This window comes from Subtercola sp. PAMC28395 (genome assembly GCF_018889995.1).
Lineage (GTDB): Bacteria > Actinomycetota > Actinomycetes > Actinomycetales > Microbacteriaceae > Subtercola.
In genome coordinates this window covers 1,025,976-1,256,661 of the sequence record NZ_CP076547.1, presented here as the reverse complement: position 1 = coordinate 1,256,661, position 230,686 = coordinate 1,025,976, and the positions used below count along the sequence as shown (strand labels likewise).

Genomic DNA, 230,686 nt, shown 5'->3' with positions numbered 1-230,686 from the left:
ATCACATGCTCACGCGACTTCGATGTTGTAATTCTCAGCGAATTCAGTCTCAACTACTTTCTGTTTTCGTGGATAGCTGCAAGACGCGCCAGGGCCGTGCACATCGTTGACTTCTTCGTCGGTTTGCATGAAACGGAAGTGGGCGACGCCGGAACCACCCAACCGCATTCTTTGCGGGCCAAAATTCTGAGTGCCATTGATCACGGCGCGATTTTGAGCGCCGACTACTGCTTCACGGACACGCCTGTCCGAGCCTCAAGGTTCTCGAAAATTGCCAAAGACCAACGCCCATTTCTAGCTTTGCCTGTCGGGGCTCCGGCCTGGGCTCGGGCCAGATCTTCAGAAACGAAGGCTGCCAGCGACAGCAACACCACTCAAATTCTCTATTATGGGAGCTTTCTTGCCCTCCACGGTCTACCCAACTTCGTCTCTGCGCTCGTACCCCTGAAGGACGCGCCGATCCATGTCACTCTTATCGGCGACGGCCCGCTCCGAGCAGATATTGAACGCCAGGGAGCCGAACTTGGTCTTAGCCACATATTGACATTCGTCGACCCTGTGTCGACTGCTACGCTCGCCGAGTACATGAGTTTCGCCGATGTCATCATCGGTATATTCGGATCCTCCGAAAAGGCGCGCGAGGTAGTGGCAAACAAGGTTTGGCAGGGCCTCTACATGGGCAAGACTGTCCTAACTCGCGACAGCCCGGCACTCACCGAGATCAAAGACGTGGTCGGCGGTGCGCTAGAACTGGTTCCGTCGGGCGACTCTGGCGCCATAACAAAAGCGATATTGGGCCTTCGTATGAACCGCCCGAACCGCAACCTCCGCAACCTTGATGACACCGGGACGGTTCTCGAAAATTACGTCCAAAACCAATTCCGTGACACGTTTTCGCGCCCGCCTCTGAGCGACGACATACAACTAATCACTCCGAGTTAGGAATAGAAGGCCCGATTCGCGGGCATCTATGACGCAGGACGGTCTGGCAGCGCCAACCGGGAATATTCAAAGCTCGCGTCAGCGATCTCCGTCGAGCCTCCGATGCGCTTCGCGCATGTATATCCAATACGCCACGAGGGCCTTTGGAAGCGCACGGATGCCGTGCAAGAGGCGATTCATCCTTAGGCTCAGCATGGATCGCGCGACGCTCTCTGGGTGCTCTCTCCGAAGTACATCAGACGGTGGGTTTAGCGCGTTGATACTGACGCGCAGCTTCCGGTTCCACGGAGCATTTCGAATCTGAAGCAACCATCCCAGGCTTCGCGAATCATCTGATATTCGCATCGCCCACAGGCGTCTCTCCGACGCATTGAGATCTTGCTTGATGCGAGCACCTAGTCCAATCTTCCGAAGGAATGGCGCGCTCGATTCCAGGCTACGCAGATTAGTGGCCAAGACGAGAATGGCGTCGATTTCGGCGATCGTAAAGTCGGAACGAACCTTTTCCTCAAGGTATTCCAGCTCCCGAGAATTACGATCTACTCGAGGATCCCTAAGCGCGTGCAATGATGCGATGAGCGCACTTCCGACCCTATTTGGCGCGCTGACACGTCGTCCAGCAATCTGAACCGATGTTCGCAAACGCCACAATTCATTAAATACTGCTAAATCTTCACCAAAACACCCAGGAAATTGAAAATGTACGTCGATGTCACAGGGCCAATTTTCGTGAATCAGATGCACGGCATGCATGGGAAGAATTCGGGCGACGTGGTCTGTGTCCCGTTCCGACCATCCCAGTGACTTCAAAGACGCAACCAACTGATCGCGATTCCTAGGGTCAACCAACACGTCTACATCTGACGAAGAACGTGCCGGCCTGAGGTCCATCTCATTAAGCGTTGGCCCTTTAACGAAGAGATACCTAACTCCAGTGCTTTCCGCAACATTCGCAACAAGCGCGTGCGCGAGGAGAACCGCCTCGCCCCGCCTCAGCACCGTCACACTTGTCACAGAAAAACCCCAGACACAAGTTATTCAAGCCACCACCCTGAAGTAGGCAGCAATCTTTCACTAGAATTCCATGTTAACGGCACAAGTAAGGTGACTCCATTGCTTTCTCACATCTCCCAGCCCGCAAAGGTCCTGTTGCGCAGTGACTCCGTGGCCTGGACGGACAGCGGTGACCGAATTGCTCTACTAAAGCTTCCAGCATCGGCAACAACATTTCCGGTCGTGCTTACAGAATCTGGGGCCGAAATCTGGCGACTACTTGATCGACAGATCTCAACTTACAAAATCACTGAGTTCATGGCACGTCGCTGTTGTCTCGACCCATCTGAGATTCGCAGCGACATTGAAGCGTACATTGCGCTTCTAATTCATTCTGGTTTCGTCGAATACGCTGCGGAGTCTGGTTCCGATCAAGGGCTCGCGCTCGAGGACTAGACGCGTGTAGTGCCGGCCGTCGGAAAGTGTCGATCGTCAGAATAAGAGGCTACTTGAACTACTACTGATGTGTACCAAGCATCATTTCGATACTCGGATGAGTGCTGTATCTACCGTGTTCACGTCGATATCACGACCCACCGACTTGCCTCTGCGCGATGCAACCATCTCGTTGATCGCTAGCCCCGCAATGAAAAAGAATATGACTTGCCATTGGGTTATAAATGAGGTGACGAGCAGAACTGGCACCTGTGCGGCCAGGGCCACTGTGGCGGGCCCAGCCCTCCTACGAAGTACGGCGACAATCGCGGCAACGGCGGGCATGAGTAGGAGCACCGTTACAAGCCAGCCAAAGTCGAGCGCGAGCCTCAGGGGAGCACTGTCGATAATGTCGACCCCGTTTGTTTCGTACCGCCCGTCTGCGTTCAGCTGAAGTCCATCAGCAGGGCCAATGACATTGGTGAATTGGATCGAGGACGCGACAGCGTTGTCGCGGTAGCTGCTCGAGGCCTGAACTTCACTTTGCCCACTGCCGTTATAGAGGAACGTAAACACGAAGTAGACAAGTGTAAGACCCGCGATCAGGAAGACAATAGACGTCAGTCGGCGCTTGCTCGAACGTTCTACGAAAACCATCAAAGCAAATGTGAAGACGACCGCGAGGATTGGTCCTCGGCTGAAGGAGACAAGTACGCCAGCACACAAAATTACCTGAAGAACTGCAGCTCGCTTGAAACTACGCACAAACGGTATCGCGGCTGCTAAGCAAGCGCCATATGCAATGGCATGCCCTAAAGTCGCTTCTGATCTCGTGAATCCGCCTCGTTCTTGCAACGCTGGCCCAATGCCACCTCCCGTGGCTTGCCAGTCGACGAACGCGTGCCACGAAAGTCCGAACTCAAGGATCCCCCATATTGCGACAATGATCATTAGAACCGCAAACACGTTGTGCTGGACTGGCTCAGAAAGACGGCCAATGACGTACCCAAGAAAGAGAGTGAACAAAACATTCGTTGAAAGAAAGCTTGCCTGTTGGAATATCGACTCGTAGAACATCACTAGTACGACACCCGTAACGACGCTCAGGTCGACAAATGACAGACTAAAGACCCGGCCGTGGCTGATGCGGCCGTGAATTCGGCGAAGCGTAAGGCCAATTACGACCGGCACTGCAAGGTAATAGGGCTGGATCTGCGTGCCTACGCTAGCGAGGACAGTCCAAGAGGGAATGAACACGGTCGCCACCAGCCAAAGCGCAATTCCGAATTGCGGTCGCCAAAATGATACAAAAGTGAACACCATTACGAGCAGTATTCCAACTGCCAACATCGGGGAACTCACTGCTGCCACGCTAGCAACTGCCGCGACGGCCACCGCAGCGAGGAAATAGACGACCCGCACAATTGAACGCGAGTCGGGGATTACCAGATGTGCCATGTAAGCAGATTACAGGCAGTAGGTTTCCAGTTGGTTTCTGGCTTGCCGGCGAAAAAAGCTTGGCAGCATCGTAAAGCAATACTCGCAGATTGGTGACAACCAACCGTCCTGCGGAGTGGCCAAATTGAGTTAACGCTGGTGACTCTGGATGACAACGCGGGAGGCAAGATCTAAGACCGTCCTACAGAGGCGTCCATCCTCTCGGCCCCGCCATCCACGGGAGAACTACCTATTGTGGAAGAGACGTCAGTCTTATTCGACGAATCCCCGTACCCATAACCGTAACCGTAGCCGTAGCGCCCATATCCATATGAATCAGGGCCCTTGGACGGCACCATCGTCAGTATTATGCCGGCAATATTGGAGCCCACGCTCTGAAGGGCCCCGATTGCTCCGGCAAGTTGCCCTCGGTGCACGCGACCAGCACCGACCACGACAAGTGCACCACCGGTGTGCTTGGCAAGAATAGCTCCATCGGTGACCGGTAGAAGCGGTGGGGCATCAAAAATTACGAGATCGAATTCGGCCTCCAGGGCTTCGATAAGTTTTATCATCGCCGCTGAACCCAACAACTCACTCGGGTTGGGCGGAATTCTTCCGGCCGACAGGACGAAAAGCTGGTGCGTGCCCCACGGCTGCAATACGTCGGAAAGTTCAGCTCGACCGACTAAGACGTCGGTCAAACCAACGCCTCCCTCGAGTCCCAGGTAGTCGGCCAATTTTGGCGCTCTGAGGTCCGCGTCCACGACCACGACTTTAGTCCCCGCAGATGCGGTCACGATCGCCAAGTTTGCTGCAGAGGTACTCTTGCCCTCACCAGGTATAGACGACGTAATGACATAGCTCTTTGGGCGAGCTGATGTAACGAGGAATTGCAGGTTCGTGCGGAGCGTACGAAAGGATTCCGATCGTGGACTGCGTGGGTCGTCCTGAACCACTAGCGGTCGTTCTCCTGCCTTCGGGTCAAAAGCAATACCACCGAGGATTGGAGCGCTCGTGACCTGTTCAACGTCATGTTCATTGCGAATTCGAGTATCGAGAATGAACCTAAGAACAGAAATGGCAAAGCCAAGTAACGCACCTACGAGTGCGCCAACCAAAAGATTCAGCCTTGTGTTCGGCGAATACGGCGAGTCTGGGACGAGCGCCTTCTGAAGGATGGTGATTTTGACCGGAGACACTCCGCTTGCGTCTGACGGTACTAGCGTGCTGACGGTTGCCTCAAAGCTTGAAGCAATAGCATTTGCGACGTCCGCCGCTCGTTGTGCAGACGTATCTGACACGCCAATATCAACAACGACCGTTCCTGCCGATGTTGACGCAGTCACATCTTTGGCGAGGGATTCCGCCGTTGTGTCGAGGCCCAATTTGTCGATGACTGGTTGGAGAACAGCGGGTGTAATGATCACATCAGCGTACGACTTAACCTGATTTTGAGTGAAGTTGCTGCCCTGAGTGAGGTCCGCGATCGTGCCCGCAGACTGAACGGAGATGAACACTTTGGCTGACGCCTGGTACTTCGCGGTGGCAAGAATCGAGTAGAGAGCTGCTATCGACACTCCAACTAACACCAATACGACTATCATCACCCAACCCTTACGAAGAACCCTTAGGTAATCTCTAAGCTCCAAGATTTCGCCTTTCCCTCGCGTGACCCGAATTGGTGACACCGCACGAAGTACATAATCTCACGCGCGCGTGCTACGCGATCGCAACTACGTTTCCGGCGGATTACGTTTCCCACGTGCCGGGTTTGAATGGGCAATCGGGACGGCCCGAAGTTCGGTAGATACTTCACAACTCTCGAACGCAGGTCTGGCGCCAAGGGGACGCGTGCGATTCGGGAGGTACGTCTACCTCTCGATGTTCACAAGTTTGCTCAGCGCATCGACGTAGGCAGAACAAACCTTTTCCCATGTGTAGACCTCCCGGGCGCGCCTAGCAAACGCCTTGGCCTGCGAATCCTGCGCCCCGGTGTCTGCCATAAGATCTAGAACTGCGCTCGAAATAGAACTCCCTTCAGGCGCACAGTAGCGGCCGAATTCACCTAGAACTTCGCGGTTGTAAACGGTGTCCCTCGCGACAATTGGTGTTTCGGTAGCCATGGCCTGAACAAGGGTCGGATTTGTCCCTCCAACGCTATGGCCGTGAAAATAGACGCCGGCATGTTGCCAAAGCGACAGCAGACGCTTGTCGTCGCTCACGTGGCCGAGCCACCAAATGTTGGCATTGTTTTCGGCCATTTGACTAACTCGTTGGTCCAATTCACCTCCGTAGCCTGAGGAACCAACGATCACGACAGGCCACTGCCGGGCGATCGTTTGGGCAGCATCCAAGAACTCCGGAATCGTGTTTTCGGGGACAAATCGTGCGACGACCAATACATAGCCACGATGCGTGAGACCAGTTTCGAGAGGAAGCGCATTTGGGCTATCCCCGCCGTACGGAATGAAATCGCCCTGTACGCGAAACTCAGATTCCCAGCGTTCCGCTATCGCGTGAGAGTCATAAACCATCCTGTCGCCGAACCGTGCCGTAAAACGAGCCCCGCCTCGGAAGATCGCCTTCGCCAGGCGACCCCATTTAGCGCGGTCCCACTCGATTCCGTCAACGTTCACTAGAGTCGGAATTCGCCGAATCTTCAGGAAGGGTAGAAAATAGCCGTTCGCTACATTCATCACCAACGCGGCATCCGGTTTGATTCGTGCGGCGTTCAGACATGCCGTGAGCCCGTAGGACAAAGTGCTTATCGACTTTGTCTGAATTCCCCGGGTTTCAATAGTTCGGATACGAGGGTCTTTCTCTGGATCGTCGACCTTGGTGGATCCTGATCGCCCGTACACGATTACATCCCAGCCCGCATCCGCCAAATAGGGGGCAAGCTTACGTACTGCCGTCTCGAATCCACCGTAATAGCTCGGATAGCCTCGCGTGCCGATGATTGCCACCGTCTTGTTGTTGATAGTGAACTCCTGGTTTCTGCTGGAAGTGGGTCGGCATTGTTTGCGCATCTCGCGTGAGCGCATGGTCGTTGTGCATCAATGAATTCCCCTGTTGAGCGGCACCTGGTTTGACGATCTCGGCTCGCTCTTACAAACGCAGGGAAGCCTCCCGGCTAGGCCTGTGAAACAGAAGCATAGCGAATCGCTTCACGGGTGTCAGCGACGGTTGAAATGTAGGCCAGGATCGACGGTCGAAAACTAGGCCACCCGAGGAACGATTGATTGGGTGATCACAGTGGAAGATTGGGCGTTGATTCGTCGCCTTCATAAGGGTGAGGGGCTGTCGCAGCGAGAGATCGCTAAACGGCTCGGGCTGGCCAGGGACACGGTCGCGAAAGCGATTAGTACTGATGGGCCACCGAAGTACGTCCGGCCGCCGAGGCCGTCGGAGGTGCGCGATCTCGAGCCGGCGATCAGGGAATTGCTGAAGGCGTATCCGCGGATGCCTGCGACGGTGATCGCGGAGCGGTTGGGTTGGCAGGGCTCGATCACCTGGTTTCGTCAGAATGTGGCCCGGCTCCGCCCGGAGTACGCACCCGCTGACCCGGCTGACCGGCTCAGCTACCGGCCGGGTGATCAGGCGCAATGTGATCTGTGGTTCCCGCCGGTGAAGATCCCGCTCGGTCACGGTCAAACAGGGTCACCGCCGGTACTTGTGATCGTGCCCTCGAATTCACGGTTCATCACCGCGATGATGCTGCCCACCCGCACGACACCCGATCTGCTCGCTGGGATGTGGGAGCTGCTGCAGGGTCAGCTCGGGGCCGTGCCGCATCGGCTGATTTGGGATAACGAGGCCGGGATCGGCCGGCGGAACTCGTTCGCCGAAGGTGTTGCCTCGTTCACCGGTACCCTCGCGACCCGGATCGTGCAGCTGAAACCGTTCGACCCGGAATCCAAGGGCATCGTTGAACGAGCGAACCAATACTTAGAAACCTCGTTCCTACCTGGCCGTACGTTCACCTCACCCGCCGATTTCAACGACCAGCTGGTCGTGTGGTTGCGGCGGGCCAATAACCGGCAGGTTCGCCGCCTCGCCGCGAAACCTTCCGAGCTGATCGGCGTGGACCGTGCTGCGATGGTGCCGCTGCCGCCGATCGCGCCGAACGTTGGCTTCAGCTCGAAGGTCAGGCTGCCGAGGGATTACTACGTCACCGTGCTCGGTAACGACTATTCCGTCGACCCTGCTGGTATCGGCCGGATGGTTGACGTGCGCGCGAACTTGCGTACCGTGACCGTCACCCTCGACGGGAAGTTGCTCGCGCAGCACGACCGGGTATGGGCCAGGGGTCAGTCGATCGCCGACCCAACCCATGTTGGCTCAGCCAAGACGTTACGGACTTTGTTTCAAACCCGAACTCCTGCGGTACCGGAACGGTATGACCGTGACCTCGCCGACTACGACCAGGCGTTCGGGGTCAGCTTCGACCCGGCCGGTGAGGTCGCCTGATGAGCAACGAGACCGTCAGCCAAATCGAGTACTACGCCCGAGCATTGAAAGCGCCACGCATTCGGGAGGCCGCGGCCCGGCTCGCCATACAAGCCCGTGACGCCTCCTGGACGCACGAGGAGTACCTCGCCGCGGTGCTCTCTCGTGAAGTATCTGCCCGCGAAGCGTCCGGCGCCGAGCTCCGGATTCGCGCTGCGGGGTTTCCGGGACGTAAATCGATCGAGGACTTCGCGTTCGATCACCAACCCGCTCTGAAGCGCGACACCATCGCGCACCTCGGCACCAACAGCTGGCTCGCCGACGCCCAGAACGTCGTCCTCCTCGGCCCGCCCGGTACCGGGAAAACGCACCTCGCGATCGGCCTGGGCATCAAAGCGTCACACGCCGGCTACCGGGTGCTGTTCGCCACTGCGACGGACTGGATCACAAGACTGCAAACCGCGCACACACTCGGGCGGCTCCCGCAAGAACTCGGCAAACTCCGCCGGTACGGACTGATCATCGTCGACGAGGTCGGCTACATCCCGTTCGACAAAGACGCCGCGAACCTGTTCTTCCAACTCGTGTCATCCCGCTACGAACACGCCTCTCTGATCCTCACCAGCAACCTGCCCTTCGCTGGCTGGGGCGACACCTTCGGCGACCACGTCGTCGCCGCGGCAATGATCGACCGGATCGTGCACCACGCCGAAGTCATCACCCTCAAAGGCGCCAGTTACCGGCTGAAAGACACCGGCATCAAAACCCTCCCATCCACCAGACCCGAGAACACGGCAGAATAACAACACACACGTGGCCGACTTTTACACCGTCGAAAATGGCCCACTCTTAGACCGTCGCTGACAACGGGAAGAATTCCTAGGGCTTGCCCGCTGGAGGAGAGAGCCAAGAGAAATCGAGTACTACCGGGGAGCCAACGCAAAGTCTCGCCTTCACACGAGTGGCTGATGCGGATAGGACCGTGCCCGCTTATAGCAAACGTTGACTATCGACTACCCGTGCCTGTTCTGATCGGAACGACATTGCTAATCTCAGTCTCAAATTCAGGACGACTAGCTCGCGTTGCGCTGAATTTCGTTTTTGAGTCCGCACCGTAGTACGAACCGCGATAATACCCATAGCTTCTGCCTAGAGCACCCTTTGTTGGCACGCGATTCAACACAATGCCAAGTGTCGTGCCGTTGGCCTTCGCGATATTGGTGACTGACTTGCGCAACTCGTCGACGTTCGTCTTTCCAGCCGAAACAACGATGATGGCGCCGTCAGCGCGAGCGGCAAGAATTGCCCCGTCTGTCACAGGCAAAAGAGGAGGCGCATCGACAAGTACCAGCGCATCCTTAGACAGCTCCCGAAGCAAGACCTTCATTCCCTGAGACCCAAGCAATTCACTGGGATTTGGGGGAATGGAGCCCGCTCCCAGGACAAGTAAGTTGCCGGTGTTGCCCCAGGGTTGGAGCACATCTTGAATTTCGGCTTTGCCGATCAAAAGGTCCGTGATGCCCACCCCTGCTATCAAGCCGAACGCAGTGATTACCGACGGCTTCCGCAAGTCACCATCTACAACGATCACCCTCTGGCCCGCCGCCGCGAGAGTGACGGCAAGGTTCGCAGTGACGGTTGACTTCCCATCGTTCGGCATCGGACTAGTTATGACAATGATTCTGGGGGGGTCATCGACATTCATGAACTGTAAATTCGTTCTGAGTTCTCTTAATGCTTCGGCTAGGGCGAAGCCTTCATGCCCATTCTTGTTGCCGTCAGGGGTATCTCCGATAGCGGCCAAAATTCGCTTGTCGTCACTCAGAGACTTGTCGCGGGGCAATGTACCGACAACCGAAAGATCGAATTCTTTCTCGATCGCATCGGCCGTTCGAATTCTGAGGTCAAGAAGATTTCGAACAAATGCGTATATCAGGCCTGCAATCAGTCCAATCAGCAGGCCTACACCTGTGCTGAGCTTGACATCTGGAAATATTGGGGCCGCCGGTACAACTGCCGATTCGACGGGAACGAGCCGAATCTCTCCGCCTTGGCCTACTGAGTCGGAATTCGTCGAGGTTTGACCTGTCTCGATCAGGGTGATCTGCTGGGAGATCCCGGTAATCCATGCGTCGGCGAGACTCTTGGCACCCTCAGCAGTGGCAGCCTTCGCACTAACCTTAAGAGTAGGAGTGTTGAGGACGTTCGTAACGGTAACGTTGCCGACCAATGCTTCAGGAGAGGTCTTTAGCCCCAAATTGGTGATTACAAGTTGAGCGACGGCGCGCGACTCGCCAAGCCCCACATACGTCACCGCCTTTGATTTCGCTAGCGAATCCCCTACAGAAGTTGATCCGATATCTCCTGAGGTAGATAGGGCGACAATTCCGCTTGAATTTGCCTGGTAGACCTTCGCCTGAGTGAACGTCCAACCCCACGCTACGAGACCACCGATTATTGTGATCACGAGAATTCCTACGATGTGGGTTCGAAGGACCCGGAAGTAATCTGTCAATTCCATACTCTGGCCCGAATTCTAAAAATTTCTACGATCCTCGCTGGGAAATGCGTCGGAGCATTCCGGAGAGTAAATACGCTCGCTCCACCCTGTGGCGGAACGAGCGTATTTCCAAATTCGCCTGTGAAAGCTAAACCTAGCTTCTAGTACCCCTTCGTAACACCGGCGCTTCCGATATTTTGGTTGTCAGACTCGACTTGAACACTAAAGTTGACGTGCCCGGACGTGCTCAGTGCCTTCCAAGTAACGGTTGGGAAGGTAATGGATGCGCCGTTGGAGATTGGTGCGTGCTCGTACTGCACGACCGAGACCGTCGACGAAGCACTGACAAGCACCCAGCCCGAAGGCACTGAATCATACGTAATCACGTACGCCGAATTGTCCCAGGCAAGCTTGATTGTGAGAATGCCCGAGTCCGGGAGGGTCGGGTCACCCGCGCTGTCATAAGACACCCCGCCGTTGGAGTACTTGACGGTACGAACGCCGTTACCCACTGAACCGGTGATCGTTCCAGTGACCGTTGCTGTGGGTGAAGTGACGCTCGCAGACGCCAGTGGCGTGCCCACAGCCAGTGCGATTACAGGCACTGCCCATGCGGCACCGGTAGCGACCTGGCGGCGAGTGAGGCCCGACTTCTTGGGCGCGATCTCGGCGGAATCGATGTCGATTTGTGAAGCGCTGTGGTTGTCCAAGGGAGGGACCTTCCTGTGATTGAGGCAACGGGTTCGAGTCGCGACTTTCACGGGAGGAGGAGGCACTCAACCGCAGTTTTCCCCACTCGATGCAACACTGCGCGAGACTCGTTTACGAAGCTACTGGGTACCCGGAGAAAGCGAAGCCCCCAGAACGAGGCGCAATTAGTGGGCCAAGTGCGAATAATAAGCAATTGGGCACGAGAATCAACCCCTTTCGGGGGGAGAATTGCTTCAGAGCGCGTCAGATCGTGAATCGCACAGCGACGCGGTCGGCGGAGATGTCTTCTTCGGCCGTCGCGAATGCGAGCTGCATGAGTCCGACGAAGGGGGCGAGCTGCGACGCGGCGGTGCGGTCGGGGTTGGTGAGGTGCGCTTCGAGCACACCGACGGCGTCTGCGCCCGAGAGGGCAAGCGAAAGCTCGATTCGTTCGCGGGTGACCTCGGGCTGGTCGCCGAGAAAGAGGAGCAGGGTACGAATGGCGGCGCGCTGCTGCTGGGTGAGTCGGTGCGCGAGGGCCAGGGGGTCGCGAAAGACGCCCACGAGTTCGGCGAGGGGCTCGACGAGGGCGCTGGCGGCGAGAGAGGCACGCAGACGCTCGGACAGCCCGGCGGCCTGGTCGATGTCGGCGGGGGTCAGGGCATCCTGGGCCTTGACGTGCCTGAAGAAGGGGAGCACGTCTCGGCGCAGGTGGGCGATGTTGTGGCCGAGAAACTCTTCGATGACCTCGCGGCGGTCGGCGAGCTCGCGGGCCTCGCGCGCTTCGGTGGCCTCGATACGGGCTCGTTTGAGGCCGGCGATGAGGTAGCCGGAGTATAGGGCTGCTCCCCCGCCGAGCGCGAGCACGGGGACACCGGTGACGGTGAGGGCGATGAGGGGCGACTGGATGCCCAGGGTCGGCGTGTTCAGCGAAGTGGTGGCTGCGACCACCGCGAGCGCCACCAGCGTGCAGACCACAAGGAACGGCGGCGTGCGATACGGGCCGCCGAGCATCAGCACGAGGCCGAGGCAGAGTGGTGCCCAGTCGTTTCGCACGAGGGTGTCAGAGCCCAGCTGGGCGAATGATTCGGCGACGGCCGCGAGCAGGATGCAGCTGAGCACGATGGCGTAGTCGCGGGAGGAGACCCGGCGGCGGTAGGGGTCGGCGGCCCAGATGAAGTAGACGTACCCGGCTATGAGCAGGGCGATTGCCGTGAGTTCGAGTGGGAGCGAGGAGATCTCTCGGCCATTGAGCAGGGCCATGGTGACGGCGGTGCCGACACTGATGATGGCGACGAAGCGAACGAAGATGCGAGCCGTGATGCCGCCGAGGGGGTCGATCTCCTGCGCGGTCTCGCTCACCGCAGGGCGCCTGATCCGGCGAAGGGAATCGACAGAAGCACGGCGGTGCCTGAGCCTGGGGTCGACCAGACGCGCACCGAACCGCCGATGGTCTCGATTCGCTGGCGGATCGAGACGGCGAGGCCGAGCCGCTGGTCATCGACCTGGGCTGGGTCGAAGCCCGTGCCCGCGTCGGTGACGACCACGTTGATCGTGTCGACCCCGGCCACGAAGGCGACCTCGGCAGAGTCGACGTGGGCGTGCTTGCTCACGTTGATCAGCGCCTGGTCGACGGCACGGGTGATCTCGATGAGGGTATCGGAATCGAGCCCCAGAAGAATGTCGGCGTCACCGCTGAGCGTCACGGCGAGCCCGCGCACTTTGGCCGACTGGATGATCGGGGCCATGCCCGAGCTGACCAGCGCATCGCCGCCCGCCCGCACCTTGAGCATCGCTTCGTCGACGAGCAGTGCAGGGTGCGCGAGGGCCGCGATGTCCCGCGCGAGAAAGGCGCGATGGGCTTCTTGGAGGCGACCCGGTGCGGTGAGAGTGAGCGCGTGCAGGTCGTTCAGCACGGTGTCGTGCAGGGCAGCGGATGCCCGGGAGGAGATTCGGCTGCGCTCGACCATGCGCTCCTCCGCCTCGCCGGCGGCCTTCATGGTCGACGAGCCGCGCTGGGCTTCGCGGCGACCGAGCCAGAGTGCGGCGAGGAGCAGCAGCAGAGCGACATACATACCGATGGCGGTGAAGTCGAAGGCGAACCGGAGGCCTGCGGTGGTGGCCGCGACGACTACTGCGACGGAGGCGAGCACGAAACCGACGGTGCAGCGCCCGATCGCACCGCCGAGCGTGCGGCCGGCAACGCCGACGACGGTGATGGCGATCTTCGGAAAAGTGAAGAGGAGACTATCTGACTTGTAGCCACCGACGAGTTCGCTGGCGATCTCGAAAGTATAGAGGAAGAGGCCGATGGCGGCCGCGAGCAGGAACAGCGCGATGAGAAGGGTGTTCGTGGCGCGCAGGCTCAGCCAGACGCCGACTGCGACCAGGCCGAGGCCTGCAATGGAGATGGCAATGTCAGCCTGGGGCAGCGCGAGCTTGAACGAAATGACGAGGACGAGCGTGGCTGCAAGAAGAATGCTGCTCACCCAGATGGAGGCCTTGCCGAGGGCGCGGCTGGTGGTGTACCCCTCGACGTCGATGGGCAGGACTAGAGACATTCCGGCACCTTTCGCGACTGCCCGCTCACACTACCCCCGAATGGGGCTCTGGCGCGTCGAACTTTCATAAATAGGGGCGCGGGGGGAGTGCGTGGCCGGGGTTGCGGTGAAATATCACGGAGCGGTGACGTTTGCTCTGCGTCGCCGACGTGAGTTTCGAGCTGGCGATCGTTGAGGCGACGCCGGCCAACGCGCTGCTGCAGGCGTCTGCGACGGCACGGATGCTCGTGGTGGGCAACCACAGCCTTCGGCCCCTCGAGCGGTTCTTCATCGGATCGGTGAGCCACGCGGTGATCGTAGGGTTGCGGTCGCCGGTGCTCGTGGTGCCCGCGGAATCGCTGGTCTGAGTTCTGCCGCTGAGAGAACGTCTGGATATCGCGGGAATTGCGTCGAATTCGGCCCTGAAAGGGGGGCGCTGGCCTGACCTGTGCGATGGAAGTATCCTCTAAGGTTTATGAAGAGACGTCAGCGGCATGGCAGCCCGAAGATCCTCAGCACGGCACGTTGTACAGGCGAACGATCGTACGCGAAATGTAACTGTAGGTAGAGCACTCTGACCAAGACACCGGACACCAGCGAAGGCGCGGGCGCGGCAACCAGAACCGCCGTCAACGCCGACTCTGTCGCGGCATCTGCAGCACACGCGGCCTCACTTGCAGCAGAGGCATCGGCGGCAGCTGCTGAGTCGGCAGCAGGGGCGGCCTCGATGGCATCTGCGGGCGCGCCATCTGCTGGTGAGGCACCTGTGCGCCAGCCCCTGGCAGACGAAACTCACCCGGCGCCCAGGGTTGAGGCTCACTCAGAGGCACCTGCCAATGCCCTGCATGCCAGCACCCCGCCTGCCAGCGCACGGCACAGCTCCACGCCCGACCCGGGCGGCACACCGAGCATGGGCCAGCGCGCGGCTGCCGCAGCCGACTCCCGCGCCGCGATCGTGGGGCGGGCGGGGCGTGCAGGGCTCGAGCGGGCTGTGTTCCAGTCGCAGCTCCCGTTCGCGGCAGTGGCCCTGCTGCTGGTGTGCTCGGAGTTCTTCTTTCAGCCAACCACGCTCACCAACCCGTTCTTCTTCGGGGGCGGCACTGCGATCTTCGTGATCACTGCCTTCGCGGCCGTTGTGCCGTGGGGCACGTACGACCGGCGCTGGGTGATGGTGCTGCCGATCGCCGACATGCTGGCGGTCGCGGTGCTGGCCCACGGCACAACCGATCTTGCCGCGTCGGCACTCTTCGCCTTTCCGGTGATCTGGCTCTCGACGTACTTCGGGGCAGCCGGAACCACGTACAGTGCCGCGGGTTCAGCCGCGCTCATCTGGGGCGGGGCCGTACTCGACGGTTCGACGGTGACGGCGGCGAACATCCCGGGCCTGCTGGTTCTGCCCACGACACTGGCGTTCATCGCGGCTGTCACCTTTCTGCGCAGCAAAGGTTCAGCCGCCCAGCTTGCGTTACTGCGCCAACAGGCGAGTCTGCTCGAAGGGGCGCACCGCCGGGCGAGGCGCCAGGAGCAGACACTGGATGCTGTACTCAACTCTGTCGAGTTCGGTGTCGTCGCGTTCGACCGTGAAGGCCGCGAGACGCTGGTCAACCGCGCGCACCAGCAGTTGATCAAGGAGTTCGGGCAGTCGACGAAGAGCCCCGAGCCGCCGCGCATGTACCAGGCTGACCGGGTGTCGCTGGTGCCCGAAGACCTGCGGCCGTACCGCCAGGCCGTGCTCGGCAACACGTACCAGGACTTCATCGTGTGGATCGGTGAACCCGGTGGTCACCGCAAGGCGCTCTCGATCTCTGCGCGCCAGGTGATCGGCAGTGACGGCCGCAACGACGGTGGGGTCATGGTGACGCGCGACGTGACCAGCGAGGTCAACGCCATCCAGGCCCGTGACGACCTGGTCGCTTCGGTGTCGCACGAGCTCCGCACCCCGCTGACCTCGATTCTCGGGTACCTCGACCTGGCGCTCGACGACGAGACGCTGAGCGCGACGACCTCCTCGAACCTCAAGGTCGCCTCGGCGAACGCCGACCGGCTGCTGGCACTGATCTCCGACCTGTTCGTGGCGGTCTCCGACTCAGACCACCTGCTGGTGATGTCGTTCGACGAGTGCGATGTGAACGAGATCGTGACGCAGTCGATCCAGGCGCAACAGCTGCTCGCCCAGCAGCGCGGGATCAGCCTCTCTGCCACTGCCTCGGGGCCTGCGCTGCTCATCGCCGACGGCTTTCGGCTGCGCCAGGTGGTCGACAACCTGCTCACCAACGCGATCAAGTACAACAAAGACAATGGGCTCGTTCGCATCGATGTGCAGTCTCGTCCGAGTGAGGTCACGATCACCGTCAGCGACACTGGGATCGGGCTCACCGAGATGGAACAGTCGCGACTCTTCGAGCGATACTTCCGGGCGGAGTCGGTTCGGCAGTCGAGCATCCACGGTTCTGGGCTCGGCATGAGCATCAGCCGCGACATCGTGCGGCGACACGGCGGAGATCTCACGGTCAGCAGCACAATCGGTGTCGGGTCGGAGTTCGTGGTGCGCTTGCCGCTGGAACAGTTAGAGTTAGCGTAAGTCAACGATCTGATTCACAGAGTTCTGTCAGGACTCTGCTGTCGTCGGCTCTCGCAGAAAAACGTCAACCGGGGGCGGAGATGATGAAGTGATACTCGACCTTCAGACGCTGCTCATCGTCAACGGCGTCGTCGTCGTTCTGTGTGGTTTCTCGTTCGTGGTGAACACGGCGATGCGGCGGAACGACGCTGCCGGCCGGTTGTGGAGCGTGTCGTTCATCGGCGGGATGCTCGCCGTGATCTGTTACGCGATCTGGGGCGGGGGCCTGCAGTCGAGCTGGATTCTCGTGATCGGCAACACCGCGTACACCCTCGTGGCGGGCATGATTTGGGCCGGATGTCGTGTGTACAACGGGCGCAAGCCCAGGCTGATTCTCGTGGGAGTCGGGGCGCTGATCGTGGCCGTGACCAGTGTCGTCACCGCAGACAGCCAGGGCGCGTGGCAGGGGGCGCTCGCGTTGTTCCCCGCGGTGGCGCTGTTCTCCGGGCTGGCGGCAGTGGAGTCGCTGCGCGGCCGACTGCTGCGCAACGTGAACGCGCGCATTCTCGCTGCTGCGCTGTGGGTGGTCGGGTTCTACTATGCGCTGCGCACGATTGCGTTTGCCATCGGTGGGTCAGGTGGGGAGTTCTTCACCACCTACCTCGGGCCGCAGCAGACGACACTGCTGCTGACCGCCTTCGTCATTCTGGGCACGATCTCGCTGTCGATTCTTCAGGTGGAACGCGCGGGCACGCAGGCGCTGGGCGATGTGACCGTGGGCGCACTGTCTGTCGTCGGACTGCTGTCTGCGGCGTCGTTCGCGCAGCAGTGGCAGGACTGGCTGGAACGCGCCTCCTTCCACGGCGACCGGCTCGAGATGGTCGCCGTCGACATCGACAGCCTGCCGGAAATGAACACGGCACTCGGGCGCAATTTCGGCGATGGGGCGATCAGGTCTGTGGCGCACATCGTGCGGGAGCACGCTCCGACGAGTTCGCTGATCGGGCACCCGGGCGCCGGGCGTTTTGTGATCGTGATGGTGGTGTCGAACGACCGGGAGGCGCAGAAGATCGCGTCTCGGGTGCGCGATGCGCTGGTCGACAAGCCGATCGACGAATCGCAGGGGCTGCGGGCCACGGCGAGTTTCGGCGTGGTCGACACCGATGTGTTCGGCTACGACATGTCGACGCTGCGCGACGCCCTCGACGAGGCGACGCTCAGCGCTCGCTCCTCGGGCGGCAACCACATCGTGGTCGGTCGCCTGCCCTCGATCGCTGCCTGAGCTAGCGCGCTGGAGCTTTGAGCGAGCATCCAGTGGATGCTCGCCGCGACGCCAGCGCCGACGAAGCTCCACGTGGGCCGTGCAACTGCGATGCTACGGCGCGCTGGAGCTATGGCAATCGCATCGCGATTGCGCGACGCCAGCGCCGACAAAGCTATGCTTTGTCGGTTTATAAATCACGGAGCGATAGCTACCGTTACCGTGTCAGCCGCCGTCTGCTTGGCGAAGTCGTTCGACGTGGGCGTGGTCTGCAGCAGCAGCTCGTAGGTGAAGCTCAGCACAACCTCGGTGGCGGCGGGGTCGACAGCGGGCAGCACGAACGTCTCGCTGTAGCTGTACGGCGCCTTGATGAAGTACCCGGGCGACACGGTGGCCTGGTCGGTGAGCGGAGCCGGGGCCGGCAGAGTGACGCCGTCTTTGCCGAGAACGGCAGGGTTCAGCGTGACCCGCGAGAGATAGATGTGCTGGCCGTCGTCGGTGCCGAGCGTGGCCGACATGTTGAAGCTGATCGGCTTGTTCGCACTGGCCGTCCACTTGTCCATCGACAGGGTCGAAAAGTAGTTGATGGTGACGGTGATGTCACCAGCCTTCAGGATGCGCTGGGTGCTGCCGGTCGCAAGGTCGTTCACGATCGGGGTGATCGTGGGTGCCACGGTTGCCTTCGTCGGCGTGGGGGTGGCCGACGCCGACGCATTGAGCTGCCAGGGAGCTGTTCCGCACGAGCTGAGGAGCGCGGAAGCGGACAGAGCCACCGCAACAGCGATGGCGGTGCGTCTCATTCGTGGCATCTGCCCAGAATACTGGGAAATCCGGAGCAAATCGTTGCCGACTCGTCTTGAGCAAATCCTGAGGTGAAGCTGAGGCGACCTTTGGGAGTTGGCGGGGGGAAGCTGCGGAGCGTGTAGCACACTGGAGACATCGGCCGATCATCCGGCCCACGAACGCCAAGCCAGACCACAGACTTTCATTTTCAAGACCACTGAACCTCAGAAGGGCCCCGGTCGTGTCAAACCCCTACATCACGGATCGCGCAGAGAACGAAGCGCTCGCCAACGAGTTCATCGAGTCGGTCGACTCTCTGCCCAGCTACCGACCCACGATCGGGTGCGTCATTCCGGCCTACAACGAGGAGGAGTCGATCGCACACGTGCTGAAGTCGCTGCTCGAGCAGACCCGCGTGCCCGACGTCATCCACGTGGTGGTCAACAACACGACCGACAAGACCGTGGCCGAGGCTGCGAAGTTCGCCGGCCCCCACATGATCGAGATCGACGGTATCGAGCAGTTCACCGAGGTCTACGTGCACGACATCGGTAAGAACCAAGACAAGAAGGTCGGCGCCCTGAACTACGGGTTCCAGCTCGTTGAGGGCTGCGACTTCTTTCTCGGGGTCGACGGCGACACGACCGCGTCGAACGACGCTGTCGAGCAGCTCGGAGCCGAGATCATGTCTGACTCGCGCATCGGCGGCATCTCAGCCATCTACTCGATCGACGACCGCGAGATGAAGGGCATCGGGGCGTTCCTCGTCACGGGCCAGCGCGCACAGTTCGCGGCCTTCAACATGCAGAACATGCTCCGCGGCCGCAACATGGCCGTGCTCGGTGGCCAATTCTCGATCTTCTCGATGCAGGCGCTTCGCCAGGCCATGGTCGAGAACCACCAGACGAGCCCCTGGGTGAAAGACAGCGAGGTGGAGGACTCGCTTCTGTCGCTGCAGATCAAGAGCGCCGGTTACCTCACGAAGATCAGCGCCCAGGCGCGGGCCGACGTCGGTGGCATGACCACGCTCCGCGGCCTCGACGCCCAGCAGGTGAAGTGGAACTTCGGCGCCATCGAGCTCATGTGGCCCGGCCAGCGCGGAGACACGAAGGGCCAGCCCTTCCACCCCAACCTGCGCCTGCGCTGGTTCGAGAACTTCTCGATGCTCACCAACATCGTCACTCGACTCATGTTCGTGACCCTGCTGTTCTTCTCGCTGTCGATCAACGCCTTCGTGTTCAGCCCGTTCTGGCTCATCCCGCCGGTTGCGGCCATTCTGCTGAACCTCCGCACGGCGCTGTCGATGAAGAATCGCAACGGCCGGGACATCTTCTTCGCCGCGGCGCTCTTCCCCGCGGAGATCTACATGTGGGTGCGAATGGGGCACTTCGTTCGGGCGTGGACCAAGTTCCTCAGCCGCAAGCAGGTCGACAACTGGGCCGCCCAGGCCAAGGCCGAGAAGGGCCGAGGCAACTCGTACCTGGTGCCGCTGCTGGCCTTCGCGATCACCGTCGCCGTGTTCATCGTGCTGTGGTTCCAGCTGCCGATCGTCGCCCAGTCAACCCTCCTCTGGATCGGTTGGCCCATCCTCGGAATCATCACTATCCTTCAAACAGTCGGCATGGTCGGCAAACTGCTTCGCCGCCACCGCGGATACAAGGTCTGACGCTGCGTGCGGCTTTCAGCCGCACGGGCGCAGACGGACGACCTGCACGCGCACCAGCCGGGTACACACCAGGCATAGACGCAGGCCCCACAACTAACGAGATTTCAGAGGAAACCGGTTTGACCCAGAGCTCCATGATCGACCGCCCGGTGTTGAATGCGCTCCTCGACCAGTTCGGGACCGCAGACGGCACCGGTTCTGGTCGTCGTGCGCAGTTCGTCAACGACTTCATCAACATGTGGGAGACACGCTCCTACCGGTTGATGCGGGCGCTGGGCAAGGGCGACTTCGACGATGCCGATGTGGTGCTGCTGAGCATCCGGAGCAGTGGAACCATGCTGGGGGCGTCGACACTCGAGGCCATTGCGGGCATGGTTCACGCCGCGGTGAAGCGGCACGACCTGCCGGGCAGCATGGCGCATCTGGCGCGGCTGCACGAGGTGGGCGATGCGACGTGCCGTGAGCTGTCGCTGGTGATCGAGGGCGAGTAACCCTCCCTTAGCCACAACGGGTGCGCTGGAGCTGTGAGCGAGCATCCGGTGGATGCTCGCCGCGACGCTCCCCACCGACACGGCCCGCCGAAGCTGTGTTTCGTCGCGAGGAGCCCAATCGGGGATGCTGTTTGCCGGGCGTGAATGGCCACGCCTTTGCTACATCGGGAGGAGCACAGCCGAAGCGACGCTCTATCTGCGGCGGATACGCTGAGCTCCGCCCAAAGTGTGGTGCGCGCTGACGGAGGTCACCGGGAGGCCGACACGGCAGGGCTCGAGCTAGTCGTTCTCCGAGGCCGCGAGGCGGTAGCCGATGCCGCGCACGGTTTCGATGAAGCGCGGGTTGGTGAGGCTGTCGGAGAGCTTGCGGCGGAGGTTCGCCATGTGCACCTCGATGGCGCGCTTGTCGCTCTCGCTCACGAAGTGGGCGGTGACGTAGGATTCGCCGCGCAGGAGAAGCGCGAGGTCGGCCTTGCTTCGCACGCGTCGCTGGCTGCTCATCAGTGCGTTCAGCAGGTCGAACTCGCTGCGGGTGAGTTCGACGACCGCGCCGTCTTTCTCAGCGAGACGCATCTCCTCGTTGACGTAGAGGCCGTTGTACTCGACCCAGCCGTCGTCGGAGGGGTAGCTGGTGTGCGCAGCCACGTCGGGGTCGACTGAGGGTGCCTGCTGCTGGCCGTAGGGCTGCCCGTATTGCTGCTGCTGGCCGTATTGCTGCTCGGCGGGCGGCTGCTGCTGCTGCTCGTAGTAGGCGGGGGCCGGGGCGGGTGGCTGCTGGCCGTAGTCGGGTCGTGGTGCCTGGGTGGGCTGCGCGTAGTTCGGAGGCGTCTGAGCCGGCGGCTGGCCGTAGTTCGGGGCCGGTGACTCCGCTGCGGGGGCGTACACCGGCTGTGAGGGCTGCGTAAGATTCGGTGCCGGAGCGAACGTCTGCGGCGCACCGACGGGCGGAGCAGCCTGGGCCGCGGCCTGCGAAGCCTCGTCGCCCACCATTGCACGCGGGCGACGCTGCATCGCTTCGATGCGGGCACGCAGTTCGCGCGGGCGGAACGGCTTGGTGAGGTAGTCGTCGGCGCCGGCCTCGAGGCCCTGCAGAGTGTCGATCTCGTCATCGCGGGCGGTGAGCATGATCAGGTAGGTGTTGCTGAAGGCACGGATGCGCTTCGCGGCCTCGAACCCGTCGATACCGGGCATGCTGACGTCGAGCGTGGTGATGATGGGCGAATACGCGCGCACCGCTTGCACCCCGTCGAGACCGTTGCCCGTGGCGACAGTCTCAAAACCAGCCTGCGTGAGGACTGTCTCGAGAAGATGCCTGATGTCGGCATCATCTTCGATAATGACAGCTACCCTGCGCTCCCCCGAAGTATCCATTGGGGTCATGCTACCAAACCCAGTGGCGGCTACTGTTACGGGTTCGACCGGCGCGCCCGGAGCCCATTCGCGGGGTGGTGGCGGCGACGCGGGGGGCTGCACGGGGAACTGCGTCGGGAACTGCGTCGAAGGCTGAGGCTGGCCCTGCCCTGGGGGTATGGCCGCGGGCGAAGCCGGGGACTGCTGGCTTGACGGCATCGGGAGCTGCCCGGGATTTGTCGGCGGTTGTGCCTGAAGGGGTTGCTGCTGCACTCTCGGCGGCACGACGTGCGGCAGAGGCGGAGTCACGGGCACAACCGGAGGGCGTGCTCCGGCTGGGTACCACGGTTCGGGCACAACGAGTGAGCGGAGCGGGCCGGCGGGTTCTGCCGCTTCCTCCGGCTTCTCAGGTTTGGCGGACTTGTCGGGCACGGCAGATTCGGCGAGCGCAGCGGGTTCGGTCTCCGCCGCGAGTTCGGTCTCCTCCGCGAGTTCGGTGAATTCCGCGAGCTCGGTGAAATCCGCAGCGTCGGCGGCCTCCGCATCGATCGGGAGCAGCGCTGGAGTTGGCTCTGCTTCAGGCTCTGCTTCAGGCTCCGACGGTGTTTCAGCCTCCGGCTCCAACGCAGCGAGAAGCTTTGAGCCAGTTTCCGGCCATGCTTCACCCCGCACAGTCGACTCGGCTTCAGATTCGTTGTCTGGCGAATCGGCCTCGACCGCGTGCGCGGTGGCTACGCCTGCTTCGAGTTCGGCGGCGTCGTCGGCCCCCGGGACTGCGTCGGCTTCCGGGACTGCTTCGGCTTCCGGGACGACTTCGGCTTCCGGCGCGGCCTCAGCGTCGGGCTCCGCCTCTGCTTTCGGCTCTGCTTTCGGCTCGGCTTCTGCGTCTGCGTCAGTCTCTGCTCTGGCGTCAGTGCCTGCTTCGCCGCCAGCCGCTGACTCGGTTTCAGACTCAGGTTCGGCTTCTACTTCTGCTTCCGGCTCTGTCTCGTCTTTTGCTTCCGGCTCGGGGGCTGCTTCTGATGCTGTTTCGAGCGCTGCGGCACGTTCGAGCTCAGCTGCTGAGGCATCCGGAGTCGCAGTCGACTCTGTCGGGACTTCAGTCGCGACGGCCGTCTCAGCAGCAGCGTCAGTGGCGTCGGGCTCGAGCGAATACGCTGAGTCGGGCGCGAGGGCCGGGCCGGGCATCCGGTCGCTCTTCGCTCTGCGCCGCCTGCGGATCAGCCAGGTGACAGCAAAACCGCTCGCCACAACGATGACCAAGCCAAGAGCCAGGCCACCGAGTGTGCCCCCGGGGAGGTCACCGAGCGGGGAGGTTACCAGCCGGCGTTCGACGCCAGCTCTCGCGCGCTTTGATCCCACCATTCACCAGCTGTTGGGCCGCCATTGCACGTTCCGTCGCTCTCACCCGGGGGCTTGATCCAGAGGTTCGCGTCTTGGTTCGTGGCGACATCCTGCTTCGAGGGAACGGCACCGAGGGCACGACCGGAGGGGTTGCACCACTCACCGTTCGACCCGCGGCCGTTGCGTGAGGTGTCGATCACGAAGTGTGCGCCTCCTGTGAGGGAACTGATGGTCTCAGCGTACGTCTGCTCGGCCGCTGTGTCGTTGTAGTTCGAGACATTCGTGGCGAATCCGCGAGCTTTTGTCACGCCGGCCTGGTTCAGGAGCGCGGCCATATCGGCAGCAGGGCCCCACTGCGAGTGGCCGGCGTCGATGTAGACCGTTGCACCGACCGGGGCGAAGATGTCGAGGTCGCTGCTGATCTCCTTCACCCGCTCGCTCACGTTGTTGCATTGCGTTGCGAGTGCCAGGGCATCGGGCTCGAGGATGATCACCGCATTCTGGTGCGTGATGCCTGCCGCGATCGCCTTCACCCAGAGCGGGTATTCGGTGGCCGAGAGCCCGCCGGCGGAGTGATTTCCGCAGTCGCGGTTCGGTACGCCGTAGACCGTGAAGATGGGCGTCTGGTTCGCGGCAGTGGCAGCTTTCTCGATTGCCGAGACGTAGGCGGTGATCTCGGCGGTCGAGTGCTTCTCGGGGGTGAGCCAGATCGCGGTGGGCTGGTCGGCAATGCGGCCGAACGTCGCGGCGTCGACGGAGTTGCCCTTCGAGGCTGCGGCAGCGGCGGCAATCGCAGCTTTCGCCTCGGGGTCGACGTAGAAGGTCTTGCCCTGCAGAGCGCCAGAGGCCGTCGAGGCAGCAGAAGTCGGCGAAGCGAGATTGGCGACGGCCGAGAGGATCACACCCAGGGCGACGATCGGAATGAACAGCGCAACGATGGCTGAGGCCAAGCCGACCCGGGACTTCGTCTCGCTGGACTGTCTCTCAGATGCGCTGATGATCGTGGCCTCTCCCCCGATGTGAACCCTTCGATTCAGCCTAAACTACGAAACTGTGTGCGGCGTTCTGTGTGGTTTGCGGTGGTGCTGCGCTGTTGTTGAGGTGAGGTACTGCGCTGTTGTTGCAGTGGTACCGTGGCCGGCGGTCGCGGGCAGTGGCGGGGTGGCCACGGCCGGTGGCACAGCGGCGACGGTGCGATGAGTGCGCTCAGGGCCGGTGGTCGCGCTGGGCTTTTGCGACCCAGCTGGCCACGATGGAGGTCGAGACCCGCAGCGTCTTGGCCACAGTGGTGATGGGCTTGCCGCCGTCGAGAACAGCCGACACGGCGAGTTCTTCGACCGTGCGGAAACGGCCCAGTGCTTCGCCGGTCGCTGCCGATGTCTTGGTGGTGGGCAGCTGCGGGGCGCTGGGAGGCGGAGGCGTGGTGCCAGCGCCTGCACCGCCTGTAGCGCCTGTAGCGCCTGCGGCTGACGACGTCGGGGCTGGGCGGCCAGCGGGGTAGGGGCGCCCAACCGGAAGCCTCGAGTTCGTGCGTGGGGCCGGTGGTCGCGGCGCTCCGGGGCGCGGCGCTCCCGGTCGGGGCGTTCCCGGCTGCGTTCCTGGCAGCTGCGGAACTCCCGCCTGACGCTCTCCGGCCTGGGAGGCGCCGGGTGTGCCAGGCTGGCCAGCCGACGATCCTGAAGTCGTGGGGTTCGCCGGCGCTGGCCGACCGATCGGAGGGCGAGCTACCGGGGGACGGCCCGCTGGAGGGACGCCCGACGGTGCTGCCGCCGGGGCAAACGGTTGCCCGGGGTAGGGCTGTGGAGGCGACGACTGTGGAGGAGACCACTGCGGGGGCGCTGCCTGTGGAGGAGGGCCCTGTGGAGGAGGGCCTTGTGGAGGAGTGGAACGTGGGGGCGCGGACTGGGGCGGGTACGCCTGCGGGGGGTACGCCTGTGGGGGAGGTGATTGGGATGGCTGAGACTGAGGCTCGCGGGTCGGAGTCGGCTGCGGCCCAGGGGTGCCATAGGTGTTCGGCCCGGTGCCATATGGGTCAGACTGCGCTGGACGCTGGGCTGCAGCTTCGTGACGCACGGGCTGCTGGCCCGGTGGAACCCACACTTCGGGCATCTCGAGGGAGGAACGTCGGGGCAGTGGCGCGCTCGGCACGCTTTCGCCCGGGAATTTCGAGGTGACGATCCTCGGCTTCACGTCGTGCCTGGAGGGGTGACGGTCGGCAGCCCCCGCATCGAAATCGCCGGGAAGGCTCGCCGTGCCCGCAGACCCCACGGTAGGCGAGCTGTCGTGCAAAGCGCTGCCGGTCATCCCGACACTGGCCAGGCTGGCACCGCCCGCACCCGCGCCCACAAGCTCCGACTCGAGCGACCCCTCGCCGGTGCGCTCGGCCAGGAGCCTTGACTCGTATTCTGCTTTCTCTGCTTTCGCGATGGCCAGGGTCGTCGATTCGACGAGTTCGCGGATCTTTCGCAGGCGCCTGGCCCTGGCAACCAGAAAGAAGACGCCGATGGCGGGAATGATGAGCAACAGGCCCCAGAGCAGGGCGAGGGGGTGATCTTCGGCCCAGGTCACGATCTGGGCTTTCTCTGACCATCCACTCGTGTCGTTGTTGTCGACCACGATCGTGCCGCTGCCGTCACCCTGGGCGATGGCGTTCGGGCCGCCGCCGGAGATCGTGTTGTGCTGCACCCAGCCCGAGACGATGGGGCCTTCGAGCACGATGCCATTGCCGTTGCCGTTGGTGACGTCGATCGTGTTGTGCTGGATGACGGCGGTCGAGTCGCGCACGAGCAGGGCATCCCCGCGCTGTGAGATCGTGGAGGTCAGAATCTTCACGCCTGTGGAGGAGTAGACGGCGACACCGCCGGCGCGGTTGCCGGTGACGGTGCTGCCGATGACCAGCGGGCCCGCTGAGTCGGCGACCGGGTACCCGCCGGGGTTCGGCCCGGATGCCCGGGCCTTGCCGTCGAACGTGAACCCGTACTGGCCGTTGTTGGTGATGGTCGCGATGTTCAGCATCACGTTCGAGCTGCCGGCCTGCGCTTCGATGCCGGTGCCACCGGAACCGTCGACCGTGGTGCGGATGACCGAGACGGCGTCAGAGGAGTTCGTGATCTCGATGCCGGTCTCGGTCGAGGTGCTGATGGAGGAGTCGGAGACAGTTGCGCCGGTGACAGAGGAGAGGAAGAGCCCGGTGTGCTGGTTCGTGACGACGGTGTGGTGGATGCTAGCGAGGGTCGGTGCCGTCGCCGTGCCCGTAGCGGCGAGCCCGCCAGTGCGCCCGCTGTAGAAGCCGAGGCTGTCGAGGGTGACGTAGTTGGTGGTGAGGGCGCCGTCATTCTGGCGGATGTACGCCCGCCCGTCGGTCTCGGTGGAGTCTGGTGCGCCAGCCGCGGGGTCTGCTGCGGGTGGCGCTGTGGCGGCGGGGGTCGCCGGAGTGGGATTCCACGACGTGATCGTCAGAGGGGCGGTTGCGTCACCGGCGAGCGTGAGGGCGCCGCCCCACGAGACGATGCTGGTGAATCCCGTGGGTGTGCTCAGCATGCGGAGCGTCTGGCCGGGAGCGGTGATGGTCAGCAGCACGCCGCGCTGGAGGAACACACTCGAGGTCAGCGAGACGATCGTGTCACTGACTCGAGTGGCGGCGCCGCGGGCGATCAGGTCGTCGAGGGAGTAGATCGTGAGCACCGCCTTCGGCTGCGCTTCGAGCACGACAGAGGGGGGCGGCGTTGGTTCCGCGGCCTGGTTGGCGCGGTCGACTGGGGTGAGGATCGGTTCGGCCGGATAGTTCGGGGCGGCGCCGGTCAGCGCCAGGTAGCTGATTCTCGCGTCTTCAGCCGCGACGAGTGCGGCCTGCGCCTGGTACGACTTCTCGAGGGGGCTGAGTTCGCCCGGGGCCTGGGGGGTCGGGTCTGCGGTGGATGCTGTGGTGGGTGCGGCTGCGCCCGCGGTGGTGGGCGTCGTGGCGGCAGCGGTGGGTGCGAGAACAGCGGGTGCGGCCGAGGCGGCCGGGCCGGTGGAGGAGGAGGCCGGGCCGGTGGAGGAGGGGTTGGGGGTGGCCGAGGCAGCAGCTTCAGAGGCCGCGGCTGCCGCAGCATCGGCGACCTGCGAGACGCTGGCGAACGTGCCCGCGAAGGCTCCGGCGCGGATGAGGGCCACGCCGACGAGGCCGAGGACGAGCACGGCAATCACGATCATCCGCACGATCGCGCGGGTGGGCCGACCGACCGTGTCACCGCGCTCTTCGTCGGTGAAGGCACCCTTTGAGCGACTTTTCGATGCTGATCGTGTGGACGATTTCGGCGACTGTTTCGCAGGAAGCTGCGAGGCCGGCTCCGAGGGGGGCGGAGAGGCCGGCTTCGGGGTTCGCTGCGGCGCGGACTCCGATGTGGATTCCGCGTCGTCACTCGCGGGAGGTTGCGCGCCCTTCTCGTCTTTCGCCATCAGCGTGCTGCCTTCTCGGCCGCGGATGCCTCGGGCAGCCGGTCGTGCTTACGCTCCGCACTCGCCGCCTCACCAGTCAGACCCTCGCCAGTCAGAACCTCGCCACTCTGGGCCTCACCCCGCGCGGCGTCGCCACCCGCAGCCTTGTCGCGGGGGGCGAGGCTCGCCTCAGTCTGGCCCTCGCCGCCGATCGAGTCGGCCGAGCGGGTGAGCCAGCCCTGTGTGTTCATGGTGAAGAGTGCATAGGTCTTGATGGGCAGTGCGATGAAGGCGGTGATGATGGTGACCAACGGCAGGAGCCAGATGTCTTCGGGGCGACGCCAGAGGTGCGAGATTCCGCGGATTCCGCGCCCGATGAACACCCAGAGCAGGGCAAAGACGATGGCGGGAATGGGGTTCGCCGACCAGGCCGCAGCGATCACGTAGACCACGGCGACGGCCATACTCACGGGCGTGAAGATGATCTGCATGATGGTGAGCTGGGAGATAAGAGGTACGCGCCAGATCCAGCCGGTGCGAATGGCAGTGAAGTAGCAGCGATAGGAGTTGCGACTCCAGCGCACACGCTGTTTGACGAAGGCGCGAAAGGTGTCGGGGAACATCGAGAGGGCCCTGGCGCTGTCTTGATGGGTCACGCGGTAGCCCTGCGAGAGCACGAGCCAGGTGAGGCGCCCGTCGTCGCCGGCAACACACTCGCGGCCCATGAAGATCTCGTGTTCGAGCTGGGGAAGCTTGGGCAGGATGATCGCCAGACGATACGCGCTGGTGCGACCTGAAGCGCAGACGATGCCGCCGAACCTACCCATTGCGGGGGCGTAGTCGTAGTACCGGAGGTCGATGATCCAGTCGGCGACGCGGCGCCAGACGCTCGATTTCGGTTGGTAGACGTTCTGGCGGGTGCTCACCGCACCGACGGCAGCGTCGATGAAGGGCATCTGGATGGCGTCGTGCATGCCGTCTTCCCACGCCGTGTCGGAGTCGACCAGTATGACGAGCTCGGTCTGGACGGCCCGGATGCCCTCACCCAATGCCGAGCGTTTTCCCCGGTGTTTGAACATGATGACGTCGACGTTGTGGTGTCCGAGTGCGTTGATGCGCTCTTCGGCCTCGAGGTCGGCCACGTCGAGAACGATGATGATGCGGGACGGGCCCTGTCGCCGCCAGGTCTCGAGGCAGCGCAGTAGCACGTTCGGGTCTTCGTGGAATGACGGCACCACCACGGTCGTGGCGGCCCGATAGTCGTTCACGACGGGCCGTGTTGTGGAGGAGAGGATCTTGCGCAGCAGCCAGAGGCTCCAGGAGATGATGCCGAAGACGCCGAACGGCAGCAACCACCAGAAGGTGTGCTGCGTGCCCCAGACCGCATTGGGAAGCAGGAGTACGTGGCTGGAGAAGGCGACGCTCGGGAGGACCAGTGCGTAGACCATCACGGCTCGCCCCACCCCCACACTTCGACCGGTTCCGGCGCCGTGAGCATCGGCACCCGTTCGCGCAGACACGAATGCGCGCCCACACTGCTGCGGTACCTCGAACCCACGGCTTGAACTGCCCGCGAAGATCGGGATCGCGGGATTTCTATAAACTGTAGTGGTGGGGACGACATCAGCGGTGCATTAGGCACGAGAGCACGTGACCGGGCGGTGAAGAGCTGGCGGGCATCCGGATGGCTGGCGCTCGGCCTCGCCACCATCGTGGTGCTCAGCGGGTGCTCGGCCAGCGTGACCACGTCGTCGGCACCACAACCCACAACGACCTCCGTTGCCGGTTGCCCGGCCGGGGAGCTACTGTCATCGTCTGACGAGTTGAGCTCCGCACTCGCTTCAGCACGACCCGGCACCGTTCTGCTTCTCGCGCCCGGCACCTACAGTGGGCACTTCACGGCAACGACTGCAGCGTCGGCGGCCTCCCCCATCACGCTCTGCGGCGACCGGAGCGCGGTGATCGACGGCGGCTCTCTCGATTCGGGCTCCGCGCTGCATCTCACCGGGGCGCAGTTCTGGCGCCTCATGGGCTTCTCTGTCAGCGGAGCCCAGAAGGGCATCCTGCTCGACAACTCATCGAACAACACCCTCTCGAACCTGTCGGTCACCTCGGTCGGCGACGAGGCGGTGCATCTGCGCCTGGGCAGCAGCGACAACCTCGTGCAGAACAACACGATCGGCCAGACCGGGCTCGCCGAGGCGAAGTTCGGCGAGGGCATCTACGTGGGAACGGCCCAGTCGAACTGGTGCACCCTCTCTCACTGCAACCCCGACCAGAGCGACCGCAACCGCCTGGTCGGCAATACGATTTCGGCGACAACCGCCGAGAACATCGACATCAAAGAGGGAACCACTGGTGGGCAGGTCACCGGCAACTCCTTCGACGGCAGCCGCGCGACCGAGGTGGATTCGCTCGTCGACGTCAAAGGCAACAACTGGATGATCGGCTCGAACACCGGCCGGAACTCCCCCGTCGACGGTGCACAGGTGCACGTCATCGTGGCACCGTGGGGCTCGAACAACACCTTCGCCGCGAACTCCTTCGCTGCAGCGTCGAACGGATTCGCGGTGAACATCGTCGGCGCTGCGAGAGACGCGGGCAACGTCGTGCTCTGTGACAACGTGGTCGTGGTGGAGGGCGCATCTATGCCCGCAACGGCATATGCCGATGGCGTCGATCCGCGGCTTAGCAACAAGAAATGCCAAAGAACGGCCTAAGAATCCCCCAGTTTTGGCAGGATGAGCCCGTTCGACCGGCGGCGACCAGCCGCCACGTGCAAAACTGACGTGCTCGCACGCCATACCCACGTGCGCAGCACACTCTTCTGCACATCACAGCACAGCAACACAGCAGCTCAGCAGCTCAGCAGCACAGCGCACCAAACAACACCACAGCACACCGAGCACCAGCCAGAGCACGGCTCCCTGCTCGGCCCGGCGCACCCGAGCGCCACCGCACCCCCGGCACCACCGGCACCTCAGAACACTCCTCAGCCAGCACAACCCGTACGAAAGTCTGCCCATGCGTAAATGGAAGTCCCGCCTCCTCGCCGCGATCGTGATCAGCGGCATGGCCGTCGTGAGCACCGGATGCTCCACCTTCGGTGGAATCCTCGGCGCAGCCCCCGGCGCGGCCAATGCCGCTGCGACCCCGGCGCCGACCCCCACGCCGTCGACCTCGCTCGCCTTCGACTCGGTGTTCACCGACTTCGGCTCAGTGCACCCGGTCGTACCCATCGGCGAAAACCTGGAGCTCCAGCTCGACATGTGGACAGAGCAGAAGACGCACGAGTGGTACACCACGGCGAACAAGAAGTTCTCGTTCGTGATCAGCGTGTTCGACCGCGCGGTTCCTGCTGAGGCCCCGTTCGCCCAGAAACGCCCGGTGTACATGTCGAACGTCACCGTGACCGCGACCACCAGTACGACGGGGGGAAGTTCTGCGACCCCGTTCGTGCTGAACCTCGACCCGGTGACAACCACACTCGACCCGGAAGCCCTGCGTTCAGACGCCGGCCTTCTCGTCACATCGCCGAAGGGTGGGTTCCAGCTCGAGGGCAACACCATCGGCGTTCTGACCGACGACACCTACGGCCTCGTGCTCGACTTCTCGATGACGATCACGGTCGATGCCATCGGCGGCGTCGGCGGCAGCGCAGCAGGAACCCGCTCGGTCGTGCACCAGCCGATCCGTGTCGCGATCTTCCAGCCGCCCGCCCCGACCACCATCGAGGGCAAGGTCCAGTAGAGCCCTCCCCGCGACCGGCAACAGCGGCGGCGGGTGTTCGTTCGAGCGCCCACTCGACTTTCGTCGGAACACAGCGCACGCGAGCCCGCATTGGCGCCGGTGTCGCGATTCTCCGCCGGAAGTCAAGTGCAGACCGGCAGCACGAGCGCCGTCGAGCAGGAGTCAGCTCAGGTAGCCGTCTTCGGCGGCCCTGCGAATGAGGGTCTCCCGATCATCCGCCGGCCTGCCCACGGTCTCGTAGGCAGCACGCATTCGCTCGAGGGCCTTGCGCACGGTCTCTGCGCGGATGTTCTGCATCATTGCGACCTCGACCGGGTTGTGGCCGTTGGCGTAGAGGTTCAGGATCGCGATGTCTTTGTCGCTGAAACGCGGCGGGCGCGGCAGAGCGGGCGGCGATGGGGCCAGCGTTGCGGGCGGCTGCAACGCAGACTGAAGTTGAGTCTGCGACTGCGCCCCTGCGTTCACCCCTGCCATGCCCGCGGGGGCCTCGCCCTGGCCGCCTGACGCCGGCTTCGAACCCCAGGACGGCGTGTATTCCCAGGCGGGCGGAGGGGTGACTGAGTCCCGCACGGCGGCGAGAAGTTCAGCGGCGGGCTGCGATTTCGACACGAAACGCGAAGCCCCTGCGTTCAGGATGCGGCCGATCTCGGCCGTGCTGGTGACGGCGCTCATCACCACGACAGCCGCGCCGGCCGCCTTGCAGAGGCCGACGCGGGACTCGATGGTGAGCGGTTCGACCAGCTGGAAGTCCATGAGCACGACGTCAGGTGGGAAAGCAGGGTGGCGAATGAGCTCAGACCACGCCGAAACGGAGATGACGAGGTCGAAATCGGGAGCGTTGGCGGCGAACCAGGTCGACAGGCCGTCGAGAACCAGGTTGTGGTCGTCGATGATCGCCAGGCGTTTGCGCTTCTCAGTCATGTTGCCACGTCATGTTGACAGTAGCTTATGCGTTAACGCAACCGATCCCACGGTCGATGGATGCTCGGCCGCCGCTCTCCGTGCGCTCCGGCTGCCCGGTCCCCGCTGATGCTCAGCGTGCCTTGGGCGCAGGGGGCACCAGGGCGACCGTGCCGTGCCGGTTCAAGCGGTCGACGACCTGCTCGTAGGTCGCAGGCACGCCGTAGTAGTAGCCCTGGGCGTTGCGAACGCCGACGCGGCGGAGGATCTCTGCTGTCTCCTTCGACTCGATGCCCTCGACGATGGTGAGGTAGTCGGTGGAGTCGCTGAAGCTCTGCAGTGCCTTGACGACCTCGCGCTGGCGATAGTCGTCGAGGTCGTCGATCAGGCTGCGGTCGAGCTTGATGATGTCCATCGGGATGCGCACGAGCGAGCCGACCGAGGAGTTCTCCGAGCCGTAGTCGTCGATCGCGATGAGGATGCCGTGATCTCTGAGCGCCTGGGATTGCCTGCGCAGATCGTCGGTGACGTACCGTAGCGAACGCTCATTGAGTTCGAGACACAGCGAGATGGAGGGGTAGCGGTCGGCGAGGTTCTTCGCGAACAGCCCGAGGTGATCATCCGTGATCTGCCCGACCTCGAGGTTGACCGTCATGGTCGCGATGGAGGGCTCGATGAGCTGGATGGCCCTTGCCGCGGTCATCGCTTTCGACATGACCTGGCGGGTGAGCTCATCCATGCGCCCGAAGCTCTTCGCACGCTCGACGAGTGCGCCCGGCGAGATGGCGCCGAGGTCGGGGTCGGTGAGACGAACCAGTGCCTCATAACCCCAGATGCGGTTCTCGATCATGTTGACGATCGGCTGGAAGACGACGGTCAGCTTCTCGTTGTCGATGGCGTCGGCAACGATGTCATTGATTCGGGCCGAGCGGTGGGGAGAGATGTTGATGGTGCTCTCGGAGCTGGGGCCGCCCTGGCGGCGCGACTTCTTCACGGCGAGCATGCTGCTGTCGGCGTCGATGACCAGCTGGTTCGGGTCGGTCTCGCGGTGGGCGGAGAACGCGAGGCCCACGCTGAGGATCGGCCGCAGCTCGGTGTCTTCGTAGAAGATCGGGCTGCCGGCAGCTGCTGTGATGCGCTCGGCGAGCTCTTTCGCCTCGAGCAGGGTGCGGAGTTCGGTGAGTACGACGACGAATTCGTCGCCGCCGACACGGGCCACGACGTCGCCCGGGCGGGCGGCATCGCGAAGTCGATCGGCGATGGCGATGAGCATGACATCGCCGACGTGGTGCCCGCGTCGGTCGTTGAGCTGTTTGAAGCTGTCGAGGTCGATGAAGAGCACGGCGATCGCGCCGGAGTACGAGCGTTCTTCGTTCGCCTTCGCCAGTGCGGTGCGAAACGCGCTGTAGTTGGGCAAGCCCGTAAGGGAGTCGCTGTTGGCCCGCAGAACGAGGTCTGCCATGTCTTCGGTGACGCGCGCAGCCTCGGTCGCGAGGTGCGCGAGGGCTTCGAGAGCGCGCTCATCGTCGCGGGCGAACGGCACAGCGCTCACCTCGCGCGAGGCGACGAGATAGGCCTCCTGGTCTGGGGCAAGCCGCACGGAATAGCCGATCTCGTTGTGACCCGGTTTTGTTGCACGCACATCGACGTGGTCGGCGACGATGGTGTTGTTGACCATCTCGACGGCTATCGCCTCCAGCCCGCGGCTGGTGTCCCACGGCAGGCGAAGCGCTGCGTCGGTCAGCCCCTTCAGGCGGCGGCGAAGCGCACGCTGCTGCCGCCATTTCGAGGCGAGAAAGAGAATCGCGCCGGCGAGCAGAATGATCCCCGCGGCGCGATGCGTCTGGTTCACTTCGACGAGCAGCACGTAGAGCGACGAGTAGATGTATCCGATTGCCAGGGCAAGGGCACTGATCGCGAATAACACACCGAGCAGGCGCCTGGAACTGAACCCAGAGACTCCGAAGGTGTGCTGAATGCTCCATCGACCCTTCTGCCGGGCGAACTCGATTCCGAGTATCACGGTCAGATAGGCCGCCGTCGCAAGCGGAATGTAGGCGACGGGCCAGACATCAGCACCGGCGAGCGTCTTGACCACAGCGACCCAGGTCGTGGCGCCGAGGGCGGCAAGGCCGCTGCCGTAGAGGGAGAGGCTGGGATTGCGGGAGTTCAGCAGGAGGCCGAAGAAGAAGCCCAGGGTCCAGACAGCGATGGAGAGAAAGAACTGGTTGGCGTAATCGACCGTCACGAGCAGCGAGACCGCGAGGCTCACGGATGGCAGGGAGGCGAGGCGGCCGACGCTCAGCCTGAAGTCGGTGACCAGGAGGGTACTGACGAAGAGCGCCAGGAAGTACGCGAGGTCGGCTGGCGCTGCGACGTCGCTCGGGAGGTCAGAGAAGACGAGTTTTGCGGCGTTCAGTGCGCCGAGTACCAGCACGGCCACAACCGCTGCGGAGACGGGCCAGAAGTACGCCCGGCCGATCTGCAGGGGAACCAGGACTCCGGCGACGCGGATCTCGGACCAGACGGAGTGCACGGGTTCGGGAAGCACCGGCGGGTCGTGGTCGGGGAGGTCGGCGGGGTCTGGAGCGTCGGGGAATGGAGCGTCGGGGTCTGGAGCGTCGGGGTCTGGAGCGTCGGGGTCTGGAGCGTCGGACGATGCCAGGTCGGTTACGCTCGGTCCGGAGTCGCTCAGGTCGTATACGCTCGAGCCGGCCACACTCGAGACTGCTGGGGGCTTCAGAAGGTTCGGCTCCCGAAAATAGCTCTCGTCACCCGTGTCGGGGACGGAGTCTTCGCCTACTCGGCTGCCCGGCATGGGGTTCGGTACGAGATGGTGCAGGAGGTGCGGCGGCGTGCACGAGCATCGGGGAATTCACGATCGGCCAGCACTCGCGCGAGGGCGTGAGGGCGTGACGGGAGCGGGGGCTGTGAACTCACGGTAACAATGTACCGCTTGGCACCCTCCAGCCGAGTCGTTTGGCCGTTCTGGAGCGCTGGACTGGCGGGAGGCGCGGATTCTGGGGCGGCGTTGGTCTGACAGATGGTGATGGGCCGGTGGGAGTGTGGGCTGGGGGGACCGTGGGCTGGGTGGAGCGTGGGCTGAGGGGTGAGTCAGTGGAGCGCGCTGGACTCGTTCGGGGTGCTGGACTGGCGGTGCGTCTCGCAGATCTGCTGGGGAGGCAGGACGATGAGCCGCGCCGAAGGTTTTCGAAGGCTTTCGTGCGCGGAACAGAGAGTGAGAGCGCGCCCGACGAAGAGTCCGAGTGCCAGCGCCACAGCGAACCACGCCGTGATCACGATGATGACCCAGACGGCGAGAGCGGCCGCGGTGTCGGCAAGCGGGCGGAGGGTCTGATCATCCATGACCCGAACAGTATAACTGATTAAAACTCAGAATGTGTCCTGTGGTGTGATCTCCGGCGGGAGAGCGTCAAACGGCCCGTGTGCGGGCGCACCCAGCGGTCTAGACCGAGAGTGCGGGCTCCACCGATGCTGCGGCTGCAGCGGCCGACGCACCCGAGACAGCAACAGCAGCACGTGCGGCGAAGATCTCGGCGATCTGCACCGCGTTGAGCGCGGCACCCTTCCGCAGGTTGTCGTTGCTGATGAACAGAGCAAGGCCCCGGCCATTCGGCACACCTTCGTCTGTGCGGATGCGACCGACGTAGCTGGGGTCGGTTCCGGCTGCTTCGAGGGGGGTCGGAACATCCGTCACCTGCACGCCCGGCGCAGTCGACAGGAGCTCGAGGGCGCGCTCTGGGCTGAGCGGGCGGGCGAATTCGGCGTTGATCGAGAGGGAGTGGCCGGTGAAGACGGGCACGCGAACGCAGGTGCCGCTGACGAGGAGCTCGGGCAGTTCGAGGATCTTACGGCTCTCGTTGCGCAGCTTCTTCTCTTCGTCGGTCTCATTCAGGCCGTCGTCGACGAGGTTGCCGGCGAAGGGGATGACGTCGAAGGCGATGGGGCGCACGTACTTGACGGGTGCGGGGAACGTGACGGCGGCCCCGTCGTGCACGAGGTCGAGCACGTTGCCCTGGGCGATGGCCGAGGCGGCCTGGGTGGCAAGCTCTTCAGCGCCGGCGAGACCGCTGCCCGAGACGGCCTGGTAGGTGCTGACGATGAGGCGTTCGAGGCCGGCTTCGGCGTGCAGCACTTTGAGCACAGGCATGGCGGCCATGGTGGTGCAGTTCGGGTTGGCGATGATGCCCTTGCGTGCTTCGTCGATCGCGTGCGGGTTGACCTCGCTGACGACGAGGGGGACGTCGGGGTCCATGCGCCACGCGCTGGAGTTGTCGATGACGGTGACGCCGGCCGCGGCGAACTTCGGGGCCAGGGCGCGCGAGCCGGTGGCCCCTGCGGAGAAGAGGGCGATGTCGAGTCCGGTGGGGTCGGCAGTGGAGGCGTCTTCGACGACGATCTCTTCGCCGCGGAACGTCAGGGTCGACCCAGCGGAGCGAGCGCTGGCGAAGAACCGGATGCTCTTGATTGGGAATTGGCGATCATCCAGCAGCTGGCGCATGACCTTGCCGACCTGGCCCGTGGCGCCGACGACGCCGACGTTGAGGCCCGGGGTGGAGGTGCCGGGGGTGACGGTGGCTGATGCGGGGGTCTGGGCTGAATCGCTCACTGCTGTTCCATCTGTTCGGGTTTGTCTGTTCCGGTTTGTCTGCTCGGGTTTGTCTTCTCGAGTTTGTCTGCTCGAGTTTGTCTGCTCGAGTTTGTCTGCTCGAGTTTGTCTGCTCGAGTTTGTCTGCTCGAGTTTGTCTGCTCGAGTTTGTCTGCTCACGTACACGAACTCCCCACTTTATCAACCCAAGCTGTCTCACCCTGCCCTTAGGTGTACCAACTTCTCACGCCATGCCTAGGCCGGAACTGCAGAAGCTGTGACACCGAACTGTCCTACACAGGCAAGCGGGTCGGGGAGCTGTCCACCGAAGGGAGGCGGCGCGTCGTGAGGGTGAGTGACGGGCCGGATGCTCGAACCATGCGTGTTCCCAGCAGACTCCCCCGCGAGCTCAACGGCCGCGAGAGCTTTCGAGTGTCAGACGGTCTCGTGCTCGGTGTGACCGCCGGGCGTCTGCGCAGTTCAGATCTCGAAGCACCGTTCTGGGGGATTCGAAGCTCCTCCAGCCCGTCGACGATCGATGCGCTGTGCTCGGCATACTCCCACAGGATGCCCGAACGGGCGTTCTTCTGCCACCAGACCGCGACTCAGCTTCTCGGCTGCCCCCTTCCTCTGAGGCTCTCGGACCTGCTTCCTCTACACCTCGGAGTGATCGCTGGAGACGCCCCGGTGCGAGCTCAGAAGATCATCACGCACCGACTGAACGTGGCAGCATCCGACCTCCGTCTCGTCGAGGGACACCGGGTTCTGAGACCGGCACGGCTGTGGTGTCAGCTTGCGGGCGAACTTGATCTGAAGGAACTGGTAGCAGCGGGCGATTTCTTCGTCGCGCGTCGGGCTCGACTGTGCTCTGTGGCTGACCTGACCCGGACTTTCAACGGCTTCGACAGGCTTCGCGGGGCGGAGACCGTTCGGGCTGCGCTCGACTTGATCAGCGAACGGGCTGAATCGCCCCAGGAATCACACCTGCGCGTCGCCTTTGCCCGTGCCGGGTTCCCTGCCCCAGAGGTGAACGAGGATGTTTTCGACGAGAGAGGGCTGTTCGTCGCACGCCCCGATCTCCGCTTCAGCACGTTCGGAATCTGCGTCGAATACGAGGGGGACGGGCATCGGGTGTCGATGTCTCAGTGGCGGCACGACGTCACCCGCACCCGGCGTCTCGAAGAACTCGGCTGGCGTGTCTTTCGGGTGACCGGGGCAGATTCCGCGGACCAGTTCAGCCTGCTCGTCACACAGCTCGCGCGCGTTCTGTGCGAGCGCGGTTGGCGCGGCCCCGACGAGGTCCAACGTAAGAAGTACCAACTTCTGCTGACAGAGCGCCGCTGAGGCAGCAGAAGTTGGTACTCCTATGGCCGAGTTGCGTCAGCGGCCGGTGCCGGCGTGCACGATGGCCTCTTCTTCGCCGTCGAGCCCGAAGGCGGTGTGAACGACACGGAGGGCGTCGTTCACGGTGTCGGCGCGGGTGACGACCGAGATGCGGATCTCGCTGGTGGAGATCATCTCGATGTTGATGCCGGCCTCGTAGAGCGCGGTGAAGAGTTTGGCTGAGACGCCGGCGTTGGTGCGCATGCCGGCACCGACGAGGGCGAGCTTGCCGATCTGGTCGTCGTACTGCAGGCTTGCGAACCCGACTTCGGACTGCTCGGCCGTCAGGGTGGTGAGCACGGTCTGCCCGTCAGACTTCGGAAGCGTGAACGAGATGTCAGTGAGGCCGGTGGATGCTGCACTGACGTTCTGCACGATCATGTCGATGTTCGCGCCGGTCTTGGCGACGATGTTGAAGATCTGCGCTGCCTTGCCGGGAATGTCGGGCACGCCGACGACGGTGATCTTGGCCTCACTGAGGTCGGTGGCAACGCCGGCGATGAGTGGCTCTTCCACGGTGGTCTCGCTCTTCTGTGTGGGGTTCGAGGGGTCTGGACTCTGGACGGGGATCGTACCGGTGCTCGTGCGCACGGCCGCGGCGATCGACTCTTCTGTGGCGCTCTCGTTGAAGACGATGGTGCCTTCGTTGTTGTTGAACGACGAGCGCACGTGCAGGGTCACCCCGTGACGGCGGGCATATTCCACCGCGCGAATATAGAGGACCTTGGCCCCGTTGGCGGCGAGTTCGAGCATCTCTTCGCTCGAGATGCGGTCGATCTTGTGCGCGCGGGGCACGACGCGCGGGTCTGCCGTGTAGATGCCGTCGACGTCGGTGTAGATCTCGCACACGTCGGCGTCGAGAGCAGCGGCGAGGGCGACGGCGGTGGTGTCAGACCCGCCGCGGCCGAGGGTGGTGATGTCACCGGTTCCCCGGTTGAATCCCTGGAAGCCGGCGACGATCGCGATGGCGCCTTCGTCGAGCGCGTCGCGGACGCGGCCCGGAGTCACGTCGACGATGCGGGCCTGGCCGTGCCGGGCATCCGTGATCATGCCGGCCTGGCTGCCGGTGAACGACCGGGCGTCGTGGCCCATGCTCTTGATCGCCATGGCGAGCAGGGCCATGGAGATGCGCTCGCCGGCGGTGAGCAGCATGTCGAGTTCGCGGGGGGCCGGAATCGGCGTCACCTGGTGCGCGAGGTCGAGCAGTTCGTCGGTGGAGTCGCCCATGGCGCTCACGGCCACGACGACCTCGTTGCCGGCCTTGCGGGTCTCGACGATGCGCTTGGCGACCCGCTTGATGCTCTCGGCATCGGCGACGGATGATCCGCCGTACTTTTGCACGATCAAACTCACTCGGTGGCTCCTGGGGTGTGGTGCGGAGGGGTGTGCGGCGATGGGAGCTCGGGAGCCCTCGGTGCCGCGCCTGCGGTACAGACACGCGATTATCAAGTGTAGTTGTGCGGGGGCGAGAGGATTCTGCATGAGCGGGCCACTTAAGGGCGAGGCGGCGGCTTGCCGGGTCGCCCACGAGGGTGAAGAGTCGTGCGCCCCGGAGGGCTGAGGAGCCGTGGCAGCGAAGCGAACCGGGGCTGTCAGGCAAACGCACGCGTGGCCTCACGACACGTTCACGAAATGTGCGCCAGCTATGGTTCGAGCCACGGTGGCGCTCGTGGCCTGCGCGCGACCGTGAGGGCTCGAGAATCTGGGGCCTGATCATCCAGAACCAACCTGAACGTGAATCGACCCCACCGGAGGAAAGCATCATGAGTGGAGCAGCACCCGTTGTACGAAATCTGGCCGATCTGCCTGGTTACCTGATCAGCACGGGCGACACGGTGGTGCTGGCCGAGCTCGCGGGCCCCGCGCAGGGAAGTTCTACCAGCGTCTTTCTCGAGATCTGGGAGCCCGGCGGTGCGCAGCCGCTCAACTCGCACGCGGAGTCGGCCGAGATCTTCATCGTGTTGGCGGGATCGGCCGAGGCGCACTCCGATGACGCAGTGCTGCCGTTGAGGCCGGGGGATGTTCTGACGCTGCAGCCCGGTTCGGAGCACCGCATCGTGAATGCGTCGGCGACCGAGAAGCTCTACACGATCACGATAATGGCGAACGACGGCGGCTTCGCGGCGCTGGTGACAGGCGGCACGAGGGTTCCGCTCGCGGCGGCCGACCTCGACGTGCTCGTGCGGGGGCTCTCCGCGTCGGCGTGAGCGGCTTGCGACAGTGACGAGGTGGCCGGCCACGGCGCGATCGAATCTCGGCCTCGACGTCGGCATTCCGCCGTCTGAGCGGGACTCTGGGGTTGCCGCTCCCCTCAGTAACGCCAACTGGCTTAGCCTGATTCACTCGGCCGACCAAAGCGCCGGCACGATCGTACGATCGTGGCCGGACCGGCCTGCGCGAAGGGGCCCAGTCAGGCGCGAGGCTTGGCCAGGTCGATCAGGGCGAGGTCGGCGCCGCGGGAGCCGATGAGGCAGAGCCCGACGGGGAGGGTGCCTGAGCGTCCGTACGGGAGGGTGAGGGCCGGCAGGCCCGACAGCGACGAGAGGCAGGTGAGGCGGAGGGTCGCCGCACGCACGCGGTCGATCTCGGCTGGATCGGCGCTAAGGCTGGGCGCGCCGCTGGAGGTCGAAGGCAGGGCGAGGGCCGACCCCGGGGGGATGGCCGCGTCGAGGGTGCGGGTGGCGCGGTCGAGGGTGGCCCGGGCATCCGATGCTTCGTCGTCGGTGATCGTGCTCGCGACACGGAACCGGTCGGCGATGGCAGGGTCGAGAGCGTCGGGGTTGGCTGTGACGAATTCGGCATCGGCCTGCCAGGCTTCGTACTGCTGCACGACGCGGAACGCTGTGAACCACGCGTCGAGGTCGTCGGGTGAAAGGGGGAAGTGCGGGGTTGCGGCACCTGCATCGACAACCGGAACCCCTGAATTGAGCGAGAGCGCGCGCAGGGCGCTGGCGAACGTCAGCTGCGTGGGTGCGTCGGCGAGGGCGACGAGTGTCTGGTCGACGATGATCCGGATGATCGGGGCCGGCGCCCGTTCGGGCACCATGCCTGGGGTGATGCCAGAGGTCGTCGGCGCAGCCAGGGGCGGCGAAATCTGCTCGGCCGGGGTTGTAGGTGCGGTTGCGGCGGCCGCACCACCACGGGTGTCGCTCACCAGGAAAGCGCCGCCGCCCGTTGCGAGGATCGCCGCCGCGCCAGCTTCGAGGGTCGCAAGGTCGCGGGCGAGTACACCGACGGTGTCGAAACTCGGCGCCAGCGGGATGAGCCGCTCGCGCGAGACGGCGCCGTGCGTCGTTCGAAGACCGTAGAGCCCGGTGTAGGAGCCAGGCACCCGGATCGACCCGGCCGTGTCTGTGCCGAGCCCGAGGTCGGCGAGGCCGAGTGCGACCGCAGAGGCTGGACCGCTCGTCGACCCGCCAGAGATGTGGCCGGGTGCAGCGGGGTTGGGAGGCGTACCGAAGTGCACGTTCGCGCCGGCGATGGAGAACGCCAACTCGTCGGTCTGGGCGAGCCCCGTGATCTCGGCGCCGGCGTCGATGAGCGCCTGCACGGCGGGTGCGGTTACAGTTTCGGGTGCCCGGCCAGTGGCGAAAGTGGGGTTTCCGGCACCGATGATCTCGCCGTCGATGGCGAACAGGTCTTTGACGGCGACCCGGATGCCCTGCAGTGCGCCCGCGTTGGCCGATGCCGCACCGGTGCCCGTGCCGGCTTCGGTCGCTGATGCTCCGCCAGCGGCGCGCAACGGGCGTCGCTGTTCGGGGGTCGCCCAGATGGCGCGCTCCTCCGCCTCGGTCAGCGCAATCTTCGACCCTCCGGACGCGGCGCCCAGCGCTACTCCCGCCGCGGTCGAAACGTGCGCGACGGCGACCGCCCACGGGGACTCCGCGTCGGCGCGCTGCCACAACTGGGTCTGGGTGCCGGTGCCGGAGTCGTCGCGCACCGTCTCAGCGACGATGACCGCTGAATTCTCGTCGATCGGTCGCACGTGCACCCGCCGGAGGTACCGCTGCGGAACCGCAGGGCGGGCAGCCCTGAATTCGGCGATGGCGTCATGGCCGACCAGCGCGGCTCCCCCGTCGCTGCGCACGGTTTCGAGCGAGTCCGCGAAGAGGGCGTCGAGCTCCACAACATCATTCGTCATCAGCGCACGTTCGTAGCGCCAGAAGGCGGCGAGCAGTGTGGAATCGCCGAGCAGGAAGTCGTTGGTCATCGGGCTCTCTTCTGGTTCGGGCTCCGGCGCAGCGGCTGGTGTGGCTGGCATGGCCGCCGGCTGTGCGGCATCCGTGCCGCCCGGCAACAGAGGGCGGCCGGGCGTCGGCGGGCGCCAGCGCATCAACAGCCCTTACTTCTCGACGAGGCGCCGACCCTCGAACGCTCGCCCGAGGGTCACCTCGTCGGCATATTCGAGGTCGCCCCCCACGGGGAGGCCAGAGGCGAGGCGCGTCACTCGGATCTCGAGCGTCGTGAGCAGCCGCGACAGGTAGGTCGCGGTCGCCTCTCCTTCGAGGTTCGGGTCTGTCGCAATGATGACTTCTTCGACTGTCGCGTCTGCGAGTCGCTGCATCAGCTCACGAATGCGAAGGTTGTCGGGCCCGATTCCGTCGATCGGGCTGATTGCGCCGCCGAGCACGTGATACAGCCCGCGAAACTCCCGGGTGCGCTCGATGGCGACAACGTCTTTGGCCTCCTCGACCACGCAGATCACATTCTGTGAGCGCCGCGGATCCCGGCAGATCGAGCACGTGTCCTGCTCGGAGACGTTGCCGCAGATCGAGCAGAAGTGCACCTTGTCGCGCACTTCGATCAACACCTCGGCGAGCCGGGTGACGTCGAAACTCTCGGTCTGCAAAATGTGAAAAGCGATGCGCTGGGCAGACTTCGGCCCGATGCCGGGCAGCCGACCGAGTTCATCGATCAGTTCCTGGATGATTCCTTCATACATGTGCTCTGCCGCCTAGCTGTCTCTGCCGGGCACTGCGCCAGGGTTGCTGCGCGGAGCGACGGGCCGCTCCTCGATGAAACTGGCCCCGAGAATCTCACGCACGACCGCCTCGCCATACCGCTCCTTCTCGCCGAAGCGGGGGCCGGATGATCGGGGCTCCCCCGCCGCACGCGACCCCGTCGATCCGCCAGAACGGGGCGCCGTCGGTGGAGTTGCACCTGGCCGGGCTGGTGGCGGAGTCGTGCCGCGGGGAGCTTGCGCCGAAGGTGCGTTGCGGGTCGATGTCGCCGGCTCGGTTGCTGGCGCAGCGCTGCCTCGCGCCGCATTCGCATTCGCATTCGTGACCGGCCTGGCACGCGGCGCCGAGTCGCTCGGATCCCAGTCGGTCGGCCCAGCGTCGATCGGAATTTCGCTGGAAGGGTCGGCCCAGGCTGCAGCGACACTGGATTCGTCGTAGTCGGGAATGTCGCCTTCGGGGATGTCGTCAGGAAGGTCGTCTGGCACGAAATCCGGAATGTCTGCAGTGGGGTCGGGCGAGCTGGAGCCTGGGCGCACGGAACTGCCCGGCCTACCCGCTGCCTTCTGCGCGGGCCGCTCCGCCTCGTAGTGAGCGGCCCCGCGTGACGACGGTCGCCCCGACTGGCTCTGGTCTGGCGATCGGTTCTGGCCCGGTGCCTGGTTCGGATTCGGGATGCTCACGGGAATTGCTCCCGCGCGCAGGGGTTCGTCGCCCGGCTCGGGTGCAGAGGTGGGGATGGCAACGGTCGGCCACAAGGCGCGGCCCGAGCCGCCAGGTGTTCCAGCGCGAGTTGGTGCGCCAGCAGGCGCTCTGCCAGTTGAGGTGGAGCCAGTTGAGGCCGGGCGAGCCGGTCTCGAACCAGTCGACGCGGGGCGAGACGATCCTGAACCGGTCGACGCCGGGCGGGCGGCCGTTGCCGGGGGCGTTGCGCCCCCGGGTGCCGGGATCTGCGGCCCTGTGCCTCCCTGCGCCCGACCGGCGGGCCCCGCGGAAGGCTGCCCCGATGCAGGCTGGGTCGACGCAGCTGGGGTCGACACAGTCGGGGTCGACGCACTCGGGGTCGACGCACTCGGGGCTGACGCAGCTGGGGCCGACGCACCCGGCATAGACGCACTCGGCACCGAAGCACTTGGCACAGAACCAGTGGGCACAGAAGCAGTGAGCACAGAAGCATTCGGCGCTGACACGCTGGAAGTCGGCGGGTTTGACGGTGCCTGCGGGGCAGCTGGGCCTCCCCCGACTCCTCCACCCGCGACGTCGACCCTCGCGATGAACTTCACGCGTAGACCGATGATCTCGAGGATCGCCTGGCGGAGGTACTCGCTGACCCCCTGACCGGGCGCCTGTTGCTCTTTGAAGCTCGCGACGTCGTTCTCGCTCGGAAAGCTCAGGGTGAGCACGTCGCCCGCGAGGGCGCGGACCGAGGCGGTGTAGACGACCATCCATGCCGTGCGCTTGGCCTCCTGGACCGCTTCGAGAACTTCGGGCCAGGCGTCGCGCAGCTGTTCGAGCGTGACCTCGCCGGGAACGGCGGCTGCAACGGGCGCGGGTGAGTGATGATCAGCGAGGGCGGCAGCGAGGGCCTCGTCTTTCGCCGATTCTGGTGCCCCTGCCCCTCGAGCAGCGCCCACTGATGCTGAACCGTCAGCCGGGCCCGCCGCCTGAACCTGTGTTGCCTGCACCCGCCCGCCCGAGGCCTGGGTGTGCTGCGCCGGTGCCGCCGGTGCCTGCGCCTGGCCGCCCGGCGCCCGAGTGTCTGAAGCCTGGGTGTCCGGCGTCTGTCCCGCCGTTGCCCGCGCGTCTTTGTCACCGTCTCGGCTCCCAGAAACGACCGCCCCACCAACAGCTGTAGCAGGATCTGCTGCTCCAACTGCCGCCGCAGCAGCCGAAGCTGTACCAGCTGACGATGCAACAGCGAGGGGGGCGCCATCGACGCCCACGCGCCGCTCGAGGCGCTCGACCCGGGCCAGCGCCCCGCGAGCGGTGTCGTCGCTCGCCGGAACCAGCACCCGCGCGATCATGAGCTCGAGGTGCAGCCTCGGCGACGTCGCCCCGGTCATCTCGGTGAGGGCAGCGTTGACGATGTCGGCTGTGCGCGAGAGCTCGGCCGTGCCGAAGAGCGTCGCCTGCTGCTGCATCTGAAGCAGGTCGTCTTGCGGCATTCCGCGCAGCACCGCAGAGGCGTTCTCGGCCGTCGCCGCCACGATGATCACATCGCGCAGTCGCTCGAGCAGGTCTTCGACGAAGCGGCGGGGGTCTTGACCGGTCTGGATGACCCGATCGACAGCCCCGAACGCCGCCGCAGAATCGTGCGCGCCAAGTGCGTCGACCACTTCACCGAGCAGTGAGGAGTGCGTGTACCCGAGCAGCGCCACGGCCCGCTCGTACTCGATGCGGTTGCTCTCGGAGCCCGCGATGAGCTGGTCGAGCAGCGAGAGCGTGTCGCGGGCAGAGCCGCCCCCGGCCCGCACCACGAGGGGCAATACTCCCGGAGCCGCAGCGACACCCTCGATCTCGCACAGGGCCTGGACGTATTCGAGCAGCTGTGCAGGCGGGATGAGCCGGAAGGGGTAGTGGTGTGTGCGCGACCGGATGGTGCCGATCACCTTGTCGGGCTCGGTGGTCGCGAAGATGAACTTGATGTGCTCCGGCGGCTCTTCGACGATCTTCAGCAGGGCATTGAAGCCCTGCGGGGTGACCATGTGCGCCTCGTCGAGGATGAAGATCTTGTAGCGGTCGCGGGCGGGAGCAAAGACGGCACGTTCGCGCAGGTCTCGTGCATCATCCACCCCGTTGTGGCTCGCCGCGTCGATCTCGACGACGTCGAGCGAACCCGAGCCGTCGCGCGACAGTTCGACACAGCTCGGGCAGACGCCGCAGGGTGTGTCGGTGGGGCCCTCTGCGCAATTGAGGCAGCGGGCCAGGATGCGCGCCGAGGTCGTCTTGCCACAGCCACGCGGGCCGGAGAAGAGGTACGCGTGGTTCACACGGTTGGTTCGCAGCGCGGTCATCAACGGCTCAGTGACCTGTGACTGGCCGATCATCTCGCCGAACGTCTCAGGTCTGTAGCGGCGGTAGAGGGCTGTGACCATGGCACCAATCGTATCCGTCGCCGCCGACACCCGGCCCCGTCAGGGCGAAGCTGTGGAAGGGTTCCACCAATCGTCGGCCCTGAGTGAAACCTCCGCACTAGTCGGTGCGATCGGGCTCAGGGCCGTCGATTGATCGATTTGCGTGCGATACGAAATCTCGGGTTGTCGGATGCCCGGCTCAACCCGCGCGAACAAGACGGATTCCCGGTGCATCCTGCGCACAAACCGACGAACGTCAGCCCAACCGGCGCGCTATTCGGCTCGGAGCCGCCCAGGTTCGTCCGTTTTTGCGGAAATGCAGGACGAGGAGGAGGGCAGCAGCACTTCTGCGCCGGGCACTGGGCGCGTGTCAGGCGAGAGCCGCAGCCGCCGTGGCCGGCGCGTTCGCCTCGGCGAGCCCCTCCCCGAGAATCTTCAGCAGGCGCGGCGAATCGAGCTGCGGCAGCACGGCCTCGATGAGCACAAGCTTGTCTGGCGTGCGCGCGGCGAGGGCCAGGGCATCCGCCAGCTCGGCCGCCGTGGTCGCCGTGGCGGTCACCGCGCGGTCGGCGGCACCGAACGCGGCGGGCAGGGCCGTCCAGTTCCACGGCGTCACATCCTGGTAGACCGCGTTCGGGCTCTGGATTGCCCGCTCGATCGTGTACCCCGCGTTGTTCAGCACGACGATCACCGGCGTGAGCCCGCGGTGCAGGATGCTCGCCAACTCCTGCACTGTGAGCTGCGCCGACCCGTCCCCGATCAGCAGAACGGCGCGCTTCTCCGGTGCCGCGATGCAGGCGCCGAGAGTTGCCGGCAGCGTGAAGCCGATCGATGACCAGACCGGCTGCCCCAGCAGGTCGCAGTTGTCGGGCAGGGTGAGGTCGACCGCACCGAAGAATGCCGTGCCGGCCTCGGCGATGACCGTCGTGTTCGGGGTGAGAAAGCCCTGGATCTGCGGCCAGAAGCTCGCGTGCGTGAGTTCGGCGTTGCCCGAATCCTCGGGTGCGACCGCCCCGATCGCATCTCCGGTGGGCCCAGCGCCCGACTCGTCGACGCAACCATCGGCGGCATCACGGGCGACGTCGATGGGTGGCAGGTGGTCGAGCCGGGCATCCTGAAGCACCTTGTTGAGCACGCGCAGGGAGTCTTCGAGCTGCACGCCGAAGAACGTCGCCTCGCCGACCCGCGCCCACGTCATAGCCAGCTCGACGGCCTGTTCGGGGTCGAAGCGGTGGGTGAAGAAGCCGGTCAGCAGGTCGCTCATGATCGTTCCGGCGAGTACGAGCAGTGGAGCGTCATCGATGGCGCGGCGGGCTGCCTCCACGCGGGTGTGGGCACCGATGTAGGTTCCGATGCTCGCGGGGTGCGACTCGTCGAGAATCGCCTTCGAGCCGCTCTGGGTGGCGACGTAGACGCCCGGTGCGTCGGCAATGCACCGGATGACCGGCTCCAGTTGCCGCCGGTGAACCCGCGGCCCCACCAGCAGACTGACGCTCTGGGCGGAGAACACCGCCCCGCGCAGAGCAGCTGCGAAACGCTCGAGCTGCCGGTCGTTGCTGCCGAAAGGAGCGAGAGGCTCGCGCAGGTTCGCAGCCGACACCGTCGCGACGGCAACGTCGGCGGGAACGCCGATGTAGACGGGCTTCGACTCGTTGAGCGCGGTGAGCAGAATGCGGTCGATGTCGGCAGGGGCGGTCGCCGTTCTGACGACGACGGATGCCGCAGTCACCTGGTCGTAGGCGCGCACGAAGTGTTCGAAGTCGCCATCGGCGAGCGTGTGGTGAAGCAGGGCGCCCGCCGTCTGGGCGGAGGTCTGGGGCATTCCCGTGATCTGCACGACGGGCACGTCTTCGGCGAAACTGCCGGCCACACCGTTGATCGCGGAGAGCTCGCCGACACCGAAGGTAGTGACGACGGCACCGATGCCGCGGCGGATGCGAGCGTACCCATCGGCGGCGTAGGCAGCATTGAGTTCGTTGGTCGCACCGACCCACTCTGTGCCCTCAACGGCAAGCATCTCGTCGAGCAGGCTGAGGTTGAAGTCTCCGGGCAGGCCGAAGAGGTGCGGGGCACCGAGCTGCACAAGACGGGTCGCGAGATACGCACCGACCGTGACGCGAGCGGGAGCAGGGCGGTTGGGCACGGTCTGGGCGAAGTCACTGGTCATACCGACAAGTAGAGATGTACCAAGCGAATTGCGCAATCGACTGTATTCTTGTTGATCAGATTGATCAGTATTCTGAAGCCCTATGCGCAGGAAGTTCGCACTATGCCCGACATCGATGCCACCGACCGTCGCATCCTTCGAGCGCTCGACGACGACCCACGGGCACCCGTGCTGTTACTCGCCCAGCGACTGGGCCTCGCGAGGGGAACGATCCAGGCCCGGCTCGATCGCCTGACGCGCTCCAACTCGCTGCTCGCACACAGCGTGCGGGTGGAGTCGGCGGCGCTCGGGCTCCCCATTCGCGCGTTCGTGACGGCGGAGGTCGACCAGGACACGTTCGACCAGACGATTCACGCTCTTGCGGGCATCCGCGAGGTGATCGAGTGCTCGGCCATCGCTGGCGCCGACGACATCATCTGCCAGGTCGTCGCCCGCGACCCGGATGATCTGTACGAAGTGGGGCAGGCGATCCTCCGTTGCCCGGGCATCCGTCGCACCGCCACGTCGATCGTGCTCCGTCAGCTCATGCCGCACCGCATGGCGCAGCTGCTCGACGACTGACGCGCGAGGCGAACGGAGGCCGGCCCCATGGTGGTGCAGGTATGCGCCGAGGTCAACGTGCTGTCGAGACCGCAGAGTCAGACCGCGGCAAGGGCCTGGCGGGCGATCTCCAGCTCTTCATTGGTGGGGACGACGAGCACGGCGATGGCCGAGTCGTCTGCAGAGATACGGCGAGGGCCACGCTCGGGTGAGGCGTTGCGTTCAGGGTCGATGCGGATTCCGAGGAACTCGAGGCCCTCGAGCGCCCCGGCACGAACCGCCGGGCTGTTCTCGCCGACGCCGGCGGTGAAGACGATCACGTCTGCCCCGCCGAGGCCGGCCAGGTAGGCGCCAACGTAGTGCTTGAGCCGGTGGAGATACACCGAGAGGCCGACGATCGCCGCCTCGTCACCCGCATCGGCGGCGGCGACGACGTCACGCATGTCGCCCCTGCCCGTCATGCCGCGGAGACCACTCGAGCGGTTCAGAAGAGTGTCGAGTTCGGCGAAACCGAGGCCGGCCTTGCGGTTGAGGTAGATGAGTACGGCCGGGTCGAGGTCACCCGAGCGTGTGCCCATGACAAGGCCTTCGAGAGGCGTGAGACCCATGGATGTGTCGACAGAGATTCCCCCGTCGACCGCGCACGCCGAGGCACCGTTGCCGAGGTGGAGCACGATCATCTTGAGTTCTGACAGCGGGCGCGCGAGGAACTCCGCGGCGGCCTCGGAGACGAACTTGTGCGAGGTGCCGTGGAACCCGTACTTGCGCACCCGATTCTTCTCGGCGATCTCGGCATCGATCGCGTAGGTGTATGCGGCAGCCGGAAGTGTGGCATGGAACGCTGTGTCGAACACAGCGACCTGCGGGACTCCGGGGAAGACAAGTTCGGCGGCGTCGATGCCCTGCAGGTTGGCAGGGTTGTGCAACGGTGCGAGCTCAGCAAGGTCGTCGATGTTGATCTTCACGAGATCGTTCACGATCGTGGCCCCGAAGAATCGCTTGCCGCCGTGCACGACCCGGTGCCCGACGACCACCGGCGGAAACTCGGTGAGCGAGGGGCCGTGTGCGTCGAACGCCGCGACCATGGCGGTGAAGGCCTCGGTCATTGTCGCGACGGGGAGGTCGCGTTTGTGGCTTTCACCCGAGACCTCATGTTTCGTCGAGGCAACCTTCTCCCCGATGCGCTCCACCAGCCCGCTCGCGAGTACCGACTCTGTCGCCATCTCGATGAGCTGGTATTTGAGCGACGACGAGCCGCTGTTGATGACGAGTACGGCACTCATACGGTCTGCTCCTGTTCGGCGATCTGCTGCTGCGCAGCTTCGAGGGGTTTTGCAGCGTCATGGGACTGTGCAGGGTTCGACTGCGGGATGGCGGCGAGCTCCTCCGGTACCGAATACCCGCCGACGGTCGTCACTTCGCCTGTCGCGGCCTGGATCGCCGTGATGGCGATGGTGTTGACGATGTCTGCCACCAGCGCCCCCCGCGACAGGTCGTTGATGGGTTTGTTGAGGCCCTGGAGCACCGGCCCGACGGCGACGGCCCCCGCACTCCGCTGCACCGCCTTATAGGTGTTGTTGCCTGTGTTGAGGTCGGGAAAGATGAACACCGTCGCACGCCCAGCCACCGACGATTCCGGCATCTTCGCTGCGGCGACAGCAGCGTCGGCTGCGGCGTCATACTGGATCGGCCCCTCGACGAGCAGGTCAGGGCGGCGCGAGCGCACCAACTCGGTCGCTGTTCGCACCTTCTCGACGTCGGCGCCCATTCCCGAGGCGCCTGTCGAATACGAGAGCATCGCAACGCGCGGCTCGATACCGAACTGGGTCGCCGTCTCGGATGACGAGATGGCGATGTCGGCGAGCTGCTCGGCCGTCGGGTCGGGAATGACGGCGCAGTCACCGTAGACCAGCACCCGGTCGGCGAGCGCCATCAGGAACACACTCGACACCACAGAGACACCGGGCCGCGTCTTGATGATCTCGAACGCCGGCCGAATGGTGTGGGCCGTCGTGTGCGCCGCACCCGACACCATTCCGTCGGCCATGCCGAGGTGAACCATCATCGTGCCGAAGTACGACACATCGGTCACGGTGTCGCGCGCCATGTCGAGCGTGATGCCGCGATGCGACCGGATGCTCGCGTACTCCTCTGCGAAACGCTCACGCAGTGCGGGGTCGAACGGGCTGACGATGACCGCTGCGTCGAGGTTCACCCCCAGGCTCGTTGCGCGCCCGCGGATCTCTTCTTCGTCGCCGAGGATGGTGAGGCGGGCGATGCCCCGGGTGAGAACGGTGCCCGCTGCACGGAGGACCCGGTCATCCGTGCCCTCTGGGAGCACGATGTGCTGCTTCGCCGCACGTGCCCGGTCGATGAGGCCGTATTCGAACATGAGCGGGGTGATCACCGTCGAGGTGCTCACATCGAGCAGTTCGAGGAGCCTGCTGCCATCGACGTACCCTTCGAAGAGAGCGAGCGCACTGTCGTACTTACGCTGGGAGTCGGCGGCCAGTCGACCGCGCGTGCCGGTGATGCGCACGGCTGTGTCGTAGGTGCCGAGCGGAGTCGTGATGATCGGGATGGTGGGCGCCAGGCCATCGATCAGCCGCTGGATGGGTTCGGGAAGCTCGAATCCGCCGTTCAGGATGATGCCGGAGAGGCTGGGGAAGGTCGCCGATGCATTGGCCATCAGCGCTGCCAGCAGCACTTCGGTGCGGTCGGCGGCGATCACGATGACCGCCCCTTCGCTGAGGCGCGGAAGCACGTTCACCATCGACATGCCTGCAACCACCACACCGAGGGCTTCGCGGCCGAGCAGCCTCGCGTCGCCCTTGATCATGGTGCCACCGATGGACTCGAGCACATTCGTCATGCTGGGAGCTACCAGGATGCGATCTTCGGGAATCGACCAGATGGGAACGCGGCTGTCGGTTGCCGCCCAGAAGGTTTCTCCCATGGCACGGGCGATCGCGTCGCGGATCTTCTCGAGGTTCTCGGGGTCGGCACGATTGGCGACGACGGCGACAAGGGTGGCGTGTGCGGCCTTCAGCTCGACGAGGGCGAGCTCGGCGATCTGGCGCATGTCGTCTGGTGATCGCGGTTCTGAGTGCCCCAGGGTCTCTGACGACCCCTGCCCGGCGCGGCCGCCGAGCACGAGGAGCACGGGAGCCCCGAGGTTCGCAGCGATGCGGGCGTTGAACGAGAGCTCGGAGGGGCTACCGACGTCGGTGTAGTCCGAACCGAGGATGACGACAGAATCGCACAGTCGCTCGACGTCTTTGTAGCGCTCAACGATGCGCGACAGTGCAGCCTCGGGGTCGGTGTGCACGTCGTCGTAGGTGACCCCGATGGTCTGCTCGTAACTCAGGCCGGACCCGTGGTGGGCGAGCATCATCTCGAGAACATAGTCGCGCTCGTTCACCGAGCGCGCAATCGGACGGAAGACACCGACACGCCCGGCGGAACGACCGAGGATCTCGAGCACGCCCACCGCAATGGTCGACTTGCCGGAATGACCCTCTGCGGAGGTGATGTAGATACTGCGCGCCACGCTGCTCCTTATGCGAGAAGACCGCCCGCGCAAACCACATCGCGCTCGACCGGTCGACACCCGTTCTGCGATGCCGGTTCCAGACTAGGGAGTACCGGCTGGGAGCGCACTGCCTGTGCACTGATCATGAACAGTCTGCGGCCTGTGGAGGAGTGGTCTATGGAGGATTCCCTGTGAAACCGCACGCGAACACGGTTGCGGTAACGACGACATGACCCTCAGATGGCGACGTCGACCGGGCAGTGCCACGAACCCGATGTGGGCACAGACGAGAAATGACCCCCCGCGCACCCGCCAGAGCCCGGTTACCCTTGCTGCGTTTCCGCCCTGGGGGAGTTGGCCTGGATGGCGCCACGCGGGGAGCCGACACCGAGTTTAGCAACTCCACCCGCACGCGTCGAACCCCCAACGACCGCCACCTTCTCCCTCACACCCGCCCGCACCTCCCATCGGCCGACTTCACGTCGCATTCCCAGCCGCACGAGAGTTGTATGGAGGCATGAGAATCGCTATTGCCGGAGGTCACGGCGCCATCGCACTGCTCACCGAGAAACGCCTCGCAGAGGCCGGCCACGAGGCGGTGGCGATCATCCGGAACCCCGATCACGCGGCAGACGTGCTCGTCGCCGGCGGCATTCCGGTGGTCATCGACCTCGAAGCAGTGGATGCCCAGACCCTCGCCCGCGACCTGCAGGGTGTCGACGCCGTCGTCTTCGCGGCCGGTGCCGGGCCGGGCTCGAGCGCCGAGCGCAAGTTCAGCGTCGACCGTGACGGCGCCGTACTGCTGGCCGACGCGGCCGAACTGGCGGGCATCCGCCGTTTCGTGCTCATCTCTTCGATGGGGGCTGACGATTGGCAGCCGGACTCCGACGATGTCTTTCAGGTATACCTGCGCGCGAAGGCCGAGGCCGATTCTTCGGTGAAGCTGCGCGATCTGGACTACACGATCATCCGGCCGGGTGGGCTGACAGACGAGGCCGGCACCGGCCTGGTCACGCTCGCCCGGAGCACCGGTCGCGGAACGATTCCGCGCGCCGATGTTGCCGCGATCATCGTCGCTGCGCTGCTCGATGGAACGGGCATCGGGTCGCAGTTCGAGGCGATCGCGGGCGACACGCCCGTAGCCGAGGCCCTGGAGTCGGTGCTCTACTGACGCGCGCGACGCGCTTCGGGGATTGCGGGTAGGATTCTCTTTGGCCGTTTCTGCGTTTGCTGTGCGGCCGACAGGAGAATTCGCCTAGTGGCCTATGGCGCACGCTTGGAAAGCGTGTTGAGTGAAAGCTCTCGCGGGTTCGAATCCCGCATTCTCCGCCAACAGTGACTCCGTCTGACCTGCGGGACTTCTGATGCAGGCCCACCGAACCGGGCTCACAGAAGAAACTCTGAGCGGCGCAATACAGCCGAAACATTCGCACGGCATACTGATGATGCAACGTAAGCCGTTGCGGGCCCACCGGGCCACAAAATCTCGGTGGTGTGTGAGACACGTTGGTGTTTGCACGCACAGCTCGCCGCTTCACGCGTCAGCTCCGTTGCATCACTCCAGCGCCGTCTCGAATTCTGTCAACACCAGACAAGTGAGTAAAGATGACGCTCAGAGTTTCGATCATTGTCGGGAACCCCAAACCCCGGTCGCGCACCCTCAAGGTTGCCGAGACGCTTGTCGAAAAGCTGCTCGCACCAGGAACCTTCGAGACCACGGTGATCGACCTGGCCGACTACACAGACGAGATCTTCGCCTGGCCGAGTGAGACGATGGCGGCCCTGAACGCCGGTGTCGCTGCCAGTGACCTCGCGGTGTTCGCGTCGCCCACCTACAAGGCGACGTACACCGGCCTGCTGAAGGCGTTTCTGGATCGGTACCCGGCAAACGGCCTCGCTGGGGTGACGGCGATCCCGTTGCTGACCGGGGCCGACCTGACCCACTCGATGGGCCCGACGGTCAACCTCGCTCCCCTGCTCGTCGAACTGGGAGCCACCGTTCCCGGCCGCGGTTTCTACTTCATCGCCGGCCAGATGGATCACCTCGACGAGATCGTGCAGGGCGCCGCCGACGAGTACGCCTCGAACCTGAGGCGGCTGGCGGGGATTGCTTCGAGTCTGCAGCCCATCGATCATCCACTTGCCTGACGTTGACCCACATCACAAGGGAGACAACACAATGAACCAGCTCAACACGATCAATCAACACACGGGAACCGCGATCGGCGATGAGATCGACGCTCGGGCATTCCGCAACACACTCGGGCACTACGCCTCGGGCATCACCATCATCGGTGGTCTCGAGACCACCGATGCCGACGGGAACACCCTCGACACCGCAGAGCCCGTCGGCTTCACCTGCCAGTCGTTCTACAGCGTCTCGACCGAGCCGCCCCTGGTGTCGTTCAGCGTGATGCTGAACTCGACCACCTACCCGCGCATTCGGGCGACGGGCAAATTCAGTGTGAACGTGCTGTCGCACGAGCAGCACGAGATCTCGAACCAGTTCGCGCGCAAAGGCACAGACAAGTGGGCCGGTATCGACTGGCTGCCGACACGCGGAGGCAACCCCGTGATCGTCGACACGCTCATGTGGCTCGACTGCGACATCTACGCCGAATACGAAGCCGGCGACCACTACATCGTGATCGGCAAGGTCAATGAGATGAGTTCGGCCGACTGGCACACCGGCCAGCCGCTGCTGTACTTCAAGGGCCAGTACCGGCACCTGCGCGAAATCGACGTCGCTGCGAGCTGAGCCCGGGCGCGCATCGAGTTGACGAGACACGCCCCCTGCAGAGACCCGAAGGGGCGTCTCGCGTCAGGTCGGCGAAAGGCCAAGGGCGTGTCGCGTCAGTCAGGGCAAGACACGAGGGCGTGGCGCGTCGCCGCGCTCGACCACCGGATGATCGCGCGAGGCCGCGCGCAGGGCAGACTGCAGCTCAGCCGAGCTCGCGCTCTGTGATGTCGTCGGAGTGCACCGAGATCCACAGCTCTGCCGCGTGACGGTCGGGCAGCTGCTTCAGCAACTTGCCGTTGACGCTCTCCACCAGGAAGGGACGTTCTCCGTGGCCGTTCTCCTCTCGGATGTTGGCAACGTGCACGTCGCCGATCCAGATCTGTTCCGACTCTTTCGGGGTGTTTGACGTCATGAGGCAACGATACGCAGTCCGGGCAGGGCTTGGGTACCGGCTTTGGTCCCGAGGTCGGTCGAGGGGGTCGCACCCGCGGGGGTGCTCGCATACCCGTAGGTGCGGGCCACTGCGGCGCGGGCATCCGTCGCAGGCCACCCCTCGGTCCTAGAATCGCGGCATGGCGAAGCTACCCGACACCGAGCCCCAGGCGCGCTGGAATCGGCTCGCCACGTGGCCACTCAACGTAGCGGCGATCCTGTTTCTCGTGGCCTTCAGCGTGAAGGTGATCGGCAATGTGCAAGGAGCAGCTCAGACGGGGCTGCTGCTCCTGATGGCCGTAGCCTGGCTCGCATTCACGATCAACTACGTCGCGAACCTCGTGCTTGCCGGGCCGCACCGCAAGAAGTGGTTCATCAAGAACTGGTACCAGCTGGTCATCACGGCCATCCCGGCGCTCAACCCGCTGCGGCTGTTGCGGCTCGTGAACATGGCGAACTTCAGCGGCGGCACGAAGGGGTCGGCGCTGCGTGGTCGGGTGGGCCTGTACGTCTCGTCGACCCTCGTGATGATCCTGTACGTCGGCGCCCTGATGGTTCTGGATGCTGAGCAGAACGCCCCCGGAGCAACCATCGTGTCGATGGGTGACGCCATCTGGTGGGCGATCGTGACTGTGACCACCGTGGGCTACGGCGATTTCGTACCGATCACCGTGCGCGGGCGAATCGTCGCTGCGGGGCTCATGCTCACCGGCGTCGGAGTGATCGGCACGATCACCGGCACCCTGGCTTCGTACCTCGCCGAGCGAACCCGCGCCACCGACAAGGAGACGCACGCGGCGACGGCCCGGCAGGTCTCCGAGTTGAGCGCGCAGATCGCCTCACTCGAGAAGGCGATCACCGACCGCGACGCCTGACGCCTGGTCTCTGCGGCATGACCCCTGAGGCCTGCACATGACTTCCGGGGCCGGGCATCCTCGGCCGTGTCCCCCTTAATGCCGCCTATACAGCCGCGCCCAGGTGATGGATGCTGAGAACCTCACACCTTCGTGCCATGCCCTCGACCCACCGGCGGTGAACAGTGCTCATGACCCCATCACAACTCGCTCGGGTGCGTATCCTTCGGCCGAGTGCCCAGCTGTTCATCCAATCGAGGACCGTCGCCGCCGCGAGCGCCCTGCCCGTGTTCGCTGCGATGCTGTGGTTCGCAATACCGCGTGGAACCTGGCCCCGAGTGCTGGTCGCGATCGTTGTCGTTGCAGCGGCCTACCTCGTGGCGATCTACCTGCTCTCCAGCGTGCGGATCGTGCTCGATCGTGACGGCATCACCGAGAACGGCTTCTTCGTGCACCAGCGCAGAATCTCGGCCAAACGCATCGCCAACGTCGTCATCGTGCAGGTGTATCGGGGCCAGTCCCTCGACACGGCCCAGCAACTCTTCGTTCTCGACGCCACGGGCGAACTGCTGCTTCGGATGCGCGGCCAGTACTGGAGCGACGAGAACCTGGGCGCGGTGGCCAGCGCTTACGGGGTGCCGGTTCGCCGGGCATCCGAACCCATCAGCCGTGCCGAGCTGCGCGAGAACTATGCCGATGTGATCTTCTGGTTCGAGAAGTGGCCGTGGTTGAAGGCGCTCTGCCTTGTCGGCGCCATAGCCGCGTTGTCACTGGTGCTGATCGCGCTGATGTCTGTGGATGGACTGGTCGCCGTCGCGGGTTGAGCAGCCCGCAGGGCTGGATCGCAAACCCGCCGAACCAGCGACCGGTTCAGACCGCTCTGTCTTCGAGGCCCCACTCCTGGCCGTAGCCGCCCTCATCGAGGGGCAGGGCCATCAGTTCGAGGAACGGCAGGGCGTCGAACGCCTCGGGGCCGAGCACGCCGGTGCCTGTCCAGAGGCCGAGCGCCAGGAGCTCGAGCGCGATCACGGGGTTCAGCGCGGTCTGCCATACAACGCACTGGGACTCGTACTCCGCCATCGTCCACTCGTTGTCGGCCACGTGGTACAGGTACACGTCGCGCGGGTAGCCGTCGATTCCGGTGCCGGTGACCCACAGCCCGGCGCAGGTCTTGCCGGTCATCCGTGGCCCGAGGGTCGCCGGGTCGGGCAGGCCTGCCGCAACGACATCGCGAGGGGCGACCTCGACGGGGCCGTTCGCTGACCGAACTCTGACGGGAGCGGTCTTGTCGAGGCCGAGCTGGTGCAGGGTCTTCAGAATCCCGATGAACTCGTTGCCGAGGCCGTACTTGAAGGTGACGCGCTTGGCGTCGACCCAGCGCGGCATGAGCAGCACCTCTTCGTGCTCGACGTTCACGCACTCGACCGGGCCGATGCCGCCGGGGAAGTCGAAGATCTCCGGCTCGCTGAAGGGCGGGGTGGTGAACCAGCCGCGGTCTTTCTCCCAGATGACGGGAGGGTTCAGGCACTCCTCGATCGTCGTCCAGATGCTGAAGCTCGGGGCGAAGATCTCGTTGCCGTCGTCGTCACGAACGACGAGGTTGGCGCCGTCGCGGGTGCCGAGCTCGTCGATCTCGCTGAACAGGTGGTCGGCGGCGTAGCGCGCGAAGACGTCGGAGAGGCCCGGCTCGACGCCCATGCCGACGAGCGCGAGGATGCCCGCCTTCTCCCAATCGGCGGCCTGCGCGAACTGGTCGTCACCGAGCTTGATGCCGGTCTCGCTGTGCGGATCGGTGGGGTGCGGCTCTGAAAGGCTCATCGCCATGTCGAGGTAGTTGGCGCCTGCCGCAAGCGCACCAGCGAAGATCGTCGGCACGAACTTCGGCTCGACGGCGTTCATCACGTGCGTCACGCCATGGCGGCGGGCGACCTCGGCGACGTTCTCGGGGTCTGAGGCATCGATGCGGTCGGCGATGAACTTTGCGCCGGTCTCTGCGCCGTGGCGGGCGGTGATCCACGCGACGGTGCGCTCGGCCCGCGCGAGGTCGTAGTCGGTGACGACGACGGTGTCGTAGAACGCGCGCCTGGCGGCGATCTTGGCGATCGAGTCGCCGACTCCGCCGGCGCCCACAAGAAGAATCTTCATGCGCAGAGACTACATCTCAACCAACCGCAGCGGCGGAGGCAGCGGCCGGATCCCCGAGCAACCCCGCGAACACGATCTCGGCCGCGCCGACGGTGAGCAGCCGAGAGCGCAGTTGGGCCCGTTCGATGCGCACGTCTTCGCCCAGCGTGCCGACGGCGTTTGCGGCGACCGCCGCACGCAACCGCTCAGGGTTCGCCTCATAGAGGGCCCCGAGCGATCCCCCCAGAATGAAGACCTGCGGGTTGAAGACGCTGATGAAGGTGCCGATGGCTGAGGCGAGCACGTCGAGCTGGCGGTCGACTTCGGCCCGGGCATCCGGTTCAAGGGCGCCAGCCAACACCTCATCGAGTTCATCGGGCCCGAGACCCTCACGCCCGAGAACGGCCAGTAGCCTGCCGAGGTTCACCTCGGTCTCGAGGCACCCGATCTTGCCGCAGTGGCACCGGATGCCCACACTGTTCACCAGCGTGTGGCCCAGTTCGGCGGCGTACCCCTGCGCACCACGCAGCATCGACCCGCCGACGAGAACGCCGCCGCCGATGCCGCTGGCGCTGCCGTTGAGGTAGACGAGATCCTGCACACCCCGGCCAGAGCCGAACAGGCTCTCGGCGAGTGTGGCCAGACCGGCATCGTTCGCGATGCGCACGGGGTAGCCGAGTGCTGCGGAGAACGGCTCTGCCACCTGAACGTCTCGCCAGCCGAGGTGCGGGGCGAGCATGACGGTGCCGTAGCGCCCGTTGACGAGCCCGGGGATCGCGATGCCCACACCGACGACGCGATACTGCGCGTCGAGTTCCGCCCGCATGCCGGCGATCACCGCGGTCACCACGTTGATCGTCTCGCGCACGGTCGGCACCGCGGCCGTTTCGAATCGGATGCGTTTGTGCAACTCACCGCCGAGCCCGACCAGGCCGATGGTGATGGCGTCGACGTCGGGGTTGATCGTGATCGCGGCGACCTTCTCGTTCGCGTGCACGATCGGGCTGGGGCGACCGACAAGGCCAGAGTCGCTCGGCTCCGTCTCGTAGGCGAGATCCAGCTCGACCAGCTCAGCGACCAGCGCACCGATGGTCGAGCGATTGAGCCCCGAGAGCCGGGTGAGCTGGGCGCGGGTCTGGGCGCCGCCGTGATGAAGCATGGTCAGGATGGTCGACAGATTGTGTCGGCGGGTCTGGTCGTTGCTGTTGCCGACCCCGGCGGAGATGGGGCGCAGCGATCCGGAGAGCGTCACGGTCTGGTGGCCCTTCTCTCGCTGCGCTGATTCATCTCGCCGTACTACTTCAACTCGCTTTACTGCTTCACTCTGCAATTCGGATTCAGCGTTCACCGACGTTTCATCGAGTGCGTTCACGTTTGTTGATCTTTAGAACATATACCGGGCAGCGCCTGTGAACCAAAATGACGGGCCCCACAAGATATCGCTCCGCAGGCAAATTGGCTTTGACATCGGCCGGTCATCCGGAATATGTTGGGCGTGGTAACTTTTTCTCGCCAACGATGCTGACTGGAGCACAACGGAATGTCTCTGACACCCACCCGCGCTGACAAATTCTCTTTCGGACTCTGGACGATCGGCTACAACGGCGCAGACCCGTTCGGCGGCCCGACCCGCGCCCCCCTCGATGTGGTCGAAGCAGTCACCCGCCTCAGCGAGCTCGGTGCCTACGGCCTGACGTTCCACGACGATGACCTGTTCGCGTTCGGTTCGACCGACGCCGAACGGCAGAATCAGATCGACCGCCTGAAGGGCGCCCTCGCCGACACCGGCCTGATCATCCCGATGATCACCACCAACCTCTTCTCGGCCCCCGTCTTCAAAGACGGCGGCTTCACCTCGAACGACCGTGCCGTGCGACGCTTCGCGCTGCGCAAGGTGCTGCGCAACATCGACCTCGCCGCCGAGCTGGGCGCGAAGACCTTCGTGATGTGGGGCGGCCGTGAGGGTGCGGAGTACGACGCGGCCAAAGACATCCGTTCGGCGCTCGAGCGCTACCGCGAAGCCGTGAACATGCTGGGCGACTACGTCACCGACAAGGGCTACGACATCCGTTTCGCGATCGAGCCGAAGCCGAACGAACCGCGTGGCGACATTCTGCTGCCGACGGTCGGGCACGCGATGGCCTTCATCGAGACGCTCGAACGCCCCGAGCTCGTCGGTGTGAACCCCGAGGTCGGGCACGAGCAGATGGCCGGGCTGAACTTCGCCGCGGGCATTGCTCAGGCGCTCTACCAGGGCAAGCTGTACCACATCGACCTCAACGGCCAGCGCGGCATCAAGTACGACCAGGACCTCGTTTTCGGCCACGGCGACCTCTACAACGCCTTCGCACTCGTAGACCTGCTCGAGAACGGTTCGCCGGAGGGTGGCCCGGTCTATGACGGCCCGCGACACTTCGACTACAAGCCGAGCCGCACCGAAGACATCACGGGTGTGTGGGATTCGGCCGCCGCGAACATGCGCACCTACCTGCTGCTCAAGGAGCGTGCGGCGTCGTTCCGTGCCGACCCCGAGGTGCAGGAGGCGCTCGCCTTCTCGAAGGTGACGGAGCTCGCCGAGCCCACGCTCGCCGCGGGTGAGTCGTACACCGAATTGCTCGCCGACCGCAGTGCCTACGAAGACTTCGACCCGACCCCGTACTACAACGGCAAGGGGTTCGGCTTCGTGCGCCTGCAGCAGCTCGCCCTCGAGCACCTGACGGGCGCTCGCTGAGCTATGTGCGAGCATCCGGTGGATGCTCGCTGCGCAGCGAGCGCCGACGGAGCTGTGCTTCGTCGGTAACGTCGACTGCGATTGTCGCGACGATCGAGTTTCCCCAAACTGTCTCACGCTAACCCGGCCACAGACATCGTGGGGAAACTCGATTGCGCACCCTCCCCATTGAGTGAAAGAAGGCACCGTGAGCCTCGTCGCCGGCGTTGATTCGAGTACGCAGAGCTGCAAGATCGTGATCCGGGATGCCCAGACGGGCGCTCTCGTGCGCAGCGGCCGGGCATCCCACCCCGACGGCACCGAAGTCCCACCGAACGCGTGGTGGGGCGCGCTGCTCGCCGCGATCGCCGACGCGGGCGGGCTCGACGACGTGGCCGCCATCTCGATCGGCGGCCAGCAGCACGGCATGGTCGTGCTCGACATCGAGGGCCGCGTCATCCGCGACGCCCTGCTCTGGAACGACACCCGCAGTGCCCCCGCAGCGGCCCAGCTGCTCGCCGAGGTCGGTGCAGCCGGGCCCGATGGCTACGCCGCGCGAGCGGGTTCACTGCCGGTCGCCTCCTTCACCGCAACAAAACTCCGCTGGCTGCGTGACGCTGAGCCTGAGAACGTCGCCCGCGTTGCTGCCGTCGCCCTCCCCCACGACTGGCTGACCTGGCGCCTGCTCGGCTACGGCCCCGCCGACGAGAGCCCCCTGGGCCCGGTTCTGGATGCCCTGACCACCGACCGCTCCGACGCGAGTGGCACCTCGTACTGGAGCCCGGCGGCGAACGCCTACGACTTCGCGCTGTTCGAGCGCGCCCTCGGCCGGCCCGGCGTCGAAGCCGTCGGAGTCGCCGAGGCCGAACTCGAGTTCGAGCTCGTCGACGAACTCGAGGAAGAACTGGAAGAAGACCTGCTCGACTCGGCGGGCAACGTTGTCGCAGGAGACAGGGCACTGCCCGGCTGGGTCAGCGAACCCGAGGGGCTGCCGGCGGTCATCCTGCCGCGCGTGGTGCAGACAGGCGAGGTCGCCGGTGTCACCGTGGCGCACGGTGGAGACGGGTCGTTCGACACCAACGGCATCGAGGACCCGGCCGATGTTCCTGGGGTGATCCCGGCCGGCATCGTCGTGGGAGCGGGGGCCGGCGACAACGCGGGAGCAGCCCTCGGTCTCGACGCGCAGGCGGGCGACGTGGTGATCAGCATCGGCACATCGGGGACCGCGTTCGCTGTCACCGATCATCCGGTGGCCGATCTCAGCGGCACGGTGGCGGGCTTCGCGGATGCGGCTGGCGGATTCCTGCCGATCGTCGTCACGCTGAATGCGGCCCGGATCCTGGCGACGATCAGTGGGCTGCTCGGGGTAGGTTTCGACGAGTTCGCTGAACTGGCGCTGGCAGCCCAGCCCGGTTCTGGTGGCGCCGTGCTCGTTCCCTACTTCGAGGGTGAGCGCACACCCAACCAGCCGGATGCCACTGCCACCTTCGCGGGGCTGACTATGGCGTCGACGAGCCGCGAGAACGTCGCCAGGGCCGCGATCGAGGGCATGCTCTGTGGGCTCGCCGACGGCATCGGAGCGATCCGCACGCTGGGCGTCGAGACCCGCCGAGTGATGCTGATCGGCGGCGCCGCCCAGAACCCGGCCGTGCAGGCCGTCGCCGCCCAAGTGTTCGACGTGCCGGTCTTGGTGCCGACGCCCGGCGAGTACGTGGCCGACGGTGCGGCCCGGCAGGCCGCGTGGACGCTTCTCGGCAGCAGGCCCGTGTGGCCCGTGACGTTCGTCGCCGAACTGCCGGTCGACACCAGGGCGGTCATCGTGACCCAGTACCGCGCCGCCCAGCTGCTCGGTTCGGTGCCGCGCCGCTGAGCATCCGTCGGCCGGCAGGGGTCAGCCGACCCCACTAGATCACGGGCTATTCATTCGCCGGTAACCGCCGCCTGCGACAGTGGCGCGTGCAGGCACACCGGATGCCCGCGATCCTGTCGACCGAATGGGCACCCCGATGACCTCCCGTGTTCTTCGCGCAGCCCTCGCCGCCGCCGCGACCCTCGCGACCGCCACCCTCTTGGTGGCCGGCTCCGGCACCGCAGCGCAGGCGCTGGTGCAGCCCAACGGCTCCGACGGCGCGTACTATCTGTTCGACTCCGGCACCGAGACCCGCTCTCCCGCGACCAAGGTCTACGCCTGGACTGACGATCTCGTTGGCTCGCCGAGCAGCAGGGATGCCCGGCTCCTCTTCTCCTGCCCCGCCGATGCCACATCGGTACAGACGTTCATCTCGCCGGTGGGCCAGGAGCGCGTTCGAAGCTCCTGGTCGGCGTACGCAGACGGCGCCTTCTATTTCGGCACGAAGTACGTGCTCGAGTCGCCGGCGAACCTGAGCGCCCAGATTCTGGGCATGGCGTCGAACGTACGCACGAAGGGCGGTAACTACAGCCTCGGCTTCGCCTGCTTGAAGAGCAACAACGTGCAGTTCGCCTCGGCCGGCGTCTGGTACACCACGATCCACGTCACGGCCGGCACCGGCGCCTGGACGGCGGATGTTCCCGCTGTCACCCCGGCCCTGATCTCGGTGAAGCCCGCCATCACCGGCACCACGACTGTCGGCTCGCTGCTCACCGCCGTGCCCGGCACCTGGGGGCCCGGCACCGTCAAGCTCGCCTACCAGTGGTACCACGGCGACACCCCGATCATCGGGGCGACCGCCTCGACGTACACGCTCGCCGCGAGCGACCAGCACTTCGCCATGTCGGTGTCGGTGACGGGTGCCCGCCCCGGGTTCGAGGCCGCCGCCATTCTGAGCGACCCGACCACGACGGTTCTCGGCCCATTCACGCAGACTCCTGTTCCCACCATCGCCGGAAACGCGAAGGCCGGCACCGTGCTGACGGCCACAGCCGGCGCCTGGGCACCCGCACCGGTGAGCGTCGCACTGCAGTGGAACCGGGCCGGGGTAGCCATCCCGGGTGCCACCGCCGCGAGCTACACCCTCACAGGCGCCGATCTCGGCACGACGATCACGGTCTCGGCGACCGGCACGGCAACCGGCTTCATCACCGCGACGACCACGAGCCTGCCGACGGCCGCGATCGCCCAGGGCACTCTCACGACGGCCACTCCAACCATCACGGGTACACTCGTCGCCGGTAAGACGCTGACCGCGAACGCGGGTTCATGGATGCCCGGGGCCGTCGCTCTCGCGTACCAGTGGAAGCGTGCTGGCGTCGCCATCGCCGGAGCCACCGCGTCGAGCTACGTCCTGACAGCTGCAGACGTGACCAAGACGATCTCGGTCAGCGTCACCGGCTCCGAAGCGGGCTTCGCGAGCGCTACGACGACCAGCGCGTCGACGACCGCGGTACTCGCCACCCTCATCGCGACGCCGGTGCCGACGATCGCGGGCGCACCCGCCGTCGGCAAGACCCTCGCCGCGACACCCGGTACCTGGTCACCCGCGCCCGTCACGCTCACGTACCAGTGGAAGCGCTCCGGCGTCGCCATCGCCGGCGCCACGGCCGCCACCTACACACTGACCCCCGCGGATGCCGCGAAGGTCATCACCGTGAGCGTCACCGGCTCGAAGGCCGGTTACGGCACGGTCACCACGACCAGCGCTGCGACCAGCGCCATTCTCTCGGCACTCACCGCGACTCCGGTTCCGACGATCGCGGGCACACCAGCCGTCGGCAAGGTCCTGACAGCCACGGCCGGCACGTGGAGCCCCGCGCCGGTGACCCTCGCGTACCAGTGGAGCCGTGCCGGGGTCGTCATTCCCGGTGCGACGGCGGCCACCTACACGCCGGTGGCGGCCGATCTGGGCAAGACCCTCACTGTCTCGGTAACGGGGAGCAAGACTGCGTTCCTCGCCGTAGCGAAGACGAGCATCCCGACCAGCGTCGTCGCCGCGAAGTAGCGCCCGGGCCGGCGCGCGCGGCGAGATCCTCCGGAGATCCGGAACACTTTGGGAGGAGATGCTCGAGGGTGCTTCCGCTTTCCGGCCCACATCGTCGAATTTCCTCCGAAAGTCAGCTCTCCGACCGCGCTTGACGCGGCAAACACCGGGTGTGGATGATGTGGGCATGACTATCACCAACGTGCAACTGTTCTCGGTTCCGGTGAGCGACCAGGATCGTGCGCGTGACTTCTACGTCGACACGCTGGGGTTCGACCTCGTGAACGACGTACAGATGGGGCCGGACATGCGGTGGGTGCTCGTGTCGCCGCCCGGCGCCCAGACCGCGCTCACGCTCGTGACCTGGTTCGACTCGATGCCGGCGGGTTCGTTGAAGGGTCTCGTGCTCGAGAGCGACGACCTCGGAGGAGAGGTCGAGCGGCTTCGCGGGCTCGGTGTGACCATCGGCGAGATCGAGCACGCGCCGTGGGGCTCGTTCGTGCAGTTCGACGACCCCGACGGCAACGGAATCGTGCTGCAGGCGACGGCGCTGACCTCCGACTGAACGACAGATAGCTCAGTCGTCGGCCCTCAGTGAAACTGCGCGAAACAATCCGTCGGTTTGAACGAGGGCCGACGATTGGGCGATCGGGCCGGTGAGTGCGCTCGGTCTCCGATTCAGAGGGTCGAGGCAGTCACGCTGGCCCGATCATGCGCGCCAGCAGGCTCTGCGGCGTGGCCGTGCGCGTGTCGATCTCGGCCGTCACTCGGCCCTCGAACAGCGTGTAGACGCGGGTCGTCATGACGAGCAGCTCGTCGAGGTCGGCCGACGCGAGCAGTACTCCGGTGCCCGAGGCCGCAAGCTCCACGATCAGGTCACGAAGCTGCTGCACGCCCTCGGCGCTGGCACCGCGAGTCGGATGATCGAGCATCACCACCGCCGGCCGAACCTCTTCTGGCTGCCCCAGCCAGAGCTCGAGTGCCTCGCGGTGTCGCTGTTCGCCGGCGCTCACCGCCCCACCCGTTCCGCCCATCGCCTTGGCAGCACCAGCCCCGGAACCCTTCCCGCCGCGACCGCTGACCAGCTCCGAGATGCCGCCGAGCCCGAATGCCGGCGCTGCGGTCTCGTAGTCGCGCCCCCGGTCGACGAGGCCGAGGCGCGCCAGCCGCGCGAGCATCGAGGCCGATATGCGTGAGGGGATGCCGCCCAGCAGTTGCAGGTCGTACTTCACGTTCGCATCCGTCGACAGGCTCAGGCCGCCGGCGATCGATTCCTGCGGGTTCCTGGCTGCGAGCATCCGCCCATTCACCTCGATCTCGCCGGTTGCCGACGACCCCCATGACCGACCGAAGAGGCTGAGGGCGAGCTCACTGATGCCCGAGCCCTCGAGCCCGGCCAGCCCCACGATCTCGCCGCGCCGAACGCTGAGCGAAACCTGCCGAACCACGGCTCGGGTCGTCTCGAGCGGGTCGAAGGCCGACCAGCGCTTGACTTCGAGAACCACCGGCCCTGGTTCGATCGACTCGTGAAGTACACGGCGCGTGACCCGGAGGTTCGCCGTCATGTAGCCGATGAGCCTCTCTGTCGACGCGTCGCCGGAGCCGCCCGTCTCGCCAGTGCCGCCTGTGTCGCCGTGCGGGATGCCGCCGATGGCTCCGTCATCACCGAAGCCTGCGCCGCCGCGGAGCTCGCCGTGACCACCCGAGTCCTTGTGACTGCCCGCCTGGTCGCCGCCCGGTTCGCCAGCACGTCGCCGGGGTGCGCGCCTGAGTCCGATGGTCTCGACCGCACTGCCACGGGAGAGCACGGTGACCGTCTCGGCAATCCGGCGCAACTGGTCGATCCGGTGCGTCGCGACGACGACGGTCATTCCGTCTGAAGCCAGCCGGTCGATCGCGGTCGAGACCAGCGACAGGCCCGTCGCGTCGAGGCCAGTGAACGGTTCGTCCAGCAGCAGCACCCGGCGTTCAGCGGCGACCGCCCTGGCGAGCTCGACCACCCAGCGCTCGCCCGGCGTCAGATCGCCGGCCGGGCGGGCAGCCTTGACCGTGGCCCCCGCACCGAGCTGGGCAAGAATCGCCGTCGTCTCCGAGTGCAGGCGGTCGAACTTCACAAACCCCCGAACAGCACGCTCGCGGCCGAGAAACACGTTCTCGGCCACGGAGAGGTGCGGCACGACGCTCGGCCGACCCCGAACGACAGCCACACCGGCCGCCTCCGCCTCGGCGTGACCGTCGAAGACCGTCGGCACACCGTCGAGCTCGAGAACTCCCTCAGTCACGGGCAGGTACCCCGACAGGGCCGCCAGGAGTTCGGATGATCCCGAGAGGTTCTCGCCGAGAACGCCGTGCACGCTGCCCCGGCGCACCTCGAACGACACAGCACGAATGCCCGTGCCCGCCGAAGACCTCGCCGAGACAGAACTCAGGCGGAGGATCGGGGTGGGCACGGGCATCCATTCATGCTGTCAGAACAGCCAGACGAACCGGTACAGATGTGAAGAGGTACAGCGACGAATCAGTACAGCAGCGAACCAGACAAGCTGGAGTCAGACCAGATCAACGACCGCCGGAGCGACGCTTGTTGTAGACGTCGAAGGCGACCGCGAGCAGCAGCACGAGGCCCTTGACGGCCTGCTGCCATTCGATGCCGATGCCCATGATCGACATACCGTTGTTCAGCACACCGATGATGAGACCACCGACGATGGCGCCACCGATCGTGCCGACACCACCCGTCACAGCCGCGCCACCGATGAAGGCAGCCGAGATGGCTTCGAGCTCGAACCCGTCACCGGCCTTCGGGCCTGCGAGGTTGAGTCGGGCGGTGAACACCAGACCGGCAAGACCGGCCAGGAAGCCCATGTTGACGAACAACCAGAACGTGACGTTGCGGGTCTTGATACCCGAGAGCTCAGCGGCGTGCAGGTTGCCACCGATCGCGTAGATGTGGCGACCGAACACCGAGCGGGTCATGACGACGCCGTAGATGAGGATGAGAACAGCCAGCACGATCAGCGTGACGGGGATGCCCTTGAACGTGGCGAGCGCGTAGGCGAACAGTGCCACAACGGCAGAGACGAGCACCATCTTGACGATGAACCAACCGAGGGGCTCGACGGCCTGGCCGTAGCTCTGGCGCCCGCGGCGGGTGCGGATCGACTGCACGATGAACAGCACGATGGCGATGACCGCGACACCGATGGTCAGCGGGTCGACGTCGTAGGTGCCGAAGAGGTTCGTGAGAAAGCCGTTACCGAGCGAGCGGTACAGGTCGGGGAACGAACCGATGTTCGCATTGCCCAGCACCACGAGCGTGAGCCCGCGGAAGATGAGCATGCCGGCCAGCGTCACGATGAAGGCCGGAATTCCGACGTACGCGATCCAGAACCCCTGCCACGCGCCCACCAGGGCGGCGATGGCGAGCGACAGGATGATCGAGACCCACCACGGCAGGCCCATGTTCACCGCGAAGACACCCGAGATCGCGCCGATGAAGGCCGCGACCGACCCGACCGACAGGTCGATGTGACCGGCGACGATGACCATGACCATACCGATCGCGAGGATCAGGATGTAGCCGTTCTGCACGATCAGGTTCGACACGTTCTGTGGGCGCAGGAGCACGCCGTTCGTGAGGATCTCGAACACCACGACCACGAGGATCAGGGCGAGGAAGATGCCGTTCTTGCCGATATCGCTGAGCACGTGGCTGAGCGCTGACGTGAACTTGTTGTCGACCGGGTTGACCCGGCCACCGGCGGCAGTGTCGTCAGCCGGCTTCGTCTCGAGATCGGACATCAGATTCGTTCCTTTTCCATGGTCATGTACTTGATCAGCGTTTCGGGTGTTGCATTCTCGATGGGCACTTCGCCGGTGATGCGGCCTTCTGCGATGGCATAGATGCGGTCGCAGATTCCGATGAGTTCCGGCAGCTCGCTCGAGATGACGATGACGCCTTTGCCTTCTGCGGCGAGGCGGTTGATGATCGTGTAGATCTCGTACTTCGCACCCACGTCGATTCCGCGGGTCGGCTCATCGAGAATGAGCACGTCGGGGTCGGAGTAGATCCACTTGCTCAGAACGACCTTCTGCTGGTTGCCACCACTCAGCTTGCCGACCTTCGACAGCACCGAGGGCGCCTTGATGTTCATCGACTTGCGGTAGCCGTCGGCGACTTCGTATTCCTTGTTGTCGTCGACGAGTCCGCCCTTCTCGAGCTTCTTCAGCGCAGCCATCGAGATGTTTCGCTTGATGTCTTCGATCAGGTTGAGGCCGTAGAACTTGCGGTCTTCCGTGGCGTACGCGAGACCGTTGTCGATGGCTTCAGACACCGTGCGTGTCTTGATCTCCACGCCGTTCTTGAAGACCTGGCCCGAAATGCGAGTTCCGTACGAGCGACCGAAGAGGCTCATGGCGAACTCGGTGCGCCCTGCACCCATGAGGCCGGCGATGCCGACGATCTCGCCGCGCTTGACGTTGAGGTTCACGTTGTCGACCATGATGCGGGTCGGATCCTGCGGGTGGTACGCGGTCCAGTTCTCGACGCGCAGGATCTCCGCGCCGATGTGCGGCGTGTGATCGGGGTAGCGGTGTTCGAGGTCGCGGCCGACCATGTCCTTGATGATGCGCTCTTCGGTGACGTCGTTCTTGGCAATCGTCTCGATCGCCTTGCCATCGCGGATGACGGTGACGGTGTCGGAGATCTTCTTGATCTCGTTGAGCTTGTGGCTGATGATGATCGACGTGATGTTCTGGCCCTTGAGCGAGAGGATCAGGTCGAGCAGGTGATCGCTGTCTTCGTCATTGAGTGCAGCGGTCGGTTCATCGAGAATGAGGAGCTTCACTCGCTTCGAGAGCGCCTTGGCGATCTCGACGAGCTGCTGCTTGCCCACGCCGAGCTCACGCACCTTCGTGGTGGGGTTCTCGCGCAGGCCGACACGGGCGAGGAGTTTGGAGGCCTCGATGTTGGTCTTGTTCCAGTCGATCAGGCCGAATGCGCCCGTGATCTCGTTGTTGAGGAAGATGTTCTCGGCGATCGACAGAAAGGGGCTGAGGGCCAGCTCCTGGTGGATGATGACGATGCCCTTGGCTTCGCTGTCACGGATGTCGCGGAACTCGACAGTCTCATTCTCGAAGACGATGTCGCCCTCGTAGGTTCCGTGGGGGTACACACCGCTCAGAACCTTCATGAGCGTGGACTTGCCGGCACCATTCTCGCCACAGATGGCGTGGACCTCGCCGCGGCTGACGTCGAGCGTGACATCCTGCAGCGCCTTGACGCCGGGGAATGTCTTTGTGATATGCCGCATTTCCAGGATATTGGTGGTCACAATATTCCTCCCTTTTGTCTGTGGGGTGACCCCGAGTCGGGGAATGATGAATGGAGCGTTCCGGCCCGGCAGCCCTGTCCCGCGTGAGCGGAAGAGTGCTGCCGGGCCGGAACCAGGTGGAACGTGACTAGCCGTTGACCTGAGCGTCGGTGTAGTAGCCACCGTCGATCAGAACGCTCTTGATGTTGTCCTTCGTCACGACGACCGGCTGCAGCAGGTAGGCCGGAACGACCTTCTTGCCGTTGTCGTAGGTCTTCGTGTCGTTGGTCTCAGGAGTCTGGCCTGCGAGAACGGCACTTGCCATCTTGACAGCAACCTTCGCGAGTTCGCGAGTGTCCTTGTAGATGGTCGAGTACTGCTCGCCGGCGATGATGGCCTTGACCGAGTCGAGCTCAGCATCCTGACCGGTGATGATCGGGAAGCCGGCACCGACGGTGTAGCCCGCCGAGGTGACTGCCGAGATCAGGCCACGTGAGATGCCATCGTAGGGCGACAGGATGCCGTTGACCTTCGTGGTGCCGTCGGAGTAGGTCGACGTGAGGATGTTCTCCATACGCGACTGGGCGGTTGCCGGGTCCCAACGCAGTGTTGCCACGGTGTTGAAGTCGGTCTGGCCGCTCTTGACGACGAGGGTGCCATCAGCGATGTACGGCTTCAGGGTGTCCATTGCGCCGTTGAAGAAGAACGTCGCGTTGTTGTCGTCGGGGCTACCGGCGAACAGCTCGATGTTGAACGGGCCCTTGGCGCCGGTCTTTGCTCCGCTTGCGTCGAGAACGCCGAGGCCGGTCAGCAGCGACGTGCCCTGCTCGACACCGACCTTGTAGTTGTCGAAGGTCGCGTAGTAGTCGACGTTGGCCGAGTCGCGGATCAGACGGTCGTAAGCGATGACCGGGATCTTGTTGTCGGCGGCGTTCTGCAGCGTGTTGGTGAGCGTCGTGCCGTCGATCGAAGCGATGATCAGGGCTTTCGCACCCTTGGTGATCATGTTCTCAAGCTGGCTGACCTGGGTGGGGATGTCGTCTTCTGCGTACTCGAGGTCGACGGTGTAACCCGCGGCTTCGAGCTGCGTCTTGATGTTGTTTCCGTCAGCGATCCAGCGCTCAGACGACTTGGTCGGCATTGCAACGCCGATGAGGCCACCCGCGCTGGCGGCTGCGCCGCCCGTGGAGGAACCTGACGATGAACCGCTCGAGGAGCAGGCGGCGAGTGAAATCACCATGGCGCTTGCGGCCAGGAGAGAAAGAACAACCTTCTTCTTCACTGTATTTCCTTTCAATTTGTGCATGTGGACTTCGTTGTCAGCAGGTGCTGTGTGAAGGTAATGCGGTGGTGGGTGGTGCTGGGTGGTGCTGGATGGTGCGTTGTGGTGTTGCTGTGATTACAGGCCGTGCGCGAAGCAGTGGTGGGCCTTGTTCCGCCGGATACCTGTCTGGAAATCCCGGAGGTCTGTGCTCTCGCCGATGACGAGAAATTCGTGGGTGGTTACGTGCCCGTGTGTCACTTCATGGCTCCTTTGGGAGCCTGGCCGTAGACGTTCTGGTACCGGTCGAACAGGGAGTCGATGGCCGACTGCGGCAGAGGCAGTGGCTCGCCGAGCTGACGGGAGATGTGCACTGTGCGGGCAACGTCCTCTGTCATGACGGCCGCCTTGACCGCGTCTTTCGCGTCTTTGCCGATGGTGAAGACGCCATGGTTCTGCATGAGCACTGCCCGGGAACGGTGACCGGTGAGTGTCTCCACGATGCCGACGCCGATGGTGTCGTCACCGATGATCGCAAAGGGCCCTACCGGGATCTCGCCGCCGAATTCGTCTGCCATCGCGGTGATGACGCAGGGAATCGCTTCGCCGCGCGCCGCCCATGCAGTGGCATAGGTGGAGTGGGTGTGCACGACGCCACCGACGGCCGGCATGTTCCGGTAGACGTAGGCGTGCGCAGCGGTGTCGCTCGAGGGTGAACGTTCACATCCGGGGGTGTCAGCAATCACTTCGCCATCGAGATCGCAGAGGATCATGTTCTCGGGGCGGAGTTCGTCGTAGCTGACGCCACTGGGCTTGATCACGAACAGCTCTGCACCGGGAACACGGGCAGAGATATTGCCCCCCGTCCAGATGACGAGGCCATAACGCACCAGTTCCGCATGCAGTTTCGAGACATCTGCACGTGCGCGGGCGATCGCTACTTCGATTTCGGGGCCGTAGTTCACAGGGATCCACCCGTCAGAGTGGAAGCTGTGGCACGAGAGTGGCGGGAATCGAGCGGCATGATCACGTTGGACGACTCCTTTGTCTGATCTGGGCATGCGATAGCGAATCTGTCGCTTCGGATGATTGTGTTCGGCGAACAAAATGTGAACGGTCACATTGGCTGCCCTCATGTTAGTCATATCGGTCCACAACGTGTCAAGTCACGATGGTCACGGTTCGGTAACTGCCCTCCGCCACCGAGTGAACCATGCGACACACGGTGCCGGAGGCACACACGCGACTGCTGAGCGCGCTGGCAGGCTGGCCAGCCGATACCGTCCGCGCCCGACGTGGGTGCAGGGGGTTCGTGGTGGACGGGAGTCAGCGCGCGGGCGGTGCGGTGCTCGCGCGCACGATGAGCTCGGGAACCAGGGTCTGCCCATAGCCGAGCTCCGGGTCGATCTTGCCGAGAAGCAGCTCAACACTGCGGCGACCGAGTTCGCCGAAATCCTGGCGCACGGTGGTCAGTGGCGGCCAGAAGTGCGCGGCTTCGGGAATGTCATCGAATCCCACGATGCTGATGTCGCCCGGCACGTTCAGGCCCGCCTCGCGAATTGCATGGATGAGTCCGAGGGCCATCTGGTCGTTGGCCGAGAAGATCGCGGTGAAGTCCCTCACCCGCAGCAGCTCCCGGCCGGCGCGGTAGCCGAACTCTGCCGTCCAGTCGCCGAGGATGGGCGCGGTCGCCGGCACATCCCACTCGGACATCTCGGTCAGGAAACCGTGCATCCGCGCCTCTGCCTCGACCCAGTCCTGCGGTCCAGCCAGGTGGTAGATGTTGCGGTGCCCGAGGTCCAGCAGATGCCGTGTGGCGAGCCGTGCGCCACTGATCTGGTCGACAGAGAGCGCGTGGTCTGCCGGGCCGGCGCTCTGCAGCGTCACGAACGGGATCGTCAGGTTCATGTTGTTGAACGTTTCGAGCACGCGCACCTGCGGAGCGATCACCACGAGACCCTCGATGGCCTGGTCGAGAAGGTGGTTCAGGCCCAGCTCGATCGATTCGCGGTCTGTCGAGTCGAGACTCACCGAGTTGACGAAGTATCCCTCGGCGCGAGCCGCCCGCTCGATGGCCTGGATGCCCGAAGCTGGGCCGTACTGCGAGCTGTCGGCTGCGATGATCCCGAGCGTCTGCGACCGGCTGGTGACCAGTACACGTGCGGCACGGTTGGGTCGATACTGCAGGTCGTCGATGATCTGCTGCACCCGGGCTTTTGTCTCCGGCCGGATGCTCGGGTGGCTGTTCAGCACACGCGAAACGGTCTGGTGGGACACGCCGGCGAGCCTCGCAACGTCGCGGATGCTCGGCGCACGATCGCGCTGCGGGTCTGAAGCCACGCTCTGCCGTTCTCTCGGTACCGGGCCGCTGGGGGTGTTGCTGGGGCATGACATATCGCTACGCCGATGTGTACGGTCACATTGCTGTGTGTGCCCAATTATGGCCTAGATTCTACGGATCGCCTGTGAGCTGAAATGTGACAGTAACATTCCACGGCTGGGATGTGACAGTCACATGGGTGCACGACAACCAGCCTCGCACCGCCCCCCGTCAGCCGAGAACGCTCCCGCTATGCCAGCAACTCCGCCAGAGTATGTGTTCCCGGAGCCTCTGAGCGGGCCGCCTGCGAGCCCAGCAGGCGCTGCAGCCGCTCGTTCACCGGTGCGCCGACCCCTGCCTTCCGTGCGATGAGAACAATCTCACCATTCAGATAATCGACCTCGCTCGACGCCCCCCTGGCGAAACTCTGCCAGGTTGAGAGTCGCCCGGAGGTGTGGCCGGGAACCTCCTGCACAGCGAGGGAGAAGCGCGGGGCATCCTGTACGACAGCAAGGCCAGCAGCCTCGAAGACCGCACGCGCCTCACCGAAAAGACGTTTGCGTGCGACCACGCGATCCTCGTCGTCGCCCGCGAGAACATCGAGCCCGTTGGCCGCGTTCACGAGAAGCTTTCGCGCCTTCCAGGCCGACACGTTCGACACGCTCTGCGAATCGAAGCCGGCGGCCACCAGGTCGGCCACGAACTGGTCCTGCACTTCGTCGTGCTGGTCAGGGTACCGCCCCAACCAGACGGAGCCAACCACGGGATACGACGGTGAGACCACGATGCCCGGTGACAGGTGGCTCGCTGCAATGCCGATCGACACGCCGTAGACCTTCGAGAAGCGACGGAGTGCTGCATCTTCGGTGCTGAGCCCATTCTGGAAGGTCAGCACGGGCAGGTCTGCCCCGAGCATCCTCTGCACCGGCGGTTCGGTGCCTGCTCCGTCTCCGGGGCCCGCAATCGCGACTGCACCAAGCCCGGCTGTTGGGTCGCTGTTTGCCGGAACTGCCGCTTCGACGGGTTGCCACGCCCACTCGGCCAGGGCTGCTTCGGCATCCTGAGACTTGGTAGCGATCACGATGACGTCGTCGGTGGTGAGATTCACTTCACCTGGGGAGCAGGCCACGTCGAGTCGCACCACGTCTGTCGAAGCCGGCCTCCGCACCGTGAGCCCGTGCTCTCTGATTGCGGCGAGGTTCTCCCCTCGCGCCACGAGAACCGAACGGATGCCCGCGCCCTCGAACTGCGCGGCGAGGATCGCACCGATCGCTCCCGCCCCGACAATGATGTACCGTCTCATTTCGGCGCAACCCCCGATGTGAGCTCGACCGGCCTGCCAGGGGTGTTGGACCACTGCGACCACGAGCCAGGGTAGAGAGCGGGCTCGAAACCCGCCAAGGTGAGGGCGACCGCGTCGGCTGCAGCCGTGACACCCGAGCCGCAGTAGACGCCGACCGGGGCATCCGCCCGCACCCCGATCGCCTCGAAGTGGGCGCGCAACTGGCCTGCCGGAAGAAAATGGCCGTTGACATCAAGGTTCATGGTCGCTGGAGCGCTGAGCGCGCCCGGGATGTGCCCAGCACGGGGGTCGATGGGCTCGACCTCGCCGCGATACCTCTCGGCGGGGCGCGCGTCGAGCAGCACCCCTGTTTGGGCGAGGGAAGCTGCGTCGTCGATCGTCAGGGTGCGGAGCGTCCCGTATCGGAGCTCGACATTCCCCGGCAGGGCTCGCTCGTCCCCCGTCTCCAGTTCGAACCCGGCATCGCTCCATGCCCGCAGCGAACCGTCGAGCAGGCGAACATCGGCGATGCCCGCGTCACGCAGCAGCCACCAGGCACGAGCCGACGACAGGTTCTTCAGGTCGTCATAGACGACGACGGTGTCGCCCTGGTTGATGCCCCAGCTCCTCGCTGCACGCTGAAGGTCGTCGATGGTGGGCAGCGGGTGCCGGCCGTCAGCGGGCTCGCCGTGCCTGGACAGTTGGGTGTCGAGGTCGACATATACCGCTGTGGGAATGTGCCCCTCGAGATAGAGCGGCTTTCCCGCAGGGCCGCCCAGGCTCCAGCGAACGTCGAGAACGCGAACCTCTCCGCCAGACAGCGATCTGCCATCGCCGTTCGCGGCACGGCTGGCGGACTCTCCCGCGTGCGCAGGGCCAGACTCGATGAGCGACTTCAGCTCCGCCGCCGTGATGAGAATCGACACCATTGTCTCCTGACTAGTCGGTGGACGAAGTCGTCTGGTTGGCCGCGCCGGTTGCGAGGGCCCTGCCAGCGGCCCAGAGGAACGGCACCGGGTTCTCGATCGCTGCCGCCGTGCTGCCAGCGAGTTCGGTGAGCGACACCCACGCTGCGAAATCGTCGGGGTCAGCATCCACACTGCCGGCGACCAGCAGGGCGAAGGCATCTGCAGCGCGCGCGAGACCGAGTACGTACGACGGGACCTTGCCGTCGGCGGACTGGCCATCGAAACGACCTTCACCCGTGATCACCACGTCGGCGAGCTCGATCTCGGCGGGGAGCCCCATCGCTTCGCCGACGGCGACGGCACCGGGCCGGATGCTCGCTCCCCACAGTGCCAGGCCGAAACCCGTTCCTCCGGCCGCACCCGCGCCGGGGGTATGCGCGCCGGGCACGCTGAGCACTCGCTCCAGAACGACGAGTGCGTCTTCGAGGTCTGCGACGGTGGCGGCGTCTGCACCCTTCTGCGGCCCGAAGACGGCGGCCGCGCCACGATCACCGATCAGTGGATTCGTGACGTCGGTGATGACTTCTGCACCGCCCTGCGGCAGCGTTCGAAGGGCGGCCAGGTCGACGGAATGGAGATCGCGGAGGCCTGTCGCTCCGTCTGCGATGGGCTGTCCGGCTGCGTCGAGGAAGCGGGCACCCAGGGCAGTGAGTGCGCCCACTCCGCCATCGGTGGAGGAGCTACCACCGATGGCGAGCAGAAGTTGGTCGACGCCGTGGTCGAGCGCGGCGCAGATGGCCTCGCCGAAGCCACGGGTATGGGCATCCATCGGCCTGAGCTCCCCGAGGAGGGTGATGCCGCTGGTGTTCGCGAGTTCGACGACGGCGGTGCCGCCGCGCGCTGAGCCTTCGGAGTGGCGTTCGGCGTCGGCCGGGGGGAGCCAGAGCCACTCGGCGTCGACGGGCCTGTCGTCCGGGCCGGTCACGGTCACCGGGATGCGCACGGCACCGGGGGCGGCCAGTGCAAAGGCGTCGATGGTGCCCTCGCCGCCGTCAGCCATGGGTCGAAGCATCACGGTGTCTGCGGGGCGCGCTTCGCTCCAGCCCCCGCCGATCGCAGCGGCAACCTCCGCGGCAGTGGCGCTGCCCTTGAAGGAGTCGGGGGTGACGACGACCGTCAGGGAGGGGCTCATGTCTTCAGTCTGCCGCACTGTGGCGAGGGTGTCAGTGGTCGCTGGGTGAATATTTGTCAGTTACTGCCTTAGTGAGTTATATTCATGATTTGTGGTGCTGACCAGTACTCGACCTCCGCCATTCCGAAAGCAGGACCCATGCCTCGCCCATTCCGTCACCCCCGCGCGAACCGTTCTCTCGGTCTCGCGATCGCCTCGATTGCATTCGGAGCGGCGATGGCGGGCGGTGGCTCCCTTTCGGCGGCCGCTGCCCCCCTCGACGATTCGGCATATCATGCGTCTCACGTCTCGCAGTCGCGATTCCTGACGGCCACGCCGTTCGATGTGAAGCTCTCGGGCGGCATACCGGATTTCGGATACCGCAAGCAGGGAACAACCACAACGCAGTCCTTCACCATCCTGAACACGGGCGACAACGACATCACGATCGACCCCGCCGCACTGACTACGCTGACGTCACCGTTCACAGCCGGGAGCATCGGGTTCACCGCCGCAACGATCCTTCCCCACAACAGCACCGCCGCATTCAATGTCGCTTTCACGGCGCCTGCTGCCGGAACAAGCGTGACGGAACCCGTCGTTCTCACAGCTACAGACCGCACCGACGGTTCGACCAAGACCCTGACGATCATCTTTGTGGGCCGATCGATCGCGACGGACCCCGTTCACTTCGCGGTTGGAACGAATGCCGGCGGCAGTATCGAGTTCGGCAGCCTCGCAGCCGGCGGCTCAACAGAACAGACCGTCAGCCTGTTCATCGACGGCGTTGTTCCGATCGCGTTCGACAACAACGACATCACTGTCACCGATTCTGCGGGGAATCCTTCTTCGAACGTCACCCTCAGCGGTTCGTCGTTCGGCGGGGTGGGCACAACCTACAGGCCAGGGCAGACCGCGACGTTCTCCCTGGCATTCGCACCCACGGCCGCCGGCACGTTCAGCGGCAACGTGCACATCGTCGGCCACCAGATCAGCATCGACCCCGAGCAGCCGAACGCCATCGAGAACGTGCCCTTCACGGGCATCGCCACGGTAGCCGTACCCACACCGACACCCACGCCCACTCCGACGTCAACACCGACCTCAACCTCGACGCCCACGCCTACCAGCTCGGCCACCCCGTCGCCAGGCACCGGGGGCTCCGGGGCATCGGGAACCACGGGCAGTACGACCGGCACCAGCTCGAAGGTTTCGAGTCACCAGCTTGCGAGCACCGGGTTCAACCCCGGCGTCGCCCTCCTCATCGGTGCGCTCGTGGTCGTGCTCGGCTCAGCCGCCGCTACCTTCGGCCTCTCCCGCCGCCGCTCCTCGCGTTCCTGAATCCCCGGGGGAGCAGACAAAAGAACGGACTGTCAGACTCTCGCGGGTCTGGCAGTCCGTTCTTTCGTGAAACCGCTGTGATGCCGCCATGCCGAAATGTGGCTGGCGAAGCGAGTCAATTCGGCGCAGCAGACTCGAAATCCCCCGAAACGACGTAAGGATCGCGCCCGACAGAACCTAGAAGTCCCAGTCCTCGTCTTCGGTGTTGACGGCCTTGCCGATGACGTACGACGAACCACTGCCCGAGAAGAAGTCGTGGTTCTCGTCAGCATTCGGCGAGAGGGCCGAGAGGATGGCCGGGTTCACATCGGTGACGCTCTTCGGGAACATCGGCTCGTAACCGAGGTTCATGAGGGCCTTGTTGGCGTTGTAGTGCAGGAACTTCTTGACGTCTTCGGTCAGACCGACCTCGTCATAGAGATCTTGAGTGTACTGCGCCTCGTTCTCGTAGAGGTCGTAGACGAGAGAGAACGTGAAGTCCTTGATCTCGTCGCGCTTCGCCTGGTCGACCCGCTCGAGCCCACGCTGGAACTTGTAGCCGATGTAGTAGCCGTGCACCGCTTCGTCCCGAATGATGAGGCGGATCAGGTCTGCTGTGTTCGTCAGCTTCGCGCGGGACGACCAGTACATCGGCAGGTAGAACCCCGAGTAGAAGAGGAACGACTCGAGCAGGGTCGACGCGACCTTGCGCTTCAACGGGTCATTGCCGCGATAGTCGTCGAGAACGATGTCGGCCTTCTTCTGAAGGTTCGGGTTCTCGGTCGACCAGCGGAACGCCTCGTCGATGTCTTTGGTGTTCGACAGCGTCGAGAAGATCGACGAGTACGACTTCGCATGCACCGACTCCATGAAGGCGATGTTCGTGTACACCGCTTCTTCGTGCGGCGTGATCGCGTCAGGAATGAGGCTGACCGCACCGACAGTGCCCTGGATTGTGTCGAGCAGCGTCAGCCCTGTGAACACACGCATCGTCAGCTGCTGTTCGGCGGGAGTCAGGGTGTTCCACGACTGCACATCGTTCGAGAGCGGCACCTTCTCGGGCAACCAGAAGTTGTTGACGAGCCTGTTCCACACCTCGACGTCTTTGTCGTCTTGGATTCTGTTCCAGTTGATGGCCTGCACATTGTTGGCAAGTCTGAGCTTCTCAGCCACGTTCTCTTCTTCTCTTCTACTTGCGGTTGAAAGGGGAATCGGTCATTGGACATGTCACCGGGCACAGTGAACGGATCGCTCGCGATCCGTTACAAAGCACAACTGACGCAGCCCTCGACCTCGGTGCCCTCGAGAGCCATCTGGCGCAGACGAATGTAGTAGATCGTCTTGATGCCCTTCTTCCACGCATAGATCTGTGCGCGGTTGATGTCGCGGGTCGTCGCGGTGTCTTTGAAGAACAGGGTCAGGGAGAGGCCCTGGTCGACGTGCTGGGTCGCAGCGGCATACGTGTCGATGACCTTCTCGTAGCCGATCTCGTACGCGTCCTGGTAGTACTCGAGGTTATCGTTCGTCAGGAACGCAGCAGGGTAGTAGACGCGACCGATCTTGCCCTCTTTGCGGATCTCGATCTTCGACGCGATCGGGTGAATCGAGGCCGTCGAGTTGTTGATGTAGGAGATCGAGCCGGTCGGGGGCACCGCCTGCAGGTTCTGGTTGTAGATACCGTGGGCCTGCACCGACGTCTTCAGCTCTTCCCAGTCGGCCTGCGTCGGAATGTGGATCGAAGCGTTGTCAAAGAGCGACGCGACCTTCACCGTGGCCGGAGCCCAGACCGCTGAGGTGTACTTGTCGAAGAACTCACCCGACGCGTACGTCGAGTCGGCGAAACCGTCGAAGACCTCACCGCGCTCGATCGCGATGCGGTTCGAAGCACGCAACGCGTGGAACAGCACGGTGTAGAAGTAGATGTTGGTGAAGTCGATGCCCTCTTCGCTGCCGTAGAAGACACGTTCACGAGCGAGGTACCCGTGCAGGTTCATCTGGCCGAGACCGATGGCGTGCGAGCGGTCGTTGCCCGACTCGATCGAGCGCACTGACGAGATGTGGCTCTGGTTCGAAACCGAGGTGAGACCGCGGATGGCCGTCTCGACCGTGAGGCCGAAGTCGGGCGAATCCATCGTGCGCGCAATATTCAGTGAGCCGAGGTTGCACGAGATGTCTTTGCCGATGTGGTCGTACGAAAGGTCTTCGTTGTAGCTCGTCGGGGTGTTGACCTGCAGGATCTCAGAGCAGAGGTTCGACATGTTGATGCGACCCTTGATGGGGTTCGCCTTGTTGACGGTGTCTTCGTACATGATGTACGGGTAGCCCGACTCGAACTGGATCTCGGCGAGGGTCTGGAAGAACTCCCGCGCCTTGATCTTCGACTTGCGGATGCGCGGGTCATCGACCATCTCGCGGTACTTCTCGGTCACCGAGATGTCGCCGAACGGCACACCGTAGACGCGCTCGACGTCGTACGGCGAGAAGAGGTACATGTCTTCGTCGTTCTTCGCGAGCTCGAAGGTGATGTCGGGCACGACGACGCCGAGCGACAGCGTCTTGATGCGGATCTTCTCGTCAGCGTTCTCACGCTTGGTGTCGAGGAAGCGCAGGATGTCGGGGTGGTGTGCCGAGAGGTACACAGCACCTGCACCCTGGCGGGCACCGAGCTGGTTGGCGTAGCTGAAGGAGTCTTCGAGCAGCTTCATCACGGGAATGATGCCCGACGACTGGTTCTCGATCTGCTTGATCGGGGCTCCGGCTTCACGGATGTTCGACAGCAGCAGCGCGACCCCGCCGCCGCGCTTGGACAACTGCAGCGAGGAGTTGATCGCCCGGGAGATCGATTCCATGTTGTCTTCGATGCGCAGAAGGAAGCAGGATACGAGCTCTCCGCGCTGGGCCTTGCCAGTGTTGAGGAAGGTCGGCGTTGCGGGCTGGAAGCGACCGCCGATGATCTCTTCGACGAGGTTGATCGCGAGGGCCTCATCGCCGTCGGCCAGACCGAGGGCTGTCATCACGACGCGGTCTTCGAATCTCTCGAGGTAGCGCTTGCCGTCGAACGTCTTCAGCGTGTACGAGGTGTAGTACTTGAACGCCCCGAGGAAGGTCTCGAAGCGGAACTTCTTCGAGTACGCGAGGTCGTTGAGCTTCTGGATGAACTCGAACGAGTACTGGTCGAGCACTGCCTGCTCGTAGTACTCCTTCTCGACCAGGTAGTCCAGACGCTCCTTCAGGTTGTGGAAGAAGACGGTGTTCTGGTTGACGTGCTGCAGGAAGTACTGCTTCGCCGCCTCTTTGTCTTTGTCGAACTGAATCTTGCCGTCGGCGTCGTAGAGATTCAGCATCGCGTTCAGCGAGTGATAGTCGAGCGCCGACACCGCTGCGGGCGCCTCGATCAGTGTGCTTTCCAAAATTCTTCCAATCCTGTGGTGACGGCCTCGAGGTCGTCAGGGGTACCGAATACTTCAAAGCGATAGAGGGCGGGCACCTTGCACTTCTGTGCAACGATGTCGCCTGCGAGGCCGTACGCCTCACCGAAGTTCGTGTTGCCGGCAGCGATCACACCTCTGATCAGCGACCGATTGTGAGCGTCGTTGAGAAAGTGGATGACCTGCTTGGGTACTGCTCCCCCGGTTGACCCGCCGCCATAGGTCGGCAGCACGAGAACGTAAGGCTCATCGACGCTCAGAGCCGGGTCTTTGGCGTAGATCGGGATTCGGTGAGCGGGTTTCCCCAGCCGCTCGATGAACCGGTGAGTGTTTCCTGAGACGCTGGAGAAATAGACGAGGTTCGTCATCGCTCAACGGCCTCTCTGGGATCCCCGGCGCCTGGCAGGGGCAGGCGCCTCATTTGTTCAGGCTACGCGAGCAGCCAGTTCAGCGATCTTGTCGGGGCGGAAGCCCGACCAGTGGTCGTCGTCGGTGATGACGACGGGAGCCTGGAGGTAGCCCAGCTCCTTGACGGCGGCGAGGGCCTTCTCGTCAACCGAGACGTCGAAGATCTCGAATTCGAGACCCTTGTTCTCGAGGGCGCGATAGGTTGCGGTGCACTGTACGCAGGAGGGCTTCGTGTAGACCGTAATTGCCATGGAATCGGCGCCTTTCTCATAAATCCGGTGACGGGAGTTCAACACTACATCTAGTTGTCAGCTTCTGAACAGACCCCTAGATGAAGTAGTTACACGCGTGTAATTATCCACAGGAATCGTAGAGTTTCCACACCTATTCAACAAGCATTGCGCACAGGTAATTCCGCGGAAACACGCCCGACTGAAGCCACCTGTGGATAACCTCGAGCTCCTGCTCTGAGGATAACTTTTGCCACTGACATTGCGACCTCTTGGGCGTGTCGCATTCGAGCCAACCGAGGCGTCAGCTTCTGGCGCGACCGGCCAGAGTCAAGGCGAACACCGCGAGCACACCCGACAGCACGAAGCACCCGGTGAACCCGAGTGACACGAAGATGGCTGCCGTCAGCGCGAGGGCGATCGCAGCCCCCGTCGAGTCCGAGATCGAGAGCGCCGAGGAGTTGAACCCCTCGTTCGACGGCGTTGAGAGCCGCAGCATCGCCACCGACAGCCGCGGGTACATCGCCCCCATGCCCGCACCGGCGAAGAGCCAGCCGACAATGGCGATGGCCGGCGGCAGACCCCAGACCGAGCATCCGATGACCGCCAGTACGGCGAGCAGCACCAACCCGATTCCGAGCCGGATGCTCGCCACGTCGCTGATGCGCTCCGAGTACTTGCCCTGCGCCCACGAGGCGCCAGCCCACGACACTCCCGCAACTGACAGTGCTAGCCCCGCGACGGCCGGCGTGAGCCCGTACTGGCTCGTGAAGAAGTACGGCAAGTACGTCTCCGTCGCGAAGTAGGCGCCGGCAACCAGTCCGCGGAGAACGATGATGGTGGGGAGCCCGGCCGCAGCACGGAGCGCCCCGGGCGGCAGCAGCGGTCGCAATGCCACGATCGCCACCACGACGGCAATGACAGCGACAACCCACACGAGAGGCCCACTCACCTGGCCAGCAAGGCTCGCGGAGAGCACTGCAGCGGCCGCCACGAGCGACCAGAGTATGCGCGAGACCTTCCACGGCTCGTCGGTGACGACGGTGGGGAACTGCCCCATCACCGGCACCACCATGGCGAGGGCCAGAACAACCAGAACGACGACGCCGAGGAAGACCCACCGCCAGCCGACGGTCTGTGCGACGATGCCGCCGATCAGCGGGCCCACCAGCGACGGCACGACCCACGCCGCAGCGAAGGCGGCGAACACCTTCGGGTGCAACCGCGTCGGGAAGACCCGGGCGACGAGCACGAACAGCGCAACCGTCATGCCGCCCCCACCCAGGCCTGAGATCAGGCGGCCGATGACGAGTACCGGCATGGAGTACGCGAGACCGGCGATCACCAGCCCACCGCCGAAGCACGCAACCGAGGTGTAGAGCGCCCGCTTGGAGCCTGCGCGGTCAGACCAGTTGCCGGCCACGACCATGCCCACGACGCCGATTGCGAGCGGGCCGGAGAAGGCGAGGGCGTAGAGCGAGGCCCCGTCGAGCTCGGCACTGATCGTCGGCATCACCGTGGTCACGGCGAGCGCCTCGAACGCTGAGAGCAGGATGAGCGTGAGCATGCCGACGGTCACCCAGCGGACCTGCCGCCCGAAGATGCCCTGCTCGGCTTCTTCGGTGTCGCGGGTCACACGTTCGAGCCTAACCCTCCGTTCGAGCATCCACAGTGGCGAAGGCTCGAACCGGGAATGTACCGAAGCCGGCGACCTTGGGAGGCACCGCCGTGAATCGCGCACCGCGGAAGGGCAGCCCCCCGAGGTTCGTGAGGTGTTCGACGACATGGATGCCCGCATCCAGCAGCAGCGAATGTGCCGGCCGCGCTCCCGTACCCTCGGTGTTGTCGATGTTGAGCGAATCGATGCCGACGAGTGCGACCCCGCGCTCGACCAGCGTGCGCGCCCCGTCTTCGGTGAGGTACGGGGCACCCAGGAGGTATTCGGGAGTGGCGAAGTGGGCGTCCCACCCGGTGCTGAGCAGCACAGCGGTGCCGCGCAGGTCTTCAGTGCCGAACGCGTCGGCGGTGATGCCCCGGCCGTCGAAACCCGGCTCCGACTGGTCTTCGGGCGACGGGCCGGCGGTGGGCGTGCCGGCGACTCCTGGAAACTGGAACACGACCGCGGGCAGCTCTGCGAGGGTCTCGAGCGCAAGCGTCGACAGGTCGCCGCCACCCTCGTAGCGGTGGAACGGGCTGTCGAGGTACGTGCCGGTGTTGCCGATCATCCGGATGATGTCCATGCGGAATTCGGTGCCGGGAGCGTAGTGCGACCGCGAGTCCTCGCGGGTGAGGTGCGGCTCGAACGTCGGCACGGGCAGACCGGGGTAGGTCACAAGCCCTTCGGTGATCGTGTGGCTGAGGTCGACGAACTGCCGTGACATGGTGCCTTCGCTTTCTGGCTCGCGGGGAGTGTGGCTGGGCGGTGCGGGCAGCATGCGCCACTGCTTCCACGCTAGCGGTGCCCAGCGGTGACCCACCACCGATCCTGTGCCGGCGATCGTCAGCGGGCTGCCGGCGATTTCACCGATCGAGGGCGATAATGGCGTTCATGGTGATCAGACGCGGATACGACCGGCTCGTCAATCTGAGCGATGCCGTCATTGCGATCGCGGTGACGCTGCTCATCCTGCCGCTCGCCGATTCGGCAGGCAACCTCGGCTCTGCCACCCCGGCGGAGTTCCTGCAGGAGAACTCGCAACAGCTTTTTCTCTTCGTTCTGAGCTTCGCGGTGATCGCGCGGTTCTGGCTGATCCATCACCAGCTGTACCGGTCGATCGACGGATACACGATCCCCCTGGTGTGGCTGAACTTCCTGTGGTTGCTGACCATCGTGTTCCTGCCCTTTCCGACAGAGCTGCTCGGCCAGGGCAACGCGGCCACGAGCCCGCTCACTTCGGGCCTCTACATCGGCACGATGCTCGTGACGAGCCTGTCGGGCCTCGCCCAGCAGGTGCTGATCGTGCGCACCCCCGAGCTGCAGCTCGAGAGCGTGCGCGGCACCCTGAGCCTGGTCGGGGCCGTCGTCCCGTCGATCACGATGGTCATCGCGTTCGTTCTCGCCGTCACCGTGCCGGGCGTCGGCGTCTGGGGCCTGCTCCTGCTCGTGCCGACCGGTTTCATCGAGGGCAGGATCATCAGCCACCGCGCATCCCGCCGCGCCGCCGCGTCGGGCCGAGCGCCCAGCTGAACCCGGCCCGCGCGCCCACGTCCTTCCCCCGCCAGCCCTTCGGTGCGGCGAAACGTCCCCAAATGAACCCACGAAGGGACGTTTTCGCGCACCCAAGTCGTCTCAGGTGCGGAAGAAGCGGGGGCGCGCGCCACTCAGAGCCCCCGTGACACAAAGACGCGACGCGCCCCTCCCGTTGGTGGGGAGGGGCGCGTCGCGTCAGTTCGGTTGGGCAGCTACGGCTACACGCCGGCGCTCTGCAGGTCGTCGATGAGGCGGTCGCCGGGAGCGGCGGGCACCATCGTGGCCTCGATGTCGGCGCGGCCGAGCAGTTCGTCCATGCGGCGGCGACGTGACTTCGAAATGAGCGTCACGACCGTGCCCTGCTTGCCGGCGCGGCCCGTACGGCCCGAGCGGTGCAGGTAGGTCTTGTACTCGTCGGGGGCGTCGGCCTGGATGACCAGGTTGATGTCGTCGACATGGATGCCACGTGCCGCGACATCGGTCGCTACGAGCACGTTGACCCGGCCACTCGTGAGCAGCTGGAGGTTGCGCGTACGGCGGGCCTGGTTGAGGTCACCGTGCAACGACGTCGACGGAATGCCGGCACCGTCGAGCTGGTCGGCGAGCTCCTCTGCGAACGCACGGGTGCGGGCGAAGATCAGCGTCTTACCCTCACCGGAGGCGAGCTGCTCGATGATCGCACGCTTGTCGCGCTGCTCGATGAGCAGAACGCGGTGGTCGATCGTCGAAGAAGCCTGGTCTTCACCAGCGACTTCGTGCACGGCCGGCTCGACGAGGAACTCATTGACGAGCTGGGCGACGCCCTTGTCGAGGGTCGCGGAGAAGAGCAGTTTCTGGCTCTTCGGCGAGGTCAGGCGCAGGATGCGCTGCACGGGCTCGAGGAACCCGAGGTCGCACATGTGGTCTGCCTCGTCGAGAACGACGATCTTGACCTGCGAGAGGTCGAGTCGACCCTGCTCGACGAGGTCTTCGAGGCGGCCGGGGGTCGCGATGATGATGTCGGTTCCGCGCTGCAGGGCTGAGACCTGCTTGTACTGCGGCACCCCACCGAAGATCGGCGTGGTGAACAGGCCGACCGAGCGGGCGATGGGCTGCACGGTGCGGTCGATCTGCATCGCGAGCTCACGCGTCGGGGCGAGAATCAGGGCGCGAGGGAGGCGGCCGGGCTTGCGACCCTTGGCTCCGTCGTTCTCCATGAGGCGCTCGACGAGAGGAGCGCCGAAGGCGATCGTCTTGCCGGAGCCGGTCTTGCCGCGACCGAGAACGTCCTTGCCGGCGAGAACGTCGGGGATGGTCGCCGCCTGGATCGGGAACGGGCTCGGGGCACCCATTGCAGCGAGCTGGCGGGTGATGTTGTCACCCAGGCCGAGGTCGCCGAACGTCTTGTCGACGACGTCGGATGCGGTGGTCACTTCGGCTTCGAGACGCTCGAGGACAACATCATCCTGCGCACCGAATCGGCCTGCTGCTGCGGTGCCTGCACCGTCGCTGTAGCCGTTGTTCTCGCGCTTCGGGTAGAAGTCGCTGCCACGGCTGGCGCGGTCGGTGTTGGAGTCGCGGCGGTCATCGAACGAGCGCGCGGGGCGGTCGCTCGAGGTGCGGGCCGGGCGGTCACCGTACGAGGGACGCTCGGTGCGAGCGGCTCCGCGGTCACCGTACGACGGGCGGTCACTGGAGGTGCGCTCAGGGCGGTCACCGTAGCTGGGACGCTCGGTGCGAGCCGGGCGGTCACCGTAGCTGGGACGCTCGGTGCGTGGGGGGCGGTCGCCGTATGACGGGCGGTCGCTCGAGGTGCGAGCCGGGCGGTCACCGTACGAAGGGCGCTCGGTGCGAGCGGCTCCGCGGTCACCGTAAGAGGGGCGCTCGCTCGAGGTGCGCTCGGGGCGGTCACCGTAGGAGGGGCGACCGGTGGATGCTCCACGGTCACCGTACGACGGGCGACCCGTCGAAGCTCCACGGTCGGAGCTGGAGTTGCGGTCGCCGTAGGAGGGTCGCTCTGAACGGCCAGCGCCGGAAGCGTTGCGGTCACCGTAGGAGGGGCGACCGGTGGATGCTCCACGGTCACCGTACGACGGGCGACCCGTCGAAGCTCCACGGTCGGAGCTGGAGTTGCGGTCGCCGTACGACGGGCGGTCGTTGCTGCGCGCCGGGCGGTCACCGTAGGAGGGACGCTCGGAGCGGCCTGCTCCCGAAGAGTTGCGGTCACCGTAGGAGGGGCGACCGGTGGATGCTCCACGGTCACCGTACGACGGACGGCCGGTTGATGCTCCGCGGTCGCCGTACGACGGGCGCTCCGAACGGGCACCACGGTCGCTGTAGTTGCTCTCGCGGGTGGGGGTCGCCGCGCGCGGCTCCCAGTTGGGGCGCTCACCACGGTTGGTGGGAGCGGCTCCGCGTGTGGCGCGCTCGTCTGCGTTCCAGCGGGCCTTCTTCGGGGCTCCTGCTTCGGCAGGCTTGTAGCCTCTGTGGCCGGCGCTGCGTGCACCAGCAGATGAGCCGCCTGTGCTGGGGCTCTTGGAGTACTTGTTGCCGCCTGTGGCGGGCTTCTTTGAGTAATCGGGCATGGTTCTTTCCGGGTTTTTTCATTTGCATGGCAAAGCGGTCAATACATTTGCGATTGACTTTTGCTGAACCCGGGCAGTCTTTGGCCGGGGCCGTTTCACATACGTGATTGTTCGAGCCTCCGCGTGCGTCCATTCACACGAAAACGAGAAACCGGCCCACCTGACTTACAAACCCATCCGCGCACGACGCGCGGTGTCAAGAGCCGACTTGCCTACGTTACACGAGACTGGGCAGAAGTGCACTAGTCCTGCACAGATTTTCCTGTACACGTGTTCCCGCACACATCCACCTGCCGCGAGATTCCTGCCCAGATCTGCTCAGACGGAACTACCCAGCCGGAACTACCCTCCGAAATTCCAGTGACAGAGAACGTCAGGTCGCAAGGCCCGGCTTCGGCAACCCGGCCCGCGGCGAATGGGTGACGGCCGCAGGGGCGTCGCCACTGTCATCCGTGCCTGTGTCCGTGTCGATGTCGCCGTGTACGCCCGGGTTCGACCGCCGACCCCTGGCCCCCACCAGCAACCAGCCTGTGCGAACGGGGCTGCGCCTTCTCGCGAGCGCGGCGCCGGCCAGCACCAGGCTGACCAGCAGCATCAGTGCGAGCACAACGACGCTCGACCAGATCGGCCCTGCAGCACCGCCCGTGAGGATCCCCTGGATTCCCGAGACGGCGTAGCTGAGAGGTGAGATCGTGCTGATGAACTGGAATGGCCCGCTCAGAATCTGCGCCGGATACACACCAGCCGTCGAGGCGAACTGCACCGCGAACAGAATCAGCGAGATGATCGACCCGACCCGCCCGAACGCCGTCGTCAGCAGCTGGTGGAAGGCCGTGAACGCCAGCGCGACGAGAAGCGAGAACCCGAAGGTCGCCGGCAGCGAGCCCCACCCCGCACCCAGGCTGAGGTGCAGATACGCCACGACGAGCACGACCTGCGCGACTGCCAGAGCGGATGCCCGGCCGAACATGCGCGACACGAGCCTCGCCGTCGAGGCCGAGCTCGCGAGCACCGCCGAACTCAGCGGCCGCAGAAAGAGGAACACCGCCAGTGCGCCGATCCAGAGCCCCGCCGGGATGACCAGAATGGCGATCACCGATGCGATGCCACCGCCGCCGTGCTGCACGCTGACGTTCACCGCGATGGGGTCGGCCGCGACCGCCGCCGCAGCGGCAGGGTCAGCTGCCGTGTTCTTGGCCAGCGCATCTGCGCCGCTCTGGAGCCCCGTCTGCAGCTGGGTCGAGCCAGTGACGAGCTGTGCCGAGCCGTCCGCTGACTGTTGCACGCCCGTGGCAAGTGCTCCGAGCCCATCGGCGAGCGCCGCGGTTCCCGAGCTCAACCCTGCCGAGCCGGCCGACAGCTTCGACGCCCCCGACGCGAGCTGGCCGATGCCGGATTGCAGGGCATCCAGACCTGAGGTCGTCTTCTGCGAGAGCGTCGTGCCGCTCGCGGAAGCCTGGCTGAGGCCGCCGGCGAGCCCCAGATAACCCAGGAGGATCTTCTGTTTCTGTTCATCGGGCAGCGTCGACGTTGCGACAAGTGCCTGGATGCCCGGCTCGAGGTCGGCGGCACCCTTCGAGAGGCTGCTCACCCCCTGGGTGTAGCTCGCGACGCCGTCCGAGAGCTGGGAGAGCCCGCCGGCGCTCGAGTTCAGCGAGGAGATACCCCCGGCGAGCGAGTCGACGCCGTCGGTGTAGGCCGTGACACCCGAGCTGAGCGTAGCGGCACCGGTAGCCGAACTCGACGCACCGGAGGCGAGCTGGTTCAGGCCGTCGGTCAGCGACGACTGCCCGCTCGCGACCTTGCCTGCGCCATCGGCGGCGGTCGTGAGCTGGGTACCGATCGTGCCGAAGCTGCTGAGCACTCCGCTCATCACCTGCGTGGTGATCGTCTGGCCGAAGCCTGCTTTGATCGCGGACGCGACTGTGCTCGCAACCACGCCGGCGAGGTAGCCGTGCGAGTTGTCGGTGGCGATGTCGATGGAGCCCTGAACCGGGTTCGGGGTGCCCTGCGTGCTGATCTGCTGGGAGAAGTTCTCGGGGATGGTGAGTACGGCGAAATAGGTGCCGTCGGCGAGACCCTTGGCGGCATCGGCCGAGTTCGTGACGTTCCAGTCGAAGCCGGTCGACGAGGGGCCAGTGAGTTCGGTGACGAGCCCTCGGCCGGCGTAGACCGTCGACTGGGTGCCGTCGGCTGCGGTCGTGGTGATGAGCTTGTCATTGTTGACCACGGCGGCGGGAACCTTGCTCAGGTTGTCTGCCACGTTCGAGAAGGCGCTCGAGAACAGCCCGTTCGCCGCCAGCGGGATGGCGATCACGGCCAGGGCCGCGATCGCGAACCACCAGGCACGCCTGCGGCGATACTGGCGGGCTGGCGACTCGTGCGAACCGACCGCGGGCGCTTTCGGCGTGCCGGTGGGTGACGAGTGTGACGTCATCGGAGTGATCCTTCCTGCTGGGCAGGCTGTAACAGGTGAAGAACAACGACCGGGCGCGCGTCGGCGCTGGCCGGGTCGGCGTGGGCCGGGTGTTCGGCATGGTGCTCGAGGGTCGCGCTCGCGGGTGAGGCCGCGGCGGTCGGCAGCCCGAGCACGAGCGTCTGCCCCACCGGCACGAGCGCCGTGAGTGCGTCGAGGAACTCTCTCGCATCGTCGATGGGTGACCCGGTGTCACCCGCGTCGACGACGAGAACGCCTGAACCGTCGGCAAGGCCGAGCGAGGTGAGAACGAGGGATGATCCGAGCGGTGTCAGCTCGCCCAGTGCTGTGGAGCCACCGATCTGGCGCTCCGAACCGACCGTGCGCAGGGCCCGGTTGATCGCGTCGATGCGGTCGTCGATCGCGTCAGCTGATACGAATGGCCGGTACCAGGGCCTGGCGATGCTGAGCCGTTCCCGCAAAGCGGAACTGACGGTGGTCTCGGCGTCGGGCCGGGTCGACGAGAGGTCTACCAGTGACACCCGGCGACTCACCGCTCCCGATTCGGAGGGCAATGTGTACTGGAGCACCTGAACCTCGCCCGAAAGCGGCTTGATGCGCCCAGCGAGGGTGGCACCGAAGAGACGGCGCGAAATCGTGTCGCCCAGCACCACAAGCGTGCTGCCGCTGGGCACAGAGACCGTGATCGGTCGTTCAACACCGTCGATCCGCAGGTTCTCGGCCGTGATGGCGTCATCGGTGTGCGGAGCCGCCCACTCGCGGCTGGCTATGTGGTCGCGCAGGCCTTCGCCCTCGACATCCACGTTCGGAAGCAGTCGCGCGATGCCCTTCGGCAGCTTCCACGCCGAATCACCGAGCAGTGTCATCACGGCGGGCACCAGCGTCATGCGCACCAGGAAGGCGTCGACAAAGACTCCCACGGCGAGCGCGAGCGCGATCTGTTTGATCGCCCCGGTCCCTTCGGGAACGAAGGCGAAGAAGACGAAGAACATGATGAGGGCGGCAGCGGTGACGACGCGCGCGCCGTGCACGAAGCCGACGCGAACGGATCGCCGGGCATCCCCCGTCTTGACGTACTCTTCGCGCATGCCGGAGACCAGGAACACCTGGTAGTCCATGGCGAGGCCGAAGAGGATGGCCATCATGAGGATGGGTAAGAAGCTGAGCAGAGGGCCTGTCGTATGCACATTGAGCAGGTTTGCTCCCCAGCCCCATTGGAAGACCGCCACTGACACCCCGAAGCTCGCACCGACTGACAGGAGGAAGCCTGCCGCTGCGCTGAGGGGAACCGCGAGCGAACGGAAGACCATCGCCAACAGCACGATCGAAAGACCGACGACCAGAATTCCGAACGGAAGAAGCGCCGCAGCGAGCAGGTTCGAGATGTCGATCGCCACCGCAGTCTGACCGGTGACGGCGATGGAGACGTTCAGGTCTTTCTGCAGTGTGGAGTTCAGGTTGCGAATATCTTGAACCACGACCTTCGTCTCCGGGGAGTCGGGGGCCTGGTCGGGAATAACCCGGAAGATCGCCGTGTCGAGCGTTGAGTCAGGGATGCCCTGGCTGACGTAGACGACGCCGTTCGCTGTTCTGAGCTCGTCGCCGATCTTGGTGAGCACGCCCTTGATGTCGGTCGACTGTGTGATGTCGGCGACGACGATGAGGGGCCCGTTGTAGCCGGGGCCGAAACCCTTTGCGATCAGGTCGTATGCCTGGCGGTTCGTGGTGTCGGCGGCTTGCTGGCCGGAGTTCGGCAGGTTGAGGTCGAGGCTGAACGCGGGGATGGCGGCCACTCCGACGAGGCCGACCACGGCGATGATGAAGACGATCGGTGCCTTCATCACGATGCCGACCCAGCGGGCGCCCATCGACCGGCTCACCGGCTTGGCGCTATTGAGTGCCGCTTTGGCGTCCCGTTTGGCCTGTCGGCCTCCGCTGGCGGGTTTGGCTCCGGCGCCTGGCGACTCGAGCGCTGGAATCGCGGTGGCTCCTGTCGCGGCACGGCCTTCAGAGCCGGTTTCGTGCCCAGATCGACCGTCGTCTTCGTGCTCGAGCGCTGCGATGGCGCGACGCTCGACCCGCGAGCCCCTCTTCGGCTTCAGCCGGAGCTTGGCCATGCCCATGATGGCCGGGAGAAGGGTCGCCGCAATGCAGACCGAGAGGAAGACCGCAACCGCAGCGGCAACACCCATGACACTGAGGAACGGAATGCCCACAACGAGGAGGCCGAGCAACGCGATGATGACTGTGGTTCCTGCGAAGACGACCGCGCTGCCCGCCGTCGCCACCGACTGCGCGGCTGACTCCTCGACTTCCATCCCCTGGGCGAGCTGCGTTCGATGGCGCGAGAGGATGAACAGGGCGTAGTCGATGCCGACGGCAAGCCCGATCATCACCGCGAGCAGTGGCGCTGTGCTCGACACCGTGGCGAATGCCGACACGGCGATGACTGCGCCGACGGAGATGCCCACGCCGAGAAGTGCCGAGATGAGCGGAAGACCGGCAGCGAGCAGTGAACCGAAGGTGAAGAACAGCACGATGGCCGCGAAGAGCACCCCGAGTCCCTCCGAGGGGCTGACAGCAGCGCCCGTCTGTTGGAAGATGTCGCCGCCGAACTCAACCCGCACACCGGCTTCGCTCGCCAGACTTCGCGTGGCGATGACCTCGTTGACCGTGTTGTCGGAGATCGACGAGGTCGGCCCGTCGAACTGCACGGTGGCGTAGGCGATCGTCTTGTCGGGCGCGATAGCGTTCGCCGCGTACTCGGAGTAGGGCGTGATCACCGAGGTGACGTGGGGAATCTTGGCGATCGCATCCGTGACCGCTGTGATCGCCGTCTGGTCTGCAGGGTCGGTGACGCTCTGGCCCTCTGGTACCTGGAAGACGACCTGCGCGCTGGCACCGGCAGCCGCGGGAAAGACCGCTGCGAGCTTGTCGATCGTCTGCTGGGACTCGGTGCCGGGAATCGTGAAGGTCTCCGACGTGGAACCGCCGAGCGCGATGCCGCCGCCGAGCACAGCCGCGAGGATGAGGAACCACCCGACGACGATCTGCCAGGAGTGCCTGTACGAAAAACGCCCGATGGCGTAGAGAAGCGTTGCCATTGCTGTGGCTCCTAGGTGAGGGAGAGGTCGCTTGCGAGAGGGACAAGCAATTCGGAGACCACGGCGATGAGGGCTTCTCTGACCTCGTCGAGCGGTTCGAGCGCGACAGCGTCACGCTCGGATGCAGAAGTAGCGAGAACATAGGCGGCACCCGCCAGGGCGACACCGAGCCTCACTCGCTGGGCAGTGGTGGGGAGTTCCGACATGAACGCATCGCTGAGGCGCGTGATGTACCGACGGGCATCATCCACGACAGGGATGCCCGCGAGCGACTGGCCCTGGTTGATGATGATGTGCGCCTCGAACCGGTACTCGAGGAGATAGTCGATGAACTCTTCGACGAAGGCCTGCCGTTGCTGCTCATCGGCGATCCTGCCCAGCGAGGTCTCGAGCAGAACACCGATCTTCTCCACTGCCGGCGCCAGCACGGCTTCGAGCAGAGCCTCCTTGGAGGCGAAGTGATACAGCACGCTCGACTTGGCGTAGCCGGCCGCATCGGCGATCTGCTGGAGGGACGCCCCGGAGTAACTCGTCTCCACGAACAGACGGAGCGCAACCGCGCGCAACTCCTCGGCGGGATCGCCGCGATGAGTGGGAGAGTTGGTCACCCGACAATGCTAGCTGACCGCTCGGTCAGCTTCTGCACGATCGGTCAGAAAAGCGGCTTCTTCCCAGCGTTTTCGCGGCTCGCTAGCCTGTCGGCGCTGGAGACGCCGGTGTTGGAGACCCAGGTGCCGGCGGCGGGCTCGGTTTCGGGGTCACGATGAGCCTGCCATTGCTGGTGAAGATGCTCACGTTCGACCCGCGGGTGACCCCGGCACCGGAGGGTGGGTCTGACCTCACGACCTGGCCCACTGGCTTGTCGGAATCGATCTGGCCTCCATCGACCACTTCGAATCCGGCATCGCTCAGCCGGCGGCTGGCATCGTCAGGTGACAGGCCAGACACCTCTGGCACGATCGAGGTTGCACCGTAGGTGAGACTGCGGGAGGGCGCAGGGAACGAGTCTCCGCCGTAGCCGTCGGCCAGATCGCCATAGAACTGTCTCCACATCAACAGTCGCGAGATTCCACTGCCGACAGGCCCACTCCCCGGCCCGTCGATTGTCGAGCGCCTGATCGATACGTGCCCGTCGATATTGCCGGTCCAGGCCGATGTGACCAGTTTTGAGGTGCCACCCACGAGCCAGACGTGCTCTTCGTTCGTTGCCGTTCCTGTCTTGCCGAAGTGGGGGGTTCCATCTCCCGGGTCGGCTCTGGTCGCCGTTCCATTGTCGATGACCCCTTTCATCGCGTACGTCGCAGCAACGGCGACATCGGCGTCGATGACCTGGGCACACGTGGACTTCGGGACCTCGACGGCTGCGCCCGCTGAATCGCTGATGCTCGCTATGGCGACGGGGTTGCAGTAGACCCCCTTGTTGACCACGCCGGCGTAGGCCGCGGCCATGGTGAGCGGAGCAATCTCATTGGAGCCGAGCACGTCGGCGATGTTCATCCCGAGCTCGTTCCCGTCTGCCCGGTGCACGCCGAGCGCCTTGGCGATGTTGCGGGTCTCGCACTGGTCGAGTTGCTGGGCCATCGCAATGAAGGCATTGTTCACGGATTCTTCGAACTGGGTCAGAACACTCGCGCGGCCACCGGCCTCTCCCGCATCGTTTCCGACTTTGTAGGTACCCCCTCCGTACCCTCCCGTGCACGAGTTCGTGAATTTCGACAAGGGAAAGTTCTGGTTGTTCGCCCCGTTGACGATGTCACCGAGCGAGTGCCCCGACTGCAGCCAGTTGATGAGGGTGAACAGCTTGTAGGTCGAACCCACGGGGAAGCCTGTGGAACCGCCGAAATCGACGTCGGTTGCGAAGTTGATCGACGTCGAATCCGGCCCGGCGTCGGGCACTTCGCTGAAGTTCTTGTTCTGTGCCATCGAGGTGATCCGGCCGGTGCCGGGCTCCACGGTGACGAGCGAACTGCCGAGATCGAGGCTGTTGCCGCTGTACGGAATGAAGTACTTGGTCGTCGAATCTGCCTGTTTCTGCAGGGCAAGATCGAGCGTCGTGTAGATCTTGTACCCGCCCGTCTTCAGCTTGTGCGCCCTGGCTTCGGGCGAGTCCCCGAAGACCGGGTCCTGTTCGATGATCTTCTTCACGTAGTCGCAGAAGAAGCCTGCACCCTCTGCCGCGGTCTGGCACCCGGTCGACGGAGGGGTGATGTGCGTCTCGATCGGTGTCGCCACGGCCTCGTCGAACTGCTGCTGGGTGATCGCGTGGGCCTTCAGCATCGACGGAAGCACGTCTTTGTCTCGCCTGAGCCGATTGTTCTCGGTGTGCTCTGCGTCGATGTCGAGCCGGAGGCCTTCCGGCTCGTTGACGATCGCAACCAGGCTGGCGGCCTGCGCCACACTGAGTGCCCCCGCGTCGACGCCGAAGTAGTACCGTGCGGCCGCCTGGATTCCGTAGATTCGACCACCGAACAGCGCGATATTCAGGTAGCCGAGCAGAATGTCGTCTTTAGAGTAGGTCCTCTCCAAGCCGATGGCGAGCTTCGCCTCCCTCAGTTTGCGGTTCGGGGTCTGGGCGGTCGCCTCGTCATAGGCCTTCTGTCGCTCGACAGGGTCTGCGATCGCCTCGGCTCGCTGCGACAGGATGTTCTTGACATACTGCTGCGAGATGGTGGATGCCCCGCTCGCGATGCCCTTCCTGAAGAAGTTGCCCAGCAGGGCCCGCGTCGTCGACTGCAGGTCGAGCGCACCGTGTTCGTAGAATCGCGGGTCTTCGGTCGACACGACGGCGTCTTTGACGTTCTGTGAGATGTCGTTCCAGCCCACCACCTGGCGATTCTGTTCGAAGAACGAGGCGAGCAGTACGTCGGAGCCATCGCTGTTCTTCGCGTAGATGCTCGACGTCTGCGAGAGCACATCGGGCTTGATGTAGTCGGGCAGGTTCTCGAAGACCGAGATCGTCGCATTCGCCCCCTGGCCGGCCACTGCGATCACGGGAGCCACCATCGAGGTCACCAACACACCGGCCACCACGCTGAAGAACACGATGCCGAGCATCGCGCGGATACCGGCACCTATTCTGTGAGAATTCATCATTCAAGCATACTTGACGATCGACGTTTCCTCATTTTTAAGGGTTGGCCGGTCCGCTACTCCCAGATCGAGTAGTACTGCCGACTCAACTCCACGAGAACGTAGAAGCGTGAGCCCGAAGCGAGCACCTCGCGCGCAGAATCTTCCGACAATGACCCCACGTCGGAGATCACAGTGCCGTACGGGCGCCGTGGCACTGCCCGAAGTGTGCGAGTGACACCGAGCCGTGACGCGTCACCCAGCTCGACGCGATTGCTGCTCGTCGAATCACTGTTGCTGACGCCCACCGCCTCGCCCCCGAGTATGGCCGATAGCCCGGGCTGATCCTGTAGCGAACCATCGGTTGGGATGTGCTGGCTCGCGAGAAGACCTTCTGTAGCCGCAGCGGCAACGATCGGGTCCGTTATGTGTGGCAGAGAGAGAAGCCATGCCGTCGAAATCACACAGACCGTCTCGTGCCGGTCGTCGCCGAAGAAGCTGAGCTGATGAGCACCGCCCTGCACCCCACATGTGTCGACTGTTCGACTGGATGTCGATACGAATGGTGGTGTTCCTGCAAACGTTGTCGCATCGAGCACTTCTGTTGCGGCGGCTGCCCGCCGTCGCTCAATGTCTGGCGAGTGAAGGTCCCTAGGCAATCCAGGCTGGCTGCAACCGGCAAGGCACAGAGCGAGAAGTGCCAGACCCACTCCGAGTACGGTCGAATACCGATGTGGGCCGCCGGGCACACTTCTCTCGTTGCCCAAATTCGTTCGCTTCAATCCGGGTACTTTCCCGATAACGCCGCATTCATCGAGTCCGCGTAATAACCCTGCCCTCTCACATTGGGGTGCACAGCCTGCTGCGACGGCAACACCAGGGAGCCATCCGGGCCAGGAAATGGGATCGTGAACAGCGAGTGGTCGCCGGGTGTGGCCTCATTGAGCAGGGCATTTATTGCGCTCGGGTCGGAGGGGCTGTTCAATTCACTGCAGAGTTCGTGATTCGTGAAGGTTGCGACGGGGTTGCCATAAATTACGACTTCGCTGCCTTTCGCCTCGTTGAAGTCATCTTTCGCAGCGATGAGGGTCGTGTCCAGGAGGTCCGTCATCGCATTGAGCCACGGCCGTTGGGTTGCAGCCACTGTCAAGCAGACGGATTGTGTTTCGAACAGCTTCGGGTAGCCCTGGATCAGAATCTGAGCATTGGGGGCCTTCAACGAGATCTGGTCGAGTACCGTCGAGATCGAATCGGCGACTGGCCCGTTGATAAGTTCCGTCTCCCGGTCAGGCAGCTTGATTGTGTCCTTCAGGTCAGCCAAAACCGAAAGTGAACAGTCCGCGAATGCCACGCACGCCTTGATCACCTCGGAGAACCGGGTGTCGTTTCCTGCGATCGTGAGCGTTACGAGCGTCGTATTCTCGTCGAGAAAACCCCGATCGATCTGCGAATCCTCCCGGTACTTCCCAAAGCGACCATTCTCGCCAAAGCCGTTCACCGGCACTTTTCCGGTCGCAGAGAACCAGGGCAGGATGTTCTCCGTCTGGGCGCCCGAGCAGGCCAGGAACTGGAAGTCCAGGGAGTTGGCGTACGCATCCGCCCTGGCCCCGATCGTCTGCGGGCTGGTCGACACAGTCGCCTTGCGTACCCACGCCTCCGATGAGCGATGGCAGGCGTTCCGGTCACGGTTGTACCGGAGGTCGTCGTTGTCGTACGCGTTGTTGTAGTGGTCGGTACCGTAGTCGGCGATCGTCGCACCGTCGTGGTCGGTCTCGCGGTAGTACTTCGAGCCGTGGTTGTCGGAGGCGCCCTCGCCTGACGAGTACGAATCGCCCATCGCAACGATGAAGTCCGCCGGCTTCGCGGCCAGCGGTTGGAACGCCACCGCGTCCCACGCGACGTCGTCGTACCCGTCGCCGTCGTGGGTGATGTTCGACAGGCTCACACGCGGAGTTCCCTCGACGTCGAAGACGCCGAGGCTGATCCACGAATTGTGAAACGTTCGCTGGGGAATCGATCGCGTCTTGACGGTGCCGTCGCCGAGATCGATCGTGTACTGGGCCTGCTGTGTCCACGCGCCGTGGTCGGGCAGGTGCACGAGGATGCGCGTCCATTGGTGCAACGGCTTGCCGAGCATCCACGTTCCCGTGACGGCCAGCGAGCCTCCACCGTCTGAGCCGTTGTCGTGGCTACGCGTGTGGGCGAAGTAGAAGTGCCCGTTGAACCCTGCGCCGAGCTGGTGGAAGTCGACCTTCGATGGGTACGTCGAGCCACTCGATCCGAAATCGAGCGCGAAGCTGCCACTCGACGTCTTCGGGGTGCACGCGGCTCGCAGCGGCGAGGTGCCGCTTGGCAGCGGATCAGCGGCGGGCTGCGTTCCGTCGGCGACATCGTCCACGATCAGAATGCCGCCGCCGGATGGGAGACCGCGGGAGAACGGGTCGCTGGGGTCTGTCGCTACAGTCGAGCAGTTCGGCGGAAAGCTGGTCGCATCGGCCTGGTACGCCCAGCCCGGGTCGAAACGCAGCGTCTCGTTGCCACAGTCGCTGTCGCAGTCGGTCTTCCATTTCACAGCTGAGTGGAACCAGCACTGCAGGTCGTACTGGCCGGCCGAGTTCGTGTGCAGGCATGGCCCGGACTTGTCGCCCGAAACTCCCGGCGCGGTCGGCGCGACCGACTTCGTCTTGTCGCAGTTGTTCGCCGCAGTGCAGAACAGGTCGAGCGGAGGCTTGACCGCGGTACGGTTGCCCGTCGTCGTCCACCACGCGGGGCGGAACGCCGTGACGTACTTCGCTGTGCCACCGTCGACGCTCTCGAGCAGATCGTACGAATTCGCCGCGAAGCCCATCACCTTCTCGGGATACGGCCAATCCTGCGGATGCGCGGCGTCGGCAGGGTGCCCGTCGAGGAACGACGCCCTGTTGGTCTTGAAGTCGGGGTTGATCGGGTTGTTACTCCAGCCGACACCCCACGGGGCACCTGCCGCCCCCTTGTCATGGAGGCCGGTGTTGTACGCCCAGACGGCGAAGAACCAGTTCTCGAGATACTGCGGGTCGCCATCATTGACCGTGAGCCCTGCAGCGCGGGTCTGGTTCCACTTCGCTTCGAGTATCTGCAGCCCAGCGGCGACATTGGCCGCGAAATCGAGCGCAATCGCCCTCTGCCTGAGCACCGACATCTGCCCCATGCGCATATTGTCGGTGACCTGCGCGACGCCGTAACCGCAGTCGGCATCGCTGAAATCCACCGTCCAGTCGGTGTCCGCACTCGACGTGTCGATGCCGTAGAAGTTGCCGACAAGCGGGTTCCCAGTCACGCCGGGGGTGGTGTACCGGGAGGCCTGGCTGAGATTCGACTCCTGCGCGAGGATGCCCAGCATCACCTGAGATGGAACACGCCCACCCCCGGCGAGCGCCACCGGCGGGAAGAGCCCTTGCGGCGTGTAGGCGGCACCCACGTTCAGGTAGTTGGCCGGCCGGGCAACATCGAGCTTGCCCACAACGGCCTGGTTCACCGCCCATTCCACCTGTCGAGGCTTCGGCTGCAACGCCTGGCTGCCGGGGTCGTTCCTGGCCACAGCGCACGTTCGTTCGGATTCCACCGGGTCTGCCGCCGACCCGAGCGCTTCCGTGTCGACCGTCGGCTTCTCCCACACCGCCGGGTCGGCGCCAGCCGGGCCCGTCACGAATTCGAGCTTCGCGCCGGTCACGAACTGCTGGGCGTGGATCGAAACGGCAGAATCCGGCACCGTCGGGTCGGCCCCGTCGGCGGGCTGCACGAACGGCAGCGTCTCGGTGACGGCCAGCTCAGCGGCACTTGAGATCCGCGAATCCACAGGCACCTGAGCCTGCTTGACACCGGCCGGAAGCTTCGTGGAGACCTTCGGCGACAACCCGGTGATGAACGCCCCGGCAGAGCCGCCCGAGGAGATGCCCAGGTCGGTGAGCGTACCGCTCGCCAACGGACGCTTCGTCCCACTACGGGCCGTGACATCGCTGACGGCCCACGCCGAAGCGGTCTCGCCAACGTGGTCGAGGTAGGCCGCCCCGCCGGTCGGCGTTGCGACGATGTCGTACGGCACCCCGTCTGTGGACGCCAGCGTCTCGACACTTCCGTCGCGGGCGATCGAGATGAGCTCTCCGGCCACGCCCGCGACGATGGTGTCGCCCACGGGGATGGCCGAGGTCACGTGGGTCGCGACATCCACCGTCACCTCTGGTGCGGCCGCGGCCGTATCGATCACACGGAGCTTCGACGACCCGTCATCCTCGAACTGCGCCAGGATGACCGAGCTGCCGTTACCGCAGCCCGGGTTGAAGTACGCAAGTGAATAACCCTGCCCGAGGTTGGTCACCGTGCCCGTGCTCATGTCGACGATCGCCCCGAAGGCGCCACGCGAGAACAGCCGCGCGTCGTTTGTGGCGTTGCGCGGTGCGTATACGACCGCAGCATGGCTGTGATCGGCCGTCAGGCACATGTTGCCCACCCACCGGTCGGTCTCGATGCCGGGCACGGCAAGCGTGACAACGGGATGCCATGCGTACCCCTCGTTCGCATCGGCTGCGTAGACCGTGAACCCCGTGGCATCGCCGACCGCGGTGGTCGCCACGTCGTCGCTCGTCGCCCACCCGTCGCCAAGCGTCTCAGCCCGCAGCCCTTGCGGCACGACGAACGACGTGTTCGGGTCGGGCGAAGGAGCAGCATCGTCGGACGCCCCTGAGGCAGGATCGCCAACTGCTGGTGCCTCGCCCTGAGGCACTGCACCAGCAGCCTGCGCAATCGAGGCGCCCGAGAGCACAAGGGACACAACGCATAGCCCGACAAGCCCTCGAAGTAGTTTCACGACACCTCCCCGGCACCGTCGCCGTGCTTCGGCCAGGTGCTTCCACCACCTTATACTGAGTCATGCTCATTAATTGCGGTCTCGACGAAAGGCAAGAGAAATGAAGATCACGTCTACGGCGGCATCCACGGTCTGCGCGGGAGTTCTGCTGGGAGTGTTGGTCGTCGGGCTGACAGCAGCGTCAGCCCAGGCGGCCCAGACAGGAATCGGTGGCACCCAGTATTCGAACGTGCTCGTCTATGGCGACATCCAGCGCTATCACCCGGCCGGCACATCCACGTTCAGGCTTGACGGCTACCCGCTGTGCCTTGGCGGCGAGATCAGGCTGGGGCTCTTTCACTCTGTCTCACAGGGTCAGGTCACCAGCACACTAGCGAGTCGGCTGGGCGTCACCAAGAATTTCACAAACCTCAACGGGAGTACCTCAATCGCATCCGGTTACTACGGGGTTGACTCGCGAATGGTAGGCGGGTGCGCGGGCAAGAACTCCTGGTCCGGCCTGTTCTCGTACTAGTTCCACACAATTCACTGAGGGAGATCGAACAATGAAGAACAGAACCAAGGTCGGTGCCGTTACGGGTGGAGTGATTGCACTGGCTATGGCCTCCGCGTGGATCTCAACTGCCGCACAAGCCGGCCAAGTGGGAACGCAACCCGATCTGGTCACAAGCCAGAGCGAGTTCGACGCCGAATACGCTGCCGCTCTTGACCGCTTGCCATTCGCGTTTCCATCGTCAGAAACAGGTTCCGACCCGTCGAAGGCCCCCGACTTGGGCGAAGCGTTCGCCGAGCCCGGCGTTGCGGAGAACGAGGCGAATCTGAGTTGGCTCTGCTCATGGGAAGGCGAGTACCTGATGGCCCAACAGTCCGGCGAGAAAGCCCGATCAGAGGTTGCGCTCTCTATGATCGGTCAGTGGCCCACAATTCCCTGGGTCGCAGAGCACTTCCTCGATCCGGATCACGGCTGGAACCACGATGTTCTCAATCCAGCACGTGCGGGCGACTCGACGGGTATCGCACGAGATTTTCACAATTGCCGGTGAATATTGTCGGCCGTCGTTTCCCTCGGTCAGCTGCGATCCTGGTCGTGGCCAGTGGCCTGCTGTTCCTCGCCAGCTGCACCTTCGAAAGCGCTTCGAGCCCGGCACAAACTCAGCGTTCATCAGGCGCTGCGTCGACTTCGATGGCGTCAGCCACTTCGTATCCCATGCCTGATTTTGGGCCGTCTCCCGCCCCAGCCACTCTCTCAAGCAATGAAATAGAGGCCATTCGGAAGGCGGAACAGGACGCGGCATGGCAAAGGGTTGCCGGAACTTATCCCAGCGTGGTGCGTCCACCGGACTCATTCGACAGCTATCTGACGGACCAGGTTGCCTCGGATGAACGCGAGCGGTGCTACCGCGCGAATGATGTCCCCGTCGAGACCGCGACAAACAAGGCAGGCGATCAAGTCGCACTTGGCGCTAGCCCCATCACCCCTGCCCAAGCAGTCTCAGCATTCTCTTGTGAGAGTCGTTTTCGCACGCAACCCAGTGCTCCGCCAACCAGAGACCAGCTGGGTTACCTCTACGACTACCTGACGAGATTCCTTGCTCCGTGCGACACGGCGAACGGGTTCGACAATCCTCCTCCACCGTCACGCGAAGACTTCGTCAAGAGGTGGCCGGACCAGGACTGGTACCCGAGTTTCGGCGACGCCCCGATGGGAACAGATCACGAAGAGGCAGTCATGACCGCCTGCCCGGGACCGCCGTGAAGCATACGTCGACCGGGATCTGGAATTGGAAAGAGGCGGGCACCCGGATGGATGCCCGCCTCTTTGTCTGCACTCTGATTACTCCGGTGTGCCGACTTTATTCGGTGTCGGCACCTGAGCCGCCTCGGCGGCTCACTATCAGCACAGCCCCAGGGGGTTGGCGCTGATGGCGAATTCATTCGGTGTCGGCACCTGAGCCGCCTCGGCGGCTCACTATCAGCACAGCCCCACGGGGTTGGCGCTGATGGCGAATTTATTCGGTGTCGGCGTCAACCCAGTCGAGGGTCTTCGTGACGGCCTTCTTCCAGTTGCGCATCTGGCGGTCGCGCTCGGCGGAATCCATGTTCGGAGTCCAGCGGCTGTCTTCCTGCCAGTTGGCGCGCAGGTCGTCGAGGTTGGCCCAGTAGCCGACCGCGAGGCCTGCTGCGTATGCCGCACCCAGTGCGGTGGTCTCAGCAACAACCGGACGAACGACCGGCACACCGAGGATGTCCGCCTGGAACTGCATGAGCAGGTTGTTGGCGATCATGCCGCCGTCGACCTTGAGCTCGGTCAGGTCCACACCGGAGTCGGCGTTGACCGCATCCAGCACCTCGCGGGTCTGGAAGGCGGTCGCCTCGAGTGCTGCACGAGCGATGTGACCCTTGTTGACATACCGGGTCAGACCGACGAGAGCACCACGGGCATCCGATCGCCAGTACGGCGCGAACAGACCCGAGAACGCCGGCACGAAGTACGCGCCACCGTTGTCGTCGACCGTCTTGGCCAGGTCTTCGACCTCAGCGGCAGAGGAGATGATGCCGAGGTTGTCGCGCAGCCACTGGATGAGCGAACCGGTCACAGCGATCGAACCCTCGAGCGCGTAGTGCGCCGGCGCGTCGCCGAGCTTGTAACCGAGCGTGGTGAGCAGACCGTTCTTGGAGTGCACGATCTCGGTGTCGGTGTTGAAGATCAAGAAGTTACCGGTGCCGTAGGTGTTCTTCGACTCGCCGGCGTCGAACGCCGCCTGGCCGAAGGTCGCAGCCTGCTGGTCACCGAGGATGCCCGCAACAGGCACCTCGCGAAGCAGACTGTTGTCACTGGCGACGCCGTAGACCTCTGACGACGACTTGATCTCTGGCAGCATCGACTTCGGCACGTTGAATGCTTCAAGGATGTCGTCGCGCCACTGCAGCGTCTCGAGGTCCATGAACAGGGTGCGCGAGGCGTTGGTGACGTCGGTCGCGTGAACGCCGCCGTCGACTCCGCCGGTCAGGTTCCAGAGAACCCAGCTGTCGGTGGTGCCGAAGAGGAGGTCGCCGGCGTCTGCAGCTTCGCGTGCCCCGTCGACGTTCTCGAGGATCCAGACGATCTTGGTGCCCGAGAAGTAGGTCGCCAGCGGGAGGCCGACCGTCTTCTTGAAACGCTCAACACCGCCGTCGGCCGCGAGGCGGTCGACGATCGGCTGCGTGCGGGTGTCCTGCCAGACGATCGCGTTGTAGACCGGCAGGCCGGTCTTCTTGTTCCAGACGACAGCGGTCTCACGCTGGTTGGTGATTCCGATCGCCGCGATGTCGTGACGCGTCAGGTTGGCTTTGGAGAGCGCCTGGCCGATGACCTCTCGAACGTTGTCCCAGATCTCGATCGGGTTGTGCTCGACCCAGCCCGCCTTCGGGAAGATCTGCTCGTGCTCCTTCTGGCCGGTGCTGACGATCGTGCCTTCGTGGGTGAAGATGATCGCCCTCGAACTCGTGGTTCCCTGGTCGATCGCGATGACGTATTGCTCGCTCATTGTTGTGAAACTCCTTTGTCAGTTCATGAAGCGGGGTAGTGCGTGTGGCCGCTGTGAGGCGGCGATACCGGCTATTTCGGGAAGCCCGGCAGCAACGGCAGCAGCGGGCTCGATACGAGACCGGCAATCACACCACCGATGATCGGGCCGACAACCGGCACCCAGGAGTACGACCAGTCAGAGCCACCCTTGCCCTTGATGGGCAGCAGGGCGTGCGCTATGCGCGGGCCGAGGTCACGAGCAGGGTTGATGGCGTAGCCGGTCGGGCCACCGAGGGAGGCGCCGATACCGATGACCAGCAGGGCTACGGGGAGAGCTCCAAGAGCTGCGAGTCCGCCGCCGGCAGGCTGGCGACCGAAGCCGATGACAACGAAGACCAGCACGAAGGTGCCGATGATCTCCGTGATGACGTTCCAGCCGTAGGAGCGGATCGCGGGGCCCGTCGAGAAGACACCGAGCTTGTTGGCCGGTTCTGGCTCCTCGTCGAAGTGCTGCTTGTAGGCAAGCCAGGTGAAGACGGCACCGATGATGGCACCGAGCAACTGCGCTCCGATGTACGTGATGATCGACAGGAAGTCGACAGGAACACCCTGGCCGAACTCTTTGGCGCCGGATGCCCAGAGCCCGAGTGTCACGGCCGGGTTCAGGTGCGCACCTGAGGCATACGAGACGATGACACCCGCGAAGACCGCGAGGCCCCAGCCGATGTTCACCATGAGGAAGCCGCCGTTGAAGCCCTTGTTCTTGGTCAGGGCTACGTTCGCCACGACTCCAGTACCAAGGAGCACAAGCAGGGCCGTGCCCACCAGCTCCGAAACGAAATCAATACCTAAACCGTCCACGTTGACCTTCCTTTTGCAGCACCGATGCTGCGGTTATTGATGAACCTCGTTTGCACGTTTCACGTGCGGAACCAGAATGAAACCTAGTCCTGCTCGCGCCCCGTCAACAAGGCGTTCTGGTGCACATCCGTGCAGGTTTCTTTCAGCTTGGCGAACCCATTACAACTGGGCAGGCACGACGGCCGGGGCCGTCAGGCTGAGCCCGTGGAAGAACACGAGGTTCTCCACCGCGAGCGAGCGCTCAGAGGCCAGCTGGCTTGCCGACCACCCGAGCTGCTTGCCGATCAACGCACTCAGTTCGTCGAAGACGGGCTGAGTCAGGCCACCGACGAATGCCACGATTGTTCTGCGCAGCACCACATCGGTGAGGTGAACGACGTACTCCGCTTGCACGAGGTAGTCGATCTCTGCCGTGGTGTACTCCGGCAGGGAGGTCAGAGGGGCGTCGTCAGGGTGTTCCGCGATGTGCGCGATCACAGCCGATGCCTTGGTTCCGTAACGCTTCAGCAGCTGGGCCGTACGCTCCGGGCTGAGCCCGGCGGAATGCTCCGCGATCCAGGCCTTCGTTGCGGCGGGCGTAGCCGGGAAGCCGACCCCGCCACCGATCTTCAGGTCTTCGGTGCTCACGGTGCGTGACTTCTTCAGCAGCGCGAGAGCCTCGTTCGTGAGGTGTTCGCTGAGTGCCCGCCAGGTCGTCCATTTTCCGCCGACGAGACTGAGCACCGGTGTCTTCTTGTCGCCGGCGAAGACGGTCTGCTCGATGCGGTAATCGCGGGAGACGAAGCCTGGTGCCGTGTCGTCATGCTTCGGCAGTGGGCGGATGCCCGAATACCGGAAGACGATCTGCGAACGGTCGACCGGAATGGTTGGGAAAACGTGCGAAACCAGTTCAAAGAAGTAGTCGACTTCTTCTTCCGTGCAGACACTCGGCTCGCTGGGGTCTGCGTCGATATCGGTGGTGCCGACCAGAACGCGACCGTTGAGCGGGTAGATCAGCACGATGCGGCCGTCATTGTTCTCGAAGAAGATCTCACCGCCTGCGCAGGCCGTGTAGAGCTCGGGGTTGTCGAGCACGATGTGCGAGCCCTTTGTTCCGCCCATGTACGAGGTCGCCTTGCCCAGGGCCTTGTTCGTCAGGTCGGTCCAGGGGCCGGAGGTGTTGACGATGACGTCGGCGTTCACGCTGAATTCGCGGCCGCTGACGGTGTCGCGAATAAGCACGCCGCCTTCGGAGTCACCGATCGCCTCGACGTAGTTCACGCTGCGAGCCTGTGCAGTACCGCCTGTTGCAGCGGCTCGACCGTCGCCGATGATGTCGAGTGCGAGCCGCTCAGGGTTCTCCACGGCAGCATCGAAATAGCGGGCGGTGTACTTGACCGAGTCACGCAGTTTCGGGAACTTCTGCATCGACTTCTTGTGACCCTTGAACTCGTGGCGGGGCACAGAGCCTCCGTCGCGCGAGAAGGAGTCGTAGCCAGTCAGGCCGACCTTGATCAGAAGTGCGCCGCGCTCTTTAGCTTTTCCACCCTGCTTGTGCGTGAGCAGTCGCAGCGGTGCAGAGAGAATCCCCGAGAACGTCGAGAAGATCGGGATGGTCGTGGGCAGCGGTTTCACGTAGTGGGGTGCGAGGCGCATGAGCCGGTTGCGTTCCTGCACGGACTCGCGAACCAGGCGGAATTCGCCGTTCTCGAGATAGCGCACGCCACCGTGGATCATGTGGCTCGAGGCCGCCGATGCCCCCGAGACGAAGTCGCTTCGCTCGATGAGTATGACGTCAACGCCTTGCAGGGCCAGGTCACGGAAGGTGCCGACGCCGTTGATGCCGCCGCCGATGATCAGCACCTGCGTCGAGGGTCGATCGATGATCGCCTGCACGTCGCTGCGCAGAGCAGGGGCCGGAGAATGTGCCGATGAGTTGTCACTCGCGTTGTTGTCAGTCACTGTGTACTCGCCTTCGTGTAGGTCCCAGGTTGCACCCGTGCAATCCGCGTGACTGATTCCATACTGGGAACTTCGACACGTTTGGTCAAGCTACTTGCACATACGTGCAGAGTGTGTGTTCAATAGCTCAGTACGCACCGTTGCGTCACAGAATGCGCCCCCCGGTCGAAGCTTTCCGGAGCCTGCGGCCGGGAACCACGAAACTCAGATGACAAGAAGGGCGGCGTGTTATGAAGGCACCCGTAGCCGAGCATCCGGTCGCCAATGAGCGCATGAGGGATGCGCTCCGTGCGGCCCACCTCTACTACATGCAGGATCTGACGATGGAGGCGATCGCCAGCGAGCTGCACACCTCACGATCATCCGTCTCGCGCCTGATCAGCTACGCCCGTGAAGCGGGCCTGGTTGAGATCCAGGTGAAGACGCCGGCCGAGCGCGTCTCGACTGCCCTGCAGCGCGTGCAGGAGAAGCACCACGTCACGGTTCACGTCGTACCAGTGCCCGACTCGGCAAGCGAGGTCGACCGCCTGGAACGGGTCGCAATGTCGGCCGCGCGCATCCTCAACCAGTTCTTCGACTCGAACATGACCATGGGTATCGCCTGGGGCAGCACGATGAGCGCCGTCAGCCGACACCTGCAGACCAAAGTCACGCACAACTCGCAGATCGTGCAGCTGAACGGTGCGGCAAACACCCGCACGACGGGCATCGTGTATGCCAGCGAGATCATGAGCCGCTTCGGCACGGCCTATGGCGCCTACGTGCAGCAGTTCCCTGTGCCGGCGTTCTTCGACGACCCTGCGACCAAACAGGTGCTCTGGCGTGAGCGCAGCATCCGTCGCGTTCTCGACATTCAGAAGCGAATGGATGTTGCACTCTTCGGCCTCGGGACCCCGAACTCCGAGGTGCCGGGCCATGTCTACACCAGTGGGTATCTCGACGAGAGCGACTTTCAGAGTCTGCGCGCCTCGCACGTCATCGGCGACGTCGCGACGGTGTTCTACCGGGCCGATGGCTCGTCTGCCGACGTGCCGATGAACGCGCGATCGAGCGGCCCGCCCCTGGACCAGTTGGCGAAGGTGTCGCGGCGCGTTTGCGTGGTGTCAGGCAAGTCGCGGATGCCCGCCCTGCGTGGCGCCCTGGCGGCCCACCTCATCACCGACCTGATCGTCGACGAGGCTACGGTGCACACACTCCTGGAGGAGTGAGCGCACCGTCGCCTCGTCGATAGCTGTATTGATCGGCTCGCCGCCGCCTCTGCGGCGAGCAACCGGGAGAACGGTGCGCGAGCCTCGTTGATCCCCGGGAACGTGGAAAGCGACGTACACGCCGCCGCTTTCCACCGATCTCTTTGGGTGGTGACGCAGTCGCGGGTCGAAACACGAGCTGAACCGGTTCCGACTCGGCCTTCGTCGTACTCAACCAGCCGACGGTGGAGGGTCAGGGCTTCCAGGCGGAGACGGCGTCTAGGGTGGCGACCTCGTCGGGGGTGAGCGTGACGGATGCGACGGCCAGAAGGTCTGGCACCTGCGCGGGGGTGCTCGCGCTGGCAATCGCGGCCACGACCGTCTGCTTCGCCAGCAGCCACGCGAGGGCCGTCGTGGTGATGCTGGCACCGTGTGCTTCGCCGATCTTCTCGAGCTCGTCGATGATGGCAAGCCCGGCCGGCACAGCGAACTTCGCCGCCCCGCCGGCGCGGGGGCTCAGGCCCGGCCCGGTTGCATCTTCGGGTGAGCGGTACTTGCCGGTGAGAAACCCACTCGCGAGGGAGTAATAGGGAACAACACCCAGGCTCTCCCGCTCGGCCAGCGGGGCCAGGGTGTCTTCGAAGGTGTTGCGGTGCACGAGGTTGTAGTGCGGCTGCAGCGCGACCGGCCGTACGAATCCGTTCGCGTCGGCGATGTCGAGCCACTCCTGGACGCGCTCGGCGGTGTAGTTCGAGAGGGCGATGTAGCGCACGGAACCCTCCTTCACCAGGGCGTCGAATGCCTCAGCCGACTCCTCGAGGGGAGTGTCAGCGTCGTCGAAGTGTGCGAAGTAGAGGTCGATGGTGTCGACACCGAGCCGACCCAGTGACGCGTGGGCTGCGGCACGGATGTTCGCGGCCTTCAATCCCGGAAAGTCGGGGTGCTGGCTCACCTTGGTTGCGACGACGATCTGGTCGTGGTTGCCTCTGGCGGTCATCCACTCGCCGATGATCGTCTCCGCCTCACCACCGCTGTTGCCCGGCACCCACGCCGAGTAGGAATCGGCCGTGTCGATGAAGTTGCCGCCGCCTGCAGCGTAGGCGTCGAGGATGTCGAACGAGGTGGCGGCGTCGGCCGTCCATCCGAAGACGTTTCCTCCGAGGGCAAGAGGGAAGACATTGAGGTCACTGGTGCCGATGCGGGTCATGGTCGCGTCCTTTCACAAGACGGTGGTGTGGGCCGGAACTCGCCGGCTCACGGCGTCTCCACCTCCAACGCTACGCCCGAATTACCGACCATCAGCCCCCTGTCAGCGGTTGGCGCCGCGAAGGTGAGACACTTTTCGTACACAGCTTTTCCCAGCACCGCAGCAAGCCCCCCAGCATTCTCCCTGCGGCTCTCACATCCAGCAGGCCACCGGTCGCACCGATGGTCGTGAGCGCTGCTCGTCACGAAAGAGCATCGTGCATTTTCTCGCCGTCTTGAGCATGAAGAACAGGGCGCTCATCGCCCTCATCACCATCGTCGTGGCGGTGTTCGGCGGCCTGGCACTCACCAGTCTCAAGCAGGAGCTCATCCCCTCGATCGAGTTCCCGCAGCTCGTAGTCATCACCAACTACCCCGGCGCTTCGCCCGAAGTGGTCAATGACGACCTCAGCACGCCCATCGAGAAGGCGGTGCAGGGCGTCGAGGGAATCGACACCACGTCGGCGACCTCGAGCACGAACCTGTCGATCATCAACGCGACCTTCGTCTACGGCACCAACCTGGCCAGCGCCGAGCAGAAGATGAACCAGGCGATCAGCCGCATCAAGTCGACCCTGCCCGACGGCCTCGACCCGCAGGTGCTGAGCGGCAGCATCGGCGATCTGCCGGTCATTCAGGTTGCGGTCACCGGCGGCGACACCGAGACGCTCGCGGCACAGGTCAACGCCAGCACCCTCACCGACATCGAGCAGGTGGCAGGTGTTCGTGCGGCACAACTCGTCGGCGACGTCGGCAAACGCGTCACGATCACGCCCGACCCGGCGAAGCTCGCCGCCCACGGGCTCACCACGTCGTCGATCAAGACAGCGATCGGCACCAACGGCCAACTCATCCCTGCCGGGTCGCTCACCGAAGACGGCAAGACTCTATCTGTGCAGGCGGGCTCGAAGCTCACCACCGTCGCCGACATCCAGGCGCTGCCCGTGCCCGCGGCCACCGTTGGCTCGGCCGGCTCGGCGAGCGCCGCTGCTGCCGCCGCCACGGCCGGTGCGCCCATTGTCACCATCGGAGACGTCGCGACCGTCGAACTCGTCTCCAACCCTGTCACCTCGATCTCACGGGTGAACGGCGAGCCGGCGCTGACCATCGCGGTCACGAAGCTCCCCGCCGCCAACACCGTCGACGTCTCCAAGGGCGTTCGGAACCTGCTGCCCTCGTTGCAGTCGGCCATTCCGGGGGCCACCTTCACGGTGGTGTTCGACCAGGCACCGTTCATCCAGCAGTCCATTGAATCCCTGGCAACGGAGGGTCTGCTCGGGCTGTTCTTCGCGGTCGTGATCATTCTGATCTTCCTCATGTCAGTGCGGTCGACCATCGTCACGGCAATCTCGATACCCACCTCAGTGCTCATCACGTTCATCGGCCTGCAGGCGGCCAACTACTCGCTGAACATCCTGACCCTCGGCGCACTGACGATCGCCATCGGTCGGGTGGTCGACGACTCGATCGTGGTCATCGAGAACATCAAGAGACACCTGACCTCGGCCGAAGCAAGTGGGCCGATCAACGGCGCACGGCGCAGTGAGGTCATCATCGAGGCCGTGCGCGAGGTCGCCACGGCGATCACCGCCTCGACCATCACGACCGTTGCGGTCTTCCTCCCCATCTCGTTCGTGCAGGGAACGACCGGCGAACTGTTCCGCCCGTTCGCCCTCACGGTGACGATCGCGCTGCTCGCCTCCCTGTTCGTGGCACTGACAATTGTGCCCGTGCTCGCGTACTGGTTCCTCGGCAGCTCCCGCAAACCCAAGAAGGTCAAGGCACCGAAGGCCGCGCCGCAGGCCACCGGTTCAGTGGCTACCCAGGCTGAGCTCAGCGCTTCGGCTGCTAGCTCGCTAAGCACTGAACGAGCCGGCGCTACCGTTTCCGGCTCTCCCGGAGATCCCGTCGATACGGTGGCTGGTCGCCCCGTTCGTGAAACCCTCGCCGTTGCCGGTGCCGCGCTGCCGGGACGCCGCTCTCGCCGAGCCTCGAACGTCATCGAAGACGAAGTGCCCACCGCGCTGCAGCGCAGGTACCTGCCCCTGATCGCGTGGACCCTCAAGCACTCCGTCGCGACCCTTGTCGTCGCGGTGCTCATCTTGGGCGGCACGATCGCGCTCTTACCGTTCATGAAGACGAACTTCCTCGGCTCCAGCGGCCAGAACACACTGACCATCACCCAGACTGTTCCCGTCGGGTCAAGCCTTCAGACCCAGGATGCATCGGCCCAGAAGGTCGAGGCTGCGCTCAAGGGCGTGGCGGGCATCCAGACCATCCAGGTCTCGATCGGCTCGAGCGGCAGCACACTGCGCGACGCCTTCGCGGGCGGCGGAGCGAATTCGATCACGTACTCGATCACTACTGACCCGAACGTGAACCAGGACGACCTCCAGGCGACAGTGCGAACCAACGTCAACGCGATCCCCGACGTGGGCCAGATCACTGTGGCAGCGTCGAGCGGATTCGGTGCCTCGTCGGACATCACCGTCGACGTCACCGCCTCAAACCAGGCCGACCTGCAGACGGCATCGGATGCCCTGCTCGCCTCGGTTTCGAAGCTCGGCTCCATCACCCAGAGCTCGAGCAACCTCGCCGCCACGAGGCCGTACATCGCCATCGCGATCGACCGGACAAAGGCGACAGAGGCAGGGCTCAGTGAAGTCGACGTCGGCACGCTGGTCTCGAATGCGATGCAGCCGCAGACGGTGGGCACGATCGTGATCGAGAACCACCAGTACACGATCTACATCGCCAGCGACTCCACGCCGACGACGCAGGCCGAGCTCGCCGCCCTTCAGATCCCCACTGCTGCGGGCCCGGTTCGCCTGGACTCCCTCGCCACGGTCGCCCAGACGAACGGGCCAGACACCATCACCACCAGCAAGGGGCTGCGCACGGCGACCATCACGGCGACTCCGGCGAGCGACAACCTCGGCTCGGCGAGCGCCGAGGTATCGAAGGCTGTCGCAGACACGACGCTCCCCGCGGGCGCTTCCGCCAGCCTCGGCGGCGCGACAGCCAGCCAGAGCGACGCGTTCAGCCAACTCGGTATCGCGCTCCTGGTCGCGATCCTGATCGTCTACGTCGTGATGGTCGCGACGTTCAAGAGCCTGCTGCAGCCGCTGTTGCTGCTCGTCTCCGTGCCGTTCGCGGCCACAGGCGCAATCGCACTGCAGGTGATTTCGGGCATTCCCCTCGGCGTGCCATCGATCATCGGCGTGCTGATGCTCATCGGTATCGTCGTGACGAACGCCATCGTGCTCGTCGACCTCGTGAACCAGTATCGAACGCGCGGGTTGCCCGTGCGCGAAGCGCTCGTTCAGGGTGCGTCTCGCAGGCTCCGGCCCATTCTGATGACGGCGCTGGCCACGATTTTCGCCCTCATCCCCATGGCGATCGGCCTTACCGGGCACGGCGGGTTCATCTCGCAAACCTTGGCGATCGTCGTGATCGGCGGACTGATCTCCTCGACGATCCTGACGCTGATCGTTCTGCCGGTTCTCTACAACATCGTCGAGGGCGGCCGCGAGCGCCGGCGCACCAGGCGCGATCAGAAGTTCGCCGACGCGCAGGCAGAAGCGGCTGCTCCCGCACGCCGCCCTGGGCCGGTGCTCGCGCTGACCTCCGGCCCGACCGCTGGGCAGAGGATGAACACCGACGGTGAGGCACACGCAACGGAGTGAGGCGTCGGAGACGCTCGCGCGGCACGGGAGTAACTCGTCGGCCCGTCTCCAAGCCGTTCACAGAAGCGCCGCTCCGTTTCGGTTGAGCGTGGCGGGTTGCTCGTCAGCGAGCAGATCAATGCACTAAACTGAGTAACCATCATGTTCGACGATGCGCGCAACCACGCAACGCGCACGACAGAGATCTGGCTGCGCCACCACGGTCTCCCCTACTTCGTTCCCGGTCGGCGCCGGGGTACGCTCCTCGTGCCGCGGACCATCCCGTTTGTCGCACTTCTGATCTGCCTGGACCTGGTCGCGGCACTGCTGAACACGAGCAGGGTCACAGTGGTCGAGGTCTCGCCACTGCAGGGCGTCCTCCTGGTGTTCTGCACCGCGGTCGCCCTTGTCTTCACAACAGCAGCACCAGTGACAGCGTGGCTCCTGGGTTCCGCACTGATGCGACGCTTCCCGCGCAGCGCTTGGTACACCGGATCGCTGCTGATCGCCGGCTATGTCGCGGGCGCTCCGTGGTTGTCCCGACAGAACGGTGACGACCTCTTCTCGTCCGGGGGCGTGGTCGTTCGCCTTCTGATGGTCGCCGCGGGTCTACTAGTCACCTGGGCGGGAGTCGGGTCGGTGCTGAGCTGGGCGATCCGAAGTTCGTTCCACCAACTCCGGGCACTCGGGCAGATCGTGACGAAGGCCGTACCCCTACTGATGCTGGTGGTCGTCTTCGCGTTCTTCGCCAAAGCGCTCTGGGAGGTCACCGGCGCACTCTCGGTTCTCCGAGTCGTCGGCATCGTCGCCTTCTTCTGCACACTGGGACTCATCTTCATAACGCCGATCATCCGATCGGAGATGATCGGCCTCGACGAGCAGATCGACCCGGATGAGCGCTCCGCGCTTCTCAGCCGGGCGAAAGCCGGCCGCATTCCAGGCCGCGACACGGCACCGGGCCCGCCACTGGGCCACCTCGAAAGACTCAACGTGGTCGCCATCATGGTGCTGGCGCAGGGCATCCAGATGATAGTCGTCGCCGTACTCGTGGGCGCCTTCCTGGTCATTCTCGGCGAACTCGCCCTGCCACCGGCGACCCTCTCCTCGTGGCTCGGCCGCCCGCCCGAAGTCATCGTGCTTCTCGGGCTACCGCTGGGGCTCGATGTTGCGATGGTGAAGACCGCGATCATCCTGAGCTCGATATCGGCGCTGAACTTCGTGGTCTCTGCAACGAGCGGCGCTGCCTACCGGTCGGCCTTCTACGACCCGCTCGTCAGGCAGGCCCGTGCTGCGCTTGCTGTGCGTTCGAGCTACGACGACGTTCAGCGCACAGAGACGAGTCCAGCAGCCTCACAGCAGCGACGTTAAGCGGATTTGACGAACAATTATTCCGGTGTAGTGTCATCACACGTGACTAACGAACCCAAGTCGGCGAAACGCTGGATCATCGGCGACCCGCTGCCTAGCCACAAACTCGAGGGGCAGCTGCTCCCGAAGCGCCTGGCACTTCCCATCTTCGCCAGCGACCCGCTCTCGAGCGTCGCGTATGCGCCGCAGGAACTGCTGATGATCCTGCTCATCGGCGGGCTCGCCTTCTTCTCGTTCGCTCCGTGGGTCGCGGCAGCGGTCATCCTGCTGCTCGTCGTCGTCGTGGCCTCGTACCGCCAGCTCGTGAAGGCCTACCCCTCCGGCGGCGGCGACTACGAAGTCGCCCACAAGAACCTCGGCGAGAAGGCCGGGCTGGTCGTCGCCTCTGCGCTGCTCGTCGACTACGTTCTGACCGTTGCGGTGTCAGTCGCCAGTGGTGTCGACAACATCATCTCGGCGATCCCGCAGCTGAACGGGTTCAGGGTCGAACTCGCCGTCTTCTTCGTGATCGTGCTCGCCGCCGTCAACCTGCGCGGGGTTCGCGAATCGAGCAAGGCATTCGCCATACCCACCTATGTGTTCGTGGGCAGTGTTCTACTGATGATCGTTGTCGGCCTGAGCCGCACAGCCCTGGGCGCGCCCCCCGTCGCAGAGTCGGCCGACTATGGTGTTCGCGCTGAGAGTCTCGGCCAGGTTGCGGTCATCCTGTTGCTGCTTCGCGCCTTCTCGAGTGGATGCTCGGCCCTGACCGGTGTCGAAGCGATCGCCAATGGCGTTCCCGCCTTCCGCCGGCCAAAGATCCAGAATGCGCAACGCACACTCGTGCTCATGGGCGGCATCGCGATCACCCTGTTCGCCGGCCTCACCGCTCTGGCGCTGATCTCGGGCGTGCACTACGCCGAGAACGGGTGCGAGCTGATCGGGTTCGCGAACTGCGAAACGACTCCGCAGCGCTCGCTGATGGCCCAGGTGGCATCGTCGGTCTTCGGCAACAACTCGATCATGTTCTTCGTGATCCAGGCCGCCACCGCTGCCGTGCTGCTGCTTGCCGCGAATACGGCATTCAACGGCTTCCCCCTGCTCGGCTCAGTGCTCGCGGGTGACTCATATGCCCCCAAGGCCATGCTCACGCGGGGTGACCGCCTGGTCTTCTCGAACGGAATGATCCTGCTGGCGCTTGCCGCAACGGCAATCCTGCTGGTCTACCAGGCGAGCCTGACCAACCTGATCCAGCTCTACATCATCGGTGTGTTCGTGTCGTTCACGCTCGGCCAGAGCGGCATGATCGTGCACTGGGTGAAGCTGCTGCGAAGCGGTACGCCCGATCGTGGGGCGGTCATCCGGAGCCTGACCATCAACTCGTTCGGAGCGCTGTTCACCGGCGTGGTGCTGATCGTCGTGACGATCACGAAGTTCACCCACGGTGCGTGGCTCGTGTTCGTGATCATGCCTGTGCTGTACATGTTCATGCTCGGCATCAACCGCTACTACCGCGACGTCGACAGAGAGATCGAAGTCGACCCGATCACGACGTTCGGCGCCAAGGGCGACCACGCCATCGTGCTTGTCGGCCGCATGCAGAAGCCGGTGCTGAAGGCTCTCGACTACGCGATCGCTGCGCGACACGACTCCCTCGAGGCGGTACACATCTCGATCGACGACGAACAGACACTGCGCCTCGAGAAGGCGTGGGTCGACCAGAACATCGCCATCCCGTTGCGCGTGATCGACTCTCCTTACCGAGACGTGGCAGAGCCGCTGACGGCGTACATCAAGAAGCGGCGCGAGAAGCACGGCTCCGAGGTGGTGACCGTGTACACGCCGGTGTACATCGTCGGGCACTGGTGGGAGGCGCTGCTGCACAACCACAAGTCACGCCGCCTGCGCAACCGCCTGATGCTGGTGCACGGCGTCACCATCGCGCTGGTGCCGTGGCTGCTCGACTCGACGGAGCTGATCTACGGGCGGCGTTCTCGCCCGCTGCCCGGCCAGGAGCGCCGCGGCGACCCCATGAGACCGGTGTTTCGCGCGCACACACCCAGCGACCTACCAGACTCGAGGCAACCCAACCCGTGACAAGAAGTTCGTCACAGGCCGCGTGCTAAACTCGCAGATAGATTTCAACGTATTCAACTCATCCGGGTGGCTGTACATCTTCCCCCGGCCCGAAAGGTGAGGGGGTCTCGCATGGGGCGCGGCCGTCAAAAAGCAAAGCACACCAAAGTGGCGCGCGAGCTGAAGTACTTCAGCCCTGACACCAACTACAGTGCACTCGAGCGCGAGTTGGGCACTCACTCCGAACCAGATTTCGCGGCATTGGCGGCGAAGTACGACACCGACGATTCCGACGACGAGTTGGATGACGACGACCTCGAAGATGACGAGGCGGATGACGTTGCCGGCAGCTACGACCAGCTCGGCAACCGGCTCAGCAGCACCCTGAACGACCCGTACCAGAGCCGGTACCTGCCGAACGACGAGCAGCGCCGCGCGTAGGGCGTGTCGCCCAACTCCTAGCTCGCTACTCCGAGCTCGCTACTCCTCGCCGTCGCCCTCGAGGCGTTCGACGGTGATGGTGCGTGCGGTCTTTCGCGCCGTGCGCTCGATGAGCAATGCGACGACGGCCCCCGCGCCGATTCCGACGACGACGAACACGAGCGCCAGAAAGCCGAAGACCTGGGCGAGATTGAAGCCCTGTGAGCCTGAGAAGGCGAGTGTCAGGATGACCGCGACGACGAGCCCGGCGATCGCACCGACGGCAAAGAACCGGAAGTACCGCGGGGCGCGGTGAATGGTGACGATGTCGTCGCCGACGACCGTCTCGACAGGTGGTTGGGAGAAGTCGCTCACCGCTCTATTGTCGCCTACGAGGCTGGGTGTGCGGTCTCAGCCGCTGGAACAGTCCGAGTACTCCGCTGGCGGCGACCGTGCTCATCGAGCCGGGCTGGGCGGGACAGACGCTCCGCACCAAGCTCCGGTCAGCGAAGCTCCGCGATGGGAACGTACCCGGTGAGGTCTGCCCTCTGGCCTGAGGCGTGCACTCGGCCGGACTTCACGCCGGTCGCCCAGTCGAGCCTGCCCGTGACGAGAGCGAGCCAGGTCTCCGCATCGGTCTCGACGACGTTGGGAGGCGTGCCCCGCGTGTGCCCCGGGCCTTCGATACACTGGATGGCGCCGAAGGGCGGCACCCTCACCTCGACCGTGTTGCCCTTCGCCTGCTCCGAGAGAACCTGCAACGAGTACCTCACAGCGGTGGCGAGCGTGTCGCGACCGACACCAGTGGAACCGTTGGCCACCGCGAGAGTGACCGACGCAACAGCGCTCAGCCCTGTCGCCTCTGGAATCTTCGCCCGTGCCACGATCACCAGACTATCCCGGAGCACCCAACTGGACGCTCGGCAATTGACGCGTCGGCCATGGACAGGTCGAAGGGTTTTCGCGGGGCCGGGAGCTGGGGGGGTACTCCTCGGCCCCGCGAAAGGTGTTCGTGCAGAAGCCGGCTGGGGGGTACCGGCTGCTGCACGAAGTGGGTTCGTGTGGCGGACTGGGTTGCTTGGGGGCGTGTCGCCCGCCACACGAGATTGTGGGGTAACTCGTGCGGCAGGTAGCCGGGACAGGGGGGAAATCCCGGCCACCCGCCGCACTGAGTCCGTGAAGCCAGAATCGGCCTCACACAGATAAGAGAGTGGGGCACCCGCCTTTCATTACGCGGTTACGCAAACTTCTTCGAAATTCTTTTTCGATACTTCGCAGGCCCCAGGGAACCCGGCCTCTACCTCCTTCAGCCCACCCCCTCCAGCCCGCGCCCAGGACACCTCGGCCCTAGAATCATCGAGTGAAGATTCTCGTTCTTGGTTCCGGTGCCCGCGAGCACGCCATCGTCAGTGCACTGCTCGGCGAAGACGAGACACACGAGATCATTGTGGCCCCGGGCAACGCAGGAATCGCCTCTGCCGCTCTGAACGTCACGGTCACCCCACTCGACGCCAATGACCCGGGTGCGGTGACGAACTTCGCCAATCACCACAGCATCCAACTCGTCGTCATCGGCCCGGAGGCCCCGCTTGTCGCCGGCGTCGCCGACGCCCTGCGAACCAGGGGCATCGCCGTCTTCGGCCCGAGCCAGGCCGCCGCCGCCCTCGAAGGCAGCAAGACCTTCGCCAAGCGCATCATGGATGCGGCGGGCGTACCGACGGGCCGCGCCCTGCGCGCTGTGACCTCTGCCGATGTCGAGTCAGCCCTCGATACCTTCGGTGCTCCCTACGTCGTGAAGGCCGACGGGCTCGCCGCAGGCAAGGGAGTCCTCGTCACCTCAGACCGCGCTGCAGCCCAGCAGCACGCCTCGACCTGGCTCACCCACGGCGACGTGCTCTTCGAGGAGTTCCTCGACGGCCAGGAGGTCTCTCTGTTCTTCGTGAGCGACGGCCACACGGTGGTTCCGCTCTCGCCCGCCCAGGACTACAAACGCCTGCTCGACGGCGACCTGGGCCCGAACACCGGCGGAATGGGTGCGTACTCGCCGTTGCCCTGGCTCGACGACGAATTCGAGAGCGAAGACGACTTCGTGCAGGAGGTTCTGGTCTCGATAGCGCTGCCGACCATCCGCCAGCTCGCCCACGAAGGCACGCCGTTCGTCGGGCTCCTCTACTGCGGGCTGATCCTGACCAGCTCAGGCATCCGGGTGATCGAGTTCAACGCCCGCTTCGGCGACCCCGAGACCCAGGTCGTGCTGCCGCGGTTGACGAGCTCGCTGAGTGGGCTGCTGCTCGCGGCGGCGACCGGCACTCTCGCAGCAGTTCCGCGGCCGACGTTCTCCACGGACTGTGCGGTCACCGTCGTGCTCGCGAGCGAGAACTACCCCGAGACACCTGTCGTCGGCCGAGAGATCAGCGGTCTCGACGCCGCAGCCGCAGTCGATGGCGTACACGTCACGCACGCGGCAACCGCCTTCGCAGGCGCCGCCGACGGGCAGATGGATGACCGGCTCATCTCCACCGGCGGCCGGGTGTTGAGCGTGGTCGCCCTCGGCGCCACCTTCACCGAGGCGCGCCGCCGGGCGTACCAGGCATTGGGTCTGATCGGGCTCGAAGGATCGCACTTCCGCACCGACATCGCAGAGCGCGTCGACGCCGAGGTCGTCGGCGGCGCCGAGGCAGACGGCGCGCAGGCCGCCGATGCGACGCCATCAGCTGCCGCTTCGGGTCCTGACTCAGGCAACGGGAGTGGCGCAGATCAGCTCGACGGCTGGCGGCACGTGTACTCGGGCAAGGTTCGCGACCTGTACGTGCCGAGCGAGTCGACTTCGCTCGCCGATGCGACCGCCATACTCGTGGTCGCGAGCGACCGGGTGAGCGCGTTCGACTTCGTGCTCGAACCGGGCATCCCGCAGAAGGGCGAGCTGCTCACCGCTCTCAGTCGCTGGTGGTTCGGGCAGCTCGACGGGTTCGCGAACCACATTCTCGATGGCTCGACGGGCGCACACACGGCTCCCGCCGTCCCCGCCCGCGTCGCCGCACGGTCGATGGTCGTGAAGCCCCTCGACATGTTCCCGATCGAGTGCGTTGTGCGCGGCTACCTCTCCGGTAGCGGCTGGGCCGAGTACCAGGAGACCCAGAGCGTGTGTGGGGTCGCACTGCCAGCAGGGCTGCGCGACGGCGACCGGCTTCCGACTCCGATCTACACGCCGGCGTTCAAGGCCGAACTCGGCGACCATGACGAGAACATCACGTTCGAGCGCACGGTTGAGCTGGTCGGAGCCGACGTTGCGGCCGAGCTGCGGCGGCTTTCGCTCGAGGTGTACGCCCGGGCATCCGGGATCGCCGAAGCGCGCGGCATCATTCTCGCCGACACCAAGTTCGAGTTCGGTGCCGACCGTGACACCGGTGAGATCACGCTGGCCGACGAAGTGCTCACCAGCGACTCGAGCCGCTTCTGGGATGCGGCCGCATACGACTCGGGTGAGCGCACCGCCAGCTTCGACAAGCAGATCGTGCGCAACTGGCTCGCAGCCAACTGGGACAAGACGGGAACCCCTCCTGAACTGCCCACGGCGATCGTCGAGCAGACTGCTGCGCGCTACCGCGAACTCATCGCACGACTGACGGGCCCCGTCGCGTAGCTTTACCGCGCATCGAAGGGTTCACGGCTTAACTGAGCGGGCCGAACGTACGGCGTTCGGCCGCGCGCTACGCGACATCCGTCGGAACCCGGGCGAATGCCGGCGGCGCGACGCCAGTCTCGCTCCGGTGCGACGAGTCGAGCGGGCTGCCCCCGCAAACTGGGCGCGTCACAATCCGACGAACGTCAGACCGAGCGGCGCGCTATTTGCGACGGATCGCCTGACGTTCGTGCGTTTTGACCCGCCGTGTCGTCGAACCCGAGATGAGTCCGCAACACGAGGGCCCGAGACGAAGGCTGCGGGTCAGCCGGCGTAGGCGCCCACGAGGCGCACAGCGCCGCCGTCGACACCCTTGGCGCCCTGCTCGAAACCGGTGAAGTCGCGGGCGAGAGTTGATACGACTCCCACCTGCCAGGTGTGGATGCCGTCACCCTCGAGGGCGGCGGTGATTGCCGCGGCAGCACGGGGGTCGACCACGAGGATCATTCCGATGCCCAGGTTCCACGTGCCCTCCGCGCTCTCGAGCGTGGAGCCCGCGAGTTCTCCGAGCACGCGGAAGACGGGCAGCGGCGACCACGTCGATCGGTCGACCTCGACCCAGGAGCCGAGCGGCAGCACGCGCGCGAGGTTCGCCGCGATTCCGCCGCCGGTCACATGGCTGATCGAGTGGATGGCTGCCGCTGGGACAGGCGACCCGGCCGAAGTGACGGCTGCCGATGCGGCTGCCCCACGGTCGGCTGCCTCTGGCGCACCGTCGAAGCCCTGCGGCCCGGCGCTGCCGAGCAACCGCAGCAAGGGGAGCGTGTAGAGCCGGGTCGGCTCGAGCAGAGCCTCGCCGACGACTCCGCCGAGCTCGGCAGAGATAGAGGTGTACGAGACAGAGGCTCCGGCGAGGATGTGCCGCACCAGCGAGAATCCGTTGGAGTGAAGCCCAGACGACTCGAGTGCGAGAACCACGTCGCCGTCGGCGACGCGATCGGGGCCGAGCAGGGCATCCGCTTCGACCACGCCTGTTGCAGCGCCAGCGACGTCATAGTCGTCAGGCCCCAGGAGCCCAGGATGCTCGGCGGTCTCTCCCCCGATGAGTGCTGTGCCGGTGTCGGCGCAGGCACGGGCGATACCCGCCACGATGTCGGCGATACGCGAAGGCACAACCTTGCCGCACGCGATGTAGTCGGTCATGAACAGCGGCTTCGCACCCACCACGACGATGTCGTCGACGACCATGCCCACCAGGTCCTGCCCGATCGTGTCGTGCTTGTCGAGGGCCTGGGCGATGGCGACCTTGGTGCCGACGCCGTCGGTCGAGGTCGCGAGCAACGGGCGCGTGTACGCCTTGAGCGGCGAGACGTCGAACATGCCGGCGAAGCCGCCGAATCCGCCGAAGACGTTGGGGCCGTGCGTGCGCGAGACCGCGGCCTTCATCAATTCGACCGCGAGGTCTCCGGCGGCAGTGTCAACGCCGGCTGCGGCATAGCTGTTCGTCATGATCCCCATTCTCCCAGACCTCACGATGGTCATGGGCGCGCCGGAGTCACGTGCGCAGCTCGGCGGCCCGATGGCTGTGGGCCGACCTGACGCGAAGCGCGCCTGACCGAGCTGCCGGGCATCCTGCACCGACTGCCAGACGAAGGGGTGGGTGGCAGTGCCGCGCCGATACAATGGAGAACGGCCCGTTTTCTCTACCGTCTGGAGCCCGCCTCAGCATGTGCGGCATCGTTGGCATCGTCTCGTCTGAACCCGTCAATCAACTCGTCTACGACTCACTGTTGCTGCTTCAGCATCGTGGTCAGGATTCGACCGGTATCGCCACGGCCGAGCGCGACATCTTTCACATCATCAAGGCCAAGGGCCAGGTGCGCGAGGCCTTCCGCACCCGCGACATGCGCTCGCTCCTCGGCACGATGGGTCTCGGGCACGTGCGCTACGCCACCAAGGGCAACGCCTCGAGCGAGCAGGAGGCGCAGCCCTTCTACGTGAACGCCCCGTACGGCATCATCCTTGTGCACAACGGCAACCTGACCAACACGCGTGAGTTGACGCAAGAGCTGTTCCACATCGACCGTCGGCACCTCAACACCGACTCAGACACCGAACTGCTGCTGAACATCCTCGCCCACGAGCTGCAGAGCCAGGTCTCGGGTCTCGACCTCGAACCCGACGACGTCTTTTCGGCTGTCGAGCGCGTGCATGAGCGCGTCGAGGGGTCGTACGCGACCATCGCCATGATCGCCGGGCACGGGCTGCTCGCGTTCCGCGACCCGTTCGGCATCCGCCCCCTCACGCTCGGCAAGCGCGTGCTCGAATCGGGCCGCGACGAGTGGGTCGTGGCATCCGAATCCCTCGTCATGGAGTCCCTGGGCTACGAGATCGTGCGCGATGTACGGCCAGGCGAAGCCGTCTTCATCACGATGAACGGCGAGATGTACTCCAAGCAGTGCGCACCGGATGCCCGGCTCATCCCCTGCTCGTTCGAGTTCGTCTATCTCGCCCGCCCCGACTCGGTGCTCTCGGGAATCTCGGTGTACGAGGCTCGCCTGCGCCTCGGCAACCGCCTCGCCGACACGGTCGCGCAGTGGACCCCGTCGGGCGACATCGACGTCGTCATGCCGATCCCCGACTCCTCCCGCCCCGCGGCGATGCAGGTCGCCCAGAAGCTCGGCATCGAGTACCGCGAGGGGTTCTACAAGAACCGCTACGTCGGCCGAACGTTCATCATGCCCGGGCAGGCGGTGCGCAAGAAGTCGGTGCGCCAGAAGCTCAACGCGATGTCGACCGAGTTCAAGGGCAAGAACGTGCTCATCGTCGACGACTCGATCGTGCGCGGAACGACCTCGAAGGAGATCGTCGACATGGCGCGGCAGGCGGGTGCGAACAAGGTGACGTTCGCGTCGGCTGCACCGCCCGTGCGGTTTCCCCACGTCTACGGCATCAACATGCCGTCACGCGATGAGCTGGTCGCCCACAATCGCAAGATTCCCGAGATCGCCGCCTACATGGGTGCCGACCACCTGATCTACCAGGAGGTCGCCGACATGGAGGCCGCCATCATCGAAGGATCTGATGTGACCAGCCTCGAGATGAGCTGCTTCACCGGCAACTACGTCACCGGCACCGTCAGCCCCGAGTATCTCTCCTGGGTCGAGCGCACGCAGAACTCCTGAGTCGCGCGCAGCAATCCCTCTGATCACTGGCCCCACCTCGGCCGAAAGCACCTCGGTGCGCGCAAACGTCCCCACTTGGAGCGTTTTGGGGACGTTCGGCCGCACCCAGAACCTGCCCCCACGGGACAGAGGCCGGATCATCCGCCCGGCGCCGCCCACGGCCAGCCGTGAATCCGGCGGTGCGCGCAAACGTCCCGGTCGCTCGGGTTTTCGGGACGTTCCGCCGCACCCAGCGCGGTCACTGGGGTTGTCAGACGGCGGCTGGAGCTTTCGCCGACGTCCAGCCCCACGCGGGGGCCACGTGCAGGGCGATCTGCTCGAGCAGGTGCGCGTTGTACGCCACGCCCAACTGGTTCGGGATGGTCAACAGCACTGTGTCGGCAGACTGGACTGCAACGTCCGCAGCCAGCTGCGCAGCAATCACGTCGGGCTCGCCGGTGTAGCTCTTGCCGAACCGGGCCAGGCCGCCGTCGAGGTAGCCGACCTGGTCTTCGGAGTCGCGTTCGCCGCCAAAGTACCGGCGGTCGAGATCGCTCGTGATCGGGATCACGCTGCGCGACACCGACACCCGGGGCTCGCGATTCCAGCCCGCGGCCACCCATGCCTCGCGGTAGAGCTGAATCTGCTCGGCCTGCAGTTCGTCGAAGGGCACTCCCGTGTCTTCGGTGAGCAGAGTCGAGCTCTGCAGGTTCATTCCCTGCTCAGCCGCCCAGACGGCGGTCGCGCGGGTGCCGGAGCCCCACCAGATACGGTCCGCAAGGGTCGGCGACTGGGGTTCGATCGCGAGAGGCGCAGTCGAACGCGACATCTGCGGATTCGGGCGGGCGACTCCGGCACCCGCGATGGCGGCGCGAAAGATCTCGGTGTGCGTGCGCGCGAGGTCAGCATCCGTCTCGCCGTCTGACGGCACATAGCCGAACGATTCAGAGCCACGCAGAGCCGTCTCGGGTGACCCGCGGCTCATGCCGAGCTGCAGGCGCTCGCCACTGATGAGGTCTGCGGCGGCCGCGTCTTCGGCCATGTAGAGAGGGTTCTCGTAGCGCATGTCGATGACGGCGGTGCCGAGCTCGATCGACGTGGTGCGGGCTCCCATCGCGGCCAGCAGCGGGAAGGGCGAGGCCAGCTGGCGGGCGAAGTGGTGCACGCGAACGTAGGCACCGTCGATTCCGAGTTCTTCGGCCGCCTCGGCGAGTTCGATGCTCTGGATGAGGGCGTCTTTCGCGGTCCGGGCCTGCGAGCCCAGCACAGGCTGGTAGTGGCCGAACGACAGGAAACCGATGCGCTTCTTCATGCCAGTGTCAGCGCAGATGTGGTGCACGATATTCCCGGTTGCATGAATTCGCATAGATGTGCGGGCGGGTGTCTCATCGACTCGGTATCGCTCGGCTCAGGCGGGCGGGGCCGGCTGGGCCCCGAGCATCCATCGCTGCCGTGATCTCGCCGATGGTGCGCTCGGGATATCTGAAGTACCCGGCCTGCCGCACCCGGATGACCTGCACACCGATCGCGTGAAGATCAGCGATACGCGTCTGGTCTCGCTCATAGGTCTTCGTGTCAGTTCTGTGCTGGTCGCCGTCGTACTCGACGAGAAGCCGATATTCGGGGTAGTAGAGGTCGCCACACGCAACGAATGAGCCTCGTGCGTCGAGAATGTCGACGTTGAGCTGCGGCTCTCGCAATCCGCTGCGGATGATCAGCAACCGCAACCTCGTCTCCATCGGCGATGCGCTTCCCACACGAATCAACCTCAGCGCCTCAACCAGTTTTCGCTTGCCCGCACCCCGGCGGGAGACGATCCGGGCAGCAAGTCTCTGTGGAGTGGAGTACGGTCTGATGGCCGGTGCGTCTGTGTCGGGGTAGCGGGGCACGAAGACGATCGCGTCTCCCATGATCACGAGATCGTCGACACTGAGCGTTGTCGATAGCGCGCACCAGAGGGACTCTGGGTCTGCAACCGGAAATGCTCCGATTCGGACGATCCGCAAGCTGCTCTCGTGGACCCGATGCCCGCGGACGCCCCTGCATCGCGGTCTGCTGGCTCTCGTGGATGCGACATCGATGAGTTCAGCGGCATGGAAGCGGGTTGGCACTGGCAGGCCCCACAACCGCGCGGCGGTGATGTGGCTGAACATCTGGCCTTCGCGCAGGCGAGGCAGGTAGTCATGGCAACGCTTCTCGATCGATGCGTGCGCGAAGACAGAGGTGCGAACACCGTGGAACGGTCGATCGAGATCTGGCCCGTCGATCCTGTGCTTACCCACGCCGACGCGTCGCCCCTCCGCCACTGCGAAGGGCCTCCCTTCGAGTTCACGCGGCAAGGCACTGTATTTGGGCACACCTCATCCTCGCGCGCGCCGCTGCCCACCTTCTCGTTATCCACAGGCCTCTGCGAACCTTTTGGGGGGTCGAAAATCCCCCGAACAACTCAGCTTTGGGGGGATTTCAGCCCATCCAAATGCCCAACCAGGGCTGGCGGGAATAGCGGAGAGTGCGATATAGTTGTAGCTACAATGAATACCACCGATGAGGCCGCCGGCACCACACTTGCCGACACTGCAGTCGCAGGCACGGGCGCAGCCGCCCAGCCCGCCGCCCTCCGCGCGATCTCAGGCGCGTCCGCCACCGAACTGCTCGCCCCCGACACCGGCATGGGTGCCGTGACGCTGCGCGTGGGCGACCTCGACGCGATGATCGCCTACTACCGTGACGCCGTCACGCTCGACCTGCTCAGCCAGGATGGGCACTTCGCCGTGCTGGGCCGTGGCACGACGCCCGTCGTCATCCTCGAGTACTCGCCCGAGCTGAAGAGCCCTGAACCTCGCGCGGCCGGTCTGTACCACACGGCCATCCTCTTCGAGAGCCGTGAGGCGCTGGCCGCCGCGATCTACTCCATCGCAACGAAGTTCCCCAACACGTTCACCGGCAGCGCCGACCACAAGGTCAGCGTCGCCTTCTACTTCACCGACCCCGAAGGCAATGGGGTCGAGATGTACTGGGACCGCGACCGCACCGCGTGGAGCTGGATCCACGGGCAGATCGAGATGGCCACGCTGTACGTCGACCCCAACGCCTTTCTCCAGGAGTACCTCACGCCAGAGACGGTGGAGAACCCGCGCGTCGGCGGAGCATCCGTCGGCCATGTGCACCTCTCGGTGGGCGACGTCGCCTCCGCCAAGGAGTTCTACGTGAAGCGCCTCGGCTTCGAGACCACCTTCGAGGTCCCGGGTAGCGCGCTGTTCATCTCGGCCGGGGGTTACCACCACCACATGGCGATGAACACCTGGGAGAGCAAGGGCGCCGGGCAGCGCAAACTGGCGCTCGGCCTCGGTGAGGTCGACATCGTCGTACCCGGCATGGATGATCTGGGCTCCCTTGAGGAACGACTCACCCACTACGGCACTTCTTTTGGCAACGACGGCCAGAGCGTGACGATCGCCGACCCCTGGGGTTCGCAGATTCGCGTGACAGCCAAGCTTGCCTGAGAAAGACCACTTACCTCTCCACGCGCGCGGGAGCTTTAAGTGGGTGCCCAGTGGGCACCCACCGCGACGCCAGCGCCGACAAGGCTATGCCTTATCGGTATCAGCCTCGGGCCGCACGGTCGGGATCGGAGCGGTCGGCGTAGCGGGCCGCTGCACTTCTAGCGGCCCCGTGAACTGGCTACCCCTCAGCTCGGCGCTCGCGTCGCCGCTGAACAGCGCGTCGGGCGGCGTAGCGGAGGGCACGGCCCTCTTTCGCGGCGCATCCGACTCCAGGGGGGTCTCCGAGATCTCCACCCGGCTTCGCGGAACGGTGAGGGGGCTCACCTGCTGCACCCACTTCACGAGCTGCTCGCGCACGTAACACCGCAGGTCGAAGAGCGTCGGGGCGTCGACAGCCGTGACGAGAATGCGGATACGCACATAGCCCTGCAGGGCATCCGTCACCTGCAGGATTGCGACGCGCCCGTCCCAGAGGTCGGTCTTCGGCATGATGCGGTGCAGCTCTTCGCGCATGTCGTCGGGCTTGACGCGCCAGTCGAGGTCGAACTCGACCGAGCCCATGAGCTCAGAGTTCTTGCGCGTCCAGTTCTGGAACGGCGTCGTCGTGAAGTACGTCGACGGCAGCACCATGCGGCGGTCGTCCCACAGGTGCACGACCACGTAGGTGAGCGTGATCTCCTCGATGCGGCCCCACTCGGTCTCGACGATCACCACGTCGTCGACACGGATGGCATCACTGAAGGCGAGCTGCACGCCGGCGAAGACGTTCGCAAGGGTCGACTGCGCTGCGAGACCGGCCACGATGGAGATCAGCCCGGCTGAGGCGAGCACGCTGGCGCCGGCTGCAGAAACACCGGGGAACGTCAGCAGGATCGCCCCGAGACCCACCAGCACCGCGGCGACGACCGTGATGCGCCGGATGATCAGCACCTGTGTGCGCAGGCGACGGGCGTGCCGGTTGTCGGGCACATCGGTGCGGTAGCGCGCCAACCCCACGTCTTCGAGGAAGATCGCCAACGCGCAGACCAGCCACGAGCCAGCCGCGATGGTGGCGACCAGCGCGGTGTGGCTCAGGAACTCCTGCCACCACGGGTCGAACACACTCACCTGAACCGCGATCCACAGCGCGATCGCCATCAGGAATACGCGGAACGGGATGCGCACGCGCCGGATGAGCCGGGAGGCCCACTCCTTGCGGCGGCTGATGCGGCGCACGATGAACGCGGTCAGGGCGGTCAGCACGACGGCAGCGATCACGGCGATCACGAACGCGACGATGGTCTGCAGCCAGGGCTGGGAGGTCAGAGCGGAGAGGATCTCGGGCATCCGCTCAATTCTACGGGCGCATCGCCGGCGTTGGGAGGGGCATCGCGGTTTTCTGCGCCAGTACTCACCCTCTGTACCGGCGTGCGCCACTCCAGCATCTGTGCTCCCTGACGCGAAACACCCCCTGAGGAGATCTCAGGGGGCGTTTCGCGTCACTTGGCGTTCACGGCGAGCCGTATATCGACGGCTGCGGGTGAGGTCAGACCTTCAGTGCGACGTCTGCCTCTGCTTCGTGGCCAGCGGCAGCAGCGTTCGGGGGTGCGATGTCAGGGTCGATGCCGCCTGAGGATGCGGCGTCGGCGAGCGCAGCCTCTACTCGTTCACCCAGATTCTGGTCGACGTTCTTCCAGTACTGGATGGCGCGGGCCTTGATCTCGGGTACCGTCACCTGGCCGACGTGGCCGGCGATGTTGCCAACGAGGCGTTCGCGCCCGGCGTCGTCGAGCACCTCGCGGACGAGGGTGCCTGCCTGGCCGAAGTCGTCGTCTTCGGAGTGGAGCGTCGCGGCGGTGCGCTGCAGTTCGCCGTCATTCTGCCAGCCGGGGGTGTCGCCGGCGGCATCCGGAGACGCAGCAGGGCCGCCCACCGAGTTCGGGGCGTAGACGGGAACAGCGGGCGGGTTGTACGCGTAACGGGCTGCGCCGTCTTTGGAGTACGAGCGAACCTCGGCCGCGTGCGGGGCGTTGACCGGCAGCTGGGCGTGGTTCGTTCCGACACGGTAGCGGTGGGCATCCGCGTAGCTGAAGATGCGGGCGAGCAGCATCTTGTCGGGGCTCGCAGCGATGCCGGGCACGAAGTTCGAAGGGGCGAAGGTCGCCTGCTCGATCTCGGCGAAGTAGTTCTCGGGGTTGCGGTTGAGGGTGAGCTGGCCGACCTCGTGCAGCGGGTAGTCTGCGTGCGGCCAGACCTTGGTGAGGTCGAAGGGGTTGAATCGATACGTCGCCGCGTCGGCGTAGGGCATGATCTGAACCGAGAGCGTCCAGCTCGGGAAGTCGCCGCGATCAATCGCCTCGCCCAGGTCGCGGATGTGGAAGTCGGCGTCTTCGCCGGCGATCTGGTTCGCGTCTTCCTGGCTCAGGGTCTCGATGCCCTGGTTGGTCTTGAAGTGGTACTTGACCCAGAAGCGTTCGCCGGCGGCGTTGATCCACTGGTAGGTGTGCGAACCGAAGCCGTCCATGTTGCGCCACGACTTCGGCAGGCCGCGGTCGCCCATCAGCCAGGTGACCTGGTGGGCGGTCTCAGGGCTGAGTGACCAGAAGTCCCACTGCATGTCGTTGTTGCGCAGGTGGGTGCCCGGCAGGCGCTTCTGCGAGTGGATGAAGTCAGGGAACTTGATGCCGTCGCGAATGAAGAAGACGGGCGTGTTGTTGCCGACGAGGTCGTAGTTGCCCTCGGTGGTGTAGAACTTCAGCGCAAAACCGCGGGGGTCGCGCCACGTGTCGGGGCTACCCTGTTCGCCGGCGACCGTAGAGAACCGGGCGAGCGCCTCGGTCGTGACGCCGGGCTGGAAGAGGGCGGCACGGGTATAGGCCGAGATGTCATGCGTGACCTCGAGAACGCCGAAAGCACCGCCGCCCTTCGCGTGCACGATGCGCTCTGGCACCTTCTCGCGGTTGAACTGGGCGAGCTTCTCGAGCAGGTAGTGGTCATGCAGGGGAATGACTCCGTCGGCGCCGACGCTCTGCGAGTGCTCGTCGCTCGCGACAGGGGCGCCGGAGTTCGTGGTGGTGTAGTTCGCTCCGCTGTTCGCGGCGCTGGTCGTCGTGTCAGTCATGATGCTCCTCGTTGGTTTCGTATGCGGTTTCGGTTGGTTCGGGGCGGGTCAGCGTGAGGTGTCGGGCATGGATGATCGGCACAGCTCGATTCAGGGCGAAACGGCGGCCACAGCATCCGTCGCCGCGTTTGCCTGCTGGCACGTCGGGCAGAGACCCCAGAACGTGACGTCGGCTGAGGCGACGGCGAAGCCACCCGCATCGTCGGGTGTGAGGCAGGGGGTCTGACCGACGACGCAGTCGATGTCTTGCACGGTGCCGCACGCGCTGCAGATGGCGTGGTGATGGTTGTCGCCGATGCGGCGTTCGTAGAGCGCGGGAGAACCGGCGGGCTCGATGCGGCGCAGCAGCCCCGCGCCGGTGAGGGCGGCAAGCACGACATACACCGACTGCAGCGTGATCTCGGGATGCGTCTCACGGATGAGGCGGTGAACGGCCTCCGTATCGGCGTGGGGCACACGCTCGAGCACCTCGAGGGCCGCCAGGCGTTGGGTCGTTACCCGCAGACCTGCGGCGCGGATGCTGTCTTCAAGCGCCGTGGACATGTATCCAGTCAATCACTTATTACGAGCAATTCATAATAAGGAACACTCACCTCACGAACCCGTGCGCGTAGAATGTGACCATTCGCCCCGTCTGAGTTCTGGAGTCCCTGGTGCCCACAATCGTCGTTGAAGTAATGCCCAAGGCCGAGTTGCTCGACCCCCAGGGCAAGGCTGTAGCTGGCGCGCTGGCCCGCCAGGGTCGCTCGCAGATCACCGGCGTGCGCGTCGGCAAGCGCTTCGAGATCGAAGTCACCGGCCCGGCCGACGACGCGATCCTCGCCGAAGTTGCAACTCTGGCAGACGAGATCCTGGCGAACCTCGTGATCGAAGACGTGATCAGCGTGCACTTCGCCGGCGCAGACGGGTTCGGTTTCGATGCCGAACACGACTTTGAGACGGGCAATGTGACCACCGACACCTCGTTTGACGAGGCGTCGACCCCCGAGGGCCAGGCCGAGATCAGCGAAGGACTCGCGTGATGGCCGGAGCCCACGCGGGCCCCGTCGTCGATGGTGAGCCCATCCATTCGTCGGGCGAAGCAGCGGGTGTGCGCGTCGGGGTCGTCACCTTCCCGGGGTCGCTCGATGATCGCGATGCAGCTCGCGCCGTGCGCAAGGTCGGGGCCGAGGCCGTATCGCTGTGGCACGGCACTCATGACCTCGAAGGCGTCGATGCGATCATCCTGCCCGGCGGCTTCAGCTACGGCGACTACCTGAGGGCCGGCGCGATCGCCAGCCTGTCGCCGATCATGTCGGAGGTCATCGACGCAGCCCGGCGCGGGACGCCTGTGCTCGGCATCTGCAACGGCTTCCAGATGCTCACCGAGGCGCACCTGCTGCCCGGGGGGCTCATCCGCAACGACCACGGCTCATTCATCTGCCGTGACCAGAGGCTGCGCGTCGAGAACACGTCGACGGCGTGGACGAACCGATTCGCGTCGGGGGCAGAGATCACCATCCCGCTGAAGAACGGCGAGGGCGGATACATTGCGTCGGCCGATACCATCGACGAGCTCGAGGGCGAGGGCCTGGTCGCGTTCCGGTACCTCGACGTCAATCCGAACGGGTCGATGAACGACATCGCGGGCATCACCAACGTGCGCGGCAATGTGGTCGGCCTCATGCCGCACCCCGAGCACGCCGTCGAGGAGGGGTTCGGCCCCGACACCGCCGACGCCATGCGCAACGGCACCGACGGTCTCCTGCTCTTCGCGAGCGCCCTCACGAGCCTCCTCTCGCGCGCCTGACCCTCGGCAGGCGGCCGTAGCACTCGCGAGTGCGCGAAAACGGCCTGACGAAGCCGAACTTAGGGACGCTTTCGCGCACCCGCACGTTCCGGGACCCCGCCGGACTCCCGGGTGCGCAGAATCGGCCCGAAACGGCCCACTTTTGGGACGTTTGCCCGCACCTCCGAATGTCGCGGGCTAGCGGGTCGCGGCGGGGGAAGACTCGAGGGTCGCGGGGGGAAGGAACGACACCGGAGCATCGGCGTGCACGCAGCCCGGGGGCTCGGAGTTGCCGCTGACAGTAAAGTCCTCGCAGGTCAGGAACTTCGACTCGTTCGCCCCGAGCGCGAACGATCCAGCGGCGATGAGCAGCACAGCGAAGACCACGAGCAGCTTTCCGCGCGCTGGCACCTCGTCTGACAGATCGGGCCAGACAACCCGAGCGAGCACCCACATGGTGAACGGGATGCCCAGCAGAATGACGCCGATCCCAAGCAGGGCCACCAGCGCGAGGGCGAGATTGCCCCCGTCGGCCGGCACTGCGATGTTGATCACCAACCAGAACGACGGCAGCAGCAGCGTGAGCAACCGCCAGCCGAGACGCTTGCGGGCACCCGGGACCAGCACGACCACAATGAAGGCTGCAGTCGTTGCAGCCCAGACCGTGAGCAGGTTGTCGAAGAAGATCTCCCCCCACGCCCCCAGCGTGAACGCCGGCCACCACACGGCGAGACTCACACCCACCACGATCACGCCCAGCTGCTGGTACGGCAATGGCACTCGCTGCGGCCTGCCTGAGGAATCCACCCCACTGCGCGGTTGCTCTGAAGCTGGCTCGCTCACGCCGATCACGCTACCACTGCGCCGAATGGATGCCCGTTCCGCCTGGATGCCCGGCAGGCTCGAAGCCCGGCCCGTTGCTCGCCGACCCCGACCCGACCGTCCGCGCCGGGTGCGCGAAAGCGTCCGTAATCCGCCATCCTTGGGGACGTTTGCGCGCACTTGCGCGTGTGGTGCGCCCGGCCCGCTCGTTCCGACGCCGCGCGGCGCGAGGAGGAGCGCGGGTAGAATTGGGGCCGCCCGTACTGCCGCCCCTGAAGGAGCACACCCGCGTGTCTGACAGCCCCGTGACCGACGCCCGCACGAACGACGATCGCGGTGCGGGGGGCTCTGCCGGGCATCCACCGGTCGACAGCGTGAGTGTTGCCATCGCCACTCCCGACAAGGTGCAGCCGTTTGCCGCGCTCGGCCTCAAAGAAGACGAGTACGAGCAGATCAAGCAGATCCTCGGCCGGCGCCCCACGAGCGGCGAGCTCGCCATGTACTCGGTGATGTGGAGCGAGCACTGTTCGTACAAGTCGAGCAAGATCTACCTGCGCCAGTTCGGCTCGAAGACGACCGAGAAGATGCGCAAGAACCTGATGGTGGGCATCGGCGAGAACGCCGGCGTGGTAGATGTGGGCGAGGGCTGGGCGGTCACGTTCAAGGTCGAGTCGCACAACCACCCGAGCTACATCGAGCCGTTCCAGGGTGCCGCAACCGGCGTCGGCGGCATCGTGCGTGACATCATCTCCATGGGCGCACGCCCGGTGGCCGTCATGGACCAGCTGCGCTTCGGCGACATCGACAATGAAGACACCGCCCGCGTCGTGCACGGGGTTGTCGGCGGCATCAGCTTCTACGCGAACTGCCTGGGGCTGCCGAACATCGGCGGTGAGACCTACTTCGACAGCGTCTACCAGGGCAACCCGCTGGTGAACGCGCTGGCCGTGGGCGTACTGCGGCACGAAGACATCCACCTCGCAAATGCGAGCGGTGCGGGCAACAAGGTGGTGCTCTTCGGCGCACGCACCGGCGGCGACGGAATCGGCGGGGCGTCGATCCTCGCGAGTGACACCTTCGACGCGAAAGGCCCGACCAAGCGCCCGGCGGTGCAGGTGGGCGACCCGTTCGCCGAGAAGGTACTCATCGAGTGCTGCCTCGAGTTGTTCCGCGAGAAGCTCGTTGAGGGCATCCAGGACCTCGGCGCAGCCGGCATCTCGTGCGCGACCAGCGAACTCGCCAGCAACGGCGACGGCGGCATGTACATCGAGCTCGACAAGGTGCTGCTGCGCGACCCGTCACTCAACGCCGAAGAAATTCTCATGAGTGAGAGCCAGGAGCGCATGATGGCGGTCGTTCAGCCAGAGAAGCTCGACGCCTTTCTCGCCGTTGTCGCGAAATGGGATGTCGAGACCAGCGTTCTGGGCGAAGTCACCGATTCCGGCCGCCTCATCATCAACTGGCGCGGCGAGCAGATCGTCAACGTCGAACCTCGCACGGTCGCTGTCGACGGCCCCGTGTACGACCGCCCGGTGACCTACCCCACCTGGATCGACAAACTGCAGGCCGACACTGCGGCAGTACTGCCGAGGGCCACGGATGCTGAGACCCTCCGAGCCCAGACGCTGACCCTGCTCGGCAGTGCAAACCTCGCCTCAAAGAGCTGGATCACCGACCAGTACGACCGCTACGTGATGGGCAACACCGCTCTATCGTTCCCCGATGATGGTGGCATGATCCGCGTCGACGAGGAGTCAGGCCTCGGGTTCGCGATCGCGACCGACGCCAACGGCCGGTACTGCCAGCTCGATCCGTACCACGGCGCCCAGCTCGCCCTCGCCGAGGCCTACCGCAACGTCGCCGTCACCGGTGCTGTGCCGGCAGCGGTCACCGACTGCCTCAACTTCGGCAGCCCGGAGAACCCCGAGGTCATGTGGCAGTTCTCGCAGGCCGTTGCCGGCCTCAGCGACGGGTGCCTCGCGCTCGAGATCCCGGTGACGGGCGGCAACGTCTCGTTCTACAACCAGACCGGCGGGGCGCCCATCCACCCCACCCCGGTCGTGGGCGTGCTCGGCGTGATCGACGACGTCGCCCGGCGGGTGCCGAGCGGCTGGCAGGACGAGGGCAACAACATCTACCTGCTCGGTATCACGAAGACCGAGCTCGACGGCTCGGCGTGGGCCGGAAGCATCCATGAACACCTCGGTGGGCGCCCACCGGTCGTCGACCTGCAGAAGGAGGCCAACCTGGCCGGCCTCCTGCACGCCGGCGCCATGCAGAGCCTGCTCGCCTCAGCCCACGACCTCAGCGACGGCGGCCTCGCCCAGGCGCTGGCAGAAGCTGTGCTGCGCTTCGGCGTCGGCGCACGCGTCTGGCTCGAGGAGCTCATGCTGCGCGACGGCGTCGACATCACCACGGCGCTCTTCAGCGAGTCGACGGGCCGGGTGATCGTGTCGGTGCCGCGCGAAGACGACGTCAAGTTCATGGGCCTCTGCGACGGCCGCGGATACCCTGTGCTGCGCATCGGCGTCACCGACAAGCTCGATGCGGCCCTCGACGTGCAGGGGTACTTCTCGATCGGCATCGACGAGCTGCGCGAGACGCACCGTGGCACCCTGCCGGCGCGGTTCGCGTCTGCGGTGGCTGTTTCGTAGGTCTCTCAGCCAGCAGTCGGGAGCGTCGCCGGGGTGGGTGGGTAAATCGCAATCGAGTTAGCCCGAAAGGGCATAGCCCTTTCGGCGCTGGCGTCGCGGCGGGCATCCACTGGATGCTCGCCTAAAGCTCCAGCGCGCGGATCGACTCGTGGTGGTGGATGACCTCCGCGACGATGAAGTTGAGGAACTTCTCGGCGAACTCCGGGTCGAGGTGCGCTTCTTCGGCGAGTCCACGCAACCGCTTGATCTGGCGCGACTCGCGTTCGAGGTCGGCTGGCGGCAACCCATGCGCCGCCTTCAGCCGCCCGACATCCTGCGTGAACTTGAACCGCTCGGCCAGCATGTGGATCAGCGCCGCGTCGACGTTGTCTATGCTTTCACGGATGCTCTGCAGCCGTTCGAGCGCATCGACAGTGCCTGCAGTCGGGTCGTCGTGTGGCGCGTGGCCGTGCTCATCCATAGTCAAAACTGTATTGCGTTTCGGCACTCAGCGGTTGCGCGCCACCAGGTGGCGGCGTTGCGCAGATGGCTTAGGTACGCAGACGCGCGCTGGTGGCAGCCCAGAGTCTGATGCGCTTCTGGGTGAGCAGGATGCCCAGCAGCACCAGCGCAGCCCCGATCGGTTCGTTCACGGTGAACGTCTCACCCAGCACCAGAATGCCGAGGATCACACCGACGACCGGCGTGATGTAGGTGACGGTCGACGCTGACGTCGGGCCCCAGGCACGGAGCACGTTGATGTTCCAGACGTAGACCAGGCCGGTGCCGAGCGCGCCGAGCGCCACCAGCGACAGCACGATCGGCCCCGAGAGGTTCACCGGCGAGAGCGCCACAACCGGCGTGAGGGCAAGCAGCACCAGCGCACCCATGCCGACCTGCATGAAGGCGAACGGCACCCCGGCAATCGACCGGCCACTCAGGAACCGCCGGGTGTAGCTCAGCGAGAATCCGTAGCAGAGCGCGGCTCCGAGGCAGGCGAGCTGCCCGACGAGATCACCCGAGAGGGTTGCATACCCCCACGGCCCGATGATCACCACAGTGCCGATGATTCCGATGATCACGCCCAGAACTTGACCACGGTTCAAGCGTTCGACCCGGAAGGCGAGGGTTGCCATCAGAGCCGTCGTGATCGGTGTCACGGCGTTGTAGATGCTCGCCAGGCTCGACGATACATACTGCTCGGCCCAGGCGAAGAGCAGGAACGGGATGGCCGACCCCACGGTGCCGATCACGAAGAAGTGCAGCCACACGACCGGGTCGCGAGGCAGCCGGTAGCGGCCGATGAGCACGATGAGACCGAGCGTCACCGCGCCGAAGACCAGGCGCGCCCAGGCGACCTGCCCGAAACCCACGCCGATGAGGGCAACCTTCATGAACAGAAAGCTGCCGCCCCAGACGAGCCCCATCGCGATGAACTGCACCAGCACCGAGACGCCGCGTCGTGGGTTCTCTGCGGTGAGTTGCGAAGATGGGTCAGGTGCGGGTGGAGCAGCTTCAGTCACTCCAAGACACTACCTGCCAGAGTGTCGCCCGCCGATGCCGGGCTCCCGCCGCCAGAGTGCGGATGCTGTCACCCGACGCACATCCGGCCGAACCCCGCTACTCGACGATCGTGATCACCACGTCGATGTTGCCCCGCGTGGCGTTGGAGTACGGGCACACTTCGTGCGCAGCATCCGCTGCCGCCCTGGCTTCTTCTGGCGACGCTCCGGGAATGTAGACGTCGAGCTCGACAGCCAGCCCGAACCCGCCGTTGCCGTCGCTGCCGATGCTCACACTGGCGGAGACGCCGGAATCGCTCGTGTCGACGCCGAGGCGCCTGCCGACCACGTGCAGGGCACTCAGGAAGCAGGCGGCGTAGCCCGCAGCGAAGAGCTGTTCGGGGTTCGTTCCCTCCCCGCTGCCACCCATCTCGACCGGAGGGCGGGTGTCGAAGTCGAGTCGGTCGTCTTCGCTTCGAACGTGGCCGTCGCGGCCTCCGCCTGATGCGTGGGCAATTGCTGTGTAGAGGGCTTCCATGCATTCAGCCAATCACAGATTCTCGAGCTGGGGAGCCACGAATCAACGGTGTGCAGTATTGCCCGTCTGTGCCACGATGGTTGGCATGGTCAATGTCGCGAGGTTTCACCAGTCGGCGGCCGCGTTCGTCGATCTCGTCTCGCGAATCGACGACTCGCAATGGGAACTGCCCGGCCTCGGGTCGTGGTCGGTGCGGTCACTCGTCGGGCACACGACCAGGGCCATCCTCACCGTCGAGACGTACCTCGGGCACGATGATCCGGGCCGCATCGGGCTCGCCACCGCCGAGGAGTACTTCAGCGTGATCTACGCAGACTTCACCGAGCCCGCGGCGGTCGAAGCACGGGGCGTCGAGGCGGGGCTGTGGCTGGGCGAGCATCCGGTGCAGAAGATCTCGGATGCCCTGGCCAGGGCAGAATCGAGCATTGCCGAGGCTCCGACCGGCCGGGTCGTGGCCATCGCCGGCCACGGGATCACGCTGAGCGAATACCTCCGCACGCGCGTGTTCGAGCTTGTCGTGCACTCGCTCGACATCGGAAGGGCGGTGGAGCAGCCACATGGGCAGCCGATCAGCTGTGTCGTCGAGGCGGCCTCCCTGGCCGCACGCATCGGCGCCCGGGCCGGCTCCGGTGACGAGATCCTGCTCGCGCTCACCGGCCGCGAAGCTCTGCCGCCGGGCTTCTCGGTGTTGTGAGGTCTGGGTGTTGTGAGATCTCGGTGTATTGAGATCCCGGTGTTGTCGGTTCTGAGCGTTGTGAGGTCGGGATCACCGTGAGTTCTGGGAACGAACACCTGACGCACGTCGCCGAGCTTGTGGCGCTCCGTTTTCTCACCGGAGACGGCACCGAGATCTTCGGTAGACCCGGTGGGGCACTCAGAGAGGGTACCCAGGGACACGGCGTGGGTTCACTCACCGCCATCGCAGTGGCCGACGCGTCGGCGTTCCGCCTGCGCATCAGCATCGCCGTGTCGATCACAATGCGAGTCGGCCTGCGCGCGCTGGGGGGTGAGTTCTCGCTGAGCGAAGCATCTGACACACCGAGCGACGAAGCCGTCGGCGACCCACGGGCCCACGCTCATGCCGATGCGGCACCGACCGGACGACCGCACCAGGTGGCAGTGGTGGCTCGCTGGCCGGCTGACACCGCCACCGGCTTTGTGCGCGTTGCCGTGTCGGGAGTGAACCCAGCGACCGTCTCTCTTGCGAACGAAACGGAGGCTGAGTTCACTCTCGGCGCGGGCGAGTATTTTGCTGAGCTGAGAGCAACGAACTCCGAAGAAGAGGCACAGCGCAGCATTCACCTCAACCGACGAACCCACTTCTCAGCCAGCGTTACACCTCGTGCTGCGCGCGGCGACGGCGGATGATCAGCACCGCGCCCACCGACAGGAGCGCCCCGCCCAGGAGCAGAACAGGCACCACGACCGCCCCGGTCGAGGCGAGGTTGATTCCTGTGAAGCCGCCGGTCGAGCCGGGGCCTGAGCCAGACCCGGATGCCGCGACGGGACTCGGAGAGTTGCTTGCCGATGCGCTGGATGATGCACTGGGGGTGCTGGTCGGGGCCGACGCGTTCGGGTCGACCGTGAACGTGACCTTGGCTGCGACGCCACTCTGGGTACCAGTGACTGTGACCGTGTGCGTACCGACTTCGTCTGGCGCGGTGATCGAGAAGCGTGCCGTGCCGTCGATCACATCGGTCTCTTCGAGTTCGACCGGCCGAGAAGCTACCGTTCCACTGACCTGGCGGTCACCGGCGAATCCTGAAGCCGACACCGTCAGAGCCGCACCCGGCTTCACCGTCGGGTTGGACACTGCAACAGTTGCCTCCTTGCTCAGGCTCGCAGTGTCGAGGTTCAGCTCGAGCGCGCGAGACATTGTGAAGAAGTTGTCGGTCTGGTCGGTGAGTCCGACGACGTTTGCAGCTCCCGGGCCGTAAGCTGCGATACGAAGCTGAGAGCCTGTGTGCTGCTGCGAGCCTCCGAGGCCAGCGGTACCGTACGAAAGCTTCATCGTGGTGCCGTCATGCGTCAACAGCGCCGTGCTGAGTGACGTTGGCGGTGTCGTGTCCACAATCTGGCTCGTATGCGCGTGGTCGGCAGTCACGATGACAAGGGTGTTGCCGTCGGCTTTGGCGAAGGCAAGTGCAGACTGCACGGCCTCATCGAGGTCGATGGTTTCACCGATCTGGCCGCAGGCGTTGGCAGCGTGATCCTGCTTGTCGATGCTCGCGCCTTCGACCTGAAGAAAGAATCCCGACTCATTGTCTTTGTTCAGAAGCGAGATTCCCTTGTCGGTCAACGACTTCAGCGAGAGATCAGCGGAGAGTCGCTCGGGATTGGCAGTGCACGTCGTTGGGGCGAGATCTGCGCCACCCACCGTCGCCGCTGTTGCCGCGAAGCGTGTCGGAAAGTTCCCTTCGCTGAACAGGCCGAGCACGGGCTCGGTCTGGTTCGCCGATGAGATGGCGGCCAGCTCCGGCCCCGTCGCGGCAAGCTGATAGCCGCGATCGCTCGCCTGTTCGAACAGCGTCGAGCCTTCGAACTGCCCTGCGTTCGCAGTCTCAGCAAAGCTCCTCGAGCCGCCACCGAGAGTCAGGTCGGCGCGAGTGTCGATGATCTGCTCGGCGATCGAGCCGAGCCCACCCTCGGCAATTGCATCCGCGCCACACTTCGCAAGGTCAGCGGGGCCGAAACAGCTGCGGGCAGCGACGTGAGCGGCCTGCACTGCGGGAGTCGCATCTTCGATCTCGGCCGTGCTGATGTTGCCCGTCTTCAGACCGTTCGCCTTGGCGATCTCGATCAGAGTGTCATGAGGCGCTCCATTGATGTCGACAGAGATGGCGTTGTCGTACGTCTTCGTGCCGGTCGCCCACGCCGTGCCCGTCGCAGCGGAATCAGGAACGTAATCCGGCTTGCCCTTTGTCGCACCGTCTTTGTACAAGGAGTACGTCGTGTACTGGCCAGTGAGGGGCAACGCATCGATTCCGGGAAGCACTCCACCCGCCCCGTACTCGTAGTTGCGTGCAGCGGTGATCTCGGAATCGCCCATTCCGTCGCCGATGAGCAGAATGACGTTCTTCGCGGGCGAGTCCACGATGGAGTCGCGAAGCATCTCGGTCTTGTCGCCGGTATTGCGAGTTGCGCCGCCAAAATCGTCTGGTGCGGCGAAGGCCGTGCCCGGAAGCACGAGAGCCGATCCGGTGACCGCCAGCGCGGCTACAGCCAGCGCAGCGCGACGGCCGAATCTGTGCGTTTTTCTGTGAGTATTCATATCAAAGTGCCCCTCAGACAGTCGAATTCGCAGCACATATTCAGACTGCGTCAGGTCAGCCCACACGTGACACCTGAACGGGGGGTAAACACCCATCGACCGGAGAGAGGCTACGCGACGACTTTCGCGCTGGACCCCTCGACGAACCTCGCGATCGCGAGACCCTAGTTCGCCAAAGAGTTGCGCGCTTCCTGGTCGACGTAGAGGTGCCGAACGGTGAGCGCCACGAACACCATGGCGAAGAGCGCGAAATAGGCGAAGACGTAGTAGCCGAACAAACCGGCCTGCTCGAATGCCTGATCTGCCGAGGCAAGGCGAAGCACGGTGACGAAGAGACTGGCCGCCGTCAGTGCCGGCAGCAGCCCGCGCAGCAGAAGGATTTCGATCTCCTTCAAGACCGTCACGGCCACCGGGGAGAACTCGAATCGCGGCCCGCGATAGCTGGCCACGGAGCGGTAGCGTCGCAATTCGAGAAGCTCACGGGCGAAGAGGAGCAACGAAAGCGCGACGAGCGACCACAGCGCCACGAAGACGCCGTCGCCGAAGTACTCGGTGACTTCACGATGGGCGAAGGTGGCAGCGAGGGCGATCGGCATGGTCGCGATGAGCAGGAGACAGAGTGTGGCCGACACTGCACCCACGAGACTGCGAGCCCGATACTCGCGCAGCATGGACTCGGTGAGATGTCCGGTTTCTCGGTGACCGAAAGTCGGCGGTCGCTTCGACACTATGGAGTGTCCCCCAGGCGTCTGCTTGCTCCAGCGGAGCGGGTGGCTTTCGAACGCTTCACACTAGTAGACGAGTTCGGCCGGGGCGAAGCGCGAAACCGCGTCACCCACCAGCGTCTCGTCGCGTGGGTTCAGTGACAGCACCTCGCGGCCGTCTCTGAGTTCGGCCATCGACACCCAGAACAGGCTCGGGCTCATGGTCGACATGAAGTAGTAGTCGCCGTTCGTCAGGTCTGCGCCCGCTTCCCACCACGTGGGGTAGACCCCGCCGTCCTGGTACGGCGCTCCGGGCGGCACGGCCACGTTCTGGATCAGGTGGAACACTCCGGCAACCGCCTGGCTCACTGTCTTCGGTTCGGGCAGGTAGTGCAGAAAATAGCTCGCGCGCACGAAGCGGTCGGGCGAGGAGATGTCGCCGGGCGGGGGCAGTTCACCCCCGAACGGCGCGTACTTGGCGCGGTTGGCGAGCTGGGCATCCATCGTCGGCGAATTCGACATGACCGTGTACTCGGCACCATGGTGCACCACGAGCCTGCCTCCGATGGGTTCGATGATCGCCGAGTCGCCCGAGGCGTCTTCGAGGGCGATGTGCACGCCCATCTCCTGCCCGCGGATGAGCTTCGACGAGATGCGCACCTCGTCGACGGCTGCGATTGCTTCGGCGACAGTGGCGAAGTTGTCGAGCAGATATTGCACCCAGAGGGTGTTGGCGACGGATGCCCGGCTGTCGACCTCGGCGAACATCGTGGGCTCGGGGTCGAGGTACAGGGCGTGCGCACCGAGGCCACGCTCGTTGATGCCGTCGACCGTGCCCTGCCGCCACATGCTCACCACGATGCTGGAGTACGTGGAGACCCAGCTGTGCGGGCTGCCGTTGCCGCCGCCGTCGCGAGGAGTGCCTCGCGGAATGAACCAGAGGTCGGGCTCGTCGCTGACAGCCCAGTCCATGCAGCGGCTGACCGTCTTGGCAACGTCGTTGGTGTTCCAGAAGATTCGAGTGCACATGGTGGCAACGCTAGCCGATCCGCGCGCTGGAGCTTGGAGCGAGCATCCGATGGATACTCGCCGCGACGCCAGCGCCGACGACGCTGCGCTTCGTCGGGACCACCCGATTGCGGGACATGCCGTGTGTACCCGCTCAACGGTACGCGTGCGATCGACTTTCCCGAATGTGCAGCTATTCGCGCTTTTCGGTGCACATTCGGGAAAGTCGATGGAGGGATCAGCCCTCGAGCAGGTCGTGACGCACGACGATGGCGTCGCGGCCGGGGCCGACGCCGATCGCCGAGATGCGCGAGCCACTGATCGCCTCGACGGCGAGCACGTAGGCCTGGGCGTTTGCGGGCAGGTCGTCGAAGGTACGGCAGCCGGTGATGTCTTCGGTCCAACCCGGGAACTCCTCGTAGATCGGCACGGCGTGGTGGAAGTCGCTCTGCGACACAGGCACCTCGTCGACCCGCACGCCGTCGACGTCGTATGCCACGCACACCGGGATCGTCGCGAGGCCCGTCAGCACATCGAGCTTGGTGAGCACGAAGTCTGTCACACCGTTGATTCGGGCGGAGTAGCGCGCGATGGGCGCGTCGTACCAGCCGCATCGGCGGGGGCGACCCGTGGTCGTGCCGAACTCGAAACCGTTGGCCCGCAGGAACTCGCCCGACTCATCGAACAGTTCGGTCGGGAACGGCCCTGAACCGACACGCGTCGTGTACGCCTTGACGATGCCGATGACCCTGTCGATGCGGTTCGGTGCAACACCAGAACCCGTGGATGCTCCACCCGACGTTGCGTTCGACGAGGTCACGAACGGGTATGTGCCGTGGTCGACATCGAGCATCGTGGCCTGGCCACCCTCGAACAGCACCGTCTTGCCGGCGTCGAGCGCCTGGTTCAGCACGAGCGAGGTGTCGGCGACCATGGGGCGGAGGCGATCGGCGTACGACAGCAGGTCGTTGACAATCTCGTCGATGACGATCGCCCGGCGGTTGTAGACCTTCACCAGGAGGTGGTTCTTCTGCTCGAGCGCACCCTCGACCTTCTGGCGGAGGATGTTCTCGTCGAAGATGTCTTGAATGCGGATGCCGAGGCGGTTGATCTTGTCAGCGTAGGCCGGGCCGATGCCGCGACCGGTCGTACCGATCTGGCGTTTGCCGAGGAACCGTTCGGTGACCTTGTCGAGCGTACGGTGGTATGCCGTGATGACGTGTGCGTTGGCGCTGATGAGCAGCCGCGACACGTCGACACCGCGGGAGCTGAGCGCCTCGAGCTCGTGGAAGAGCACCTCGATGTCGACAACGACGCCGTTCGAGATCACCGGCGTGACGTTCGGGGTCAGGATTCCTGAGGGCAGCAGGTGCAGCGCGTACTTCTGGTCACCGATGACCACGGTGTGCCCGGCGTTGTTTCCGCCATTGAACTTCACGACATAGTCGACCCGGCTGCCGAGCAGGTCGGTCGCTTTGCCTTTACCTTCGTCGCCCCACTGGGCACCGATCAAGACGATTGCAGGCATACTCAGAGTCCTTCTGTACTGGTTTCAGGCGTGCTGGCTTCACTGGTTTCAAGCGTGTCGGCGTCGGGCGCGCTGCCTTCGGGCGCGCCTGTTTCATGCGACGCCGTTTCGGCCGCGGCGGCGCGCTGCGAGGCGTGGAACTGGGCCGTCTCGATGGCCTCGATCGCTGTGGGGTCGGAGTTCGTCAGAAACTCTGTGAGGCGTGTCACCTCGTCGACTTCGTCGATCGCCTCTGCCGCCCGGCGGAGCGCGTACAAGGAGCGCAAAACACCACGGTTCGGTTCGTGCGACCACGGGATCGGCCCATGGCCACGCCAGCCGCCCTTGCGGAGGGCATCGAGGCCGCGGTGGTAACCGACTCGCGCGAAGGCATATGACGGGATGACCTGCCCCTCGTCGAACGCGCGCTCCGCCAGAAGCGCCCAGAGAAGCGACGACGTCGGGAACCGCCTCACGTGGGCTTCGAGCTCGTCCCGGCTGGGAAGCGTCTCGTCAGGATCGACAGAAAGCGCTTCGGCCACTCCGTCTTCGGGGTCCAACAGGGTCGGGGGCACGCCAAGAAGATTTTCGCCGGTCACACTCAATCCTATCGTGGGCCCTGCTCATGATGGCCAAGCCCCGCTTCAGCCAGGGCTGCCGAGCACCACACCGGCCGACGACCCGTCCGATACAGCACCCGCACTCGATGGTTTGATCTTCCGCCCGATATAACTTGCACAGCCGTGTGCAAGTTATTACAATCGATCCATGACCATTTACCCGCCCGTGACACGCGCCCGGGCTCCCCGGCGTGACGCCGCCGAGAACCGTGCAGCGCTCCTCGACTCCGCGCGGGCGCTGCTGAACCGCGACCCAGACGCTTCACTCGAAGCGATCGCCGCGGGTGCCGGGCTTTCCCGGCGCGCCGTCTACGGCCACTTCGCCACCCGTGACGACCTCATCGCCGAACTGCAGCAACGAGGCAGCCAGCGCGTGATCGCCGCCCTCTCTGAGGTCTCGCACACCGATTCCCGCGTCGCCATCGCCCTCATCGGCGCCCGGCTCTGGTCGGAGGTCGAGAGCGTGCGCGTGATGGCCCAGCTCGCGGTCCGCGGCCCCCAGCGCAAAGCCTTCGCAGCCACCCTCGAGCCGGTTCGCCAGCGACTCCTCGAAATCGTCGAGCGAGGCATCGCCTCGGCTGAACTCCGGGCAGACATCGCGCCAGACACTCTCTCCCGACTGATCGAAGGCGCGGCTCTCTCGGTGCTCGACGAAGCGGTTCGCAGCGACCTGTCGAAGAGCGAAGGCCACCGACTGGTCATGCTCACCGGCCTCGGCGTCGCCGGGCTCTCAGCGAGCGAGGCGACAGCAGTGATCGCGGTAAACCCCGAACTACTACTTCTGGAGCACACGACATGAAGGTCATCCTGAACGCAGTTTCGATGGGCGGGGGCCAGAATCTCGGCACGACATCGCTCGCCTACGAGTCGGGAGGCATCACGCTCGCCGTCGTCGAGACCTATCAACGGCCGACCGTCCTGTCGCTGCTGGCTGCTGGCCGCATGGCGCCGGATGCTGGAACCATCGTTCTCGACGGCCAGCCCGACCCAGCCATCCTGCGCGCGATCACTGCGGTCGTGGACGCCCCCGATGTGAGCGAGCACGTACACGACCTGACCTTCGCGAGCGTTGTGGAGGAGGAGTTGATGTTCGCCTCGCTCCCCACGGGCCGCCGAGCCGCCCTCGACGCACTGGCCGCGCTGGACGCGGCAGAATACGCGAGCTGGCGGCTGCAGAACGTGCCTGTCGTCGTGCGGCTGCGCGTGCTCGCTGAGCTCGCCGCCTCGCGGCCGGGTATTCGCGGGCTGGTTCTCACCTCGCCCGACCGCCACGGTGGCGACCCGTTCGAGTGGTGGGCGGTCGCCGTCGACCTCGCCCGACGCGACCTGGCCATACTCGTGATCGTGAACCAGGCTTCAGCCGATGTGCTGAGCGAGGTGAGCGGCCAATTCGAGGCCGACAGGCAGGCCGAGATCGCTCGACGTGAGGCGGCTGCGCTCGAAGCGGCCGCAGAGTCCGCCCGGCGCGCCGCCGAATTGGAGTCCACCGTCATCGCCAGCCACTCTTCAGCCAGCTCGATGCACCCGACCGCAGCTCCCACTCCGGCCACGGCCGGACCGGACACGCTCGTCGTCTCAGAGCCCTCGAACGCTGGATCACTTCCGGCCACCGGCGATACCGCCACACGACCCCCGCTTGCACCACTGCCAGACCCGAAAGAACGCGCATGAAGATCCTCACCCTCGCGAAGACCGAGTTCCGAAGACTCACTGCATCCGGGCTCGCCCGCCTGGCGCTGGTCGCCCTCATGCTCGTTCCCGTCATCTACGCAGGCCTCTACCTGTGGGCGAACAGCGACCCCTACGGCAACATCAAGAACATTCCCGTCGCACTGGTCATCGAAGACACTGGCGCCACGCTGAACGACAAGCCGGTCAACTACGGCCAGCAGGTTCACGACCAGCTCATAAGGGATGGCGGAGTCGACTGGATCGATGCGAGTGCAGAGCAGGCAGCATCCGGTGTCAAAGACGGCACCTACGACTTCGTTCTGACCCTCGGCCCCGACTTCTCGACGATGCTCGTTTCGGCCGGCACGGCTACTCCCCAACAGGCCGTCGTGCAGCTCACCACGAATGACACGAACAGCTTCTTGGCCAGCTCGATCGCGGCCACCGTCGCCGAGAAGGTGCGGCTCAGCATCTCTGAGCAGGTCGGCCAGGCCGCTGCGCTGCAATTCCTCGACGGGTTCGCCACCATTCACGACAACCTCGGCACGGCCGTCGACGGCTCGGCGAAACTGGTCGATGGCACCGCGCAGGCGCAGGCCGGAGCATCCACTCTCGCCAGCGGCGCCGCGCAGGTGAACTCGGGGGCCGCCGACCTCGCCTCGGGCGCGGCAACGGCCGCCTCTGGCGCCTCGACCCTGTCGGACGGTGCGGCCCAGACCAACGCCGGAGCGCAGAAACTTGCGAGCGGACTCGGAACCCTCAACAGCCAGGCCGCGTCGCTGCCCGCACAGACGGCCGCTCTGAACTCCGGCGCCCAGCAGGTCGCAGCGGGCAATGCCCATCTCGCAAGCCTCGCGGCAACTGCATCGACGGCGTCGCAGGGCGCGGCCGACCAGGTACCTGTCGTGCGCGCGCAGATCGTTTCGCAGCTGCAGAACAGCACCCTGACCCCCGACCAGCAGGCCGCGATTCTGGCACAACTCGACACCCTCGGCTCGGCGGTCACCTCGGGCAACACGAAGGTGCAGACGGCCACCGGGCAGGTCGCGCAGCTCTCGGGGGCAGCCTCGCAGGTCGCGGCCGGCACCCAGAAGCTGGCGGATGCTGCACCGGCCCTCACCGCAGGCATCTCTTCGGCGGCCAGCGGTGCCGCCCAGGTCGCCTCGGGCACCCAACAGGTCGCCGACGGCGCATCCTCGCTCGCCGACGGCACGCAGAAACTCGCCGACGGTGCCGCAACCCTCAAAGACGGCACGCAACAGCTCGCCGACGGTAGCGCCACGCTGGCCACCGGGACAGCATCGCTCAACACAGGCGCGACCCAGCTGCACGATGGCCTCGTCAGTGGCCTGGCGCAGATCCCGAACTACAGCGCCGCCCAGCGCCAGCAGGCCGCCGCGACCATAGCGACGCCCGCGCGTGTCGACACCGACACGGTGACGAAGGCGACAACCTACGGAGCCGGCATGGCGCCGTTCTTCATCAGTCTGGCCGCATGGATCGGCATCTACGCGCTGTTCCTCATCATCAAGCCGCTGTCGAAGCGCGCCCTCACCGCGATCAAGGCTCCCCTGCGTGTCACGCTCGCCGGCTGGCTGGCACCGGCGGCCCTCGGCGCACTCCAGATGGCTGCGGTGTTCTTCGTCGTCACCGTGCTGCTCGGGTTCACCGTGGTCAACCCGGCACTGATGCTGCTGTTCATGGTGCTTGCTTCGGTGACGTTCGTGGCGATCATCCTCGCCCTGAATGTGTGGCTCGGCAGCGTGGGGCAGTTCATCGGGCTCGTGCTGATGGTGTTGCAGCTCGTCACGGCGGGCGGAACGTTCCCTTGGCAGACCCTGCCCGGACCGCTCGCGGCGCTGCACCACGCGCTGCCGATGAGCTACGCGGTCGACGGCATCCGGCAGCTGATGTACGGCGGCGACCTGATGCTCGCGCTGAACGACGCCGGCGTACTGCTGGCATGGATGCTCGGGGCCCTGGCCTTCACGTACTACCTCGCTGGCAAGGCCACGCGGTCGCGCACGCTGAGGGACCTGAGGCCGTCGCTGATCGGCTGACGCGGGTCTCATCCCCCCGGAGTCGCGGGATCGAGCACGCTACTGGATCGTCACGCGGATGGTGTGGTAGCCCGACGAGCCGTCGGGCGCGGGCGGGGCCTGGTCTGACGTCTGCGTGTAGCCAGAGGAGTCGGTCGCCCGCACCGAGATCACGTGGTCGCCTGCGGTGGCATTCCACTGCAGCACCCACTGGCGCCAGGTATCGGCCGAGATAGCGTCAGCGAGCGTCGCCTGCTGCCACTCGCCGTTGTCGATCTGCACCTCGACCTTTGCGATGCCGGTGTGCTGCGCCCACGCGACGCCCGCGATCGGGATCGTTCCGGCGGCCAACCCGGCGTTGGAACGCGGCGTGTCGATGCGTGAGGCCGTCTTGATCGGGCCGAGCGCCGACCAGCCCCGCGGAGTCCAGTACCCCATGTCTTGTGCGAAGGTCGTCACCTTCATCTCGACGACCCACTTGGTCGCCGAAACGTAGCCGTAGAGCCCGGGCACGACCATGCGCACCGGAAAACCGTGTTCGACGGGCAGGGGTGAGCCGTTCATCCCCACAGCCAGCAGCGACTGCCGGCCCTCGTCTTGAAGCACCTCGAGCGGCGTGCCGGCGGTGAACCCGTCTGAGCTGCGGGAGAGCACCATGTCGGCCCCCGCGGTCGGCTTGGCTCTGGCCAATAGGTCGCGAATCGGGTAGCCAAGCCACATCGCCGTGCCGATCAGGTCGCCACCCACTTCATTCGACACGCAGGTGAGGGTCGTGGCGTTCTCAACGAGGGGGAGGGCGAGAAGCTCGGCGAACGAGATCTCGACCTCGTTCTCGACCATGCCGACCACTCGCAGCCGCCACGCGTCGGGGTCGAGCTGGGGAATCTGCAGGGCCGTGTCGATGCGATAGAAGTTCGCGGCCGGCGTGATGACCGGGCTGAGGCCGGTGATGCCGAGTTCGGCCCCGGGTGGTGCCGGAGGAGCGGCAATGGCCGGAGCAGGAAGAGTCAGTGCGTTCCGTGCCGCTGTAACAGCCGCGGCCCCTGCATTCATCATGCGCGCACCGAACCCGACCACCGCAGAGGCTGCGGCACCGACGATGAGGAAGGTCAGAAACTGTCGCCGCGCGAGAGTCTCAGGAGCAGACGTGCGCATGCTCGGCGATACGACTTCGGCACGAACAGTAGGCAATCCCTCGGCAGCCCACGTCTCGACCCCAGAATTCTCTGACCGAGGTTCACGCGCGCCGATCGTCGCAGAAGCGGCGCGTTCGACCCCGGCCGCGCTCTTCTCCCACCTGCGCAGCCGTTGCTGCAGCGTGTTCAGAACCACGACTCCGGCGACCATACCGACGACGGTCGAAATCGCGAAGAGTGCCGAAGAACCAGATCTCGTGGTCACCGCTAAGACCCCGATCGCCGAGAAGACCACAAGAACCACGGTGCCCCACGGCGGCCTCCGGTACTCGAGCAGCCCGGAAACTGCCGCGCCGATCAGCACAACGATGGCGAGAATGGCGAGCAGTGCCGCTTTGTCACCCGTGCCGAACAGGGATATTGTCAACTCTTTGACCCCTGGCGGGGCGAGGTCGATCACAAGCGCCCCGACGGCGAAGAGCGGGCTACTCTCTGCACCGACGAACAGCGCCACCAATTCAGCAGTCGCGAGCACCACCGCTGCCGAAACGATGCCTGTGAGCGCTGCCCACAGAGTACGGGCCGACAGCAGATTGCGTCTCATAGCATTACCCTAAACTCCTCGTGCTGTGGCTTAGCCTTGACCTCACTCACTCTCGGACCGTTAGCGTTCACATTTCTCGAAGAAATTCAGGCTCCTTGTGATCTATCTGTTACAAATAGACCTTGCAATCAAAATTGTTAGCGTTCACAATTGCTGAAAGAGACGTGACGAAGTTGTCACCCTAGACAAGGAGGTTTGGGTAATGAAGAAATTGATCAGCGTGCTCGCATTGACGGGTGCTGTCGCATTGGTGCTGACCGGATGCGCAAGTGGCGGTGGAAGTGCGAGTAGCTCGGGGGGTGCGGCAGACGGGTCGCCCATCAAGGTGGGGTTCTCGCAGGTCGGAGCAGAGAGTGGGTGGCGTTCGGCGAACACCACCTCGCTCAAAGACGCGTTCGCAGACTCGAAGGGCTTCAAGCTGACTTTCTCTGACGCACAGCAGAAACAGGAGAACCAGATCGCCGCGATCCGGAGCTTCATCACGCAGGGCGTTGGTGCAATCGTTTTCGCACCTGTCGTGGAGACCGGCTGGGACGACGTGCTCAAAGAAGCCAAAGATGCGAACATCCCGGTGATTCTCGAAGACCGTTCGGTTGATTCCGATGCGAGCCTCTACACGACGCGCGTCGGCGACGACTTCGAGAAGGAGGGCGAGACCGCTGGCAAATGGGTCGCCGACACGTTCAACGGCAAGAGTGCGAACCTGGTCGTGCTGGAGGGAACGACAGGTTCTTCTGCGGCGAACGATCGGACGACGGGTTTCAACAAGGCCATCGCAGGCAGCGACGTGAAGGTTCTCGACTCGTAGACCGGTAACTTCACCCGCGCTGAGGGCAAGACCGTGATGGAGGGCTTCCTTCAGAAGTACGGCAAGACCATCAACGTCCTGTTCGCACAGAACGATGACATGGGCCTCGGTGCTCTCGATGCCATCAAGGCCGCGGGACTCACACCCGGAAAAGACATCCAGATCGTCACCATCGACGGCACCAAAGACGGATTGACCGCACTTTCGGGTGGTCAATTCAACTACGTTGTCGAGTGCAACCCACTTCTGGGAGACCAGGTCGCAGACATCGTCAAGAAGGTCGTTGCCGGCCAGAAGGTCGACAAGCTCTACCTTGCCGCCGACCAGGCATTCACCCAGGAACAGGCAACCGCCGCGCTTCCCACGCGACAGTACTGAGCACCACCCAAGGAGGAGGCGGGATTCGTGAGAGTCTCGCCCCCTCCCTTCAGTCATTAACGAAGGGAAATCATGACCGCCTCCGAAATCGTCGTCGAAGTCCGCGATGTCTCCATCGAGTTCCCAGGTGTGAAGGCGCTGCAACGGGTGGGGCTGAGCCTTCGCGCCGGTGAGGTGCACTCGCTGATGGGAGAGAACGGCGCCGGAAAATCCACGCTCATCAAGGCATTGACCGGCGTCTACGCGGTTGATTCCGGGGTGATCATTGCTCACGGCATCGAGCGCAGCTTCTCTGGAACGGCGGATGCCCAGGCAGCCGGCATTTCGACCGTCTACCAAGAGGTCAACCTCTGCACGAACCTCTCGGTCGGCGAGAATGTGATGCTCGGGCACGAGATTCGGGGCTTCTGGGGCATCAACTGGTCGGCGACGCACGATGCGGCAACGACGCACTTGAAACGCCTGAATCTTGACGTCGACCCACGGTCGCTGCTGTCGAACCACTCTCTGGCCGTTCAGCAGCTCATCGCAATCAGCAGAGCAATGGTGCTCAACAGCTCCGTTCTCATTCTCGACGAGCCGACCTCGAGCCTGGACCAATCCGAAGTCGCGAAGCTCTTCGACGTCATGCGTGGACTGAAGGCCGAAGGCGTCGCAATCCTGTTCGTCTCACACTTTCTCGATCAGGTCTACGAAATCTCCGATCGCCTGACGGTACTTCGCAACGGGGAACTCGTCGGCGAGTACCTCCCCTCAGAGCTCGACAAGATCGGGCTCATTTCGAAGATGCTGGGCCGCGAGTTCACTGAGCTCGAATCGCTTGGAGAGCGGGTGGCGCACGCACCGCGCATCTCCGGGGCCGAGCCTGTGCTGAAAGTGTCCGGGGTCTCACGCAAAGGCACTGTCGAGCCAGCCGATCTCGATCTTTTCGCCGGAGAGGTCGTCGGGCTGGCAGGGCTTCTGGGGTCTGGCCGCACGGAGCTCGCTCGTACCATCTACGGCGCCGACCGGGCTGATGCCGGGCAATCGTTCGTCAACGGGCGCGAAGTACGGCTTTCCAATCCGCGCGACTCTGTCGACGAACGAATCGCCTTCTCGTCTGAGGATCGCCGTGCCGAAGGAATCGTCGGCGATCTGACCGTTCGCGAGAACATTGCTCTCGGCGTTCAGGCAAAGCGGGGCTGGGCTCGCCCGATGAGCAGGCAGGCGCAGGATGAACTCGCGAGCACCTACATCGCCGCGCTGAACATCCGGCCGGCGAACCCTGACGCTCTGATCAAGAATCTCTCTGGCGGCAACCAGCAGAAGGTGCTGCTTGCGCGGTGGCTCGCCACCTCTCCGCAGGTTCTCATCCTCGACGAGCCGACACGAGGGATCGACGTCGGTGCGAAGGCAGAGATCCAGAAGCTGGTGACCGAGTTGGCAGAAGACGGCATGGCCGTGCTCTTCATCTCGTCGGAGCTCGATGAGGTCGTGCGTCTGTCGCGCCGCATCTGTGTACTTCGCGACCACAGAATAGTCGCAGAGATTGAAAATGAGGAAGGCATCAACGTGGATGACATCGTCGCGCTCATCGCCAATGGCGGTGAGCAATGAAATCGCTTGTGAAACACCGTTTGTTCTGGCCGATCGTGGCACTGTTCGCCCTGATCGTCATCAATACGATCAGTCGTCCCAGCTTTCTGAGCATCACGGTGAACGACGGTGAACTCTACGGATCGTTGATCGACATTCTTCGAAACAGCGCCCCTCTGATGCTGGTCGGAATCGGCATGACGCTCGTCATCGCAACGCGGGGCATCGATCTCTCGGTCGGAGCGATCATCGCTATCTCCGGGGCAATGTCGCTGAATTTCATCGCAAATTCAGGTGCGCCCGAATCGCTGGCCACCGTCGCCATCGGCATCGCGCTCGGCGTCGGCGTCTCACTCATCCTCGGCCTGTGGAACGGCTTCCTTGTCTCTGTGGTCGGGATCCAGCCCATCATCGCAACGCTGGTGTTGATGCTGGCCGGACGCGGCATCGCCATGCTCATCACACAGGGCCAGATCACCACGATCACGAGCGCCCCGTACGCCTTCATCGCCTCAGGTTACGTCTTCGGCCTTCCCGTGGCGTTCTACATCTCGCTCTGTGCGATCATCATCGCCGCGGTGCTCGTTCGAAGAACCGCCTTCGGCGTGCTGCTCGAGGCGGTCGGAATCAATCCGACAGCATCCCGCCTCGCTGGCATCAAGTCGCGCGGAATCATCTGGATCGTATACGGCATCAGCGGTTTGTTGGCTGGCGCCGCGGGCATCATCTACAGCTCGAACATCATGGCGGCCGACGCCAACAATGCCGGGTTGAACGTCGAAGTCGACGCCATTCTTGCTGTGGTCATCGGCGGAACATCCCTGGCAGGGGGCAAGTTCACCCTTTCGGGCACCGTCATCGGTGTGCTGATCATCCAGACCCTGACGGCGACCGTGACATTCCTCGGTGTACCGCCGGCCGTCACCCCGCTGTTCAAGGCCATCGTCGTGATCGTCGTCTGCCTCGTGCAGTCCAATCGGGCGCGGGAATTCTTCTCGAGGCGACAACGAATGACCCCGACACCCGTGTCCTCCGAGCCTCGGAAAGTGAGCGCCACCGCATGACCGCCGCACCTCTTCTCGACCTGCAACCGGTCTCGAAGCACACCCGTCGCACGCCGCGATGGCAGCTGAGGCTCTCTGCCTGGCTCCCGGTCCTGGCGACCTCGGCCATTCTGCTGGCGATGTTCGTCGTCGGGCAGGCACTGTTCGGAAACTTCTTCACTCCCCGGCTCATCTCATCGCTGTTTCTCGATAACGCCTACCTGATCGTTCTCGCCGTGGGCATGACCTACGTCATCCTCACGGGGGGCATCGACCTCTCCGTCGGCGCCGTGGTCGCCTTCAGCGGGATCTTCGGGGCTGAGCTCCTTCAGACGGGATGGCCCGCACTCGTGGTCATTCCCGCTATCGTGCTGAGCGGCAGCGTGATCGGTGCGCTTGTCGGGGTTCTGGTGCAGGTCTTCGAGATCCAACCATTCATCGCCTCCCTCGCCGCAATGTTCCTTGCCCGCGGATTGGCGTATGTTGTGAGCCTGCAATCCATCCCCATCACCGACCCCGCGATCACCTGGCTGGAACGCACCCGTCTGCCGCTCGGAGGCGGCTGGTTCGTGACGCCGACAGTGATCATCGCTCTGCTCACCGTCGCGATTTCGGTGTGGGTGCTGCAGTACACGCGCTTCGGTCGCAGTGTTTACGCAATCGGCGGGAATGAACAGTCCGCAAAACTGATGGGCCTGCGGGTGGCACGAACCCGAATCGCTGTCTACGTCATCAGTGGAACGTGCGCGGGCGTCGCAGGTCTCATCTTCGCCGCCTACACCGGCTCGGGCTACAGCCTTACCGGTCTCGGAATGGAACTCGACGCGATCGCAGCAGTTGTGATCGGGGGCACCATTCTCACCGGCGGCAGCGGTTACGTCATCGGTTCATTGTTGGGCGTCATGGTCTATGGACTCATTGAGATCAGCATCACCTACATCGGAGTGGATTCATGGTGGACGAAGATCGTGGTCGGCTCCTTGCTCCTGATCTTCGTCGTGCTGCAGCGACTCCTGGTTTCGAGACGAAAAAGATAAGCCCCCGTTCCGCCGGTCCAGCCTGGGCGTGCCGTTATAGTGTTGGACCACGTCACGCCACCGAAGAGCTGTGGTGGGCGAAGTGAGTGAGTCGATGTTCAGAGCTGAACCGGTCGTCGAAATGCGCGATGTCTCCGTTGACTTCGGTGGCGTCCGCGCGCTCGATGCCGTCTCGTTCCGAATGTTCTCTGGTGAAATTCACTCGCTCATCGGCGAGAACGGTGCCGGCAAATCGACATTGGTGAAGGCGCTGACGGGCGTTCACTCTCCCAGTTCCGGGCAGATATCCATCAGAGGGATCTCCGCGAAATTCTCCTCGCCGGCCGACGCGCAGCTGCATGGAATTCAGACCGTGTATCAAGAGACCGACCTCTTGCCCAACCTCAGCGTCGCAGAGAACATCATGCTGGGTCGTGAACGGCACGGGCGCTTCGGCATCAACTGGAAGTGGATGCGCGATGACGCAGAGAAGGCCCTCGATGAGCTCGGGCTCGACCTCGACCCGCGCGCATCACTCGGCTCGTACTCACTTGCCGAACAGCAACTCGTGTCGATCGCGCGAGCTCTGGCGGCACGGGCCCAGATCCTGATTCTTGACGAACCGACCTCTAGCCTCGACCAGGAAGAGGTCTCCGAGCTGTTTCGAGTGCTGCGATCGCTCAAAGACAGCGGCGTGGCGATTCTCTTCATTTCCCACTTTCTCGATCAGGTCTACGAGGTCTCTGATCGCCTCACGATCCTGAGAGACGGTCACTCGATCGGTGAGTACCTCACCGATGACATTCTGCGTATCGAAGCTGTCGAAAAAATGGTCGGCACACGAAGGGCCTTGCGCGTCAATGAACCGGCCGAAGAAGAGGAACTGTGCGAGAGCACGCGATCGAGCGGGCCGTTCCTCAAAGCCAGGCACGTTGGGCAAGCCGGCCTGATCCAGCCCTTCGACCTCGACATCGATGAGGGTGAGATCGTCGGTGTCGCAGGGCTGCTCGGTTCAGGCCGGTCAGAACTCGCCCGGCTACTGGCCGGAGTCGAGCGGAGCGACGTCGGGCACATCGAGATCGACAACCAGGCGATTCCGCTTCGATCACCTGCGACAGCGCTGTCGGCTGGCATTGCCTACTCGTCAGACAATCGCGCGCGCGAGGGGATCATCGGCGACTTCTCGATCGCCGAAAACATTCTGCTGGCCCTTCAGGCCGAGCGCGGCTGGATGCACCGACTCCCGAAAGATCATCGTGCGGAGCTGGTGGCCAGCTACATCACTTCACTCGGAATACGTCCCGCCAACCCTGAGGCACTCGTCAAGACTCTCTCCGGCGGCAATCAGCAGAAAGTGTTGCTCGCACGATGGCTTGCCCTCGCTCCGCGCCTCTTGGTACTCGATGAGCCGACTCGGGGAGTCGATATGGCAACCAAGGCAGCGATTCAAAGACTCATTGCCGAGCTGGCGTCCAACGGCATGGCTGTGATCTTTATCTCGGCCGAGTTTGCTGAGCTCGTGCGCGTCAGCGATCGAATCGCTGTCATGCGAGACAAAAAGCTCGAAGTTGTGCTGCCCAACGATGATCTCTCGGAGGAGCGCCTGCTTGCGGTCATCGCCTACGGCCGCGGCGCCGACTCCGCGTCGGCATAATTGGGAGTAGCACTCCCATGAATTCATGAAGCGGCACAGGTGACCGAACACAGAGACAGAGCGCGCGCAGCGAACATCTTCGATGTTGCGCGCCTGGCGGGCGTCTCACACCAGACCGTCTCTCGAGTCATGAACGACCTTCCGAATGTGAGGCCCGCCACACGATTGAAGGTTGAAGAAGCCGTCAAGCAACTGGGCTATGCGCCGTCCCCCGCTGCTCGCGCCATGGTCACTCGACGGTCTCGAATCGTTGGTGTGATCACTACTGGTGCCGCGGACTACGGCCCGGCATCCACAGCCCTGCATTTCAATGAAGCGGCGCAAGAGGCTCGATATTCGGTTTTGATGGTCAGCATTCTCACTGCGACCCGGGGGGGAGTTCGCGACGCAATCGATTCGCTGCTTCGTCAGAACGTCGAGGCGATCGTGCTGATCTCGAATTCTCGAAGCATTCTTGATGCCGTCTATGAGATCGAGATCGGTGCCCCGCTGATAACAGTCGATTCCAGCGCACCCGCAGGGCGAGACGCCGTTTCAATCGATCAGTACAACGGGGCACGACAAGCAGTGCGCCATCTCATCGAACTCGGTCATCGGGAGATCGCGCACATTTCGGGGCCGCTCGATTCCCCGGATGCCCAGGAGCGCCTTCGCGGATGGCGTTTCGAGCTGGCACAGCACTCCCTGGTCGCGCGTGAGCCCCATCTCGGCGACTGGACCGCCCAGAGCGGCTACGAAATCGGCCGCAGCGCGGATGCGAGCTCGGAATCGACAGCCTATTTCGTCGCCAACGATCAAATGGCGCTTGGCCTCATTCATGCCCTGACCGATCGCGGCCGCCGCGTACCGGAAGATGTCAGTGTCGTTGGGTTCGACGATATACCGGAATCCGGTCACTACCGGCCGCCGCTCACGACGGTTCGGCAGGACTTCGCCGCCCTCGGGCACCTCACCATGAGCAAGTTGCTGAAATCCCTGACCGACACCGAGCTGCATCGAGAAGATCACATTCCCGCCGTTCTCATTGTTCGAGAGTCCACTGCAGAGATCGAGTCGGTGCGCGACAGCAAGTTTCGGCGGGCCTGAGCCCGGAGTCAACCGGTCAGGGACAACGCGCGACCCCATAGCGTCGAGCGCTTCGTCGAGTCACGAAGGTCGACGCCAGAGGATCGTTCTACGGCGCGGGCCAGACCAGATTCGTACCGGTGTAGATCGCCGCGAGGAACGACGGGTCAGTCGCCGCGGTGAGGTCCGGAGCCGCCGTGAGCACCCCACCCTTCACGAGAAACGCACTCTCTTTTGCCAGTAGGTCGGCGTTCAGCGAGCCGAGGGGCGTGCCGGCCGGTTGAGCGCCCGAGACCAGCGCCGTCTCGGTGTTCCAGACCTGCACATTGTGGTCGGTGTCGTACCCTGCACCCGAGAGGGCCGCCGCGAAGCCGACGCACTCCGCCGCGTTCGTCAGGCAGTAGTCGTAGGCGTGGAACGACGCCCGAAGAAAGTCTTCAGTCGTACCCGCATTGGCCTTGATGAACGCCGGGTTCGCCGCCACCGTGCCGAATGTTCCCGGGATCCCGTAGTCCTCGGGGTTCCACGTCTTCACCTCAGTGCCCTGCGCCTTCAGAGTCAGGGGTTCGTTCGACTTGTACCCGGTCAGCGACTGCACCTGGCCCCGGGGCAGGATGCTCGGGTCGTAGCCCACGACCACCTGCGTGATGCTCGCAAGGTCGGCGCCAGCATCCACCAGCATCGTCTGGATCTCGGGCGGCAACTGCCCCTTCTGCCCGAGGGTCGTGCCGTTGAGCTGCTTCAGGTCGGTGACCGTCGGCATCGTCATGAGGGTCGCGATCGGCACCTGCCCGTAGGTCGCGATTCCCGTCACGTCGACGCCGTTCTCGCGAGCCCGAAGCAGGTCGGCGTCGCCACCCAGGTCGGTGAACGTCGCCGTTCCGGCCGCGACCAGCTGGGCATTGCCGGCCGTGTCTCCGGTGCCGGGCTGGATCGTCACGTCGAGGCACAGTGCGTCGTAGTACCCGAGCTGCTTCGCAGCGAGAACATCGAGGATGCTCGCCGAAGCCTGGTACTGGTAGCCGGTGATGTACGTGATGGGGCCGGCCGCCTTGTTCGCCGCACACCGTTCAGCCGAGATAGCGCTGCCTGCGGACGCGGCGGGGGTTGCCGGGGCCGAGGCCGACCCCGAGCATCCACTCAGTGCCAGCGCGGCCGATGCCACGAGTGCAGAGACTGCGAGTATGCGTGTGCGCAGTCGGGGTGAAGAGAGTCGGTGATTCATCGGGTCCTCGGGCTCGGGTAGCGCGGGTGGGAAGGACAGAATGCGGGAGGGAAGAGCGCGTTCAGTCGTGATGCGTGGGGTACGGCTGGGCCTGGGTGTTGACGCTGCTCGTGATGCCGGGTGTGGCGCGTCAGCGCTGTCGCGGCTGTTGGGACTCGTGCCACCGCAGCACGCGCTTCTCGAGAAGGGTGACCCCGAGAAGCAGCAGGGCTCCCATTATCGCAAGACAGACGATGGCCGCGTAGACGACAGCCAGTTTCGAGTTGGCCGAGGCGACGCTGATCACTGTTCCGAGCCCCTTCGAGGCCCCCGGGGCGATGAATTCGGCAACAACCGCGCCCACCAGCGAGAGCGGGAACACGACGCGAAGCCCCGCGAAGACATAGGGGAGGCTGCCGGGCAATCGCAGGCGGCCAAGCACCTCGAGCCTCGAGGCGTGCAGCGTGGAGAAGACCTGCAGAATCGGAGGTGACACCGAATTCAGGCCGGTTATGAGGTTCATCAGCATCGGAAAGAACGTGATCAGCGCGGTGACGATGAGCTTCGGTGCTGGCCCGAACCCGAAGGCGACGACCAGCGCCGGCGCGATCGCGACGACGGGCATGACGTTGAGGATCACCGCAAGGGGCATGATCGCCCGCCGCAGGATGCCCGACTCGGTCACCAGTACTGCCACGACCAGGGCGGCAGCGAACCCGATGGCGAGCCCGACGAGCGCTTCGGAGAGCGTAACCCACGCGTTGTCGAGGTAGTACCCGGTGTTGGTGATGAGCTGCTGGCCCACGAGACCGAGCCGAGGCAGAAGGTACGGATTGCCGATCGCAACCAGCTCCCACACCACTGCAGTGACGCCGACGGCGACCACAGTCGGCAGCCAGAAACCGGGCGACCACCGCGAGCGCGCCCGGCGGCGGCTCACTCTGCGCTCCCGGGCGGTGGCACAGCAGAATCGTCTGACGACTGGCCTGGCGTCAGATTCGGGGGCAGCGGCGCACGTGATTCGCGAGGGCCGCCCGGGCTTCCCGGAGAACGCCGTGCAGCCTGCAGCTCCGCACGGATCCGGTCTTCGTACTCATGCACCGCGGCCGCTTCGAGCAGCCCGCGCCGACGAGGGCGAGGCAGCTCGATCGGCACGATCGCAGCGATCCGCCCGGGCTCGCCGCGGCCCCCCGCCATCACGACGACCTCGTCCGAGAGCACCACGGCCTCGGTCACCGAGTGCGTCACGAATACCACTGTCGTGCGCCATTCCTCCCACAGCTTCAGCAGCTGGTCCTGCGTTGATTCGCGCGTGAACTCGTCGAGGGCCGAGAACGGTTCGTCCATCAGCAGCACGTCACCCTGTGTCGCGAAGGCTCGCGCAATCGCCACCCGCTGCTGCATTCCGCCCGAGAGCTCGCCCGGCAGGAGTTTCAGCGAGTCGCCGAGCCCGAGCTCTGTGAGCAGCGCGACGGGATCCGCCTCGGGGGCGAGCGCGACACCGACACCAGCGCCGTGCCCAGCTGGGCCACCTGTAGATTCGGGCCCGCGCCGCAGGGCATCCATTCGCCGGTTCGCCCGCCGGTTGACCCGGTCGACGATCTTCACGTTTTCGAGCACCGACAGCCAGGGCAGCAGAGCCGGCACCTGCGGCATGAACGCGATTCGCTTCGCCTCAGACGCTTCGGCCGGTGTGCTGCCGAAGATGCTCACCGCACCGGCATCCGGATGCTCGAGGCCAGCGATCATGCGCAGCAACGTCGATTTGCCGCACCCACTCGGGCCGATCACGCTCACGAACCGGCCGCGTTGCACCCGCAGATCGATGGCTCCCAGGGCGATCCTGCGCTCGGAGGCGCCGCGCCTGTTCGTCTCTGAGCGCCCATAGCTCTTCGAGGCTCCCTCGACGAGCAACTCGGCGGCCGTAGCCGTACCCAGGTCACCAGAAGCCGATTCGCGCACCATTCGACTATAAGAGGTCGCAGAGTGGGTGTTTCCCCTGATGGCTCAGGCGGGTAGGCGCACCGGGCGGATGCCGTCACCTGCGGAGCGCGTGAGCCGCAGCGCCTCGACGGTCGAGACCAGGGCGAGCAGGCCGATCACGAGAAACGCAAGCGCTGGTGAGAATGGTGCCCGCAGTGCGACAGAGCGCTGGCGGTTGGGATGCCCGGGGCCGACGCCCGCGGCAGCCATCAGCGCTTGGCCCCCAGCTCGAGAAGCAGCACGCCGCCAATCACCAGAACGATGCCGGCGATCTGCACCCAGCTGAGAAACTCCTTGAAGATGAGCCAGCTCACGATGGTCACGACGACCACTCCGACACCGGCCCACACCGCGTAGGCGATGCCGAGCGGCACCCCGCGCGAAAGCGTGAGGCTGAGCAGCACAAATGACGCGACATAACCGACCACCACGATCGCGTACGCCCACCAACGGTTGGCGAGCGTGACTCCTTCGCCGGAGGTGAACTTCAGGAAGGTCGTGGCGACGACCTCCGAGGCGATTGCGAGCGCGAGAAAGACGTACCCCATCGTTCAGCCCACCCCTCTGCTCTGTGCCCTGACTCTGCCCTGTGCTGTGACTCTGCCCTGTGCCCGGCTGCGCTCTTTGGCCGGCTCAACCGAATGAGACGTGCTGCAGAACCCAGGCGTGCATGGCGACTGCCGCAGCGGCCGACGCGTTCATCGAGCGGGTCGACCCGAACTGGCTGATCTCGACGATGGAGCCGGCCGACGCGATCGCCGCCTCAGACAAGCCCGGACCTTCCTGCCCGAAGAGCAAGACGCAGCGCTCGGGGAACGCGAAGGTCTCGATGATCACGCTGCCCGGAACGTTGTCGATCGCGATGATCTGCAGCTCATCGTTCGCCGCCCAGGCCACGAAGTCGGCGACGGTGTCGTGGTGCATGATGTGCTGGTACCGGTCGGTCACCATCGCACCGCGCCGGTTCCAGCGCTTGCGCCCGATCACGTGCACGGTGTCGGCGCCGAAGGCGTTGGCACTGCGCACGATCGACCCGATGTTCATGTCGTGCTGCCAGTTCTCGATGGCAACATGGAACGGATGCCGGTGCTCATCGAGGTCGGCGACGATCGCGGCCATCGACCAGTAGCGGTACCGGTCGATGACGTTACGCGAGTCTCCGCGTTCGAGCAGCTCGGGGTCGTAGTGCGCGTCGACAGGATGCTCGCCCTGCCAGGGGCCGACGCCGTTGGTCGTGAGTTCGACCGAGGGGTTCGCTTTGGCATCTGACACTCCACCAAGATAGCCGGTGACGCTCGCGCTCAGACAATTGCCGGTCATCCACTCGCTTCGCAACCCAGCGTGTACAAATGTTAGACGCATCTAACATTTTCGCCGATGATTGCTACCATGAAGCATGGCCCAGGCGACCAAGGAGCGAGATCGACCCGCTTCTGTGCGCCCGACGCGCATCATCTTTCTGCTCGGCCCGGCCTTCGTCGCCGCCATCGCGTACGTCGACCCGGGCAATGTGGCGGCAAACCTCACTGCGGGCGCGCGCTACGGCTACCTTCTCGTCTGGGTGCTCGCTGCGGCGAACGGCATGGCCATGCTCATTCAGTACCAGTCGGCCAAACTCGGCATCGTCACCGGCGAGAGCCTGCCAGAGATCCTCGGGCGTCGCATGCGCACAGGCAGCCGGCGTGCCTTCTGGGTCCAGGCCGAACTCGTGGCAGCGGCGACCGACCTGGCCGAGGTCATCGGCGGGGCAATCGCCCTGCAACTGCTCTTCGGGCTGCCGCTGCTGCTCGGCGGTCTCATCGTGGGCGTGATCTCGATGACGATTCTCGCGGTGCAGTCGCGCCAGGGGCAGCGCCCCTTCGAGACCGTCATCGTGACGCTGCTGGCCATCATCGCGTTCGGTTTTCTCGCCGGCCTTTTCGTCAGCCCCGTGCACTGGGGCCAGGCTGCCGCGGGCCTCGTGCCGCACTTCGCCGGGCCCGACACCGTTCTGCTCGCGGCCGGGATGCTCGGGGCCACCGTCATGCCGCACGCGATCTACCTGCACTCCTCTCTCGCCCGCGACCGTCACGGGCCCTCGCTCGACTCGTATCGCTCGCGATCGAAGAAGTTCACCCCCCAGGCCTTCACGCCGAAGCCGTTCACGCCATCGACGGGCGAATTCTCGGCCATCCGTCGCCTTCTCGTCGTGACCCGCTGGGATGTCGCAGCGGCCCTTCTGCTCGCCGGTGCCGTCAACATCGCCATGCTCCTCACCGCCGCAGCGAACCTGGGCGGCGTCTCGGGCACCGACACGATCGCCGGCGCACACGCCGCCATCATCGCCGCCCTCGGCCCGGTCATCGGCGTGATCTTCGCGGTCGGGCTCCTGGCCGCTGGCCTTGCCTCAACGTCGGTCGGCTCCTACGCCGGAGCGACGATCATGGCGGGTCTTCTGAAGTTTCGCATTCCGCTCCTGGTGCGCCGGGTCATCACCCTCATCCCCGCGCTGCTCATCCTCGGCCTCGGCGTGAACCCCACCTGGGCACTCGTGCTCTCGCAGGTCTTCCTGAGCCTCGGCATCCCGTTCGCGCTCATTCCTCTGGTGCGCCTGACGGGCGACCGGATGCTCATGGGCCCCTTCGCCGACCGGCTCCCCCTGCGCATCGCCTGCTGGGTCGTCGCCGCCCTCATCGTCGCGCTGAATGTCGCCCTCATCGTGCTGACGATCAGTGGCGCCGGGGGCTCTGGCGGCTAGGACGGGACTGCGCCGCGGCTAAGCCCGGGTCACCCACACGGCGTCAACCTCGCTCCGGCTCAGCCTGACGCACGCCTCGGTGGACTCCAATCGCACGCACACCCCGACGGGCTCGGGTTCGGGTTCGGCTCCGGCATCGGTTCGGGGCTCGCAGACGCTGAGCCGGGCATCCAGAGCCAGACCGGCTTCGCCGAGCGATCGGAGCACGATCGGGTCGGCATCAGAGATGCGCAGAACGACGAGTGGCGGCCCGGGCACGGCGTCGCCCAACCGAAACGCACCCTGCCGCAGGGCGTCGAGCCGAACGGCTTCGGCTGGGCGTGAGACGCCCTCTGCCGAGGGGATCGGGTCACCGTGCGGATCGCGCGACGGAAACCCGAGCGCCCTGTCCATACGGGAGATCATGGTGTTCGACACAGCGTGCTCCAGCACCTCTGCCTCGTCGTGAACCTCGTCCCACGAGTAGTCGAGCACCTCGACGAGAAACGTTTCGACGAGCCGGTGGCGGCGCACCATCTCGACGGCCACCGCGCGGCCCTCGTCGGTGAGCTCGATGCTGCCGTAGGGCTCGTGGACGACCATGCCGAGCCCAGCGAGCTTTCGAATGCCATCGGACACGGTGGCGGTGCTCACACCTGTGCGCTCCGCGAGGTGCTTCACTGTGATTCTGGAGGCCGTGTCGTCGCCGGGCCACTCTGAGGCGGCCCAGATCACCTTGAGGTAGTCCTGGGCGGCGTTCGTGAGGTCCGAGAGCGGCATGCGGTCAGTCTAATAAGAGCAGTCCGGCGGCAATGGGGAAGCGCTCGGCACAACCGGGGTGAAATCTCAATCCCTGCCGACAATTAGTTAGCAAATCTAAACTTTCGATCATGGCATCATCTCGTACTGCTCATCTCTTCCGGGCCACGCAGCCCGCATCCATACCCGCTGGGCCTGGAACAACCGCTTCCGAACTGCCCGCGCCCGTCGCGAGCGCGACCGACGCGCCGACTCACACCATCCATTTCAACGGCAATGACTACGTCGCCACCACCGTCATGACGGAGATCTTCCGCAGGCGCGCCCAGCGAATTGTCGACCGCGGCGAGTCTGAACTCGTGCCGCTCCTCCACAGCCGGGGAGTAGAGCTCCTGCTCATCACGCCCACGACCGAAGTCGCCGTCGTCCCCATCCAAATCGGTACAGGGACCGCGCTTCGTCCACGGTGACCCGTGAAGGACGCCTGCGGTCAGAGTGACGCGCACCCCACAGTGGCCTTCACGACAACGTTCAGGCGACTCGCAGTACCCTTGTGGTGAGTGCCTGCCGGTGACCAGCTGGTCTCGAGAGCAGCCGCATGTGAGCACCTTAAGGAGCGCCATGTCCCGTCGTGACGAAATCGAATGCTGGCTGACTGACATGGACGGCGTGCTCGTCCATGAGAACCAAGCCCTTCCCGGTGCCGCCGCTCTGTTGCAGCAATGGCGCGACGAGGGCAAGCCGTACCTCGTGCTGACCAACAACTCGATGTTCACGCCCCGTGACCTGAGCGCAAGACTGCTTGCATCGGGGCTCGAGGTGCCCGAAGAGTCCATCTGGACGTCGGCACTTGCCACGGCCGCCTTTCTCAAGTCCCAGAAGCCCGGAGGCTCTGCTTTCGTGATCGGCGAGGCGGGCATCACGACCGCCCTGCATGAGGCAGGATTCATCCTCACCGACACGAACCCTGACTACGTGGTCGTCGGCGAGACGCGCAACTACTCGTTCGAGGCGATCACCCGGGCCATCCGCCTCATCTCCGCGGGCGCGCGCTTCATCGTGACGAACCCCGATGCCACCGGCCCGAGCACCGAAGGCCCGCTGCCCGCGACGGGGGCGGTCGCTGCGCTGATCACCAAGGCGTGCGGCAAAGAGCCCTACGTCGTCGGCAAACCCAACCCCATGATGTTCCGCTCAGCGCTCAACAAGATCGGCGCACACTCCGAGAACACTGGGATGATCGGCGACCGCATGGACACCGATGTCGTCGCCGGCATCGAGGCGGGGCTGCACACCATCCTGGTTCTCACCGGCATCAGCGACCAGGCCGAGATCGACAAGTACCCCTTCCGGCCCGACGAGATCCTGAAGGGCGTCTTCGAACTGCTCTCGCCCGACCCGGTCGAGTCCGACGAGATCTGACACGTCAGAGCGATTCAGCGCCTCAGTTTGCGTTCAAATTCTGGGAGATCGTTCGCTACTGTGTCGATGATGAGCTGAATGTCGACGTGCGCGTAACCGTGGGCTATGCGGTTTCGGGTGGCCCAGATGACCTTCCAGTCATCTCCAAAGGTCTCTTCTCGGAATGTGGCGCTGGTCTGCGAGACTGACTCGATTGCCGATGCCAATCGCAGACTCACCGCATCGGCCACAATTTCGTCCCCCACATCCGAACGGGCGACGTGCCGCTTGAGTGCCTCGATGTGGTCGAGAGCGTCACTGACCAGCTCTGCGTCTGATCTGCTCACAGCGGAATCGCCTCGCGAAGAACTTGGCCAGCGAGGTTATTGCGAAGGCTCCGCGCAGGAATGAGATCAACGTCTGCCCCGATGATCTGGGCGATGTCATTCTCAAGACGCGAAAGAGCGAACAGGCCGATGCCGTCTGGTATATCCACGAGAAGATCGACATCTGATGCCGCGGTGTCTGTTCCGCGCGCCACGCTGCCGAAGACGCGGACGTTGCGAAGTCCCTGCGCTGCGGTGATATCGATAATCTTCTTGCGATTCGCGCTCAAGCGTCGGCCGAGCTCTGATGTACCGTGAAAACGGAGCAGGCGCGAAACCTCCGGCTGACTGCGACCGATCGCGGCAGCGATATCTCGCTGCGAGAGCCCAGCCGAGACGCCAGCGCGAACGGCAGCCACGAGAAGGCTGCGCGACCGCTCGTGAAGCTCAAGAGCCTGTCGAGCATCCGCTCGCAACCGCTCGATCATCGTTTTTTCACTCATATAGCAAATGCTATCAAGTCACGTGGACCTGCGCACTCGAATACGACCCGAGAGTGCATCATCAGGTGGAAGTGTCGCTAGACCCCGCCGCCTCCACCGCCACCACCGCCGCCCCCCGAGAAGCCGCCCCCACCGGAGCCGCCGCTCGAACTGCTCGACGTGCTTGCGGCGAGACTCGAGTCGACGACGCTCGACCACGAGTTGATCGCCGAGGCGAAGAGCACAGCATTGAATACCCCGGAATTGCCCGAGTACCAGTCGGGTTGCGAGCCCAGGCTCTCGTAGTAGGTGCCAAGCACCTTCGCCCACTCGTCTTCGAGACCCAGCAGCACCGCGTACGGCAGCAGCTTCTCGTAGATCTTCACGACCTGGCCCCAGTCGGGCGCGTTGACCTGTGTCTTGAGCGCGCCTTCTGGGGTCTGCAGCATGGCGAAGCGGTCTTTCTCAGCCAGACGGATGTACAGCTCGACGCCCTGGATGTAGTCGCGCAACTCCGAACCCTTCGCGGTGAGCGGCTTCTTGAACGCCGCCGTGAAGACCACCACCAGCGAAAGACCGCAGACCACGAGCAGGCCCAAGGGAAGAGCGCCGCCGAAGTCGTCATTCATCGCCGCCGTACCCGTGAAGAATGCCAGCACTCCAAACAGGATGACCGCGAGAGCAAACAGCGAACTGATGAGGTTGGTGCCCCCGCGAATGTACCCTTCGGTGATCGCGCCCTTGCGCGTCGACTGCATCAGCCCGTAGATGCCTTTGCTGAGAGCCGTGTCCTGCTTCTCGATCTGCTTCCAGGCACCGATCTGCAGTTCATCCCCGAACAGCAGCCTCGCAAGGTCGAGTTCGGTGGCATCCAGCCCCTCCACACTCGCCAGGCGCAGCCAGTACGTCTTGCCGCTGCCGCCGAACAGCCCGGAGCTCTCCTTCTCCTGCTCGACGATCTGGATGTTGTGCCTCACAGCGAGGCTGACGAATGACGCAGCAGGGGCGCGCTTGGTCGTCTTGCTGACAACGGAGGCCATCGGCAGGTTCACACCCTTCGGCACGGTGTACTCGGCGATGATCGTCGGCCGACCCGGCGCATCCCGCAGCACGGTCAGGCGCAGGATGATCGCCCCGACCGCCACCAGAACAGCCAGTAACGCGAAGATGAGTTCGGCGATGGCCGCACCCGAGGCGAAGAATGAATTGTCGCGCAGGGTGAACGTGGTCGGGGCGAAACCGATCGCGACGGTCAGGTTTTCGCCCGCGCCCAGGTTCGACGCGGATGCCTGGAAGGCGGTGCCGTCTACCGCTGGATTCGTGGTCGAATCGGCGGCTGCGCTGATGTCGCAGGTCTGGGACGACCCTTGCGCCCCCACGTAGCAGGAGGTCTTGCCGTTCAATGCCGACGTGAGATCTGAGGCGATGTGCACGGTCGCCGTAACGCTGCCGAACGGCTGCTTCCAGGCTGTGCCGTTGGTGTCCCAGTAGAACTCCTGGTCATTCGTGTCAGCGAAGTACTGAACCACGTTGTTCTGGGTATAGGTGATCACGTAGACCTGCGAGCCGTGCACATAGTCCGGAGCCGCAATCGTGAGCAGCAGCAGGCCGTTTTGGGTGTCGGTCGAGTAGGAGCGCTTGGCCCCAGAACCATCGGTCACCGACACGATGCTCACATCGGTGGGGTGTCCGTCGTATTTGAGCGGGATGGCGCGCAGAATGCCGTGGTTCTGGTTCGAAGTGGGGAACTGGGCATCCAGGGTCTCGACGGTCGTCAAAGTCGCATGCCCGGCGGAGTCGCGGCCGAGCGTGTAGTCGCCGGCGAAGCTGTTGAAGGTGAAGTCGTTGACGTCGCCGCGCACGGCACTCACGGCTGGGCCGTCGGCCGCTGCGACTCCGGCTCGGGCAGAGGCAGAGGTTCCGGTCGACGACACCGAAGCCGTCGCAGCCGCAGACGCGCCGAGAAGAACGATCAGTGCGACAACACCGATGGTCGAAGCCGCTACCCGCAAGCCCCGCATGCCTCGTGGAACCTTCATCGGCAGACCCTTCCCGCGAGCAGTTGTCAGCTTTCGACTCTACTCGTGCCGCGACACTATCCGACTGGGGTGGTCGGCGTGGTCGGCGTGGTCGGCGCTCGAAATGCGGGCGCCGCGAAATTCCCCGAGATCGGCCCGCTCGACGTGCGACTGACAAAGCAGTAGTAGTCGCGCATGCCAGCCTTCCACTGCGCGTCATTGACGGGGTAGGCGGCCTGCCAGACGACGTCGGGATACGCCGCGAGCAGGGCTGGGTCGAACGCGCCGGCCTGCTGGCACAGCAGGTTCAGCTGCGCGGCGACAACAGCTTGACCTGGAAACGCGGCCGCCGGATCGTCGCCGAGCGACCCTCGGCTCGTCACCTGGGCAGAATGCGCCGCGCTGCAGTCGACCACGGTGAACTTCTGCTGCCAGGCCGACGTGAAGGGGCTGATGCATTCGCCGCCGCGGAGCTCGTTCCAGTAGAAACTCCCGGCCAGCTGCGGGCCTGCCGTGGAGGTCGGCACGGGCGTCGGGCTCGGCGTGGGGGTTTCACTCACCGTCGGCGTGCTGCTCGGGGCTGCGACCGGCGACAGGATGCCCGGCAGCCGTGTGCCGAGAAAGAACAGCCCGCCCAGCACGAGCACTGCAACGACCGCCACCCCGACGGGCATCAGCCATGCTCGGCCTCGGGGGCCGCCCGGAGCCGCGGCGCGATGTCGGCGTGCCTCAGTCATCGACTGCGGAGCCCCGTTGGGAAACGCTCTTTGGCCGGAGGGCATTCACAGCAGCGGCCCAACTCAGCTCAATCCGAGGTCGTCGAGCCCGATCGCGTAGTAGTAGGGATACCCGGCCGACTCGATGCGCTCACGCGCCTCGGTGTTGCGGTCCACCACGACGGCGACACCGACGACGATCGCGCCGACCTTCTCGAGCGCCTCGATCGCCTTCAGCGGCGAACCGCCCGTGGTGGAGGTGTCTTCGAGCACGATGACGCGCTTGCCCTCGAGATCGGGACCCTCGACCTGCTTGCCGCGGCCGTGGTCCTTCGGTTCCTTGCGCACGACGAAGGCGTCGTATGTCGCGCCGCGCGCGGCTCCCTGGTGCAGGATGGCGGCGGCCACGGGGTCGGCACCCATCGTGAGTCCGCCGACGGCGAAGACATCGGGGATGTCGGCGATCAGGTCGAGCATGACCTGCCCGATCAGGGGAGCGACCCGGTGGTCGAGGCTCACCTTGCGAAGGTCGACGTAGTACGTCGCCTTCTTGCCACTGGTGAGGGTGAAGTCGCCGTGGAACACCGCTTCGTCGGAGATGTACTTGATGAGTTGTTCGCGCGCGATCACTGTGCCATTTTATGTGCGCCGCCGCCCCTGCGGCGCACAACCGGCACCAGTCTGCGTACTGAGCTCACTGCGCCGTGCGACGTTGAACGCGACGAGCGCGGTCGCCGCGTTCAACTGACCTCGTTACGTGCGCGACCCTGACGATATTTGCTCTGTGCGCCGCCGCCCCTGCGGCGCACTGCTGGCAGAACCTTACGCACACCAGTTCAAGCGCCGTACAACGCCGAAGCCGACGAGCGCGGTCGCCGGCTCCAGCCGACCTCGTTGGGTGCGCCGCCGCCCCGTGCCCACTTAGCGCTGCGGTCTTCGATACCCCCGCATCCGCGAGGTGACGCCACCGCCCCATCCAGGGGTCGCAAACTGCTGTCAGACGAAGTGCCGCAGAACCTAGTGAGACCAGTGCGCCGAAGAGAGACAGGTCTGCGCGGCTCGATATGGCGCGGCGGCCTCACGAGAGGTCCCGGGTGGAACGAATAGGCTTGCGGCATGCGTGTTGCGACCTGGAATGTGAACTCGATCCGTGCCCGCGTGGGCCGCGTCGCCGATTGGCTGGTGCGTGAAGACATCGACGTGCTGGCGATGCAGGAGATCAAGTGTCGGGAGTCACAATTCCCGTACGATCCGTTCACCGAAGCCGGCTATGAGGTCGAACTCCACGGCCTCAACCAGTGGAACGGCGTCGCCTTCGCCAGCCGCCTCCCGATGGAAGACCTCACCGTCGGCTTCGAGGGCGTGCCCGGTTTCGGCAAGCCCGACAGCGAGGGAGCACTGCCCTCCGAGGCCCGTGCGCTCGGCGTCACCGTCAACGGGGTGCGCCTCTGGAGCCTCTACGTTCCGAACGGCCGCGAGCTCGGCGACCCGCACTACGACTACAAGCTGGCCTGGTTGAAGCAGCTCGCTGCGGAGACCCGCGGGTGGATCGCCGATCATCCGGAACAGCCGCTGGCACTGATGGGCGACTGGAACATCGCCCCCTTCGACACCGACGTGTGGGACATAGCTGCTTTCGAGGGCAGCACCCACGTCTCGGAGCCTGAACGTGCCGCCTTCGCCGAATTCGAGGCACTCGGCCTCAGTGACGTTGTTCGCCCCCTCGTGCCGACCGGCTACACGTACTGGGACTACAAGCAGCTGCGCTTTCCCCGCAACGAGGGCATGCGCATCGACTTCATCATGGGTTCGGCGCCGTTCGCCTCCCTGGTGACGGATGCCCGCATCGACCGCAACGAACGAAAAGGTGACGCGCCAAGCGACCACGTGCCCGTCGTCGTCGACCTCGATGTCGACACCGAAGACGACGATGACAGGCCCATGGTCTTCTGACTTCGATTCGTCGTCACTGACGCTGCCCGCCAACGTGCTGACTCACGCGGGAGCAAGCAGGGCCGAGATCACCAACAGGACAGGCAACGATGCGATCGTGGTGACGAGCACGGTGTCGCGGGCCAGAACGGTGCCCACGTCGTAGCAGAATGCATAGTTGAAGATGTTCTGGGCGGTGGGCAACGCCGCCAGAACGACCACCGCGAACAGGTGCACGCCGTCGAGCTGAAAGACGTAGCGGGCAAGGAGCAGCGCCACGACCGGCATCAGCACGCTCTTGAGCAGTGAAGCCGTGACGATCTCCGTGCGCCCCGCGCCGGCTCTGAAGGGGCGCTGTCCAGCCAGGGACATTCCGAAGGTGACCAGCACGAGGGGTACCGCGGCGCCACCGACCAGAATGAAGGGCTGCAGCAGGGCATCCGGAATCTGCCATCCGCTCGCGGCAACGATGAAGCCCGCCAGCGAACCGAGGATGATCGGATTCCGCACCGGTTGCAGCAGGATCGACTTCACTGACACATGGCCCCGGGTCGACACATCGAGCAGGGCGAGCAGGATCGGCGCCATGACGATCACCTGGAACATCAGCAGAGGGGCCACGAACTGGGCGCTGCCGAGAACGTAGACCGAGACCGGCAGACCGATGTTGTTCGCGTTGGCGTAGGAGGAGGCAGCGGCACCGATCGTCGTGTCGGCGATTCCCCGACGGAAGAAGATCCGCGACAGCACGACATAGGCCACCGACGATGCGGCTATGGCACCGATGGACACCAGCAGGAACGACGAGAAGATCACTCGCAGGTCTGCTTTGGCCAGCACACTGAAGAGCAGGGCCGGGCTGGCGATGAAGAACACAAAGCGATTCAGTACCACCGGCGCATCGGCGGGCAGGATCCTGATGCGCTGGATTACGTACCCCACGACGATCACGAATCCGATGATCGCAAAGCCCGTCAGAACGCCGTCCATGGATCAGTTGGTCGGAGCGGTGCCGGCACTCGTCGCCGAACCCATGGCGGCGACGAGGGCCGAACGGAGGAACGGTGCGAGCGTCGTCGCGAAGGTGTTCGTGAGGTGGTCCTGGTCGCGGTAGACGTTCGCGCCGCCGATCACCGCGAAACAGTCTGTTGTGCTGCAGAAGGTGCTGCTGAAGTCGAGCAGCATGACCTTCTCACCGGCGGCAACAGATGCCGCTGCCGCGATCGCTATTGGTGGGTCGGCGACGAGCGCATCCGCCCTCGGTTCGAGGCAGTCGGTCGACGCCGCTGCAGCCGTCGTGGTGCGAAGGCACTTGTTCGGGTCGTCTGCCCAGGCAGGGTTGTCGACCATCGTCACAACGGGAGTGCTCTTCGCCGTCACCTCTTTCCACGCGCCACTGAACCCCGTGGCAAGCGCCTGACCGTCTTTCGACGTTCCGGGCGAGGTCGCGTCGGCGAGAGCAGCCGTGAAGACGACATCGAACGGCTGCACCGCGGCGAGCTCGGTGGTGAGGTGCGCACGCCATGTCGTGCACGACGCCGAGAACGCATCGTTGCCGGGCAGCGGGTCGGTGCTCCACGGGCACCCGCCCTTGATGTACGTCGTCAGTGCCCAGCCGTTGTCGTTCGCAAGCTGGATGAACGGCTCGAGCAACGCATAGGCGTGACTGTCTCCGATCAACGCCACCCGCTTCGCCGCCGGGTCGTCCGAACCGAAGTGGCAGGCGAACAGCGCGGAGTCGTTCAGGGTGACGAGGCACTCAGGGTGACTCGGGCGATCTGCGTTGCCGAACCCGGGCGACGGGATGATCGTGTCGGCCAGCGCCGCGTTCACGCAGCCAGGGGTGGTCGTCGCCGGCGCGGGGAGCTGCGATGTCTCTGGCAGACCAGCGGCACTGTCGGTGATCACGGTGCCGTCTGCCTTGCCTGCGGCCACGGCCGCGCTCGCACCGAACCCACTCACGACGGCGCCCGGGCCGGATGCCGCACCGAAACACTCGGGCGGGCTCGCGACGGTGGCCGCCAGTTCGCTCGCGGCCGCGTCGTACTTGGGCTGCTGCACCGCCCACACTCCGCCGATCACCAGGGTCATCACGGCCATCCCAGCCACCATCATTCCGAAGGTGCGGCGGGGCCGGCGAGCGGGCGATGCCCAGAACTGCCAGCGCCGCGCAGGGTCTTCGACGAACTTCTTCGTGAGCCACGCCAGTACGAAGGCGAGCGCGAACAATGCGGCCCGGTTGTAGATCGACAGCCCCCATCCCGGAATGAAGGGCGCGATCACGATCAGTGGCCAGTGCCACAGGTAGAGCGAATAGGAGATGTCACCGATGAACCGCGGAACCCGCGTGCTGAGCACCCGGCCACTGTCGTACCAGCGCGTCGAACGGTGGGCGACGATGATCGCAGCGGTTCCCAATACCGGCAGGAGGGCCGCGTAGCCGGGGAACGGCGTGTTGCGGTCGAAGGTGAACCCGGCATACAACAACGCGACGATGCCTGCGTACCCGAGTGCATTGCTGAGCCAGCCGCGGGTCGGCCGGAACCGTGGCAGGAGGGCCAGCAGGGCCCCGGCCCCGAACTCCCAGACCCGGGTGTAGGTGACGAAGTAGGCCGACGCCGGGTCGTTCTTCGTGTACACCACAGACAGGATGAACGACAGGATGCTCGCCACTGCCACCAGCGTGATCATGGCGTTCCACCGGCCGTTGGCCGCGAATTTCGCGCCAAGGGCTGAGCCCCCACCCCTGCGGGTACCGGCAGCGCCTGAAGCTGGTGCGCTGGAGCGGGCCCTGCGCAGCCGGTTCACACCGAATGCCGAGGCACCCAGCAGCAGGATCGGCCAGACCAGATAGAACTGCTCTTCGAGCGAGAGCGACCAGTAATGCTGAACAAGAGACGCGTCGTTCGACGCGGCCAGGTAGTCGACCGAGTTCGCTGCGAGTGCCCAGTTCTCCACATAGAACGTGCTTGCGATGATCTCGCGCACGTTCTCGATGAGGGCACTCAGCGGCATCACGACGAGCAGGGCGATCGCGCTGAACAGGAGCACGAGCAGTGATGCAGGCAGGAGCCGCCTCACACGCTTCGCCCAGAAGCTCCGCAGCTTGATTCGGTCGGTGCGTTCGAGCTCACGGGAGAGTTGCTGCGTGATGAGAAAACCGGAGATCACGAAGAAGACATCGACACCGATGTACCCACCGGTCAGGCGCCCCGGCTCGAAGTGGTAGATGACCACCAGGAGCACCGCGATCGCGCGCAACCCCTGGATGTGCGGCATGAAATGCGACGGTGCAGCGGTGATGCCTGGTGTACCGGGGGCCGCGCCCACACCGGAATTGCCGTGCCTGCTCGAGGTTTTCATATCGCCCCATGGTACTTCGGCGCATCCTGACGTATCCTCCGACCCGACGGCGGTGCACAACGACGGCCGCTCCAACCATTTGTGGAGGAGCTGTTCTGCTCGAGGAGCAGGAGGCCTATTCTGTGACTATGAAATTTCGCACGACCCTGCAGGCCAGTGGCAAGACGGCCACAGGAATCCACGTGCCGACAGAGGTCTACGAATCGCTCGGCTCAGCAAAACGTCACGCCGTGACCGTCACGATCAACGGGTACTCCTACCGCAGCACGGTGACGCCGTACCGCGGCGAGATCATGCTGCCAGTGAGCGCTGAAGTCCGCTCCGGGGCAGGAATCGCTGCCGGCGACGAGATCGAGGTCGAGATCGTGCTCGACGAACAGCCTCGCGAAGTGATCGTTCCCGAGGACTTTGCCGCCGCTCTCGACGCGGCGCCTGCCGCCCGCACCTTCTTCGACTCGCTCTCGTACAGCAACAAACGCCGGTTCACCGTCACTATCGATGACGCGAAGACACCCGAGACCCGCCAGCGACGCATCGAGAAGTCCGTGGCCACTCTCGCCACAGGAACGCTCTAGTCGTCAGCGCTGTTGCGTCACGAGCATTCCTGACGCTCTTTAGTCGCTTGGAATGACTGCTTCACGCAACAAAACCTCCGGATCGTCACGAAACTGCGGCGCGATTTTGCCTATCGTCGAGAGTCAGAGGTCGTGCAGCCAACAGGTGGCTGGAGTACACAACCTCTCAGTCAATGCTCGATGGGAGGTTCTCATGTCAACTCGAATCACTGCTTGTCGGTCTTCCCCCGACCGACTCTCCGCGGATCAATTCACCACAAGCGCAATCGCTGGCGAACCGGAGGTGGTCGAAGATGAGGCCTCCAATAAGGCCGGCCGGGCATCCATTTCGGCCGCCTGGAGCTCGCTGAAATCTGCCGTCACGCTGGTGCGGGCCTTCCAGGAGCCGGACGGCTCTGTGCGTCTCACACCCGATACCCCGTCAGACGCTCTGACATCGGGCGCAGAGACAGTGGTCGACCGCGCGCTGCTCGACGATCTCGTCACGAAGATCGCGTCGAGCCTGCGAGAACTGGCCTTCGAATTCGCCCACGACGCTCTCTACCTCGAGGCGAGCGCGGTTGATTTCGAGCGTTGGGCGTCTGAGGGCTACGCGATCCCCGACTTTCTCGATTCACTCACCGCCTTCCACCCCGAGCACCATCGCGTCGATGGGCTGCGGCACGTGGTCGTCTTTCCGATGTTCACCCAGAACGGCAGCACCGAGCGACTCTTCGAGGCCGTCGCGGTCGAGGTCATCTGGCCCGATTTCGTGGCCGAACTCGAAGCCGGCGACTACTCCAACGCGCTGTTCGTGCCCATTCGGTTCCTCGATTTCACCGCGGGGTATGACACCAATTCGGCGGTGCTCTTCCCCGAGACCGTCGCGATGCGCGCGATCCCTGCCTTCACCTGGGGCGCGATCTTCGCCGACCGCGAAGCAGCCCGGTTCCGGCTCGTCGTGCGCGAGGCCGCTGAAATCACCAGGCTCGAGCTCCCGGCCGCGGCACATGAACTCCTCGACGACCAGAAGCTGGCCGAAGAGACCTTCGTGATGTGGGATCTCATCCACGACCGCACGCACATGCGTGGAGACCTGCCTTTCGACCCCTTCATGATCAAACAGCGCATGCCGTACTTCCTCTACACACTCGAAGAGTTGCGTTGCGACCTGACGGCCTTTCGTGAGGCCGTTCGAATCGAACGCGAAGCAGTTCTACCCGCCCACACCCTCGAAACCGCGCACCGTGTGCAGTTCGCCATCATCTTCGACCGCATCTTCCGCTTCGCGCTCACCGGCAGCCGCGTGCGAAACTACGACGGCCTTGGCGGCCAGCTGCTCTTCGCCTGGCTGCACCAGCACCGCGTGCTGCACTGGACCGACACCCGCCTCACCATCGACTGGCCTGAGGTCGCCGACGTCGTCATCGCCCTCGGCGCGGCGATCGACGAGTTGTACTGGCGTTCGATCGACCGACCGAAGGTCGCCCACTGGCTCGCCGCCTACGAACTGGTCTCGGCAACCGTCACCCCGAACCCCGCCTCGGCCTGGGCGAAGGGCCCGGATGCCCTGCCGCTCGACGGCCCCCCACGAGGTCTCACCGACGCAGTGTTGCCCGACGAGTTCCCCCTGTCGATGTTCTATGAGGCCCTGAACAAGAAGATGTCGGGCGTCATCGAGTCGACGGCGGGAATCACTGGGCTCGACGCGCGCTGACGCTCGCCCCGCGTGTGACCGCAAACGGTGCGGGCGACCGCTGGGCCTCGGTCGCTGGGCCTCGGTCGCTGAGCCTAGGTCGCTTAGCGTCGGTCGTTGAGCCTCGGTCGTTGAGCCTCGGTCGTTGAGCCTCGGTCGGGGCGCGACCGCAATCTGTGCGGGCGGGCGCCCGGCCCCGACCGTCAGACCTCGAACCTCCACGGAATAGTCCACAGCGAAGCGCGCGTGCACGCTGCACGCGGTATCGCGTGTGGACTATTTCGTCGAGAGACCTTGGCATCAACGCCGCGCCGAGCCGCTGATTCCAGACCTCGTGTCCACCCGTTCGTCCACGCGGCGTCTCGCGTGCAGACTGCTCGCGGCGAGGCGTGTGGACGATCGAGTGTACGGACAGCGGCGCGAAGTCCGCGCAGACAACGGCAGATCCGGGATTTTGCAGCGCCGAATGCAAGAGACGTGCACGTATCGTGAGAGAGACTGGATGCTGTGACCGACGTATCCCCCACAACACCCTCTGCTCCGCCCACCACGGCAGACCCGGTCGGCACCCCAGGCACCGCGCCCAGGATGCCCTCCGCCCCCACGGCGGGCTACATCAACCCCGTCACTCCCGGCCCCGCGCGCCTGCACGACCCCGCGGTCCGCGGCTTCGCATCGGACAACTATGCGGGCGTGCATCCGGAGATCCTGGCCGCTCTCACCGCAGCCAACGAAGGCCACCAGATCGCGTACGGCGAAGACGTCTACACCGCTCGGCTGCAGCAGGTCATGCAGGGCCATTTCGGCGACCAGGCCACCGCCTTTCCCGTGTTCAACGGCACGGGCGCCAACGTGCTCAGCCTGCAATCGATGCTGCCCCGCTGGGGCGCCGTCGTCTGCGCGAGCACGGCGCACATCAACACCGACGAGAACGCAGCCCCCGAGCGCGTCGGCGGCCTCAAGCTGCTGACCGTCGAAACACCGAACGGCAAGCTCACCCCCGAACTCATCGACCGCGAGGCCTGGGGCTGGGGCGACGAACATCGCGCCCAGCCGTTGGCTGTCTCGATCACACAGAGCACCGAGCTCGGCACGCTCTACACGCCGCAGGAGATCCGCGCGATCGCCGACCACGTACACGAGCGCGGCATGCGCCTGCACCTCGACGGCGCACGGCTGTCGAACGCCGCCGCCTCGCTGGGCGTGCCGCTCCGCGAGTTCACGACAGACGCCGGCGTCGACGTGCTCTCGTACGGCGGAACCAAGAACGGCCTGCTCTACGGGGAGGCCGTCGTGGTACTCGACCCCGCGGCATCCGACGGCCTGACCTACCTCCGCAAGATGAACATGCAGCTCGCATCGAAGATGCGCTTCGTCTCGGCCCAGCTGATCGCCCTGCTCGAGGGCGACCTCTGGCTGCGTTCTGCCTCGCATTCGAACGCCATGGCCAAGCGGCTGCGCGGCGCGGTCGAGCGGATGCCCGGGGTCACCCTCACCCAGCCCACCCAGTCGAACGCGGTGTTCGCCATCGTGCCGCCCGGGGTCGCTGACGCGCTGCGCGAGGTGTTCCGCTTCTACGACTGGAACAACGCCACCGGCGAGGTGCGCTGGATGTGCTCGTTCGACACGACCGAGTCAGACGTCGACGAGTTCACGGCCGCCCTCGGCACCCTCCTCCCCGCCTGACCCCTCCGTCCAAACCGTTGGGTGTACCTACTTCTGCGCGATCAGAGGTGCTACAGCAGCAGAAGTCGGTACACCCACGTGCGGGGCGAGGGCAGAGACGAAAGATACGATCGCATGGAATATTGTGCGAGAACACATGTTGTACAGAACGTGGCAACGGCGCCTCACCATCCCCGGCAGAGAATCCCAAGGAGCCACAACCATGACACTGATCGACACCACCGCACCCACCCGCACCGCTGAAACCAGCAGTCCCATTCTCGACGTACTGGCCGAGCGCTGGAGCCCGAGGTCGTTCGACCCGACTGCAGAAGTCAGCGAAGCGGACCTCACCGCAGCCCTCGAGGCGGCACGCTGGTCGGCATCAGCCGCCAACACCCAGCCGTGGAAGTTCATCGTCGGCCGACGCGGAACCCCGACGTTCGACCTGATCAACGAGAACCTGATGGGCTTCAACCAGGTCTGGACGCCGAACGCGGCAGTGCTGATCGTCAACGTCGCCGAGGTCATCGACGAGAGTGGAAAGCCGCAGCGCTGGGCCACGTACGACCTCGGGCAGGCGGCCGCGAGCCTCGCGATCCAGGCTCACGCCGACGGGCTGCACGTGCACCAGATGGGCGGCATCGAGGCTGAAGGGCTTCGTGCTGCGTTCGGACTCGACGAGCGCTGGGAGCCGCTGACCGTCACCGCACTCGGCGTGGTGGCCCCAGCGGCCGACCTTCCCGACGAAGCGACCCGCGCCCGTGAGGTTGCGCCGCGCGTGCGCAAGACCCTCGCCGAGATCGTCGTAGGGCTCTGACGACCACGCTGGTTCAGTGAGGCGAGCGCCGCGGGCGCGCCCTGAACAGGCGCTCGCTCCAAGCGCAGCGCGTCGAGCAGCCCGCTGTATCGAAACCTCCACGCGAAACGGGTTTCGATACGCTCCACAAGCGGGGCTGCTCAACCAGCGACCACCAAGCGGGCTGTTACACCGCATGACAGTGCCGCGGCCGACGACCGCCGCGGCACTGTAGCGTCGAACGGGTGTCAGCGACCATCGAGAATCTCCTCAGCGAGAACCGCCTCTACCCGCCGAGCGAGGCGTTCACCGCCGCCGCGAACGTCGACGCCGGTGAACATGAACGTGCAGCCGCCGACCCCGTCGCCTACTGGGAGCAGCAGGCCGATCGCCTCGACTGGCACGAGCGCTGGCACACGGCGCACACCTGGCAGCCGGCCACCCCGCTCTCCCGCGACGATGCGTGGACGGCGTTCGGCGACCCACGAGGCGCCGGCAGCGAAGTGCCCGCGTACTTCACCGGGCTCGATGGCGACGGCGAACCTCTGCTGAGCATCCCGAATGCCCAGTGGTTCGTCGGCGGAAGACTGAACGTCGCAGTCAACTGCGTCGACAGGCACGTGGATGCGGGCCGTGGCGACGTGGTCGCGATCAACTTCGAGGGCGAGCCGGGCGACCGCGAGCAGATCACCTACGCCGAGCTGCAGCGCCGCGTAGCGAAGGCTGCCAACGCTCTGACTGCGCTCGGGATCGTGGCCGGCGACCGCGTGGTCGTGTACCTTCCCGTCATCCCCGAGACGATCGTCGTCACGCTAGCGATCGCGCGCATCGGGGCGATCCACTCGCTCGTGTTCGGCGGGTTCTCGGCCGAGGCGCTGAGGTTCCGGGTCGAAGACACCGGCGCAAAGCTGTTGGTCACCAGCGACGGGCAGTTCCGCCGCGGCAAGGCCGTGCCCGTCAAGGCGAATGCCGACGAGGCCGTGGCCGGCCCCGAGAACGGCGTCAACACGATCGAGCACGTGCTGGTCATCCGTCGCACAGGCGCCCTCACCCCCGAACTGCCATGGACCCCCGGGCGCGACGTCTGGTGGCACGACGTCGTCGACGCCGCAGAAGACTCGCACGAAGCCGAGTACTTCGACTCCGAGCATCCCCTCTTCATCATCTATACCAGCGGCACCACCGGCAAGCCCAAGGGCCTCGTGCACACGAGCGGCGGCTACCTGACCCAGGCCAGCTGGAGCCACTGGGCCGCCTTCGACGCGAAGCCCACCGACGTCTACTGGTGCACCGCGGACCTGGCCTGGGTCACCGCCCACACCTACGTTCTGTACGGCCCGTTCTCGAACGGCGCGACGAGCGTGATCTACGAAGGCACGCCGAACACCCCGCACGCGGGCCGGCATTTCGAGATCATCGAACGCTACGGCGTGACCACGTACTACACCGCTCCCACGCTGATCCGCACGTTCATGACGTGGTTCCCCGACGGGCTGCCGGGCGAGTTCGACCTGTCGAGCATCCGGCTGCTCGGTACCGTGGGCGAGGCGATCAACCCGGAGGCCTGGGTGTGGTTCCACGACCAGATCGGTGGCGGGCGGGCGCCGATCGTCGACACGTGGTGGCAGTCCGAGACGGGCTCGGCCGTCATCGCGCCCCTGCCGGGAGTCACCACGCTGAAACCCGGGTCAGCGACCTTCGCGCTGCCCGGCCTCACCGCCCGCATCGTAGACGAGCAGGGCGCAGAGGTGCCGTTCGGCTCTGGCGGCTACCTCGTGCTCGACGGAACCTGGCCGTCGATGGCCCGAACTGTCTGGGGTAACCCTGAGCGGTACCGCGACTCGTATTGGCTGAAGTACGCGGCGCAGGGCTTCTTCTTCGCCGGCGACGGCGCGAAGTACGACCACGAGGGCTACATCTGGCTGCTCGGCCGCGTCGACGACGTGATCAACGTGTCGGGACACCGCCTCTCGACCATCGAGATCGAGTCGGCGCTGGTCTCGCACGCGCACGTCGGGGAGGCAGGCGTGGTCGGGGTAACCGACGTGACGACGGGCGAGGCGATCGCCGCGTTCGTGATCCCCTCGCGTGACATCTCTGCTCAGGATGCTGCAGACCCCGTGTTCTGGGCGACCCTCGAGGCCGAGCTGGCCGCCGTTCTGCGCGCGCATGTGACCCGTGAGATCGGCGCCATCGCCAAACCGCGTGACCTCATCGTCGTGCCGGACTTGCCCAAGACCCGTTCGGGCAAGATCATGCGTCGCCTGTTGGCAGACCTGGTGGACGGGCGACCGCTCGGCGATACAACGTCGCTGCAGGATGAAACCGTGCCTCACCGTATTGCGGCCATCCTCGCAGCCAGACCCTGACACAGCGCGCTGGCGCTATGGGTGAGCATCCAGTGGATGCTCGCCGCGACGCCAGCGCCGAAAGGGCTATGCCCTTTCGGGATAACTCGATTGCGATCCACCTCACCGCACCCCGGCCAGGCAAAAACGCACTCGTCGGCCCTCGTTCAAACCGACACACTATTCGCGTCGGTTCGGCTCAGGGCCGACGATTGCGTTATCAGCCGAGCGGCACGACCTCTTCAGCCGGAGCAACCGTGAGCCCGCTGCCGTCGGCCGCCAACCCCACATACACCGTCTGCCCGTCTCGCACGGCTCCGGAGAGCAGCTGCATCGAGAGCCGGTCGTCGATCTCGTGCTGCATGAGCCGGCGCAACGGCCGAGCACCGTACACGGGATCGTAGCCGCGCTCAGCAAGCCAGGCCCGGGCATCCGGAGTCACGGCCAGCGACAGCCCGCGCTCGGAGACCCTCTGGGCGAGACGATCGACATACAGCGACACGATCTGCGACAGGTCGTCGTGCGACAGAGCCGAGAACACCACGATGTCGTCGAGCCGGTTGATGAACTCGGGTTTGAACGCCTGGCGAACAACTCCGAGCACGAGCTCTTCTTTTGTGGCGTCTGACAGCGACTGGTCGACGAGGTACTGCGAACCCAGGTTCGAGGTGAGGATCAGGATGGTGTTGCGAAAGTCGACCGTACGACCCTGCCCATCGGTGAGACGGCCGTCGTCGAGCACTTGCAGCAGCACATCGAAGACCTCGGGGTGAGCCTTCTCGACCTCGTCCATGAGCACCACGGAGTAGGGGCGCCGTCGAACCGCCTCGGTGAGCTGCCCGCCCTGCTCGTACCCGATGTAGCCGGGAGGCGCACCGAGAAGCCTCGCGACGGAGTGCTTCTCGCCGTACTCGCTCATGTCGATTCGGATCATCGCGCGTTCATCGTCGAACAGGAACTCCGCGAGCGCCTTGGCCAGCTCGGTCTTGCCCACCCCCGTCGGCCCGAGGAACAGGAACGACCCTGTCGGCCGGTTCGGGTCGGAGATGCCGGCCCGCGTGCGCCGGACTGCATCGGCAACGGAGCGCACGGCCGGCTTCTGGCCGATGAGCCGCTTGCCGAGCTCTGCCTCGAGATTCAGGAGCTTCTCGGTCTCACCCTGGGTGAGCTTGTCGACGGGGATGCCCGTCCAGGCCGCAATGACAGAAGCGATCTCAGCCTCGGTGACCTGGTCGCTCACCATACGCGGGGTATCGGGGTTCTGTTCGGCGTTCTCGGCCTCGCGCAGCTGCCGCTCCATGACCGGGATGTCTCCGTACAGGAGTCTGGATGCCCGTTCGAGGTTGCCCTCACGCTGCGCCCGTTCCGCAGCCATTCTGGCGGCGTCGAGTTTCGTCTTGAGCTCGCCGACACGGTTCAGCACGGCGCGCTCCTTGTCCCAGCGCTCCTGGACCACCGTCAGCTCGGCTTGGCGGGTGCCGAGGTCGAGGCGGAGCTTCTCAAGGCGCTGCTTGCTCGCCTCGTCCTTCTCCTTCGTAAGCGCCAGCTCTTCGAGCTTCAGTCGGTCGACACTGCGCCGCAGCTCGTCGATCTCGACCGGGGCCGAGTCGATCTCCATGCGCAAGCGCGAGGCGGCTTCGTCGATGAGGTCGATCGCCTTGTCGGGAAGCTGCCGCCCGGTGATGTACCGGTTCGAGAGTGAGGCCGCCGCAACGAGTGCGGCGTCGGCGATCGACACCTTGTGGTGTGCCTCGTAACGCTCCTTGAGCCCGCGCAGGATGGCGATGGTGTCTTCAACACTCGGTTCGCCGACGAACACCTGCTGGAACCGGCGTTCGAGCGCCGCGTCTTTCTCGATGAACTCGCGGTACTCGTCGAGCGTTGTCGCCCCGATGAGCCGTAGTTCGCCGCGCGCGAGCATCGGCTTCAGCATGTTCGACGCTGCGACAGAGCCTTCACCACCGCCCGCACCCATCAGCGTGTGGAGCTCATCGACGAAGGTGATGATCTCGCCGTCGGCGTCGTTGATCTCCTTCAGCACAGCTTTGAGGCGTTCTTCGAACTCCCCGCGGTATTTCGCGCCGGCGACGAGAGCCGCGAGGTCGAGTGAGACGAGCTGCTTGCCCTTCAGCGAATCGGCGACGTCACCGGCGACGATGCGCTGGGCGAGCCCCTCGACCACTGCCGTCTTGCCGACGCCGGGCTCACCGATGAGAACGGGATTGTTCTTGGTGCGGCGCGTCAGAACCTGGCTGACGCGCCGGATCTCGGCGTCGCGACCGATCACCGGGTCGAGTTTGCCGCTCGCCGCGATGTCGGTGAGGTTGACTCCATACTTCTGCAGCGCGCTCTGCTCCTCGTCGCCCTGCTGGCCACCGTTCTGGCCACCCTGCTGACCGCCTTGCGGCATCTGAGTTCTCCTGGGTCTGTGAAACAGAGACTACAAAACTTGAGTCTCTTACACTCAATTTTACGCCCTGCGGCGACTGAATTCCAGTGTTTGATCGATCATCACCCCGTTTCCAGCCTGTTCAACATAAGGTGTTGACAGTGAAGAGTATTTTGAGGCGTGAACTGGGGTCCCCGCTCATCCTTGGCCTGGTGGGGTCTCTCTTCATCGCGCTCGGCTCCCTCGCCGTCGGCTGGCTCGGCCCCGGCTCGAACGTGCGAAGCTGGGCGTTCATCGACGCACTCCGCTCCAACGTCCTCCTCGTGCATACCGCTACCATCGTGGTCATCGGGGCCAGCCTCCTGCTGGTGATCGCCTGGCTCAAACTCGGCGTGCAGTTGCGAGCCAATCCACCGGATGCCCTGCGGCGCGTCATCGTTGCTGCCGCTGTCTGGGCCGTTCCTCTCATCGTCGCGGTGCCCCTGTATTCTCGTGACCTCTTCGCCTACGTCGGCCAGGGCCGGCTCATGGTGGGCGGCTTCAACCCGTACCTCGACGGCATCTCGGCGATCCAGGGGTGGTTCAACATCGGGGTCGACCCGCTCTGGGCGAGCGCGAAGACGCCCTACGGCCCGGTCTACCTGTGGATCGAACAGATCGTCGTCGGCTCCGTCGGCACCTCACCCATCACCGCGGTCGCCATCTTCCGCCTGATCGCCGTGCTGGGCGTGGCGGGCATCGCCTTCTATGCCTACCGCATCGCCCGCCTGCGTGGGCTCGACCCTTCGCAGGTGCTGTGGCTGGTTCTCGCGAGCCCGATCATCATGTTCAACTTCATCGTCGGCGGCCACAACGACGCCCTCATGCTCGCCTTCCTCATTGCCGGCATGTACTACGCCATGATCAAGCGGCCGATCATCGCCACGATTCTCGTGACCCTTGCGATCGGGGTGAAACCCATCGCACTCATCGCTCTACCCGTGATCGGCATCATCTGGGCAGGCCAGAATCGCACCGTCCGCAGCACGATCAAGTACTGGGTCGCCACTGCGGCAATCTCGTTCGTGATCCTGGGCGTACTCGGGTTCGTGATGAATGTCGGTTTCGGCTGGGTGTTCACTCTGGCAACTCCTGGCGCGGTCGCCCACTGGTACGCGCCCGTCAATATCCTCGCGATCGGGCTCGGCGGCGCGTTCGGTGCCGTCGGTCTCGACGGTGAGATCGGCGCGAACATCGTCAAGTACACGGCGATGGCCCTGATGGCTGTCATCGTGGCATGGCTGATGCTCACCAAACGCAACATCGACCCGATGATGCGGCTCAGTTTCGCCTTCGCAGCTCTCGTGCTCTCGTCCGCGGTCATCCACCCGTGGTACGCCGCGTGGGTCATCGTGCTCTTCGCTGTCTCGGGAGTTCGAGTCGGTCTCCAGACGCATCTCATCGTCGCCGCCTCGATCTTCTTCGCCTGCGTCAGTATCGCTGAAGGCATGGACGTCTCCGATGCCGTGCAGGGCGACGTCGGTGCGGCCATCCTGCGAACGGTCATCATCTCAGGAGGGGCAATCGCTCTGATCGTCGCCTACTGCATCCACGAAGACCTGTCGATCGCGCTGCTTCGCCGACGCATTCGTGAGGCCAGGCTGCGCTTTGCCGTTTCACGAGCAGCGGCGGGCGCAGCGCGACGTGCGACCGGGCATCCCGCATCCCGCTCGGCTACCACCCTCACCAAGCCCTGACGGGTATCGCTCCCGCGGGCGCGAGAAGTCAGAGGCCGAGCTTGTCGACCCAGTATCGGAGAAACGCGGCACCCGCTTCGTCATGGATGAGGTCACCCTCGACGATGACCGGGTACGGCTTCTCGAGAACGCCATCGGAGGGCCGGACATCCACATGGGCGACGTCGTAACCCGCCGAGTGCAGGTAGTCGGCCATCTTGTAATCGCTGCGTGAGTCACCGACGGTTCGCCAGAGCGATGGCAGGTCGCCCTCGTCGATGAAGTGCGACAACGCACGCTCGGCCCCGCGGTCTTTGTCGAGTGTCACTGATTCGACGTCGGTCGAGATGATGGTCGGGTCGATGCGGAACGGGATGTGCCCCGCCGCATTCCTGACCTCGCGGTCGCCGTATCGAGCACCAAGCCCACGCTCCACCAGAGCGTCGAAAGCGACCTCGTTGTACCGCAATTGAGCGCTCTGGTACGTCTCGGCGTCGACCGTCGTCAACTGTTCCACAGAGACCATGGCGAGCTTCGTCTCGTCGAAGAACATCAGCTCGCTGAACTTCTCGCGTACGACGGCACGGATGCCCGCGGCGAACTCAGCCGGCAGCGCCACCGTCTCATCGACCTGCGTCTCACCGGCGCCCTCAGGGCCGACCGTGAACCAGACGGCACCCTTTTCAGCGACGACGAACATCCGGCCACCGTTCTCGAGGGCTTCACCCAGGCCTCCGGCCATCAGCGGAGCGATGACCTGCTCCTTCACGAAGTCGGCCGAGCGGCCCGTGATGAAGGCAATCGGCACGCCGCCTGCCGTCAGGGTGACGAGGTCGGTGAGGATGCTCGGCACCACGACAGACCGCGTGAGGGGTGAGGCGATGGGCCCGTCGATGTCGAGAAGAAGGCCGAGTGCGGGGGTCGTCATGCCCCCATTCTTTCATCCGCCGTCACACGCCGATCGAGTAGCGCGCGGGCTACGGTCGCCAGACCACCACTTCGGTGCGGCGCTGGGCGCGAACGCCACTCTTGAGGCTTACGACTTCGCCCTCGAGGCCAGCGGCGAACACGCGCCGACCCGGTCGATTGAGAAGCTCGTCCGCGAGAGCGGTCTCGAGCTCGCGCACACGCCTGGACAGCTGCTGGTTGAGGTTCTCCAGGTCGAGGATGCGCCTGATGCCCTCGAGTGAGATGCCCTCGGCTCCCAGCCGCGCTACCTCGCGCAGCTGCATGACGTCGCGAAGCGAATAACGCCTCGACTTGCCAGCCGTTCGGCTGGGACTCACAAGCCCCAGCCGGTCATATTGGCGCAACGTCTGCGGATGCATTTCTGCGAGTTCGGCGGCGACCGCGATGGCGAACAGTGGAGCATTCTCGTCCACAGGCATTGTCATCGCAGGTCACCTCACCGTTCTGTCTGATTCGCTTACGCAGGACTATTGGACTGATACCGCTTGTTTACTCGTGTGCTTTGGCCAGAAGCTCAGCACGCGGGTTCTCCTGGGGTTCCAACGCGTGGAACGCGAGAAGCGCGTCACGCGCCTCCGGAGACAGGTGCGAGGGCACAGCCACCTGGACCACAGCGAGCAGGTCGCCCGTGCCTTTCGGGGTGTCGACCCCCCGGCCCTTGACCCGAAGTACGCGGCCGCTCGGAGTGCCGGCACCGACGCGGAGTTTCACTGGTTCGCCGCCGAGCGTGGGCACCTCGATGGTCGCCCCGAGGGTCGCCTCGACGAAGGTGACGGGAACGTTGACCCTGAGGTTCAGGCCGTCTCGCTCGAAGACCGGGTGCTTGCGAACGGCGATCGTCAGTACGATGTCGCCGGTCTCGCCACCGTCGGGGCTCGCCTCACCCTTGCCTCGCAGCTTGATCTTCTGCCCATCAGCGACCCCGGCAGGGATCTTGACCGTGATGGTCTTGCCCTCTGACGTCTGCAACTTGATGGTGTCGCCCTTGGTCGCGGTGAGAAAGTCCACCGTGGTGCGTGCAGCGACGTCACGGCCGCGTGTCGGCCCGCCGTAGCCGCGGTAGCCGCCGCTGGGCTGACCGAACCCGGGCTGGCTGCCGCCGAACATGCCTCCAAGGAGGTCATCGAAGCCGCCCTGCTGGTACGAGTAGCTCGTATTGGCTCCGCCACCGCCGCCGCCACGACCTCCGCCGAACATGCCGCCGAAGACGTCTTCGAAGCCGCCGCCCTGGCCCTGGCCACCCGCTGTGAAGCGGGCGCCAGAACCCATGGCGCGAATCTGGTCATACTCCTTGCGCTGTTCGGGGTCGGCGAGAACCGAGTGGGCTTCGCTGATCTCCTTGAACTTCGCCTCGGCGGCAGCATCACCAGGGTTGGAGTCCGGGTGGAACTGCCGCGCGAGCTTGCGATACTGCTTCTTCAGGTCGGCAGGCGTGACGTCCTTCGACACCCCGAGGACCTTGTAGAAGTCCTTGTCGAACCAATCCTGGCTAGCCATTCGGCACCGCTACGACAACCTTCGCCGCACGGAGCAGCGTCGAACCGAGGAAGTAACCGGTCTCGACGACATCAGAGATGGTCTCGACCTGCACGTCTGCGCTCGGCTGCTGGAAGATCGCCTCGTGCAGCTGGGGATCGAAGGGCTCGCCAGCAGCTCCGAAGGGCTTCAGACCGAAACGCTCGACCCCGGTTCGCAGTTTCGCCACAATGGAAGCGAACGGGCCCTCAGCAAGGTCGCCGTGCTTCTCAGCACGGTCGAAGTCGTCGAGAACCGGCAGCAGAACCTTCACCACGTCACCGACCGTCCGTTCACGCTCGACTTCCCGGTTGGCTTCGGTGCGCTTGCGATAGTTGGCGTACTCAGCGGTCACCCGCTGCAGGTCTGCGAGACGTTCGGCCGCCAGGTCGACAGCGGCAGTCGCCTCAGCCTCACCAGCGCTCACAGCATCCAGAAAGCTCAGATCGTCGTCGTTGAACTGGTCATCTCCCACGGTCTCCTCTTCTCCTGTTGCTTCTGCGTTCTCGCCCTCACCAGCATCGGTGTGCGTTTCGACATCTGGGCCTTCGGCCTCGATGAAGGCGGCGTCTTCGACGGGCTCGCCCGTCACCGGGTCTGTCGCGTCTGCGGCAGACCCGGTAGGGGCGCTTGGCCCGGCAGGCGTACCTGTCGGGTCGAACGGGCCAGAAGACTCGTCACTGCCGCGGCCTGACTTGTCTTTCTTGCCCATGATTACTTCTGCTCTTTCGATTCTTCGTCGTCGACGACTTCAGCATCAACGATATCTTCGTCGCTGCTCGCCGTCTCTTCGGCAGGCTGGTCGGCTGCAGCGGCTGCTGCGGCTTCGTCGGCCTGCGAGTTGGCGTAGATGGCCTGGCCGAGCTTCGACTGGCTCTCGTTGAGCTTGTCGAAGGCCGACTTGACCGCTTCATCGTCGTCTCCGGCGAGGGCGCTCTTCAGAGCGTCGACATCGGCCTGCACCTCGGTCTTGACCTCTTCGGGCAGCTTGTCTTCGTTGTCTTTGATGAGCTTGTCGATCGAGTACGCGAGCTGCTCGCTCGTGTTGCGCGTCTCAGCGGCCTCGCGGCGCTTCTTGTCTTCTGCGGCGTGCTCTTCACCCTCGCGCACCATGCGGGCGATGTCGTCCTTCGACAGGCTCGACCCACCGGTGATCGTCATCGACTGCTCCTTGCCCGTGCCCTTGTCTTTGGCAGACACGTGCACGATGCCGTTGGCGTCGATGTCGAAGGTGACCTCGACCTGCGGAATGCCGCGCGGGGCCGGCGCAATGCCGGTCAGCTCGAACGTTCCGAGGTTCTTGTTGTCACGGGTGAACTCACGCTCGCCCTGGAAGACCTGGATGGCCACAGACGGCTGGTTGTCGTCTGCAGTGGTGAAGGTCTCGCTGCGCTTGGTCGGGATGGCCGTGTTGCGCTCGATGAGCTTGGTCATCATGCCGCCCTTGGTCTCGATACCGAGAGAGAGCGGGGTGACGTCGATGAGCAGAACGTCTTTGCGCTCGCCCTTCAGCACGCCGGCCTGCAGTGCGGCACCGACAGCCACGACCTCGTCGGGGTTGACGCCCTTGTTGGGCTCACGCCCACCGGTCAGCTTCTTGACCAGCGAGACGACGGCGGGCATACGGGTCGATCCACCGACCAGAACGACGTGGGCGATGTCGGCGATCGAGACACCGGCCTCCTTGATGACGTCGTGGAACGGCTTCTCGGTGCGGGCCAGCAGGTCTGCGGTCAGCTCTTCGAACTTCGCGCGGCTCAGGGTCTCGTCGAGGTTGGCAGGGCCGTTCTCGGTGAGCGAGAGGTAGGGAAGCTGGATGGTCGTGGAAAGCGATCCCGACAGCTCCTTCTTGGCCTGCTCAGCGGCCTCCTTCAGACGCTGCTTGGCGATCTTGTCGCCAGAGACGTCGACGCCGGTCGAGTCCTTGAAGCGCTTGATCAGGTAGTCGACGACACGCTGGTCCCAGTCGTCGCCGCCGAGGCGGTTGTCGCCGGCGGTCGAGCGCACCTGGATGGTGGAGAAGTCGTCGTCCTTGCCCACTTCAAGCAGAGAGACATCGAAGGTACCGCCACCGAGGTCGAAGACCAGGATGAGTTCGTCTTCTTTACCCTTGTCGAGGCCGTAGGCGAGTGCGGCAGCGGTCGGCTCGTTGATGATGCGCAGAACGTTCAGCCCGGAGATCTCGCCAGCCTCTTTGGTGGCCTGGCGCTCGGCGTCGTTGAAGTATGCGGGAACGGTGATGACCGCGTCGGTGACCTTGTCACCGAGGTACGACTCAGCGTCGCGCTTCAGCTTCGCAAGAATGCGCGCAGAGATCTCCTGCGGGGTGTACTTCTTGTCGTCGACCTTGACGGTCCAGTCGGTTCCGATGTGGCGCTTGACGCTCGCAATCGTGCGGTCGACGTTGGTGACGGCCTGGCGCTTGGCGGTCTCGCCGACCAGCACCTCTCCGTCTTTGGTGAAGGCGACAACCGACGGGGTCGTGCGAAAGCCTTCTGCATTGGCGATGACGGTGGGTTCTCCACCTTCGAGGACGGCGACGACCGAGTTGGTGGTACCGAGGTCGATTCCTACTGCACGAGCCATGTGCTTTACTCCTTCTTGGCCTTCCGGCCGGCTAAAGATGCTTCAGACCCAGATACGGATACTTGAGTCTTATACGCTCAAGTTTACTCCCCGTCGATCAGGTGTCAAGTCCGAAGGCCAAGAACTTGAGTAGATGTGACTCAACTTTCAATACACCTTCGGTTTACCCAGAAACTGTACTGTGTGGTCATGACTGCAACGGCGGCAGGCCCGACTGGCCCCACCACGATCATCCCGCGCACGCGTGTTCTGGCCTGGGGCCTGTGGGACTGGGGCGGAGCCGCCTTCAACGCCGTCGTCACCACCTTCGTCTTCACGGTGTACCTGACCGGTAAGTCGTTCGGCGGCGAAGCCTTCGTCTCTGCGCAGCTCGGCTGGACCCTGGGGGTGGCCGGCATCCTGGTGGCCCTACTGGCGCCGATCACGGGGCAGCGCTCCGATGTCTCAGGCCGCCGCAAGTTCTGGCTCGCGGTCAATACGTACATCGTGGTGGTGGTCACCGCGCTCATGTTCTTCGTCGAACCATCGCCCAGCTACCTGTGGCTGGGGTTGCTCCTGCTCGCCGTCGGCACGGTGTTCTTCGAGTTCGCCTCGGTGAACTACAACGCCATGCTCACCAGCGTCTCGACCCGGGCGACCATCGGCAAGGTCAGCGGGTTCGGATGGTCGATGGGGTACTTCGGCGGAATCGTGCTGTTGCTCATCGTCTACTTCGGCCTCATCCACCCTGCGCCAGACGACGACAACGGGCTGGCCGTGCGCCTCTCGATGCTGATTGCAGCAGCGTGGCTCGGCCTCTTCGCACTGCCGGTGCTGCTCGCCGTGCCCGAGTACACGGCTCCGGCAGCCAGTCGCCGTGACAAGGTCAGCTTCTTCGGCTCCTACGTGCGCCTCGGGCACGACATCGCGCGGCTGTGGCGCACGAGCCGGCACACCGTCTACTTCCTGATCGCGAGCGCCGTATTCCGCGACGGGCTCACCGGAGTCTTCACCTTCGGTGGCATTTTGGCGGCAGGCACCTTCGGCTTCTCTGCCGGCGAGGTCATCATCTTCGCCATTGCGGCCAACGTGACCGCGGGCGTCTCGACCGTGGTCATCGGGCGCCTCGACGACCGGATCGGCCCGAAGCCCGTGATCGTGGGCGCTCTGGTCGGGCTCGTCATCTGCGGTCTCGCTGTGTTCTTCCTGCATGACGCCGGCCCGGCGGCCTTCTGGGTCTTCGGCCTTGCCCTCTGCCTGTTCGTCGGCCCCGCGCAGTCGGCGAGCCGGTCGTTCCTGGCCCGGGTGATTCCTGCGGGCCGCGAAGGCGAGGTCTTCGGCCTCTACGCGACCACCGGAAAGGCGGCGACCTTCCTCGCGCCGACGGCGTTCGCGATCTTCGTGACGATCGGCGGCGCACAGTACTGGGGCATCCTGGGCATCGTGCTCGTGCTCGCGGTGGGCCTCGCAGTGCTCATCCCCGTTTCGGCGAAGCAGCCCGAGCTCAGCTGAGGGCAATTCGCGAGAGCGAAACCGTCGGATATTCCGCGGGGGCAGCGCGCCTACAAGGGGTACTCCAGCGGAATCTCCGACGATTGCGAGCGCGGCAGCGTAAATGCCAGCGCAGGCGACGGGTCAGGGCGTGAGTGCCCAGTACCAGATGAGCAGCATCGTCACCACGAAACCGGTCGCGAAGTTCAGGTAGAGAAACCGTCGCCAGCCAGCGTTGGCGAGCTCAGCATCCGCATCGGTGATCGACCAGTACGGCAGCACACTCAGGGCGTACGGCAGAGCCAGCACAGCGGCAATCGGGCCGGGCCAGCTGGTGAGCAGCATGAGCAACCCGCCGAGCACGTAGGCGAAGAACGCGAAACGTACCGTCTGCCTGCCGCCGATGACCGTGGCGATCGAAGCGATGCCGCCCTCGCGGTCTGCGACGATGTCCTGCACGGCGCCGAACGCGTGACTCGCGATGCCCCACAGAAAGAATGCCGCGAGAATTGCCCAGAGCTGGGGGGTGAAGACTGCACCGGCGAGCACCAGACCGTAGACGGCGGGGCTCACGAAGTGCGTGCTCGAGGTCAGTGAGTCGACGAACGGGCGTTCCTTGAACCGCAGTTTCGGCGCGCTGTAGGCGATCACCGCGAACACACTGATCGCCAGCACCAGCCAGGAGAGCGGCGAACCGACGATCACCAGGTACACCAGGAACGGGATGTTCGTGACCGCCGCGCTCCACAGCGTCAACTTGTGCAGCGAGCGCCCGAGCACCGCGCCCTCGACACCGCCCTTGCGGGGGTTCCGGAGGTCGGATTCATAGTCGAACACGTCGTTGATGCCGTACATCGCGAGGTTGTACGGCACGAGGAAGTAGAGGGTCCCGAGCACGAAGGTCAGGTCGACCTGGCGGGTGGTCAGCAGGTACGCGGCCGCGAACGGGAACGCGGTGTTGATCCACGACAGCGGGCGCGACGAGAGCAGCACCTGGCCGAGCTTGGTCACGAGTGCTCCTCGGGGCGAGTCTGGTGTGGGTGGGCCTGTCCATTCGCCGCCGCTGCAGCAGCGCCGTTCGGTCGCCTTCCCTGTCGTGATGCCGCACGGGCTGGCAGCAGCATCCAGAGAGCAGGCAGCAGCACGGCGGCGCCGATCGCGTATGCGAAGTCCTCCAGCGGGGCGATTCCGATGAAGGCGCCGGAGATCAGCGCCTGGTTGTAGCCGACCAGCCCGATGCCGATCATGACGTTGTCGAACACCGCCGTGATGACGAGCAGCACCGCCAGGGTGACGAGCACCGGCACGAAGGCCGGCTTGCGTCGGGTGATCCTCGCCACGGCGAACAGCACCACCGCCACCGCGAGAAAGTAGGCGTTCAGGGCCCAGTACGTCACGATGGCCGCCCTGCACTTCGGCCGGCGAGGCCGCTCTGGCCACGTGTTCCGTTCGGGGCGACTGTGGCCCTGCCGATCATCCGCGACACCGCAGCGAACAGGTTCATCGTGAGGTAGCAGAGCAACGTCAGAAAGAAGACTTCTTCAAGCGGCAGTTCGCGCCCGATCACGATTCCGGTCGTGAACGCCGTCTCGCCGCGAAAGAAGATGCCGAGGCCGATGCCGGCGATATCCCACAGCAGAAAGAACACCACGCCGACGACCAGAACAATGGATGCCCGGCGAGCGTCGGCCCAGAAGAACAACCGGAAGCGCCGGTCGAGCATGACCATTCCCGTCAGCGCGACGAGCAGCCCGAGCAGGTACAGAACGGCCATGCTCAGAGCGGCTCGGGCAGGGCAGTGGTCGAGGTGTCGCCGCGCAGGCGCTTGATCACGAGCTCAGCGCTGATGAGGCACATCGGCAGGCCGATGCCCGGGATCGTCGACCCACCGGCGTACAGGAGGCCATCGACCTTCTTGCTCACGTTGCCGGCACGGAAGAACGCACTCTGGCCGAGAGTATGGGCCGGGCCCAGCGCCGTTCCGTTCCAGGTGTTGAGGTCGTCTTTGAAGTCGCCGGGGCCGACCGTGCGGCGAACCGTGATGCGGGAGGCGAAGTCGTCGATTCCCGCCCAGCTGCCGATCTGCGCGATCGCCTCGTCGGCGATGGCCTCGACCTGGGCCGAGCCGTTGCCGTCTTCGCCTCCGTGCCCGATCGAGGGGTCGGCCGGGATGGGCACGAGAACAAAGATGTTCTCCGAGCCCTCTGGCGCAACGGAGGCATCGGTCGCACTGGGCCGGCAGACATAGATCGAAGCAGGGCTCGGAACCGAGGTCGGCTTACGGCGGCCGAAGCCTGCTTTGCCGAAGATCTTGCCGAAGTCCTCTTTCCAGCTCTTGGTGAAGAACAGAGTGTGGTGGGCAAGCTCGGGGAGTGAGCCAGAGACGCCGAGATAGATGAGCACCGCGGAAGGCCCAGCGGTCTTCTTCTTCCAGTACGAGTCAGGGAAGGTCTGCAGCTCAGGCAGCAGCATGGTCGTCTCGACGTGCTCGAGGTCAGTCGCGGCAACGACCACGTCAGCTTCGAGCGAGTGGGCCGTGCCAGCGGCATCGAGGTACTGGATGCCCGAAACCTTCGGCTTTCGCTTCGTCGATGCTGCGACAGGCGCAACTTCGCCGGGTTCGCCCGCCTCGACGGTGCCGGTGGCCGAACCCGCAGGCTGGAGTCCGCCGTGGCGGGCCGGGTCGTATTCGACCTCACCCTCGAGCACGCGACGCAGCTCGGCGCGGTCGATCACGTTGGTGTCGAACTCGTGGGTGTCGTAGTCGTATGGGCCTGCTGGCTCGAGCTCGACGGCCGCCGCGGCCTCTGCCTGGTCGTCGATGGTTGTGATCGTCGTGACGCTCGCACCCGTGATGATGGTGACTCCGGCGGCGATGGCGATCTGTTCGATACTCTCGATCACCCGCGCGAAACCACCTTGGGGATAGAGAACGCCATCATCGAGGTCCAGATGACTCATCAGGTGATACATGCTCGGGGTGGAATATGGCGAGGAGCCGAGGAATACCGCGGGGTAGCCGAGGATCTGCTGAAGGCGTGGGTCGCGAACGGTGCGCCCGGCAAAGCTGTTGAGTGACTCGAGAAGGAGACGCACCAGGCGCGGAGACCGCTTGAGTACGGGTTCCTTGAGCAGCGGCCGGAAGTCCTCGAAGGTGGAATACAGGAAGTACTTCTTCGCCAGTTCATAGGTCTCGGCTGCAGAGTCGAGGTATCCCGCCATCCGCACACCCGACCCCGGCTCGATCGACTCGAACAGGTCGAGGTTCTCGTCACGTGATGCCGCGATGTCGATCGGCTTGAACTCATCCTGGAAGAGCACTCGGTAGCCAGGGTCGAGCTTCGACAGGTCAAGTTGCTCAGCGGCACTCGTACCCATGAGTTTGTAGAAGTGGTCGAACACCTCGGGCATGAGGTACCACGACGGGCCGGTGTCGAAGCGGAACCCGTCCTTCTCCCACAGGCCGGCACGCCCGCCGACGGCCGGCTGCTTCTCGACGACGGTGACGTCGTACCCTTCGCGAGCGAGCAGCGAAGCGGTGGCGAGGCCACTGATGCCGGCACCGATCACCACGGCGCGCTGCTGGCGGTCAAGCCCGCTCTCGATCGGGTCACTCGACGGGCTGGCTTCGGGGGACGTCACTTCTGCTCCTTGTTGGTTCGGCCTGATCTTGGTTGGCCTGTGTTCGGTTGGCCAGTGTTCGGTTTGCGTGGTGTGGGTTCTGCTCTACCCGCTGTCGGTAGTCGTCCTGCTGCGGCCTCTGCCGCAATCCGCAGCTTTATGGGGTTCGGCACCCTGATGCGCGTCTCGGCCAGGACTGCCGCCGGTGTCTCGCGAAGGCGCCTGGTGAGCTCACCGAACAGACCCTGCGCGAGCGCCACGGCCCGACGGCTCGACTTCGGAAGGAGGGGCAGAACACCTCGGGCGATGTGCAGGTCGTTCTCGATGTCGGCGATGATCTCCGCCTTCGACCCCTCGCCGAACGACGTGACGGTCACGCCGGGAAAGTAGCTGCGGCCGAGACCGGCGAAGTCGGCAGACAGATCGCGCAGAAAGTTGATCTTCTGGAACGCTGCCCCCAGGTGCCGGGCGCCGTCGACCAGCGCCGCCCGCTCCGAGTCGCTGAAGGTATGCCCCTGGAGGAATGCAGCGAGGCACATCAGCCCGACGACCTCAGCTGATCCATAGACGTAGACGTCGAAGCTCTCCGGCGTGTGCTCCGTGGCTGAGATATCGGCCCGCATCGAGGCGAAGAACGGCTCGACGAGCTCCGGGCCGAATCGGACTTCGCGGGCCGTCAGCGCGAACGCGTGTACCACCAGGTTGGTGCTGTACCCCACCCTCATCGCCTCCAGCGTGTCTCGTTCGAGGGCATCGAGGAGCACAGAGATCTGCTCAGCACTCAGGTTCGCCGAAGCCGCCACCCCGTCTACGACCTCGTCGGCGAGACGCACCAGGGCGTAGATGTTCTCTACGTGCCCGCGGACCCCTGCCCCGAGAAGCCGGGACGCCAGGCCGAACGAGGTCGAGTACCGGTGGATGACGATGCGGGCCGTCTCGTGCGCGACGGCGTCATAGAGCGACCGCGCACGCGTCACTTCGCTCTGGGCCACAGGGGCGCCTGGGTCAGCTGCGGCCACGGTCAGCGCACCCGCCCGAGCACAGTCTCGATGATGGGCCTGAACTCGTCTCGCACAGCGTCGGGCAGCGCCGGCGAGTCGAGCTCTTCTGCCGCACGGTTGGCGAACTCGCGGGCCAGATCTTCGGCGTAGGCGCGAGCGCCACAGTCCTCCAGTGCGCGCCGCACAACTGCCGCCTGCTCCCAGGTGAGATCGGGAAGGCCGAGCCACCGCGAGATCTCGAGCCACTCGGGGCGCTCGGAAGCGTAGGCGATCAGCACGGTGCGCTTGCCCTCACGCAGGTCGCCGACAGTGGTCTTGCCCGTGGCCGTCTCGTCACCGAAGACGCCGAGCAGATCATCCACTATCTGGTACGCGATGCCGATGTTGCGGCCGAAGGACGCGAGGGCACGAACCGCTTCGTCGCTCGCCCCCGCCAGAACTGCACCGGCCTCGACGGGCGATTCGAAGGAATAGACGGCCGTCTTGAGGCGCTCCATGTCAACGACCTCGTCGACCGTCGGCATCGATCTGTGCTGGGAGAAGTCGACGTCGAAGAGTTCGCCGGCCGCTGAGGCGAACAGCGCCTCGTCGAAGATGTCGTGGAGACGCGTGCGCACCTCCCCATCGATCCCACTGCGGTCGAGCAGTCTGAACGCATAGAAGAGAGCGAGGTCGCCGGCGATGACAGCGACCGAGAGCCCCCGGTGTTCGGCTGCCGGTATTGGGATTCCGGCGGTCTGGGCGATGTCGCGGTACACCCCGGATACGTTGACGCCGCCCCGGCGGATGAAGTCCCGGTCGATCACGTCGTCGTGCACGATGAGGGCCGTGTGCAGCAGCTCGAAGGCCGCACCGACGTGCGCCGCGGCCTCGAGATCAGTACCGCCCAGCGACTCGTAGGCCCCCATCACCATCGACGGGCGAAAGCGTTTGCCGCCCGAGGTATTCTTTTCCAGCGTCTGCCACAACGTGAGGTACCGCGGGCCGATTGCAGACGCGCGGTTCTTGGCTAGGCTGAAGAAACGATCGAGCACCTCGTCGACATGTTTCTGCCGCCTGGTGCCTGCGACCACGAGATCCTGTGGGTCCACCTTTCGAGCGTAGCCCACAGACAGAAATGAGAGTGTGATGACAGTCGTCCAAGAACAGGTCGTACTGCTGTCTGACGCCGGAATTCCCATCGGCGTGGCCGACAAGGCCACCGTGCATACGGCAGATACCCAGCTTCACCTCGCCTTCTCCTGCCACGTGTTCGACCAGGGCGGGCGCCTGCTCGTCACCAGGCGGGCTCTGGCCAAGCGAACCTGGCCCGGCGTCTGGACGAATTCGTTCTGCGGCCACCCCGCCCCGGGCGAGGCGATGGGTGACGCCGTGGTGCGCCGGGCCGACGCCGAACTCGGCGTGACACTCGATTCGTTCGAGATCGCGCTGCCTGACTTCCGCTATCGTGCCGTCGACGCGGCCGGTGTCGTCGAGAACGAGATCTGCCCCGTCTACACGGCCGTCGTGACGGATTCCCTGCAGCCCAATCCCGACGAAGTCTGTGAATGGCAGTGGGTCGACCCGGATGCCCTGCTCACCGCCATCGCTGCGACCCCCTGGGCCTTCAGCCCCTGGCTCACCCTGCAGTTGGGGCCAATTGCGCGCACCCACCCTGCATAGGGTCCGGGCTTTGGGCTCGGTGCGGGCAAACGTCCCCACACAGCCGATGTTCGGGCCGTGTGAGCGCACCCAGCAGAGCACGCGCCCAGCGAAACCGTGCGTCAGGGCGTGACGACTAGCGTGAAGCCGCCGTCGACGACGCGCACGGTGACCTGGGTGAGGCTCCGAACGACGAGGTCCGCATCGAGCTCGTGCGAGGGGTGCGTGCCCACAATGCCCACGGTGAAGCAGCCGGCAGCGCGGCCCGCGGCAAGGCCAGCGGGGGCATCCTCGAACACCACGCAGTCCGCGGCATCGAAGCCGAGGCGGCGAGCGCCCTCGAGGAACGGGTCGGGGTTGGGCTTGCCCCTGGGCGTGTCGTCGATCGTCACCACGACGCTCGGCGCCGGAAAGTTCGCCACACGCAGCCGCACGGGGGCCAACTGACGATTGCACGACGTGACGATGGCTCGCCGATCATCCGGCAGGCTCGAGATCAGCTCAGCTGCGCCCTCGAGCACGGTGATGCCGTCGACGTCAGCGAGTTCGAGCTGCTGCACCCGGGCCAACGCTTCTTCGACCTGCTCGGGAGCGACGAGCTCGGCGATGAGGGATCGCGCAGGCCTGCCGTGCATGCCTTCGCGAAACGAGTCATGGATGCCCCACTCCTGCCCCCAGCGGATCCAGGACCGGTCGACGGCGGGAGTCGAGTCGATGAGTGTGCCGTCCATGTCGAACAGTGCCGCCCTGAAGACGCGGTCGATCGGGTCGGTGTCGGAGGAGCCGGAATCGGGGGCGGCGGAGGCTGAAGTCACCCACCAAGGCTACGGTGTGCCGTCAGACCCTGGCCGGTGCGCGCAAGCGTCCCGAAACGAGAGACCGTCGGGACGTTCGTGCGCACCCACGCGCATCGGCACACCTGGCGGGGAGCCCAGGAGCGTCGAAAGGGTAATCAGGGGCCGAAAGATGTGCGTCAGTGCGAGTCAATACGCGTCGCTGCGCGTCGGTGCTTCTCAGTGCGCCACGGTGATGGCTGACGACACGGTGTACTGGCCGTCGGGCATCCATTCTGCGGTGAAGGTCACCGATGAGACTGCGGCGGAGCCGGTGCGCGGGTTCATGTTCTGCACTGTCGAGAAGACGACGGTGATCCCGCCACGAAGTGCAGTCTCGGCCAGCGTGCACTTCGATTCGAAGTCAGTGCCGGTGCCATAGACAGTGAGGCAGGTGTCGCCGTCGGGGCGCAGGGCCACGAAAGCTGTGGTCGGAGTGAACTGCGCGGTTCGCAGCAATCGGAATGACCCGATCACCAGCCCGACCGGAAAGCCCTGGGTCGGCATGTCGGCCGAGGTCTGGGGCCTGGTGAAGACCTGAGCCGGCGACTGGGCTGCGGCCTCGGCTGGCGAAAGCGCAGGGAACGTACTTGCGGCCGCATCACTTGCTGGCAGAGTTCCGGGCTGTGGGCGGCCCGCGACCAGAAGAGCAGAGGTCACACCGACTACGGCAAGCACGACGATGACGCTGAACGAGGCGACCATCCACTTGCGCCTCAGCGATCGCATGTGCCCGCGCCGACGGGCGGACTGCTCAGCTGCCGCTCGCTGACGCAGCTCTGCCGCGTGACGTTCATCATCGACAGCCTTCTCGAGGGCGGCGAGCTCGGCGGCCTTCTGATCGCGCACATCATCGGGCGTGCCGGGGCCGAAGACCGCCCGGCGAAGCTCGGCCAACTGGGCGCCTCCGTCAATATGGTGCGCCGAACGCAGGGTGCCGAGCGCCGGCTCGTCGTCAGAGCTGTGACCTGCGCTGAGCTCGTCTGCGAGCATCCATTCGACTCTCTGTACCCGGCGCGCCACGGCCCAGCCGGCAGGGCTAGAGCTGCCCGCCCGAGACGTCGGTGCGGTGAAAGTTCAGGTGCGAGCGGCTCGCCGTCGGCCCACGCTGGCCCTGGTACCGCGAGCTGTACTGCGCTGAACCGTATGGATGCTCGGCGGCAGACGACAGCTGAAAGAAGCACAGCTGCCCGATCTTCATGCCGGGCCACAGTTTGATGGGAAGAGTGGCGACGTTGCTCAGCTCGAGCGTCACGTGCCCGCTGAAGCCGGGGTCGATGAACCCTGCGGTGGAGTGTGTCAGCAGCCCGAGGCGCCCGAGCGAACTCTTGCCTTCGAGCCTCGCCGCGATGTCGTCGGGCAATGTGACCTGCTCGTAGGTCGAGCCGAGCACGAACTCGCCGGGGTGCAGGATGAACGGCTCATCGGCGACCGCCTCGATGAGCCGCGTCAGTTCGGGCTGGTCGGCGGCCGGGTCGATGAAGGGGTACTTGTGGTTGTCGAAGAGCCTGAAGAAACGGTCGAGGCGAACATCCACACTCGAGGGCTGCACCATCGCAGGCTCGTACGGCTCGAGCCCGACGCGCCCGCTGTCGAGTTCGGCCCGGATGTCACTATCAGAGAGAAGCACGCGGCCAGCTTACCTTTTGGGCAGCGCCGCGCAGCGTCGCAGTTTCGGGGCCGGCTGAGGCATCTGCAACGAAAAGAGGCTGGTATCGCGACTTGTCGCAGCGGCCTCACCTGAGGATGCAAGCGAGGGACGAGAAGGAGGGTGCTGCGCGTCAGCGTCAGTACGACTGCGGCTGCGTGAAGAGGCCGTGGGGGTCGTACTGAGCCTTCAACGATGTGAGGCGCGGCAGGTTCGCTCCGAAGTAGGCGGTCTGGGCATCCGGAACCGTCGCATCGCAGTAGTTCACGTAGGCCCAGTTCTGCCAGTGGGTCGTCATGGCGGCGCGGAATCGTCGAACGTAGGCGTCGTAGGGCGATGGGTCAGCTCCGACGGCGAAGGTGGCCGTGTACTGCACGGTCATGAGTGCCTTGCGGTGCACGAAGGCCGTCGCCGACGGGTCGATGTTCGCCACGACGCCGCCCAGGGCATCCATCGAGATTCCGCCCTCGGTCATGCCCGAGACGTTCTGCGCTGCGTTCACCTGGGCGATGAGGTCGGTGATGCCAGAGGCGTCGAGGGTGGCGTACCCGATATTGGATGTTCCCGATGACGGTTCGCGGGTGAGTGCCCCGCCCGGGCCGGTGTTGCACTCGGCGATGGGGGTGTTCTGGCAGCCCGCCTCGATCATCATCGCGTCGACGTAGCTGTGGTGGAACGGCTGGTTCGTACTGGGCTGAGCGCTCACGCCGTTCAGCAGTGGAGCGATCTGCTGCGACAGTGGGCCGCTGCCGATCCAGGTGCCAGAGACCGACACGCTCGGCTCGCCGGGGTGCGAGTTGCCGCCCAGCAGTTTGAGCGTGGACCACAGGCCGTTGTCTGCCGAGGGAGCCCAGGTCTGCCACGCGGCCACGACCTCTGCGGCGGCCGACCAAGGCCATTCGACGTACCAGGTGGTCACGTCGGGCGCGGCCCGCGTCGCAAACGTGAGGCCGGTGACGACCCCGAGCATCCCACCGCCGCCGCCCTGCGACGCCCAGAAGAGGTCTGCGTCGTTCGACGCGCTGGCCTGGTGCACCACGCCGTCGGCGGTGACGATCTCGACGCCGGTGAGCTGGTCGCAGGCCAGCCCGAATGAGCGCACCAGTACCCCCACGCCACCACCCAGAGTGAGCCCCGTGACGCCGACGGTGGCACACGACCCGCCGGCGATCGCCCGGCCAGCCGTGCCGACCGTGTTGTAGACCTCGGCCAGCGACGCCCCGGCCCCCACCTGTACGGTCGAACCGTCGGCCGACAGCGTCACCTCCGTCAGCGTTGCCGTGCTGATCACGAGCGAGGGCGGCACGCCAGACCCCGATGCCCCACCCGCCGACCATCCGACATAGTTGTGGCCTCCCGAACGCAGGGCCAGCGGAACACCGTACTTCGTCGCGAACGCGAGCCCGGCGGCCACATCAGCAGCCGACGACGCCTCGAGAATGGCGAGCGGGGCCGCGTCATCGAATCGCGGGTTCTCGGTGAGCTTCGCCGTGCCGTAGTTCGCGTCGGCCGGCAGCAGCACGGCTCCCTTCACCGACTGCGAGAGCTCTGCCCAGACCGGCGGACCGACCGGCGTCGGCGTGGGAGTGGGGCTCACCGGCGGCGCGGGTGCAGGGCTCGAGCAGGCGGCCAGCACAGACGCAGCAGCCACCGAACTGCCCGCCGTCAGCAGAAACTGTCGCCGCGAAAGAGCTGTCATGCGGTCAGCTTAGAGGTTGCGCCGCGAGGCGGCGTCGACATGTGCCGCCCGCGCCGGTGCACTCAGCGGATGCTCGCGCTACTGTTTCACACATGACAACCGACACCGGGGCACATGCGGCGCTGCTCGCGCTCAGCGACGAGGCGTTCGTCTCGCTGACCACGTTCAGAAAGACGGGTGCGCCCGTTTCGACGCCAGTGTGGATCGCCCGCTACGGCAACTACCTGGTGGTGACGACGCCGGCCGAGAGCGGTAAGGTCAAGCGACTGCGCAACAACGGCCAGGTCGAGCTTCGGCCGTGCGACCGCATGGGCAAGGTGAAGCCCGGGGCCCGGGCGGTCGAGGGCGTGGCCGGGATTCTCGCCGACACCGAATCGGTCGAACGGATCTCGGCGGTGTTCGCCCGCAAGTACCGCCTGGAGTACCGCATCTTCATGCTGATCGAGCGCCTCGGAAAGTCGGGCCGCAAGCCCCGCGTGATCCTGCGGATCACGGCGCCGTAGCCTTGGTCACGGGATGCTCGGCAAGGCGTTTGCTCGGGCGGCGAACTGGAGCGAGTGACGGGAATCGAACCCGCGCTATCAGCTTGGGAAGCTGAAGTTCTGCCATTGAACTACACTCGCGTGGCCTGCGATCCGCTTGCGTACGCGGATTTTGCAGATTGAACTCCTCCAGAATAGCAGTGGCGTCCCGGACCTCATGCAACGGCCCGATGCAGTGTTACCTGCCCGGTACCAAATGGGATTGCGCCGCGGTGGTAATAGTCGGCGGTTGCACCTCTCCGGTCTCAGCGAATGCGCTGGTGCCCGGCGTCAGTGCTACCGTGCGCCGATCGAGTCGGCGAACCAGCGAGTGATCGAGGCCGGGTGGGTGATCGCCGTGCCCACGACGATGGCGAAGGCGCCGGCATCCCTGCACTCACGAGCATTGTCGAGGGTGTGGATGCGCCCCTCTGCGATCACTGGGATCGTCAGCGTATCGGCAAGCCGGCTGAGCGTCTCGAGGTCGGGGCCGACCGTCTTCTCCCGCTCTCCGGTGTAGCCGCTGAGGGTGGTTCCGACACAATCGGCTCCCGCTTCCGCCGCCGCCACTCCGTCGTCGTACGATCCAGCGTCCGCCATCACGAGAGCGCCGGTCTCCTCGTGCAATCGGTGAATGGTCTCGGCCAGGGTGAGCCCGTCGGGTCGCTCGCGGCGTGTACCGTCGATTGCGACGATCTCGGCGCCCGCAGCGACGACCGCCCGTGCGTGCTCGAAGGTGGGTGTGATGAAGACACCGGATGCCCCGACCTTCCACAGCCCGATTTGAGGCAGCTGCACGCGCTGGTGAATGAGCGCGATGTCGTCTAGACCCTGTGCGCGAATGCCGATGGCCCCGCCGATGGCTGCGGATTCGGCCAGCTGGGCCATGGTTTCGGCCTGGCGCATCGGCTCGCCCGGGTATGCCTGGCACGACACGATAAGCCCGCCCTTCAGGGCGAGCAGGGTGGGGGAAGGCGAGGGTGTCACAGGAGTCGGCTTTCGGATCGGGGATGGATAGTGGATCGTGAGAAGGCTGCGGCGCCGATGACCGCCGCATTCGTGAGAAGCGCCGCAGGTATGAGTCTCTGCGGGGTGAGAATCGGCATCGTCTCGGCGGCCACACCGGCGGTGAGAGCATTCCACCAGCGGGTACCTGAGCCTGCAAGGCCCCCGCCGATCACCACTCTCTCGGGGTCGATGGTATTCACGAGGCCACCGATGCAGCGCCCGAGGGCGTACGCCGCCGTCGTGATCACGCGTGCGGCTGTCGCGTCGCCGCGTTCAGCGCGTTCGAAGACCTCGTACGAGGTGATCGACCTGCTCTGTGACGATTCGGCGAGGTACCGCGAAGCGATCGCAGGCCCCGAAGCGATGGCCTCGAGGTGACCCGATCTGCCGCACGGGCAGGAGAGGCCCGCCGCCTCTTCCGAGGGGATGTGGCCGAGGTGTCCGCCAACGCCGTGGGCTCCGAGTTGAAGTTGCCCATTCACCACGATGGCGCCCCCGATGCCTGTTCCGGCTGCGATCAACAACATTGATTCGGCGTCGCGGCCGGCTCCCGCGATCGACTCGCCGAGGGCATGTGCGTGAACATCGTTGACTATGGCCGCCGGGAGTCCCAGACCGTCGCTCATGCGCCGCCTGAGGGGAGTGCCCGCCCACCCCGACAGTGACGAGGTCGCAGACGTGACGATCCCGGTGACGGGGTTGATCACGCCGGCCGACCCGACCCCGCAGCTCACGACCACGTCGCCAGGAGCAACGCGCGCGCGCAGATGTGCAGCAAGATCGAGCACCGTCGATATGATCGCGTCCGCGCCCGCCGAAGCTGGCGTGGACGCGCTCGCATAGTGGATGACCTCGTGGTCGTCGGTGACGAGACCAGCGGCGATCTTGGTGCCGCCGATGTCGACGCCGAGAACGAGTGTCACTTGACCAGGACGCCCGCGCGGTCGACGATGTGCTGGATGCGCTGGATGGTCTCGTCAGTCAGCTGGTCGATCGGCGCCGACATCCGTGCGCTGTTGATGACGCCGATGCGGGCGAGCGCAATCTTGAAAGCACCAAGACCTGCAGCTTCGCCGCTCACGCCTTGTGCTTGGAAGACGATCTCGAACAGTGCGCACAGCTCGTCCTGAAGGGCTCGTGCGATGTTCCAGTCACCCCTCTGGGCTGCGTCGAACATCTCGACATAGCGGCGCGGGTCGACGTTGCCCAGGCCGGGAACGATGCCGTGTGCACCCCAGAACAACGCGCCGTCGGCAACGACTTCGTGCCCGGTGAGAAGCACGAGCGGCTCACCCGCGGCACGGTTGGCATTGACCAGGCGGCGAAACGAGACGTCGTCGCCGCTGGAGTCTTTGACTCCAGCGAGAACGCCATCTCGTGCAAGCCGCATGATCAGGTCGGTCGTCAATTTGTTGTGCACCCGCACGGGCACGTCGTAAGCGAAGATCGGCAGAGTCGTCGCCGCGGCCAAGAGGTAGAAGTGCTGCTCGATCTCTCTGGCGCTCGGCAGTGCGTAGAACGGCGCGGTCGCGAGGACGGCGTCGACACCGGCATCCTCAGCGATTCTGATCTGCTCGATGACCCGTGAGGCGGTCATGTCGTTGACGCCGACCATGATCGGCACCCGGCCGGCCGTGACACGCACGGCTTCGGCGAGAATCGCCTTGCGTTCTGTGTCTGTCAGAAAAGCGACCTCGCCCGACGAACCAAGCATGAACAGTCCCTGCACACCTCCGTCGAGGAGGTGCTCGATCAGGGTGCCGAGGGCGGGCAGGTCGACGTCACCTTCGCTGGTGCGAGGCGTGACGACGGGCGGAATGACTCCGTGAAAACGTGGAACGGTCATGAGTGTTTCTCCTTGGTGAGGTGAAGCTGGTGAACGAGAAGCAGGGGGAAGGGAGACGAAGGCGGGTGCGGCTGCGTCAGTTAGCCAGCAGGCTCGGCGCCGCGCCGAGCAGCTTCTTCGTGTATGGGTCTGTCGGGTGATCGAAGACCTGTGCGGCCGCACCGTCTTCGACGACGCGCCCGTGGTACATGACCAGAATTCGATCCGACACGTAACGAACCGTCTGAATGTCGTGAGAGATGAAGACCATGCCGAGGTTGAGGCGAACCTTCAGGTCAGAAAGCAGGTTCAAAATCTGGGCGCGAACCGAGACGTCCAGTGCCGACGTCGGTTCGTCGGCCACGACGATCTCGGGGTCGAGCGCCAAGGCCCTGGCGATGGCCACGCGCTGGCGCTGGCCGCCAGAAATCTGTCCGGGGAGCACCTCAGCCGCAGACGCAGGCAGGCCGACAAGGACGAGGAGTTCACGTACGCGAGCCTCCCGTTGAACCCGGCTGCCTATGTTGTGCACGTTCAGCGGGTCGATCAGAATGTCGTGCACAGTCATCCGAGCGTTCAACGCAGTTGCCGGATCTTGGAAGATGACCGAAACCGCTCTGCCATACTTCTTGGCGGCCGATTGCGAACGCTTGCTGATGTTCTCGCCCCTGAAGTACACCGACCCAGACGTGGGGGTCTGCAGACCGACCATCACTCGGGCAAGAGTGGACTTGCCGCAACCCGATTCCCCGACGATCCCGATCGTCTGGCCGCGCCGGATGCTCAGGCTCACGTCGTTGACGGCGTGCACCGTATCGCGGTGAAAAAGAGTTCCTGTGCGTGCCTTGTGTATGACGTTGATGTTCTCAAGGGTGAGTACGTCGGCTTCGCTGGTCATCTCGTCAACTCCAGTTCGTCATCTGCGGGTAGCTCGACGGGGTTGAAACTCGCGAACGCGTGTTCCGTTCCGGGAATGAGCCTCAACTCCGGGCGTTCGGTGCGCTCGCGATCGGCGCTCAGCGAGCGCGGCGCGAACCGGTCGCCCGACGCGAAATCACGGGGCGACGGTACCGTACCGGAAATCTGGTGCAGGCGATCTGCACCGTCTTCGATCGAGAGAACTGAACCAAGCAGCCCTCGGGTGTACTCATGCTGCGGCCGTGTCAGCAGGCTCGTGGTGGGCGCCGATTCGACGACCTGCCCCGCATACATGACCGTCACTTTGTGGGCGAGTTCGGCGACCAGAGCGAGGTCGTGGCTCACGAAGACCATGGCGAAGCCCAGCTTCTCCCTCAGCTCATTGAGCAGGTCGATCACCTGGGCCTGAACGGTGACGTCGAGCGCCGTCGTCGGCTCGTCGGCAACGACCAGTCTCGGGCTGCGCGTCAGAGCCAGAGCGATCAGAACGCGCTGCCGCTGCCCTCCGCTCAACTCGTGCGGGTAACTCTTCAGCGTGCGGGCGGCGTCGAGACCGACGAGTTCGAGCAGCTCTTCTGCGCTGCGGGTTCCGCCTCTGCGTAGCAGCTGGTTCAGCTGGCTTCGAATGAGCATCGATGGGTTCAGCGAGCTCAGGGCGTCCTGGTACACCATCGACATGTCGTGGCCGCGCAGCGCGTTGCGACGCCTCGGGGTCGCCTTCAGCAGGTCTTCGCCATCGAAGAGAATCTGCCCGGTCACCACTGCAGAGGGCGGCAGTAGTCCCATGATGGCAAGGCTCGTGATGCTCTTGCCGCATCCCGATTCGCCGACCAGAGCCATCGTCTCGCCTGGTCGCACCGAGAAACTGACGTTGTCGACGACAGCAGTGTCTCCGTGCCGCTCGGGAAAGCGGATGCTCAGATTCTTCACCTCGAGCAGCGGGGTGGCCGCGCCGGTGTAGACGAGCCGATCCGTGCGCAGTCGTTCATTGGTGCGCAACAACGCGAGGTGGCGCTGCAGCGACGGCGGCTCGTTGCGAATGAAGGGGGCGTCGGCACCGGCGACGGTCAGTTCGTCGAGTGGCACGACCTGGGCTTCGACGCTCGCCACGGCCTTGACCGCCGCAGTGTTCTTTCGAGCCGCCGGTCTGACCATGGCGTCGGTGAGGCCCTCGGCCAGAATGTTCAGTGCAAGAACGGTGAGAAGAATGAGCATGCCCGGGAAGAAGGTCGCCCACCATCCACCGCTGAGCAGCAGGTTGCGGCCATAGGAGATGACGTTGCCCCACGATGGTGCAGGGTCTTGCACGCCGGCTCCGATGAAGGACAGGCTTGCCTCGAAGACGATCGCGTCAGCGACGAGGATGGTCGCGAAGACCATCACGGGTGCGGCACAGTTGCGGGCCACATGTTTGATCAAGACGTAGCTGGTGCGTGCACCCATCACCTTCCCGGCTGAGACGTAGTCTTCGCCGAACTGGGTCAGAACGTTGGCGCGGACGATTCGCGTGAGCTGGGGAACGTACAAGAACGCCAGCGTGCAGATCAGCACGGGCAACGACTTGCCGAACACGGCGACGAAGACGACGGCGAGGGCGATGCCCGGGAACGACATGACGATGTCGAGAATACGCATGATCGTCTCAGAGATCGCCTTGCGAGCAGTAGCTGCCAGCGAACCCAGAACCGCCGCGACCACGAGCGCGAGCGCTGTCGCGCCGAGTCCGATCGCGAGGGAGTACCGCGCGCCGTAGACGAGTCTCGAATAGATGTCGCGGCCGCCGCGATCGGTACCGAACCAGTGGTCGGGCGACGGCGGCTGCGCCGGAATGCCCGATTCGAGGGGGTCGTGCATGGCGAAGACCGGTGCGAACACGGCAACGATGACCACAATCGCGAAGAACACCAGGGCGATCTTCGATCCGAGCGGCATCGCTCGGATCCGGAGACCCAGAGCCTGAAGACGAAGCATGAATCGTCGCATGGTTAGACCGTTCTGATTCGGGGGTTGATGAGCAGGTAGAGCATGTCGACGACGATGTTGACGACAATGAAGGTCAGCGCGATCACGATCGTCACGCCTTGCACGAGATTCGTATCGCCCGAGGTGACACCGTTGAGAATGAGCTTTCCCATACCCGGCAGGTCGAAGATCACCTCGATGACGACGGCACCGCCGAGCAAGTACCCGACCCGCAGGCCGAGCACGGTGACGGGCGTGATGAGAGCATTGCGGAGTACATTTCGACCGACCACGACCACCTTCGGCAGGCCGGATCCGATCGCCGTGCGCACATAGTCTTTGTCGAGTTCTTCGACCATCGACGTTCGCACCACTCTGGTCAGCGATGCGCCGACCGGAACGCCGAGGGCCAACGCTGGCAGCCACATCGACTGCAACCAGCCAGAGAGGGAGTCTCCCGGATTGACGTAACCGCCGCTCGGAAACCATCCCCAGTCGAGGGCGAAGGTCTTGATGAGCAGAATGGCGAGCCAGAACGACGGCATTGCGATGCCGGCGATCGAGATCACACGAATGATCTGGTCGGGCCATCGGTCACGGTACAACGCGGCTGTCACTCCGAGCACCAGCGCCAGCACCACCGCGATAAGCAGGCCGAGGAAGGTCAATTGCAAGGTGAGGGGAAATGCGGTGGCGACCAACGAGGTGACCGGTTGTGCCGGGGGCACCGTGTCGCCGAGGTTGCCCGTGAAAAGTCCGCCGAGAAAACGGAAATACTGCACGAAGAACGGGTCGGTGAGCCCGTTGGCTGTGCGGTACGCCGCTTTGGCAGCCTCGGTGGCGCTCTCTCCGAGGGCGTTCGTCGCAGCGTCCGTCGGCGTGAACTGCATCAGGAAGAAGACGAGCAACGTGACGCCGATAACCGTCACCGGTAGCCAGATGAACCGGCGGCCGGCCAGTCTCAAGAAAGCGATCACTGGAATCCTTTGGAAGTGGTGGGAAAGAGGGCGAGGGAGGAGAGGGCGTTCAGGTGCTCTCTCCCCTCCCCGCGGAACGGCTACGCCGTGGTGGTTCCTACGTCGAGGAAGGACAGCCCGGTGATCGAGAGCGGCTTGAATCCAGGCAGCTCCGATTCACTCCAGGCAGTTGGCAGCTTGCGGTGGAAGAGCGGGTAAAGCGGAACGTTGTCCGACAGGATGTCGAAGATCTGGCCCCACGTCGCCTTCTGCGCGTTGGCGTCTGTCGAGGCCGACGCCTGGTTGAGCAGAGTCGTCACCTGGTCGAACTCAGGGGTGCCCGCCCAGCGGTAACGGGAGATGGGCCAGACGCTGCCGGCGAACCACCAGCGCAACAACAGGTCGACGTCAGGGCCGAAGACCGACGGATCGCCGGGGGCCACCATCACCTGCAGGTTGCCAGCGTCGACCTTCTTGTACTGCCCACCCGACTGACCGATGTCGAGAGTGGTGGCGATGCCGACCGCGTCGAGGCTCTCTTTGATGAGTGGCGCGACATCTTTGACCCAGGCGGTGTCGGTCGTGAGCAGGGTGATCGCGAGGTTGCTCACGCCAGCGTCGGCAAGCAGTTGCTTCGCCTTGACCGGGTCGTAGGTGTAGACCGTCTTGGCCTTCACATACGAGGGGTGGTCGGGCTGGACGAAGCTCGAGGCTGCTGTTGCGTTGCCGAGCAGGGCCGTGTTGATCACCTTGTCCATGTCGATCGCGTAGAAGAACGCCTGGCGAACCCGCTTGTCGTTGAAGGGTGCGACGGAGCAGTTGAACATCATGAACAACTGGTTGAAGGCCTGTACAGACTCGACCCTGACCTTCTTCGACAGCGCTTCGGCGTCGAGGTAGGGAACGTCTTCGATTGCCTCGACCCGGCCAGACTCGGCTGCGGTGACTCGCGCCGATGCGTCAGACAGAAGGTTCCATGTCATTGCGGCGGCAAGAGCTGGTCGCGAGCCGTTGTAGCCGTCGAATCGCTGAAATACGATCTTGTCGTCTTTGGTCGCAGAGACATACTTGTATGGCCCTGAACCGACCGGAAGACTGTCGTACGCCTTGGGGTCTGCCTGAACCAGGGCCTTCGGAACGACCTTGACCACAGAAATACGCGTTGGGAACAAGGCGAAGGGGTAGTTCAGCTTGAACTGAACCGTCGATGCGTCTTTGGCCGTCACCGACAACAGGAACGGCAGGAAGCCACGGTAGAGCGAGTTGTTCGCAGGGTCCAGTACCCGGGTGAACGAGAAGACCACGTCGTCGACAGTGACCGGGCTGCCGTTGTGGAATGTAGCGCCGCTGCGCAGCGTCGCCTCCCAGGTCGTGTCATCGATCTGCGTCGGCAACGCGGTCGCGAGTGCGGCGTAAGGGGTGCGAGTGACGGGGTCGAGGTCGACAATGCCCTCGAGTACATGCCAGTTGCCTGCCACTGTTACTGCGGCTGACGTGGTCATTGGGTCGAATCCGGTTGACAGGGGATACGACATGCCCGCCTGGATGGTGCCGTTCTTGTTGGCTGGGCCCGCCGTGGTACCGCCGCCACCGCTGTTCGTCGAACCTGGGCCGGAGCAGGCCGCAAGTGCGGCGACAATGCCCATTGCGCCAGCCGATGCCAGAAAGACTCTGCGGCTAGTCTGCAATTGGAGCGTTTCTTTGAACATGAAGATCGCCTCTCGGGGATGAATATCGGACATCAGATGTCCTACATGGGTAAACTGACGGTAATACCTCGACGTAAGAAAGGTCAAGCCGAAATGGAAATGCCAGCAACATCAGCGGGCGAAGTTTTTCCGGCCGAAACGAAGCGGAAACGAAATTCCGTCACCGATCAGATCAAGAACTTCATTTTGCAGAACTCTCTACGGCCGGGTGATCTCATGCCGACCGAGTCTGAAATCTGTGCCACCTTGAACGTCAGTCGTTCCAGCGTACGCGAGGCGATCCGCACACTCGCAGCGCTTGACATCGTGGAGGTGCGCCACGGGTACGGCACCTATGTGGGCAACCTCTCCCTGGCCCCTCTGGTCGAGGGTCTGGTGTTTCGCGGCGTCTTGAGCCCCGAAGACAATTTCGCGGCACTTCGCGAGGTCGTCGAGGTTCGCCAAGCGCTCGATCTCGCTATGGCAGAGCCCATCGTGTCGGCGCTGGCCGGGCGAGAAGACACTCAGTTGCGTCAGCTGGTCGCCGTCATGGTTCAGAAGTCAGACGCCAATCTGCCCTTCCCTGAAGAAGACCTCGGCTTTCATACCCGCCTGCTCAGCTATCTCGACAATGCCCTCGTCGGCCAGCTGGTTGCTGCATTCTGGGAAGTGAACACGGTGGTGTACCCGTTGCTGGGCCTGGCGCCGGCGGCAGACATGGATGAGACCGCCAGATCGCACGGAGCGATGCTCGATGCTGCGGTGGCCGGAGATGTCGACGCGTACAAGCTGGCCGTCATCGATCACTACGTGCCATTGCGGCGAGCCCTCCTGAAAGTATCCCCGACCCGGGGGTCCGTCTAGACATCTGATGTCATATGTGTGATGGTGGATTGTGTCCGGCACATCGCACCCCATGGAAGGTCTTCGCATGCTCGCAAATCTGAACGGCTGGCACGCCGTCATCGTCATCGCTATGATCGTTCTTCTGTTCGGTGCCGCCAAGATCCCCGCCCTGGCACGGAGCCTCGGCCAGTCGACCCGTATCTTCCGTGAGGAAGTGAAGCCAGAGCTGCGTTCGTCCGACGACACCGAACAGCGCTGATGAGCTTTCGTGTCGCAATCGTCGGTACCGGCGCCTTCGCTCGCGAGCATGTTCTTGCGCTCAATGCCGTGAAGGGCGTCGAGGTCGCCTTTGTCGCCGGCACTGACCTCGGCCGAGCTGCCTCGATCGCTTCACTGGCTCCGGGAGCACGGGCGACGACCGACATCGCGGCTGCCGTCAACGACTCCGACGTCGATGCAGTCGACGTCTGCAACGCGACCCCCGACCACAAACGCTGGGTGATCGCGGCAGGTCGCGCGGGTAAGGCTGTGCATGTCGACAAGCCGGCCGCACTGACCGTCGCCGATCTAGATGAGATGATCGCTGCGACAGAGGGCGCCGGCACGAGCTTGATGGTTGGCCAGACGGTGCGATTCCAGCCCGTGATCGCCGACCTCTTCGCCTCAATCCAGGCCGGCGACATCGGCGATCCGAAGCTACTGCACGTCAGCTGGTACACCGGGCACGTGTGGCCCAACGGGTGGCGGGGCTGGCAGCTCGACACGAATCGTTCTGGCGGGCATCCGGTGCACAACGGAACACACAGCATCGACCTTGCCGTGTGGTTGATGAATTCGAAGCCGGTCGAAGTGTTCGCCCGGCAGTTCGCCACGTTCGCCGCCGAGATGCCCATGCCTGACAGCTTTCAGGTACAACTGCGTTTCGAGAACGGCGCTCTCGCCACACTCGAGCTCTGTTACGCCCTGAGACAACCCGGCGAATTCTTGCGCCGCGTCATGGTGGCCGGTTCGCAAGGTTCGCTTCTACACAGCAGCGAAGACGATCCGGGGCTGCATTCTCCCGGGCATCCCGTTGCGCCCGCCTCGATCGAGGGCGCCCTCACTCAACAACTCTCGCACTGGGTGCGTGCGGCTCAGGGAAGAGAACCATTCATCGTGACCACCACACAGGCTCGCGTTGCGTTGGCCACAGCAGTCGCTGCGCAACAGTCGCTCGAGCGCGGTACGCCCATCGCCATCGACCACACCGCAGGCGCGCTGTGAGCGGCGCAGCGATTCGGGTCGCTTTCGTCAGCGGCGTGCGCCATGCCGGCCCCTACATCGAGATTCTGCAGAACGATCCGCGAGTCGACGTCGTCGGCGTCGCCGAAGAACCAGATGCGCCCGAGTGGATGCTGAGAGACAGTAGAGCCGCAGCCGAGGCGCACAGGGTGCCGTATCTGCCGAGCATCGACGACGCGACCGACCCAGAACGCGTCGACATTGCGGTGATCTGCAGCGAACCCACCCGACACGCTCGCCTGGCTCTCTTTGCGTTGGGCCGCGGTGTCAACGTCGTTGTCGACAAGCCAGCCACCACGACTCTAAGCGATGCTGACGATCTGCTTGCTGCGACGAAGAATGCCCGCGGGTTCTGCTCTGTCATCAACCGCACGCATTCCCCGGCACTTCGTCGCACCCGCGCGTGGATCGACGCCGGTTATCTCGGCCTACCACGGCACCTCGATGCCGAGTTTCTCGCCAGCGCGAAGTATTTCGCGACCTCTGTGGAACGACCGCACCTTGTCACCGATCCTGCGCTCAGCGGTGGTGGCGAGATGCTCAATTTCCTGGGCTACTGCGTCGACGCAATCCACTACCTCTCCGGCCTGGCCGTGCAGAGCGTCTACGCGATGTCGGGCACCCTCTTCGACTCCGGCCACGACGAGTTCGGTGTCGAAGACACCGCGGTGATCTCACTCGGTCTGCAGTTCGGAGTCACCTCCACGGTGACGGTCGGCCGCGTGGCGAACGCCCCGGGGTTCGGCGCGACGAGTTCGAGCATTCGCATCCTCGGCTCGCACGGGCATGCGGTCGCCGATGATGACAAACCAGCGCTCATTCGGTTCGACCGGCGGTCCGGAGTCTCGAGCCTGCCGATCGGCGGAGACGGCTCGACGGCCGCACTGCAGCGCTTTCTCACGCATGTCATCGATCGTGCCGCCGTCGGCCAAGCGCCCGATTATGGCATCGCCGAGGCCAGAGCCAGCCTGGCCGTCATCGATGCCGCGTACCGGTCGATCACGACGCGAGCCGTGGCGGTGCCACAGTGACGCAGATCGTCGTCGGCGCCTATGCTGCCGCACCTCCGAGACTCTTCGAACGTGTCTCAGAAGAAGCTGAGTGGTATGCACTGTTGCGCACTGAGCAGTTGGTCGGAGGGCTCGAACTCGCGTTCGACAAGACGCTGCATCACGGGGGCATGACGCATCTCGCCTCCCTGCTTCATCCGGAGTGGAGCTCGGTCGTGACGGCAATTCCGGGCACCGGCCGCGCGCTCATCACGGACCCGGAATACGGGCTGGCGTCTGATGACGAAGAGGGTCGTCTCAGGGCGATGACCGACATCGCGCGACTGCATCGCGAAGTGACGGAGCTTTCGGGCATCCTCGGCGAGCGGAGCATCCGCGCCGTTCAGCTGCACTCGGCGCCGAACGCCCTGCGGGCCGCGTCTTCGGCGCGCAGCTTCGCGCAGTCGCTGGGCGAGATCGCATCGTGGTCGTGGGGGCGAACGATGCTCATGGTCGAGCACTGCGATGCACCGGCGCCCGACCACGTTGCTGAGAAGGGGTTCCTGCAGCTTGCAGACGAGATCGAGGCCGTACGTGAGGCGTCTGCTCACTCTCTGACCGGACTGGGCCACACCATCAACTGGGCACGCTCGGCCATCGAAACACGGTCGGCCGACAGCCCCGAACGTCATCTGGCCGAGCTGTCGAAGACCACGGCGCCCGTCGCCATCATGTTCTCTGGAGTATCTGCCGACGTCACGCCCTACGGCGGTGCGTTCGCTGACTCGCACCTTCCCGTGGCCGAGGCCGAGCCGAGTTCGCTGCTGACGACGCAAACGATCGAGCGCATCGTCTTACGGTTCGACCAGTGCGCCTACCTCGGCGTGAAGGTCGGCTCTCCCGCCGAACGCACGCAGTTCACCGATCGTTTCGAGCCGACAAGGGTGACCGCCAAGGCTCTCGACCAGGCGCTCGCTGCCCGCTCGAGAGCCTGACGCAGCGTCAGAAGGTCTGCCACTCCGGGCGGTTGTCGAACACCCAGCGGTAGTAGTCGGCGTTGGCGAGCGAGGCCGCAGCCTCCTCGTCGACAAACACCGTGACATGGGGGTGCATCTGTATGGCCGAGGCAGGCATCGAGGCGGTGAGGGGGCCTTCGACGGCAGCCGCCAGCGCTTCGGCCTTCGCAGAACCGAACGCCAGCAGTATGAGGTGTCGTGCGCGCAGGATCGTTCCGATGCCCTGCGTCACGCAGTGCATCGGAACGTCATCTGCAGAGTCGAAGAAGCGGGCGTTGTCTGCTCGGGTCTGCGGTGTCAGGGTCTTCACGCGTGTCAGCGAAGCGAACGACGAGCTGGGCTCATTGAAGCCGATGTGGCCGTCGGTCCCGATTCCGAGAATCTGAAGATCGATGCCGCCGGCAGCGTGAATCTCGCGTTCATAGTCGGCTCCTGCATGCGATGAGTCGCTTGCCCGCCCATTCGGCACCTTGACTGAACCTGGATTCAAACCGAGTGGCTGCACGACTTCGCGGTTGAGCACCGCCCGGTAGCTCTCGGGGTGATCGGTGGGCAGCCCGATGTACTCATCGAGCGCGAACGCCCGCATCCGACTGAAGTCGACGTCGTGCTGGCGTCTGCTCAATTCCCTGTAGACCGGCTGCGGTGTGGACCCGGTTGCGAGCCCGAGTACAGAGTCGGGTTTCGCCTTCACCAGATCGATGATGCAATCGCTCGCATAGTGACCCGCCACTTCGGCGTTCGCGACAATGACAACTTCAGACACAGCTACCTCGTAACATCAGACATCAGACCTTCTGTCATCCTATACGGTTCAGTGCGCAGTGAGCACCGCGGCCAGACGAGGGCCGAGCCGGCGCGCGAGCTCCTTGTAGCCTTCCGGGCTCGGGTGAAGCCCGTCTTGCAGAAGGTGAGCCTCGTCGACATTCAGAACATCGAGGCCGTCGATCAGAAAGAGAGCGGCGTCGCCGAGGCGCTGCAGCTCGGTGACCACGTCGGTCACGATGGTGCGAATGTCAGCGAGTGTCAGTTGGTCTTCGTTCGGGCGGTCTTCGCGGTCGGGCGATGCAATGGGTGAGATGACCACGATCGGGGTGTCTGGATGCCCGCTCCGAACGGTCGCCAGAAAACCCTCGATCGTGGGTGCCAGGGTGCGTCGCGGGTAGGTCGAGGCACCCCAGACGTTGATGCCCAGGCAGAGCGAGATGAGATCGGCTGGCGTATCGCGGATATGTCGCGCGACGACGGGGTCGAGATGGCACTGCCCGGCGAATCCGAGACTGGTGAGCCGCAGATCTTCGTTTGCAGATACGAGAGCGGGCCAGGTCTCGCTTGGGCCGAGCGCTTCGCGGCAGTGCGTGATCGAGCTGCCGTACGCGAGGAAGTGCGGCCGTGAAGAAGTGGGCTTCTCGACGAACTGAGCACCGGTGAAAGTCATGGCACCGAGCTTCGTGTCTCCGAAGTGCGGCAACCAGACCGTAATGCGTTTCGGGTCAGACCCCAGGTCGGTCACCCGGAGGGTTGCTTCGCCGAAGATCAGCTGTCGGTGTGTCCGCACACCATCGACGCACACATCGAAGGGTGCGACGTCGCCGCTCAGGCCGACCGGCATCGTCACCTCGACCTCGAACGCCAGCTGAGACGCGTCGGTGATGAACTCCAGACGCACTCCGGCGGCCATATCGGCCATCTGGACGAGCTCAGGATGAACAAGTAAGCCCACTTCGGTGATCGGGAGGCGGCGCAGTGTCAGCCACTCGCCTTTGCCGAGCAGTTCGGCGCACCCTTCGATGAGAATTCTCGGGTCGTTTGGCATGAGCTTCATGTCGATGGCTTTCCGTGTAGAAGTGGTTCTCACACGAGAGTCAACGACGCTGCTGTAACATCAGACATCAGATGTGCGTGAGTCCTGCTGAGCATACGCTGTACTTCGAGGGCTGGCGTGCACGAAGTCGAAGGGTGAGGCCGCGACAATGGGCATATTGGTGCACGGCGCACGCAAAGTGGATTGCGATGGGATCGTCGGGGATTTCTGGTTTGCGACCGATGGATCCCGCATTGTCGCCACCGGAACCGGCGACGACTGGCGCTCGCACTACAGTGATGTCGCTGACCGGTTGCACGCGGGCGGACGCCTCGTCACGCCGGGTTTCGTCGACATTCATTGCCACGGTGGCGGGGGCTACTCGTTCGAAGACGGTCCGTCGGCAATTCGGGCGGGCATGGCAACGCATCGGGCGCACGGCACGACTCGAACGATGGTCTCCTTCGTTGCGGGGGGAATTCGGGCGACGCTCGACCGGCTGTCAACTGTTGCGCGTCTCGTCGAGGAAGACCCGCTCATTCTCGGCTCGCACCTTGAAGGGCCGTTCCTTGCACCCACCCGCCGTGGTGCGCATGCCGAGGAGTTGCTTGCGACTCCTGACGAAGGCACGGTCAGCATGCTGCTCGAAGCCGGCGGGCGCAGCCTCTGCCAGACGACCATTGCGCCAGAGCTGCCCGGCGCAATCGAAGCGATCACAGTGATGGCTGCCTCGGGAGTGACGCCGGCGGTCGGCCACACGAATGCCTCCGAAGAGGTCGCACGCGCGGCATTCGATGCGGGCGCCAGAATTCTCACGCACGCCTTCAACGCGATGCCCGGCATCTCGCATCGCGAACCCGGTCCGATCATCGCCGCGGCAGCAGACCCACGGGTGACTCTCGAGGTGATCGCCGACGGCCATCACATTCACCCCGACGTGGTCAGAGCTGCATTTCTGCTCGCTCCCGGCAGAATCGCCCTTGTCACTGATGCGATGGCGGCGGCCGGTGCCCCTGACGGCCCGTACAGACTGGGATCTCTCGAAGTCGACGTTCGCGAGGGTGTAGCGAGGGTTCGAGGGTCAGAAACGCTCGCCGGGTCGACTCTCACCCTCGACTCGGCCCTCCGTTACGTCACGGAATCGTGCGGCATCGGGCTGGCAGAAGCTGTGCGGGCGGTGACGGCGACACCGGCTACTGCCGTCGGCCGCTCCGGCCACCTCGGCCGTCTGGCCCCGGGCTACCTGGCTGACGCCGTTATTCTCAGTGAATCTCTCGTCGTCGAGCGCGTTCTCGCCGGAGGCCGTTTCGTGCTCTGAGACGGCCCGCGTTACTGCCACGTGCTCGGAGCAGCTTGGTGCGTCCTCCGTCGGGCTATCGTGACGCGCCGAGAACGTCGAGCACCCGCCTGGCGATGTGGCGATTGAGATCGTCGGGGATCGGCTGCGGTCCGGGAACGAGCGATTCCCGGTTCAGCGCGACCCGCTCAAGCGAGAGCGCCTGCAACATGAAGCCGAGATCCATCGATTCGATCGAGTTGCCCTTGGGTTGCGTACCGGCAAGATTGAACATTCGGCCATCGGCGATGAGCACGACGTGGCGCCCGTTGGGTAGATCGATTCGCTCGAGCGCGGTGGCGATGGGAGTGATCGCCGTCGCTGCCACCTTGAGCGCGGCTACGTCGATCTCCCAGGGAAAATGCCCGACGTTGCCGATCACGGTTCCGTCGGCGAGCGTCTCGAACACGTGGGCCGGAAGCACATTCGCGTGCCCGGTGGCCGTGATCACGACATCCGCCCACGGGGCCAGGTCTTCGACCGAGCCCACCCGATACCCGTCGTAGGCCGCCTCAAACGCCTTCAGCTCGTCGGAGTCGACCACCGCCACCTTCCCGCCGAGTGACCGCAGGTATTGCGCTACACCTCGCCCGCACCATCCGTAGCCCACCACAACGAATCGACGGCCCGGAATCTGCAGATTCGTGATGCGCATGAAGCTCTCGACAGTGCTCTGGCCCACCGCATGACGATTCTCGGCGATCGCCTTGAGCGGACTGTCGTTGATGACGAGCACAGGGAACGGAATGCGGCCGGCAGCCTCATCGCGCAGCCTCAGCCCGCCCGACGTCGTCTCCTCTGTGCCACCGACGATCGATTCAGCAAGACCGCGATCGGCTGCCAGGATGGCCAGGTCGGCGCCGTTGTCGAGCAGGATGTCCGGCCGGGCATCCAGCGTGCGGTTCAGGTTGCCGACGTGCTGTTCGAGGGTGTCGTCGCGACGACCGTAGATCGTGATGCCCTTGGTCGCGAGCGCGGCCACCATGTCGTCTTGCGTCGACCCGTGGTTGCCGGTGCCGACGACAGTGGCTCCGCCCGCCGCAAGCGTCTCGAAAAGCACGACCGTCTTCGGCTCAGTGTGCAACCCAACCCCGATGGTCATCCCCCTGAACGGCAGGCGTCTCTCGAAATCGGCGCGCACCTCCCGCAGCAGGTACATGCGTGACCGTATCCATCCGAGTCGCGCTTCGCCCTCGGCAGCGAGTTCGGCCTGGGTGGCGGAGTCGGGGGTCATGGGTGCTCCTGTTCTGGCCCGCTCACGATGCAGCGGGTACCTTCAGCAGCCTAGTCACCACCTCCGCGAGCGCCGTCATGGTGCCGGTTCAGTGCCTCTGTTCTCCCTCGCGTCATCTTTTGTCGCAAGAGTAAGCCGTAGATCAGGGGTTTGTGCGGTACGTGGACGTTCCCATCACCCGCGAGACGTGGATGGCGATCACCACACGCTGCGGGTTCTCGCGCGGTTGCCGATAGCGGGCAGCATAGCGGTCGACCGCTTCCTTCACCGAGGCGGCGTCATCCAGTACGTGGGCGGTCCCCTCGAGTGTCAGCCATTGTGCTCCATCGAACTGGCTCACGGAGGCGCGGCCGTCGCGGCGCACGTTGAGCACCTTCTGGTTGGGCCCATTCGTGATGATGCGCACTATTCCGCCGCTCGGAGTCTGTTCGTACGTGAATCCGATGGGTACGACATGCGGGGACCCGTCCGCGCGCAGTGTCGTCAGGGTTGCGATGTGTCGCTCGGTCACGAAGGCGAGTCCGGCATCGGAGAGCAGGGAGGAAGGGGCGGCGGTCACCCTCTCCACGATAGAGGGTGGGGCTCGATCGCCGAGGGCAGCGTTCGTGACGTTTCGGCTGCTGCACGTCAGATCACCACGGCACGTTCTGCCGAGAAGCGGTCAGGCGCTGAGACGTGGGTAGTCGACGTATCCCACAGCTCCGCCAGTGTAGAACGTCGCAGGGTTCGGCTCGTTCTCTGGGTGCGAGCCCTGCCAGCGCTCGACGAGGTCTGGGTTTGCGATAGCGAGACGACCAACGGCGACTGCATCCGCGTGCAGATCGCGCACGAGCGAAACCGCCTGGTCGCGTGTGGTCACCGACCCGAATCCCGTGTTCGCGATCACAGGGCCACCGAACCGCGCGCGGAGGTTCTGCACCAGATCGCCGGTCGGCTCGTGGTGCAGAATGCTCACATAGGCGATACCCAGCGGTCGAATTCCGTCGATGACGGCTTCGTAGGTAGCCGTGGCGTCGTCGAGGTCGGGCTCGAACGCATCCTGAATGTTGTGCATCGGCGAGAGACGGATGCCCACCCGACCGGCCCCGACAGCATCAGCCACTGCGGCAGTGACCTCGACGACGAAGCGAGCTCGAGCATCCGGGGACTGCCCGTAGTCGTCGTCACGCTGGTTGGCCGCCGGCGAGAGGAACTGATGAAGAAGGTAGCCATTGGCACCATGGATTTCGACACCGTCGAGACCAGCGGAGATGGCATTTCTTGCAGCCGTCACGAACTCGTCGCGCACCGTCGCAAGTTCGTCGCCACTCAACGCATGCGGCACCGGGTAAGCGAGCTTTCCGGTCGCCGTATGGATCTCACCGTCGATGGCCACGGCGCTCGGGGCAACAATCCGGTCGGTTCCGGTCACATCGGTGTGTGAAACGCGGCCGCCATGCATGAGCTGCATGACGATTCGCCCGCCCTTGGCGTGCACGGCATCTGCCACCTGCCGCCAGCCCTCGATCTGTTCGTCACTGACGATGCCTGGTTGGCCGGGGTAGGCGCGCGACTCATCGCTTGGGTAGGTTCCTTCGGTCATGATCAAGCCGGTGCTGGCGCGTTGTGCGTAGTGCTCAGCGACGAGTGAGCCGGGAACGCCCGTCTCGCTCGAACGGGTTCGGGTGAGCGGAGCCATGATGACACGGTTCGGTAGGTGCAGGTCCCCGAGAGTCACGGGCGAGAACAGATCCATAAGTCAAAGCCTTTCGTAGCGGCGAACCTTGTCGGTTGCCCCTGCACGAAACCGTGCCGGCTCCCTCGCTATTCCGAGGCCGCAGGAATTCCCAGAACCCTCGCACACGGAAGGTCGGCAGACGGATACTCAGTCAGCGTCAGACCTGGCGATTCATCGAGCGTTCAGCAGAGCGAACCCGGCTGGCGGACTCGAAGTCGGCTCGAGAAGTACTGTAGTCAGCGCACGCGCGCCGACAGCCATCGCGTCTGCGCCTCGCGCTGGTGGCCGGTGCCGCCTTCGTGCCCGTTGTAGCGGTAGAACTCGATCGCCTTGTCGTCAGGCCGGTAGGCGTTGAAGGCGGCAAAGACGGTTGAAGGAGGGCAGATGCCGTCCATGCCTGCAGCAGAGAAGAGGGCAGGAGCCGTAGCCCGTTTGGCGAAGTTCACCCCGTCGAAATACGACAGAGTCGACAGCACCTGCTCGTCGCTGTGCCGGTTGACAGCCAGATACCGTGTGATCTCGCCATAGGGGTCTGTTGCGCTGACATCGAGCGCACGCTCGAAGTGGCACAGGAAGGGAACATCGGGCATGACCGCGACAAGGTCTGGCACGAGTCCTGCCACAGCAAGCGTGATTCCGCCACCCTGGCTGATGCCCTGCACAGCCACCTGGTCGACGTCGACCCCGGGCAGCGCGCGCGCAGCGTGAACCGCCCGTACGGCGTCGGTGAACACGCGCCGGTAGTAGTACGTCTCCGGGTCCAGGATGCCACGGGTCATGAATCCGGGCGAGGTCGGCTCACTGCCCGCAGTGTCGGCGGTCGAGCCACCATCGCCCCAGCTCATTCCCTGCCCGCGGGTGTCGACGTAGAGGTGCGCGAACCCTGCACTGGCCCAGTGCAGGGCCTGCCCGGCCAGCCCACGGCCACCGCCGTAGCCGATGAATTCGACCACCACCGGAAGATCCTGATCCACCCCTGCCGGTCGTGTGTACCAGGCATTGATGCGGTCTCCGCCCGACCCGGCGAAGCTCACGTCGTGCACGTCGATCGTGCGGTAGACGGTGGCCAGGGCATCCACACGCAGGCTGAGGTCGTGCGTGTTCGCTTCTGCGAGTGTTCGGCTCCAGAAATCGTCGAAATCAGCTGGTTCGCGAACGGTGGGCCTGAAGGCTCGCAAGTCGGCGAGCGCGAGATCACTGAGCGGCAAAATATCCTCCTGCTGGGCGTGCATCGACGCTAGCAGCTGCCGCCGCCGCGATCATACGTGCCGATGACGAAGGCGAGGTGTTTTCCGGACGACGGACACCACCGACCTCGCACTCCCATGGTCACTGCGGCCAGAAACTGGGATATAGTTGCCATATACAAACTATCTATATGGACCTCAACGACGAGACCAACACTCCGGAGGAATCGTGGCGACGAAAACCACCCGTGAACGCGGCGCACTGTTCAGCAAAGACCACCCCAGGTACAAATGGGTGGCGCTGAGCAACACCACCCTGGGCATGCTCATGGTGACCATCAACAGCTCGATCGTGCTCATCAGCCTGCCCGCCATCTTCACAGGCATCCAGCTCAACCCCCTTGAGCCAGGAAACGTGAGTTACCTGCTGTGGATGCTCATGGGCTTCATTCTCGTGACCGCCGTACTCACCATGACCTTCGGCCGTCTCGGCGATATCTACGGCCGCGTGAAGATCTACAACATGGGATTCGTGATCTTCACGATCGCCGCCATCGCGCTCGTGTTCGACCCGTTCACGTCGGGGCAGGGCGCACTGTGGCTGATCGGCTGGCGGGTCGTACAGGCCGTCGGTGGTGCGATGATCTTCGCGAATTCCACGGCTATCCTCACCGACGCCTTCCCCTCGAACAAACGCGGCATGGCCATCGGCATCAACCAGATCGCCGCCATAGCGGGGTCGTTCCTCGGTCTGCTCATCGGCGGGGTACTCGCCACGATCGACTGGCAGTTGATCTTCCTCGTGAGCGTTCCCTTCGGACTCCTCGGCACGATCTGGTCGTACAAGTCACTTCATGAGGTCGGCCAACGCAATCCGGGCAAGGTCGACATTCCCGGCAACGTGCTGTTCGCGGTGGGTCTCATCACCCTGCTGACCGGTATCACCTACGGGATCCAGCCCTATGGCACCGACTCGATGGGGTGGCTGAACCCTTGGGTTCTCGGCTCGATCATCGGTGGGATTGCACTGCTCGTGATCTTCGTGTTCGTCGAGCTGCACCACAAAGACCCGCTCTTCAACGTGCGGCTCTTCGCTATCAGGGCTTTCGCCTGGGGCAACGTAGCCGGCCTCATGGCCGCCATCAGCCGGGGTGGCCTGCAGTTCATGCTGATCATCTGGTTGCAGGGCATCTGGCTCCCGCTGCATGGCTTCTCGTACGAGAGCACTCCGCTCTGGGCTGGCATCTACCTGCTGCCGCTGACGATCGGCTTTCTCGTCTCCGGCCCCATCTCGGGTGCGCTCAGTGACAAATTGGGTGCGAGGACCTTCGCGGTCGGCGGTCTGATGCTCGTCGCCGTCACCTTCGTGGCGCTGCTTCTCATTCCGGTGAACTTCGACTACGGCATCTTTGCGGTGCTGACCTTCCTGAACGGAATCGGTTCGGGAATGTTCGCGGCCCCGAACCGCACGGCGATCATGAACAGTGTTCCCGCGAACCAGCGTGGTGCAGCATCCGGCATGACAGGCACGTTCCAGAACGCCGGCAACTCGCTCTCGATCGGCATCTTCTTCTCGCTGATGATCGCCGGCCTCGCCGCCACCTTGCCGACTGCCATGTACAGCGGCCTCACGGCGCATGGCCTGGCCTCTGATGTGGCAAACCAGGTGGCCTCGACTCCGCCGGTCGGCAGCCTGTTCGCCGCGTTCCTCGGCTACAACCCCATCGAGTCGATCCTCGGGCCGATCGGTGCGCTCGATGCTCTCTCGCCGGCGAACTCGGCCGCGCTGACGGGCCAGTCGTTCTTCCCGCAGTTGATCTCCGACCCCTTCCACTCGGGGCTTGTCATCGTGTTCACGGTCGCCGCTGTGCTCTCGGTATTCGGCGCGATCGCATCATTCTTCGCCGGAGGCAAGTACGTGCACACCGAAGCCGGTGCCGTGAAGACGGTGCCCACCGAGCCCGCGAGCCTCGCAGCAGAACTCAGCGACGTCTAACCCGTAGCCACGCGCGCGAAGTCTGCGGGCAAAAAAGGCACCGAAAACGCGAGTTTTGGGTGCCTTTCTGCCCGCACGAGCGCCGAAACGTGGGCAGAGGCGGAGGAGCCGTGGCGTGTCAGGCGACGAGCTGGGGCTGCCCTGCCGCCTTAGCCTCACGGCGGTAGCGGTGCAGAATCGGCTCCGTGTAACCGCTCGGCTGGCGGGTTCCCTCGACGATGAGCGCCCTGGCAGCCGCAAAGGCAACCCCGTCGAAGTCGGGCGCCATCGGCCGGTAGTGCACGTCGCCCGAGTTCTGGCCGTCGACGATCGCCGCCATGCGCCGCAGCGTCTCGTCGACCTGCTCGAGCGTCACGACCCCGTGAAGCAGCCAGTTCGCCACGTGCTGCGAGGAGATGCGGCAGGTCGCACGGTCTTCCATGAGCGCGACGTCGTGGATGTCTGGCACCTTCGAGCATCCGATGCCCTCGTCGACCCAGCGCACAACATAGCCGAGGATGCCCTGCACATTGTTGTCGAGTTCAGCCTGTCGCTCTGCGGCGCTGTATTCGCGCGTGGCAAGCGGAATACGCAGGATCTCGGTGACCTCGGCGGGGGTTCGGCCGGCGAGCTCGCGCTGCACGGCAGGCACGTCGACGCGGTGATAGTGCAGCGCGTGAAGTGTCGCGGCGGTCGGCGAAGGCACCCAGGCCGTCGTCGCACCCTGCAGGGGATGCTGGATCTTCTGCTCGAGCATGTCAGCCATGAGGTCGGGCATTGCCCACATTCCCTTACCGATCTGCGCCCGCCCCGGCAGCCCGGCCGCGATGCCGATGTCGACATTCGACGCCTCGTAGGCTGCGATCCACGGCTCGGACTTCATCTCCGCTTTGCGCACGAACGGGCCGGCGAGCATCGAGGTGTGGATCTCGTCGCCGGTGCGATCGAGGAACCCGGTGTTGATGAACACCACCCGGTCTGATGCCGCACGGATGCACTCGCGCAGGTTCACCGAAGTGCGTCGCTCCTCGTCCATGATGCCGAGCTTGATCGAGCGTTCGGGCAGACCGAGCAGGTTCTCGACCCGGGAGAAGAGTTCGACGGCGAAGGCGACCTCCTCCGGCCCGTGCATCTTGGGCTTCACGATGTACATCGACCCGGTGAGCGAGTTCGGTAGTGCGCCGCCGCCGCGGATGTCTGTGACGGAACCCAGTCCGGTCATGATCGCATCGAGAATGCCCTCGAAGACCTCGTTGCCGTCTGCATCGAGAATGGCGTCCGTGGTCATCAGGTGACCGACGTTGCGAATGAAGAGCAGCGAGCGGCCGCGCAGAGTTGCAGTGCTGCCGTCGACCGCCGTGTACTCGCGGTCGGGGTTCATGCCGCGCACAAAGGTGCGCCCGCCCTTCGTCACCTGTTCGGCGAGCGTTCCCGTCATCAGCTCGAGCCAGTTGCGGTACCCCACGACCTTGTCGTCGGCATCGACGGCGGCCACAGAGTCTTCGAGATCCATGATGGTCGTGACGGCGGACTCGAGCAGAACGTCAGACACGCCAGCGGGGTCGGTCGCGCCGACTGGATGCTCGCGGTCGACCAGCACCTCGAAGTGCAGGCCGTGGTGAACGAACACGAGTGCCTCGGGCTGAGCACTGTCACCGCGGTGCCCGAGCAGAGCGGACGCCTCCACGAGACGGGCGGATCCGTCCGCCGTCTCAACCCTCAACCCGTCGGAGTCGACGGAGTACCCGAGAGAATCAGCGTGACTGCCGGTTTCGAGCGGGATCGCAGCGTCAAGGAAGCGGCGGGCTTCTGCAACGACGGCAGCGCCGCGCACAGGGTTGTACCCCGCGCCCACAGCCAGGTCGGCCGACTGGTCGATTGCGTCCGTGCCGTAGAGCGCGTCGTAGAGCGAACCCCAGCGCGCGTTGACGGCGTTGGCCGCAAAACGGCGATTCAGCAGGGGAACGACGAGCTGGGGGCCCGCCTGGCTTCGGATCTCCTCATCCACACCCTCGGTGGTGACGAAGCCGGTCGCCTGACCGGGGTCGCCCTCGACCAGATAGCCGATCTCCCGCAGAAAGGAGAGGTACTGCTGCGGTTCGACAGGGCCGGGAGCGGCACGATGAAAGTCATCGATCTGGCGCTGCAACTCGTCACGCGTGCGCAGCAGCTCGAGGTTTCTCGGCGTGAGGTCTGCCAGGAGTTCGGCGACCCCGCCCCAGAAGGTCTGCGCGTCAAGCCCAGCCTGCGGCAGCGCCTCGGCGACGAAGTCGTGCAGCGGCACAGCCACGGAGAGGCCAGCAACATCTATTCTGTCGATCACAGTACAAATCCTTTCAGAGAAGTCGTGCGGCCTTCGTTGGTGAGGCACACGCCCAGAAGTCGTGCTCCCTTGCACATGCTGGGGATGCACGACTTCTGGCAGTTCGAGCGAGACGTCAGGCGGCCACAGGCACCCGGGCGGGAACATCGACGAGGTAGTGCGCGTACGCCGGAATGGTGAGGTACGTCGGGAAGTCCTCCTCCAGCGCCACGAGGCGAACAATGTCGGCGGCCGCATCGAACTGGTCGCCGGAGAACCGGTCTGCGAAGCGCACCTGCTCCGCGAGCTCGGCGGTGACGGACTCGGTGGTGATGCGGTTGCCCTCAGCCGTGACGATCGAGTAGTGGATCCACTGCCACAGCTGTGCGCGAGAGATCTCGGCCGCCGAGGCGTCGGCGACGATGTTCTCGAGCTCGACAGCTCCGACGCCGCGCAGCCAGCTCTCGATGTAGCGCAGCGCGACGGTGACGTTCGAGCGGACTCCCGCATCGGTCACCACCTTGTCGAGGGAACGCACATCGAGCAGCTGTTCTGCGGTCACCTCGACGTCGTCGCGCTGGCGAGTGATCTGGTTGGGGTTGGTGCCGAGAACCTCATCGAACTCCGCACGTGCGGTGAGGATCAGTGCAGGATTCGCCACCCAGGTACCGTCGAAGCCGTCGTGTACCTCGCGGTGCTTGTCTTCGGAGACCCGGGCAAGCGACTCCTCGGTGAGTTCTGGCTTGTGCGCGTCGGGAATGAAGGCGCTCATGCCTCCGATGGCATACGCTCCCCGCTTGTGGCAGGTGGCGACCAGCAGCTCTGTGTAGTTGCGCATGAAGGGAACCGTCATGGTGACCCGGGTGCGGTCGGGGAAGACGAACTGGCGCCCGCGTTCGCGGTAGCTCTTCAGGAGGCTGAACATATAGTCCCAGCGGCCCGCATTGAGCCCAGCACAGTGATCGCGCAGCTCGTAGAGGATCTCGTCCATCTCGAACGCGGCCGAGATGGTCTCGATCAGCACGGTCGCACGAATGGTGCCGTGGTGAATTCCCAGAGCGTTCTCGCTGAAGGTGAAGATGTCATCCCACAGGCGAGCCTCGAGGTGGTCTTCGAGCTTGGGCAGATAGAAGTAGGGTCCCTTGCCGGAATCGATCAGTTTCTGGGCGTTGTGAAAGAGGTACAGGCCGAAGTCGACAAGGGAGGCCGACGCTGCCTGGCGCTGCCCTGCGCGGTCGGTGAACTTCAGGTGCTTCTCGACGAGGTGCCAGCCGCGGGGCCGCATCACGATGGTGGGCAGCTCGCCGGTGCGGAGCTGGTGCGTGACGCCATCGTCATCGATGAAGTCGAGCTGTCGGCGAACCGCATCGAACAGCGTCAACTGGCCGCCGATGATGTTCGACCACGTCGGGCTGGTGGCGTCTTCGAGGTCTGCGCCCCACGCCTTCGCACCCGAGTTCAGCGCCGCCACGGCGCTGAACCTGTCGACCGGGCCAGTGATCTCCACGCGGCGGTCCTCGAGGCCGGGGCCTGCGCCGGCGACGCGCCATTCGGTGTCCTCGCGAATCGAGGCGGTCTCCGGCAGGAACCGGAAGTCGCGGCCGTTCTCGACGTTCACGCGGCGGTTCATGCGATCGTGCAGCCGCTCCTGGCGACGGTGCGCGAACTGGTCGTGCAGACGCGTCACGAAGG

The 230,686-nt window shown here is 64.7% G+C and carries 182 protein-coding genes, 2 tRNA genes, 1 other RNA gene and 5 pseudogenes (2 of these 190 only partly in view); 72 read left to right on the top strand and 118 right to left on the bottom strand.

Features of this window, described 5'->3' with window-relative positions; all coding sequences use genetic code 11:
• Positions 1–942, top strand: partial view of a glycosyltransferase gene (locus KPL76_RS05840; RefSeq protein ID WP_216335525.1) — the 3' portion only. Its footprint begins 180 nt before the window's first position; 942 of the gene's 1,122 nt are visible here — the last part of the coding sequence; its start codon lies beyond the left edge, outside the window; it ends in the stop codon at positions 940–942.
• A 78-nt stretch (positions 943–1,020) separates the two neighbouring features.
• On the opposite strand, the gene KPL76_RS14945 is transcribed toward KPL76_RS05840, so the two are convergent.
• Positions 1,021–1,941: a nucleotidyltransferase family protein gene (locus tag KPL76_RS14945; protein WP_371733947.1), complete on the bottom strand. Its 921-nt coding sequence runs from the start codon at positions 1,939–1,941 to the stop codon at positions 1,021–1,023.
• On the opposite strand from KPL76_RS14945, the gene KPL76_RS14940 reads away from it, so the two are divergent.
• Positions 1,906–2,391: a PqqD family protein gene (locus tag KPL76_RS14940; protein WP_371733944.1), complete on the top strand. Its 486-nt coding sequence runs from the start codon at positions 1,906–1,908 to the stop codon at positions 2,389–2,391. The two genes, KPL76_RS14945 and KPL76_RS14940, sit on opposite strands and share 36 nt — an antisense overlap.
• A gap of 81 nt (positions 2,392–2,472) precedes the next feature.
• Here the strand turns inward: KPL76_RS14940 and KPL76_RS05825 are convergent, their stop codons facing one another.
• The 3 genes from KPL76_RS05825 to KPL76_RS05815 form a co-directional block, all read right to left on the bottom strand.
• The gene (locus tag KPL76_RS05825; protein WP_216335522.1) at positions 2,473–3,828 is read right to left on the bottom strand and encodes a hypothetical protein; all 1,356 of its coding nucleotides are present in this window, start codon (positions 3,826–3,828) and stop codon (positions 2,473–2,475) included.
• Positions 3,829–3,998: 170 nt separating this feature from the next.
• Entirely contained in the window at positions 3,999–5,498 is a 1,500-nt protein-coding gene (locus KPL76_RS05820; protein WP_256438726.1) for a polysaccharide biosynthesis tyrosine autokinase, read from the bottom strand.
• Positions 5,499–5,681: 183 nt separating this feature from the next.
• Positions 5,682–6,776 carry a glycosyltransferase gene (locus KPL76_RS05815; RefSeq protein WP_253202198.1) on the bottom strand — a complete coding sequence of 365 codons (1,095 nt, stop codon included), beginning with the start codon at positions 6,774–6,776 and terminating at the stop codon, positions 5,682–5,684.
• A 280-nt stretch (positions 6,777–7,056) separates the two neighbouring features.
• Here KPL76_RS05815 and istA point away from each other — a divergent pair, with 280 nt between their 5' ends.
• Together istA and istB are read left to right on the top strand one after the other, a co-directional pair.
• Complete coding sequence (istA, locus tag KPL76_RS05810) at positions 7,057–8,280, top strand: IS21 family transposase (RefSeq protein WP_216333196.1); 1,224 nt, start codon at positions 7,057–7,059, stop codon at positions 8,278–8,280.
• Positions 8,280–9,062, top strand: a complete 783-nt coding sequence (gene istB / locus KPL76_RS05805) for an IS21-like element helper ATPase IstB (RefSeq protein ID WP_216333198.1) — start codon at positions 8,280–8,282, stop codon at positions 9,060–9,062. The genes istA and istB overlap by 1 nt, the downstream gene beginning before the upstream one ends.
• A 203-nt stretch (positions 9,063–9,265) precedes the next feature.
• Here the strand turns inward: istB and KPL76_RS05800 are convergent, their stop codons facing one another.
• From KPL76_RS05800 to KPL76_RS05785, 4 genes are all read right to left on the bottom strand, one after another.
• Positions 9,266–10,726 carry a polysaccharide biosynthesis tyrosine autokinase gene (locus tag KPL76_RS05800; protein ID WP_216335519.1) on the bottom strand — a complete coding sequence of 487 codons (1,461 nt, stop codon included), beginning with the start codon at positions 10,724–10,726 and terminating at the stop codon, positions 9,266–9,268.
• A 194-nt stretch (positions 10,727–10,920) separates the two neighbouring features.
• Entirely contained in the window at positions 10,921–11,469 is a 549-nt protein-coding gene (locus KPL76_RS05795) for a hypothetical protein (RefSeq protein ID WP_216335518.1), read from the bottom strand.
• A 244-nt stretch (positions 11,470–11,713) separates the two neighbouring features.
• A complete protein-coding gene (locus KPL76_RS05790; protein ID WP_216335517.1) occupies positions 11,714–12,811 on the bottom strand; it encodes a hypothetical protein in 1,098 nt (365 codons plus the stop codon).
• Positions 12,808–14,010 (bottom strand): sensor histidine kinase, encoded by a 1,203-nt coding sequence (locus KPL76_RS05785; RefSeq protein WP_216335516.1) that lies wholly within the window; start codon positions 14,008–14,010, stop codon positions 12,808–12,810. The genes KPL76_RS05790 and KPL76_RS05785 overlap by 4 nt, the downstream gene beginning before the upstream one ends.
• Before the next feature lie 149 nt (positions 14,011–14,159).
• Between KPL76_RS05785 and KPL76_RS05780 the strand changes: the two genes are divergently transcribed.
• From KPL76_RS05780 to KPL76_RS05770, 3 genes are all read left to right on the top strand, one after another.
• Complete coding sequence (locus KPL76_RS05780; RefSeq protein WP_216335515.1) at positions 14,160–14,357, top strand: universal stress protein; 198 nt, start codon at positions 14,160–14,162, stop codon at positions 14,355–14,357.
• A gap of 359 nt (positions 14,358–14,716) precedes the next feature.
• Positions 14,717–16,570 carry a cell wall metabolism sensor histidine kinase WalK gene (locus KPL76_RS05775; protein WP_216335514.1) on the top strand — a complete coding sequence of 618 codons (1,854 nt, stop codon included), beginning with the start codon at positions 14,717–14,719 and terminating at the stop codon, positions 16,568–16,570.
• Positions 16,571–16,658: 88 nt separating this feature from the next.
• Positions 16,659–17,831: a GGDEF domain-containing protein gene (locus KPL76_RS05770; RefSeq protein ID WP_216335513.1), complete on the top strand. Its 1,173-nt coding sequence runs from the start codon at positions 16,659–16,661 to the stop codon at positions 17,829–17,831.
• 176 nt (positions 17,832–18,007) lie between these two features.
• Here the strand turns inward: KPL76_RS05770 and KPL76_RS05765 are convergent, their stop codons facing one another.
• Positions 18,008–18,619, bottom strand: a complete 612-nt coding sequence (locus tag KPL76_RS05765) for a hypothetical protein (RefSeq protein WP_216335512.1) — start codon at positions 18,617–18,619, stop codon at positions 18,008–18,010.
• 272 nt (positions 18,620–18,891) lie between these two features.
• On the opposite strand from KPL76_RS05765, the gene KPL76_RS05760 reads away from it, so the two are divergent.
• Together KPL76_RS05760 and KPL76_RS05755 are read left to right on the top strand one after the other, a co-directional pair.
• Positions 18,892–20,259, top strand: coding sequence for a glycosyltransferase family 2 protein (locus KPL76_RS05760; RefSeq protein ID WP_371733946.1), 1,368 nt, complete (start codon positions 18,892–18,894; stop codon positions 20,257–20,259).
• A gap of 119 nt (positions 20,260–20,378) precedes the next feature.
• Positions 20,379–20,750 carry a hypothetical protein gene (locus KPL76_RS05755; protein ID WP_216335510.1) on the top strand — a complete coding sequence of 124 codons (372 nt, stop codon included), beginning with the start codon at positions 20,379–20,381 and terminating at the stop codon, positions 20,748–20,750.
• 279 nt (positions 20,751–21,029) lie between these two features.
• On the opposite strand, the gene KPL76_RS14935 is transcribed toward KPL76_RS05755, so the two are convergent.
• The 4 genes from KPL76_RS14935 to KPL76_RS05735 all read right to left on the bottom strand — a co-directional run bounded on the left by KPL76_RS14935 (position 21,030) and on the right by KPL76_RS05735 (position 29,383).
• Positions 21,030–23,465 (bottom strand): response regulator, encoded by a 2,436-nt coding sequence (locus KPL76_RS14935; protein WP_371733943.1) that lies wholly within the window; start codon positions 23,463–23,465, stop codon positions 21,030–21,032.
• The gene (locus KPL76_RS05745) at positions 23,417–24,394 is read right to left on the bottom strand and encodes a glycoside hydrolase family 6 protein (RefSeq protein ID WP_216335509.1); all 978 of its coding nucleotides are present in this window, start codon (positions 24,392–24,394) and stop codon (positions 23,417–23,419) included. Before KPL76_RS05745 ends, KPL76_RS14935 begins: the two co-directional genes overlap by 49 nt.
• A 256-nt stretch (positions 24,395–24,650) precedes the next feature.
• Complete coding sequence (locus KPL76_RS05740) at positions 24,651–27,884, bottom strand: right-handed parallel beta-helix repeat-containing protein (protein WP_216335508.1); 3,234 nt, start codon at positions 27,882–27,884, stop codon at positions 24,651–24,653.
• Positions 27,884–29,383: a glycosyltransferase gene (locus KPL76_RS05735; protein WP_253202197.1), complete on the bottom strand. Its 1,500-nt coding sequence runs from the start codon at positions 29,381–29,383 to the stop codon at positions 27,884–27,886. Before KPL76_RS05735 ends, KPL76_RS05740 begins: the two co-directional genes overlap by 1 nt.
• Positions 29,384–29,524: 141 nt before the next feature.
• Here KPL76_RS05735 and KPL76_RS05730 point away from each other — a divergent pair, with 141 nt between their 5' ends.
• Positions 29,525–30,583 (top strand): right-handed parallel beta-helix repeat-containing protein, encoded by a 1,059-nt coding sequence (locus tag KPL76_RS05730; protein WP_216335507.1) that lies wholly within the window; start codon positions 29,525–29,527, stop codon positions 30,581–30,583.
• A 304-nt stretch (positions 30,584–30,887) separates the two neighbouring features.
• A complete protein-coding gene (locus KPL76_RS05725) occupies positions 30,888–31,613 on the top strand; it encodes a hypothetical protein (RefSeq protein WP_216335506.1) in 726 nt (241 codons plus the stop codon).
• Between the two features lie 162 nt (positions 31,614–31,775).
• Here the strand turns inward: KPL76_RS05725 and KPL76_RS05720 are convergent, their stop codons facing one another.
• The 4 genes from KPL76_RS05720 to KPL76_RS05705 all read right to left on the bottom strand — a co-directional run bounded on the left by KPL76_RS05720 (position 31,776) and on the right by KPL76_RS05705 (position 37,143).
• The gene (locus KPL76_RS05720; RefSeq protein WP_216335505.1) at positions 31,776–32,534 is read right to left on the bottom strand and encodes a response regulator; all 759 of its coding nucleotides are present in this window, start codon (positions 32,532–32,534) and stop codon (positions 31,776–31,778) included.
• Between the two features lie 112 nt (positions 32,535–32,646).
• On the bottom strand, positions 32,647–35,331 hold the full coding sequence (locus KPL76_RS05715) for a bifunctional diguanylate cyclase/phosphodiesterase (protein ID WP_216335504.1): 2,685 nt from the start codon (positions 35,329–35,331) through the stop codon (positions 32,647–32,649).
• A gap of 296 nt (positions 35,332–35,627) precedes the next feature.
• The gene (locus KPL76_RS05710; protein WP_216335503.1) at positions 35,628–35,879 is read right to left on the bottom strand and encodes a hypothetical protein; all 252 of its coding nucleotides are present in this window, start codon (positions 35,877–35,879) and stop codon (positions 35,628–35,630) included.
• Between the two features lie 100 nt (positions 35,880–35,979).
• A complete protein-coding gene (locus tag KPL76_RS05705; protein WP_216335502.1) occupies positions 35,980–37,143 on the bottom strand; it encodes an aspartate-semialdehyde dehydrogenase in 1,164 nt (387 codons plus the stop codon).
• 357 nt (positions 37,144–37,500) lie between these two features.
• Between KPL76_RS05705 and KPL76_RS05700 the strand changes: the two genes are divergently transcribed.
• Positions 37,501–38,466: a hypothetical protein gene (locus tag KPL76_RS05700; protein WP_216335501.1), complete on the top strand. Its 966-nt coding sequence runs from the start codon at positions 37,501–37,503 to the stop codon at positions 38,464–38,466.
• 36 nt (positions 38,467–38,502) lie between these two features.
• Here KPL76_RS05700 and KPL76_RS05695 read toward each other — a convergent pair whose 3' ends face one another.
• A complete protein-coding gene (locus KPL76_RS05695) occupies positions 38,503–39,858 on the bottom strand; it encodes an aspartate kinase (RefSeq protein ID WP_216335500.1) in 1,356 nt (451 codons plus the stop codon).
• A gap of 410 nt (positions 39,859–40,268) precedes the next feature.
• Between KPL76_RS05695 and KPL76_RS05690 the strand changes: the two genes are divergently transcribed.
• Positions 40,269–40,712 (top strand): cupin domain-containing protein, encoded by a 444-nt coding sequence (locus KPL76_RS05690; RefSeq protein ID WP_216335499.1) that lies wholly within the window; start codon positions 40,269–40,271, stop codon positions 40,710–40,712.
• Positions 40,713–40,915: 203 nt separating this feature from the next.
• Here KPL76_RS05690 and KPL76_RS05685 read toward each other — a convergent pair whose 3' ends face one another.
• The 3 genes from KPL76_RS05685 to KPL76_RS05675 form a co-directional block, all read right to left on the bottom strand.
• Positions 40,916–42,766, bottom strand: coding sequence for an AtzH-like domain-containing protein (locus tag KPL76_RS05685; RefSeq protein WP_216335498.1), 1,851 nt, complete (start codon positions 42,764–42,766; stop codon positions 40,916–40,918).
• Positions 42,767–42,847: 81 nt separating this feature from the next.
• Positions 42,848–43,447 (bottom strand): recombination mediator RecR, encoded by a 600-nt coding sequence (gene recR, locus KPL76_RS05680; RefSeq protein WP_205110945.1) that lies wholly within the window; start codon positions 43,445–43,447, stop codon positions 42,848–42,850.
• 12 nt (positions 43,448–43,459) lie between these two features.
• Positions 43,460–46,558 (bottom strand): DNA polymerase III subunit gamma and tau, encoded by a 3,099-nt coding sequence (locus tag KPL76_RS05675; RefSeq protein ID WP_216335497.1) that lies wholly within the window; start codon positions 46,556–46,558, stop codon positions 43,460–43,462.
• Here KPL76_RS05675 and KPL76_RS14865 point away from each other — a divergent pair.
• On the top strand, positions 46,557–46,691 hold the full coding sequence (locus tag KPL76_RS14865; protein WP_256438725.1) for a hypothetical protein: 135 nt from the start codon (positions 46,557–46,559) through the stop codon (positions 46,689–46,691). The genes KPL76_RS05675 and KPL76_RS14865 overlap by 2 nt on opposite strands.
• A gap of 216 nt (positions 46,692–46,907) precedes the next feature.
• Here KPL76_RS14865 and KPL76_RS05670 read toward each other — a convergent pair whose 3' ends face one another.
• Positions 46,908–48,704 carry an alpha-keto acid decarboxylase family protein gene (locus KPL76_RS05670; protein WP_216335496.1) on the bottom strand — a complete coding sequence of 599 codons (1,797 nt, stop codon included), beginning with the start codon at positions 48,702–48,704 and terminating at the stop codon, positions 46,908–46,910.
• Between the two features lie 102 nt (positions 48,705–48,806).
• Between KPL76_RS05670 and KPL76_RS05665 the strand changes: the two genes are divergently transcribed.
• Positions 48,807–49,265 carry an Lrp/AsnC family transcriptional regulator gene (locus tag KPL76_RS05665; protein WP_216335495.1) on the top strand — a complete coding sequence of 153 codons (459 nt, stop codon included), beginning with the start codon at positions 48,807–48,809 and terminating at the stop codon, positions 49,263–49,265.
• Between the two features lie 77 nt (positions 49,266–49,342).
• On the opposite strand, the gene KPL76_RS05660 is transcribed toward KPL76_RS05665, so the two are convergent.
• From KPL76_RS05660 to ffs, 3 genes are all read right to left on the bottom strand, one after another.
• Positions 49,343–50,527 (bottom strand): acetate/propionate family kinase, encoded by a 1,185-nt coding sequence (locus KPL76_RS05660; protein WP_216335494.1) that lies wholly within the window; start codon positions 50,525–50,527, stop codon positions 49,343–49,345.
• Entirely contained in the window at positions 50,524–52,794 is a 2,271-nt protein-coding gene (gene pta, locus KPL76_RS05655) for a phosphate acetyltransferase (RefSeq protein ID WP_216335493.1), read from the bottom strand. The genes KPL76_RS05660 and pta overlap by 4 nt, the downstream gene beginning before the upstream one ends.
• A gap of 271 nt (positions 52,795–53,065) precedes the next feature.
• An RNA gene (ffs, locus tag KPL76_RS05650) (signal recognition particle sRNA small type) lies at positions 53,066–53,162 on the bottom strand.
• Between the two features lie 131 nt (positions 53,163–53,293).
• Between ffs and KPL76_RS05645 the strand changes: the two genes are divergently transcribed.
• The 4 genes from KPL76_RS05645 (at position 53,294) to KPL76_RS05630 (ending at position 55,534) form a co-directional block, all read left to right on the top strand.
• Complete coding sequence (locus KPL76_RS05645; protein WP_216335492.1) at positions 53,294–53,947, top strand: SDR family oxidoreductase; 654 nt, start codon at positions 53,294–53,296, stop codon at positions 53,945–53,947.
• 73 nt (positions 53,948–54,020) lie between these two features.
• A tRNA-Ser gene (locus tag KPL76_RS05640) sits at positions 54,021–54,108 on the top strand.
• Between the two features lie 273 nt (positions 54,109–54,381).
• The gene (locus KPL76_RS05635) at positions 54,382–54,924 is read left to right on the top strand and encodes an NADPH-dependent FMN reductase (protein WP_216335491.1); all 543 of its coding nucleotides are present in this window, start codon (positions 54,382–54,384) and stop codon (positions 54,922–54,924) included.
• A gap of 31 nt (positions 54,925–54,955) precedes the next feature.
• On the top strand, positions 54,956–55,534 hold the full coding sequence (locus tag KPL76_RS05630) for a flavin reductase family protein (protein WP_216335490.1): 579 nt from the start codon (positions 54,956–54,958) through the stop codon (positions 55,532–55,534).
• Between the two features lie 184 nt (positions 55,535–55,718).
• On the opposite strand, the gene KPL76_RS05625 is transcribed toward KPL76_RS05630, so the two are convergent.
• Complete coding sequence (locus KPL76_RS05625) at positions 55,719–55,928, bottom strand: hypothetical protein (RefSeq protein ID WP_216335489.1); 210 nt, start codon at positions 55,926–55,928, stop codon at positions 55,719–55,721.
• A 160-nt stretch (positions 55,929–56,088) separates the two neighbouring features.
• Between KPL76_RS05625 and KPL76_RS05620 the strand changes: the two genes are divergently transcribed.
• The gene (locus tag KPL76_RS05620; protein ID WP_216335488.1) at positions 56,089–56,823 is read left to right on the top strand and encodes a potassium channel family protein; all 735 of its coding nucleotides are present in this window, start codon (positions 56,089–56,091) and stop codon (positions 56,821–56,823) included.
• 170 nt (positions 56,824–56,993) lie between these two features.
• Positions 56,994–57,626 (top strand): hypothetical protein, encoded by a 633-nt coding sequence (locus KPL76_RS05615; protein WP_216335487.1) that lies wholly within the window; start codon positions 56,994–56,996, stop codon positions 57,624–57,626.
• 46 nt (positions 57,627–57,672) lie between these two features.
• On the opposite strand, the gene KPL76_RS05610 is transcribed toward KPL76_RS05615, so the two are convergent.
• On the bottom strand, positions 57,673–58,947 hold the full coding sequence (locus tag KPL76_RS05610) for a saccharopine dehydrogenase family protein (protein ID WP_216335486.1): 1,275 nt from the start codon (positions 58,945–58,947) through the stop codon (positions 57,673–57,675).
• Positions 58,948–58,963: 16 nt separating this feature from the next.
• Entirely contained in the window at positions 58,964–60,178 is a 1,215-nt protein-coding gene (locus tag KPL76_RS05605; protein WP_253202196.1) for an ROK family protein, read from the bottom strand.
• A gap of 288 nt (positions 60,179–60,466) precedes the next feature.
• Between KPL76_RS05605 and xylA the strand changes: the two genes are divergently transcribed.
• The 4 genes from xylA (at position 60,467) to KPL76_RS05585 (ending at position 66,097) form a co-directional block, all read left to right on the top strand.
• The gene (gene xylA / locus KPL76_RS05600; protein WP_205111007.1) at positions 60,467–61,657 is read left to right on the top strand and encodes a xylose isomerase; all 1,191 of its coding nucleotides are present in this window, start codon (positions 60,467–60,469) and stop codon (positions 61,655–61,657) included.
• A 187-nt stretch (positions 61,658–61,844) separates the two neighbouring features.
• Entirely contained in the window at positions 61,845–63,506 is a 1,662-nt protein-coding gene (locus KPL76_RS05595) for an FGGY family carbohydrate kinase (RefSeq protein WP_216335485.1), read from the top strand.
• Between the two features lie 79 nt (positions 63,507–63,585).
• Positions 63,586–65,553 (top strand): hypothetical protein, encoded by a 1,968-nt coding sequence (locus KPL76_RS05590; protein ID WP_216335484.1) that lies wholly within the window; start codon positions 63,586–63,588, stop codon positions 65,551–65,553.
• A gap of 166 nt (positions 65,554–65,719) precedes the next feature.
• Complete coding sequence (locus KPL76_RS05585; RefSeq protein ID WP_216335483.1) at positions 65,720–66,097, top strand: VOC family protein; 378 nt, start codon at positions 65,720–65,722, stop codon at positions 66,095–66,097.
• Positions 66,098–66,227: 130 nt separating this feature from the next.
• Here KPL76_RS05585 and KPL76_RS05580 read toward each other — a convergent pair whose 3' ends face one another.
• From KPL76_RS05580 to KPL76_RS05540, 9 genes are all read right to left on the bottom strand, one after another.
• Positions 66,228–67,988: an ATP-binding cassette domain-containing protein gene (locus KPL76_RS05580; protein ID WP_216335482.1), complete on the bottom strand. Its 1,761-nt coding sequence runs from the start codon at positions 67,986–67,988 to the stop codon at positions 66,228–66,230.
• Between the two features lie 103 nt (positions 67,989–68,091).
• Entirely contained in the window at positions 68,092–69,333 is a 1,242-nt protein-coding gene (mmsB, locus tag KPL76_RS05575; protein ID WP_216335481.1) for a multiple monosaccharide ABC transporter permease, read from the bottom strand.
• On the bottom strand, positions 69,333–70,844 hold the full coding sequence (gene mmsA / locus KPL76_RS05570; protein WP_371733941.1) for a multiple monosaccharide ABC transporter ATP-binding protein: 1,512 nt from the start codon (positions 70,842–70,844) through the stop codon (positions 69,333–69,335). Before mmsA ends, mmsB begins: the two co-directional genes overlap by 1 nt.
• 148 nt (positions 70,845–70,992) lie before the next feature.
• Complete coding sequence (gene chvE / locus KPL76_RS05565) at positions 70,993–72,084, bottom strand: multiple monosaccharide ABC transporter substrate-binding protein (protein WP_216336122.1); 1,092 nt, start codon at positions 72,082–72,084, stop codon at positions 70,993–70,995.
• Positions 72,085–72,362: 278 nt separating this feature from the next.
• On the bottom strand, positions 72,363–73,070 hold the full coding sequence (locus tag KPL76_RS05560) for an L-ribulose-5-phosphate 4-epimerase (RefSeq protein ID WP_253202195.1): 708 nt from the start codon (positions 73,068–73,070) through the stop codon (positions 72,363–72,365).
• A gap of 361 nt (positions 73,071–73,431) precedes the next feature.
• Positions 73,432–74,499, bottom strand: a complete 1,068-nt coding sequence (locus KPL76_RS05555) for a LacI family DNA-binding transcriptional regulator (protein ID WP_216335478.1) — start codon at positions 74,497–74,499, stop codon at positions 73,432–73,434.
• A gap of 176 nt (positions 74,500–74,675) precedes the next feature.
• Positions 74,676–75,728, bottom strand: coding sequence for a ketopantoate reductase family protein (locus KPL76_RS05550; RefSeq protein WP_216335477.1), 1,053 nt, complete (start codon positions 75,726–75,728; stop codon positions 74,676–74,678).
• Positions 75,725–76,636 (bottom strand): sulfurtransferase, encoded by a 912-nt coding sequence (locus tag KPL76_RS05545; RefSeq protein ID WP_216335476.1) that lies wholly within the window; start codon positions 76,634–76,636, stop codon positions 75,725–75,727. Before KPL76_RS05545 ends, KPL76_RS05550 begins: the two co-directional genes overlap by 4 nt.
• 10 nt (positions 76,637–76,646) lie before the next feature.
• The gene (locus tag KPL76_RS05540) at positions 76,647–77,807 is read right to left on the bottom strand and encodes a glycerate kinase (RefSeq protein ID WP_216335475.1); all 1,161 of its coding nucleotides are present in this window, start codon (positions 77,805–77,807) and stop codon (positions 76,647–76,649) included.
• Between the two features lie 138 nt (positions 77,808–77,945).
• On the opposite strand from KPL76_RS05540, the gene KPL76_RS05535 reads away from it, so the two are divergent.
• Positions 77,946–79,127, top strand: coding sequence for a hypothetical protein (locus tag KPL76_RS05535; RefSeq protein WP_216335474.1), 1,182 nt, complete (start codon positions 77,946–77,948; stop codon positions 79,125–79,127).
• A gap of 177 nt (positions 79,128–79,304) precedes the next feature.
• Here KPL76_RS05535 and nrdF read toward each other — a convergent pair whose 3' ends face one another.
• From nrdF to KPL76_RS05505, 6 genes are all read right to left on the bottom strand, one after another.
• Entirely contained in the window at positions 79,305–80,279 is a 975-nt protein-coding gene (nrdF, locus tag KPL76_RS05530; RefSeq protein WP_205111029.1) for a class 1b ribonucleoside-diphosphate reductase subunit beta, read from the bottom strand.
• A gap of 89 nt (positions 80,280–80,368) precedes the next feature.
• The gene (gene nrdE / locus KPL76_RS05525; RefSeq protein WP_256438724.1) at positions 80,369–82,516 is read right to left on the bottom strand and encodes a class 1b ribonucleoside-diphosphate reductase subunit alpha; all 2,148 of its coding nucleotides are present in this window, start codon (positions 82,514–82,516) and stop codon (positions 80,369–80,371) included.
• Positions 82,501–82,902: a class Ib ribonucleoside-diphosphate reductase assembly flavoprotein NrdI gene (nrdI, locus tag KPL76_RS05520; protein WP_205112107.1), complete on the bottom strand. Its 402-nt coding sequence runs from the start codon at positions 82,900–82,902 to the stop codon at positions 82,501–82,503. Before nrdI ends, nrdE begins: the two co-directional genes overlap by 16 nt.
• Before the next feature lie 57 nt (positions 82,903–82,959).
• The gene (gene nrdH / locus KPL76_RS05515) at positions 82,960–83,193 is read right to left on the bottom strand and encodes a glutaredoxin-like protein NrdH (RefSeq protein ID WP_188672494.1); all 234 of its coding nucleotides are present in this window, start codon (positions 83,191–83,193) and stop codon (positions 82,960–82,962) included.
• A 283-nt stretch (positions 83,194–83,476) separates the two neighbouring features.
• Positions 83,477–84,808, bottom strand: coding sequence for an MFS transporter (locus KPL76_RS05510; protein WP_216335473.1), 1,332 nt, complete (start codon positions 84,806–84,808; stop codon positions 83,477–83,479).
• A gap of 10 nt (positions 84,809–84,818) precedes the next feature.
• Positions 84,819–85,553 (bottom strand): cyclase family protein, encoded by a 735-nt coding sequence (locus KPL76_RS05505; RefSeq protein WP_253202193.1) that lies wholly within the window; start codon positions 85,551–85,553, stop codon positions 84,819–84,821.
• 167 nt (positions 85,554–85,720) lie between these two features.
• On the opposite strand from KPL76_RS05505, the gene KPL76_RS05500 reads away from it, so the two are divergent.
• Positions 85,721–86,359 (top strand): TMEM175 family protein, encoded by a 639-nt coding sequence (locus KPL76_RS05500; protein WP_216335471.1) that lies wholly within the window; start codon positions 85,721–85,723, stop codon positions 86,357–86,359.
• Between the two features lie 221 nt (positions 86,360–86,580).
• Here KPL76_RS05500 and KPL76_RS05495 read toward each other — a convergent pair whose 3' ends face one another.
• The 7 genes from KPL76_RS05495 to KPL76_RS05465 form a co-directional block, all read right to left on the bottom strand.
• A complete protein-coding gene (locus tag KPL76_RS05495) occupies positions 86,581–88,926 on the bottom strand; it encodes a DEAD/DEAH box helicase (protein ID WP_216335470.1) in 2,346 nt (781 codons plus the stop codon).
• 373 nt (positions 88,927–89,299) lie between these two features.
• A complete protein-coding gene (locus KPL76_RS05490; protein WP_216335469.1) occupies positions 89,300–91,363 on the bottom strand; it encodes a YhgE/Pip family protein in 2,064 nt (687 codons plus the stop codon).
• Positions 91,360–94,467: an MMPL family transporter gene (locus KPL76_RS05485; protein ID WP_216335468.1), complete on the bottom strand. Its 3,108-nt coding sequence runs from the start codon at positions 94,465–94,467 to the stop codon at positions 91,360–91,362. The genes KPL76_RS05490 and KPL76_RS05485 overlap by 4 nt, the downstream gene beginning before the upstream one ends.
• 11 nt (positions 94,468–94,478) lie before the next feature.
• Positions 94,479–95,075 (bottom strand): TetR/AcrR family transcriptional regulator, encoded by a 597-nt coding sequence (locus tag KPL76_RS05480; protein ID WP_216335467.1) that lies wholly within the window; start codon positions 95,073–95,075, stop codon positions 94,479–94,481.
• An 82-nt stretch (positions 95,076–95,157) separates the two neighbouring features.
• On the bottom strand, positions 95,158–97,560 hold the full coding sequence (locus KPL76_RS05475; RefSeq protein ID WP_216335466.1) for a transglycosylase domain-containing protein: 2,403 nt from the start codon (positions 97,558–97,560) through the stop codon (positions 95,158–95,160).
• A 53-nt stretch (positions 97,561–97,613) separates the two neighbouring features.
• Complete coding sequence (locus KPL76_RS05470) at positions 97,614–98,060, bottom strand: hypothetical protein (RefSeq protein WP_216335465.1); 447 nt, start codon at positions 98,058–98,060, stop codon at positions 97,614–97,616.
• Positions 98,061–98,314: 254 nt separating this feature from the next.
• Positions 98,315–102,379: an SGNH/GDSL hydrolase family protein gene (locus KPL76_RS05465; protein ID WP_216335464.1), complete on the bottom strand. Its 4,065-nt coding sequence runs from the start codon at positions 102,377–102,379 to the stop codon at positions 98,315–98,317.
• Between the two features lie 100 nt (positions 102,380–102,479).
• Between KPL76_RS05465 and KPL76_RS05460 the strand changes: the two genes are divergently transcribed.
• The gene (locus KPL76_RS05460; RefSeq protein WP_216335463.1) at positions 102,480–102,893 is read left to right on the top strand and encodes a hypothetical protein; all 414 of its coding nucleotides are present in this window, start codon (positions 102,480–102,482) and stop codon (positions 102,891–102,893) included.
• 31 nt (positions 102,894–102,924) lie between these two features.
• On the top strand, positions 102,925–103,422 hold the full coding sequence (locus tag KPL76_RS05455) for a hypothetical protein (protein ID WP_216335462.1): 498 nt from the start codon (positions 102,925–102,927) through the stop codon (positions 103,420–103,422).
• 966 nt (positions 103,423–104,388) lie between these two features.
• Here KPL76_RS05455 and glpK read toward each other — a convergent pair.
• The 3 genes from glpK to KPL76_RS05440 form a co-directional block, all read right to left on the bottom strand.
• A complete protein-coding gene (gene glpK, locus KPL76_RS05450) occupies positions 104,389–105,906 on the bottom strand; it encodes a glycerol kinase GlpK (RefSeq protein WP_216335461.1) in 1,518 nt (505 codons plus the stop codon).
• A gap of 71 nt (positions 105,907–105,977) precedes the next feature.
• Positions 105,978–106,748, bottom strand: a complete 771-nt coding sequence (locus tag KPL76_RS05445) for an MIP/aquaporin family protein (protein ID WP_216335460.1) — start codon at positions 106,746–106,748, stop codon at positions 105,978–105,980.
• A 159-nt stretch (positions 106,749–106,907) separates the two neighbouring features.
• A complete protein-coding gene (locus KPL76_RS05440) occupies positions 106,908–108,689 on the bottom strand; it encodes a glycerol-3-phosphate dehydrogenase/oxidase (protein ID WP_371733940.1) in 1,782 nt (593 codons plus the stop codon).
• 230 nt (positions 108,690–108,919) lie between these two features.
• On the opposite strand from KPL76_RS05440, the gene KPL76_RS05435 reads away from it, so the two are divergent.
• Entirely contained in the window at positions 108,920–109,897 is a 978-nt protein-coding gene (locus KPL76_RS05435) for a sugar-binding transcriptional regulator (RefSeq protein WP_216335459.1), read from the top strand.
• Positions 109,898–110,129: 232 nt separating this feature from the next.
• Here KPL76_RS05435 and KPL76_RS05430 read toward each other — a convergent pair whose 3' ends face one another.
• Complete coding sequence (locus KPL76_RS05430) at positions 110,130–111,083, bottom strand: aldo/keto reductase (protein WP_216335458.1); 954 nt, start codon at positions 111,081–111,083, stop codon at positions 110,130–110,132.
• A 256-nt stretch (positions 111,084–111,339) separates the two neighbouring features.
• On the opposite strand from KPL76_RS05430, the gene KPL76_RS05425 reads away from it, so the two are divergent.
• The 4 genes and pseudogenes from KPL76_RS05425 to KPL76_RS14715 form a co-directional block, all read left to right on the top strand.
• Complete coding sequence (locus KPL76_RS05425; protein WP_216335457.1) at positions 111,340–114,807, top strand: efflux RND transporter permease subunit; 3,468 nt, start codon at positions 111,340–111,342, stop codon at positions 114,805–114,807.
• Between the two features lie 141 nt (positions 114,808–114,948).
• The gene (locus tag KPL76_RS05420; protein ID WP_216335456.1) at positions 114,949–116,154 is read left to right on the top strand and encodes a hypothetical protein; all 1,206 of its coding nucleotides are present in this window, start codon (positions 114,949–114,951) and stop codon (positions 116,152–116,154) included.
• 42 nt (positions 116,155–116,196) lie between these two features.
• Positions 116,197–118,230: an APC family permease gene (locus tag KPL76_RS05415; protein ID WP_216335455.1), complete on the top strand. Its 2,034-nt coding sequence runs from the start codon at positions 116,197–116,199 to the stop codon at positions 118,228–118,230.
• Between the two features lie 111 nt (positions 118,231–118,341).
• A pseudogene (locus tag KPL76_RS14715) lies at positions 118,342–118,462 on the top strand (DUF3073 domain-containing protein); the annotation flags it as partial.
• Between the two features lie 227 nt (positions 118,463–118,689).
• Here the strand turns inward: KPL76_RS14715 and KPL76_RS05405 are convergent.
• Together KPL76_RS05405 and KPL76_RS05400 are read right to left on the bottom strand one after the other, a co-directional pair.
• Positions 118,690–119,004 carry a hypothetical protein gene (locus tag KPL76_RS05405; protein ID WP_216335453.1) on the bottom strand — a complete coding sequence of 105 codons (315 nt, stop codon included), beginning with the start codon at positions 119,002–119,004 and terminating at the stop codon, positions 118,690–118,692.
• 128 nt (positions 119,005–119,132) lie between these two features.
• Entirely contained in the window at positions 119,133–119,513 is a 381-nt protein-coding gene (locus tag KPL76_RS05400; protein ID WP_216335452.1) for a sterol carrier family protein, read from the bottom strand.
• Between the two features lie 476 nt (positions 119,514–119,989).
• Between KPL76_RS05400 and purD the strand changes: the two genes are divergently transcribed.
• Positions 119,990–122,272, top strand: a complete 2,283-nt coding sequence (gene purD, locus KPL76_RS05395; RefSeq protein WP_216335451.1) for a phosphoribosylamine--glycine ligase — start codon at positions 119,990–119,992, stop codon at positions 122,270–122,272.
• Between the two features lie 303 nt (positions 122,273–122,575).
• Here the strand turns inward: purD and purM are convergent, their stop codons facing one another.
• Positions 122,576–123,760, bottom strand: coding sequence for a phosphoribosylformylglycinamidine cyclo-ligase (gene purM, locus KPL76_RS05390; protein WP_216335450.1), 1,185 nt, complete (start codon positions 123,758–123,760; stop codon positions 122,576–122,578).
• Between the two features lie 218 nt (positions 123,761–123,978).
• Between purM and purF the strand changes: the two genes are divergently transcribed.
• Positions 123,979–125,436: an amidophosphoribosyltransferase gene (purF, locus tag KPL76_RS05385; protein WP_216335449.1), complete on the top strand. Its 1,458-nt coding sequence runs from the start codon at positions 123,979–123,981 to the stop codon at positions 125,434–125,436.
• A 250-nt stretch (positions 125,437–125,686) separates the two neighbouring features.
• On the opposite strand, the gene KPL76_RS05380 is transcribed toward purF, so the two are convergent.
• Together KPL76_RS05380 and KPL76_RS05375 are read right to left on the bottom strand one after the other, a co-directional pair.
• Positions 125,687–126,727: an LLM class flavin-dependent oxidoreductase gene (locus KPL76_RS05380; RefSeq protein WP_216335448.1), complete on the bottom strand. Its 1,041-nt coding sequence runs from the start codon at positions 126,725–126,727 to the stop codon at positions 125,687–125,689.
• A 73-nt stretch (positions 126,728–126,800) separates the two neighbouring features.
• On the bottom strand, positions 126,801–127,772 hold the full coding sequence (locus tag KPL76_RS05375; protein WP_216335447.1) for an endonuclease domain-containing protein: 972 nt from the start codon (positions 127,770–127,772) through the stop codon (positions 126,801–126,803).
• 312 nt (positions 127,773–128,084) lie between these two features.
• Here KPL76_RS05375 and KPL76_RS05370 point away from each other — a divergent pair, with 312 nt between their 5' ends.
• Entirely contained in the window at positions 128,085–128,918 is an 834-nt protein-coding gene (locus tag KPL76_RS05370; RefSeq protein WP_216336114.1) for a VOC family protein, read from the top strand.
• A gap of 84 nt (positions 128,919–129,002) precedes the next feature.
• Here KPL76_RS05370 and KPL76_RS05365 read toward each other — a convergent pair whose 3' ends face one another.
• The 3 genes from KPL76_RS05365 to KPL76_RS05355 form a co-directional block, all read right to left on the bottom strand.
• Positions 129,003–130,244 carry a mechanosensitive ion channel family protein gene (locus KPL76_RS05365; RefSeq protein ID WP_216335446.1) on the bottom strand — a complete coding sequence of 414 codons (1,242 nt, stop codon included), beginning with the start codon at positions 130,242–130,244 and terminating at the stop codon, positions 129,003–129,005.
• A gap of 199 nt (positions 130,245–130,443) precedes the next feature.
• Positions 130,444–132,018 carry a catalase gene (locus KPL76_RS05360; RefSeq protein ID WP_216335445.1) on the bottom strand — a complete coding sequence of 525 codons (1,575 nt, stop codon included), beginning with the start codon at positions 132,016–132,018 and terminating at the stop codon, positions 130,444–130,446.
• A gap of 90 nt (positions 132,019–132,108) precedes the next feature.
• Positions 132,109–132,561 carry a Fur family transcriptional regulator gene (locus KPL76_RS05355; RefSeq protein WP_216335444.1) on the bottom strand — a complete coding sequence of 151 codons (453 nt, stop codon included), beginning with the start codon at positions 132,559–132,561 and terminating at the stop codon, positions 132,109–132,111.
• 110 nt (positions 132,562–132,671) lie between these two features.
• Here KPL76_RS05355 and purS point away from each other — a divergent pair.
• Together purS and purQ are read left to right on the top strand one after the other, a co-directional pair.
• Positions 132,672–132,911 (top strand): annotated as a pseudogene (purS, locus tag KPL76_RS14710) (phosphoribosylformylglycinamidine synthase subunit PurS); the annotation flags it as partial.
• A 197-nt stretch (positions 132,912–133,108) separates the two neighbouring features.
• On the top strand, positions 133,109–133,807 hold the full coding sequence (gene purQ / locus KPL76_RS05345) for a phosphoribosylformylglycinamidine synthase subunit PurQ (RefSeq protein ID WP_216336113.1): 699 nt from the start codon (positions 133,109–133,111) through the stop codon (positions 133,805–133,807).
• A gap of 177 nt (positions 133,808–133,984) precedes the next feature.
• On the opposite strand, the gene KPL76_RS05340 is transcribed toward purQ, so the two are convergent.
• Positions 133,985–134,629 (bottom strand): hypothetical protein, encoded by a 645-nt coding sequence (locus KPL76_RS05340; protein ID WP_253202192.1) that lies wholly within the window; start codon positions 134,627–134,629, stop codon positions 133,985–133,987.
• Positions 134,630–134,982: 353 nt separating this feature from the next.
• Here KPL76_RS05340 and purL point away from each other — a divergent pair, with 353 nt between their 5' ends.
• On the top strand, positions 134,983–137,262 hold the full coding sequence (gene purL / locus KPL76_RS05335; protein ID WP_253202304.1) for a phosphoribosylformylglycinamidine synthase subunit PurL: 2,280 nt from the start codon (positions 134,983–134,985) through the stop codon (positions 137,260–137,262).
• A gap of 121 nt (positions 137,263–137,383) precedes the next feature.
• Here purL and KPL76_RS05330 read toward each other — a convergent pair whose 3' ends face one another.
• The 3 genes from KPL76_RS05330 to KPL76_RS05320 all read right to left on the bottom strand — a co-directional run bounded on the left by KPL76_RS05330 (position 137,384) and on the right by KPL76_RS05320 (position 139,281).
• Positions 137,384–137,722: a chorismate mutase gene (locus KPL76_RS05330; protein ID WP_216335442.1), complete on the bottom strand. Its 339-nt coding sequence runs from the start codon at positions 137,720–137,722 to the stop codon at positions 137,384–137,386.
• Positions 137,723–137,792: 70 nt separating this feature from the next.
• On the bottom strand, positions 137,793–138,764 hold the full coding sequence (locus tag KPL76_RS05325; RefSeq protein ID WP_371733939.1) for a DMT family transporter: 972 nt from the start codon (positions 138,762–138,764) through the stop codon (positions 137,793–137,795).
• Between the two features lie 97 nt (positions 138,765–138,861).
• Positions 138,862–139,281: an organic hydroperoxide resistance protein gene (locus tag KPL76_RS05320; protein WP_216335441.1), complete on the bottom strand. Its 420-nt coding sequence runs from the start codon at positions 139,279–139,281 to the stop codon at positions 138,862–138,864.
• Between the two features lie 85 nt (positions 139,282–139,366).
• Here KPL76_RS05320 and KPL76_RS05315 point away from each other — a divergent pair, with 85 nt between their 5' ends.
• Complete coding sequence (locus KPL76_RS05315) at positions 139,367–139,975, top strand: maleylpyruvate isomerase N-terminal domain-containing protein (protein WP_216335440.1); 609 nt, start codon at positions 139,367–139,369, stop codon at positions 139,973–139,975.
• 77 nt (positions 139,976–140,052) lie between these two features.
• Entirely contained in the window at positions 140,053–140,649 is a 597-nt protein-coding gene (locus tag KPL76_RS05310; RefSeq protein ID WP_216335439.1) for a hypothetical protein, read from the top strand.
• Here KPL76_RS05310 and phoA read toward each other — a convergent pair.
• The 5 genes and pseudogenes from phoA to KPL76_RS05285 form a co-directional block, all read right to left on the bottom strand.
• Complete coding sequence (phoA, locus tag KPL76_RS05305; protein WP_216335438.1) at positions 140,615–142,552, bottom strand: alkaline phosphatase; 1,938 nt, start codon at positions 142,550–142,552, stop codon at positions 140,615–140,617. The two genes, KPL76_RS05310 and phoA, sit on opposite strands and share 35 nt — an antisense overlap.
• Before the next feature lie 164 nt (positions 142,553–142,716).
• The gene (locus KPL76_RS05300; RefSeq protein ID WP_216335437.1) at positions 142,717–143,184 is read right to left on the bottom strand and encodes a hypothetical protein; all 468 of its coding nucleotides are present in this window, start codon (positions 143,182–143,184) and stop codon (positions 142,717–142,719) included.
• A 159-nt stretch (positions 143,185–143,343) separates the two neighbouring features.
• Positions 143,344–144,285, bottom strand: coding sequence for a linear amide C-N hydrolase (locus KPL76_RS05295; RefSeq protein ID WP_216335436.1), 942 nt, complete (start codon positions 144,283–144,285; stop codon positions 143,344–143,346).
• Between the two features lie 217 nt (positions 144,286–144,502).
• Positions 144,503–145,792, bottom strand: coding sequence for an adenylosuccinate synthase (locus KPL76_RS05290; protein WP_216335435.1), 1,290 nt, complete (start codon positions 145,790–145,792; stop codon positions 144,503–144,505).
• A 149-nt stretch (positions 145,793–145,941) separates the two neighbouring features.
• Positions 145,942–146,370: pseudogene (locus tag KPL76_RS05285) on the bottom strand (DUF3151 domain-containing protein); the annotation flags it as partial.
• A gap of 169 nt (positions 146,371–146,539) precedes the next feature.
• On the opposite strand from KPL76_RS05285, the gene KPL76_RS05280 reads away from it, so the two are divergent.
• Genes KPL76_RS05280 through KPL76_RS05270 form a run of 3 tightly spaced genes read left to right on the top strand, consistent with a single transcriptional unit; the run spans position 146,540 to position 150,122 of the window.
• On the top strand, positions 146,540–147,190 hold the full coding sequence (locus KPL76_RS05280) for a TetR/AcrR family transcriptional regulator (protein WP_216335433.1): 651 nt from the start codon (positions 146,540–146,542) through the stop codon (positions 147,188–147,190).
• Positions 147,187–148,062: a hypothetical protein gene (locus tag KPL76_RS05275; RefSeq protein ID WP_216335432.1), complete on the top strand. Its 876-nt coding sequence runs from the start codon at positions 147,187–147,189 to the stop codon at positions 148,060–148,062. The genes KPL76_RS05280 and KPL76_RS05275 overlap by 4 nt, the downstream gene beginning before the upstream one ends.
• Positions 148,059–150,122, top strand: coding sequence for a YhgE/Pip domain-containing protein (locus tag KPL76_RS05270; RefSeq protein WP_216335431.1), 2,064 nt, complete (start codon positions 148,059–148,061; stop codon positions 150,120–150,122). Before KPL76_RS05275 ends, KPL76_RS05270 begins: the two co-directional genes overlap by 4 nt.
• 39 nt (positions 150,123–150,161) lie before the next feature.
• On the opposite strand, the gene KPL76_RS05265 is transcribed toward KPL76_RS05270, so the two are convergent.
• Entirely contained in the window at positions 150,162–151,841 is a 1,680-nt protein-coding gene (locus tag KPL76_RS05265; protein ID WP_216335430.1) for a molybdopterin-dependent oxidoreductase, read from the bottom strand.
• Positions 151,842–152,043: 202 nt separating this feature from the next.
• Between KPL76_RS05265 and KPL76_RS05260 the strand changes: the two are divergent.
• The 6 genes and pseudogenes from KPL76_RS05260 (at position 152,044) to KPL76_RS05235 (ending at position 159,401) form a co-directional block, all read left to right on the top strand.
• Positions 152,044–153,027 (top strand): annotated as a pseudogene (locus KPL76_RS05260) (ABC transporter substrate-binding protein).
• A gap of 72 nt (positions 153,028–153,099) precedes the next feature.
• Entirely contained in the window at positions 153,100–154,623 is a 1,524-nt protein-coding gene (locus KPL76_RS05255) for a sugar ABC transporter ATP-binding protein (protein WP_216335429.1), read from the top strand.
• On the top strand, positions 154,620–155,666 hold the full coding sequence (locus KPL76_RS05250; RefSeq protein WP_216335428.1) for an ABC transporter permease: 1,047 nt from the start codon (positions 154,620–154,622) through the stop codon (positions 155,664–155,666). Before KPL76_RS05255 ends, KPL76_RS05250 begins: the two co-directional genes overlap by 4 nt.
• Positions 155,663–156,682, top strand: a complete 1,020-nt coding sequence (gene yjfF, locus KPL76_RS05245; protein WP_216335427.1) for a galactofuranose ABC transporter, permease protein YjfF — start codon at positions 155,663–155,665, stop codon at positions 156,680–156,682. Before KPL76_RS05250 ends, yjfF begins: the two co-directional genes overlap by 4 nt.
• Positions 156,683–156,776: 94 nt before the next feature.
• A complete protein-coding gene (locus tag KPL76_RS05240) occupies positions 156,777–158,315 on the top strand; it encodes a sugar ABC transporter ATP-binding protein (protein ID WP_216335426.1) in 1,539 nt (512 codons plus the stop codon).
• Between the two features lie 39 nt (positions 158,316–158,354).
• Positions 158,355–159,401, top strand: coding sequence for a LacI family DNA-binding transcriptional regulator (locus tag KPL76_RS05235; protein WP_216335425.1), 1,047 nt, complete (start codon positions 158,355–158,357; stop codon positions 159,399–159,401).
• 88 nt (positions 159,402–159,489) lie between these two features.
• Here KPL76_RS05235 and KPL76_RS05230 read toward each other — a convergent pair whose 3' ends face one another.
• The 6 genes from KPL76_RS05230 to KPL76_RS05205 form a co-directional block, all read right to left on the bottom strand.
• Complete coding sequence (locus tag KPL76_RS05230) at positions 159,490–160,545, bottom strand: ABC transporter substrate-binding protein (protein ID WP_253202191.1); 1,056 nt, start codon at positions 160,543–160,545, stop codon at positions 159,490–159,492.
• A 190-nt stretch (positions 160,546–160,735) separates the two neighbouring features.
• Positions 160,736–161,524 carry an ABC transporter permease gene (locus KPL76_RS05225; protein WP_253202190.1) on the bottom strand — a complete coding sequence of 263 codons (789 nt, stop codon included), beginning with the start codon at positions 161,522–161,524 and terminating at the stop codon, positions 160,736–160,738.
• Entirely contained in the window at positions 161,521–162,549 is a 1,029-nt protein-coding gene (locus KPL76_RS05220; RefSeq protein ID WP_216335423.1) for an ABC transporter ATP-binding protein, read from the bottom strand. The genes KPL76_RS05225 and KPL76_RS05220 overlap by 4 nt, the downstream gene beginning before the upstream one ends.
• A gap of 42 nt (positions 162,550–162,591) precedes the next feature.
• Positions 162,592–162,777, bottom strand: coding sequence for a hypothetical protein (locus tag KPL76_RS05215; RefSeq protein WP_216335422.1), 186 nt, complete (start codon positions 162,775–162,777; stop codon positions 162,592–162,594).
• The gene (locus KPL76_RS05210; protein ID WP_216335421.1) at positions 162,777–163,115 is read right to left on the bottom strand and encodes a multidrug efflux SMR transporter; all 339 of its coding nucleotides are present in this window, start codon (positions 163,113–163,115) and stop codon (positions 162,777–162,779) included. Before KPL76_RS05210 ends, KPL76_RS05215 begins: the two co-directional genes overlap by 1 nt.
• An 85-nt stretch (positions 163,116–163,200) precedes the next feature.
• Positions 163,201–163,839, bottom strand: coding sequence for a TrmH family RNA methyltransferase (locus tag KPL76_RS05205; RefSeq protein WP_253202189.1), 639 nt, complete (start codon positions 163,837–163,839; stop codon positions 163,201–163,203).
• A gap of 124 nt (positions 163,840–163,963) precedes the next feature.
• On the opposite strand from KPL76_RS05205, the gene KPL76_RS05200 reads away from it, so the two are divergent.
• Positions 163,964–165,304 (top strand): Nramp family divalent metal transporter, encoded by a 1,341-nt coding sequence (locus tag KPL76_RS05200; protein WP_216335419.1) that lies wholly within the window; start codon positions 163,964–163,966, stop codon positions 165,302–165,304.
• A gap of 18 nt (positions 165,305–165,322) precedes the next feature.
• Here KPL76_RS05200 and KPL76_RS05195 read toward each other — a convergent pair whose 3' ends face one another.
• Positions 165,323–166,063, bottom strand: coding sequence for a metal-dependent transcriptional regulator (locus KPL76_RS05195; RefSeq protein WP_216335418.1), 741 nt, complete (start codon positions 166,061–166,063; stop codon positions 165,323–165,325).
• 110 nt (positions 166,064–166,173) lie between these two features.
• Between KPL76_RS05195 and KPL76_RS05190 the strand changes: the two genes are divergently transcribed.
• Positions 166,174–166,512, top strand: a complete 339-nt coding sequence (locus KPL76_RS05190) for a hypothetical protein (protein WP_216335417.1) — start codon at positions 166,174–166,176, stop codon at positions 166,510–166,512.
• 151 nt (positions 166,513–166,663) lie between these two features.
• Entirely contained in the window at positions 166,664–167,464 is an 801-nt protein-coding gene (locus KPL76_RS05185; RefSeq protein ID WP_216335416.1) for an HAD-IIA family hydrolase, read from the top strand.
• Positions 167,465–167,478: 14 nt separating this feature from the next.
• Here the strand turns inward: KPL76_RS05185 and KPL76_RS05180 are convergent, their stop codons facing one another.
• The 5 genes from KPL76_RS05180 to pyrE all read right to left on the bottom strand — a co-directional run bounded on the left by KPL76_RS05180 (position 167,479) and on the right by pyrE (position 171,615).
• Positions 167,479–167,790, bottom strand: coding sequence for a DUF86 domain-containing protein (locus KPL76_RS05180; protein WP_216335415.1), 312 nt, complete (start codon positions 167,788–167,790; stop codon positions 167,479–167,481).
• The gene (locus KPL76_RS05175) at positions 167,787–168,272 is read right to left on the bottom strand and encodes a nucleotidyltransferase family protein (protein ID WP_216335414.1); all 486 of its coding nucleotides are present in this window, start codon (positions 168,270–168,272) and stop codon (positions 167,787–167,789) included. Before KPL76_RS05175 ends, KPL76_RS05180 begins: the two co-directional genes overlap by 4 nt.
• Before the next feature lie 77 nt (positions 168,273–168,349).
• Positions 168,350–170,290, bottom strand: a complete 1,941-nt coding sequence (locus KPL76_RS05170) for a DUF2207 domain-containing protein (protein WP_216335413.1) — start codon at positions 170,288–170,290, stop codon at positions 168,350–168,352.
• A gap of 56 nt (positions 170,291–170,346) precedes the next feature.
• On the bottom strand, positions 170,347–170,943 hold the full coding sequence (locus tag KPL76_RS05165; protein ID WP_216335412.1) for a septum formation family protein: 597 nt from the start codon (positions 170,941–170,943) through the stop codon (positions 170,347–170,349).
• A 126-nt stretch (positions 170,944–171,069) separates the two neighbouring features.
• The gene (gene pyrE / locus KPL76_RS05160) at positions 171,070–171,615 is read right to left on the bottom strand and encodes an orotate phosphoribosyltransferase (RefSeq protein ID WP_216335411.1); all 546 of its coding nucleotides are present in this window, start codon (positions 171,613–171,615) and stop codon (positions 171,070–171,072) included.
• Positions 171,616–172,101: 486 nt separating this feature from the next.
• Here pyrE and KPL76_RS05155 point away from each other — a divergent pair, with 486 nt between their 5' ends.
• Positions 172,102–172,938: an exodeoxyribonuclease III gene (locus KPL76_RS05155; RefSeq protein ID WP_216335410.1), complete on the top strand. Its 837-nt coding sequence runs from the start codon at positions 172,102–172,104 to the stop codon at positions 172,936–172,938.
• A 42-nt stretch (positions 172,939–172,980) separates the two neighbouring features.
• Here KPL76_RS05155 and KPL76_RS05150 read toward each other — a convergent pair whose 3' ends face one another.
• Together KPL76_RS05150 and KPL76_RS05145 are read right to left on the bottom strand one after the other, a co-directional pair.
• Positions 172,981–173,907: an AEC family transporter gene (locus KPL76_RS05150; RefSeq protein WP_216335409.1), complete on the bottom strand. Its 927-nt coding sequence runs from the start codon at positions 173,905–173,907 to the stop codon at positions 172,981–172,983.
• 3 nt (positions 173,908–173,910) lie between these two features.
• Positions 173,911–176,280: an acyltransferase family protein gene (locus KPL76_RS05145; RefSeq protein ID WP_216335408.1), complete on the bottom strand. Its 2,370-nt coding sequence runs from the start codon at positions 176,278–176,280 to the stop codon at positions 173,911–173,913.
• Between the two features lie 128 nt (positions 176,281–176,408).
• Here KPL76_RS05145 and KPL76_RS05140 point away from each other — a divergent pair, with 128 nt between their 5' ends.
• The 5 genes from KPL76_RS05140 (at position 176,409) to acs (ending at position 183,363) form a co-directional block, all read left to right on the top strand.
• Positions 176,409–176,855 (top strand): YdeI/OmpD-associated family protein, encoded by a 447-nt coding sequence (locus KPL76_RS05140; RefSeq protein WP_216335407.1) that lies wholly within the window; start codon positions 176,409–176,411, stop codon positions 176,853–176,855.
• Positions 176,856–177,048: 193 nt separating this feature from the next.
• Entirely contained in the window at positions 177,049–178,551 is a 1,503-nt protein-coding gene (locus tag KPL76_RS05135) for a DUF6421 family protein (RefSeq protein ID WP_253202188.1), read from the top strand.
• A gap of 567 nt (positions 178,552–179,118) precedes the next feature.
• Positions 179,119–180,216: a low specificity L-threonine aldolase gene (locus KPL76_RS05130; protein ID WP_216336100.1), complete on the top strand. Its 1,098-nt coding sequence runs from the start codon at positions 179,119–179,121 to the stop codon at positions 180,214–180,216.
• A gap of 202 nt (positions 180,217–180,418) precedes the next feature.
• Positions 180,419–181,015, top strand: a complete 597-nt coding sequence (locus KPL76_RS05125) for a nitroreductase family protein (RefSeq protein WP_216335406.1) — start codon at positions 180,419–180,421, stop codon at positions 181,013–181,015.
• A gap of 224 nt (positions 181,016–181,239) precedes the next feature.
• Positions 181,240–183,363, top strand: a complete 2,124-nt coding sequence (gene acs / locus KPL76_RS05120; RefSeq protein ID WP_216335405.1) for an acetate--CoA ligase — start codon at positions 181,240–181,242, stop codon at positions 183,361–183,363.
• A gap of 199 nt (positions 183,364–183,562) precedes the next feature.
• Here the strand turns inward: acs and KPL76_RS05115 are convergent, their stop codons facing one another.
• Positions 183,563–185,752, bottom strand: a complete 2,190-nt coding sequence (locus KPL76_RS05115; protein WP_216335404.1) for an ATP-dependent Clp protease ATP-binding subunit — start codon at positions 185,750–185,752, stop codon at positions 183,563–183,565.
• A 140-nt stretch (positions 185,753–185,892) separates the two neighbouring features.
• Between KPL76_RS05115 and mptB the strand changes: the two genes are divergently transcribed.
• Entirely contained in the window at positions 185,893–187,467 is a 1,575-nt protein-coding gene (mptB, locus tag KPL76_RS05110) for a polyprenol phosphomannose-dependent alpha 1,6 mannosyltransferase MptB (RefSeq protein ID WP_216335403.1), read from the top strand.
• Between the two features lie 28 nt (positions 187,468–187,495).
• Here the strand turns inward: mptB and KPL76_RS05105 are convergent, their stop codons facing one another.
• The 5 genes from KPL76_RS05105 to dnaK form a co-directional block, all read right to left on the bottom strand.
• A complete protein-coding gene (locus tag KPL76_RS05105) occupies positions 187,496–188,374 on the bottom strand; it encodes a hypothetical protein (protein WP_216335402.1) in 879 nt (292 codons plus the stop codon).
• Between the two features lie 49 nt (positions 188,375–188,423).
• Complete coding sequence (locus tag KPL76_RS05100) at positions 188,424–188,840, bottom strand: heat shock protein transcriptional repressor HspR (protein ID WP_216335401.1); 417 nt, start codon at positions 188,838–188,840, stop codon at positions 188,424–188,426.
• A 64-nt stretch (positions 188,841–188,904) separates the two neighbouring features.
• Entirely contained in the window at positions 188,905–189,912 is a 1,008-nt protein-coding gene (locus KPL76_RS05095; RefSeq protein WP_216335400.1) for a DnaJ C-terminal domain-containing protein, read from the bottom strand.
• A complete protein-coding gene (locus KPL76_RS05090; protein WP_216335399.1) occupies positions 189,905–190,642 on the bottom strand; it encodes a nucleotide exchange factor GrpE in 738 nt (245 codons plus the stop codon). The genes KPL76_RS05095 and KPL76_RS05090 overlap by 8 nt, the downstream gene beginning before the upstream one ends.
• A gap of 2 nt (positions 190,643–190,644) precedes the next feature.
• On the bottom strand, positions 190,645–192,516 hold the full coding sequence (dnaK, locus tag KPL76_RS05085; RefSeq protein WP_216335398.1) for a molecular chaperone DnaK: 1,872 nt from the start codon (positions 192,514–192,516) through the stop codon (positions 190,645–190,647).
• Positions 192,517–192,705: 189 nt separating this feature from the next.
• Here dnaK and KPL76_RS05080 point away from each other — a divergent pair, with 189 nt between their 5' ends.
• The gene (locus KPL76_RS05080) at positions 192,706–194,007 is read left to right on the top strand and encodes an MFS transporter (RefSeq protein ID WP_216335397.1); all 1,302 of its coding nucleotides are present in this window, start codon (positions 192,706–192,708) and stop codon (positions 194,005–194,007) included.
• A gap of 123 nt (positions 194,008–194,130) precedes the next feature.
• Here the strand turns inward: KPL76_RS05080 and KPL76_RS05075 are convergent, their stop codons facing one another.
• The gene (locus KPL76_RS05075; RefSeq protein WP_371733974.1) at positions 194,131–194,958 is read right to left on the bottom strand and encodes a prenyltransferase; all 828 of its coding nucleotides are present in this window, start codon (positions 194,956–194,958) and stop codon (positions 194,131–194,133) included.
• On the opposite strand from KPL76_RS05075, the pseudogene KPL76_RS14930 reads away from it, so the two are divergent.
• A pseudogene (locus KPL76_RS14930) lies at positions 194,899–195,030 on the top strand (hypothetical protein); the annotation flags it as partial. The gene KPL76_RS05075 and the pseudogene KPL76_RS14930 overlap by 60 nt on opposite strands.
• Here KPL76_RS14930 and KPL76_RS05070 read toward each other — a convergent pair.
• From KPL76_RS05070 to KPL76_RS05045, 5 genes are all read right to left on the bottom strand, one after another.
• Positions 194,994–195,383 carry a lycopene cyclase domain-containing protein gene (locus KPL76_RS05070; protein ID WP_216335395.1) on the bottom strand — a complete coding sequence of 130 codons (390 nt, stop codon included), beginning with the start codon at positions 195,381–195,383 and terminating at the stop codon, positions 194,994–194,996. The pseudogene KPL76_RS14930 and the gene KPL76_RS05070 overlap by 37 nt on opposite strands.
• Positions 195,380–195,760 carry a lycopene cyclase domain-containing protein gene (locus KPL76_RS05065; RefSeq protein WP_216335394.1) on the bottom strand — a complete coding sequence of 127 codons (381 nt, stop codon included), beginning with the start codon at positions 195,758–195,760 and terminating at the stop codon, positions 195,380–195,382. The genes KPL76_RS05070 and KPL76_RS05065 overlap by 4 nt, the downstream gene beginning before the upstream one ends.
• A gap of 2 nt (positions 195,761–195,762) precedes the next feature.
• Complete coding sequence (gene crtI / locus KPL76_RS14705) at positions 195,763–197,559, bottom strand: phytoene desaturase family protein (protein WP_371733973.1); 1,797 nt, start codon at positions 197,557–197,559, stop codon at positions 195,763–195,765.
• Between the two features lie 65 nt (positions 197,560–197,624).
• Positions 197,625–198,599: a phytoene/squalene synthase family protein gene (locus KPL76_RS05050; RefSeq protein ID WP_253202186.1), complete on the bottom strand. Its 975-nt coding sequence runs from the start codon at positions 198,597–198,599 to the stop codon at positions 197,625–197,627.
• A 29-nt stretch (positions 198,600–198,628) separates the two neighbouring features.
• On the bottom strand, positions 198,629–199,699 hold the full coding sequence (locus KPL76_RS05045; RefSeq protein ID WP_253202185.1) for a polyprenyl synthetase family protein: 1,071 nt from the start codon (positions 199,697–199,699) through the stop codon (positions 198,629–198,631).
• A 37-nt stretch (positions 199,700–199,736) separates the two neighbouring features.
• Between KPL76_RS05045 and idi the strand changes: the two genes are divergently transcribed.
• A complete protein-coding gene (idi, locus tag KPL76_RS05040; RefSeq protein WP_216335392.1) occupies positions 199,737–200,270 on the top strand; it encodes an isopentenyl-diphosphate Delta-isomerase in 534 nt (177 codons plus the stop codon).
• A gap of 101 nt (positions 200,271–200,371) precedes the next feature.
• On the opposite strand, the gene KPL76_RS05035 is transcribed toward idi, so the two are convergent.
• The 4 genes from KPL76_RS05035 to KPL76_RS05020 all read right to left on the bottom strand — a co-directional run bounded on the left by KPL76_RS05035 (position 200,372) and on the right by KPL76_RS05020 (position 204,429).
• Positions 200,372–201,064 (bottom strand): HAD-IA family hydrolase, encoded by a 693-nt coding sequence (locus tag KPL76_RS05035; RefSeq protein WP_253202184.1) that lies wholly within the window; start codon positions 201,062–201,064, stop codon positions 200,372–200,374.
• A 198-nt stretch (positions 201,065–201,262) separates the two neighbouring features.
• Positions 201,263–202,075 (bottom strand): hypothetical protein, encoded by an 813-nt coding sequence (locus KPL76_RS05030; protein WP_216335391.1) that lies wholly within the window; start codon positions 202,073–202,075, stop codon positions 201,263–201,265.
• 46 nt (positions 202,076–202,121) lie between these two features.
• Positions 202,122–202,712, bottom strand: coding sequence for a dCTP deaminase (gene dcd, locus KPL76_RS05025; RefSeq protein ID WP_216335390.1), 591 nt, complete (start codon positions 202,710–202,712; stop codon positions 202,122–202,124).
• Between the two features lie 157 nt (positions 202,713–202,869).
• The gene (locus KPL76_RS05020) at positions 202,870–204,429 is read right to left on the bottom strand and encodes an FAD-binding oxidoreductase (RefSeq protein WP_216335389.1); all 1,560 of its coding nucleotides are present in this window, start codon (positions 204,427–204,429) and stop codon (positions 202,870–202,872) included.
• 92 nt (positions 204,430–204,521) lie between these two features.
• Here KPL76_RS05020 and KPL76_RS05015 point away from each other — a divergent pair, with 92 nt between their 5' ends.
• On the top strand, positions 204,522–204,932 hold the full coding sequence (locus KPL76_RS05015; RefSeq protein ID WP_216335388.1) for a PPOX class F420-dependent oxidoreductase: 411 nt from the start codon (positions 204,522–204,524) through the stop codon (positions 204,930–204,932).
• A 46-nt stretch (positions 204,933–204,978) separates the two neighbouring features.
• On the opposite strand, the gene KPL76_RS05010 is transcribed toward KPL76_RS05015, so the two are convergent.
• The 8 genes from KPL76_RS05010 to KPL76_RS04975 all read right to left on the bottom strand — a co-directional run bounded on the left by KPL76_RS05010 (position 204,979) and on the right by KPL76_RS04975 (position 213,328).
• Positions 204,979–205,052, bottom strand: a tRNA-Gly gene (locus KPL76_RS05010).
• A gap of 195 nt (positions 205,053–205,247) precedes the next feature.
• The gene (locus KPL76_RS05005) at positions 205,248–205,937 is read right to left on the bottom strand and encodes an N-acetylmannosamine-6-phosphate 2-epimerase (protein ID WP_216335387.1); all 690 of its coding nucleotides are present in this window, start codon (positions 205,935–205,937) and stop codon (positions 205,248–205,250) included.
• Positions 205,934–206,881, bottom strand: a complete 948-nt coding sequence (locus tag KPL76_RS05000; RefSeq protein WP_216335386.1) for an ROK family protein — start codon at positions 206,879–206,881, stop codon at positions 205,934–205,936. Before KPL76_RS05000 ends, KPL76_RS05005 begins: the two co-directional genes overlap by 4 nt.
• Positions 206,878–207,804: a dihydrodipicolinate synthase family protein gene (locus tag KPL76_RS04995; RefSeq protein WP_216335385.1), complete on the bottom strand. Its 927-nt coding sequence runs from the start codon at positions 207,802–207,804 to the stop codon at positions 206,878–206,880. Before KPL76_RS04995 ends, KPL76_RS05000 begins: the two co-directional genes overlap by 4 nt.
• 76 nt (positions 207,805–207,880) lie before the next feature.
• Positions 207,881–208,681, bottom strand: a complete 801-nt coding sequence (locus tag KPL76_RS04990; RefSeq protein WP_216335384.1) for an ABC transporter ATP-binding protein — start codon at positions 208,679–208,681, stop codon at positions 207,881–207,883.
• Complete coding sequence (locus KPL76_RS04985) at positions 208,678–210,684, bottom strand: dipeptide/oligopeptide/nickel ABC transporter permease/ATP-binding protein (RefSeq protein WP_216335383.1); 2,007 nt, start codon at positions 210,682–210,684, stop codon at positions 208,678–208,680. The genes KPL76_RS04990 and KPL76_RS04985 overlap by 4 nt, the downstream gene beginning before the upstream one ends.
• Positions 210,685–210,686: 2 nt before the next feature.
• Positions 210,687–211,640, bottom strand: coding sequence for an ABC transporter permease (locus tag KPL76_RS04980; protein WP_216335382.1), 954 nt, complete (start codon positions 211,638–211,640; stop codon positions 210,687–210,689).
• Between the two features lie 80 nt (positions 211,641–211,720).
• Complete coding sequence (locus KPL76_RS04975; protein WP_216335381.1) at positions 211,721–213,328, bottom strand: ABC transporter substrate-binding protein; 1,608 nt, start codon at positions 213,326–213,328, stop codon at positions 211,721–211,723.
• Here KPL76_RS04975 and KPL76_RS04970 point away from each other — a divergent pair.
• The 5 genes from KPL76_RS04970 to KPL76_RS04950 all read left to right on the top strand — a co-directional run bounded on the left by KPL76_RS04970 (position 213,308) and on the right by KPL76_RS04950 (position 217,418).
• Positions 213,308–214,171, top strand: coding sequence for a FadR/GntR family transcriptional regulator (locus tag KPL76_RS04970; protein ID WP_253202183.1), 864 nt, complete (start codon positions 213,308–213,310; stop codon positions 214,169–214,171). The genes KPL76_RS04975 and KPL76_RS04970 overlap by 21 nt on opposite strands.
• Positions 214,172–214,238: 67 nt before the next feature.
• A complete protein-coding gene (locus KPL76_RS04965; RefSeq protein ID WP_216335380.1) occupies positions 214,239–214,412 on the top strand; it encodes a twin-arginine translocase TatA/TatE family subunit in 174 nt (57 codons plus the stop codon).
• The gene (locus KPL76_RS04960; protein ID WP_216335379.1) at positions 214,412–215,416 is read left to right on the top strand and encodes a Gfo/Idh/MocA family protein; all 1,005 of its coding nucleotides are present in this window, start codon (positions 214,412–214,414) and stop codon (positions 215,414–215,416) included. The genes KPL76_RS04965 and KPL76_RS04960 overlap by 1 nt, the downstream gene beginning before the upstream one ends.
• Positions 215,413–216,465 (top strand): Gfo/Idh/MocA family protein, encoded by a 1,053-nt coding sequence (locus KPL76_RS04955; RefSeq protein WP_216335378.1) that lies wholly within the window; start codon positions 215,413–215,415, stop codon positions 216,463–216,465. The genes KPL76_RS04960 and KPL76_RS04955 overlap by 4 nt, the downstream gene beginning before the upstream one ends.
• On the top strand, positions 216,462–217,418 hold the full coding sequence (locus KPL76_RS04950) for a DUF4862 family protein (protein WP_216335377.1): 957 nt from the start codon (positions 216,462–216,464) through the stop codon (positions 217,416–217,418). Before KPL76_RS04955 ends, KPL76_RS04950 begins: the two co-directional genes overlap by 4 nt.
• Before the next feature lie 7 nt (positions 217,419–217,425).
• Here KPL76_RS04950 and nagB read toward each other — a convergent pair whose 3' ends face one another.
• Both nagB and KPL76_RS04940 read right to left on the bottom strand, forming a co-directional pair.
• Positions 217,426–218,205, bottom strand: coding sequence for a glucosamine-6-phosphate deaminase (gene nagB / locus KPL76_RS04945; RefSeq protein ID WP_216335376.1), 780 nt, complete (start codon positions 218,203–218,205; stop codon positions 217,426–217,428).
• A 48-nt stretch (positions 218,206–218,253) separates the two neighbouring features.
• On the bottom strand, positions 218,254–219,264 hold the full coding sequence (locus tag KPL76_RS04940) for a GDSL-type esterase/lipase family protein (RefSeq protein WP_216335375.1): 1,011 nt from the start codon (positions 219,262–219,264) through the stop codon (positions 218,254–218,256).
• 148 nt (positions 219,265–219,412) lie between these two features.
• Between KPL76_RS04940 and nagA the strand changes: the two genes are divergently transcribed.
• Positions 219,413–220,561: an N-acetylglucosamine-6-phosphate deacetylase gene (gene nagA, locus KPL76_RS04935; protein WP_216335374.1), complete on the top strand. Its 1,149-nt coding sequence runs from the start codon at positions 219,413–219,415 to the stop codon at positions 220,559–220,561.
• Positions 220,562–220,616: 55 nt separating this feature from the next.
• Here nagA and KPL76_RS04930 read toward each other — a convergent pair whose 3' ends face one another.
• The 4 genes from KPL76_RS04930 to KPL76_RS04915 form a co-directional block, all read right to left on the bottom strand.
• Positions 220,617–221,813: an adenosylhomocysteinase gene (locus tag KPL76_RS04930; protein ID WP_216335373.1), complete on the bottom strand. Its 1,197-nt coding sequence runs from the start codon at positions 221,811–221,813 to the stop codon at positions 220,617–220,619.
• Positions 221,814–221,955: 142 nt separating this feature from the next.
• Entirely contained in the window at positions 221,956–222,372 is a 417-nt protein-coding gene (locus tag KPL76_RS04925) for a PPOX class F420-dependent oxidoreductase (protein WP_216335372.1), read from the bottom strand.
• Between the two features lie 102 nt (positions 222,373–222,474).
• Positions 222,475–223,548, bottom strand: a complete 1,074-nt coding sequence (locus tag KPL76_RS04920; RefSeq protein WP_216335371.1) for an alkene reductase — start codon at positions 223,546–223,548, stop codon at positions 222,475–222,477.
• 218 nt (positions 223,549–223,766) lie between these two features.
• Positions 223,767–224,738 carry an acetylxylan esterase gene (locus tag KPL76_RS04915; protein WP_216335370.1) on the bottom strand — a complete coding sequence of 324 codons (972 nt, stop codon included), beginning with the start codon at positions 224,736–224,738 and terminating at the stop codon, positions 223,767–223,769.
• A 208-nt stretch (positions 224,739–224,946) separates the two neighbouring features.
• Here KPL76_RS04915 and KPL76_RS04910 point away from each other — a divergent pair, with 208 nt between their 5' ends.
• Positions 224,947–226,713, top strand: coding sequence for an MFS transporter (locus tag KPL76_RS04910; RefSeq protein ID WP_253202182.1), 1,767 nt, complete (start codon positions 224,947–224,949; stop codon positions 226,711–226,713).
• 118 nt (positions 226,714–226,831) lie between these two features.
• Here KPL76_RS04910 and KPL76_RS04905 read toward each other — a convergent pair whose 3' ends face one another.
• Positions 226,832–229,015: a malate synthase G gene (locus KPL76_RS04905; protein WP_216335369.1), complete on the bottom strand. Its 2,184-nt coding sequence runs from the start codon at positions 229,013–229,015 to the stop codon at positions 226,832–226,834.
• 115 nt (positions 229,016–229,130) lie between these two features.
• Positions 229,131–230,686, bottom strand: partial view of a malate synthase A gene (gene aceB / locus KPL76_RS04900; protein WP_216335368.1) — the 3' portion only. 79 nt of this gene lie beyond the right edge of the window; the window shows 1,556 of its 1,635 coding nt (coding positions 80–1,635); the start codon falls outside the window, past its right edge — the gene reads right to left on this strand; its stop codon occupies positions 229,131–229,133.

Coding starts and splice junctions, on each gene's coding strand:
- glpK (WP_216335461.1), bottom strand. CDS start 105,906: ATGAGCGAGCAATACGTCATCGCGATCGACCAGGGAACCACGAGTTCG.
- KPL76_RS05030 (WP_216335391.1), bottom strand. CDS start 202,075: ATGCTCGCAGACGAGCTCAGCGCAGGTCACAGCTCTGACGACGAGCCG.
- KPL76_RS05250 (WP_216335428.1), top strand. CDS start 154,620: ATGAAATCGCTTGTGAAACACCGTTTGTTCTGGCCGATCGTGGCACTG.
- KPL76_RS05095 (WP_216335400.1), bottom strand. CDS start 189,912: ATGGCTAGCCAGGATTGGTTCGACAAGGACTTCTACAAGGTCCTCGGG.
- KPL76_RS05675 (WP_216335497.1), bottom strand. CDS start 46,558: ATGGTCACAGCCCTCTACCGCCGCTACAGACCTGAGACGTTCGGCGAG.
- KPL76_RS05265 (WP_216335430.1), bottom strand. CDS start 151,841: ATGAGACGCAATCTGCTGTCGGCCCGTACTCTGTGGGCAGCGCTCACA.
- xylA (WP_205111007.1), top strand. CDS start 60,467: ATGTCTCTGACACCCACCCGCGCTGACAAATTCTCTTTCGGACTCTGG.
- KPL76_RS04975 (WP_216335381.1), bottom strand. CDS start 213,328: ATGTTCAAAGAAACGCTCCAATTGCAGACTAGCCGCAGAGTCTTTCTG.
- KPL76_RS05380 (WP_216335448.1), bottom strand. CDS start 126,727: ATGAAGAAGCGCATCGGTTTCCTGTCGTTCGGCCACTACCAGCCTGTG.
- KPL76_RS05615 (WP_216335487.1), top strand. CDS start 56,994: ATGACCCCATCACAACTCGCTCGGGTGCGTATCCTTCGGCCGAGTGCC.
- KPL76_RS05275 (WP_216335432.1), top strand. CDS start 147,187: ATGAAGGTCATCCTGAACGCAGTTTCGATGGGCGGGGGCCAGAATCTC.
- KPL76_RS05150 (WP_216335409.1), bottom strand. CDS start 173,907: ATGGACGGCGTTCTGACGGGCTTTGCGATCATCGGATTCGTGATCGTC.
- KPL76_RS05435 (WP_216335459.1), top strand. CDS start 108,920: ATGAAGGCACCCGTAGCCGAGCATCCGGTCGCCAATGAGCGCATGAGG.
- KPL76_RS05145 (WP_216335408.1), bottom strand. CDS start 176,280: ATGAAAACCTCGAGCAGGCACGGCAATTCCGGTGTGGGCGCGGCCCCC.
- KPL76_RS05100 (WP_216335401.1), bottom strand. CDS start 188,840: ATGACAATGCCTGTGGACGAGAATGCTCCACTGTTCGCCATCGCGGTC.
- idi (WP_216335392.1), top strand. CDS start 199,737: ATGACAGTCGTCCAAGAACAGGTCGTACTGCTGTCTGACGCCGGAATT.
- KPL76_RS05710 (WP_216335503.1), bottom strand. CDS start 35,879: ATGGATGATCAGACCCTCCGCCCGCTTGCCGACACCGCGGCCGCTCTC.
- KPL76_RS05460 (WP_216335463.1), top strand. CDS start 102,480: ATGAAGATCACGTCTACGGCGGCATCCACGGTCTGCGCGGGAGTTCTG.
- istB (WP_216333198.1), top strand. CDS start 8,280: ATGAGCAACGAGACCGTCAGCCAAATCGAGTACTACGCCCGAGCATTG.
- KPL76_RS05430 (WP_216335458.1), bottom strand. CDS start 111,083: ATGACCCGCATCGGCACCAGTGACCTCAATGTCTTCCCTCTTGCCCTC.
- KPL76_RS05355 (WP_216335444.1), bottom strand. CDS start 132,561: ATGTCCACGGCGCTTGAAGACAGCATCCGCGCCGCAGGTCTGCGGGTA.
- KPL76_RS05585 (WP_216335483.1), top strand. CDS start 65,720: ATGACTATCACCAACGTGCAACTGTTCTCGGTTCCGGTGAGCGACCAG.
- KPL76_RS05125 (WP_216335406.1), top strand. CDS start 180,419: ATGACACTGATCGACACCACCGCACCCACCCGCACCGCTGAAACCAGC.
- KPL76_RS05220 (WP_216335423.1), bottom strand. CDS start 162,549: ATGGTGCGCGAATCGGCTTCTGGTGACCTGGGTACGGCTACGGCCGCC.
- KPL76_RS05370 (WP_216336114.1), top strand. CDS start 128,085: ATGGGTGCCGTGACGCTGCGCGTGGGCGACCTCGACGCGATGATCGCC.
- KPL76_RS14865 (WP_256438725.1), top strand. CDS start 46,557: ATGGCACCAATCGTATCCGTCGCCGCCGACACCCGGCCCCGTCAGGGC.
- KPL76_RS05825 (WP_216335522.1), bottom strand. CDS start 3,828: ATGGCACATCTGGTAATCCCCGACTCGCGTTCAATTGTGCGGGTCGTC.
- nrdI (WP_205112107.1), bottom strand. CDS start 82,902: ATGACGAACCTCGTCTATTTCTCCAGCGTCTCAGGAAACACTCACCGG.
- KPL76_RS05550 (WP_216335477.1), bottom strand. CDS start 75,728: ATGAGACGGTACATCATTGTCGGGGCGGGAGCGATCGGTGCGATCCTC.
- recR (WP_205110945.1), bottom strand. CDS start 43,447: ATGTATGAAGGAATCATCCAGGAACTGATCGATGAACTCGGTCGGCTG.
- KPL76_RS05105 (WP_216335402.1), bottom strand. CDS start 188,374: ATGACGACCCCCGCACTCGGCCTTCTTCTCGACATCGACGGGCCCATC.
- KPL76_RS05420 (WP_216335456.1), top strand. CDS start 114,949: ATGTTCGACGATGCGCGCAACCACGCAACGCGCACGACAGAGATCTGG.
- KPL76_RS05505 (WP_253202193.1), bottom strand. CDS start 85,553: ATGTCACGGCAGTTCGTCGACCTCAGCCACACGATCACCGAAGGGCTT.
- KPL76_RS05775 (WP_216335514.1), top strand. CDS start 14,717: ATGGCATCTGCGGGCGCGCCATCTGCTGGTGAGGCACCTGTGCGCCAG.
- KPL76_RS05690 (WP_216335499.1), top strand. CDS start 40,269: ATGAGTGGAGCAGCACCCGTTGTACGAAATCTGGCCGATCTGCCTGGT.
- chvE (WP_216336122.1), bottom strand. CDS start 72,084: ATGGTGATTTCACTCGCCGCCTGCTCCTCGAGCGGTTCATCGTCAGGT.
- KPL76_RS05175 (WP_216335414.1), bottom strand. CDS start 168,272: ATGAGTGAAAAAACGATGATCGAGCGGTTGCGAGCGGATGCTCGACAG.
- KPL76_RS05065 (WP_216335394.1), bottom strand. CDS start 195,760: ATGGCCGTTCTGTACCTGCTCGGGCTGCTCGTCGCGCTGACGGGAATG.
- KPL76_RS05545 (WP_216335476.1), bottom strand. CDS start 76,636: ATGGTGTCGATTCTCATCACGGCGGCGGAGCTGAAGTCGCTCATCGAG.
- KPL76_RS05700 (WP_216335501.1), top strand. CDS start 37,501: ATGCGTGTTCCCAGCAGACTCCCCCGCGAGCTCAACGGCCGCGAGAGC.
- KPL76_RS05630 (WP_216335490.1), top strand. CDS start 54,956: ATGAACCAGCTCAACACGATCAATCAACACACGGGAACCGCGATCGGC.
- KPL76_RS05140 (WP_216335407.1), top strand. CDS start 176,409: ATGAAATTTCGCACGACCCTGCAGGCCAGTGGCAAGACGGCCACAGGA.
- KPL76_RS05610 (WP_216335486.1), bottom strand. CDS start 58,947: ATGAAGATTCTTCTTGTGGGCGCCGGCGGAGTCGGCGACTCGATCGCC.
- KPL76_RS05190 (WP_216335417.1), top strand. CDS start 166,174: ATGGCATCATCTCGTACTGCTCATCTCTTCCGGGCCACGCAGCCCGCA.
- KPL76_RS05490 (WP_216335469.1), bottom strand. CDS start 91,363: ATGACGTCACACTCGTCACCCACCGGCACGCCGAAAGCGCCCGCGGTC.
- KPL76_RS05625 (WP_216335489.1), bottom strand. CDS start 55,928: ATGACGTCAAACACCCCGAAAGAGTCGGAACAGATCTGGATCGGCGAC.
- KPL76_RS05645 (WP_216335492.1), top strand. CDS start 53,294: ATGAGAATCGCTATTGCCGGAGGTCACGGCGCCATCGCACTGCTCACC.
- KPL76_RS05500 (WP_216335471.1), top strand. CDS start 85,721: ATGGTGATCAGACGCGGATACGACCGGCTCGTCAATCTGAGCGATGCC.
- phoA (WP_216335438.1), bottom strand. CDS start 142,552: ATGAATACTCACAGAAAAACGCACAGATTCGGCCGTCGCGCTGCGCTG.
- KPL76_RS05475 (WP_216335466.1), bottom strand. CDS start 97,560: ATGATGAATTCTCACAGAATAGGTGCCGGTATCCGCGCGATGCTCGGC.
- nrdH (WP_188672494.1), bottom strand. CDS start 83,193: ATGGCAATTACGGTCTACACGAAGCCCTCCTGCGTACAGTGCACCGCA.
- KPL76_RS05495 (WP_216335470.1), bottom strand. CDS start 88,926: ATGCCCGATTACTCAAAGAAGCCCGCCACAGGCGGCAACAAGTACTCC.
- KPL76_RS05165 (WP_216335412.1), bottom strand. CDS start 170,943: ATGCCCGTCGGGGTGGCGGTCGTTGCAGTGCTCGTGCTGGGCGGGCTG.
- KPL76_RS05720 (WP_216335505.1), bottom strand. CDS start 32,534: ATGACTGAGAAGCGCAAACGCCTGGCGATCATCGACGACCACAACCTG.
- KPL76_RS04920 (WP_216335371.1), bottom strand. CDS start 223,548: ATGGATCTGTTCTCGCCCGTGACTCTCGGGGACCTGCACCTACCGAAC.
- KPL76_RS04940 (WP_216335375.1), bottom strand. CDS start 219,264: ATGAAGCTCATGCCAAACGACCCGAGAATTCTCATCGAAGGGTGCGCC.
- KPL76_RS05580 (WP_216335482.1), bottom strand. CDS start 67,988: ATGCCCGTGCCCACCCCGATCCTCCGCCTGAGTTCTGTCTCGGCGAGG.
- KPL76_RS05015 (WP_216335388.1), top strand. CDS start 204,522: ATGACAACCGACACCGGGGCACATGCGGCGCTGCTCGCGCTCAGCGAC.
- KPL76_RS04960 (WP_216335379.1), top strand. CDS start 214,412: ATGAGCTTTCGTGTCGCAATCGTCGGTACCGGCGCCTTCGCTCGCGAG.
- nagA (WP_216335374.1), top strand. CDS start 219,413: ATGGGCATATTGGTGCACGGCGCACGCAAAGTGGATTGCGATGGGATC.
- KPL76_RS05280 (WP_216335433.1), top strand. CDS start 146,540: ATGACCATTTACCCGCCCGTGACACGCGCCCGGGCTCCCCGGCGTGAC.
- mmsB (WP_216335481.1), bottom strand. CDS start 69,333: ATGTCCGATCTCGAGACGAAGCCGGCTGACGACACTGCCGCCGGTGGC.
- KPL76_RS05290 (WP_216335435.1), bottom strand. CDS start 145,792: ATGCCTGCAATCGTCTTGATCGGTGCCCAGTGGGGCGACGAAGGTAAA.
- KPL76_RS05620 (WP_216335488.1), top strand. CDS start 56,089: ATGGCGAAGCTACCCGACACCGAGCCCCAGGCGCGCTGGAATCGGCTC.
- KPL76_RS05715 (WP_216335504.1), bottom strand. CDS start 35,331: ATGCCGGGCAGCCGAGTAGGCGAAGACTCCGTCCCCGACACGGGTGAC.
- KPL76_RS05090 (WP_216335399.1), bottom strand. CDS start 190,642: ATGGGCAAGAAAGACAAGTCAGGCCGCGGCAGTGACGAGTCTTCTGGC.
- mmsA (WP_371733941.1), bottom strand. CDS start 70,844: ATGCGGCATATCACAAAGACATTCCCCGGCGTCAAGGCGCTGCAGGAT.
- KPL76_RS05270 (WP_216335431.1), top strand. CDS start 148,059: ATGAAGATCCTCACCCTCGCGAAGACCGAGTTCCGAAGACTCACTGCA.
- KPL76_RS05200 (WP_216335419.1), top strand. CDS start 163,964: ATGGCCCAGGCGACCAAGGAGCGAGATCGACCCGCTTCTGTGCGCCCG.
- KPL76_RS05240 (WP_216335426.1), top strand. CDS start 156,777: ATGTTCAGAGCTGAACCGGTCGTCGAAATGCGCGATGTCTCCGTTGAC.
- KPL76_RS05360 (WP_216335445.1), bottom strand. CDS start 132,018: ATGACTGACACGACGACCAGCGCCGCGAACAGCGGAGCGAACTACACC.
- KPL76_RS05365 (WP_216335446.1), bottom strand. CDS start 130,244: ATGCCCGAGATCCTCTCCGCTCTGACCTCCCAGCCCTGGCTGCAGACC.
- KPL76_RS05660 (WP_216335494.1), bottom strand. CDS start 50,527: ATGAGTGCCGTACTCGTCATCAACAGCGGCTCGTCGTCGCTCAAATAC.
- KPL76_RS05170 (WP_216335413.1), bottom strand. CDS start 170,290: ATGAAGGTTCCACGAGGCATGCGGGGCTTGCGGGTAGCGGCTTCGACC.
- KPL76_RS05155 (WP_216335410.1), top strand. CDS start 172,102: ATGCGTGTTGCGACCTGGAATGTGAACTCGATCCGTGCCCGCGTGGGC.
- KPL76_RS05195 (WP_216335418.1), bottom strand. CDS start 166,063: ATGCCGCTCTCGGACCTCACGAACGCCGCCCAGGACTACCTCAAGGTG.
- KPL76_RS04965 (WP_216335380.1), top strand. CDS start 214,239: ATGCTCGCAAATCTGAACGGCTGGCACGCCGTCATCGTCATCGCTATG.
- KPL76_RS05135 (WP_253202188.1), top strand. CDS start 177,049: ATGTCAACTCGAATCACTGCTTGTCGGTCTTCCCCCGACCGACTCTCC.
- KPL76_RS05295 (WP_216335436.1), bottom strand. CDS start 144,285: ATGTGCACTCGAATCTTCTGGAACACCAACGACGTTGCCAAGACGGTC.
- KPL76_RS05330 (WP_216335442.1), bottom strand. CDS start 137,722: ATGGATGAGCACGGCCACGCGCCACACGACGACCCGACTGCAGGCACT.
- KPL76_RS04990 (WP_216335384.1), bottom strand. CDS start 208,681: ATGACCAGCGAAGCCGACGTACTCACCCTTGAGAACATCAACGTCATA.
- KPL76_RS05185 (WP_216335416.1), top strand. CDS start 166,664: ATGTCCCGTCGTGACGAAATCGAATGCTGGCTGACTGACATGGACGGC.
- KPL76_RS05320 (WP_216335441.1), bottom strand. CDS start 139,281: ATGGAAGCCCTCTACACAGCAATTGCCCACGCATCAGGCGGAGGCCGC.
- KPL76_RS05635 (WP_216335491.1), top strand. CDS start 54,382: ATGACGCTCAGAGTTTCGATCATTGTCGGGAACCCCAAACCCCGGTCG.
- KPL76_RS05665 (WP_216335495.1), top strand. CDS start 48,807: ATGCCCGACATCGATGCCACCGACCGTCGCATCCTTCGAGCGCTCGAC.
- KPL76_RS05765 (WP_216335512.1), bottom strand. CDS start 18,619: ATGCCACGAATGAGACGCACCGCCATCGCTGTTGCGGTGGCTCTGTCC.
- KPL76_RS04985 (WP_216335383.1), bottom strand. CDS start 210,684: ATGCGACGATTCATGCTTCGTCTTCAGGCTCTGGGTCTCCGGATCCGA.
- purM (WP_216335450.1), bottom strand. CDS start 123,760: ATGACGAACAGCTATGCCGCAGCCGGCGTTGACACTGCCGCCGGAGAC.
- dnaK (WP_216335398.1), bottom strand. CDS start 192,516: ATGGCTCGTGCAGTAGGAATCGACCTCGGTACCACCAACTCGGTCGTC.
- KPL76_RS04930 (WP_216335373.1), bottom strand. CDS start 221,813: ATGACCCCCGACTCCGCCACCCAGGCCGAACTCGCTGCCGAGGGCGAA.
- KPL76_RS05315 (WP_216335440.1), top strand. CDS start 139,367: ATGGTCAATGTCGCGAGGTTTCACCAGTCGGCGGCCGCGTTCGTCGAT.
- KPL76_RS14935 (WP_371733943.1), bottom strand. CDS start 23,465: ATGGTGGGATCAAAGCGCGCGAGAGCTGGCGTCGAACGCCGGCTGGTA.
- KPL76_RS05740 (WP_216335508.1), bottom strand. CDS start 27,884: ATGGCGAAAGACGAGAAGGGCGCGCAACCTCCCGCGAGTGACGACGCG.
- KPL76_RS05130 (WP_216336100.1), top strand. CDS start 179,119: ATGCCCTCCGCCCCCACGGCGGGCTACATCAACCCCGTCACTCCCGGC.
- purF (WP_216335449.1), top strand. CDS start 123,979: ATGTGCGGCATCGTTGGCATCGTCTCGTCTGAACCCGTCAATCAACTC.
- KPL76_RS05115 (WP_216335404.1), bottom strand. CDS start 185,752: ATGCCGCAAGGCGGTCAGCAGGGTGGCCAGAACGGTGGCCAGCAGGGC.
- KPL76_RS05540 (WP_216335475.1), bottom strand. CDS start 77,807: ATGAGCCCCTCCCTGACGGTCGTCGTCACCCCCGACTCCTTCAAGGGC.
- yjfF (WP_216335427.1), top strand. CDS start 155,663: ATGACCGCCGCACCTCTTCTCGACCTGCAACCGGTCTCGAAGCACACC.
- KPL76_RS05785 (WP_216335516.1), bottom strand. CDS start 14,010: ATGTCTCTAGTCCTGCCCATCGACGTCGAGGGGTACACCACCAGCCGC.
- KPL76_RS05455 (WP_216335462.1), top strand. CDS start 102,925: ATGAAGAACAGAACCAAGGTCGGTGCCGTTACGGGTGGAGTGATTGCA.
- KPL76_RS05555 (WP_216335478.1), bottom strand. CDS start 74,499: ATGTCATGCCCCAGCAACACCCCCAGCGGCCCGGTACCGAGAGAACGG.
- KPL76_RS05255 (WP_216335429.1), top strand. CDS start 153,100: ATGACCGCCTCCGAAATCGTCGTCGAAGTCCGCGATGTCTCCATCGAG.
- KPL76_RS05020 (WP_216335389.1), bottom strand. CDS start 204,429: ATGACAGCTCTTTCGCGGCGACAGTTTCTGCTGACGGCGGGCAGTTCG.
- KPL76_RS05080 (WP_216335397.1), top strand. CDS start 192,706: ATGACTGCAACGGCGGCAGGCCCGACTGGCCCCACCACGATCATCCCG.
- KPL76_RS05535 (WP_216335474.1), top strand. CDS start 77,946: ATGCCTCGCCCATTCCGTCACCCCCGCGCGAACCGTTCTCTCGGTCTC.
- KPL76_RS05215 (WP_216335422.1), bottom strand. CDS start 162,777: ATGGCTGCCGCGGGCGTCGGCCCCGGGCATCCCAACCGCCAGCGCTCT.
- KPL76_RS05670 (WP_216335496.1), bottom strand. CDS start 48,704: ATGACCAGTGACTTCGCCCAGACCGTGCCCAACCGCCCTGCTCCCGCT.
- KPL76_RS05685 (WP_216335498.1), bottom strand. CDS start 42,766: ATGCCAGCCACACCAGCCGCTGCGCCGGAGCCCGAACCAGAAGAGAGC.
- KPL76_RS04995 (WP_216335385.1), bottom strand. CDS start 207,804: ATGACCGTTCCACGTTTTCACGGAGTCATTCCGCCCGTCGTCACGCCT.
- KPL76_RS05210 (WP_216335421.1), bottom strand. CDS start 163,115: ATGGGGTACGTCTTTCTCGCGCTCGCAATCGCCTCGGAGGTCGTCGCC.
- KPL76_RS05725 (WP_216335506.1), top strand. CDS start 30,888: ATGCGTAAATGGAAGTCCCGCCTCCTCGCCGCGATCGTGATCAGCGGC.
- KPL76_RS05485 (WP_216335468.1), bottom strand. CDS start 94,467: ATGGCAACGCTTCTCTACGCCATCGGGCGTTTTTCGTACAGGCACTCC.